Annotated in this window: 226 protein-coding genes, 3 tRNA genes and 1 pseudogene (2 of these 230 only partly in view); 144 read left to right on the forward strand and 86 right to left on the reverse strand. The window is 30.3% G+C overall.

What is annotated here, in order from left to right; genetic code table 11:
* The 3 genes from G8C41_RS03580 to gyrB form a co-directional block, all read left to right on the forward strand.
* Nucleotides 1–964, forward strand: partial view of a BT_3928 family protein gene (locus G8C41_RS03580; protein ID WP_166006133.1) — the 3' portion only. 131 nt of this gene lie to the left of the window's left edge; 964 of the gene's 1,095 nt are visible here — the last part of the coding sequence; the start codon falls outside the window, past its left edge; the stop codon is at nucleotides 962–964.
* 17 nt (nucleotides 965–981) lie between these two features.
* The gene (gene tpiA / locus G8C41_RS03585) at nucleotides 982–1,740 is read left to right on the forward strand and encodes a triose-phosphate isomerase (protein ID WP_166006134.1); all 759 of its coding nucleotides are present in this window, start codon (nucleotides 982–984) and stop codon (nucleotides 1,738–1,740) included.
* Between the two features lie 158 nt (nucleotides 1,741–1,898).
* Complete coding sequence (gyrB, locus tag G8C41_RS03590; RefSeq protein ID WP_160543257.1) at nucleotides 1,899–3,836, forward strand: DNA topoisomerase (ATP-hydrolyzing) subunit B; 1,938 nt, start codon at nucleotides 1,899–1,901, stop codon at nucleotides 3,834–3,836.
* Nucleotides 3,837–3,903: 67 nt separating this feature from the next.
* Here gyrB and G8C41_RS03595 read toward each other — a convergent pair whose 3' ends face one another.
* The 3 genes from G8C41_RS03595 to G8C41_RS03605 form a co-directional block, all read right to left on the reverse strand.
* Nucleotides 3,904–4,437, reverse strand: coding sequence for a GNAT family N-acetyltransferase (locus G8C41_RS03595; RefSeq protein ID WP_166006135.1), 534 nt, complete (start codon nucleotides 4,435–4,437; stop codon nucleotides 3,904–3,906).
* A gap of 87 nt (nucleotides 4,438–4,524) precedes the next feature.
* Nucleotides 4,525–5,412, reverse strand: coding sequence for a hypothetical protein (locus tag G8C41_RS03600; protein ID WP_166006136.1), 888 nt, complete (start codon nucleotides 5,410–5,412; stop codon nucleotides 4,525–4,527).
* The gene (locus tag G8C41_RS03605; protein WP_166006137.1) at nucleotides 5,409–6,089 is read right to left on the reverse strand and encodes a TrmH family RNA methyltransferase; all 681 of its coding nucleotides are present in this window, start codon (nucleotides 6,087–6,089) and stop codon (nucleotides 5,409–5,411) included. The genes G8C41_RS03600 and G8C41_RS03605 overlap by 4 nt, the downstream gene beginning before the upstream one ends.
* 67 nt (nucleotides 6,090–6,156) lie before the next feature.
* Between G8C41_RS03605 and G8C41_RS03610 the strand changes: the two genes are divergently transcribed.
* On the forward strand, nucleotides 6,157–7,179 hold the full coding sequence (locus G8C41_RS03610; protein WP_166006138.1) for an asparaginase: 1,023 nt from the start codon (nucleotides 6,157–6,159) through the stop codon (nucleotides 7,177–7,179).
* A gap of 296 nt (nucleotides 7,180–7,475) precedes the next feature.
* Here G8C41_RS03610 and G8C41_RS03615 read toward each other — a convergent pair whose 3' ends face one another.
* From G8C41_RS03615 to G8C41_RS03640, 6 genes are all read right to left on the reverse strand, one after another.
* A complete protein-coding gene (locus G8C41_RS03615) occupies nucleotides 7,476–8,114 on the reverse strand; it encodes a porin family protein (RefSeq protein ID WP_160566237.1) in 639 nt (212 codons plus the stop codon).
* A gap of 1,946 nt (nucleotides 8,115–10,060) precedes the next feature.
* Complete coding sequence (locus G8C41_RS03620) at nucleotides 10,061–11,692, reverse strand: type I restriction-modification system subunit M (protein WP_166006139.1); 1,632 nt, start codon at nucleotides 11,690–11,692, stop codon at nucleotides 10,061–10,063.
* 20 nt (nucleotides 11,693–11,712) lie between these two features.
* Complete coding sequence (locus tag G8C41_RS03625) at nucleotides 11,713–12,831, reverse strand: AAA family ATPase (protein ID WP_166006140.1); 1,119 nt, start codon at nucleotides 12,829–12,831, stop codon at nucleotides 11,713–11,715.
* A gap of 3 nt (nucleotides 12,832–12,834) precedes the next feature.
* A complete protein-coding gene (locus G8C41_RS03630) occupies nucleotides 12,835–14,130 on the reverse strand; it encodes a restriction endonuclease subunit S (protein ID WP_166006141.1) in 1,296 nt (431 codons plus the stop codon).
* Nucleotides 14,123–17,158: a type I restriction endonuclease subunit R gene (locus G8C41_RS03635; RefSeq protein WP_166006142.1), complete on the reverse strand. Its 3,036-nt coding sequence runs from the start codon at nucleotides 17,156–17,158 to the stop codon at nucleotides 14,123–14,125. Before G8C41_RS03635 ends, G8C41_RS03630 begins: the two co-directional genes overlap by 8 nt.
* A gap of 284 nt (nucleotides 17,159–17,442) precedes the next feature.
* Nucleotides 17,443–17,610 carry a hypothetical protein gene (locus G8C41_RS03640; RefSeq protein WP_166006143.1) on the reverse strand — a complete coding sequence of 56 codons (168 nt, stop codon included), beginning with the start codon at nucleotides 17,608–17,610 and terminating at the stop codon, nucleotides 17,443–17,445.
* Nucleotides 17,611–18,983: 1,373 nt separating this feature from the next.
* Here G8C41_RS03640 and G8C41_RS03645 point away from each other — a divergent pair.
* Nucleotides 18,984–19,151, forward strand: coding sequence for a hypothetical protein (locus tag G8C41_RS03645; RefSeq protein WP_166006144.1), 168 nt, complete (start codon nucleotides 18,984–18,986; stop codon nucleotides 19,149–19,151).
* 532 nt (nucleotides 19,152–19,683) lie between these two features.
* Here the strand turns inward: G8C41_RS03645 and G8C41_RS03650 are convergent.
* The 3 genes from G8C41_RS03650 to G8C41_RS03660 form a co-directional block, all read right to left on the reverse strand.
* Nucleotides 19,684–20,091 carry a hypothetical protein gene (locus G8C41_RS03650; protein WP_166006145.1) on the reverse strand — a complete coding sequence of 136 codons (408 nt, stop codon included), beginning with the start codon at nucleotides 20,089–20,091 and terminating at the stop codon, nucleotides 19,684–19,686.
* Nucleotides 20,092–20,126: 35 nt separating this feature from the next.
* The gene (locus tag G8C41_RS03655; RefSeq protein WP_166006146.1) at nucleotides 20,127–20,474 is read right to left on the reverse strand and encodes a helix-turn-helix domain-containing protein; all 348 of its coding nucleotides are present in this window, start codon (nucleotides 20,472–20,474) and stop codon (nucleotides 20,127–20,129) included.
* 102 nt (nucleotides 20,475–20,576) lie between these two features.
* Nucleotides 20,577–21,008: a helix-turn-helix transcriptional regulator gene (locus G8C41_RS03660; protein ID WP_166006147.1), complete on the reverse strand. Its 432-nt coding sequence runs from the start codon at nucleotides 21,006–21,008 to the stop codon at nucleotides 20,577–20,579.
* A 106-nt stretch (nucleotides 21,009–21,114) separates the two neighbouring features.
* Between G8C41_RS03660 and G8C41_RS03665 the strand changes: the two genes are divergently transcribed.
* From G8C41_RS03665 to G8C41_RS03885, 45 genes are all read left to right on the forward strand, one after another.
* The gene (locus G8C41_RS03665; protein WP_160543273.1) at nucleotides 21,115–21,303 is read left to right on the forward strand and encodes a hypothetical protein; all 189 of its coding nucleotides are present in this window, start codon (nucleotides 21,115–21,117) and stop codon (nucleotides 21,301–21,303) included.
* Between the two features lie 11 nt (nucleotides 21,304–21,314).
* Nucleotides 21,315–21,503, forward strand: coding sequence for a helix-turn-helix domain-containing protein (locus tag G8C41_RS03670; RefSeq protein ID WP_160543274.1), 189 nt, complete (start codon nucleotides 21,315–21,317; stop codon nucleotides 21,501–21,503).
* Between the two features lie 26 nt (nucleotides 21,504–21,529).
* Nucleotides 21,530–21,880: a hypothetical protein gene (locus G8C41_RS03675; protein WP_166006148.1), complete on the forward strand. Its 351-nt coding sequence runs from the start codon at nucleotides 21,530–21,532 to the stop codon at nucleotides 21,878–21,880.
* A gap of 123 nt (nucleotides 21,881–22,003) precedes the next feature.
* Entirely contained in the window at nucleotides 22,004–22,336 is a 333-nt protein-coding gene (locus G8C41_RS03680; protein WP_166006149.1) for a hypothetical protein, read from the forward strand.
* Nucleotides 22,337–22,347: 11 nt separating this feature from the next.
* Nucleotides 22,348–22,581: a hypothetical protein gene (locus G8C41_RS03685; protein WP_166006150.1), complete on the forward strand. Its 234-nt coding sequence runs from the start codon at nucleotides 22,348–22,350 to the stop codon at nucleotides 22,579–22,581.
* A 108-nt stretch (nucleotides 22,582–22,689) separates the two neighbouring features.
* Nucleotides 22,690–23,622, forward strand: a complete 933-nt coding sequence (locus G8C41_RS03690) for an ATP-binding protein (RefSeq protein ID WP_166006151.1) — start codon at nucleotides 22,690–22,692, stop codon at nucleotides 23,620–23,622.
* A complete protein-coding gene (locus tag G8C41_RS03695; protein WP_166006152.1) occupies nucleotides 23,609–24,358 on the forward strand; it encodes an HNH endonuclease in 750 nt (249 codons plus the stop codon). The genes G8C41_RS03690 and G8C41_RS03695 overlap by 14 nt, the downstream gene beginning before the upstream one ends.
* A 129-nt stretch (nucleotides 24,359–24,487) precedes the next feature.
* The gene (locus tag G8C41_RS03700; protein WP_255467044.1) at nucleotides 24,488–24,796 is read left to right on the forward strand and encodes a hypothetical protein; all 309 of its coding nucleotides are present in this window, start codon (nucleotides 24,488–24,490) and stop codon (nucleotides 24,794–24,796) included.
* 30 nt (nucleotides 24,797–24,826) lie between these two features.
* Entirely contained in the window at nucleotides 24,827–25,279 is a 453-nt protein-coding gene (locus G8C41_RS03705; protein WP_166006153.1) for a hypothetical protein, read from the forward strand.
* 4 nt (nucleotides 25,280–25,283) lie between these two features.
* A complete protein-coding gene (locus tag G8C41_RS03710) occupies nucleotides 25,284–25,640 on the forward strand; it encodes a YegP family protein (protein WP_166006154.1) in 357 nt (118 codons plus the stop codon).
* A 12-nt stretch (nucleotides 25,641–25,652) separates the two neighbouring features.
* Nucleotides 25,653–26,414, forward strand: a complete 762-nt coding sequence (locus tag G8C41_RS03715; protein WP_166006155.1) for a DUF1508 domain-containing protein — start codon at nucleotides 25,653–25,655, stop codon at nucleotides 26,412–26,414.
* A 2-nt stretch (nucleotides 26,415–26,416) separates the two neighbouring features.
* Nucleotides 26,417–26,800: a YegP family protein gene (locus G8C41_RS03720; RefSeq protein ID WP_166006156.1), complete on the forward strand. Its 384-nt coding sequence runs from the start codon at nucleotides 26,417–26,419 to the stop codon at nucleotides 26,798–26,800.
* Nucleotides 26,801–26,827: 27 nt separating this feature from the next.
* Nucleotides 26,828–27,088 carry a hypothetical protein gene (locus G8C41_RS03725; protein WP_166006157.1) on the forward strand — a complete coding sequence of 87 codons (261 nt, stop codon included), beginning with the start codon at nucleotides 26,828–26,830 and terminating at the stop codon, nucleotides 27,086–27,088.
* Between the two features lie 11 nt (nucleotides 27,089–27,099).
* A complete protein-coding gene (locus G8C41_RS03730) occupies nucleotides 27,100–27,708 on the forward strand; it encodes an HNH endonuclease signature motif containing protein (protein WP_166006158.1) in 609 nt (202 codons plus the stop codon).
* Complete coding sequence (locus G8C41_RS03735; RefSeq protein WP_166006159.1) at nucleotides 27,705–28,073, forward strand: hypothetical protein; 369 nt, start codon at nucleotides 27,705–27,707, stop codon at nucleotides 28,071–28,073. Before G8C41_RS03730 ends, G8C41_RS03735 begins: the two co-directional genes overlap by 4 nt.
* 22 nt (nucleotides 28,074–28,095) lie before the next feature.
* On the forward strand, nucleotides 28,096–29,304 hold the full coding sequence (locus G8C41_RS03740; RefSeq protein ID WP_166006160.1) for a DUF6291 domain-containing protein: 1,209 nt from the start codon (nucleotides 28,096–28,098) through the stop codon (nucleotides 29,302–29,304).
* A complete protein-coding gene (locus G8C41_RS03745; protein ID WP_166006161.1) occupies nucleotides 29,267–30,229 on the forward strand; it encodes a hypothetical protein in 963 nt (320 codons plus the stop codon). The genes G8C41_RS03740 and G8C41_RS03745 overlap by 38 nt, the downstream gene beginning before the upstream one ends.
* 21 nt (nucleotides 30,230–30,250) lie before the next feature.
* Nucleotides 30,251–30,526 (forward strand): hypothetical protein, encoded by a 276-nt coding sequence (locus tag G8C41_RS03750; protein WP_166006162.1) that lies wholly within the window; start codon nucleotides 30,251–30,253, stop codon nucleotides 30,524–30,526.
* A 36-nt stretch (nucleotides 30,527–30,562) separates the two neighbouring features.
* A complete protein-coding gene (locus tag G8C41_RS03755) occupies nucleotides 30,563–30,712 on the forward strand; it encodes a hypothetical protein (protein ID WP_166006163.1) in 150 nt (49 codons plus the stop codon).
* 23 nt (nucleotides 30,713–30,735) lie between these two features.
* Complete coding sequence (locus tag G8C41_RS03760) at nucleotides 30,736–31,200, forward strand: hypothetical protein (RefSeq protein WP_166006164.1); 465 nt, start codon at nucleotides 30,736–30,738, stop codon at nucleotides 31,198–31,200.
* Nucleotides 31,201–31,250: 50 nt separating this feature from the next.
* On the forward strand, nucleotides 31,251–31,430 hold the full coding sequence (locus G8C41_RS03765; RefSeq protein ID WP_160564392.1) for a hypothetical protein: 180 nt from the start codon (nucleotides 31,251–31,253) through the stop codon (nucleotides 31,428–31,430).
* Nucleotides 31,427–32,113, forward strand: a complete 687-nt coding sequence (locus G8C41_RS03770) for a hypothetical protein (RefSeq protein ID WP_166006165.1) — start codon at nucleotides 31,427–31,429, stop codon at nucleotides 32,111–32,113. The genes G8C41_RS03765 and G8C41_RS03770 overlap by 4 nt, the downstream gene beginning before the upstream one ends.
* 74 nt (nucleotides 32,114–32,187) lie before the next feature.
* The gene (locus tag G8C41_RS03775; RefSeq protein WP_166006166.1) at nucleotides 32,188–32,658 is read left to right on the forward strand and encodes a class I SAM-dependent methyltransferase; all 471 of its coding nucleotides are present in this window, start codon (nucleotides 32,188–32,190) and stop codon (nucleotides 32,656–32,658) included.
* A gap of 22 nt (nucleotides 32,659–32,680) precedes the next feature.
* Nucleotides 32,681–33,064 carry a VRR-NUC domain-containing protein gene (locus G8C41_RS03780; RefSeq protein ID WP_166006167.1) on the forward strand — a complete coding sequence of 128 codons (384 nt, stop codon included), beginning with the start codon at nucleotides 32,681–32,683 and terminating at the stop codon, nucleotides 33,062–33,064.
* A 19-nt stretch (nucleotides 33,065–33,083) separates the two neighbouring features.
* Nucleotides 33,084–33,269 carry a hypothetical protein gene (locus G8C41_RS03785; protein WP_166006168.1) on the forward strand — a complete coding sequence of 62 codons (186 nt, stop codon included), beginning with the start codon at nucleotides 33,084–33,086 and terminating at the stop codon, nucleotides 33,267–33,269.
* A gap of 99 nt (nucleotides 33,270–33,368) precedes the next feature.
* On the forward strand, nucleotides 33,369–33,608 hold the full coding sequence (locus G8C41_RS03790; RefSeq protein WP_166006169.1) for a hypothetical protein: 240 nt from the start codon (nucleotides 33,369–33,371) through the stop codon (nucleotides 33,606–33,608).
* 45 nt (nucleotides 33,609–33,653) lie between these two features.
* Entirely contained in the window at nucleotides 33,654–34,073 is a 420-nt protein-coding gene (locus tag G8C41_RS03795; RefSeq protein WP_166006170.1) for a hypothetical protein, read from the forward strand.
* A gap of 21 nt (nucleotides 34,074–34,094) precedes the next feature.
* Entirely contained in the window at nucleotides 34,095–34,586 is a 492-nt protein-coding gene (locus G8C41_RS03800) for a transposase (RefSeq protein ID WP_166006171.1), read from the forward strand.
* A gap of 5 nt (nucleotides 34,587–34,591) precedes the next feature.
* Entirely contained in the window at nucleotides 34,592–36,013 is a 1,422-nt protein-coding gene (locus G8C41_RS03805; RefSeq protein WP_166006172.1) for a phage terminase large subunit, read from the forward strand.
* Nucleotides 36,014–36,040: 27 nt separating this feature from the next.
* Nucleotides 36,041–37,414, forward strand: coding sequence for a phage portal protein (locus G8C41_RS03810; protein WP_166006173.1), 1,374 nt, complete (start codon nucleotides 36,041–36,043; stop codon nucleotides 37,412–37,414).
* A gap of 18 nt (nucleotides 37,415–37,432) precedes the next feature.
* Nucleotides 37,433–37,627 carry a hypothetical protein gene (locus G8C41_RS03815; protein ID WP_166006174.1) on the forward strand — a complete coding sequence of 65 codons (195 nt, stop codon included), beginning with the start codon at nucleotides 37,433–37,435 and terminating at the stop codon, nucleotides 37,625–37,627.
* Between the two features lie 19 nt (nucleotides 37,628–37,646).
* On the forward strand, nucleotides 37,647–38,678 hold the full coding sequence (locus G8C41_RS03820; RefSeq protein WP_166006175.1) for a hypothetical protein: 1,032 nt from the start codon (nucleotides 37,647–37,649) through the stop codon (nucleotides 38,676–38,678).
* 146 nt (nucleotides 38,679–38,824) lie between these two features.
* On the forward strand, nucleotides 38,825–39,442 hold the full coding sequence (locus tag G8C41_RS03825) for a hypothetical protein (RefSeq protein ID WP_166006176.1): 618 nt from the start codon (nucleotides 38,825–38,827) through the stop codon (nucleotides 39,440–39,442).
* A gap of 10 nt (nucleotides 39,443–39,452) precedes the next feature.
* Nucleotides 39,453–40,016 carry a hypothetical protein gene (locus G8C41_RS03830; RefSeq protein WP_166006177.1) on the forward strand — a complete coding sequence of 188 codons (564 nt, stop codon included), beginning with the start codon at nucleotides 39,453–39,455 and terminating at the stop codon, nucleotides 40,014–40,016.
* A gap of 1 nt (nucleotide 40,017) precedes the next feature.
* Nucleotides 40,018–41,121, forward strand: coding sequence for a major capsid protein (locus tag G8C41_RS03835; protein ID WP_166006178.1), 1,104 nt, complete (start codon nucleotides 40,018–40,020; stop codon nucleotides 41,119–41,121).
* 12 nt (nucleotides 41,122–41,133) lie between these two features.
* On the forward strand, nucleotides 41,134–41,454 hold the full coding sequence (locus tag G8C41_RS03840) for a DUF6706 family protein (RefSeq protein WP_105297646.1): 321 nt from the start codon (nucleotides 41,134–41,136) through the stop codon (nucleotides 41,452–41,454).
* On the forward strand, nucleotides 41,448–41,771 hold the full coding sequence (locus tag G8C41_RS03845) for a hypothetical protein (protein WP_105297645.1): 324 nt from the start codon (nucleotides 41,448–41,450) through the stop codon (nucleotides 41,769–41,771). Before G8C41_RS03840 ends, G8C41_RS03845 begins: the two co-directional genes overlap by 7 nt.
* On the forward strand, nucleotides 41,762–42,220 hold the full coding sequence (locus G8C41_RS03850; protein ID WP_105297644.1) for a hypothetical protein: 459 nt from the start codon (nucleotides 41,762–41,764) through the stop codon (nucleotides 42,218–42,220). Before G8C41_RS03845 ends, G8C41_RS03850 begins: the two co-directional genes overlap by 10 nt.
* A complete protein-coding gene (locus G8C41_RS03855; RefSeq protein ID WP_105297643.1) occupies nucleotides 42,217–42,630 on the forward strand; it encodes a hypothetical protein in 414 nt (137 codons plus the stop codon). The genes G8C41_RS03850 and G8C41_RS03855 overlap by 4 nt, the downstream gene beginning before the upstream one ends.
* A gap of 11 nt (nucleotides 42,631–42,641) precedes the next feature.
* Nucleotides 42,642–43,379 (forward strand): hypothetical protein, encoded by a 738-nt coding sequence (locus G8C41_RS03860; RefSeq protein WP_166006179.1) that lies wholly within the window; start codon nucleotides 42,642–42,644, stop codon nucleotides 43,377–43,379.
* A 78-nt stretch (nucleotides 43,380–43,457) separates the two neighbouring features.
* The gene (locus tag G8C41_RS03865; RefSeq protein WP_166006180.1) at nucleotides 43,458–44,012 is read left to right on the forward strand and encodes a hypothetical protein; all 555 of its coding nucleotides are present in this window, start codon (nucleotides 43,458–43,460) and stop codon (nucleotides 44,010–44,012) included.
* Nucleotides 44,013–44,071: 59 nt separating this feature from the next.
* Nucleotides 44,072–44,251, forward strand: coding sequence for a hypothetical protein (locus tag G8C41_RS03870; protein ID WP_166006181.1), 180 nt, complete (start codon nucleotides 44,072–44,074; stop codon nucleotides 44,249–44,251).
* On the forward strand, nucleotides 44,248–48,954 hold the full coding sequence (locus tag G8C41_RS03875; protein WP_166006182.1) for a tape measure protein: 4,707 nt from the start codon (nucleotides 44,248–44,250) through the stop codon (nucleotides 48,952–48,954). The genes G8C41_RS03870 and G8C41_RS03875 overlap by 4 nt, the downstream gene beginning before the upstream one ends.
* A 9-nt stretch (nucleotides 48,955–48,963) precedes the next feature.
* Complete coding sequence (locus G8C41_RS03880; RefSeq protein WP_166006183.1) at nucleotides 48,964–49,404, forward strand: hypothetical protein; 441 nt, start codon at nucleotides 48,964–48,966, stop codon at nucleotides 49,402–49,404.
* Between the two features lie 31 nt (nucleotides 49,405–49,435).
* Nucleotides 49,436–50,038 carry a DUF4468 domain-containing protein gene (locus G8C41_RS03885; protein WP_166006184.1) on the forward strand — a complete coding sequence of 201 codons (603 nt, stop codon included), beginning with the start codon at nucleotides 49,436–49,438 and terminating at the stop codon, nucleotides 50,036–50,038.
* A gap of 73 nt (nucleotides 50,039–50,111) precedes the next feature.
* On the opposite strand, the gene G8C41_RS03890 is transcribed toward G8C41_RS03885, so the two are convergent.
* From G8C41_RS03890 to G8C41_RS03900, 3 genes are all read right to left on the reverse strand, one after another.
* Nucleotides 50,112–50,723 (reverse strand): phosphoribosyltransferase, encoded by a 612-nt coding sequence (locus G8C41_RS03890; RefSeq protein WP_166006185.1) that lies wholly within the window; start codon nucleotides 50,721–50,723, stop codon nucleotides 50,112–50,114.
* The gene (locus G8C41_RS03895; RefSeq protein ID WP_166006186.1) at nucleotides 50,713–51,384 is read right to left on the reverse strand and encodes a DNA-processing protein DprA; all 672 of its coding nucleotides are present in this window, start codon (nucleotides 51,382–51,384) and stop codon (nucleotides 50,713–50,715) included. Before G8C41_RS03895 ends, G8C41_RS03890 begins: the two co-directional genes overlap by 11 nt.
* A gap of 194 nt (nucleotides 51,385–51,578) precedes the next feature.
* Nucleotides 51,579–51,875 (reverse strand): helix-turn-helix domain-containing protein, encoded by a 297-nt coding sequence (locus G8C41_RS03900; protein ID WP_166006187.1) that lies wholly within the window; start codon nucleotides 51,873–51,875, stop codon nucleotides 51,579–51,581.
* 167 nt (nucleotides 51,876–52,042) lie between these two features.
* Between G8C41_RS03900 and G8C41_RS03905 the strand changes: the two genes are divergently transcribed.
* Together G8C41_RS03905 and G8C41_RS10220 are read left to right on the forward strand one after the other, a co-directional pair.
* Nucleotides 52,043–52,354 (forward strand): SH3 beta-barrel fold-containing protein, encoded by a 312-nt coding sequence (locus G8C41_RS03905; protein WP_105297634.1) that lies wholly within the window; start codon nucleotides 52,043–52,045, stop codon nucleotides 52,352–52,354.
* A gap of 2 nt (nucleotides 52,355–52,356) precedes the next feature.
* A complete protein-coding gene (locus G8C41_RS10220) occupies nucleotides 52,357–52,842 on the forward strand; it encodes a Rha family transcriptional regulator (RefSeq protein WP_410488975.1) in 486 nt (161 codons plus the stop codon).
* Here the strand turns inward: G8C41_RS10220 and G8C41_RS03915 are convergent.
* Nucleotides 52,776–53,087 carry a helix-turn-helix domain-containing protein gene (locus G8C41_RS03915; protein WP_166006189.1) on the reverse strand — a complete coding sequence of 104 codons (312 nt, stop codon included), beginning with the start codon at nucleotides 53,085–53,087 and terminating at the stop codon, nucleotides 52,776–52,778. The genes G8C41_RS10220 and G8C41_RS03915 overlap by 67 nt on opposite strands.
* 249 nt (nucleotides 53,088–53,336) lie before the next feature.
* On the opposite strand from G8C41_RS03915, the gene G8C41_RS03920 reads away from it, so the two are divergent.
* Nucleotides 53,337–54,113, forward strand: coding sequence for a phage antirepressor KilAC domain-containing protein (locus G8C41_RS03920; protein WP_166006190.1), 777 nt, complete (start codon nucleotides 53,337–53,339; stop codon nucleotides 54,111–54,113).
* Nucleotides 54,114–54,454: 341 nt separating this feature from the next.
* Nucleotides 54,455–54,775, forward strand: a complete 321-nt coding sequence (locus G8C41_RS03925) for a hypothetical protein (protein ID WP_166006191.1) — start codon at nucleotides 54,455–54,457, stop codon at nucleotides 54,773–54,775.
* 273 nt (nucleotides 54,776–55,048) lie between these two features.
* Here the strand turns inward: G8C41_RS03925 and G8C41_RS03930 are convergent, their stop codons facing one another.
* Together G8C41_RS03930 and G8C41_RS03935 are read right to left on the reverse strand one after the other, a co-directional pair.
* Entirely contained in the window at nucleotides 55,049–58,477 is a 3,429-nt protein-coding gene (locus G8C41_RS03930; RefSeq protein WP_166006192.1) for a phage tail protein, read from the reverse strand.
* A gap of 14 nt (nucleotides 58,478–58,491) precedes the next feature.
* Nucleotides 58,492–59,196, reverse strand: coding sequence for a phage tail family protein (locus G8C41_RS03935; protein ID WP_166006193.1), 705 nt, complete (start codon nucleotides 59,194–59,196; stop codon nucleotides 58,492–58,494).
* 124 nt (nucleotides 59,197–59,320) lie between these two features.
* On the opposite strand from G8C41_RS03935, the gene G8C41_RS03940 reads away from it, so the two are divergent.
* The 11 genes from G8C41_RS03940 (at nucleotide 59,321) to G8C41_RS03990 (ending at nucleotide 66,428) form a co-directional block, all read left to right on the forward strand.
* Complete coding sequence (locus G8C41_RS03940; RefSeq protein ID WP_166006194.1) at nucleotides 59,321–59,797, forward strand: hypothetical protein; 477 nt, start codon at nucleotides 59,321–59,323, stop codon at nucleotides 59,795–59,797.
* A 6-nt stretch (nucleotides 59,798–59,803) separates the two neighbouring features.
* Nucleotides 59,804–60,757, forward strand: a complete 954-nt coding sequence (locus G8C41_RS03945; protein ID WP_166006195.1) for a hypothetical protein — start codon at nucleotides 59,804–59,806, stop codon at nucleotides 60,755–60,757.
* Nucleotides 60,758–60,763: 6 nt separating this feature from the next.
* A complete protein-coding gene (locus G8C41_RS03950; protein ID WP_166006196.1) occupies nucleotides 60,764–61,711 on the forward strand; it encodes a hypothetical protein in 948 nt (315 codons plus the stop codon).
* 7 nt (nucleotides 61,712–61,718) lie between these two features.
* Nucleotides 61,719–62,615, forward strand: a complete 897-nt coding sequence (locus G8C41_RS03955; protein ID WP_166006197.1) for a hypothetical protein — start codon at nucleotides 61,719–61,721, stop codon at nucleotides 62,613–62,615.
* A 38-nt stretch (nucleotides 62,616–62,653) separates the two neighbouring features.
* Entirely contained in the window at nucleotides 62,654–63,064 is a 411-nt protein-coding gene (locus G8C41_RS03960; protein ID WP_160564335.1) for a hypothetical protein, read from the forward strand.
* A 1-nt stretch (nucleotide 63,065) separates the two neighbouring features.
* On the forward strand, nucleotides 63,066–63,455 hold the full coding sequence (locus tag G8C41_RS03965) for a hypothetical protein (protein WP_166006198.1): 390 nt from the start codon (nucleotides 63,066–63,068) through the stop codon (nucleotides 63,453–63,455).
* Between the two features lie 3 nt (nucleotides 63,456–63,458).
* Nucleotides 63,459–63,899 carry a M15 family metallopeptidase gene (locus G8C41_RS03970; protein ID WP_166006199.1) on the forward strand — a complete coding sequence of 147 codons (441 nt, stop codon included), beginning with the start codon at nucleotides 63,459–63,461 and terminating at the stop codon, nucleotides 63,897–63,899.
* A gap of 4 nt (nucleotides 63,900–63,903) precedes the next feature.
* Nucleotides 63,904–64,473 carry a hypothetical protein gene (locus G8C41_RS03975; RefSeq protein ID WP_166006200.1) on the forward strand — a complete coding sequence of 190 codons (570 nt, stop codon included), beginning with the start codon at nucleotides 63,904–63,906 and terminating at the stop codon, nucleotides 64,471–64,473.
* A 255-nt stretch (nucleotides 64,474–64,728) separates the two neighbouring features.
* Complete coding sequence (locus tag G8C41_RS03980) at nucleotides 64,729–65,022, forward strand: hypothetical protein (RefSeq protein ID WP_166006201.1); 294 nt, start codon at nucleotides 64,729–64,731, stop codon at nucleotides 65,020–65,022.
* Complete coding sequence (locus G8C41_RS03985; RefSeq protein ID WP_166006202.1) at nucleotides 65,019–65,555, forward strand: hypothetical protein; 537 nt, start codon at nucleotides 65,019–65,021, stop codon at nucleotides 65,553–65,555. The genes G8C41_RS03980 and G8C41_RS03985 overlap by 4 nt, the downstream gene beginning before the upstream one ends.
* 111 nt (nucleotides 65,556–65,666) lie before the next feature.
* Nucleotides 65,667–66,428 (forward strand): DUF5131 family protein, encoded by a 762-nt coding sequence (locus tag G8C41_RS03990; protein ID WP_166006203.1) that lies wholly within the window; start codon nucleotides 65,667–65,669, stop codon nucleotides 66,426–66,428.
* Nucleotides 66,429–67,082: 654 nt separating this feature from the next.
* On the opposite strand, the gene G8C41_RS03995 is transcribed toward G8C41_RS03990, so the two are convergent.
* From G8C41_RS03995 to G8C41_RS04005, 3 genes are all read right to left on the reverse strand, one after another.
* Nucleotides 67,083–68,213: a site-specific integrase gene (locus G8C41_RS03995; protein WP_166006204.1), complete on the reverse strand. Its 1,131-nt coding sequence runs from the start codon at nucleotides 68,211–68,213 to the stop codon at nucleotides 67,083–67,085.
* Between the two features lie 167 nt (nucleotides 68,214–68,380).
* Nucleotides 68,381–68,467: transfer RNA gene (locus G8C41_RS04000), tRNA-Ser, on the reverse strand.
* 238 nt (nucleotides 68,468–68,705) lie between these two features.
* Nucleotides 68,706–70,460 carry an AMP-dependent synthetase/ligase gene (locus G8C41_RS04005; protein ID WP_166006205.1) on the reverse strand — a complete coding sequence of 585 codons (1,755 nt, stop codon included), beginning with the start codon at nucleotides 70,458–70,460 and terminating at the stop codon, nucleotides 68,706–68,708.
* 173 nt (nucleotides 70,461–70,633) lie between these two features.
* Here G8C41_RS04005 and G8C41_RS04010 point away from each other — a divergent pair, with 173 nt between their 5' ends.
* The 5 genes from G8C41_RS04010 (at nucleotide 70,634) to G8C41_RS04030 (ending at nucleotide 76,865) form a co-directional block, all read left to right on the forward strand.
* Nucleotides 70,634–72,148 (forward strand): GH3 auxin-responsive promoter family protein, encoded by a 1,515-nt coding sequence (locus G8C41_RS04010; protein ID WP_166006206.1) that lies wholly within the window; start codon nucleotides 70,634–70,636, stop codon nucleotides 72,146–72,148.
* Nucleotides 72,149–72,164: 16 nt separating this feature from the next.
* A complete protein-coding gene (locus tag G8C41_RS04015; protein ID WP_166006207.1) occupies nucleotides 72,165–72,557 on the forward strand; it encodes a hypothetical protein in 393 nt (130 codons plus the stop codon).
* A gap of 226 nt (nucleotides 72,558–72,783) precedes the next feature.
* Nucleotides 72,784–74,061 (forward strand): replication-associated recombination protein A, encoded by a 1,278-nt coding sequence (locus tag G8C41_RS04020; protein ID WP_185152307.1) that lies wholly within the window; start codon nucleotides 72,784–72,786, stop codon nucleotides 74,059–74,061.
* Between the two features lie 204 nt (nucleotides 74,062–74,265).
* Nucleotides 74,266–76,053 carry an excinuclease ABC subunit UvrC gene (uvrC, locus tag G8C41_RS04025; protein WP_160566211.1) on the forward strand — a complete coding sequence of 596 codons (1,788 nt, stop codon included), beginning with the start codon at nucleotides 74,266–74,268 and terminating at the stop codon, nucleotides 76,051–76,053.
* Nucleotides 76,054–76,160: 107 nt separating this feature from the next.
* On the forward strand, nucleotides 76,161–76,865 hold the full coding sequence (locus tag G8C41_RS04030) for a DUF4197 family protein (protein WP_166006209.1): 705 nt from the start codon (nucleotides 76,161–76,163) through the stop codon (nucleotides 76,863–76,865).
* 177 nt (nucleotides 76,866–77,042) lie between these two features.
* Here the strand turns inward: G8C41_RS04030 and htpG are convergent, their stop codons facing one another.
* Entirely contained in the window at nucleotides 77,043–78,926 is a 1,884-nt protein-coding gene (gene htpG / locus G8C41_RS04035) for a molecular chaperone HtpG (RefSeq protein ID WP_166006210.1), read from the reverse strand.
* 280 nt (nucleotides 78,927–79,206) lie between these two features.
* On the opposite strand from htpG, the gene G8C41_RS04040 reads away from it, so the two are divergent.
* Nucleotides 79,207–79,653 carry a GNAT family N-acetyltransferase gene (locus G8C41_RS04040; RefSeq protein ID WP_166006211.1) on the forward strand — a complete coding sequence of 149 codons (447 nt, stop codon included), beginning with the start codon at nucleotides 79,207–79,209 and terminating at the stop codon, nucleotides 79,651–79,653.
* A 333-nt stretch (nucleotides 79,654–79,986) separates the two neighbouring features.
* Nucleotides 79,987–81,468 carry an amino acid permease gene (locus G8C41_RS04045; RefSeq protein ID WP_166006212.1) on the forward strand — a complete coding sequence of 494 codons (1,482 nt, stop codon included), beginning with the start codon at nucleotides 79,987–79,989 and terminating at the stop codon, nucleotides 81,466–81,468.
* A 71-nt stretch (nucleotides 81,469–81,539) separates the two neighbouring features.
* Here G8C41_RS04045 and G8C41_RS04050 read toward each other — a convergent pair whose 3' ends face one another.
* Both G8C41_RS04050 and G8C41_RS04055 read right to left on the reverse strand, forming a co-directional pair.
* Nucleotides 81,540–82,427, reverse strand: a complete 888-nt coding sequence (locus G8C41_RS04050) for a nucleoside phosphorylase (protein WP_166006213.1) — start codon at nucleotides 82,425–82,427, stop codon at nucleotides 81,540–81,542.
* A gap of 40 nt (nucleotides 82,428–82,467) precedes the next feature.
* The gene (locus tag G8C41_RS04055) at nucleotides 82,468–82,806 is read right to left on the reverse strand and encodes a translation initiation factor (protein WP_166006214.1); all 339 of its coding nucleotides are present in this window, start codon (nucleotides 82,804–82,806) and stop codon (nucleotides 82,468–82,470) included.
* A gap of 177 nt (nucleotides 82,807–82,983) precedes the next feature.
* Here G8C41_RS04055 and G8C41_RS04060 point away from each other — a divergent pair, with 177 nt between their 5' ends.
* Nucleotides 82,984–83,496 (forward strand): GNAT family N-acetyltransferase, encoded by a 513-nt coding sequence (locus G8C41_RS04060; RefSeq protein ID WP_166006215.1) that lies wholly within the window; start codon nucleotides 82,984–82,986, stop codon nucleotides 83,494–83,496.
* A 121-nt stretch (nucleotides 83,497–83,617) separates the two neighbouring features.
* On the opposite strand, the gene G8C41_RS04065 is transcribed toward G8C41_RS04060, so the two are convergent.
* A complete protein-coding gene (locus G8C41_RS04065) occupies nucleotides 83,618–84,217 on the reverse strand; it encodes a nitroreductase family protein (RefSeq protein ID WP_166006216.1) in 600 nt (199 codons plus the stop codon).
* 146 nt (nucleotides 84,218–84,363) lie between these two features.
* Nucleotides 84,364–85,332 (reverse strand): annotated as a pseudogene (locus G8C41_RS04070) (alpha/beta hydrolase).
* A 450-nt stretch (nucleotides 85,333–85,782) separates the two neighbouring features.
* Here G8C41_RS04070 and G8C41_RS04075 point away from each other — a divergent pair.
* A complete protein-coding gene (locus tag G8C41_RS04075; RefSeq protein WP_166006217.1) occupies nucleotides 85,783–86,442 on the forward strand; it encodes a hypothetical protein in 660 nt (219 codons plus the stop codon).
* Between the two features lie 131 nt (nucleotides 86,443–86,573).
* On the opposite strand, the gene G8C41_RS04080 is transcribed toward G8C41_RS04075, so the two are convergent.
* The 9 genes from G8C41_RS04080 to G8C41_RS04120 form a co-directional block, all read right to left on the reverse strand.
* Nucleotides 86,574–88,502 carry a hypothetical protein gene (locus G8C41_RS04080; RefSeq protein ID WP_166006218.1) on the reverse strand — a complete coding sequence of 643 codons (1,929 nt, stop codon included), beginning with the start codon at nucleotides 88,500–88,502 and terminating at the stop codon, nucleotides 86,574–86,576.
* A gap of 39 nt (nucleotides 88,503–88,541) precedes the next feature.
* A complete protein-coding gene (locus tag G8C41_RS04085) occupies nucleotides 88,542–89,360 on the reverse strand; it encodes a GNAT family N-acetyltransferase (RefSeq protein WP_166006219.1) in 819 nt (272 codons plus the stop codon).
* Nucleotides 89,361–90,361: 1,001 nt separating this feature from the next.
* A complete protein-coding gene (locus G8C41_RS04090) occupies nucleotides 90,362–90,889 on the reverse strand; it encodes a GNAT family N-acetyltransferase (protein ID WP_166006220.1) in 528 nt (175 codons plus the stop codon).
* A 4-nt stretch (nucleotides 90,890–90,893) separates the two neighbouring features.
* Nucleotides 90,894–92,075, reverse strand: coding sequence for an aminopeptidase C (locus G8C41_RS04095; RefSeq protein WP_166006221.1), 1,182 nt, complete (start codon nucleotides 92,073–92,075; stop codon nucleotides 90,894–90,896).
* A 10-nt stretch (nucleotides 92,076–92,085) separates the two neighbouring features.
* Entirely contained in the window at nucleotides 92,086–93,696 is a 1,611-nt protein-coding gene (gene lepB / locus G8C41_RS04100) for a signal peptidase I (RefSeq protein ID WP_166006223.1), read from the reverse strand.
* Nucleotides 93,697–93,760: 64 nt separating this feature from the next.
* Nucleotides 93,761–94,462, reverse strand: a complete 702-nt coding sequence (dapB, locus tag G8C41_RS04105; protein ID WP_160556652.1) for a 4-hydroxy-tetrahydrodipicolinate reductase — start codon at nucleotides 94,460–94,462, stop codon at nucleotides 93,761–93,763.
* Nucleotides 94,463–94,498: 36 nt separating this feature from the next.
* Nucleotides 94,499–95,098, reverse strand: coding sequence for a DUF5683 domain-containing protein (locus tag G8C41_RS04110; protein ID WP_105297599.1), 600 nt, complete (start codon nucleotides 95,096–95,098; stop codon nucleotides 94,499–94,501).
* Complete coding sequence (locus tag G8C41_RS04115; RefSeq protein WP_105297598.1) at nucleotides 95,095–95,979, reverse strand: ParB/RepB/Spo0J family partition protein; 885 nt, start codon at nucleotides 95,977–95,979, stop codon at nucleotides 95,095–95,097. Before G8C41_RS04115 ends, G8C41_RS04110 begins: the two co-directional genes overlap by 4 nt.
* Nucleotides 95,980–95,982: 3 nt before the next feature.
* Nucleotides 95,983–96,759 carry a ParA family protein gene (locus tag G8C41_RS04120; RefSeq protein WP_160542095.1) on the reverse strand — a complete coding sequence of 259 codons (777 nt, stop codon included), beginning with the start codon at nucleotides 96,757–96,759 and terminating at the stop codon, nucleotides 95,983–95,985.
* Between the two features lie 316 nt (nucleotides 96,760–97,075).
* On the opposite strand from G8C41_RS04120, the gene G8C41_RS04125 reads away from it, so the two are divergent.
* Complete coding sequence (locus G8C41_RS04125; protein WP_166003749.1) at nucleotides 97,076–97,459, forward strand: Spy/CpxP family protein refolding chaperone; 384 nt, start codon at nucleotides 97,076–97,078, stop codon at nucleotides 97,457–97,459.
* Between the two features lie 115 nt (nucleotides 97,460–97,574).
* On the opposite strand, the gene G8C41_RS04130 is transcribed toward G8C41_RS04125, so the two are convergent.
* The 11 genes from G8C41_RS04130 to G8C41_RS04180 all read right to left on the reverse strand — a co-directional run bounded on the left by G8C41_RS04130 (nucleotide 97,575) and on the right by G8C41_RS04180 (nucleotide 111,794).
* Nucleotides 97,575–99,416 (reverse strand): ABC transporter ATP-binding protein, encoded by a 1,842-nt coding sequence (locus tag G8C41_RS04130; RefSeq protein ID WP_160542097.1) that lies wholly within the window; start codon nucleotides 99,414–99,416, stop codon nucleotides 97,575–97,577.
* A gap of 49 nt (nucleotides 99,417–99,465) precedes the next feature.
* Complete coding sequence (locus G8C41_RS04135) at nucleotides 99,466–101,067, reverse strand: BamA/TamA family outer membrane protein (RefSeq protein ID WP_166006225.1); 1,602 nt, start codon at nucleotides 101,065–101,067, stop codon at nucleotides 99,466–99,468.
* Between the two features lie 277 nt (nucleotides 101,068–101,344).
* On the reverse strand, nucleotides 101,345–101,536 hold the full coding sequence (locus tag G8C41_RS04140; RefSeq protein ID WP_166006227.1) for a hypothetical protein: 192 nt from the start codon (nucleotides 101,534–101,536) through the stop codon (nucleotides 101,345–101,347).
* 90 nt (nucleotides 101,537–101,626) lie between these two features.
* Nucleotides 101,627–102,460 carry a BRO family protein gene (locus G8C41_RS04145; RefSeq protein ID WP_166006229.1) on the reverse strand — a complete coding sequence of 278 codons (834 nt, stop codon included), beginning with the start codon at nucleotides 102,458–102,460 and terminating at the stop codon, nucleotides 101,627–101,629.
* A gap of 119 nt (nucleotides 102,461–102,579) precedes the next feature.
* On the reverse strand, nucleotides 102,580–103,284 hold the full coding sequence (locus tag G8C41_RS04150) for a hypothetical protein (protein WP_166006231.1): 705 nt from the start codon (nucleotides 103,282–103,284) through the stop codon (nucleotides 102,580–102,582).
* Nucleotides 103,285–103,336: 52 nt separating this feature from the next.
* Nucleotides 103,337–104,125 carry a peptidoglycan editing factor PgeF gene (gene pgeF, locus G8C41_RS04155; RefSeq protein ID WP_166006233.1) on the reverse strand — a complete coding sequence of 263 codons (789 nt, stop codon included), beginning with the start codon at nucleotides 104,123–104,125 and terminating at the stop codon, nucleotides 103,337–103,339.
* A gap of 57 nt (nucleotides 104,126–104,182) precedes the next feature.
* Nucleotides 104,183–107,008 carry a DNA polymerase I gene (gene polA / locus G8C41_RS04160; RefSeq protein ID WP_166006235.1) on the reverse strand — a complete coding sequence of 942 codons (2,826 nt, stop codon included), beginning with the start codon at nucleotides 107,006–107,008 and terminating at the stop codon, nucleotides 104,183–104,185.
* Nucleotides 107,009–107,333: 325 nt separating this feature from the next.
* Complete coding sequence (prfA, locus tag G8C41_RS04165) at nucleotides 107,334–108,413, reverse strand: peptide chain release factor 1 (protein ID WP_105297590.1); 1,080 nt, start codon at nucleotides 108,411–108,413, stop codon at nucleotides 107,334–107,336.
* Nucleotides 108,414–108,658: 245 nt separating this feature from the next.
* Nucleotides 108,659–110,509 (reverse strand): DUF3413 domain-containing protein, encoded by a 1,851-nt coding sequence (locus G8C41_RS04170; RefSeq protein WP_166006237.1) that lies wholly within the window; start codon nucleotides 110,507–110,509, stop codon nucleotides 108,659–108,661.
* Entirely contained in the window at nucleotides 110,509–110,964 is a 456-nt protein-coding gene (locus tag G8C41_RS04175; protein WP_166006239.1) for a CvpA family protein, read from the reverse strand. Before G8C41_RS04175 ends, G8C41_RS04170 begins: the two co-directional genes overlap by 1 nt.
* Before the next feature lie 2 nt (nucleotides 110,965–110,966).
* Entirely contained in the window at nucleotides 110,967–111,794 is an 828-nt protein-coding gene (locus G8C41_RS04180) for a prephenate dehydratase (protein ID WP_160542104.1), read from the reverse strand.
* Between the two features lie 93 nt (nucleotides 111,795–111,887).
* Here G8C41_RS04180 and G8C41_RS04185 point away from each other — a divergent pair, with 93 nt between their 5' ends.
* Complete coding sequence (locus tag G8C41_RS04185; protein ID WP_166006241.1) at nucleotides 111,888–112,586, forward strand: ABC transporter ATP-binding protein; 699 nt, start codon at nucleotides 111,888–111,890, stop codon at nucleotides 112,584–112,586.
* A 29-nt stretch (nucleotides 112,587–112,615) separates the two neighbouring features.
* On the opposite strand, the gene G8C41_RS04190 is transcribed toward G8C41_RS04185, so the two are convergent.
* Both G8C41_RS04190 and G8C41_RS04195 read right to left on the reverse strand, forming a co-directional pair.
* Entirely contained in the window at nucleotides 112,616–113,218 is a 603-nt protein-coding gene (locus G8C41_RS04190) for a hypothetical protein (protein ID WP_166006243.1), read from the reverse strand.
* 17 nt (nucleotides 113,219–113,235) lie between these two features.
* Nucleotides 113,236–113,778 (reverse strand): RNA polymerase sigma factor, encoded by a 543-nt coding sequence (locus G8C41_RS04195; RefSeq protein ID WP_160556641.1) that lies wholly within the window; start codon nucleotides 113,776–113,778, stop codon nucleotides 113,236–113,238.
* Nucleotides 113,779–114,026: 248 nt separating this feature from the next.
* Between G8C41_RS04195 and G8C41_RS04200 the strand changes: the two genes are divergently transcribed.
* The gene (locus tag G8C41_RS04200) at nucleotides 114,027–114,932 is read left to right on the forward strand and encodes a TIGR01777 family oxidoreductase (protein ID WP_166006245.1); all 906 of its coding nucleotides are present in this window, start codon (nucleotides 114,027–114,029) and stop codon (nucleotides 114,930–114,932) included.
* A 141-nt stretch (nucleotides 114,933–115,073) separates the two neighbouring features.
* Here G8C41_RS04200 and alaS read toward each other — a convergent pair whose 3' ends face one another.
* On the reverse strand, nucleotides 115,074–117,683 hold the full coding sequence (gene alaS / locus G8C41_RS04205; protein WP_166006247.1) for an alanine--tRNA ligase: 2,610 nt from the start codon (nucleotides 117,681–117,683) through the stop codon (nucleotides 115,074–115,076).
* Nucleotides 117,684–117,743: 60 nt separating this feature from the next.
* On the reverse strand, nucleotides 117,744–118,244 hold the full coding sequence (locus tag G8C41_RS04210) for a hypothetical protein (RefSeq protein WP_166006249.1): 501 nt from the start codon (nucleotides 118,242–118,244) through the stop codon (nucleotides 117,744–117,746).
* Between the two features lie 281 nt (nucleotides 118,245–118,525).
* Between G8C41_RS04210 and G8C41_RS04215 the strand changes: the two genes are divergently transcribed.
* On the forward strand, nucleotides 118,526–119,002 hold the full coding sequence (locus tag G8C41_RS04215; RefSeq protein WP_221411736.1) for a septal ring lytic transglycosylase RlpA family protein: 477 nt from the start codon (nucleotides 118,526–118,528) through the stop codon (nucleotides 119,000–119,002).
* 232 nt (nucleotides 119,003–119,234) lie between these two features.
* On the opposite strand, the gene G8C41_RS04220 is transcribed toward G8C41_RS04215, so the two are convergent.
* The gene (locus G8C41_RS04220) at nucleotides 119,235–120,131 is read right to left on the reverse strand and encodes a helix-turn-helix domain-containing protein (protein ID WP_166006251.1); all 897 of its coding nucleotides are present in this window, start codon (nucleotides 120,129–120,131) and stop codon (nucleotides 119,235–119,237) included.
* Between the two features lie 166 nt (nucleotides 120,132–120,297).
* Here G8C41_RS04220 and G8C41_RS04225 point away from each other — a divergent pair, with 166 nt between their 5' ends.
* Entirely contained in the window at nucleotides 120,298–121,284 is a 987-nt protein-coding gene (locus G8C41_RS04225) for an aldo/keto reductase (RefSeq protein WP_166006253.1), read from the forward strand.
* Between the two features lie 311 nt (nucleotides 121,285–121,595).
* Here G8C41_RS04225 and rimO read toward each other — a convergent pair whose 3' ends face one another.
* The 7 genes from rimO to lpdA form a co-directional block, all read right to left on the reverse strand.
* Entirely contained in the window at nucleotides 121,596–122,897 is a 1,302-nt protein-coding gene (rimO, locus tag G8C41_RS04230) for a 30S ribosomal protein S12 methylthiotransferase RimO (RefSeq protein ID WP_160566116.1), read from the reverse strand.
* Nucleotides 122,898–122,978: 81 nt separating this feature from the next.
* Entirely contained in the window at nucleotides 122,979–123,941 is a 963-nt protein-coding gene (locus G8C41_RS04235) for a hypothetical protein (protein ID WP_166006255.1), read from the reverse strand.
* A gap of 101 nt (nucleotides 123,942–124,042) precedes the next feature.
* Nucleotides 124,043–125,206, reverse strand: a complete 1,164-nt coding sequence (locus G8C41_RS04240; RefSeq protein WP_166006257.1) for a class I SAM-dependent RNA methyltransferase — start codon at nucleotides 125,204–125,206, stop codon at nucleotides 124,043–124,045.
* Nucleotides 125,207–125,494: 288 nt separating this feature from the next.
* A complete protein-coding gene (locus G8C41_RS04245; RefSeq protein ID WP_160542115.1) occupies nucleotides 125,495–126,832 on the reverse strand; it encodes a peptidylprolyl isomerase in 1,338 nt (445 codons plus the stop codon).
* 72 nt (nucleotides 126,833–126,904) lie between these two features.
* On the reverse strand, nucleotides 126,905–128,770 hold the full coding sequence (locus tag G8C41_RS04250) for a hypothetical protein (protein WP_166006259.1): 1,866 nt from the start codon (nucleotides 128,768–128,770) through the stop codon (nucleotides 126,905–126,907).
* A gap of 128 nt (nucleotides 128,771–128,898) precedes the next feature.
* Nucleotides 128,899–129,468 carry a Maf family nucleotide pyrophosphatase gene (locus G8C41_RS04255; protein ID WP_166006261.1) on the reverse strand — a complete coding sequence of 190 codons (570 nt, stop codon included), beginning with the start codon at nucleotides 129,466–129,468 and terminating at the stop codon, nucleotides 128,899–128,901.
* 157 nt (nucleotides 129,469–129,625) lie between these two features.
* On the reverse strand, nucleotides 129,626–131,014 hold the full coding sequence (gene lpdA, locus G8C41_RS04260) for a dihydrolipoyl dehydrogenase (RefSeq protein ID WP_166006263.1): 1,389 nt from the start codon (nucleotides 131,012–131,014) through the stop codon (nucleotides 129,626–129,628).
* Nucleotides 131,015–131,164: 150 nt separating this feature from the next.
* On the opposite strand from lpdA, the gene G8C41_RS04265 reads away from it, so the two are divergent.
* Nucleotides 131,165–131,482: a TM2 domain-containing protein gene (locus G8C41_RS04265; RefSeq protein WP_185150444.1), complete on the forward strand. Its 318-nt coding sequence runs from the start codon at nucleotides 131,165–131,167 to the stop codon at nucleotides 131,480–131,482.
* Between the two features lie 46 nt (nucleotides 131,483–131,528).
* On the opposite strand, the gene G8C41_RS04270 is transcribed toward G8C41_RS04265, so the two are convergent.
* Nucleotides 131,529–136,004 (reverse strand): hypothetical protein, encoded by a 4,476-nt coding sequence (locus G8C41_RS04270; RefSeq protein WP_166006265.1) that lies wholly within the window; start codon nucleotides 136,002–136,004, stop codon nucleotides 131,529–131,531.
* Between the two features lie 2 nt (nucleotides 136,005–136,006).
* On the opposite strand from G8C41_RS04270, the gene tsaD reads away from it, so the two are divergent.
* The gene (gene tsaD, locus G8C41_RS04275; RefSeq protein ID WP_166006267.1) at nucleotides 136,007–137,023 is read left to right on the forward strand and encodes a tRNA (adenosine(37)-N6)-threonylcarbamoyltransferase complex transferase subunit TsaD; all 1,017 of its coding nucleotides are present in this window, start codon (nucleotides 136,007–136,009) and stop codon (nucleotides 137,021–137,023) included.
* A 4-nt stretch (nucleotides 137,024–137,027) separates the two neighbouring features.
* Nucleotides 137,028–137,651, forward strand: a complete 624-nt coding sequence (locus G8C41_RS04280) for a hypothetical protein (protein ID WP_160556623.1) — start codon at nucleotides 137,028–137,030, stop codon at nucleotides 137,649–137,651.
* 37 nt (nucleotides 137,652–137,688) lie between these two features.
* Here the strand turns inward: G8C41_RS04280 and G8C41_RS04285 are convergent, their stop codons facing one another.
* Entirely contained in the window at nucleotides 137,689–138,495 is an 807-nt protein-coding gene (locus tag G8C41_RS04285; protein ID WP_166006269.1) for a M48 family metallopeptidase, read from the reverse strand.
* An 89-nt stretch (nucleotides 138,496–138,584) separates the two neighbouring features.
* On the opposite strand from G8C41_RS04285, the gene metK reads away from it, so the two are divergent.
* The 4 genes from metK to G8C41_RS04305 are packed head-to-tail and all read left to right on the forward strand — an operon-like array spanning nucleotide 138,585 to nucleotide 141,460.
* Nucleotides 138,585–139,853: a methionine adenosyltransferase gene (gene metK, locus G8C41_RS04290; RefSeq protein ID WP_166006271.1), complete on the forward strand. Its 1,269-nt coding sequence runs from the start codon at nucleotides 138,585–138,587 to the stop codon at nucleotides 139,851–139,853.
* A 16-nt stretch (nucleotides 139,854–139,869) separates the two neighbouring features.
* A complete protein-coding gene (gene ruvX / locus G8C41_RS04295) occupies nucleotides 139,870–140,280 on the forward strand; it encodes a Holliday junction resolvase RuvX (RefSeq protein ID WP_166006273.1) in 411 nt (136 codons plus the stop codon).
* 4 nt (nucleotides 140,281–140,284) lie between these two features.
* Complete coding sequence (gene def, locus G8C41_RS04300) at nucleotides 140,285–140,860, forward strand: peptide deformylase (RefSeq protein ID WP_160542125.1); 576 nt, start codon at nucleotides 140,285–140,287, stop codon at nucleotides 140,858–140,860.
* Nucleotides 140,861–140,902: 42 nt separating this feature from the next.
* A complete protein-coding gene (locus tag G8C41_RS04305; protein ID WP_166006275.1) occupies nucleotides 140,903–141,460 on the forward strand; it encodes a DUF5606 domain-containing protein in 558 nt (185 codons plus the stop codon).
* Between the two features lie 136 nt (nucleotides 141,461–141,596).
* Here G8C41_RS04305 and dnaJ read toward each other — a convergent pair whose 3' ends face one another.
* Together dnaJ and G8C41_RS04315 are read right to left on the reverse strand one after the other, a co-directional pair.
* Entirely contained in the window at nucleotides 141,597–142,715 is a 1,119-nt protein-coding gene (dnaJ, locus tag G8C41_RS04310) for a molecular chaperone DnaJ (protein WP_160542127.1), read from the reverse strand.
* Nucleotides 142,716–142,743: 28 nt separating this feature from the next.
* Nucleotides 142,744–143,289, reverse strand: a complete 546-nt coding sequence (locus tag G8C41_RS04315) for a nucleotide exchange factor GrpE (RefSeq protein WP_160542128.1) — start codon at nucleotides 143,287–143,289, stop codon at nucleotides 142,744–142,746.
* Nucleotides 143,290–143,422: 133 nt separating this feature from the next.
* On the opposite strand from G8C41_RS04315, the gene G8C41_RS04320 reads away from it, so the two are divergent.
* From G8C41_RS04320 to G8C41_RS04335, 4 genes are all read left to right on the forward strand, one after another.
* The gene (locus G8C41_RS04320) at nucleotides 143,423–144,403 is read left to right on the forward strand and encodes an acyl transferase (RefSeq protein ID WP_166006277.1); all 981 of its coding nucleotides are present in this window, start codon (nucleotides 143,423–143,425) and stop codon (nucleotides 144,401–144,403) included.
* Between the two features lie 133 nt (nucleotides 144,404–144,536).
* Nucleotides 144,537–145,121, forward strand: a complete 585-nt coding sequence (locus G8C41_RS04325; RefSeq protein WP_160556616.1) for a YdcF family protein — start codon at nucleotides 144,537–144,539, stop codon at nucleotides 145,119–145,121.
* A gap of 33 nt (nucleotides 145,122–145,154) precedes the next feature.
* Entirely contained in the window at nucleotides 145,155–147,860 is a 2,706-nt protein-coding gene (locus G8C41_RS04330) for a PD-(D/E)XK nuclease family protein (RefSeq protein WP_166006279.1), read from the forward strand.
* A gap of 59 nt (nucleotides 147,861–147,919) precedes the next feature.
* Nucleotides 147,920–149,146 (forward strand): aminotransferase class V-fold PLP-dependent enzyme, encoded by a 1,227-nt coding sequence (locus G8C41_RS04335; protein WP_166006281.1) that lies wholly within the window; start codon nucleotides 147,920–147,922, stop codon nucleotides 149,144–149,146.
* A gap of 177 nt (nucleotides 149,147–149,323) precedes the next feature.
* On the opposite strand, the gene G8C41_RS04340 is transcribed toward G8C41_RS04335, so the two are convergent.
* From G8C41_RS04340 to G8C41_RS04370, 7 genes are all read right to left on the reverse strand, one after another.
* Nucleotides 149,324–150,136, reverse strand: coding sequence for a TPM domain-containing protein (locus tag G8C41_RS04340; RefSeq protein WP_166006283.1), 813 nt, complete (start codon nucleotides 150,134–150,136; stop codon nucleotides 149,324–149,326).
* Nucleotides 150,108–150,530 (reverse strand): TPM domain-containing protein, encoded by a 423-nt coding sequence (locus G8C41_RS04345; RefSeq protein WP_160565188.1) that lies wholly within the window; start codon nucleotides 150,528–150,530, stop codon nucleotides 150,108–150,110. The genes G8C41_RS04340 and G8C41_RS04345 overlap by 29 nt, the downstream gene beginning before the upstream one ends.
* A gap of 21 nt (nucleotides 150,531–150,551) precedes the next feature.
* A complete protein-coding gene (locus G8C41_RS04350) occupies nucleotides 150,552–151,169 on the reverse strand; it encodes a LemA family protein (RefSeq protein WP_105297555.1) in 618 nt (205 codons plus the stop codon).
* Between the two features lie 120 nt (nucleotides 151,170–151,289).
* A complete protein-coding gene (locus G8C41_RS04355) occupies nucleotides 151,290–152,669 on the reverse strand; it encodes a tetratricopeptide repeat protein (RefSeq protein ID WP_166006285.1) in 1,380 nt (459 codons plus the stop codon).
* A 10-nt stretch (nucleotides 152,670–152,679) separates the two neighbouring features.
* Complete coding sequence (gene gyrA / locus G8C41_RS04360; RefSeq protein ID WP_166006287.1) at nucleotides 152,680–155,292, reverse strand: DNA gyrase subunit A; 2,613 nt, start codon at nucleotides 155,290–155,292, stop codon at nucleotides 152,680–152,682.
* A gap of 173 nt (nucleotides 155,293–155,465) precedes the next feature.
* Nucleotides 155,466–155,969 (reverse strand): anaerobic ribonucleoside-triphosphate reductase activating protein, encoded by a 504-nt coding sequence (nrdG, locus tag G8C41_RS04365; protein WP_105297552.1) that lies wholly within the window; start codon nucleotides 155,967–155,969, stop codon nucleotides 155,466–155,468.
* On the reverse strand, nucleotides 155,962–158,169 hold the full coding sequence (locus tag G8C41_RS04370; RefSeq protein ID WP_166006289.1) for an anaerobic ribonucleoside triphosphate reductase: 2,208 nt from the start codon (nucleotides 158,167–158,169) through the stop codon (nucleotides 155,962–155,964). Before G8C41_RS04370 ends, nrdG begins: the two co-directional genes overlap by 8 nt.
* Nucleotides 158,170–158,624: 455 nt before the next feature.
* On the opposite strand from G8C41_RS04370, the gene G8C41_RS04375 reads away from it, so the two are divergent.
* Nucleotides 158,625–159,044, forward strand: a complete 420-nt coding sequence (locus tag G8C41_RS04375) for a hypothetical protein (protein WP_160556606.1) — start codon at nucleotides 158,625–158,627, stop codon at nucleotides 159,042–159,044.
* A gap of 2 nt (nucleotides 159,045–159,046) precedes the next feature.
* Here the strand turns inward: G8C41_RS04375 and G8C41_RS04380 are convergent, their stop codons facing one another.
* From G8C41_RS04380 to G8C41_RS04400, 5 genes are all read right to left on the reverse strand, one after another.
* Complete coding sequence (locus tag G8C41_RS04380; RefSeq protein WP_166006291.1) at nucleotides 159,047–160,051, reverse strand: glycosyltransferase; 1,005 nt, start codon at nucleotides 160,049–160,051, stop codon at nucleotides 159,047–159,049.
* Between the two features lie 16 nt (nucleotides 160,052–160,067).
* Nucleotides 160,068–161,381 carry a UDP-N-acetylglucosamine 1-carboxyvinyltransferase gene (murA, locus tag G8C41_RS04385; protein ID WP_166007669.1) on the reverse strand — a complete coding sequence of 438 codons (1,314 nt, stop codon included), beginning with the start codon at nucleotides 161,379–161,381 and terminating at the stop codon, nucleotides 160,068–160,070.
* Nucleotides 161,378–162,022 (reverse strand): DUF4290 domain-containing protein, encoded by a 645-nt coding sequence (locus G8C41_RS04390; RefSeq protein WP_166006293.1) that lies wholly within the window; start codon nucleotides 162,020–162,022, stop codon nucleotides 161,378–161,380. Before G8C41_RS04390 ends, murA begins: the two co-directional genes overlap by 4 nt.
* 583 nt (nucleotides 162,023–162,605) lie before the next feature.
* On the reverse strand, nucleotides 162,606–165,845 hold the full coding sequence (gene ccsB / locus G8C41_RS04395) for a c-type cytochrome biogenesis protein CcsB (protein WP_166006294.1): 3,240 nt from the start codon (nucleotides 165,843–165,845) through the stop codon (nucleotides 162,606–162,608).
* A 105-nt stretch (nucleotides 165,846–165,950) separates the two neighbouring features.
* On the reverse strand, nucleotides 165,951–166,604 hold the full coding sequence (locus tag G8C41_RS04400) for a DUF4294 domain-containing protein (RefSeq protein WP_160566048.1): 654 nt from the start codon (nucleotides 166,602–166,604) through the stop codon (nucleotides 165,951–165,953).
* Nucleotides 166,605–166,664: 60 nt separating this feature from the next.
* On the opposite strand from G8C41_RS04400, the gene G8C41_RS04405 reads away from it, so the two are divergent.
* Nucleotides 166,665–167,750, forward strand: a complete 1,086-nt coding sequence (locus tag G8C41_RS04405; protein WP_160566045.1) for a M42 family metallopeptidase — start codon at nucleotides 166,665–166,667, stop codon at nucleotides 167,748–167,750.
* A gap of 85 nt (nucleotides 167,751–167,835) precedes the next feature.
* On the opposite strand, the gene G8C41_RS04410 is transcribed toward G8C41_RS04405, so the two are convergent.
* Both G8C41_RS04410 and G8C41_RS04415 read right to left on the reverse strand, forming a co-directional pair.
* Nucleotides 167,836–168,249: a hypothetical protein gene (locus tag G8C41_RS04410; RefSeq protein ID WP_160566042.1), complete on the reverse strand. Its 414-nt coding sequence runs from the start codon at nucleotides 168,247–168,249 to the stop codon at nucleotides 167,836–167,838.
* A 194-nt stretch (nucleotides 168,250–168,443) separates the two neighbouring features.
* The gene (locus G8C41_RS04415) at nucleotides 168,444–168,986 is read right to left on the reverse strand and encodes a YqgE/AlgH family protein (protein ID WP_160566039.1); all 543 of its coding nucleotides are present in this window, start codon (nucleotides 168,984–168,986) and stop codon (nucleotides 168,444–168,446) included.
* A gap of 50 nt (nucleotides 168,987–169,036) precedes the next feature.
* Between G8C41_RS04415 and pdxH the strand changes: the two genes are divergently transcribed.
* Complete coding sequence (gene pdxH / locus G8C41_RS04420) at nucleotides 169,037–169,681, forward strand: pyridoxamine 5'-phosphate oxidase (RefSeq protein WP_166006296.1); 645 nt, start codon at nucleotides 169,037–169,039, stop codon at nucleotides 169,679–169,681.
* 111 nt (nucleotides 169,682–169,792) lie between these two features.
* On the opposite strand, the gene priA is transcribed toward pdxH, so the two are convergent.
* The 3 genes from priA to G8C41_RS04435 all read right to left on the reverse strand — a co-directional run bounded on the left by priA (nucleotide 169,793) and on the right by G8C41_RS04435 (nucleotide 173,401).
* Nucleotides 169,793–172,216 (reverse strand): primosomal protein N', encoded by a 2,424-nt coding sequence (gene priA / locus G8C41_RS04425; protein ID WP_255467069.1) that lies wholly within the window; start codon nucleotides 172,214–172,216, stop codon nucleotides 169,793–169,795.
* Between the two features lie 92 nt (nucleotides 172,217–172,308).
* On the reverse strand, nucleotides 172,309–173,235 hold the full coding sequence (queG, locus tag G8C41_RS04430; RefSeq protein WP_160566033.1) for a tRNA epoxyqueuosine(34) reductase QueG: 927 nt from the start codon (nucleotides 173,233–173,235) through the stop codon (nucleotides 172,309–172,311).
* 94 nt (nucleotides 173,236–173,329) lie between these two features.
* Nucleotides 173,330–173,401 (reverse strand) — tRNA-Arg (locus tag G8C41_RS04435).
* Nucleotides 173,402–173,553: 152 nt separating this feature from the next.
* Here G8C41_RS04435 and G8C41_RS04440 point away from each other — a divergent pair.
* Together G8C41_RS04440 and G8C41_RS04445 are read left to right on the forward strand one after the other, a co-directional pair.
* Nucleotides 173,554–175,998, forward strand: a complete 2,445-nt coding sequence (locus G8C41_RS04440; protein WP_166006298.1) for a heavy metal translocating P-type ATPase — start codon at nucleotides 173,554–173,556, stop codon at nucleotides 175,996–175,998.
* Between the two features lie 1,675 nt (nucleotides 175,999–177,673).
* Nucleotides 177,674–178,399, forward strand: coding sequence for an SHOCT domain-containing protein (locus G8C41_RS04445; RefSeq protein ID WP_166006301.1), 726 nt, complete (start codon nucleotides 177,674–177,676; stop codon nucleotides 178,397–178,399).
* Between the two features lie 350 nt (nucleotides 178,400–178,749).
* On the opposite strand, the gene G8C41_RS04450 is transcribed toward G8C41_RS04445, so the two are convergent.
* Both G8C41_RS04450 and G8C41_RS04455 read right to left on the reverse strand, forming a co-directional pair.
* Entirely contained in the window at nucleotides 178,750–180,600 is a 1,851-nt protein-coding gene (locus G8C41_RS04450) for an acyltransferase family protein (protein ID WP_166006303.1), read from the reverse strand.
* A 910-nt stretch (nucleotides 180,601–181,510) separates the two neighbouring features.
* Nucleotides 181,511–181,864, reverse strand: coding sequence for a hypothetical protein (locus G8C41_RS04455; protein ID WP_160566021.1), 354 nt, complete (start codon nucleotides 181,862–181,864; stop codon nucleotides 181,511–181,513).
* A 147-nt stretch (nucleotides 181,865–182,011) separates the two neighbouring features.
* Here G8C41_RS04455 and G8C41_RS04460 point away from each other — a divergent pair, with 147 nt between their 5' ends.
* From G8C41_RS04460 to G8C41_RS04645, 38 genes are all read left to right on the forward strand, one after another.
* A complete protein-coding gene (locus G8C41_RS04460) occupies nucleotides 182,012–182,230 on the forward strand; it encodes a hypothetical protein (RefSeq protein ID WP_160566018.1) in 219 nt (72 codons plus the stop codon).
* A 77-nt stretch (nucleotides 182,231–182,307) separates the two neighbouring features.
* Nucleotides 182,308–185,541 carry a DNA primase gene (gene dnaG, locus G8C41_RS04465; RefSeq protein ID WP_160594133.1) on the forward strand — a complete coding sequence of 1,078 codons (3,234 nt, stop codon included), beginning with the start codon at nucleotides 182,308–182,310 and terminating at the stop codon, nucleotides 185,539–185,541.
* A 5-nt stretch (nucleotides 185,542–185,546) separates the two neighbouring features.
* Nucleotides 185,547–185,771 (forward strand): DUF6965 family protein, encoded by a 225-nt coding sequence (locus G8C41_RS04470; protein WP_160567547.1) that lies wholly within the window; start codon nucleotides 185,547–185,549, stop codon nucleotides 185,769–185,771.
* A 141-nt stretch (nucleotides 185,772–185,912) separates the two neighbouring features.
* A complete protein-coding gene (locus G8C41_RS04475) occupies nucleotides 185,913–186,602 on the forward strand; it encodes a hypothetical protein (RefSeq protein ID WP_166006305.1) in 690 nt (229 codons plus the stop codon).
* A 147-nt stretch (nucleotides 186,603–186,749) separates the two neighbouring features.
* Entirely contained in the window at nucleotides 186,750–187,106 is a 357-nt protein-coding gene (locus G8C41_RS04480) for a YegP family protein (protein ID WP_166006307.1), read from the forward strand.
* An 11-nt stretch (nucleotides 187,107–187,117) separates the two neighbouring features.
* A complete protein-coding gene (locus G8C41_RS04485) occupies nucleotides 187,118–187,474 on the forward strand; it encodes a YegP family protein (protein WP_166006310.1) in 357 nt (118 codons plus the stop codon).
* A gap of 12 nt (nucleotides 187,475–187,486) precedes the next feature.
* On the forward strand, nucleotides 187,487–187,954 hold the full coding sequence (locus tag G8C41_RS04490) for a hypothetical protein (RefSeq protein ID WP_166006311.1): 468 nt from the start codon (nucleotides 187,487–187,489) through the stop codon (nucleotides 187,952–187,954).
* A gap of 50 nt (nucleotides 187,955–188,004) precedes the next feature.
* Nucleotides 188,005–188,184, forward strand: coding sequence for a hypothetical protein (locus G8C41_RS04495; RefSeq protein ID WP_166006313.1), 180 nt, complete (start codon nucleotides 188,005–188,007; stop codon nucleotides 188,182–188,184).
* On the forward strand, nucleotides 188,181–188,867 hold the full coding sequence (locus G8C41_RS04500) for a hypothetical protein (RefSeq protein ID WP_166006315.1): 687 nt from the start codon (nucleotides 188,181–188,183) through the stop codon (nucleotides 188,865–188,867). Before G8C41_RS04495 ends, G8C41_RS04500 begins: the two co-directional genes overlap by 4 nt.
* A gap of 73 nt (nucleotides 188,868–188,940) precedes the next feature.
* A complete protein-coding gene (locus G8C41_RS04505) occupies nucleotides 188,941–189,411 on the forward strand; it encodes a class I SAM-dependent methyltransferase (protein WP_166006317.1) in 471 nt (156 codons plus the stop codon).
* A gap of 56 nt (nucleotides 189,412–189,467) precedes the next feature.
* A complete protein-coding gene (locus G8C41_RS04510) occupies nucleotides 189,468–189,653 on the forward strand; it encodes a hypothetical protein (RefSeq protein ID WP_160567600.1) in 186 nt (61 codons plus the stop codon).
* A gap of 434 nt (nucleotides 189,654–190,087) precedes the next feature.
* Nucleotides 190,088–190,564, forward strand: a complete 477-nt coding sequence (locus tag G8C41_RS04515; protein WP_160567602.1) for a hypothetical protein — start codon at nucleotides 190,088–190,090, stop codon at nucleotides 190,562–190,564.
* A gap of 159 nt (nucleotides 190,565–190,723) precedes the next feature.
* Nucleotides 190,724–191,170, forward strand: coding sequence for a hypothetical protein (locus G8C41_RS04520; RefSeq protein WP_166006319.1), 447 nt, complete (start codon nucleotides 190,724–190,726; stop codon nucleotides 191,168–191,170).
* 68 nt (nucleotides 191,171–191,238) lie between these two features.
* Nucleotides 191,239–192,492, forward strand: a complete 1,254-nt coding sequence (locus tag G8C41_RS04525) for a S49 family peptidase (RefSeq protein WP_166006321.1) — start codon at nucleotides 191,239–191,241, stop codon at nucleotides 192,490–192,492.
* On the forward strand, nucleotides 192,492–193,514 hold the full coding sequence (locus tag G8C41_RS04530; RefSeq protein ID WP_166006323.1) for a hypothetical protein: 1,023 nt from the start codon (nucleotides 192,492–192,494) through the stop codon (nucleotides 193,512–193,514). Before G8C41_RS04525 ends, G8C41_RS04530 begins: the two co-directional genes overlap by 1 nt.
* 2 nt (nucleotides 193,515–193,516) lie before the next feature.
* Nucleotides 193,517–194,083 carry a hypothetical protein gene (locus G8C41_RS04535; protein WP_160567610.1) on the forward strand — a complete coding sequence of 189 codons (567 nt, stop codon included), beginning with the start codon at nucleotides 193,517–193,519 and terminating at the stop codon, nucleotides 194,081–194,083.
* On the forward strand, nucleotides 194,076–194,408 hold the full coding sequence (locus G8C41_RS04540; RefSeq protein WP_166006325.1) for a hypothetical protein: 333 nt from the start codon (nucleotides 194,076–194,078) through the stop codon (nucleotides 194,406–194,408). The genes G8C41_RS04535 and G8C41_RS04540 overlap by 8 nt, the downstream gene beginning before the upstream one ends.
* Nucleotides 194,409–194,507: 99 nt before the next feature.
* On the forward strand, nucleotides 194,508–195,242 hold the full coding sequence (locus G8C41_RS04545; protein ID WP_166006327.1) for a hypothetical protein: 735 nt from the start codon (nucleotides 194,508–194,510) through the stop codon (nucleotides 195,240–195,242).
* Nucleotides 195,232–195,627, forward strand: a complete 396-nt coding sequence (locus tag G8C41_RS04550; protein ID WP_166006329.1) for a SufE family protein — start codon at nucleotides 195,232–195,234, stop codon at nucleotides 195,625–195,627. The genes G8C41_RS04545 and G8C41_RS04550 overlap by 11 nt, the downstream gene beginning before the upstream one ends.
* 14 nt (nucleotides 195,628–195,641) lie before the next feature.
* Entirely contained in the window at nucleotides 195,642–196,187 is a 546-nt protein-coding gene (locus G8C41_RS04555) for a hypothetical protein (RefSeq protein ID WP_166006331.1), read from the forward strand.
* Between the two features lie 16 nt (nucleotides 196,188–196,203).
* Nucleotides 196,204–197,721 carry a terminase large subunit domain-containing protein gene (locus G8C41_RS04560; RefSeq protein WP_166006332.1) on the forward strand — a complete coding sequence of 506 codons (1,518 nt, stop codon included), beginning with the start codon at nucleotides 196,204–196,206 and terminating at the stop codon, nucleotides 197,719–197,721.
* Between the two features lie 305 nt (nucleotides 197,722–198,026).
* Nucleotides 198,027–198,365 (forward strand): hypothetical protein, encoded by a 339-nt coding sequence (locus G8C41_RS04565; RefSeq protein WP_255467073.1) that lies wholly within the window; start codon nucleotides 198,027–198,029, stop codon nucleotides 198,363–198,365.
* A gap of 1 nt (nucleotide 198,366) precedes the next feature.
* The gene (locus G8C41_RS04570) at nucleotides 198,367–199,677 is read left to right on the forward strand and encodes a hypothetical protein (protein WP_166006334.1); all 1,311 of its coding nucleotides are present in this window, start codon (nucleotides 198,367–198,369) and stop codon (nucleotides 199,675–199,677) included.
* 10 nt (nucleotides 199,678–199,687) lie between these two features.
* Nucleotides 199,688–200,608 carry a DUF6712 family protein gene (locus G8C41_RS04575; RefSeq protein ID WP_166006336.1) on the forward strand — a complete coding sequence of 307 codons (921 nt, stop codon included), beginning with the start codon at nucleotides 199,688–199,690 and terminating at the stop codon, nucleotides 200,606–200,608.
* A 55-nt stretch (nucleotides 200,609–200,663) separates the two neighbouring features.
* A complete protein-coding gene (locus G8C41_RS04580; RefSeq protein ID WP_166006338.1) occupies nucleotides 200,664–201,092 on the forward strand; it encodes a hypothetical protein in 429 nt (142 codons plus the stop codon).
* 6 nt (nucleotides 201,093–201,098) lie between these two features.
* Nucleotides 201,099–202,052 (forward strand): hypothetical protein, encoded by a 954-nt coding sequence (locus G8C41_RS04585; protein ID WP_166006340.1) that lies wholly within the window; start codon nucleotides 201,099–201,101, stop codon nucleotides 202,050–202,052.
* 6 nt (nucleotides 202,053–202,058) lie between these two features.
* On the forward strand, nucleotides 202,059–203,006 hold the full coding sequence (locus G8C41_RS04590) for a hypothetical protein (RefSeq protein WP_166006196.1): 948 nt from the start codon (nucleotides 202,059–202,061) through the stop codon (nucleotides 203,004–203,006).
* A gap of 7 nt (nucleotides 203,007–203,013) precedes the next feature.
* On the forward strand, nucleotides 203,014–203,910 hold the full coding sequence (locus G8C41_RS04595; protein ID WP_166006197.1) for a hypothetical protein: 897 nt from the start codon (nucleotides 203,014–203,016) through the stop codon (nucleotides 203,908–203,910).
* A 33-nt stretch (nucleotides 203,911–203,943) separates the two neighbouring features.
* A complete protein-coding gene (locus G8C41_RS04600) occupies nucleotides 203,944–204,759 on the forward strand; it encodes a DNA adenine methylase (RefSeq protein ID WP_166006342.1) in 816 nt (271 codons plus the stop codon).
* 3 nt (nucleotides 204,760–204,762) lie between these two features.
* Nucleotides 204,763–205,173 carry a hypothetical protein gene (locus G8C41_RS04605; protein WP_160564335.1) on the forward strand — a complete coding sequence of 137 codons (411 nt, stop codon included), beginning with the start codon at nucleotides 204,763–204,765 and terminating at the stop codon, nucleotides 205,171–205,173.
* 1 nt (nucleotide 205,174) lies between these two features.
* Nucleotides 205,175–205,555, forward strand: a complete 381-nt coding sequence (locus G8C41_RS04610) for a hypothetical protein (protein ID WP_166006344.1) — start codon at nucleotides 205,175–205,177, stop codon at nucleotides 205,553–205,555.
* Nucleotides 205,556–205,558: 3 nt separating this feature from the next.
* The gene (locus G8C41_RS04615) at nucleotides 205,559–206,095 is read left to right on the forward strand and encodes an N-acetylmuramoyl-L-alanine amidase (RefSeq protein WP_160565866.1); all 537 of its coding nucleotides are present in this window, start codon (nucleotides 205,559–205,561) and stop codon (nucleotides 206,093–206,095) included.
* Nucleotides 206,092–206,592, forward strand: a complete 501-nt coding sequence (locus G8C41_RS04620) for a hypothetical protein (protein WP_166006346.1) — start codon at nucleotides 206,092–206,094, stop codon at nucleotides 206,590–206,592. The genes G8C41_RS04615 and G8C41_RS04620 overlap by 4 nt, the downstream gene beginning before the upstream one ends.
* Nucleotides 206,589–207,371 carry a hypothetical protein gene (locus G8C41_RS04625; protein ID WP_160565870.1) on the forward strand — a complete coding sequence of 261 codons (783 nt, stop codon included), beginning with the start codon at nucleotides 206,589–206,591 and terminating at the stop codon, nucleotides 207,369–207,371. The genes G8C41_RS04620 and G8C41_RS04625 overlap by 4 nt, the downstream gene beginning before the upstream one ends.
* A gap of 4 nt (nucleotides 207,372–207,375) precedes the next feature.
* The gene (locus G8C41_RS04630) at nucleotides 207,376–207,900 is read left to right on the forward strand and encodes a hypothetical protein (protein WP_166006348.1); all 525 of its coding nucleotides are present in this window, start codon (nucleotides 207,376–207,378) and stop codon (nucleotides 207,898–207,900) included.
* 97 nt (nucleotides 207,901–207,997) lie between these two features.
* Nucleotides 207,998–208,282, forward strand: coding sequence for a hypothetical protein (locus G8C41_RS04635; RefSeq protein ID WP_160565874.1), 285 nt, complete (start codon nucleotides 207,998–208,000; stop codon nucleotides 208,280–208,282).
* A 90-nt stretch (nucleotides 208,283–208,372) separates the two neighbouring features.
* Nucleotides 208,373–208,894 (forward strand): HIRAN domain-containing protein, encoded by a 522-nt coding sequence (locus G8C41_RS04640; protein ID WP_166006350.1) that lies wholly within the window; start codon nucleotides 208,373–208,375, stop codon nucleotides 208,892–208,894.
* 35 nt (nucleotides 208,895–208,929) lie between these two features.
* Nucleotides 208,930–209,496: a hypothetical protein gene (locus tag G8C41_RS04645; protein ID WP_166006352.1), complete on the forward strand. Its 567-nt coding sequence runs from the start codon at nucleotides 208,930–208,932 to the stop codon at nucleotides 209,494–209,496.
* 91 nt (nucleotides 209,497–209,587) lie between these two features.
* Here G8C41_RS04645 and G8C41_RS10080 read toward each other — a convergent pair whose 3' ends face one another.
* Complete coding sequence (locus G8C41_RS10080) at nucleotides 209,588–209,977, reverse strand: hypothetical protein (protein ID WP_185152304.1); 390 nt, start codon at nucleotides 209,975–209,977, stop codon at nucleotides 209,588–209,590.
* 188 nt (nucleotides 209,978–210,165) lie between these two features.
* Between G8C41_RS10080 and G8C41_RS04655 the strand changes: the two genes are divergently transcribed.
* From G8C41_RS04655 to G8C41_RS04685, 7 genes are all read left to right on the forward strand, one after another.
* Nucleotides 210,166–210,555 carry a hypothetical protein gene (locus G8C41_RS04655; protein WP_166006354.1) on the forward strand — a complete coding sequence of 130 codons (390 nt, stop codon included), beginning with the start codon at nucleotides 210,166–210,168 and terminating at the stop codon, nucleotides 210,553–210,555.
* Nucleotides 210,545–210,820: a hypothetical protein gene (locus tag G8C41_RS04660; RefSeq protein WP_166006356.1), complete on the forward strand. Its 276-nt coding sequence runs from the start codon at nucleotides 210,545–210,547 to the stop codon at nucleotides 210,818–210,820. Before G8C41_RS04655 ends, G8C41_RS04660 begins: the two co-directional genes overlap by 11 nt.
* Nucleotides 210,821–210,833: 13 nt before the next feature.
* The gene (locus G8C41_RS04665; RefSeq protein WP_166006358.1) at nucleotides 210,834–211,130 is read left to right on the forward strand and encodes a hypothetical protein; all 297 of its coding nucleotides are present in this window, start codon (nucleotides 210,834–210,836) and stop codon (nucleotides 211,128–211,130) included.
* Nucleotides 211,131–211,262: 132 nt separating this feature from the next.
* Nucleotides 211,263–211,691 carry a hypothetical protein gene (locus G8C41_RS04670; RefSeq protein WP_166006360.1) on the forward strand — a complete coding sequence of 143 codons (429 nt, stop codon included), beginning with the start codon at nucleotides 211,263–211,265 and terminating at the stop codon, nucleotides 211,689–211,691.
* On the forward strand, nucleotides 211,684–215,880 hold the full coding sequence (locus tag G8C41_RS04675) for a phage tail tape measure protein (RefSeq protein WP_166006362.1): 4,197 nt from the start codon (nucleotides 211,684–211,686) through the stop codon (nucleotides 215,878–215,880). Before G8C41_RS04670 ends, G8C41_RS04675 begins: the two co-directional genes overlap by 8 nt.
* 2 nt (nucleotides 215,881–215,882) lie before the next feature.
* Nucleotides 215,883–218,351, forward strand: coding sequence for a hypothetical protein (locus G8C41_RS04680; protein WP_166006364.1), 2,469 nt, complete (start codon nucleotides 215,883–215,885; stop codon nucleotides 218,349–218,351).
* A 1-nt stretch (nucleotide 218,352) separates the two neighbouring features.
* Nucleotides 218,353–220,173, forward strand: a complete 1,821-nt coding sequence (locus G8C41_RS04685; RefSeq protein ID WP_166006366.1) for a hypothetical protein — start codon at nucleotides 218,353–218,355, stop codon at nucleotides 220,171–220,173.
* Here the strand turns inward: G8C41_RS04685 and G8C41_RS04690 are convergent.
* The 3 genes from G8C41_RS04690 to G8C41_RS04700 all read right to left on the reverse strand — a co-directional run bounded on the left by G8C41_RS04690 (nucleotide 220,165) and on the right by G8C41_RS04700 (nucleotide 225,117).
* Nucleotides 220,165–221,352, reverse strand: coding sequence for a site-specific integrase (locus G8C41_RS04690; protein ID WP_160565893.1), 1,188 nt, complete (start codon nucleotides 221,350–221,352; stop codon nucleotides 220,165–220,167). The two genes, G8C41_RS04685 and G8C41_RS04690, sit on opposite strands and share 9 nt — an antisense overlap.
* 211 nt (nucleotides 221,353–221,563) lie before the next feature.
* A tRNA-Arg gene (locus tag G8C41_RS04695) sits at nucleotides 221,564–221,637 on the reverse strand.
* A 30-nt stretch (nucleotides 221,638–221,667) separates the two neighbouring features.
* Nucleotides 221,668–225,117 carry a DUF2723 domain-containing protein gene (locus G8C41_RS04700; protein ID WP_166006368.1) on the reverse strand — a complete coding sequence of 1,150 codons (3,450 nt, stop codon included), beginning with the start codon at nucleotides 225,115–225,117 and terminating at the stop codon, nucleotides 221,668–221,670.
* A 194-nt stretch (nucleotides 225,118–225,311) separates the two neighbouring features.
* On the opposite strand from G8C41_RS04700, the gene G8C41_RS04705 reads away from it, so the two are divergent.
* Both G8C41_RS04705 and G8C41_RS04710 read left to right on the forward strand, forming a co-directional pair.
* A complete protein-coding gene (locus G8C41_RS04705; protein WP_166006370.1) occupies nucleotides 225,312–226,814 on the forward strand; it encodes a GH3 auxin-responsive promoter family protein in 1,503 nt (500 codons plus the stop codon).
* Nucleotides 226,815–226,862: 48 nt separating this feature from the next.
* Nucleotides 226,863–227,717, forward strand: a complete 855-nt coding sequence (locus tag G8C41_RS04710; RefSeq protein ID WP_160556595.1) for a glycosyltransferase family 2 protein — start codon at nucleotides 226,863–226,865, stop codon at nucleotides 227,715–227,717.
* A 42-nt stretch (nucleotides 227,718–227,759) separates the two neighbouring features.
* Here the strand turns inward: G8C41_RS04710 and G8C41_RS04715 are convergent, their stop codons facing one another.
* Complete coding sequence (locus tag G8C41_RS04715) at nucleotides 227,760–228,476, reverse strand: class I SAM-dependent methyltransferase (RefSeq protein WP_166006373.1); 717 nt, start codon at nucleotides 228,474–228,476, stop codon at nucleotides 227,760–227,762.
* Nucleotides 228,477–228,531: 55 nt separating this feature from the next.
* On the opposite strand from G8C41_RS04715, the gene G8C41_RS04720 reads away from it, so the two are divergent.
* Both G8C41_RS04720 and G8C41_RS04725 read left to right on the forward strand, forming a co-directional pair.
* A complete protein-coding gene (locus tag G8C41_RS04720; protein WP_166006375.1) occupies nucleotides 228,532–229,419 on the forward strand; it encodes a glycosyltransferase in 888 nt (295 codons plus the stop codon).
* Nucleotides 229,420–230,686: the 5' portion of a lipopolysaccharide biosynthesis protein gene (locus G8C41_RS04725; protein WP_166006377.1), read on the forward strand. Its footprint extends 215 nt past the window's final position; only the first 1,267 of its 1,482 coding nucleotides appear in the window; it begins with the start codon at nucleotides 229,420–229,422; its stop codon lies beyond the right edge, outside the window.

The following is a 230,686-nucleotide window of genomic DNA, read 5'->3' on the forward strand; positions in this document are numbered from 1 at the left end:
TCTGCCGAGCTTACATCATTTAGCACTTCCGTTGTCTATTTTTTTTGTGGTTTTTGAAGTCATGTTGGGTGTATTTCTTTTATTGGGAATTTGGAAAAAATTTACACTTTCTTCTTTGTTATTATTAATAATTTTCTTTTCATTTTTAACTTTTTATTCTGCATATTTCCACAAAGTAACTGATTGTGGTTGCTTTGGAGATGCGCTTAAATTAACGCCGTGGACTTCATTTGGAAAAGATATTGTCCTTTTGGTAATGATTTTAATCTTAGTTTTCGGTTCAAAATACATCCGTTCTGTATTTTCTGTAAAAATTAATTGGTTAATCATAAGTGTTTCTTTTGCTATCTGCTTATGGACTGTTTATCAAGGGATTGCCCATTTACCCATCATTGATTTTAGACCTTATGCTGTGGGAAAAAATCTTAAAGTAGGTATGAATGACGGTGAACCGGAGCAAAATATAATTATATACACACTCAAGAATACATCCAATAATGAGATTAAAAAAATGAACTCCGAGGAATATATCAGTTCCGGAATTTGGAAAGACACCTTAACGTGGAAGATCAACGATACTTCGGTTAAAATTTTAAAAGAGGCAAAATTACCTTCTGTTCACGATTTTACAGTAGAATGTTTAGGTAATGATATAACGCAAGATATTTTAGATCAAAAAAAAATAGTGATAATTACTGTGCCATTTGCAAAAAAACTTAGTATTATTGAACGAGCTAAATTGAGAAAAATCACTTTTCAATTTAAGGAGAAAAAACTTAATTTTGTTATTTTAACGAATGATCCACAATATTTGAATCCTTTATCTTCATGCATTACAGATCAAACAACATTAAAAACAATTAATAGAAGCAATCCCGGGGTATTAATATTAAAAAGAGGAATAGTTGTTGCCAAATACAATGGTAATGATTTTCCAACCGTGAATGAAATAGAAAAATTATAAACTTAATAAACATACATATGAGAAAAAAAATTGTAGCCGGAAATTGGAAAATGAATAAAACATTGCCTGAAGCTAAAGCTTTATTAGCAGAAATTGACTCATTTATTCAATCTAATTCACCTAAATGTGAAGTTATTGTTGGAATACCATTTATATATTTAGAAAATGCCAAAGCAAATCATAAAAATGTACAAGTTTTTTCTGAAGATATTTCCGAACACAAATCGGGAGCATATACTGGAGAAATTTCCGCTGAAATGCTTACCTCTATTCAGGTAGATGGTTCAATCATTGGCCATTCTGAAAGAAGACAATATCATAAAGAAACAGATGAACAAATAGGAGCTAAAGTTAAAATTGCTTTAGATAATGGTTTAACCCCTATTTTTTGTAATGGAGAATTATTAGAAGAAAGAAAAGAAGGTAAACATTTTGAAGTAGTTAAAAGACAAACCGAAATTGCTTTGTTTAACTTATCAGCTGAAGAAATCGTTAAAGTGGTAATTGCTTATGAACCGGTTTGGGCTATTGGTACCGGCGAAACAGCTACCCCGGAACAAGCGCAAGAAATACATGCATATATCCGTTCATTAATTGCTGATAAATATGGAAAAGAAGTAGCTGATTCAGTATCCATTCTATATGGAGGAAGCGTGAAACCGGATAATGCTAAAGAAATTTTCTCAAAACCGGATGTTGACGGTGGATTAATCGGCGGGGCTTCTCTAAATGTTAAAGACTTTGGATCATTAATCAATACATACAAAGAAATTTAATTACATTATAAAATAAGTTTTAGAAAAAACAGATTCATTGATTCGAATCTGTTTTTTTATTTGGTTTTATAGAGTATGAAATACCCTAAATACTAGTAAATATCAATATTTTTACGTATATTTGTAAGCATTTCTTGAAATAAATTAACGATTAAAAAATGAGTGAACAAAAATATACTGCAGATAGTATTCAAGCGCTTGAAGGAATTGAACATGTACGTATGCGTCCCTCCATGTATATTGGGGATGTGGGAGTTAGAGGATTACATCATTTAGTATATGAGGTAGTTGACAATTCCATTGATGAGGCTTTAGCCGGGTATTGCGATACTATTAATGTAAGTATAGGTAAAGATAATTCTATAACGGTAAAAGATAACGGTCGAGGTATTCCTGTTGATACCAATAAGCAGACGGGATTGTCTGCTTTAGAATTGGTTATGACAAAAATTGGAGCAGGAGGGAAATTTGATAAAGATTCATATAAAGTTTCCGGAGGATTGCATGGAGTGGGAGTGTCCTGTGTCAATGCATTATCTACTGAATTGATTGCTACCGTTAACAGAGACGGTAAACAATACCAGCAAAAATACTCTAAAGGGGTTGCATTAACTTCTGTTGAAATTGTTGGGGTTTCCACCCATACAGGAACTACAGTAACATTTATTCCCGACAGTTCAATTTTTACCGAAACTATTTATAATTACGATACATTAGCCACTCGTCTTCGTGAACTTTCATTTTTGAACAAAGGAATTACTATTACTTTATCAGATGAACGTGAAGTAGATGAAGAAGGCAACATTAGATCGGAAGAATTTTATTCTGAAAGAGGATTAGAGGAATTTGTCGAATTTATAGATGAGAACAGAGAACCCTTAATGGATGAAATCATTCATATGGAGGGAGAGATTGATGAAATACCGGTTGAAGTTGCCATGAGGTATAATACTTCGTATACGGAAAATATTCATTCATATGTAAATAATATTAATACCCATGAAGGGGGAACGCATTTAACCGGGTTTAGAAGGGCGTTAACCAGAACCTTGAAAAAATATGCCGATGAAAATATTAATTTGGCAAAAGAAAAGGTTGAAATTACCGGTGACGATTTTCGTGAAGGTTTGACTGCTGTTGTTTCCGTTAAAGTCATGGAACCTCAGTTTGAAGGACAAACTAAAACTAAATTAGGTAATTCGGAAGTTAGTTCTGCTGTAGATAAAATAGTTGCCGAAATGTTAACTAATTATCTGGAAGAACATCCTAATGAAGCAAAACAAATTGTTCAAAAAGTTCTTCTCGCAGCAAAAGCGCGACAAGCGGCTAAAAAAGCAAGAGAACTCGTACAAAGAAAATCTCCGTTAGGAGGAAGCGGTTTGCCGGGAAAATTAGCTGATTGTTCTTCACGTAAAGCAGAGGAAAGTGAATTATTCTTAGTCGAAGGAGATTCAGCAGGGGGGACAGCCAAACAAGGTAGAGACAGAAACTTTCAAGCGATCCTTCCGTTGAGAGGTAAAATACTTAATGTAGAAAAAGCTGTTAGCTATAAAGTATTTGAAAGTGATGAAATAAAAAATATTTATACCGCTTTAGGGGTATCTGTTGGTACAGAAGAAGATTCCAAAGAATTAAACCTTTCTAAGCTAAGATATCATAAAGTGGTAATTATGACCGATGCGGATGTAGACGGTTCTCACATTACAACTTTAATATTAACCTTTTTCTTCCGTTACATGAAAGAAATGATTGAAAAAGGATATATTTATATTGCAACCCCTCCTTTATATTTATTGAAAAAAGGAAATAAAGAATATTATGCCTGGGATGATAAACATAGAGAGGAAATAGCTTCACAATTAGGTAACGCTCAAGGTAAAGGTTTTACCGTTCAAAGGTATAAAGGTTTAGGAGAAATGAATGCTGAACAGCTTTGGGATACGACTATGAATCCTGAAAAAAGAACGTTGAGACAAGTTACTATCAATAATGCATCAGAGGCAGATCGTATATTCTCCATGTTAATGGGAGATGATGTACCGCCTCGTAGAGAATTTATTGAAAAAAATGCTGTTTATGCAAATATTGATGCTTAAAATATTATACATTATATATAAAAAAGCCTATTTTTATTAAATAGGCTTTTTTTATTAATATGTTATATTAAATTTGGTACACTTCAGAATGTATTAACTTTATAACATTTATTTCCTCTTTATCTAGTTGTATTTCACGAAGAGACATTAATTTCATTGGGTAACTTTTACCATCCTGATGATAGGATGGTTGTTTATATTCAATATCATTCCATAATTTGAAACCTAGCCGTTCATAAAAATTAATTCTACGTATATCCCAATGTGAAGTTGGAGGTTCCACTTCAAGTACAATAGGTTGTGAAATTTTTTCTATGAATAGTTGCATAATCTTGCTTCCATATCCTTTTTGTCTATAAACAGAAGAAATCGCAAAATGTTCAATAAATGTAAAAGTATTTAATTTCCAGTAAGTAATGAAACCGATTCTTTCGTTGTCTTTTATACATAATAAGATTTTAAATTTATCTTTATAATCTTCATAAAGTTTAAACATTTGATCCGTAGGCCTCCTTTCTTCAACAGGAAAAGATTTTATATAATTATTTTCGACAAATGTAATTTCATTTTGATCTAAAAGATTTAATTTTTCAAGTTTCATATTAATTTATGGAATTTTATTTAAAATTGAGAGTAAACACTTTTATTAAAAAATTGAATATAATTTATTTCAAAACAATCAAATTTATTAGTGATTATCAAAATAATCTGAAGAAAGATAATCTTTATCTTGATCAGTTGTATTTAAATTTTCATTATTATCAGAACTAATGGTAGTAGAATAATTATAATTAGTATTCGGTTCATTTTCAGTTGAAATAGTATTTTCACTCTGATCATCAGTAGAAACTTTACCTTCTAGAGAGTCTAATTTGTTTTGGAAACCTTGAATGACCCATATTTGAGAATTTAATTCTTGATCAATGTCTTTATTACGGTTTTTTAAAGTTTGTAACTCCGCTTCATTTAAAATTATCCTTACTTTAATTTTAGTTAGATTATCTTGTTCTTTGTCAGAAATTTTGGAGTTGGCTTTTAAGTCAATTTTGTTGTAATCGTCACGAATAATTTTTTCTAAATATAAAATTCTATCGGAATTACGAACTTTTTCTTTAGTAAGCTTTATGGTAAAACTTTTCGCATTCGTTAAATCATCAATTGCACAAGATTTTTGAATGTCTAACTTAAAATTTTCAAGAATTGGGATTGCTAATTCTTTTTCAGTAGTATTTGAATTGATGAAAGTATTGGATAAATTATGAAAAGAAGTGAATATCGTCATACTTTTATCATCATTATATTCATATGCAAAATTTCCTAACCAGCTTTCACCATTTGGTGAAAATTTAATATCCGAACCATACACTTTATTAACAATTCCACCTTTCACTTTACCTCCTTGTTTTTTGATAAAATTCTTCCAAGTATTTACTAGGACTTCCTTATTACAAATTGGTAATGTAAAACTTAAGGATTCCATAATCTTGTTTTTTTCTGTATATGAAGATTCTTCAATAGTTTGAGAATGTGCAAAAGCACAGATAAAACTTAAAAGTATAATAGGTGTTTTATTCATTGTTTTAAAGATTTAATATAATGAGCTGCAATTTTCTCACCTGAACTTACCGATTTTATAGCCCATTTTATTTTTAAATTAAGTTTTTGAATTTCAGTTAACTGCCAATTTAAATGACTATCTTCCAATTTCTTTCTCATTTCATAAAAACATATTCCGGCTGCTACAGAAACATTAAGACTTTCTGTAAAACCTATCATTGGAATTTTAATACACGCATCAGCATAATTTAAAGTTTCTTCATTTATACCTTTAAATTCAGTACCGAAAATTAAAGCTGTTGGCTGAGTTAGTTGAAAATCATAAATATCTATAGCATTTTTTTCAGGAGAAACTGCTACCAGTTGATATCCATTTTCTTTAATCTCTTTTAAAGATTCCAGATTTGAAGATTTATAAGATATATCAATCCATTTATCGGCTCCTCTTGCAACAGTACTTTCCGGCTTAAATTCATTTCTGTTTTCCAGGGCAATCAATGATTGAAACCCAAAAGCTTCCATACTTCTAACTATGGCACCTGCATTACGATATTGATACAGATCCTCTAGTATCGGAAGTACATAATTTGACCTGTAATTAACCAAATTTTCTATTTTTTCAAATTTTTCTTTTGATATAAAATCTGTTAAATAGTTATATAAATCCAAATTATTCAAAAATTCTTTTGAAATCATGTTTCAAAAATAACAATTAAAGCTGTTAATATTTTCATAAATTGCAATTTTAAACCGAGAAATATAGATGAAACGTAAGATTTTATTAATTTATACAGGAGGAACTATAGGAATGATCAAAGAGTATAGTACCGGAACACTAAAACCTTTTGATTTTAATGCGCTATTAAAGCATATACCCGAGATAGAACTAATTGATGCAGATATAGATATCAACGTATTTGAAAAACCTATTGATTCTTCAGACATAGATATTCTTGATTGGATTACATTAGGCAATATACTTGAAAATTCTTATTTCAAATATGACGGATTTGTAATATTGCACGGTACGGATACGATGTCTTATACTGCTTCTATGATGAGTTTTATGTTACAAGGATTGAAAAAACCTGTAGTATTTACGGGATCTCAATTGCCAATTGGTGAATTGCGAACAGATGCCAAAGAAAATTTGATAACTTCAATTTATTACGCTTCTTTATATGAGAATGATAAGCCAGTTATCAACGAAGTGTGTATTTATTTTGAATATAAATTATATAGAGCAAACAGAACAACCAAATTCTCAGCAGAACATTTTGATGCTTATATTTCACCCAATTATCCTAAATTAGGAGAGTCCGGCGTTAATCTTGGAGTTTTTAAAGAATATCTTTTAAAACCTGGTCATACAGATTTTAAGGTAAATAAAAATCTTGCTAATAAAATTGATATATTCACATTTTTTCCGGGAAAAAATAAGTATTTATTAGATCGAATGGTTTCAGACAATGATCTAGAAGGGATTATCTTAAGAACCTTTGGTTCGGGAAATATTCCTTCCGACAAAGAAACCTTAAGAGCCTTACATAAAGCCAAGGAGTTAGGAAAAGAAATTATAGTTATTACACAGTGTGTAAGAGGAAATGTAAATTTTGGAAAATATCATAATAGCCTCATATTTAAAGATTTAGGGGTAATATGTGGTTATGATATAACAGTAGAAGCTGCCACAACTAAACTAATGCATTTACTCGGACAAAACTTAAAAGGTAAAATACTCAAAAAACAGTTTGAGGAAAATTTATCCGGTGAAATAACTAATTAAAATTAACTAATTCAACCATTATTTTAGTCTTATTAAGCTAATTTTAATTGATTAAAATTGCTTGTAAACTAGGCTTATATATTTATTTCTTATAATTTACTTTAATTATAGTATATAAATATAACATTATATACAAAATTATAAATATTAATAAATAAAAATTATTTTATATTAATATCACAATATTAAGTATAATCGATATTAAGATAAGATATTAATTAAATAAATACTTTTTATATTAAACATTAATTAATAAAAAATGATGAAATAATATTAATTGAAAAAGTATGTTTATATTAGAAAAAGTAAAAATAAGAAACTCCTAGATTAGATGTATTATGAGATTTAAACCATTTTCCATTCTTAGAATACACTTTATTGTTATCATAAATATTATTTAACCCCCAATTATATCTGATACCTATTTCGTGTTTACGAGCAAAGCTAATTCCACCTCCTAATCCTGCTGAGATATCAAATTTTGAAGCTCCTCCGTACCATTTTTTGTCTCTGTGTTTATTTTTTTCATGAATTAAATAACCAATCTGTGGACCGGCTTCTATAAAAAATTCGTGTGTTTCTTTTCCTCTACAGCAAGGAGGGAATATGAAATCTCCAAAATAGTACTTAACCATTAACGGAATGTTAATATAAGTCTGATAAAATTTAACATTAATATCTTTACCATCTTTTTCTCCTTGTTCAGAATAAACTATTTCAGGCTTAAAAAACCAACTATCGTTGAAGTCATTAAAAGGAATTTGTGCAAACAAACCTACTGCAGGTGCAAAAATACGGGTATCTGAGTGTTTATGCACATTTCTGATATTTGTAAATTGTAAACTCCCTTTTACACCAAATTTAACTTGCGATTTTAATGTAGAAAAACTTAAAAATAAAATTACTACATAAAAAATTTGTAAATTTTTAATCATTTTATGAAATATAACTTGTAAATATTTTAAATATATTAATAAACTTTTATAAAAAATTTAACATTTGCGCAAATATAAACATTATTTTAAAATATAAAAATGAAAATAATCTGAGAAAATATCATTAAATAAATATAAAATATATGTAATAATTAAAGATTATTTATTTGTATTTTATATCATTTGTTTATATTAATACAAGAAAAAATATTTATAAATAACTTTTTTAATTTAATTTATTTCTTAATATTTAATTCGTATGCACTTAAAATAATTATTTTTTAAATCTAAATATGTTACTATTTATAATTAGGATTAAGCTAACCATGACCTAATTAAAAATTTTTTTTAATTTAAAAAATAACATTTAATAGTATAAAATTATAAAAAAAAAATTATTATAAAAAACTTTTATAATAAATTTTTTAATTATGTGAAGTAAATTTTATTATTTTTAAATTATTATCATAAAAATTAATAAATAGGATAATATTTAGTTAAAAATTAACACTATTATATTTAATTTAGTTGTTAATATTTTATATTAAATAGTAACTTTTTATTTAATGTATTAAATTTAATTAAAAAATAAATCAAAATGAAATGAGTTTTATATTTTATGTTTATAGAATGATATATATTTATAAATGTGTTTATTAATATAAATATGTATATTTTTATTTTCTATATTTAAAATATTAAAAATTTAGTAAGGGGAATATTGATTTTTAAAAAAAAATAGTATTTTTGCATAAAATTAACACTAATAAACGCCTTATGAAATTTAGAAGAATTATTTCCGCTCTTAATTTAGAAAATTCCTTATTGTTTATTGCTTTAACATTATTTTATTGTTTTGCTAAAATGTTAAAAATAGCAACGTCTTAAAAACATATTTATCATTACAATATATATTATCTTGTATTTTAGTTGAATATAGATTTTAAATATATATGTGACTAATATTTTAAAGTGATTATAAAAATTTTAAGCTTAAAAAAATAAAGGGAATGTGTATCATATTCCTTTTTTTATGATTATTTAATTATTAAAAAGAATCAATTATTAAAAACTCACTAGTACGATTAACTATAGTATTAATAATATCAATGGTGTAACCATTACCACTGTGTTGGAAATAGTACTAATAAAGAAAAAAATATATCCGTTGGTATAGGTGTTTATTGGAGGCTGCTTTGGCACCGACATTAAAAACGGATGAACACCAACCATAGTTGTTAGTATAAGCTATACTTATAATTTTATAAGGCTTTAAATTTATATTTATTTATGAGAAAAAATAGATTGTTGTATTTTAAATCATGAATTTTTTGGTTACATAAATCTTTTATTGTAAATTTGTATATATTTAAATTAGACATTAGAAATTTGACATATTAGACATAGAAAAATTAATTGAACATTCTAAATCACTCTGAATTACTCAATACAGAGTGATTTTTTATATTCTAAAGTAAATTTTTATTATGATGTAGAATATTCAAATTCCTAATTATTATATTAAAGATAATCTTCAAAAATTTATTTAATAATAAATTAGTACAATATCTTTAATACAAATTGTAATAAACTTTTGTTACAAATTTAAAATAGTGTAACAAAAATTAGCAGAATATGGCACAGGTAAAAAAACGTAAAAAAGGGCTATAAACCGCGTAAACACAAGAAAACCCGCTATATAAGGGAGTTTATTAGCAGAGAGGATGGTCTCTTTCTAAAATATCGTAACATTGTTCTATAAGATCTTATTTTTATTTATATATTACGGTAACGGTTTGATAACACTCCTAAAAAAGAAAAACTACAATTAAACATTGATTAAACCGATGTATACTATCGTACGTTCAGTGTAGTTTTATTCAAGTTTTTCGCAAGTATCTAAATATAGATATTTGCGCCTTGCATTAAATTTATAACTCTTTCTATTAGTTAATAGGAGGTAACCCCAGCTCTTTTAGAAATTCATTATGTTTATCCGTATTTGTTTTTATGCTTTCGTTTATTGATATCAATTTTTTATTCACCTCTTGTAAATCAATTGGTACTTCCTCTTCTGATATATCTACATATCTCGAAATATTTAGGTTATACCCATTTTTCTCAATTTCTTCCATCGAAACTTTACGAGAATATCGTTCTATTTCATATCGGTGCTGATATGTTTCGACAATTTTATATATATGTTTATCTTCTAATGAATTTTGCCTTTTACCTTTTTCATAATGTTCACCGGCATTAATAAACAAAATATCATCCTCTTTTTTACATTTTTTCAAAACCAGAATACAAACCGGAATACCTGTTGAGTAGAATAAATTGGAAGGTAAACCAATAACCGTGTCAATATTATTATCTTTTAATAGCTTAGTTCGTATTCGCTCCTCTGCTCCTCCACGAAATAAAACACCGTAAGGTAGTATAATAGCCATAGTTCCTTCTTTAGCTAAAAAGTGAAATCCGTGTAATAAAAAAGCAAAGTCAGCTGCTGATTTAGGTGCCAAGCCATGGCTTTTAAAACGAAAATCTTCTGCCAGAGTATCGTTCGGCTCCCAACGTAAACTAAAAGGTGGATTAGCTACTATGGCTTCAAATTCGATCTTTTTAGAAGGATTCATTTCGTTCAATATATCCCATTGGTTAAGCAAAGTGTCTCCGTGGAAAATTTCAAACTCGGTATCTTTCATACCATGTAGAAGCATATTCATACGTGCCAAATTGTAAGTCGTTACGTTTTTTTCCTGCCCGTATATTTTCCCTATAGTACCGCCATTTTCCCTTAATTTGGTTCTTACATTTAATAGTAACGAACCCGAACCACAGGCAAAATCCAATACTTTGTCTAATTTAGATTTTGGACCTCTTACAGGATCTTGAGTATCTAAGATAACAATTCTGGAAAGAATGGTTGAAATTTGTTGTGGTGTATAAAACTCTCCTGCCTTTTTTCCTGAACCGGCTGCAAATTTACCAATCAAATATTCATAAGCATCTCCAAGAGTATCGGTATCTGTAGAAAAATCAGCAATGCCTTCGGCTATTTTTGTAATTATCTTACAAAGCTTATCATTTCTTTCTTTGGAAGTTTTTCCGAGTTTTTCCGAGTTCAAGTTGATTTCAGAAAACAAACCTTTAAATGTGGTTTCAAACGATTCGTTTTCAATGTAACGAAACCCTTTTTGGAGTGTTTCCAATAAATCATTATCTTGAGTACGAGCTAGTTCGGTAACATTACTCCATAAATATTTAGGTTTGATAACATAATGCACTTTTCTACGCATCTGCATTTCAAAATCTTCTATATCCTCTTGGTTTTTGTCATACCAGATTTTTAAAGGGGGAGGCACAATAAAATCAGCTCGATTATCTTTAGAAGGACTTTCGGGATAATCTTTTCCTAATTCCTTTTTGGCAGCTTCTTCATAGTTAAAAGACAGATACCGGAGAAAGAGAAACGAAAGCATATAATCACGAAAGTCATCCGCATTCATGGCTCCTCGCAATTGATCTGCTATATCCCAAAGTGTATCCCCTAATTTATTTTTATCTTGTTGTGTCATACTGTTTCTGTTTAAGTTTCTTAGTTAAATATTTCTGGAAAATGAAATTCGTACTTTTCAGTAAAACCGGTAAAAATTCTTTTGAAAAGTTCTTTGTTGTCATCTCCCATTTCTACGGGGTCGAATATTGAATATTTACCATGGCTGAATAATTGTAATGCCCGTTCAAAAAGCACTTCATCTTCTAAACCAACAATACATTTATCAATTTTATCATAACCAAAAAAAGTTGCCGTTTTTTCTAAAATACTTCTCAAAGAATTAAAATGATAGGTATAAATTTTATTTGATTCACAGACTTTTTTTAATTCGCTCAGTATGGCTATATGATGAAAAAAAGGGGTATCATTGGTATTTTGTAAAGCATAACCATCAGCTCCTTTACAGTGTAAAAAGTAGCGTTTATTCTTTAGTTTTTTTCTACCTAATTCATTCCAAAGAACATTAAAAAACAAGCCATGATGAGTTGATATTACCGTTTTAATCATGTTACCTTCCGTGGTAATTAAATTACATAAATCACAAGCAACCGCAATAGCATTATTTTCATCAAGGGAGGATATGGGATCATCAATATAAATATACTTCACCCAACTGTATGCAGGGTCTTTATCAATAGCTAACTGACAAATGGCAAGAAAAAAACACCATATAAATAAGGTTTCTTCCCCTCTTGAGATTTTAATATTCTCTACAGTTTGTTCATTTCCGTCAACAATCATGCTTCGTGAAAAAGCTACGGTGGAGGTATCATAATCGATGCCGAACTTTAAATCTACATAATTATTAAAAAATGATTCAATTTTGACATCCAAATCCAACTCATGTAATCCGTCAAAAAATACAGAGTCAGGATTTAATTTAAGTACTCGGTTGGTATCATTTTCAAGGTCATTATTCCAGAAGAATAAATCTTCAGTAAACGCATTGAAATATAAAGTATCCCGACTGGTTACATTACCATCAACATCAACCTTTTTTCCGGCCTGTTTAAATTCCATGGAAAGCCGTGTTTTACCACTACCATTATGAGCAAATAATAATACCAAATTTTTCATTTTACGATTATCTCCTATTAAGTCTTTTCGGAGATGTTGGGCTACTTCTGCAAGGTCTGTAAAAATAGTTATTTCACTCATATTTTAGTCGTTTATTTTAGGAAACAATCTCTGCATCAACCCTTTTTTATGCAGTTTTAATTGTTTTATCTTCTCTGTTTTAGATGTGATTAGAGCATCTAAAAATGAAAGACAAGAAGCGATTTTTTGTTGTTCTTCTAATTTTGGAGGCATAAAAACTTTGACTTGTCTTAAATCAGTTTTATTAATCTTAGGATGACCGCTTCCTGAAATTACAGATGAAATATTTGCAACGCCAATATCACTTGTTAGGTATTGATAAATAAATTGATTATCTATATCAGATTTAAATTTTATCATTATCATATTAGGAGCTAATGTAGCTGGCTTTTCAATAAATGGCATCTGCCAAACTTCACCAACGTTTGCTCCTATATTTGCCATTAAAAGTTCACCGCCAAAGAGCGATGATTTATTTAAGAATAAATATGTGTTCTTATCTACATATTTTTGATTTGAATGCCCTAATCCAGCTCTTAAATCGGTCAATCTAACATAAAAAGCATAGTCTTCTGAATCTAAAACATTCAAATTTTTTCTAAGAGATTGAAAACTTCCATTTGCTACATAATCAGTTAAAATTGTTTTTATCTTATCTATAGGTTTCTCTACCCACTCTCCATCTTTCTCAAATTCCTTAAACCTATATTTAGGTACTTTTTCCCCTTCTTGAGGAAAAAGCTTTTGCATTAATCCTTTTTTGTGGTCTTTAAGCAGATCCAGCTTTTGGCCTTGAGCTGCTATCATCTCATCTAAAGAGGATAGGCAGGAAGCTATTTTTTGTTGTTCGCTGGGTAAAGGATATAAAATCGGAATATTCATAAAAACAGAATCTGTTATGCTCATTCTGTCAAATCTGGCACCAGTATTTGAAGCTTTTCTTATTGCGCTATACCAATGAATTGTTTTGAAATAGTACTCATAAAAATCGTTATTTTTATTTGTAAATCTAAAAACAGTATAAAGTGGAGACAGTACCCCTCTTTTCTTTGTTTTGTTTTTAGATATTGGACCTACTGGAGCAATATTCGAAATACGAGGGTTATAGACATAGTCGCCATCTTCTACTATATAATAATTCTCTAAATTATTTTTATTTGCAATATCTTTATCAAAATAGTCCCTTTGGTCTACGATACCATCAATAGCGGAATTAGTAAAAACATTATTTATTAATCCATCTTTATTTTTTTTGACTATTTTTTTTGCGAGTTTCCCAAGTATTTTCTCCTCCCATTCACCTTCATCCACAAACTCAGGAAAACGCAATTCAGGTGTTAATTTAGTCTTTTTACTCATAAGCTGTTAATCCTGATATTTCACGTCCTTGGGCTAATTTATTTAATTGGGGTACTAGGTCTTCCATCAATGCTAATTCTTTAACCCTGCGTTCTTTCCAGCCTAAGTTTAAGGGTTCTAATAAATCCGTAAGCTTTTCCCCGTCAAAAATCATCCGGCTCATGATCTCTTCTACAAAAGCTTTCAGGTCTGCTGTTTCTAATCCGTACTTGTGAGCTATGGCAGCCAGTTCTTTGTTGTATTTTTGAACTTTAAATGTATTGTACCCTTGATAAAGCGCCTTTACATCCTGTCCGCTGTTCCAATCCAAACTGTTGATATATTCGGTTAAATCTTCTTCTTCTTCCATTAAATTGGAATTGGATTTCAGCAAACTAATTACTTGTTCTTTAGTCATCTTATGCTTAGAAGGTTTCTTTTGCGTATTGTCTGCAATCAGTTTTATGATATAATCATAATCTATATCTGCAGAGGCAAACAATACAAATTCAAAATCCAGTTGTTGAATTTCGGGCGGTACTTCATCGCCTCCTTTTTGCTGGATTTCTCTTAGTCGCTTCGCTGTTTCCAAATACGAACTTCTAAATTCTTGTAAAGTTTCGTAAGGTAAAATGGTTTCGATGGTAGTTTTTTGATCTTCATCCAAGTCTGTATATTGATCAAGTTGGGTTTTAAGCCGTTGTACCTCTTTAAAGTTTTTCACAAAGGTAATCCTTGCAGCATCTCCTCTCAATCCGTATACTTCTTGCGGTTCATTAACAAGGTTTTGTTGTTGCATAAAATCTCCCAATTTATCTACGGCTTCTTTATATTTTTCAATAATTACCGGAGCAGGATCAACCAGCCAAATTTTTCTGGACTGTCCACTGTCTTCTCCCGAAAAAAGAGCGATAGCTTGATTTACGGCATCCTGCTGCGAACGGAAATCTAAGATATTGCCGTAAGGCTTGGAGTCATTGAGTACCCGATTGGTTCGTGAAAATGCCTGAATCAGTCCGTGATATTTCAGGTTTTTGTCTACGTACAAAGTATTCAGGTATTTGCTGTCAAAACCTGTAAGCAACATATCCACTACTATGGTAATATCAATTTTATTTTTATGTGGATAATCTTTATTACTATATTTTTGATCTTTAATGCGTTTTTGTACGTCCTGATAGTATAAATCAAACTCATGGATGCTATGATTCGTACCGTATTGTATATTGTAATCGGTAATAATTTCCGTTAAAGCTCTTTTCTTTTCTTCAGGGTTTTGTGTATTGTCTTCTCTTTCCTGAATTAAATCTTCCTGAAGTTGCTTAATATCTGCTGCATTCTTTTGGCTTTGACGGTCTCCATCCTTAGCAATTAACTGTGCGGGTGGTGAAAATACACAAGCAATATTCAACGGCAGATAATCAGGATTTTCGCTTTGTTTCTTTTTCTGAACTTCTTTGAATAACTGATAGTATTCAATAGCATTGTTGATAGAAGCAGTAGCCAAAATAGCATTAAATTTTCTGTTGTTGGTTGCTCCATTATGCTTCTCCAAAATGGACTCCACAACAGCCTTTCGTTTAACCGTTTCTCCCTGATTTATTTTAGTAGAATTTTTGCCCTTAAAAAAATCTATGTGAAAACGCAATACATTTCTATCATCAATAGCATTAGTAATGGTATATTTATGTAACTTGTGTTCAAATATATCTTCCGTCACTTTGTATGTTGCTTCTTCACCCTCTCTTATAACATAAGTCGCATTATCTTCAAAAATGGGTGTACCTGTAAAACCAAATAGCTGTGCATTGGGAAAAAACGCTTTTATCGCTGTATTATAATTTCCAAATTGAGAACGATGGCATTCGTCAAAAATGAAAACCATACGTTTATCTTTCAAAGGTTCTAACCTCTTTTTATAAATTTCTTTACCGTTTTTTTCCTTTGCTTTGTTATGCTTACTATCTTCCTCGGCTAAAGCCAAACCCAATTTTTGGATGGTAGTAACAATTACTTTGTCTGCATAGTCGGTAGAAAGCAAACGCCTTACCAATGTTTCTGTATTGGTATTTTCTTCTACACTCCCTTCCTGAAATCTATTGAATTCCTCACGGGTTTGTCTATCGAGGTCTTTCCGGTCAACTACAAATAAACATTTTTCAATATCATGCATATCTTTCATTAAAGTAGAAGCTTTGAAAGAAGTTAGGGTTTTACCACTTCCTGTGGTATGCCAAATATAACCGTTTCCTAAGTTTTGTTTAATAGATTTAATAATAGCCTCTACTGCATAAATCTGATACGGACGCATCACAAGCAATTTTTGTTCGCTTTCCACCAGTACCATATATTTACTAATCATTTCTCCAAGTGTGCATTTTTTGAGGAATTTATCTGCAAAATCATAAAGATTATTAATCTTGTTATTATTGATGTCAGCCAATTCATAAACCGGAAGAAATTGTTCATCTGCATTAAATGCAAAATGCTCATTTTTATTATTCGCAAAGTATAAGGTTCTGCTTCCATTACTCACTATAAATAACTGCATAAAGCAAAGCAGAGAGTTTCCGTAACCATTGCCCGGTTCGTTTCTATAATCCACTATTTGCTGCATGGCTTTTCGCGGCGATATATCATACTTCTTTAATTCAATCTGCACCACAGGCAAACCATTGATTAAAAGAATAACATCATAACGTTGATTACTATTTTCTGTATTAATGCGTAATTGATGTATAACTTCATAATTATTTTTACACCAATCTTTGATGTTTACTAAAGTATAGTGTAGAGGAGTTCCATCTTCACGCTGAAAGTATTGTTTTTCACGCAACATTTTGGATGTAGTAAATACATCGGAATTAATTATTTCTTCCCGAAGTCGAGAAAACTCATTATCTGAAAGATGAACACGGTTAAGCTCTTCAAATTTGGCTTTAAAGTTTTCCTCAAGCGTTTTTCTATCAACAATATCCGGGCGATAATTATATTTTAAATTTGAAAGTTGTTTAATTAATTTTTTCTCTATTTCTATTTCTTTAATCATATATAAATGTATATGCCAAAATGATATATTTTATTCCCTGTTCTGTTAATCAGAGATGGTTAATAATTTATCTGTTCTGTTACTAGTTAATTAGATAAAGAGTACAAATATACATAAAAAGCAACGCTTATTGGTGATTATAAATCATATATATACTATTCTAATGTTATCTCATCCAAGCCCTTAAGAAAATTCAATTTTTTTCATCCCGAATGGGTATTTTAAAAATCTATTTTTATGTTAATTATGGGAAAAATAGTAAAATATAAGTTTAAAAATTTGAATTACCGAAATAATGGGATCTTATGAGCCTTAGCGGTTATAGCAGATGCATTAGGATGGTTTTTGCAGGTAAATCCGTTTTTGGGTGTAAATTCAGAAGATTTTAATTTGATCCCCGTTGGTATTAATATTCGTTTCGTAGATTTATCTTGTCTAACTTCAATATGCAAAGGCGCTACCGTTTTACCCTTTGCTATTTCATTTCGCCTATCAAAAACAAATCGTATACTTAAATTGTCAATATTACAAGTTGTAACAAAATTTTTGTTACAAATTTAAAAAAGTGTAACAAAAAATTGGCAGAATATGGCAGAATATGGCACAGGTAAAAAAACGTAAAAAAGGGCTATAAACTGCGTAAACACAAGAAAACCCGCTATTTATGCGGGTTTATTAGCAGAGAGGATGGGATTCGAACATTAATTGAATACCAACTACTTATGGTTGTTGGTATCAAAAAGTATCAATTAAGGTTTTTAAAACTATTTTTAAAAAAATTACAACACATTTTGTACGTATCAACTTGTTTCCAATCATTAAAGTTGGAATTTTGATTTTTTGAGAGTACCTTTTCATAATAGCCTATTGAAAAAATTAGTAGTTCTAAGATTACTGTATTATTATTTTTTAACCAGTTAAATTTTTCATTTGATATAGTGCCTTTTTTGTTAAGGTACAATATGATCTTAAGCAGTTCGTTTTCGTTCATTTTTTTTAAGTATTTTTAGTGTAAACGCAATTTATAAAAAATACGGGATAAAATTAATATGTTTAAAATCATATTTTGATTAATCCGTATAAAATCAAAGAGCTAACTATATAATTTTCAAATGTTAACAAATGGTTAATGCTTTGTAAAAATTTTTTAAAAAAGTGGGTTGGTTATCGTGTGTTTATATTTTCATAAAAAAAATTTTTAAAATTCATTTTTAAATATATATATTCCAAGCATATAACTGTTTATTTATAACCAGGAGCAAACCAGAAGCAAACCAGAAGCAAACCAGGAGCAAACCAGGAGCAAACCAGGAGCAAACCAGAAGCAAACCAGAAGCAAACCAGAAGCAAACCAGGAGCAAAACAGAAGCAAACCAGAAGCAAACCAGGAGCAAAACAGAAGCAAACTAGAAGCAAACCAGAAGCAAACCAGGAGCAAACCAGGAGCAAACCAGGAGCAAACCAGAAGCAAACCAGAAGCAAACCAGAAGCAAACCAGGAGCAAAACAGAAGCAAACCAGAAGCAAACCAGGAGCAAAACAGAAGCAAACTAGAAGCAAACCAGGAGCAAACCAGAAGCAAACTAGAAGCAAACCAGGAGCAAAACAGAAGCAAACTAGAAGCAAACCAGGAGCAAAACAGAAGCAAACTAGAAGCAAACCAGGAGCAAACCAGAAGCAAACTAGAAGCAAACCAGGAGCAAAACAGAAGCAAACTAGAAGCAAACCAGGAGCAAACCAGAAGCAAACTAGAAGCAAACCAGGAGCAAAACAGAAGCAAACCAGGAGCTAATGTAGAATGTATAATGTATAATGAAGAATGTATAATGAAGAATGAAAATGAAAATGAAAATGAAAATGAAGAATGTAAAAAGAAGGATGATGTTCTTTTAGAAAAAGAACCAAAAGCGCCCCCGCTTTTAAAAAAAGTAGAGGGTGAAAATAAAAATTTATCTGGTTATATTCTACAGATAAAAATTTTTTTTGATTTTTAGGAAATTTAAACAAGTCATTACATCACCTTATTAATAAACCTGTAAACGAACCTCATCACTAACCTTGATACTAATCTCATCACGAACCTGTAAAATATTTTTACAGGTTAGCGTTAAGTCCGATGTATAGGGTTGTTATGAAGGGCATGTAATTTTACAAAAAATAACCTCTTTTTTCGATTTTTAAAAGAAAAAAAGTAAGAAAGAAAAAAAATAAAAAAAGAAAGAAAAGAAAGAACCAAAGAAAAGAAAACCCCTCTTTTTTTTTGGAAAAATTTTTTTTCGATTTTTTCAATTTTGATTTTTTTTAAATAAAATAAAAAATCTATTCTACTTATCAGACTCACTTACCCCGAAGGGGAGAAAAGAAAAAAAGTTGCGCAAAAAAAAGAAAAGATAAAATAAGGCTATTTAAGACACTTAAATTACCCTAGTGGTAGTCTTAGTTGTTTTTGATAAAAAAGTTCGTCAAAAGAGCTAAAAACATTAAAAACGGGAGTGTTAACTCTAAAGTCAAACATGTCAATCTTCTTTAATCTGATCTTTTTTTGGATTTATGCTTTGAATTTTCTAAAAAATATATTCGATTAGTAAGATCAATAATTTTTTTGAGCAATTCGTTTTCTTGTTTTAGCAATCGAACACTTTCTTCTAAAGATTTACAACGGTCCTTAAGATCTTCTTTTATTAAATTTTCGGTAGAAGTGGTTTTTTCTTTTTCTATCAACATTTCGCCTTCTCCTGTTAATAACCAAGATTTATTAAATTCAGGAAATACAGAAATAATTTTATTTATCATTGCATGGCTGAAATTTTTAGTTTTTCCTTTCTGTATATCGTAGATTGCCTGAGGCCTAGCAAGTCCTATTTTTTCAGAAAATGACTTAGGATTTAACTTTGTGTATACCAGAATGTTATTAAGTTGTTTTATTGTGCTCATTATCATAAATAAATAAAAGTTAAAACTTATTTTATTTATTTCCGTATTGTTTTGCCCTTAGTAAACTTTGAAAGTTCATTTTTAAGATCGTTTATTTCAAGTTTATATGATTCATTTAAATCCTCTAATATTTTAATTCTCTTATTAGCATTTTTTAATTTTTCTTCTATAAGTTGTACATCGTAGAGAGCAACGTCTGTTATATCAGGATTTAAAACATTATTTTCGTAATTTTCAATTAACTTAATAGCACTTTGCGATATTTTTCTTTGTCCCTGCTCCCATCCTTGCACAGCTCTAATTGTAGTTCCAACAATATTTGCTAACCCTTCTTGGGTTAAATTATATTTTTTTCTAAATTCTTTAATATCTAATCTATTCATTATCAAAAAAATATATCATTTTAACACATATTTAACACTCAATGCGTTAGTTTTTTATTTGCTTTATAACACATTGTGTTATATTTTTAATGCCTTATAAAATTATCTTGTATTTATATTTCCTTTAGTAAACCTTAAAAGCTCATTTTTAAGATCGTTTATTTCAAGTTTATATGATTCAACTAACTCTTCCAGTAATTCAATTCTCTTATTAGCGTTTTTTAATTTTTCTTCTGAAAGTTGTACATCGTAGAGAGCTATTTCTGTTATATTCGGATTTGCAAGGATATTTTCTTCTATACTTGTATTTTTGTTAATGGGAACCAGAGCTTTATTAGAATGTTTATGTGTCGAACTTAATTGCGTGATAAGTTCGTCTCCCAAGACGTTTCTTAATTTTTGAATGTTGGTAAAAGATATATCTCTTTTACCGTTTTCCCAGTATTGCACCGTTCTTAAGGATACTCCGATTTGATTAGCTATGTCGGTTTGACTTAGACCGCGACTCTTACGTAATGTCTTTAAATTCAACATTATATTAAATATAAAATTTATAATATGAATAAATATGCATATTTATTTTTTTATATGCACATTTGTTCATATATTTGTACTTATTAACTTACTTACACACAAATATATGGAAAAAATCAATATACGAGGTGCAATCAACTCTCTAAAGGTGGAGGGGGGAGTGTTGAAATTTCCGAAGCCTCTTTATCGACCTTCTATAATCCGATCAATTGCCGGACAAATCACCTCCGATTCAGGTAAAAAATTTAATGTCTCTGCTTCATTAAATGAAACCATCGTAAAACGAGTAATGTAATAAAATTTATTATGAATGTCTTAACCATAAAAGAAGTGAGCGCGAGGACTTCATTGTCTGCCCGCACCATTTACCGAATGATAGACAAGGGCACAATAGGATTAGATGATACTTTTTTGGTGGGTAACATCAGAAAAAAAAGAGTCATAACCGAGCAGTGGGTTGAAGATTTTATAAATAAACACAGAAGGTATAATTAGAAAAAACCTTAAAAAATTGTCTTGTTATGGAAATAAATATAAAAATTAATATAGAATTTGGAGAAAAGGCCTTAAAAGTTTTAAAAAAATGCGGTAAAAATTTCTTAGATACTGTTGATTTAAACGAACCGAAAGAAGAAAGTATAAAAGAAAACAAGAAAGAGGATAAAAAAAATATCCCGCCTGTAGATCCTTTCTACAAACTCACCGACAATATAAAATTCGATAAAATCAAAAAAAAGATTAACTCTCTTATAAGGTTTAAAAAAAATCAAGAAGTTAAAGAATTACTTAACCAATTCAATATCGATCGCATTTCCGAATTAGAGACAGAGAAATATAATGAGTTTTTCGAGCATTTACAGAAAATCATGTAGAAAACAAAAACGATCAAAAACCCTTTAACTGTAAAATCGCTAATCAAAAATTAGAATAATAAAATAAAAAAAAAGCCCTGAAGCAACAGGACTTAATCACAATAATATCAATTAAATATTATCATGAAAACAATAAGTGCAAATATAACTAAAAAAAGAGAAGTATCAAAAAAATTAGCTGAGTCGTTTTTTCAAGAGGCTATTGATGTTTTATTCAACATAATAATACTTCCTAAAGAAAGCAATTTACATTACGAGATAGAAAAAATAGAAGGATCCATCGTAAGTGTGAAATTTTATTGGACAAAAGATTTTCAAAATTACGATTACTCCTGCGATTACTGGGAAGAAGTTATCGACTGTTATTCAACCCTTTACAACTTCAATAAACCTTATGACAGTATAATCGATGAAATAGTAGAGGACCTGGAAAGAGAAGTAAAAGTATATTTTTAAAACATTACAAAATGGATACTACAATAAAAGGCGTAAAACTTCTTTACGATGAAGCCTTAGAAAATAATAATATCACATTAGCGAAGGCGTACGAAAAATACCTTAAAAAGGTAGACACTCAAGAGAATAGACACCAATCAATAATTAAAGGGTTTAAAAATAATCAAATACAAAGTGCTTTTAGTAACGGTAAGACTTTTAAATCATTAAAAGAATACTTAGCATACCATGAAAAGAATATATAATTATTTCACATGGTGGTTGCTTACCATGTCAAGTATTGAAAAAATTCAAGAGTTCTTAAAAGAAGAAACCCAAAACCGATAATAATAATCAATTAACATATTTTACTAATGAGTTTAATAAAAAAACCTTACGAGCTGTCAATTCAAGAAAAAGTTAAACTTTTAATTTACGGACAGCCGGGAGTTGGAAAGACAACCTTGGCCCTCTCATCGCCCAGTCCTTTATTGCTTGATTTTGATAACGGGGTACATAGGGTAGATTACGAACATCAAACCGATACCGTGCAAATGACTTGCTGGGAAGACTGCTTAAATGTATTGAATGATAATTTAAATGATTATCAATCAATTGTTATAGATACAGGGGGGAAAATGCTGGATTACATGAGTCAGTACATCATAAAGAATAATCCAAAAAAGGGTAGATCAAGTGGAGAATTAACTATACAGGGATATGGTGAAAGAAAAAATATTTTCAGGCAATTTATTAAAAAAGTAATGCAGCTTAATAAGCATTTAATTTTTGTTGCTCACAGAGACACCCAAAAAGAAGGGGATGAATATAGACATATACCGTTATTCGGGGGAAGCTCTTATGGTGATTTGGTTATAGATCTGGATCTTGTGGGATATGTAGAAGCTGTTGACAGAAAATGGGAAATTACATTTGATCCTACCAGCAAAAGTGAAGGTAAAAATACATGCAAACTACCTTCCATGATGAAGATTCCTGATTTGTTTAATACCAATGGACATACTTTGACAAACAATTTTTTACAAACCCATGTCATAAACCCTTATATCCAAAACCAAAAAAACAGGATAGAAGAAGGGATAAAATATAGAGCTGTACTAGAAGAGATTGAAAATAACATAATATTAATAACAGACGAAGCATCGGCCAATGATTTTATTTCAAGGATAGATTCTTTTGAACACGTTGGCAATTCCAAAGCGATGGCCGGACAGTTGATGGCTAAAAAAGCTCGAGAACTAGGGATAACTTATAATAAAGAAAAGGCATGCTATGAAAAAGCCTAGATACCAATTTTATGCAACCCTCTTAGATGCCTTTCAAAATTATTTGAACAGTTCATTAATTTATCAGGAATACTGGGGATTTTCAGACGATCCGAATATTTCGGAAGATGAATTTGAACAGCAGCAAAAACAATCGTTGTTGGACCGCATAAACAGAATTCCTTTTGTAAGCGAAAAAGCAGATCGAGGAACGGCGTTTAACGAGGTAATTGATTGCATAAACGAAAATAGGTCCTCTGAAATAATGAATTTTGAATCTGATGAAAAGAAAAACAGTATTACTGTTAATTTTAAAGAACAAACATTTGTTTTTCCACTTGATTTATGTAAGGAATTTTCGAATTATTTTAAAGAATCTGCGTCACAAGTCTATAATGAAGGGATTTTATCAACTCAATACGGGGAAGTGCTTTTATACGGATATATTGACAAGTTGATGCCTAGTTCCATAAACGACATCAAATTAACAAGTAAATATCAAGCGGGAAAGTTTAAAAGGAATTGGCAGCATATTGTATATCCCTATAACTTAAATTATAGCGGGAATAATGTGTCAGACTTTGAATATAATATTGTGGTAGTAAACAAAGATAAATACTCAATTTATAAAGAATACTACAACTATCAACCCGAAAGAGATATTTTAAGATTAAAAAACCATGTAGAACACTTTATAGAATTCATAGAATCTAACAGAGCAAACATAACTGATAAAAAAATATTTAATGAGTTATGATGTACAACGCAGAAAAACCAGTCGACATTCAAAAAGCAAAAGAATACTTTAATTGGTTGATAACCAACAAAAAAAACCTTCGAATTAACAAAAAAACAACCCATACGAAGTATAAGTCAAAACAATTATTTGCATTTACTGTTAAGTTCTTTCGCTCTGGAATATGGAGACACCTTAGAATATGTAAAGTTAGAAATATTTAAAAAGAAATTGAATTCGGACATTTTTAAAACCGAACATCTAAATAAAAAAACGGGTGAGATTCGCGAAGACTGGAAGAGTACGTCAATACTCAACAGTAAAGATTTGACGATAGCAATAGACAGATTAAGAGCATATTCATTAAAAGAATTCGGTCATTACCTACCCGAACCAAATGACTTGAACTTTTTAAATGAAATAAGAATCAGTATTGAAAACAATAAAGAATATTTATAAATAATTAAAACTAAATAAAAAATTAAAAACATGAAAAAAGAAGAATTAGCACAATTATTAAATGGTCGTCAATATGGAGATGAAATGACCGATGAAGAGCAATTACAAGCCAAAAAAAATGGGCTTTTGGTTTGTTTCGCGGCTTCTGATGATTTATTGGAATTAAGAGGTATTATACATAGTGGAGCAGGAGTTTATGAAGGTGGGTGTGTTTTACTTTATAAAAACAAAGATCAGAAAATTACATTTTTGTACGAATCAGACTATGATGAGTTCTCAGACATTTTTGATAAAAATGGTTATCCTATATCTCTTAGAATGCTGCCTATTAAAGCAGAATGGTGTCCAGAAGAACTAGCCTGTTCATGGTTAATAACAACAGATATTCCTCATGCAACATTTGACATTTATGATGATGAAGAATTGTATTGCCGTGGGATCGTATTAGAATTATCAGATATTGAAAATTACTTAAATAATTAAAACCATGAAAGATTCAAATAGCAACGAGAAATACTTTTTTGAAATAAATAAAGATCAATACAATTTATTCTATTTCAAATTAAAAGATAAAAACGGAAATATTTATCTAAAAAGCGGTTCATATACACAAAAAACTAATTGTCTAAAAGGGATAAGATCAATAATAAGAAATTCTAAAAATGATGCACGGGTTATAGTTGAACAAACTCGTGATGAAAAATGGAAAGGCTCTTTGAAAGCCGAAAACGGTAAAACTAGAGCATTCAAAACGGCTTTTAACACCAAAGAAGAAGTTAAAAACTTTTTTGAAATATTAAAAAAATTATCTATAGAAACAGCCTTAATTGACAATACTAAATAAAAAACTAAAATCATGAAACATTCTGCAAACAACAAAAAATTTTATTTTGAAATACACATAGACGTAGTCAAATTTACCGATTTAAATTATCGATTCTATTTCGATTTGATAGACGAAAAGGGTGAAATTTTACTTAAAAGCATTTCATATACATATAAAATTGATTGTCAAAAAGTAATAAAATCAGTATTAAGAAATTCAACAAAAGAAGATCGGTTTAAGATTGAACCTCTTTCAAACGGGAAATTTAGAGTCTATCTGAGAGCCGTAAACGGTGAAATAATAGCCGAATCACCTAATTATTTAGATACAAAAGAAGAAGCTATAAACTTAATTAAAAATTTAAAAAACTTATCCCTAAAAACTCCTGTTATTGACAAAACTAAAACCATGAAAGATTCAAATAACAACAAAAAATTCTTTTTTGAAATAGATAAAAATAAAGATAACTTTTTTTCCTATTTCTATGATCGATTTTATTTCAAATTAAAAGACGAAGAAGAAGGTAAAATTTATCTAAAAAGTGATTTATATACAAATAAAACTGATTCTCAAAACTGGATAAACTCAGTTATAAGAAATTCTAAAAATGAAGATCGGTTCGGAGTAATACAAACTTACGAAGAAAAATGGATCTTCTATCTGAGGAACGAAAACGGTCAAATAATAGCAGTATCACCTTATTATTTTGATACAATTGTGGAAGCCATAAACTTTATTGAAGATTTAAAAAGCTTATCTCTAAAAACGCCTGTTGTTGACAATACTAAATAACCATGATATACCCAAGAAATAACGAAAAATACTTTTTTGAAATAGATAAAAATGAAGACAACTTTTTCTATTTCCAATTAAAAGACGAAGAAGGTAATATTTATTTAGAAAGAGGCGCATATACGTACAAAACTAATTGTAAACACGGGATAAAATCAGTAATAAGGAATTCTAAAAATAGAGAACGTTTTATAATTAAACAAGCTTCTAACAAAAAATGGACATGCAGTCTTACAGCCGGAAATGGTAGAGCAATAGCATTTACCCCATATTTTAAAACAAAATTTAGAATAGAAAAATTTGTTGAAGACTTACCAAGAAAAGTGCATTTAGCTAAATTTTCTGATAAAACTAAGAGAATTCCTCAGTGGACAATAAACAACTAAAATCTTTTTATTTATAAACATGTTCGCATGAGTAAAAGACTGAAATACGATCCCGATGAAGTAATAACGGTAGTTATGAAAAAGGAAATGTCCATGAAAAATTATTTGTCATTGATGGAGAAATTGAGAAAAGATGGATTTAACGGATGGAATTGTCAGGGGTATCAAACAGGTTTTTATTGCGGATATAAAGGGTACCTTGAAGTTATATGTATTAAACCTAAATTCCTATTAAGATATAACAAAAAATTAAGACCTGTTATAATCATGAAAAGAAGGAATAAATAAAAATCACTGCTTTGAGAAAGACATTAACAGATCAACAAGTAGAAATAATTATTCGCGAGTACTTGAATAAACCCGTAAAGAGGATAGCTGATGAAATAGGGAGTAACCATGGGACTATAATGCGTAAGTTAAAATCATTAGGGCTTGAAATACCTAAAGAAATCATTGAAAAAAGGAAACAGGCTGGGTTATTTAAAAAAGGATCAACCCCCTTTAATAAGGGTAAGAAAATGACAGAATACCTATCTGAAGAAGCTATAAAAAATAACTTAAAAACAAGATTTAAAAAAGGACAAAAACCCAAACAAACAAAAAAAAGTTTAGAAGAAGTAATACGTAATGAAAAGGGTACCCAATATTATTATATAAAATCCCCTGGAGACAATATGATGGTGCCTAAGCAGCGATGGTTATGGGAAAAAGAAACAAAAACCAAAATACCCAAAGGATATAATATAGTATTTAAAGATGGGAACGCCTTGAATTGTGTTATTGAAAATTTAGAATGTATAAGCAACAAGGAATTAATGGAGAGAAACACCATACACCAATATCCGGCGGAGATAAAAAGAACCCTACACTTAACTAAAAAAATTAAAGATAAAATAAAAAGAAAATGAACATATCCGAATTAAACAACAAATTATTTAAAGCCTTAGAAGGTATAGAAGAAGGTACATTAGAAACAGACAAAGCAAAAGCCATGGTTAACATAAGTACCGCAATAACTAATAATGCAAAATTAATCTTACAAGCCGCTAGAATGTCGGAAAATGTACAAATGGCAAACGATCTATTTAGCCCAAAACAAGGGATGTTAACCTTAACCCCTGACGATACGTATATGAAAAAAAACACTTTTGCAAAAAAGCTAGGATATAACAATCTCTCTGAAGCATTTGCAAACATGGGTAAAGATAATTTTGAAGAAAAGTTTAAAGAGCAAATGCAATCAAGGCAACCTGAAAACAACAACAAAAATTAAGGCTATTTTAAAAGTTTTCATAATGGAAGAAAGAGACAGTATCATATTTTATAGAAGTTTTTTTGAATCAATAAAACTTCTACCTTCTGAAACACAAGCAGAGGTTTACAATGCAATATTTGAATACTCTTTAAACTTCAAAGAGGTTGAATTAAGTGAAACACCCAAAGTGATTTTTACTCTAATAAAACCGCAACTGGATGCTAATATTCGTAAGTATGAAAATGGCAAAAGAAAAGGAACCAGAAGCAAACCAGAAGCAAACCAGGAGCAAAACAGAAGCAAACCAGAAGCAAACCAGGAGCAAAACAGAAGCAAACCAGAAGCAAACCAGGAGCAAAACAGAAGCAAACCAGAAGCAAACCAGGAGCAAAACAGAAGCAAACCAGAAGCAAACCAGGAGCAAAACAGAAGCAAACTAGAAGCAAACCAGGAGCAAAACAGAAGCAAACTAGAAGCAAACCAGGAGCAAAACAGAAGCAAACTAGAAGCAAACCAGGAGCAAAACAGAAGCAAACTAGAAGCAAACCAGGAGCAAAACAGAAGCAAACTAGAAGCAAACCAGGAGCAAAACAGAAGCAAACTAGAAGCAAACCAGGAGCAAAACAGAAGCAAACCAGAAGCAAACCAGGAGCAAAACAGAAGCAAACTAGAAGCAAACCAGGAGCAAAACAGAAGCAAACTAGAAGCAAACCAGGAGCAAAACAGAAGCAAACCAGGAGCTAATGTAGAATGTATAATGTATAATGAAGAATGTATAATGAAGAATGAAAATGAAAATGAAAATGAAAATGAAGAATGTAAAAAGAAGGATGATGTTCTTTTAGAAAAAGAACCAAAAGCGCCCCCGCTTTTAAAAAAAGTAGGGGGTGAAAATAAAAATTTATCAGGGTTATATTCTACAAAAGAAGAAAGAAAAAAAGATTGTGAGGAAATAGTAAATAATTTCAATGATAGATGTACTTGCTTACCAATAGTCCAAAAAATAACGGATAAAAGAATATCATCGGTTAGCGCAAGGATAAAAGAATTTGGAAAAGAGAAAGTAAATGAGGTAATAGACATGGTGTCGGAGTCGACATTTTTAAATGGGCAAAATAAACAAAGCTGGACAGCTGATTTTGATTGGATTATGAGCCCTGCCAATTTCATTAAAATTTTAGAGGGAAATTATAAAAATAAGGATTTAAGACATGAATCAACCGATGAAGATTTCACAATTAATAGATAAAGAAGGATTGGGAAATTTAATACCCAAACGCCCAACACGGCCTTCTACTTATAACTATTTAAAACAAAATAATCCTGAACATCATATTGTAAAAGATTATGAAGCTGCATTATATGCTTATCAAGAATACCAAAAAAAAGCAAATGAAGCTGAGGGAATTATTGAAAAAAAAGAAGTTATAAAACCTATTGGAACCATGGATGTAAAAGAATTAAAAAAATATTTCTGTCAGGCGTTTTATAAAGTAAACAAGGAAAAATTCAATCCAAATGCAAATGATGGAGAAGCAAATCAATTTTTATGCACCTTACTTTATTATTTTGCTAAGTCAGATAATTTTTACAAAAGTAATCTTTTGTACAAAGGAGATAAAATCACAAATGATTTAAATAAAGGATTACTTGTAATAGGGGGATATGGCTGTGGAAAAACTTCATTTTTTAAAGCTTTCCATTATCTATTTAAAGTATGCCAGGAACAAGATATATCAATTAAAAATCTAAATGGAGATCTTATAAAATTAGCCAGATACAAACAGTTTTTTAAATACTTTACGGCAAATCAAGTTGTAGAGAAATATGAGGTATGCGCAGAGCCTGCTGATAAAGATTTCTTTTGGCAACAACAAAATAATGGGCGTGTCTATTATGATGATATTTTAACAGAGCGAGAGGCAAACAACTATGGAAAGGCTGAAATATTCAAAGATATACTGGAAAAAAGATACGATTTGGGAAGTACAACTTTAATAAGCTGTAATTATCACAAACGCTCTATCAAAGATAAAAATGGGAGAGTCGATGTTTTGGAAAATGTGAATTCTACCTTATGGCAATTTGGTAAAAGATACGGACCCCGTATATACGATCGATTATTCTCCATGTTTAACATCATTGAATTAAAAGGAAAAAGCCTTAGAAGGTGACCTATTAAAGACTGTAAAAAAATGAGAAAAATAAGTAAAAAAGAAAAAGATAAATTATTTCATGAATACGTGGTTTTATCCATGTTGTTACTCCATGTAATAGACCGGTTAAAAAGAATACAGGAATTCAATGAAAGATCCAAAAAATTTAAAGAAAACTTAGAATTTAATGCAAAAGAAATAGAGGATTTAACCGATAAAGTATTTACAATAAAAAAGATAAGCGGATCTACCTACATTCAGGATCTCGCCCAAAAAGTGGAAACAGTTATCCGTAAAAATTTTGTCACAATTTAAAGATTGAATTTAAAAATTAATAAAGCGTACCACAAAATGAAAGGAGAAATTACCCATAAAGAAAAAAAACAAGCAAGAAAAAAAGCCATTGAAAATCTAAAAAAAGCTAAAGAAATAGAAGCCGAAAAAATAGAAGCAGGAAAAAAATATTACCGAAGAGATAAAAGAACAATAGCGTTGAGATAAAGAACTATTAAAAAACTAAAATCATGAAAAAAGAAGAATTAGCACAATTATTAAATGGCCGTCAATATGGAGAAGAAATGATCTATGAAGAACACTTACAAGCCAAAGAAGACGGGCTTTTGGTTTGTTTCGGATATTCTGATGATTTATTGGAATTAAAAGGTATTGTGTTTAATGGAGTAGGAATTTATGGAGGAGGGAGTATTTTCCTGTATAAAGACAAAGATCATAAAATAGCAATTTTGGAAGAATCAAACTATGATGAAATAAAAGAAAGTTTAGAAGATTACAATTTGGATTTTATTTTACCAAAAATTCCTATTAAAATTCAATGGTGTCCAAAAGAACTAGACTGTTCATGGTTAATAACAACAAATATCCCTCATGCAACATTTGACATTTATGATGATGATGAATTGTATTGCCGTGGGATCGTATTAGAATTAACGGATATAGAAAATTACTTAAATAATAAATATAAAAAATGAAAAATAATAAAATCACAATAACATACAGACAAGCAGAGGAATTCAATTTAATGTTAGATGCTCTAAAGAAAATATCAAAAGATTTTCAATCCACAGATCAATTACGTGAAGATTGTAATGAAGATTATGGACTTGATTATGAAGAATGCTTAGAAATGTCTTATGAAAATATCCAAAGTTTAGCGGAACAAACGTCAAAAGGAATAAGAAAAATAAATATAAACAAATGAAAAAAACTAAAAACACCTATATACCAATTAATTTTTCAACTCCGATGATTCAAGCTATACTAGAGGGGAGAAAAACCCAGACAAGAAGACTAATTAAACCACAGCCAACAAAACAATGGGCAGTAGAACAAGGGGGAAAATATCTATCAGGAGCAACTGAGGAGGGAGTAACAAGCAAAGATATGGCGAATGTAGATATTAATATTGATAATTTGTTAGAAGATAATCCAACAAAAAAAGGAGTTATTCTGTGGGTAAGAGAAAAATGGGAGTATAGTGACGATCTAGAAGAACCATATTTATATGAACAAAAATATAATTCCGATTATTTGGAAGAATACCATAATTTAATTAAATGGAAATCTTCTACACATATGCCAAAAGAAGCCGCGAGGACATTTCTCAAAGTAACGGATGTATGGGTTGAAAAGTTACAGGATATTACAGAAGAAGAAGCTATGCAAGAGGGAATTGAAAGATTCTATGAGGGGTATGGTGGGCCTTCTGCTGGTTTTCTGTATAATGATTATAATCATGGACGTCAATTTCATTTACCATCCGCTAGAAAAGGATTTCAATCTCTTTGGCAATCCATATACGGAATTAAATCGTGGGATGAAAATCCGTGGGTATGGGTATATAGCTTTGAATGGATTGACAAACCACAAGACTGGAAGTATTAATTCTAAAAACATAATTATTCATATAAGTAATCTAAAAAATAACAGAGCCGGTAAAAAGAATACTAGCATAAAAAATGGAAAATAAAATAATACTAGATGCCTGTTGTGGTCCAAAAATGATGTGGTTTGACAAAAAAGATCCACGTGCTGTTTACATGGATATACGCAAAGCTGATTTTATTGCTTGTGATGGAAGACGTGCGCATATTGATCCCGATATTATAGGAGATTTTAGAAAAATGCCATTTGACGATAACTCATTTAAAATGGTAGTATTTGATCCTCCACATTTAAAAAAACTGGGTCAAAATTCCTTCACAGCCCAAAAATACGGCAAATTATTTCCTTCATGGGAAGACGATTTAAAATCAGGATTTGAAGAATGTATGAGAGTATTGCAAAATGAAGGCTTTTTAATCTTTAAATGGAATGAATATCAAATATCCATTAAAAAAATAATTGAAATCTTTGGAGTTCAACCCCTTTTTGGACACAAGTCCGGCAAACAATCACGCACTCATTGGCTGTGTTTTATGAAAAATTAATAATAAATATCGACCTTAAAAAATGGAAAATAAAGAAGAAATTAAAATAAGAAAAAAACGAGAGAACCCTGAAAGCCGGTTACAAAGAGCATGTATCAAATGGTTTAAGTTACAATATCCCAAAGAAACCATTTTCGCTATTCCAAATGGAGGAAAAAGAGGCAAAATAGAAGCGGCCATAATGAAAGGAGAGGGAGTTATGGCCGGGGTCTCCGACCTTTTTCTTATGCGTGGAAAAGAAGGGTGTCATGGGTTGTTTATAGAAATGAAGGCAAAAAACGGAAAATTACGAGAAAACCAACGAGTGTTTATCGAAGACGCAGAAAGAAAAGATTATAAAGTAGAGGTATGTTATTCATTAGAAGAGTTCATTGAAAAAGTAAATAACTATTTGAATAAAAAATAAGAAAACTATAACCAATAAAATGAGAAAAATTAAAAGATATAATGATATTCCTAAAGACTTGAAAATAAAGGTTTATGAATATTTTAAATCAAACGAAGAAAATACAATCCCCGCCTTATCAAAAATATTTAATATCTCACAGGCTCAACTCTCAAGGATTATAACAGAAATGCAATTGGAAGAAAAAACACAACTTAAAGTATAACTTTAATTAAAATAAATTAAATAACATTAAATCAATTTGTTGAATAAATAAAAATTAAGTATTTTTGTATAAATACTATTACTAAAAAATCTAAAAAAGATGGAAAATCAAAATTTAAGTTACGGGGGAAAGTTGGTAGGGTTAAATAACACCCCTACAGGAAATGAATTAGTTTACCAATTTAAAAAAAATGTAGCAGCTAAAATAGATACCTTAAATGATTTAAGAGCTACTTCTGAATCACAGGAACAGAAAAGATTGTGTTCTGTAGCAATAACGGAATTAGAAGGGGCACTTCTATGGGCAGTAAAGGCATTAACTTTTAATAAGGTAAGCTAACTACACCAACGTCTAAGAAAAATAATTTTAACTAAATAAATCTCTTTGGAAGTAATTTTTACCGGTACATTAAAAGGTTCAGACAAGTATATACATCAACAACTATCTAAGTTAAAAGAATGTGGGTTAGATCAATTTCATTTTATAAAAAAAATTGATATTGACTATTCTATCCTAGATCAAATAGAAAAGATAATTAAACTTGTGTTTAATATATCCGATGATATTTCCTCTAATTCTAAAAAACTTGAATATGCCCAAAGCAGAATGATGTATGTTCATTATGCAAGAAAGCTGGGATTATCTACTTATGAGATTAGTAAAAAACTAAATAGGCACATAACCAGTGTCTATTTTTTTATTAAAAAATTTGATGAAGACATCCAATACGATAAAAATTTTATACAAAAATATATACAGGTCGAAAAAGAAATTAAGAATAATATAAAGTTTGATTCAATTTAAAATGTGAAAATAACCCTTGATATGGCAAAGTATAGCAAAGAGATAGTAGAAGAAATAACCGATTTAATAAAATCCGATAGTTATACCGTTACAGAGATATGCAAAAGAGTTGGAATTGCCGATTGTACCTATTTTGAGTGGCAAAAAGAAAAACCCGATTTTTCCGATAAAATAAAAAAGGCAAAAAAAGAGAGACGTAAAATGTATGCAGTAGAAGCTGAAAAATCTTTATTAAAAAAAATTCGCGGATATGAAGTTGTAGAAACAAAGACAGTAAAAAAACCAAAATCAACGGAGATAACAACAACAACAAAACATATCCTTCCTGATACCGCAGCAATAATATTTGCACTTACTAATCAAGATCCCGAAAATTGGAAAAACAAACAGTTTAATGAACATACAGGGAAAGATGGTGATGATTTGTTTAAATCATTTGACGCCTCAAAAATACCTACCGAAAATTTAAAAAAGGTTGAAAAAATATTAAGTGAAGGACAAAACAACAGCTGAGTTTAATGAATGCACCGTGCCGGTATAATCCATTATTAGAAGCCCGTATTGAATTATTCAAGCGTAAAAATTTTGAGTTTATAACCGATAGGGATGGAAAGTCTCACAAAAAACAAAACGATTGCTTTCAACTATTGACAGACGATGTACATACAGACGTTGTGTACGGAGGAGCCGCAGGAGGAGCAAAAAGCTGGACAGGGTGTACCTATTTAGCTTTTATGAGTCTTTTATACCCTGGTACAAAATGGTTTGTAGGTAGAGAGACCTTAGTTGATTTAATGACTTCAACTTGGCAGACCTTCGGCAGAGTGTTTAAACAATATGGTATTGATAAAGATTACTATAAAATAAACGAAAAATATAATTTCATAGAATTTATCAATGGAAGTAGGATAGATTTTTTAAAATTACAATTCCTTCCGAAAGATCCTTTATATGAAAGATTCGGATCTAAAGAATATACAGGAGGATGGATTGAAGAAGCCGGACAAATTAATTTAGGTGCTTATGATATCCTTAAAACTAGGATTAACCGATGGATGAACGATAAATATGACTTAATCGGAAAAATATTTATTACTTGTAATCCTAAAAAAAATTGGCTTTATAATAAATTTTATAAGCCCTATATTAAAAAATTACTACCTCCACACATCGCTTTTTTACAATGCTTAGTAACTGAAAATCCTTTCATCGATTCCGGCTATATAAAAAACCTTCAAACGTCTAATAACAAGGTATTAATAGAAAGGCTTTTAAAAGCTAATTGGGATTATGAAGACAACCCGAATGCTATGTGTGCCCACGATACCATTTTACAAATATTTAATAATATACTATCAGTTAAGAATGGAAAGTATTATATAGTTTGTGACGTAGCACGGTTTGGGTCTGATGTCGCCAGAATAACTGTGTGGAATGGTTATGTTCTTATCTACCAAAATCAATTTGATACCTCGAAACTAACGGATATTCAAATGAACATAAAACATTTGCAGCAAAAATATAAAATACCGAATTACAGAGTATTAGTAGATGAAGACGGGGTTGGTGGTGGAGTGGTTGATAATTGCAATGTGATTGGGTTTAAAAATAACTCTAAACCTTTTAATGAGGAAAATTATAAAAATCTTAAAACCCAATGCGCTTATAAATTAGCAGAAAAGATAAATAATAATGAAATAGGGTTTGAGGCTGAAATAAGCGAAAGCGAGAAAGAAAATATAATCCTGGAGTTAGGAAATCTTCAAACTTGGAATGTTGACGGTGACGGCAAGTTAGAGGTTAAACCGAAGGAAGAAATTAAAGACACTATTGGCCATTCACCCGATTGGTTAGATTGTTTTACTATGAGGATGTATTTTGAATACATGGATACGGGGGTATTTGAAAATATAACTAAAGACACTTTTGGTTTTCACTAAAAATAAATAAATATTAAAATATTGATAATGGGAGTAAATAAAACGTTTGATGAGTTATTGTCTACTAAAGATATAAGCGGTATTTTGTCAATACTGGACAATAACAGCGAAAACGCGTCAAGTAATATTAAAAAATATAATGTAAACACGCATAATATAAATGATAGAGAAGATAAGATTTTAACCAATGAAAAAGGAGAACGGATAGGCCTAAAAAAACAATGGAAGTTGCCTATAAATTATCCAAAATACATCAATGAAATTTCCTTAGTTATGCTTTTTGGTAATCCGGTTAAATGGAATCAAATATCGAAAAAAACGGATAATGCCTACCATAAGTTTTTGGATGTTTTAAAGAAAATAAGATTTGACTATGCTATAAGACAATGCAAAAGAATTGCCGGAGCTGAGTCGGAAAGTGCCTTATTAATCCATTGGGAAAAAGAAGAAGAAGGAGGACCACCGGACATTTTAGCTAAACCCTTGTCAAAATCCCTTGGAGATGATTTGTATTATTCAAAAGATCAATTTGGTAGATTACTGAATTTCGCCAGAGTATATAACTTAAAAGTCGGCGGCGATGTAAAGCAACATTGTGATATATACACCAAAAAAAATATTTACAGATGTGTTAAATCTAATTTAGGGTGGAATGTAAATATAGAAATTAATTTAGCAGGCAAGATACCGGTAATTTTATTTCAACAAAATACAGAATTCGGGGACGTGAATCCTCTTATTGAAAGGCAAGAATGGTTAGCGTCTACTAATGCTGATACCAATGATTATTTTTCTTCTCCAATCCTTAAACTTCATATAGATAAAATAGCTTCCATGCCGGAAAAAAATGACCAGGGCAAAATAATTAAATTAACCGGTGAAGGCGGGGCCAGTTATTTAACTTATGATTCTTTACCTGAAGGAAAAAAATACGAAATGGATTTTTTAGATAAACACATACTAAGGGGAGCGTTTACACCTAGTATAGATTATGAAAACATTAAAGGCACCAGTAATATGTCCGGTAAAGCTTTAAAGCAATTAATGATATTAGCTAAAATAAAAGCAGATATGAATAAGGAAATATACGGGGCTATGTTGGACCGTTTCTCTAATTTGATTATAGCTATTATTTCAAATATTCTAGATGTTAAATTAAAAGAAGAATGTGAAAAATTGATTATAACCCATGAATTTCAAGAACCATTTGATGAAGACATCTCAACCTTGTTAAATGATTTAATAGAGGCAAAGCAGAACGAAATTATTTCGCAACAAAGCGCCGTATCATTAAATCCTTATGTAACTAATGCTTCAGAAGAATTAGAGAAAATTAAAATAGAAAAAGAGGAAAAGGTAGAAAAAGAAAGAGCCGTAAATATTTTTGAATCCGGTATTTAATCTTAAAAATTTAAACTAATGGAAATAAAAACTAAATTTAGCGTAGGAGATACTATATATATTAAAAACGACAGTAAACAATTGGAAAACTTTATAATTGAAATACTAATAACCATGAATGAAGTAAGGTATAAATTAAGAGATGAAAGCGGGGCGGGGATATATTATGAATTTGAACTGTCGAAAGAAAAGGATCTATTAAAAACCTTATAAAAACTAGGTAAGAAGTAAAATGCTTGACGATGCCCATAAAAGAGTAGATGAGTATACCATTCAGATTGAAAAACTCTATGAAAAATATACAGATCTTTTAATTGAACTAATACTAATTCATAGAATTACCTTACATAAAAAAGCATTTACTTTTTATGATTATCCGTTTGCTGAATTGGTAAAGAATATACTACGAAATATGTATTCAGAATTATATTCCTCATTGAAAGTTTCAATTACTAAGGAATGGAACCTGTCCAATACTAAAAATGACGAGTTAGTAAAAAAAATAAAAATAATCAAGAACAAGGATAAGTTTTTGAAAAGAAATGATGCCCCCTTACATGCTTTTTTTGAACGCAAAAGATACGGTTTAAACTTGTCCGATAGAGTTTGGAAATTAACCACTCAACACAAAAAGGAGTTAGAATTGTGCATAGACGCTTGTTTGCGTAGTGGACAATCTGCACATTTATTGAGCATCGGTATAAAAAAATATCTTAACGAACCGGACAGGCTTTTTCGGAGAATTAAAAATCAAAACAACAAATTAACTTTATCAAAAGCAGCGAAAGAATATGCGCCGGGGAGAGGAGTTTATCGAAGCAGTAAAAAAAATGCCTTACGCCTGGCAAGAACTGAAATTAATATTGCATACAAAACTGCAGATATTGAAAGATGGCAAGATATGCCCTTTGTCGTGGGCTATGAAATAAAAAGAAGCAAAAACCCGTATCCCTGTAAAATATGCGATTCATTAAAGGGTAAATACCCTAAATATTTTCAATTTGTAGGGTGGCACCCACAATGTTTATGCAGTATGCTTCCAATTTTAATGACACATGAAGAAATGCTTAAACTTAACAACTATACGTTGCGTGGAAAAGAGCTTGACTGGAAAAGTGTAAATGAAGTGGAAGAGTTGCCTTCAAACTTTTTACTTTGGTTAAGCGAAAATCTTAAAAGAATTAATACAGCAAAGTCTCTACCTTATTTTATTAGAGACAATAAAGATATTTTACCTATAAAGCCCATTTTCCAAAACCTGTGATTAATTAGTTTTTAACCTTCTTTTATATTCCTGTATGCTACAGGAAAGACTCTTGTTTTTTTATAGTAATTATTTAGTAATTACCCATTTAAATCAAGCGATGCGCTCATGCCGTAATGTATTTTTGTGCTACAAAATATTTTGTAATGAAAGAAAAAATAAAAACAGCGCTAAAAACTAAATATAAAAATTTAGGGTTTGGAGAAAAAGCATTTAACGGGATGGCTAGTTATTTAGCTGATAACGTAACAGTAGAGGGAGATATTGATACCGCTATCTCAGGGGTTGAAAATCTTCTTAAAGCATTTCAAGGAGAAGTAGATACGGTTCGTCAGGAAAAGTCCCTACTACAAAACAAACTTGCTGAACTTGAAGGCTTAAAAAATAAACAGGAACACGGTAACGAATCTAATTTATCGGGGGCACCGAATTGGTTTCTTGATTTCAAAAAGGCAAATGATCAACTTATTGCCGGTATTGCTGAACAAAATAAAAAATTATTAGAAGAGCAAGGAAAGGAAAAAAGGCAGCAGCTTATTACTAAATATGTTAAAGAAATGGAAATACCGGAAGGACGCATGATCGGTGTTAAAATTGACGATCATCTGAAAGAGGATGAAATAAAACAATTACTTTCTGAAATTAAGCAATCTACAATAAATCTAGAAGTACCTACCAAAAAAACGGGACTTCAAGTAACCAATGATGCAATGTTAGCTCAAGAAGAAAAAGATTTCGTAGCAAGTTTGCCGAATAAATCATAATAATAAAAAAATGGGAGTAAATTTTAAAGAAACAAAATATGCAGGCAGTAAGCAGCCTTTTTGGCGTGGAGAAAGTAAAGTGCTGCCCGCGGGGTTCAATATCACTAATAAATTACCAATAGGGACTTTTATTCCTCGTGGATCTTTTGTTAAAGTTGATTTTGACAAATTAGAAGCTACAATTATCAAATACGTGGTTATAGTGGGTGGTGGAACCGCTTCTAAGCCCAGAATACCTAAAGGGTCCTTGCTATGTAAAGGAGATGTTGTCATGAAAAGTGGAGGAGAAGAGGTGAAAATTACCGAAATTGATACTGATGATACCACGTTTGACACGATTACATTATCAAAACCGATTCAGGATTTAAAAGAAGGCGATATACTATATGATCCTACTAATATCCCAGAATTTGTTGTTGAGTCCGACAAAACAGTAGACGACATTAAAGACACAACCGTAAGTATTTCGTATGAAGCGGTTATCCTTAAAAGCGTGTTGGGATCCTTTCCTGAGGAATGGAAAGAGGGCCATTATCTAAAAAAGAATCATAATATTTTATTTATAAATCAATAATATGCCACCAATTTTATATAGCTCTATATTTAAAGAATTAACTAAAAGAGTACAATTACGCATTGACGAAGCTTCACGACAAAATAAATTGTTGTTTGACGCACCTGTTTACGAGAATTATATGACGTGGGATATTCCTACTACCGCTTATAACTTTGAAGAAATCATAGGTAAATATAATTTATCGATTGCCGCTGCTACTATAGATGAGAATGCTAAAGAGCCGATTCGAGGACCTCAAGGTTTGAGTACAATTAGTGCAAAAAATCTTACACATGCTCATTCTATTCCGTTGCCTGTACAAGAATACAGAAAGATATTAGAATTGCTAAACAGTAGTTTTTTACCCGATCAGAAAAAAAAGCAAGAATTAATGCAAATCATGTTTGGTGCTGTTAAAAACGCAGTGGAAGGGGTTCAAGCAAAACTTGACATGATATTTTTAGGAGCATTATCCAATGAAGGAATTTATAATTTAAATGCAGATAATAACCCTGAAGGGATTAAAACGAGTATCAATTATCAGATGCCTGACTCCAACAAAGGAGTTGCAACCATAGAGTGGGTACAATCTAATATAGATACGGTGGATCCTTTTGAAGATATTCAGAGTATAGTGGATGCCGCCCAAAATATAAAACTTTCTGAAATATGGATTTCTCAAGCAAAACTTAGTTTTATTACGAAAGCTAAAAAATTAAAGCAAGTTATTTTTGGTACGGATAAAAGTAACAGTCCGATTTTATTAAGTCAGTTAAATTCATTTATGGAGAGTAATGAATTGCCGAAGTTTAAAGTGATCCGTCGTCAAACAAATGTACGTTTACCGGACGGGTCATTAAAAACAATCAGTCCTTTTAACGGTAAAAACTTGGTATTTGTGCCTGAAGGTAATTTAGGTGTTATTAAAAATTCATACACAGATAACGAATTAAGACCGGAAGATGGCATAACATATTCTAATTACGGACGCATTCGAATTGCACAATGGGGAGTTGGTGAAAGGCAAAATTCAAATCAAACCGATTTTATTAAAGCAGAAACCATAGCCTTACCGGTATTTAATTCAATCAATGGGATATTTAGTTTAAAAACCGAAAAATAGTTAGATAATCCCATGACTTACAAAGAATACTTATTAGCAACGTTAGCTCCATTTGGAGTTGAGATTGCAACCGTTGATTTAATCATAATAAATCAAAAACTTTCACCCGATAAAGAAGTAAAGACCGAAGAAGATGTGTTGCTTTTGAAAAAAACACTCTTTAAAGAATTCAGCATATATCTTCCGAAGCAAAAAACTTTGTCTGAGGGGGGGTATTCCATTTCTTGGGACATGGAAGCAATACGGTTGTGGTATTCTTCATTAGCAAAAGAATTAGGCGAAGACGATACGTTTTTTACAAGTTCAACAATAAGTGCTGTCCATTTATGGTAATGCAATATCCCTATAAATTAGAAATACTTGTAATTGCTGAGTCTATTCGGGATGGCAACGGTGATTACCAACCTCAAAAAACTGAATGGAAACATTATTGTTATTGCAGGGATGAAGCCGGAAACGGTAAAGTAATTAAAGGTGTAGATGGTGTTAATTATTTATATACGGCATTGATACAATGCCCAAAGGGTACAAAACAGGTGACTCAAGGAACGCTTATTAGAGTGATAGATGGAGAAGGATCCGTAAGGGTGCAGGAGTTGCCTGTGATGTATTCGCGAATGGATCAATTACATACAAGACTATGGGTTTAAAACCAGAATTTAATTTAGGCGAAATAAGGGCTAAATTTCATAAATACACTGAAAAGGTAGAAAGTATTCTTTTAATGAATTTAAGTTATTTAGGAGAACAAGCTGTAATTGAGGCAAGAAATAACGGGCGCTATAAAAACATAACCAATAACTTGCGTTCTTCCATAGGTTACCTGATTGTTAAAGATGGAAGCGTGGTTAAAAAACTAGGTTTTAACCGTCATGGTTTAGCAGAATACAATATGCAGGGAGCTGAAAAAGGCGAGAGTTTAGCGTTAAAATTAGCTGCAGAACAACCCAAAAACTCGTATTCATTAATAGTAGTAGCGGGGATGAACTATGCCGTATACGTGGAAAGTAAAGGGTATAATGTCCTTACTTCTTCTGAAGAATTAGTCAGACGGGAGCTTCCAAAAATGGTTACCAATCTAAACAAGTTAATAAGTTGAGAACCAATATAGATGTACTTGATTTAATTTTCAAGACAATACACTCTTTACAAGCCTGTTTAACCGGAGGAATTTATAAACTGCAACGTCCGGCAAACTCAAATAAAGAAGATATTGTTATTAACTCTTTAATACTTTCAACCGGAGACATACAAAAGGGGACATATAACCTTAATATTCATGTTCCTGATTTGGTAATAAAATACAAAAATCAAATACAAAACCAGCCAAATTTAAAAAGGCTGAACGAGTTAAATGAATTAGTAAGAAATAAAATAGATGAAATTTATAATGAGGATTACAACTTATATATAGTTTGGGAAAATACTCTTAAAGATGTGGATACCGCTAATAATCATTATATAAATATAAGAATTCAATTTATAAGTTATAAAGCATATTTTAAATAAAATAATAGAAAATGGCAACAGATAAGACAACAACCAGGGGACTTCAAAAAATAGAATTTGGAACCATTCCTACAGATGGAGGAATGACTAATCAGTGGTTCCGATTGGGATATACAAGACGAGAAACATTCACATTTAACAGTGAAGATGGAGATACAACGGATTTTTATTCAGAAGAATCAGATACGGCGATTGATTCAATAACAGTACCAGGAAAAGAGAGTTTTGAGTTTGATTTAATGAACTTTAATTTAGAAACGTTACAAAAACTTTTTGGTGGAACTATTAAAGGCACGGGAGACGAGGCCATTTATTGTGCACCAAATAAAATTGAAGCAAAAGAATGGAGCTGTAAAATCACTCCTGAAAAGGGATATATATTTGCTTATCCTAGAGTGTCCATAATGCCTAAATTATCCGGTTCTTTTACAAAAAACGAACTGATGCAAATACACTTAGTGTGTACAATACTTGAACCAACTAAAGAAGGTGTGCCTAAATGGCAAACACAGAAATTTATTAAACCCTTAATTAGGTTAGATTCAATTTTAAAAAGCACGGATTTAGGAAAGCTCAAGGACAATAACGCTGAGACCATTTTAAATCGAGTAAACGAATTAAACCCATTAGTAGATACTTCAAACGTTGAAGTTTCCAATATAACCAAAAATTCAGCCACAATTAGTGAAAAAGCAGGGGGAGGGTATATAGGCACGGTAAACGTTGGGTTTACAGTTTTAGCGCAATAAAATTTATAAAAAATAAAAAAATCATGTAAATAAGCCTATATAAACCCTACTATATAGGCTTTTTAACTATATACAACCATGGATATATCTCAAAAACTACAAGCAGAAAGACAAGAATACGATTTGCTGTTAAATCAAGGAGTTGAATTTTCAATTCCTGTGGAATATATAAAAAAAGAAAAGATTAAACGAGAGGGCCTATTTTCATTCTTACCCGCAACGTATAAAACAGTAAAAATAAGCAAAGAGAAAAAATTTGTTATAAAACAACCGGTATTAAAGGTCTTAGACAGGCTATCTAAAGAATATTTGAAGTTAGAATATGAAAATTCACTAGATAATGAAGATCAATTGCAGCTAAATAAAGCAGTTGTAACGTTAGTTAGAGAAAAGGCGATTGTCTTAGCAAAGATTGTTGCTATTGCCGTTCTGGGCATGGAATATACGAATGAAAAAAAATTGAAATATTATACAGGGCTTTTTTACCGCTCATTAACTCCTTCAAAACTGGTAGAGGTTGCGCTGTTGATTAATACTATAGGAAATTTAGTGGATTTTACCAACTCTATCAGATTACTTGCCCCGCTAAGGACAGCGATCCCGACTCCGATAGAGGAAAACAAAGAGGCTTAAAATCTTTATACGGGATAAGGGGAGAAATTAAAAAAAACTTTGGGTTTACATGGAAAGAAATGAACGAGGTTATTCCATGGCCAATCATTCAACGAATGATGATAGACGCTTCAAATTATGAATACGACACAAACGACTCAAAGACTCCGTCTACCTCTCAATCTAACAAGGTGTCCTATCAAACGGATGAGGATATTATAAATTATATGCTAAATCAACAAAATAAAAATCTAAAATGAACAATAACGAAGGAGCTTTAAATTTTTCGGCTGAAATTGATCTAAGCCTTATAAAAAAAGCGATAAAACAGGGAGAAGATTTAATTAAAAATTTTTCCAATAATGCCGTGGATGATTTTTCTAAATTAGATACTGCAGTTGTAAATTCCGGTAAAAGGTTAGAATATTTAATACAAAAAAATGCTTCCAAATACGGGGTAAATTTAAATAAATTAATCCTTCCTGCCCCCGGAAACAGTGTGAGTAACGAAATGGTTAAGCAGCGGGTTATTATGGAAGAAGCCAAAAGAAATATTAAAGAGTTGTATAAGGAGATCGAGAGCTTTAAATATCAACAAAAAACTTTTGGCGAAGGGTCCAAAAAATGGAACGAACTAAAAAACAGAATTATCGATGCTAAGTCTGCTGTAACCGCATATTCAACAGAATTAGAGACGGCGAAGCAAAAAATAAAAGATTTATCTTCCAATAAACCTGTTAAAGCAACCATTCAGGGTATCGATAAAACTAAAAAAGATGTTGAAAATTTATCTAGTACCGTTAAAGATGAAACCTCTAAAATGAACGGGTATTTTAAATCTCTATCCACAGGGGTTGCCGCTTATTTTTCGCTAACAGCCTTAAAAGGCTTTACCAACCAATTAATAAAAGTTAGGGGAGAGTTTCAACAAAACCAAATAGCATTTGAAGTTATGCTTCAAAGCAAGGCAAAGGCCGACCAATTAATGGGCGAATTGGTAAGTTTTGCTTCCGAATCTCCTTTTGGGTTGCAATCTTCCGCAAAAGCCGCAAAACAGCTGTTAGCTTATGGGAGTGCCGCACATGAAGTGCGCAATGAACTCAAAATGTTAGGGGATGTTGCATCAGGGGTGTCTCAACCAATCGGAGACCTGGCGTATTTATACGGTACGTTGAGGACACAAGGAAGAGCGTATGCGGTAGACATCAGGCAATTTGCGGGGAGGGGTATCCCTATTTACGAGGAATTAGCTAAGGTCCTAAAAGTTAATACCAACCAAATAAACGAAATGGTTGAAGCCGGAAAAGTAGGATTTCCTGAGGTTCAAAAAGCGCTTAAAAATATGACTTCAGAGGGCGGAAAATTCCATAACTTGATGATCAAACAAACGGAATCATTGGTTGGACTACGGGAAAAACTATCTGATGCGGTAGATGTTGCATTAAATGATATAGGCACAAAAACACAAAGTATACTTTCAGGAGGAATTTCGGCCGCTGCTTTTTTAGTTGAAAACTATGAAGCATTAGTTAAAGTTTTAACTACACTTATCAGTACTTACGGGGCTTATCGCGCCGCATTAATGCTCGATAATACACTTCAAAAAGCCAAAGATACTACAACTATGATTGCAAACGTAGTTAATCTGTCCAGGGTCACTCAAGGATTGACTGTAGTTTCAAAGTCCCGAGCGGTAGCCTTAGCGGCTGAAACCGTGGCCCAAAAAGCTTTAAATGCCGCGTTGATTACTCATCCTTTTGTGTTAATTACCACCACTATTGTCGGATTAACCGCTACTATGTGGGCCTTGCATGACAGCACTAACGCTCAAGAAGAAGCGCAAAAAAAATTAAATGCTCGATTGGAAGAAGGACAAAAAAGAAGAGAAAATACCTCAAGATGGGTAGATACGATCAATTCACAAACAAACTCCATTTATGCTCAAGTAGAAGCTTTCAATAAATTAAAAGCCTTATACCCCGACTATTTACGAAACTTAGATCTTCATGCTTTTAAAGCCAAAAGTGCGGCAGAGCAACAAAAGATTTTAAATAAAGCCATGGATGATGCCGATGTTAAGATAAACACGAAAGGCATTGAAGAAGTGGAAAACAAAATTAAAGAATTAAGAGAACGTTATGAAAGAACGGTAAAAGACGACAAAAATGTATTTGAAATTATTCATGTAACCAAATTACTTGCGGCTCAAGAAGAAGAATTAAAATTACTTAAAGAGCAAAAAAAACTTAACGAGCAAAACGCCAAAGAGGCTGCGTATCAAGAATTATCGGAAAAAGAGAAAATTAAATACCTTGAAGAGCAAAAGAAAATTTTAACAGACCAGGCATTGGCTATTTTGGATAATCAAAATGTATTGAATAAAGAGAATTTATCGCATGAAAAAAAGATATCATTAGTAAAACAAGGGACTGAGGGCCTGTTGAAACAAAAAAAATTAATTATTGAAACTAAAGACGAGGTAGATAAACTAGGAAATTCATTTTCGGTTATTCCTTCTTATTTATCACCCATCAATTATGCTTTAAAAAATAAATTAGAAGAGATAAGCGGTGTCGACGTAAAATTATTAGCTCTTAAATCACCGGCAGCAACTAAAAATAAGGAATATTGGAAAAAAAGAGAAGAAGAGTACACCAAATTACTGGAAGCGTTGCCATCTTCGGGCAGGACCACCAATCAAGAAAAAGACTTTAAAGAATACACCCAACTGATCAAAGAAGCACGAAAAGAGTTAGATAAATACAATATTTCCGTTGAAAAATCATCCAAAAGAAAGACTAAAACTAAAAAAGAAGAATATCCTTACGGATCTTTAAAATATTGGGAAGAGGTATCCAGGAAAATTGATGACATTATATCAAAAACAGCGTATGAAGAAAAAAACAAGGAGTTTATTAAAAAGCTTTCCGACAAAAAGATAGAAGCAGATCAAAAAGTGGAAGAGATCCGTTTCAATCTGGCAATACGGGGCTTTGATGAAGAATTGACCTATAAGAGTCAACAATATTCTAATTACTATAAATGGATCGAGAATTTGGGTAAAGATTCTGCCGATAAGCAATTTTCCGATTTACTAAAAAACGGGAATACATTTTTAGAATATTTAGAAAAACAAAAAGCCAATATCGTAAATAAGGGAGACCAATTAACTTTAGTTGAAGGCAATCAACTATCCGTCCTTATGGACAGAATTAATGAAATTAAAGGTATAAAATCATCCTTTGAGCAACTAAAGGACAGTATAGCCCGAGCAAAAGATGAAAGCCGGTCCTTGTTTGAATATGTGGAAAAAATTGCAGAATTCAAACAAAAATTGAATGAAGGAGCGATTAATATTTTTGGTGAGCAAAAAAATGAAGCGTTTAATTTCCTCAATCAAGAATCCGAAAAAACACAGCAGGATATTTTAAATAAATTATTGGCAAATTTCAAAACTTTTGAAACTCAACGAAAAGAAATAGTTGAAGAAGCCGAGAAAAATATATTGCTTGCAAGAGAAAAAGGATATTTAGAATTGATTCCTCTCATAGAAAAGACTAAAGACAAACTTATCGGAGAATTAGACGCCTCGGAAATACAAGGTTCTGATGTTTGGCAAAATCTATTTGACGGGATGGGCGATGTGTCTTTAGAGGTGTTTAAGAAAAGCACGAAGAAGATGAAAGAAATGATCGCCAATATTAGTGATGAAGGAATTAAAAAGAATCTAACCAACCAATTAGACGATTACGAAGCCTCTATTTCTTCTCCTTTAACCAATCTTAGAAAGGCTATTAAAAAATACAAGGATGCCGAAGGTGATATGAATAAATCCAAGGCGCTTGATAAATTAAAAAAAGCGTATCAAGAGTTTGAAGAGAATGCAATAATGTCTTTAAAGGCAGTTTCCAACGGATTAAAGGATTTAGGCTATAATACCGAAGATTTAGATAAAGTCGTTAAAGGAATAGAAGGAGGAATGCAGGCTATTTCGGGTATATTAAATAAAAATCCGGCGCAAATAATAGGTGGAGCTATGGGACTGATCAGTACGCTTTCTGATGCCTTTGATCGCAAATCAAGAAAATTGCAAAGAAGAACGAAACAATTAAAATCTGAATTAGCCGAAATACAGCGGTTGTTCTCAAACATGGAACGAGAAGTAGGCAGGGCGGTAGGAGAGGATTATTACTCAACGCAACGGGATAAAATCCAAAATTTACAATCTCAACAACAAAAACTCAATGAGTTAATTGCTAATGAGCAAAAGAAAAAAAGCAAGAAACGTGATAACGGAGCGATTGAAGATTGGAAAAATCAAATAAATGAAATTAATAATCAAATCACCGACATTCAAAACAATATAGCAGAAACCCTCACCCAAACAAATTTTAAAGACGTGGCAAACCAATTGGCAGATGTTTTTACGACTGCTTTTTCAGAGGGTAAGGATGCGGCCAAAGATTTTGAAAAGACGTTTAAGCAGGTCATTGCTAATTCCGTTAAAAACGCGCTTAAATTGCGCATATTAGAACCGGTAACCGACAAATTTGTCAAGGATATGTCTGACTATATGGGTAATAATAACAATTCCTTATCAGGGTTTGATTTTGATAAATGGAAAAACCGGTTGAGCGAGGCGGGAAATAGTTTTACTAATGCACTTACGGAGTTTGAAAATTTTTTTAAAAACATTAACTCTGCAGATATGGATCCTCTCTCAGGAGCTATTAAAGGAGTGAGTGAAGATACGGCAAATTTAATTGCCGGACAGTTGAATGCCATTCGCATGAATCAATTAAATTCTTTTAATTTATTGAGAGATCAACTTACTTTGATGAGTAAAATTGAAATGAACACCTTTAAATTAAATTCCATGGAAAAAATGATGAGTGACATGGTACAATATATTAAATCTAATTCGGGACTGGACAGCGCCCGAGCAAAAGGATTATTCTATTAAATAAAAAAAATGGATAATAGACAAATAAAAAATATCATGCTAAAAATGGGAGGGCATTGTGAAGATTCATTAAACGATCTTGAGAATGCCCGGACCGTTAGAGAATTGACCCACGTTTTATTCGATTATATTAAACCTTGTATGGAAAAAGATTTTCCTACTTATGAAATTATGGAACATTTTAAGTTGAAAGGTGAGCCTTACGGGGTTTATGTAGGCAGCAGGGGGGTATTTGAAGCTCAAGAACAAAACATTCTTTACGGAGATTCAACGATCACTTTACATGTCAAGCCGTATGATGTGGTAAGGATCTATTTAAAGCATATTGCTCATGTAGATCTGTCGGTAGGAGAGAATGCCATAGTACTACTATATAAATTCGACCAATCTACTTTTAAAATAATCAATGGAGATGAAAATAATATTTTTATTAGAGATAAAATAAAGTAAATTTTATATATTTGAGGGCAAAATTAATTATATGAAAAAGATCTTTTTAGTTTTATTTATTTTAATTTATACATTTTCTTTTGGACAGAGCGCAAAAGAGATGCTTAAAGAAATACAAGGTAAATGGAGTTTAGACGATAATAATAATGTTACCGTTGTTAGAATTATTGAAGTGCCAAATATGAGTAAAGATGAAATCTTCCAAAGGGCATTGAATTATTTTACATATAATTATGTAAGTGGAAAATCAGTAATTCAGACCCAAGATAAAGAATCTGGAGTAATTGTTGGCAAAGGGCTATATGAGAATGTACATAAGGGGATCAATGTGTTCAAGATGAAAGTTAGTGCATGGCATATATTGAGGGTTGATGTTAAAGAAGGTAAAGCAAGAGCGATTGTAACACTTTTACAATATGAAAAAGAGATGATAGTTAGTGGAAATTCGTTGCCAAATTATTCAACGTCCTTTATTGCCCAAGAATATCCAATCAATCCTAAAGGTGCAAATAAAACAATTATGGGTAAAGCTTTTTATAAAACTTTCAAAAAAGCCAATGCTACATTAGAAAACTTAGAAAAAACTATTAAAGAAGGTTCTACATCAAAAGATATAGAAAATTCCGATTGGTAAATTTTAATTTTTTGTGACACCTCATAAACATAGAATTTTAATCCGTTAATTTTTTAGCGGATTTTTTTATATTTTAATCTGGAAGAATAACTTTGTTATATGTGGATAATATCATGGTTCCTTTTTGTGGATCGACTAAAAGGTCTTTGTTGTTATTCAAACTTCGGGTTCTAAAAACACAAAATATTTTTATTATATGTTCTGGATATTGTTCTTTTAATTTTATAGCACATGCCATAGATGTACGGCCTAAAGTTAAAACATCATCTATTAATATTATGTTTGGTTTAGTTATAAGCATAGGGGTAACAGCTAAGCTATCTAAATGCGTCTGTACGCTATTTCTTAATTCTGCTGTATATTGACTACTTGATTTTGGAATAACTTTTATTCTTTTTAGGCAAGTTATAACATCAGAAGAAAGATTTTTTTTTACTAAATTTTCAGCTATCACTCTTGATGGGAAAACTCCATCCAAGACTAATGGAGCGCTTCTAGGAGTAGGTACTAAAATTGAATCTTTGAAAAATTCAGTATTTTTATTATTAATTATCGACTCAGCTAAATCAATACTAAATTTGGGTGACCCATTTTTACATAAGCCTAATAATCTTTTAGATTTTTCTGCATTTTTAGTTACCCCTCTAGGAGAATATACTAAGTATGTAAAAAAATCAAAATGCATATTCTTCTTTTGAGGTTAAATATGGTATTTCATCAATTAAATTTTCATAATTTTTATTGGTTAGAATTTCTGCACCATAGTCAAGCATTTCTTTGGCCCAAGTTACTTTACCATCTTTAATAATATTCTCCATTATAAAAAGATTTCTACCAAGTCTTAATGCCTCCCAACCTTGATGTTTTGTTCCGCTTTTTTCAGATGCTTCAATTATTATGGTTGCATCACTTATAAGAGCCATAGTCCTATTCCTTATAGGAAAATTTTTAGGGCTAATTGGATAACCTTCAGGGAATTGTGATAATAATAATTGTTCTGCAGCTATTCTATCTTGTATATGTTTGTTTTCTTTCGGGTAATATTTGTCAAGAGGTGTACCAATTACCGCAATTGTATTGCCATTATTATCCATAGCAGAAGAGTGAGCAAATGCATCTACCCCCTGTGCTAAACCACTAACAACAGTAATATTAGAATCAACTAAAAATTTTACAATTTTTTTTGTTCTTCTTATTCCTAAATCTGAAATATTTCGAGATCCAACAACCGATACACGTCGCCCTTTACTAAGTAAAGAAAAATTGCCTTTAAAATACAATTCTTTAGGGCTATTTTTTTTTTCAATATCTGTTAATTTGCTGAAATATTCTTTATAAGTATTCATTTAGTGTAAAAAAATTGCTTTAGGTAATATTCATTAATCAAAGTTACGAATTAAATAACGATTATAATATTTTCAATTTCTTTTTTTCTTTTTTCTTTTTCATTGTGTCTAACTATATCTAATTGTTGTTGATAGTTGGATAAATTCAATAAATTTTCTTTTCTAAAAGCTATTAAAAATTCTCTAATTATTCTTTAATAATCCTTTTCTTTTATTATAGCTAAAATTTTTTCCAACTCGTTAACTGTATTAGCTTTAAAAAATTCTCCTTTAAATTCTATTAGTGCGGTTAAGCCCTCTTCTTTGGTGTCATCAAATAAGTCTTTAACATCAACTCCTAAAACATCCGCTATTTTTTCTAATGATGCATAAGACGGTGATTTTAAAAGATTGGTTACATAGCTTCTATTATCTTTTCTTCCAAGTAATTCAGCAAGTTTAGCTTTATTTAAACCCTTTTGATGTAATACTTTTTCAATATTTAAGCCCATATCTTTAACTTGTTTTAACAAAAATAAACATATTTACCAATTAAGTTTTTTAATAATTAAACTTTAACATTATTTTAACAAAAATATTTTATTTTATATTTGTTTTGTAATATCAAAACTTTATATATTTGTTGTATAAAAATTACTAAACAACAAAAATTATAACCATGAAAACAATATTGAGTAAAATTATGAAAACGGCTTGGCAATTTTTCAAAACTACAGGTATAACATTTTCTGAATGCTTAAAAAAAGCATGGAGAAATTATAAGTTAATTAAAGAAATGAAAGAGGGGATAGTTAGATTTTATTTTCAAAAAGTAAATGGAGAAATAAGGGAAGCATGGGGAACACTTAATGAAAAATATCTGCCTCAAACAACAGGAACAGACAACAGGAAGAAAAACGATTTTCTACAAGTGTACTTTGATACAGAAAAGCAGGAGTTTAGAAGTTTTAAAAAATTAAATCTAATATGATTATGGAAACATTAGTAAAAATAGAAAATAGTCAAGCAGTAACTAATAGTTTGCTAGTCGCAGAAAAGTTCAATAAAAATCATCGTGATGTAATACGCTCTATTAGAGACTTATTATCATCTGCGCAAAATTGCGCTGTACTCCAAATGTCCTTAGAATCAAGTTATAAAGCATCAAATGGTAAGACAAACTCTATTTACATGATGAACCGCTATGGTTTTAGTTGTATAGTTAAACAGATAAAAAAAATATTTGTAAGAATTGAAAAATTTTATACATTTGTCATGCATAACACACATAATGTATTTGGAGGTAAAAAATCCCAAAAAATATTTAAGCCCGTACGAGCCGTTTGGAGCGGTGACATCTTATACCTTCAGTATGTGAGTTATGCAGCGTACGGGTTTTTAAATTTAACTACTTATATTTTATTATCTGATTTTCTTTTTTCACCATCAATATTTTCTAATAGATTTCTTAAATCTTGAATAGAATTTATTTTATGAACTTCTCCCATATACTCAATATATCCTGTTAAATCGTCATTATTATCAATAAATAGGTCAGAAATTTTTACACCTAAAGCATTTGATAAGGTTTCTAATGTTTCTAAAGAGTTTTTTTCTCCTTGTTTTATATAGTAATATATAGTTTGCCTATTCACATTTAATAATTCTGCTAGTTTTGATACTCCTTTTTCTTTAATTAATTTTTCTAATTGTAAAGTAATCATATTACATAATTATATACTACAAAAGTAGTAATATATATTACATTATAGGTTTAATTGTAGTATAAATATATTACTATTTAACAAATATTTAACATTTAGCATTTGTTATTGTAATATAATCGTTATACATTTGTAGTATAATAATTGACAAAAACACATAAGGATATGAGCAATACAGTAAAATTAAACAGGTATAAAAAAATAAACTTAGAATTATTTGAAACTCTTTAAATTAAATCTAATATAGTTATGGAAAATCAAATATTTATTTTTAATGGAAACAAGATTACATTTCAGTTTGGAAATGGTGATATCATGGTGAATGTAACAGAATTTGCAAAAGCATTTTCTAATAAAAATTTATCACAAATAATAAACTCAAAGGAAATAAAGGATTATATATCTGAATTGTCAGCTATACAAAATTATATAGCTTCTGATTTACTGATAGTTGAAAATGGAAGAGGTACATGGGCGCACCAAAGAGTTGCATTACGGATAGCTCAAAAATTATCAACTAAATTTTCTATTTGGGTAGATGAAAGAATAGAAGAACTATTAAGACACGGTCTTACGGCAACCCCTCAAAAGATAGACGAACTAATACAAAACCCTGATCTAGTTATAGGGTTAGCTACACAATTAAAGCAAGAAAGGCAACAAACTGAATATTTAAGACAACAATCCGAAAAACAAGAAAAAGAACTTCAAAAACAAGCGCCCAAAGTTGAGTATTACAACAACGTACTGAATTCTGAAAGTACTTATAATACAAATTTGATAGCCAAAGAGCTCGGAATGAGCGCAAGGACGTTAAACAAAATTTTAGCAGACAACAAAATACAGTATAAGCAAGCGGGCGTATGGGTTTTGAACCATAAGTTTCAAGACAAAGGATTTACGAAAACCAAAACTACCCTGTACAAAGGTAGTGACGGGATTGAACGGACGTGTATGTTAACGGTATGGACGGAAAAAGGCAGGGAGTTTATACATCACCAAATTTCTACTTTAAAAACAGCATAATTTAAACTTACTTTTAATTTTTAATAAAAATACTTTAAAAATGAACGAAAACGAGCTATATAAAATCATATTGTACCTTAATAAAAAAGGCACTATATCAAATGAAAAATTTAACTGGTTAAAAAATAATAATACAATAATTTTAGAATTATTAATCTTTTCAATGGGTTATTATGAAAAAGTACTTTCAAAAAATCAAAATTCCAACTTTCATGATTGGAAACAAGTTGATACGTACAAAATGAGTAGTTATTTTTTAAAAAACAGCTTTAATAATTTAAATTAATTAACTTTTGATGCCGGCAACTATAAGCAGTGGTATTCAATTAATAATCATAATCATGGAAAATAAAGAAATAGTACTAAAAATTTTTTCTGATGCAATAACCTGGATGCGTACCTCTTCAGCCATATACGCATTAATAAATCTGGGAAGAAACAACGAAATTGAATTTATGCCCAATAATCAATATAACGGATGCGATATAGCTTTGGACGTCATGAATATAAAGGATATCGATATGAGGGAACATATGATAGATGTCTTTGTAGATATAGTTTTTGATGCAAAAAATGATTTGTTAACTAGTAGGGACTTGGCAATCCAAATTTATGACTGTTGGTTGGAATATATTAAAGGGCTTTGCTTAAAGTTAGTCTAAACCTGATTAAATAGTAAAAATAACGAAAAGTGCAAGTTAATGCTCTTATTTTGTATGAGTTAACCCTTGTTTGACTTTTAATTATGGCAAATTTGCCATAATTAAAAGTCGGGTTATTTAAATAATGAAAAATAAAAGCCTTGTAGTCATAGAAAAGGACCGCAAGGCTCCTAAATTGTTAAGATGTTATTAACATCTTGTGTAAAGATCAACACAAAGTTAACAACTATTTTTATACTGAAAAATAAAAAAAATATAAAAATACTATCTTTTTTAAATTATTTGAACCCATTTATTGTACACAAATATTAATATGGCGCTGTTAGCGTTTAAAGCAATTCCATCTTGTAGACCTCTTTTTAAAGTTGAAATTTGATTTCCATTTCCGTATATTGAGCATGAAGAGATTGCACGGAAAATAAGTAGTTGTCCTTCTTGCGGTTTATTTGGAAGATATATTCTGTCACCGTTATTAGTTGAAAATGTAAAGCAGGAAGTTTCATGAAGAGTAAATGCTCCATTAAGAGCAAACGTACTAAGGTATAGTCCTTTCGCTTTTAAAACTTCGATAAAAGCACCCCATGAGGGAGCAGGATTGTTGCTATGGTTTCTTGAACTAGCATAAAGCCCACATATACCCCATTCATTCCAATATTTTTGATCCATGGAAGCGTCCCCTTTTACAATTAAAGCGGCCTTAAATTCAACACGATCATTATTTGTTTTAAAAACTGTTTTTCCTGCTCTGTTAATTTCTATTCCTTGAGATCCTACCGTAGTTTTATGACCTTTAGCGTTTGCAATCATAATTTCTCCAATTTCAGAGCTTATATTTATCTCGTTTATAGTACTCTCCGTTGTGTTTTGTTCGGTATATATTTGAGAATCGTTTTTAAAATTTATACCACCATTAACCCCGTTTAATTGCGCCTTAGGAGATCCTTCTGATGTTTTATTTTGTGAAGTGATTTTACCGTTTTGGATTATCCAATCCCCGATATTAGCGTTTTCGGCCAATAAAGTATCTGTAGCGACACTTTCAAAATTAGCGCCAAAAGGAGTCCATTTATGGGCCGCCCAGGGCCAAATATTAGAAAATTCGCCGGCATCAATATTAGTCATATAATACATATCAATAAATTTCACCACTTCAACAGTTTGTCGAGTACCCCTATAAACCGTATGATCTTTATATTCACCCCTAAAAACTAATGCAGGACCGTTATAACCGTCCTTTCCGTCTATACCATCTTTTCCATCTTTACCGTCCTTACCGTCCTTACCGTTTAGTCCGTCTTTGCCATCCGTTCCATTCCTTCCATTTGCACCATCCTTACCATTTGTCCCGTCTTTTCCGTTATAGCCGTCTTTACCGGATTTAGATATAATAGTCCAATAAGATCTGTTGGTGGGCGTATTTCCAGGGTTGGCCTCTTTAATCATTCGATAAGAAGAACCTAAATAAGTAACTTCATCACCCACGTAATATTTTTTCGAGTTATCATATTCGCCCCTATATACTCCAATAACATTTTCATCTCCTGAAGGACTTTGTACTATAGTACCTTTAATAACCAGTTTTCTGTCATTATTTCTGTTCCACTCAATACACGCATTATCGTCTCCAAATTTAAGGTGATTGTTGTCCAGGTCTATAAAAGAGCTTCCGTCTGAAGAAGTAATTTTTCCGGTTCGTATAAATTTACCGTTTATAGTAGTGCTTCCGTACGTTAGAGAAATTGAGCGTACATTGTCTTGTACTGAATTTAAAACTCCGACAATGAAATGGTAATAGGTAGAGTCATCATCAACTCTAATTTGATCTTGAGAAAAAATAAGAATTCCATTGTCCCCCTTTTTTTCACATCGGGCATATATATAATAAGCATTAGTATTAGTTAAATTGGTAGTGCCAGACCCTAAATTCCAATATTTGATATCTTGTTCAATTGCGTAGTGTACCAAGCTGCCGCCCGTAACCTTTATAACATTGTAATTACCTTGATAGTTTGCCTCCAACAGAGTGTTCACCAGGTCAAACTGCATAGATTTTGCACCTACCGATAACATCATGGTGTCAATACTTCCAGGCTTAATTTTTTCGGTATAATAATTACCCTCGGGGTCAAATATTAATCCTTTCAATTCTTCAGTATCTCGCCAATTACGTCTAATTCTAGCGGGATCTTTTAAATTATTTACTTTGATAATTGTATCGTTTTTAATCACATTCTCCAATATGTTTGTGATTATATTGGTTTCTACCGTGTCTGATATAGTCAATTCATATTTATAAGGGTTTATCAGGTCTCTTGAAAATGAATTTACTCGTATACTTTTATTAACATTAATATCTTCATCTTTAATTTTTATTAAATCTCCGGCTTGGAAAAAATTGGTTATCGATCCTTCTCCTTCTCTATTCTTTAAAAATAAAGGATCAATAATTAAAGAATATTCTACATAAGGTTGTGAATTTTGTTGATAGTATTTTTCACCCTTTTTTAGTAATCTTTGTTCCGCATCATCAATGTAATTCTGAGGTAAATTTATATTTAATAATACATACGTATCTCCCGGCATTATTTGAAAGGCGGGACTTTCTTCATTGGGTAACCTTAATCCTCTATCATCGTCAAAAGGAACTAAAGAAAACATTTTTTGTTTATCATCGTAAGAGTGCACGTCAAACTCATAACCCGCTAAATTACCGGTTTGAAAATGTACTTTAGCGTTAGCCCCCTCAATTAACCAAAGAGAACCTTGATCATCTTTTTCATTCAAATTAAACATTTCCTCATCGCAAAATTGATAATATTTACCTCCTAAAGAAGTTACTTTGCCCGTGCGACATGGATAAATATCGTCAAAGTTTACGACATTTTCAATAATTCCGAACTTATTAACGGCTTCTTTTTCTTCTAAATAAGAGGTTACCTTGTTTTTATTCGGTAAACATAGTTTGGTTTGACGATATTTTGTACTTAAATTCTTAGTCCCCCCGTAAACAAATAATCGAGTTACCAAAGATTTATTACTGCAATTATTTCTTGATAAATTATATAATCCACCCATTTTGCCATATTCAAAGGTGAAAGGATAGGTGTTTCCAACAACTTCTTTAATGTTTATGGTGTGGTATTCAGTTGAACTTATTATTTCAAATTCCGTATCATATTCTTGACATAAGCTTTGCAACACCTGGAGGCAATTTTGTCCATCAAATGAAAGGTTTTTATATTCTGTATTTGTAGGACATTCACCCAGCCTCCAACGTTTACCGAAAACTCTTTGTGTATTAGTAATAATAATTTCCGCAAATCCCCTTAAATCAGCTACTAAATAATCTCCTTTTAGGTCTATGTCCCCTTTACTTTGAGGAATAAGAAACGTACATTTTAATAGATCATATTGCAAGGATTCAAATTTAACTTGGTAGGTAAATTTCCTTGAGCTTTCTTTGACTATTGAAGGAATAGAATTTAATTTATAAATCTTATCGAATACATATATATAGTCGTTAATCCTAAAGTCAATCGGAGTAGCACTAATTATAGTCATGTTAACTATATCATCACTTAATAACGTGGTAATTTGTGTTGCTGTTGTAACCTGAGATACATTTGTTGATGAGTTTAAATAATATGAGCGAACTACGCCATTATGTTCTCTATATACAGTAAATTGTAATTTATTTTTCATATTTCTTTTTATTATTAGATTCCACGAGTCAACAAAAAACAATTATCAGGATTAGAAAAATATAGCTTATCAACTCCTTTATTACACGTTAAAATTATATATCCCCTGTTTTTTAAATTATTTGAGGCGTTAAAGTAAACGGTCAGTTGATCGCTTCCTTCTCTTAATAATATCTCTTTTCGTACAGACATGATCTCTTCTTTGATGGTGTATAGTGTTATAAAAGTATTTTTCTTAATATTGTTAAAATTAAATTTCACCTCTCTAGTTTCCTGTAAAGTGGCATAGGTCAATTTCATGGGTTCGGGCTCTGTAAATTCAAGAGTAAACGTTGAAAAAAATGTTCCATTACGCCATTTTTTTGTATGGTTTATTTCTCCTGAAAGATATACTGCATATACAAGCGGTTTTGAATAAGGGAACTCAATAACCAAACTTACTAGTCCTTTACTATAACTACTTAAAAACAATTTATTTAATTGTTGAGATTTTGAAATAAAATCTTCTTCATTGTTGCATTTCATATAGCAATTAAGTTTAATTATCCTCGCTTCAAAAACTCTGTTAGCTAAATCGACTTCGATACCGTGTTCATCCGGCCAATTGGCTATTAAAAGCTCTTTAGGTTTAGGCATATCCGTTAGTCCGAAAGACTGAGAAACTACAATACCCAAGTCTTTGCAATTAATGCCATTAAATTTATATGTGATTGAATTCATGTTATATATTTTATTCAAAAATATTTCATTCAAAAATTCAGGGAGGTTATCGTTAGAGATGATTACTAAATAATTACTATACACGATAATAAATCGTTTTTCTTAGAATTATTTTTGAGAAAAAATGCACGAATTTAATTCATACGAAGAAGAGGAGCTTAAAAAATCTCATTTTCAATTTAAAAATAAGAATGAGAAATATAAGTTACCGTATCCTAAAAGATACAAAGCCGTAAAGATAACGGGGAGTGGCTCTAATCATGAATTTGTTGAAAAAATCAAAGTGTATTCTATTGATTACCCTAATGAAACCCTGTTAATTGGAGGTTTAGATGAAATCATGGTAAATAAAAAAATCTTTACAGATTTACAAAATCTTTTAGAAGAATTAAATAAAATACTTTTTAAAAAAGGAGGAGGGAGGGTAAGTGAAAACAACGGAACTGCTACAAGCGGGACTTTGGAAGAATTAAGAGCAGGAGTATCCACAACCTCTGTTTTATGGGCTCCTTTAGTGCTTTCAACCTGGTTAAAAGAAACCATTAATCATCAAGAGGAAGATCCCTTAAAAATATATCAAGAAGAATTATTAAAAAAATAAAAAACTATGAGCTTATTATACCTACCCGAATGGCTTAAAAAAGCCAATGAAACCTTTAAACAATTAGGTAATAACATTAAAAAATTATATGAAATTCTTAACAACAAAGTAGACAAAGAAGCTGGAAAAGGCCTTTCAGAGCAAAACTTTACCAAACAAGAAAAAGACAAACTAAAAAGTCTTTCCAACAAATATTTAGGAACTTATGCTTCCTTTGAAGCCTTGTGTGCGGCTTATCCCGAAACCGAAACCAACGCCCAAAAGTGGAACCCTTCCAAAGAAGGCGGGTTTTATGCCGATGTAGACGAAGGAAAAGGCAAAAAAGTATCTCGTTACATTTGGGACACTAACGATTTTACATGGACTAAACAGGCGGGAACATCTACCGCATTAACGGCATCCCAAATAAAGGAAATGTACGAGTCCAATGCAAATACCAATGCCTTTACCGATAAAGAAAAACAAACGGTAAACACGGTAGAAAAAGATATCGAAAGTTTAAAAAACGTCAAAATTGGAACAAGAAATTTACTATATGTAGGAAAATCCGAAAAAGAAAAATTATTTGGATATATAAACAGTGACGGTTCAGTAATGAATGGTGAATATGATATTTATACGGATTTAATTTTAGTTGAAGATTACAAAAAATTAACCGTTAAAGTATGGGAAAAACCCCTTACCGGTTATGCCTCTCTTGCCTTTTACGATAAAGACGAAAAATTTATTAAAAAAGTAGATTTTAAAGGAAATACATATACTGAAAGCACTGTTGATATACCTGCTGATACCTTTTATTTACGAATATCAACCCCGCGTCCATTAACTAAAAAAGGAAAATACAAAGTAGAATTTGGAGACAAAGCAACCGATTATACGGCCGCTCCGGAAGACTTTGTGCTTGACACCGAAATAGAAGACCCCTTAAAAATATATCAAGAAGAATTATTAAAAAAATAAAAAACTATGAGCTTATTATACCTACCCGAATGGCTTAAAAAAGCCAATGAAACCTTTAAACAAATAGGTAATAACATTAAAAAATTATATGAAACTCTTAACAATAAAGTAGATAAAGAAGCAGGAAAAGGCCTTTCAGAGCAAAACTTTACCAAACAAGAAAAAGACAAACTAAAAAGTCTTTCCAACAAATATTTAGGAACTTATGCTTCCTTTGAAGCCTTGTGTGCGGCTTATCCCGAAACCGAAACCAATGCACAAAAGTGGAACCCTTCCAAAGAAGGCGGGTTTTATGCCGATGTAGACGAAGGAAAAGGCAAAAAAGTATCTCGTTACATTTGGGACACTAACGATTTTACATGGACTAAACAGGAAGGAACATCTACCGCTTTAACGGCATCCCAAATAAAGGAAATGTACGAGTCCAATGCAAATACCAATGCCTTTACCGATAAAGAAAAACAAACGGTAAACACGGTAGAAAAAGATATCGAAAGTTTAAAAAACGTCAAAATTGGAACAAGAAATTTACTATATGCAGGAAAATCCGAAAAAGAAAAATTATTTGGATATATAGGTGATGACGGTAAAATAATGAACAATGAGCGAGATATTTATACTGATTTTATAGAGGTTAAAGACTACTTGAAAATAGTCGTGAAATGTTGGAGTAAGCCTTCAGGAGGACACCCTGTCATAGCTTTTTACGATAAAGATAAAAAATTTATCAAAAAAGAATATTTTAATGAAAATACTTATTACGAACTGATACTTGATATACCTGCTAATACCTTTTATTTACGAATATCGGCCCCGCGTCCATCAACTACAAACGGGAAATACAAAGTAGAATTTGGAGACAAAGCAACCGATTATACAGACGCACCGGAAGACTTTGTGCTTGATTTCCAAACAGAAGATCCACTAAATGTTTATCTAGAAGCCTTAAAATAATTAAAAGATGAGCTTAATAAACCTAAAATCTTTCTGTCAACAAACTAATCAAACTTTTTCAGTAATAGCAAAGGATTATAAAAGATTCCGAACACATGTCAATAGTATGTTTGAGTCCTTAACAATCGGAGGTCGAAATATTCTATGTGAAAAAAAATGTTTAGAGGAAAAACGTTTTGGTTATTTAGGTGAACAAGGAGAAATAATTACAGATGATAATTATATATATACTGATTATATACCGGTATATGATTATGAATATATTACAATAAAGTTATGGGGAGGTAGTAATAGAAATTTTAGAGCTTCGTTATCTTATTATCAATCTAATAAAGAATATGCAGGCTCACGAACACTTCCTTCTGATTCATATTCAGTAAATACGTTTAATATACCCGGAGTGGCATATTTCGTAAGAATATCCGTTCCTCATCCTAGATTTCAAGTCAAGTACAAAGTAGAATTTGGAGATAAAGCAACCGATTATACTCCTGCCCTGGAAGATTACCCATACTTAAATCAAAAAATTTATGACAAAGAAACTCTCAACTGGAATTTTCATCCGAAAACTGACGTAATTTCTTTTTTAGCTGTAAAAGAAGGAGGCTTGGTTGTAATTACGGCAACAATATACATTAAAAACGCCGAAGAAAAAGAGGTAATAACCTTATTTAAAGTCCCGGAAGAATTGAAAGGCAAGACTGATGTAAACCAATTAATAAATGTCGTTCGGTTGAGTACAATCATGGGTAACAGAAGTACCCTCAGAGAGCTAGATTATTTCTGTGAGAATGGTAGCGTAACTATTTCTAATACTAAATTCGAAGGAGTTAATGATTCCTTTAACGATTTCAAAGACAGTAAAGTACGAATAACTTTAACGTATCCCTGCTTAAAAATTTAGAGACAGCCCGTAAGTAATTGAGAGAAAATAAATATGAGATGAAAGAAATAATAGATAAAATAATGTCTTTTGGCGATTGGTTTATAACCAACGCTTTCAAAAAAGAATTTTTATTTCTGTTAGTCTGCGCCTTAATGCTCATCCCCGCCTATATATTCCACGATGAGTTGGAAGATAAAAAAAGAGAAAAGATAGAATGCGACAAAAACAGAGAAGAGGAAAAAGACGAGTATTATTTAGAACTGAAGAAAAAAGATGAAAAATACGATGAACTGGAAAAAAAGTACATAGAACAAAACCAAAAATGTTATGAGAAATGGGTGGAATACTTAGGCGAAACCAAAAAAGAATATCACCATATAACTAAAGATATTCAAGATAACGAAAAAATAATTAGAGAAGCAAACGAAGCTATTTTAAGACTAAAAAAACTAAAAAAAGAAAAATAGTATGAAACTAAAATTTATCATATCGGCCCTTGTAGTACTCCTTTTTTGTTATTTACTCAAGCCTTATCCTTTAGAGTATAAGACGCATCACAGAAATACAGAAAGCAAGAAAAACCGCTTTGCTGTTTCTGAGTTGCCGAATATCGATTCCATAAAAACCATAACAAGCAAAAACGTAACCAGCATCAAAGCGAAAAGGAAACAATTATTGAATACGGAGGAAAGAAAAAACAAGGTACTGAACCAACTTAAAAATGAGTTGGCCTTTGCACAAAAAGAAATAGAAGAAGACAGTAAAAAGCAACAAGAAGCCGCCGAAGAAAATCTAGTAAAAAATCAAGACAAAGCCCATAAAAAAAGAACAAGAAAAAACAAAACATCAAAAAATTAGAATATGAATAAATTCAGTAGCAGGAGTTATAAAAACTTAAAAGATATACATCCGGACCTGGTAACCGTAATGGTAGTGGCCATACAAAACAGTCCTTACGATTTCACCATAACTCAAGGGCTGCGGTCCACTCAAGAACAAAAAGAACTTTTTGCACGGGGGAGAACCAAGGCGGGCAAAATTATAACCTATGCCGATGGAGAGAAAAACAAGTCCAACCATCAAGCAAAGGCCGATGGTTACGGCTATGCGGTAGACTTATATCCTTATTACAATGGATCCGTACAAACAGGAGAAAAAGGAGAAGGACCGGAAGTACGAAAAAGATTAAAAGCCATAGCAGAACACATAAAAAAAGCGGCCAAAGAATTAAAAATTACAGTAGAGTGGGGGGGCGATTGGAAGATGTGCGATGACCCTCATTTTGAGCTGAAAAAACCTTAAACCAATGAAATCTAAAGAAAAATTCATATTTACCGTTGGAATGCTCGTGATGATATTTGCCGCCTGTTATACGTCTTATAAAGCCGGTAAAAGAAAAGTTATCACTAAAACACAGCAAAAAGAAATTAAAGTTTCAGAAAAAAAGGTAAAAACTTACAAAAAAGAATATGACAGCCTACAGAAAGAATACGATAAGTTGGAGCAGGTAAAACAAGAAGTAAAAAAAATATACCTGAAAGGGAAAGAAAAAATTACGCTTATTACAGAAGAACGGATACAGCAATACAACGATACCCTTTGCCAAAAAGATGTCCAACAATTGAAAGAACAAGCGTATCAATGCGATAGTTTAGTAGACATCCAAAACATTCAATTAGAAAAAAACAAACACCAATTAAATTTGTCAAAACTAATTATCGATGAAAAAGACAAAGAAATAGGGATTTACAAGAATAAAAAAAGCAAAATAAACCCCGTTGGTATCGGTATTTTTGGAGGCTATGGCACCGACTTTAAAAACGGATGGACACCAACCGTTGGCGTTGGTATAAGCTATAATTTTATAAGGCTTTAAAAATTAATCAATAAAACGAAATAATTATAACTTCTATTCATTTGTTTTTTTGTTAGATGGGCTTATTGAAACCAGTTATTTAAGCGTTTTAATAATATATAAACCATTAATTATATTAAAAACTATTTTAAAAAAATTATTTGATTATATTAGTACTACAACTTTAAATATTAAAAAAACAAATAAATATAATGTTATTTTATACTTATTTTATTTAGATAAATTTTTATCTTTGCATTACTTTTCAATTGTACTATGAAAAATTATGTGCTAGATGGCGTAAAGTTTCAAATTGAATATCTGTTTGCTAATTTTGGAATAATTATAGCATTATTTGTTGTAGGTTTTACAATAGGGTATCTTTTTAAAAAATATATTTCCGATAGTGATTTTAAAAAACAAATAAATTTAAGGATACAAGAAAAGGATGAAACAATAATGGATTTGAGATATATTATTTATGATAAATTAAAAGAAGTTAAGGTTGAAAAGAAAGATTATTTATTTTTTAAAAGGTTAAAAGAATTTTTTAAAAAAATTAAAACATGAATATATTAATAACAATACTATCTTTAGCACTATTAGTGTATATGTTGCTCCATCAATATATAAAGCAAAAAAAGGAAGTGTTAATATTGAAATTAGCTTCCGATTATGATAAGATGGAACTTGCCTATATAAAAAATAAGAAAAATTTAGAAAAAGAAGACATTGAATTTTTAAAAATATTTAAGAATATAGTTGTTAATCCTGAATTTCTAGACTTTAAAATAAAATTAATTATTTTTCTAAATTCTTTGGAAGATCAAGAGTATGCAAAAGATAAAAAGAATTTAAATGAAGTAATTAAAATTCAAAATAAAGAATTTTTAAAAGCTTATGATCAATTTAATGATACATCAAAAAAACTCACAATCTTAAGTACTTATAGTCTTTCCGTTTTAATTTTTATTACTAAGCTTATTTTTAAATCCATGGTAAGAAATGGTTTTTCTAGTTTAAAGGTAAATTATAAAAAACATCTATCAGAAATTAAAGATGTTTTAAATAATAAAGATATTCTTCTCTCAAAATGTGAGTAATTAATTTATCATTCTATCAATTTTTTCATATCATCAACCACTTTTTTACCCATCATTTTCTTGGATAAAGATCTATTTATTTCTATCTTTATAAGAGATAACTTACTTAAGATGAAAACAAAAATAGAATGGACAGAGGCAACATGGAATCCTTCAACAGGTTGTAATAAAATAACAGCAGGTTGTAAATTTTGCTATGCTGAGGTAATGGCAAAAAGGTTACAAGCAATGGGAACTCCGGGATATGAAAATGGATTTGAATTTACTTTAATGCCTGAACGGTTAGAATTACCAAAAAAAATAAAGAAACCAACAAAATTTTTTGTGAACTCTATGAGTGACCTTTTCCATGAAAAAATGCCATTTCACTTTTTAGATAAAATTTTTAACACTATACGTGAAACACCTCAGCACCAATACCAAATTTTAACTAAAAGAGAAAATATATTAAAACAATATTTTGAAAATAGAACAATTCCTGATAATGTATGGCTTGGAGTAACAGTAGAAGACGCAAAAACTAAATATAGGATTGATATTTTAAGAAAAATTCCTGCTAAAATTAAATTTTTATCTATAGAGCCTCTTATAGGCTCTGTTGGTAAATTAGATTTAACAAATATTGATTGGGTTATTGTTGGTGGCGAAAGTGGAAACAAAGCAAGACCTATGAATCCTGAATGGGCAGAAAAAATCCTAACACAATGTAAAGAACAGGGTGTAGCATTCTTTTTTAAACAATGGGGAACTTGGGGAGAGGATGGAATAAAGAGAAATAAAAAGATTAATGGCAGTTTACTCTCTGGAAAAGAGTGGAAAGAAATGCCTGAAATTTCCAAAAAATTTGAAAAGAAATCATTAACATTAATATAAGTTTTTAAATCATTCTAAATTATTTAATTTCAGAGTGATTTTTTATATTCTAGAGTAAAAATTTTTGTAAGAAAGAAGAATTATTTATACATTTATGATATGAGTTTATTTGAAGTATAAATAATTTTTATTCTTCTTAATTAAAAAAAGCCTAATTTCAATAATTTAGGCTTTTTTTTATGATGTTATAAAAGAAGTTTTCTACTAATTCTTAATATTTTTATTAAAGATTATTTTGAAAAATTTAGCGCTACAACTTTAACAAATATATATATATTATTAAATAAAAATGACTAATACTTTAAATAACTAATTTGTTGTTTAACGAAAAATACAATTATCTTAAATAAGCAGGTTTAATTTTAAAAAAAACATCTGTTTATTAAATAACTTAGTTTGTTCTTTGAATAAGATTTTATTATAAAATCAAAATTTCGATAATATTTTCTTTTATGGAATCTAGATTTTTTAACTTACAATCTTAAGTACTTATAGTCTTTCCGTTTTAATTTTTATTAGTAAACTTTTTTTTAAATTCCTGGTTAGAAATGGTTTTTCCAGTCTAAAGGTGAATTATAAAAAAATAATATCAGAAATTAAAAATGTTTTGAATAATAAAGATGTTCTTCTTCCAAAATTTGAGTAATTAATTTATCACTCTATCAATTTTTTCATATCATCAACCACTTTTTTACCCAACATTTTAGCGTAGTGTTGTGTCTGTTTTAAATTAGAATGGCCTAAAGCTCTGCTTACTGTTTCAATAGGCATACTTTTATTAAGTAAATACGTGGCAAAAGTATGACGAGCAACGTGACTGGTAAGTTTTTTAGTAAGTCCGACATATTCACCAACTATTTTTAAATAATCATTATATTTTTGATTGCTTATTTTAGGTAGTTTATAATCAAATTTTTTTAACACCCTTTCGGCTTCCGGTAAAAGTAATGATATAAAACTTTCATCGGTCTTTTTTCTATTAGACCGAATAACTTTATACCCGTCCAGTTCAACGATATATTCACTATTGAATAGTTGAGTGTCGGCATATGACATACCGGTATAACATTGAAATAAAAATAACTCTCTGACTCTGTCAATTTTAGGGTTATCAAATTCAAATAAATAAATACAGTCAACTTCATTAGGAGTTAAAAATACAGGCTTCTTAGACTTACCTTTTGAAATTTTAAATAAATCGTAGGGATTAGATTTACAAAGTCCCCTTTTAATCGCCTCATTAATATATCCCTTAAACAAACTATGACGTTTGTAAAGAGTAGGGGAAGATTTAATAAACTGTCTTAAATACTCATCAAAGTCTAATAAATTTTTGTAGGTTAAATCAGCAAATACTTTAATTTTTCCAAAGTCTTCAAGCCTTCTCAAAAACGATTTATTATATTCTATGACAGATAAAGACGGATCGCGCCGTTTTAATTCAGAATAAATAAATTCAACTATTGAATGGGTTAAAGATTCATCTTTATTCCAGTTTTTGGCATCTTCTAAGGAATTGCAGTTTTCCGATAAAACAAATGCCTCAATATTCCTAAATATTCGATGAGCCTTAGCGGTTATAGCAGATGCATTAGGATGGTTTTTGCAGGTAAATCCGTTTTTGGATGTAAATTCAGATGGTTTTAATCTAATGCCTGTAGATATAAATATACGGTTTATGGTTTTGTTCTGCCTTACTTCAATATGTAATAGCCCGGTTTCTTTACCTTTATTCTTAATTTCATTTTTCCTGTCGAATATAAAGCGTAATGATAAGCTATCCATGTAATTATAAATTTGATTAAAGGTATCAAAAAATTTGATACTTTTTTAAAAAAAGGTATCAAAAAATTGGCAGAATATGGCAGAATATGGCACAGATAAAAAAACGTAAAAAAGGGCTATAAACTGCGTAAACACAAGAAAACCCGCTTAAATAGCGGGTTTATTAGCAGAGAGGATGGGATTCGAACCCACGATACGGTTACCCGTATACTACCTTTCCAGGGTAGCCTCTTCAACCACTCGAGCACCTCTCTGTTTAGTAGAGCGCAAATATAGAAATATTTTTAAATTGAACCAACTATAATATAATCTTTATTAAAATTAAGTTTTATCGGGATGAACGTTTAAATTTATATTTCATTAAGAAATTAATAATATAGATATAAAACTATAATCGGATCAATACTCTGTTTCTTCTTATACTAATTATAAACAAAAAACAACTAAGATAATCTTAGTTGTTTTTTTATAATAATAAGAATTTATTTACTGTTAACTATACATATCATCGATTAGAAATTTAAATTTTTCCAATACAATTTTACGTCTAACTTTTAAAGTAGGAGTGATCTCACCGGAATCCATGTTAAAATCCATAGGAAGCAATTGAAATTTTTTAATTTTTTCAAATCCTGCTAAATGTTGCTGAATATGATTGATTCTCGCAGTGAATAAATCTTTAATTTTTTGATGAGATATAAGCTCCTCAAAAGAATTAAAATGAATATTTAAATTTTCTGCAAAATGTTTTAAAGCCTCAAAGTTAGGTACTAATAAGGCCGTTACATATGGTTTATTATCACCCACAACCACAGCTTTCTCAATATAATTATCATTGGTTAAAAGATTTTCAATCGGCTGCGGACAAATATATTTACCGTTAGACGTTTTCATTAAATCTTTAATGCGATCAATAATAATTAAATTTCCGTTTTCGTCAAATTTTCCTGCATCACCGGTTTTGAACCATCCATCGGCAGTAAAAGCATCTTTAGTCTCTTTTTCCTTCTTATAATAACCTTTAAAAACCCCGTATCCTTTAATTAAAATTTCATTCTCATCGCCTATACGTATTTGTACTCCTGTCATGGGCTTACCAACCGAATTATACTCATAGTTTTTCAACGGAAAAGCTGCCACAGTCGCAGTGGTTTCAGTTAAGCCATATCCCACGCATAAATGAATTCCAATACAATCCAAAAATTCTGTTATTTCAGGACTGATCGAAGCTCCTCCTACAGGAATAAATCTAAGTTTACCTCCCAATTGTTTCTTAACTTTTTTGAAAAGCAGTGTATCAACGATTTTATACTTTAGGGCTAAAAACCAAGGTATTTTTTTGTCGTTTCTTTTTAAATTGGAGTATTTTTGACCAATTTTCAAAGAGGATGTAAATAATTTCTTTAAAAATTTGGGACTGCTTTGGATTTTTTCATTAACAGAAATATAAATCTTTTGGAAAAGGCGAGGAACCGAACACATGGTTGTCGGCTTCACTTCTAAAAGAAATTGTGATATTTCTCTAGGATTTTCACAAAAGCTCAGCTGTCCACCACTTGAAAGTACAAAAGAACTCCAACATTTTTCGAATACATGACTTAATGGTAAAAACACTAATGAATTTTCATTTTTAGGAGTAAAACCAAAGAAACTTTCATGAGCTTTACAAGCTTCGATAAAATTTCCGTGAGAAAGCATTACGCCTTTAGGTTCTCCGGTTGTTCCGGAAGTATATATTATAGAAGCGATATCGTCTTTATCTTTAGAAACCACTTCACAGTCTGTTGACTGATCTTTAATCAAATCATAAAAATGATAGGAATATTTACTTTGTAATTCAATAAAATTCTTAGCAACTAAAATATGTTCAAGAGAAGTTCCTTTAGAATAGATCTTTAAACAATTCGTATATTGTTTTTCATTTCCGGCAAGAATAATTTTTACATTAGCATCATCTATGATGTATTCAGCTTGTTCAGAAGTTAGAGTAGCAAAAATCGGTACAGTAACAGCACCAATAGTAAGAATCGCTAAATCTAAAATCATCCATTGCGGCATATTATCAGCATATATGGCAATCTTGTCATCAGGTTTAGCACCTAAAGACTTTAGAGCATTGGCTGTTTGTTTAACTAAATTAGTAAACTCTAACCAAGTATACGATTTCCATTCATGATTTTCTTTAAAATTTAAGGCTACTTTAGAAGATAATACTTTATTATCAAGTATGATTTGCGAAAAATTCATATATAATTTTTTTTATCGAAATTTAGAATAAGATAAGCCTAAATCTCGAAATGTAAAGTTAAGAATAATATAATTCTTATGAAATTAAGGTATGTTAATTATTTCAAAAATTAGTTAATTTTTGGCTAGATTTAGTAATATATGTATTTTTATATCCTAAAATTAGTAAAGAAATGGTATCAGGAATTGTAAATACCTTTATCCAGTGGTATGTAAAGAAAAGGGTTAAGCAAATGGAAGTGTTCATTAATAATCCTGAAGATACCCAAAATGCCGTATTAACAGCTCTTTTATATAAGGCAAAAGATACCGAATACGGGAAAAAATATAAGTTTAATCAAATAACTTCATATAAGGATTTCAAAAATCAAGTTCCATTAGTACATTATGAAGATTTCGAACCTTTTATAACGAGAGCAAGAAAAGGCGAAAAAAATGTTATATGGCCCGGAATAATTCAATGGTTTGCCAAATCATCCGGTACAACCAATGCTAAAAGTAAATTTATTCCAATTACTGAAGATAGCTTGCAAGAATGTCATTATAAGGCAGGAAAAGATTTATTTTCAATGTATGCTTTCCATAATCCAAATACAAAAATTTTTCAATGTAAAAATTTAAGGTTGGGAGGAACCCGAGAAAATTACGCCGGTTTCGATTCGAAATATGGAGATTTATCTGCCGTTTTAATAGATAATCTACCCTTTTGGGCAGAATGGAAAAGCACTCCAAATAAAGAAGTATCTCTTTTAAAAGATTGGGAAATCAAATTACCTGCAATTGTGGAACAAGTCATTACGCAAGATGTGGGAAGTTTTACCGGAGTTCCTTCCTGGATGATGGTATTATTACGAAAAGTATTAGAAGCCACTGATAAAAAATACATTGATGAATTATGGCCGAATGTTGAATGTTTCTTTCATGGGGGAATAAGTTTCACTCCTTATGTTGAGCAGTATGCATCCATATTTTCCAAACCGATTAATTATTATGAAATTTATAATGCTTCCGAAGGGTATTTTGCCATGCAAGATACCAATGAAAGTAAAGATATGCTCTTAATGCTCGATTATGGTATATTTTATGAGTTTATACCTATGGATGAGTTTTATTCGGATAATCCGACAGTTATATCCATTGAAGATGTAAAGTTAGACACCAATTATGCATTGGTTATAACAACTAATGGCGGATTGTGGAGATACATTATAGGTGATACGGTAAAGTTTGTTTCTAAAAATCCGTATCGAATAAGAGTTACGGGAAGAACCAAATTTTATATTAATGCATTTGGTGAAGAATTGATGGTTGAAAATGCTGAAAAAGCCTTAAAAGAGGCGGAAAAAGAAACCCAAGCGATAATATCCGAATATACGGCCGGGCCGATATTTATGAAAGGAAAAGAAAAAGGTTCGCATGAGTGGATCATAGAATTTGCACGACAACCGAATTCTATGGAAAAATTTACGGAAATTTTAGATAATGAATTGCAGAAATTAAATTCCGATTACGAAGCCAAAAGATATAATAATATGACATTAACGATGCCCAAAGTACATTCAGCAAGACCTCATCTTTTCTATGACTGGATGAAGCAAAGAGGTAAATTGGGTGGTCAAAATAAAATACCCCGTTTAGCTAATGACAGGGAATATTTGGATTCATTGCTGAACTTAAACCATAAATAATCTAAAAACTTTAATAATGAAACAATTTTTTTTAATTTTAGGAACTACTCTAAGCTTACTTGCCTGTTCATCTAAAAATAACACCCATTCGGTCATTGTAGGAAATGATGCAGACGAACACGGGTGTAAAAAATCTACCGGTTCTCAATGGTCACAAATTAAAAGAGATTGCGTTCAACCGTTTAGTGTAGGAATTAAATTAAAACCAGTTTCCACAACCTCTACTCAAGCAGCTTATATACTTGTAGATAAAGATCGTATCGAAATATTTTCATCTGAAATACCCGGTTCAGTGATCGCACAAAAGATAAATGATACTGAATGGAAAAATGGAAATTGGGTAGTAAAAAAAATTAATGATATCTATGAATTAGAAAAAGACGGCAAAACGCTTTACAAAAATAACTAATAAGGATATCTATTCAATATAATATTAGTTTACGAAAAATTATATGGTAAAACTACAGAAACTTTAGGTAACTCTATTTTTATAAAGTAGGATTTTTTTTAAAGTTTTAAGTTCAAATATGTATAGCATATATACACTAGTATATGTAAAAATTTATTGCCTTTGAACCATAAAATTTGAAAATAAATAATTACATTTAGAAACAGTATTAATACATAAGAGGATGATCCAGTCACCTTTAGCAGAAAGAATGCGTCCGAAAACCCTTGAGGACTATCAATATCAAAATCATTTAATAGGAAAAGACGGTCCCATTAAACGAATGGTGGAAAGTGGAAATCTGGCTTCCATGATTTTTTGGGGTCCTCCGGGAACAGGAAAAACAACTCTCGCAGAAATAATAGCCCATGAATCTCAAAGAGACTATTATACACTTAGTGCGGTAAGCTCCGGAGTTAAAGAAGTAAGAGAAGTAATAGAAAAGGCTAAAAATCAAAATTTATTTACCGGAAAAAGTCCTATTTTGTTTATTGATGAAATCCACCGATTCAACAAGTCGCAGCAAGACAGTTTATTACAAGCCGTTGAAAAAGGATGGGTCGTATTAATCGGAGCAACCACGGAAAATCCCAGTTTTGAAGTTGTATCAGCACTATTATCCAGGTGTCAGGTATATACCCTTTATCACTTAGACAAAAAAGCGTTGTCCAATTTATTGCACAGAGCTATAACAGAAGATGAAACTTTGTCCCAAAAGAAGGTAATTATAGATGAAGAAGAGGCCTTATTGCAATATTCAGGAGGCGATGCCAGAAAACTGTTAAACAGCTTGGATTTAGTTGTACAACAATTCAGTGATCAGGAGGAAATCCATATCAATAATGAAGAAATAAAAAAAGTCATTCAACAAAATATGGCTTTGTATGATAAAGGAGGAGAACAACATTACGATATCATTTCCGCCTTTATAAAGTCGATTCGAGGTTCAGATCCCAATGCAGCCGTATATTGGTTAGCTCGAATGCTGGATGGGGGAGAAGACATTAAATTTATAGCTCGAAGGATGGTTATTTCCGCTTCAGAAGATATAGGTATGGCCAATCCTACAGCTTTAATATTAGCAAATAATACCTTTCAAGCGGTAAATGTCATTGGAAATCCCGAAGCAAGAATTTTATTAAGTCAGTGTGCCATTTATTTAGCAACCTCTCCTAAATCAAATGCTTCCTATTTGGCAATAAATTCAGCCTTAGCATACGTTAAAGAAACAGGAAATTTGCCCGTTCCTTTACCAATTAGAAATGCACCCACTCAATTAATGAAAGAGCTGAATTACGGTTCAGGATATAAATATGCCCATGATTATCCGGGAAATTTTGTATATCAAGAATTTTTACCCGATCAAGCTTCTCATCAAAGTTTTTATCAACCCGGTAATAATCCAAGAGAAAACAAACTCAGAGATTATCTTAAAAATTTGTGGATGGATAAATACAATTTTTAATATGATCACAGAATTGACTAAAATTCAGTGATATAAAAGATGTAGTAAAAATAGAATAAATCTTCCTTTTAGTCCAATTTTAATTTTTCCAACCTTACCATTCAATTGTTGCAACTAAGATAAGAATCTTAGTTCGTCTCTATTTTTGAATCATTAATTAATTTAGTTATACGTATTTTTGTATAGGAAATTTCAGTAACAGATATGTCATTAGAACTTCAGTTAAAAACATTACCTAACAAACCGGGAATTTATCAGTTTTTTGATGAAAACCAGAAAATTTTATATGTTGGAAAAGCTAAAAACTTAAAAAAAAGGGTTTCATCCTATTTCAACAAAGAACATGTAGGTAAAACTAAAGTTTTAGTTTCAAAAATTAAAAATTTAAAAATTACGATTGTTGATACTGAATACGATGCCTTATTGTTGGAAAATAATCTGATTAAAGAATTTCAGCCGCGATATAATATTCGTTTAAAGGATGATAAAACCTATCCTTGTATATGCATTAAAAATGAACCCTTTCCAAGAGTTTTTTTAACCAGAAAATTAATAAAAGACGGTTCTGAATACTATGGACCCTATAGTTCCGTAGTAGTAGCCAAAGCACTGTTAGAGTTAATAAAAAGTATCTATCCCTTACGAAGTTGTAATTTAGATTTAACTCAAGAAAAAATTGAATCACATAAATTTTCCGTTTGTCTGGAATATCATATCCATAATTGTTTAGGTCCCTGTGAGGAATATCAAACGCTTGAAGATTATTTAGAAAATATCAAAGAAATACGGGATATTATCAAAGGTAATATATCCGAGCCTTTAGCATCCTTACGAAAAAAAATGATGCAGTATTCTGATAAAATGGAATACGAAAAAGCACAGCAAATAAAAGAAAAATTAGATATTTTAGAAAAATATCAAGCGAAATCAACTGTTATTTCACCCACTATATCCAATGTGGATGTATTCGGTATTACTTCCGATGAATCGGCTGCTTATGTTAATTATTTTAAAATTGTAAAAGGTAGAATCATTCAATCCTATACAACTGAAATAAAAAAACAGTTGGATGAATCCGATGAAGAAATATTACAAAAAAGTATAATTGAAATACGAGAAAAATTCAATTCAGTATCTAAAATCATTTATATTCCTTTTCCTGTAGATATAAAAATACCGGATGTAAAATTATATATTCCTAAAATAGGGGATAAAAAGAAAATATTAGATTTATCTGAAAGAAATGCCAAAGAGTATAGGTTAGAAATGCTAAAACAGGTTAAAATTGTAGATCCCGAACGACATTCCAACCGAATTATGGCTGAAATGAAAACGCTTTTACATTTACCGGAAGAACCACGATTAATTGAAGGTTTTGATAATTCCAATATACAAGGAACCAATCCGGTTTCTGCCTGTGTTGTCTTCCGCAACGGCAGACCGAGTAAAAAAGAGTATCGTATTTTTAATGTTAAAACAGTAGAAGGACCTAATGACTTTGCTACTATGGAGGAGGTAATATATCGCAGATACAAAAGGCAATTAGAAGAAAATAACGAATTACCTCAACTTATACTAATTGACGGAGGAAAAGGTCAGTTAAGCTCTGCCTATAAATCATTGGAATTACTGGGATTGGCGGGAAAAATACCTATTATCGGGATCGCCAAAAGGTTGGAAGAACTCTATTTTCCCCATGATTCCATCCCTTTATATTTGGATAAAACTTCAGAAACCCTAAAAGTGCTGCAAAAAGTTCGAGATGAGGCGCACAGGTATGGAATAACGAGGCACAGAAATAAAAGAAGTAAAAAAACATTCACGACTGAACTGGAAACAATACCCGGAATTGGAAAAAAAACCATTGAAATACTTTTAAATCACTTTAAATCCGTATCAGCCATAAGACAGGCTAGCGAAGATGAAATTCAAAAGCTTATTGGAGATAAAAGAACTTCAATAATCGTAAATTATTTTAAAACGGATAAATAAGATTTTCTAAACTTGTAAAAACTCGATAAAAAGTTAATCGGATAAAATCGTTACTATAATTAAAAGATAATAGTATTTTTGCTTGTTATTTTTAATTATAAAAATTTATGAATTATACATTTTATTCTAAAATTGGATTGCTTTTTATTTTTATATTGAGTTTTCAACTATGTATCTGTCAAAAAAGATCAACCAATCATTTAGCCGCCTTACATGCCGTAAAAAAAATTTTAACTGCCAGTACCAATCAAAGTTTTTCTGTACTAAAAGATACAGGTTCATTTCTAATCAATACAAAAATGGAAGAAGCCTTACCCGATGAACTTAAGGATATTAATACAAAACTCGAAACCTTAGGCTTATCGAGTATTGTTGAAAGTGAAAAGCAAAACATCGGAAAAGCAGCTCAATCTTCAGTTAATTTATTTAAGCCTATCATTAATTCTGCAATTAAAGACATCACGCCTTTAGAAGCTGCTAAAATTATAGCCGGAGGAAAGGGAGCAGCTACTCAATATTTGAAAAGGAAAACGGAAGCGAAACTTTTTGAAGCAATACAACCCGAGGTTGAAAATGAATTAAACAGCAGTGGAGTAACCGCATTGGTTAATTCCGCATTAAACAACAAAACAATTCAAAATGCCTTAGCCATGATTACCGGAAACCCTGCTTCAACAACCGAAAAAGAATCTAATTCGATTGCTAAGTACGCAACTAGTCAAATTGTTAATGGATTTTTTCAAGTAGCAGAAGAATATGAAGTAAAAAATTCCAATCTTTCTACAGATCTTATTAAATCGTTAGTTAAATAAGCTAAAAAGAAAGTTATTTTTGAATTAAACAGTATCTATCACTTAATTTTAGTCATCCGGAAAAAATAAAGAAACGGTTAAAATAGAGGAATAGATAACTAAAACAAGTTTTATTAAAATAAAATTAAAAAAAGCCATTCTGATTAGAATGGCTTTTAATCTATCAAAGATTATTTTTTACTTTATCATTTCGTAACTTCTCTTAATAAAATCAGTAAGATCTTTACCTTTAAGTATATTTTGAGAAAGTTTAGCTAAGTCTAAAGCTTGTTTAATAATGGAAGCTTTTTCGTCTTTGTTTTCCTTCTTTAAGATTTCGGAAGCAATAGGATTATTGGTATTAACGACAAGATTATAAGATTCAGGGAAATTACCCATCATGCCGTACATTCCACCGCCCACTTGTTGCATATCTTTCATTCTTCTCATAAATTCCGGCTGAGTCAAAATAAAAGGAGCGTCATCCTTACTTAAATTTTCTAACGAAATAGTATACGTTTTAGAATCTACATTTTCCTCAATTTCTTTTTTAAGAGTTTCTTTTTCTTCATCGGTTAAAACAGATACGGTGTTTTCGTCCTTCTTGATAAGATTGTTAATATGATCTGCATCTACTCGTACAAAAGAAATATTTTCTTTAGAAGTTTCCAATTTTTGAATTAAATGAGGAACTATTGGAGAATCCAATAATAAAACTTCATAACCTTTTTGTTTAGCCGTTTGAATGTATTGATCTTGCTCATCTAAATTGGTAGCATATAAGATCACTAATTTACCATCTTTGTCGGTTTGGTGATCTTTAATCTTATCTTTTAACTCGTCGAACGTATAATATACATGATCTACCGTAGGATAAAGCGCGAATTTATCTGATTTTTCATAGAATTTTTCTTCGGAAATCATTCCGTATTCTATTACTATTTTAATATCATTCCATTTCTTTTCAAAATCCTCGCGGTTTTCATTAATTAAAGAAACCATCTTATCAGCCACTTTTTTGGTGATGTAAGAAGAAATTTTCTTAACAGCGCCGTCAGCTTGTAAATAAGAACGAGAAACGTTTAACGGAATATCGGGAGAATCAATAACCCCTCTCAATAACATTAAGAAATCGGGAACGATGCCTTTAACCTCATCGGTAACAAAAACTTGATTTTGATATAATTGGATTTTGTCTTTATCTAAATTCAGGTTATTGGCTAATTTAGGAAAAAATAAAATTCCGGTTAAATGAAACGGATAATCTACATTCAAATGAATGTAAAATAAAGGTTCATCAAATTGCATCGGATACAGCTCATGGTAAAATGCTTTGTAATCCTCATCTTTCAATTCAGAAGGAGACTTTGTCCATGCCGGATTAGGATTATTGATGATATCATCAACGATTACTTTTTCAGGTTTGGCATCTTTATCAGTACCCTCAGGTAGCGGTAACATTTCTTCCTTAGTTCCGAATTTTATCGGAATAGGCATGAATCGATTGTATTTTAACAGTAGTTCGCGAATTTTGTATTCTTCTAAAAATTCAGAAGAATCTTCGGCAATGTGTAAAATAATTTCAGTACCGCGATCTTTTTTATCTGCAGGACCTAAATCGAATTGAGGACTTCCGTCGCAAACCCATTGCACGGCCGGAGCATCTGTATAAGATTTAGTTATGATTTCCACTTTATCGGCAACCATAAAAGCAGAATAGAAGCCTAAACCGAAATGACCTATAATACCTTCTTTTTCAGCATCTTTGTGTTTAGAAATAAAGTCTTCAGCTCCGGAAAACGCTACTTCATTAATATATTTTTGTACTTCTTCTTCTGTCATACCGATCCCTTGATCGATAATATGAAGGGTTTTATCTTCTTTGTTTATTTTAATTTCAATAATTGGACTGCCGTATTCAACGTTAGCTTCTCCAATATTCGATAAATGTTTAAGTTTTAATGTAGCATCGGTAGCATTAGATACCAGCTCACGTAAAAATATTTCGTGATCGTTATATAAAAACTTTTTAATCAGTGGAAAAATATTTTCAACCGATACATTAATATTTCCTTTTGCCATATATTTTTTTGTTTTTTACGATTAATTAATGAAAATTAATTTTCAAAAGTCAAAAAAAGTACCAATGAAAATCTTATGACAAAATGACGGGAAACAAAGGTAAAAGGCGCATTAGCATTAGATAATTTTTATTTCCATTTTTTAAAATAGCATTTACAATTGAAATTATTACATACTATCCAATTTTTATTTTCTAAAATAAGATAAATTTATTTTAATTTTTTATCTTTAATAGTTTAAATTAAAAATTATTACAAACTTAATTTTAAGTGTAAACAGAATGATAAGAAGAGCAGTTAAAGGAGATTGTAAAAGATTAATGGAATTAGTACATGAATTAGCCGATTTTGAAAAAGCACCGGATGAAGTTACCGTAAATCTATCCCATTTTGAAGAAAGCGGATTTGGAGATCATCCCGTTTGGTGGGCGTTGGTCGCTGAAGATGAGAAATCTAAAACCATTATAGGTTTTGCTTTATACTATGTGCGATATTCGACATGGAAGGGGCAACGCCTGTATCTTGAAGATCTTTATGTATGCCCCTATTGGAGAGGAAAAGGAATAGGAAGTCAACTTTTTGAGGCTGTAATTAGGGAAACTAAAGATCAACAATTAAACGGGATGGTATGGCAGGTATTGGAATGGAACGAAACGGCAATAGAATTTTATAAAAAGTATAATGCAAAATTTGATGCAGAATGGATCAATTGCAGTATCGATTTATAGTCTCAAGCATTTAAAAAATATATCAAAGGGTTTATTTTATACAGCAAAGTAGATAATTTACATTTTTTTGTGTTGAATCTTTAGTTTTAGTTGTGATTTGGTAAAAAATCATTGTTAATTTAGGAATAGATTTATCGAAAATGTAAGATTTTAACAGATATATATCATTAAAAAAACAGTTATTTTTCGAATTTCATTATATTTGTAAAATTTATTAAATTTCGTATAAAATAAGATAAATTTTATCTGAAATTATGTATTATTTGAAAATGGAGCAAAAATAATTACAATTTTTTATACTAATACTAAATTACTAACTGTAAAGAATTAATTTTGAAGAATTTAAAGTCTGATAGAACAAAGAAAGAATTAAAAAGAGGATTATCTAATCGACATATACAACTTATCGCTTTAGGCGGCTCCATAGGTACCGGATTATTTTTAGGAATCGGACCGGCTGCTGTCATGGCAGGACCATCCGTTATTTTAGGTTATACCATTGCCGGATTTATAGCATTTATGATTATGAGGCAACTGGGAGAAATGGTAGTTGAAGAACCGGTATCGGGAAGTTTTAGTCATTTTGCCAACAAATACTGGGGACCTTTTGCAGGTTTTGCTTCCGGTTGGAACTATTGGTTGTTATACACGTTAGTAAGCATGACGGAATTAACCGCCATAGGAACCTATGTACATTTTTGGTGGCCGGAAATTCCATTATGGGTATCGAGTTTATTCTTTTTTGTGGTTATTAATTTAATTAACCTGGCTAATGTAAAGATTTACGGAGAAGCAGAATTTTGGTTTTCAATCATAAAAGTTATTGCAATCATAGCTATGATTGTTTTTGGAAGCTATCTTTTGATAAGCGGTTCGGGAGTCCCTAAAGCATCCATAACTAATTTATGGAACGACGGTGGATTTTTTCCTAAGGGCTTATTTAATTCAGATGGAACAGGAGGTTATCAAGGGTTACTTGCCGCAATGGCTTTCATTATGTTTTCTTTCGGAGGGTTGGAGCTGATCGGGATCACTGCTTCTGAAGCAGAAAATCCTGAAGTAACTATCCCTAAAGCGACGAATCAGGTAATATACAGAATCCTTATTTTTTATACCGGAGCTTTACTGATCTTATTTTCACTTTCTCCGTGGAGAGAAATAACAACCGGAAGCAGTCCGTTTGTAACCGTTTTTGATACCCTTAACGGTTTTAGTTTTACATTATTAGGTCATACTTTTTATTTTACAAGCATCATTGCAAATGTTCTGAATGTGGTGGTTTTAACTGCAGCCCTATCTGTTTATAATAGCAGCGTGTACAGTAACAGTAGGATGTTATATGGTTTGTCCGTTCAAGGAAATGCTCCTAAATTTTTATCGAAACTGAATGCCAATCATGTACCGGTAATGGCCATATTGGTTTCCGCCTTATTTGCTGCTGTTTGTGTTATTGTAAACAAAGTAATGCCGAAAGAAGCTCTCAATTATTTAATGTCGTTAGTAGTTTCTTCTCTAATCATCAATTGGATAATCATCAGTTTAACCCATTTTTATTTTAAAAGAAGTAAAAATAAAGAAGGAGTGTTTAAAACTAAATTTCCTTCTTTATGGTTTCCGCTGGGAAATATTATTTGTTTGATATTCTTAGTTGGAATTTTACCCATTATGTGGTTTACCGGTATGGAATTATCTATTGAGCTGATTCCTGTATGGTTGTTTGTTCTGTATTTCTGCTATAGATTTCCTAAATATAAATGGATTTTATTAATTATATTTTTAGCCTATTTTCTCTGGAGAATTTACAGCATAATTTAGTGGGTTATTATATTTTCAACCATACAATGATTAAGAAAATAGATTTGGGTTCTAATTAATTTAAAAAAAAATTAATTAGAACTTGTAAGCTTTTCTAAAGCATATTGTATCATTTTATCTATAGAGGAATACGGATCTTTACTAAAAGTACCTGCATAACGGTTAGCTACAATAGTGTTTAATGATAAAGCACGATGACCCATCAATTGAGATAAACCGTAAATGGCTGATGTTTCCATTTCAAAATTGGTAATTCTGTGATTTTTATATTCGAATCGATTAAGTTTTTCGTTCATCTTTTCATCATCTAAGTCCAAACGTAAAATTCTTCCCTGAGGACCGTAAAAACCAATAGCGGTTGCAGTGATGCCGGCTCTGACGGCTGAATTTTCACACATAAGGTCCAGTAATTCTTGAGAGCCGTCTACAACATAAGGAGCTGCTCTTTTTTTATTCCAGTTGGTTTGCGATGTAAACGCTTCTGCAATTTCATTGGTGTAAAAATTTTCAGTATTTGCGTAAAAGCTCATTAAACCGTCAAATCCTAATCCTTTAGTTGAGGCAACCATCGTATCTACCGGAATATCGGACTGTAAAGAACCGGAGGTTCCTAATCGAACAAAAGTAAGTCGGGTAGGGATAGTTTTAATTTTCTTATTAATTAAGTCAATATTGGCAAGAGCATCCAACTCATTCAAAACGATATCAATATTATCGGTACCCATACCTGTGGATATTACAGTAAGCCTTTTTCCGTTAAGTGTTCCCGTGTGAGTAACAATTTCTCGTTTTTGAGACGTAACTTCAATGGAATCGAAATATTGTGACACTTTAGGTACGCGTCCCGGATCACCAACCAGTATAATGGTATCTGCCAGCTCATCGGGTTTGATATTGCAATGATAAATACTCCCGTCGGGATTTAATACTAATTCTGAATTTGATAATTTAGAAGCCATAGTTTGTAAAGCTAATTTTTTTAAATTTGATATCTATATTTTATCCGCCCACTCGTTTTACGGAAAATCCTTTTTCTTTTAAAATATCCATTATTTTATCTCGATAATTTCCCTGAATAACAATAATTCCGTCTTTGGCAGATCCGCCCACACCTAATTGGGATTTTAGTTCTTTGGCAAGTTGTTTTAAATCTTCATCTGCTCCGTTATAATTTTCCAAGATAGTAACGGGCTTTCCATTTCTTCCTTTTTTTTCATATTTACAAATAATAGGGTCCTCCTGCATAAATAATTCTTTTTTAGGGGTGGAAGATGATTCTTCAGGTTCTTCAAATAGATGATTCGGAAATAGTTTCTTAAGCTGATCTTGCAAATCCATGATATTGCTTTATATATACAATTACGAAATTAGTAATTTTTTATTGTAAGGAATTGATTTTACTTATCTATAGTTTGAAATTATTGTAAGGAATTGTTTCAATTGATAAAAAATCTATACGATCGTGTATGAATAGTAATTTTAGTTTAATTTTGAATTTAATTGAATTCAGGTAAAATGCTAGAGATACGAAAAATAAGTGAAAGAGATATAGAATCACTGGTTTATATAAGTTATAAAACGTTTGTTGAAACTTTTGGAAGTTCAAATACTCAAGAAAATATGGATCGTTATTTGGATGAACATGTAAATTCAGATCAATTGAAATCCGAGTTAGCTGATTCCAATTCTGAATTTTATTTTGCCGAAATCGATCAGAATCCTGTAGGTTATTTTAAAATTAATTTTGGAAAAGCTCAAACGGAAATTAAAAAAAATGAGGGAATGGAAATTGAACGGATATATGTTCTTAGGGATTTTCAAAAACAATTTATAGGACAACAATTATTTAATCAGGCCATTGCCATAGCTAAAGAAAGAAATTGCACTTATGTTTGGTTAGGAGTTTGGGTGAAAAACATTAAAGCCATAAAATTTTATCAGAAAAATGGACTCAAGGTTTTTGATACGCATTTTTTTGTATTAGGAGAAGATAAGCAAACGGATCTTATGATGAAATTGGAATTTTAATATACGTATTTGATCAATTATCATTTATTTAAAAATATTTTGAATTAAATACGTTGAAGCATATAAACAAAAAAATACTATTTAAACATTAAATAGTATTTTTTTTAAACTTTTTATTCTACTATATTGATTTTATAATCTTGTCCATTTCCAATCTGGATTTTGGAGTTTTAGAAGGTTGATTATTGTCATCCGGATTTCTATATCCAATGGCTACAGCAAAAAGGGTTGTATAATCGTTGAGTTTCAATATTTCATTATATTTTTTAGGTTCAATTCCTTCCATAGGAGTACTGTCAATACCTAAGGCGGCACAGGCACTTAAAAAGAATCCTAAGGATAGATATACTTGTTTTTGAAACCAAGATTTTATTTCAAATTCTGATTGCGGTTTCAGTACTTGATTATAATAAGCCATGCTGCCTTCAGGCAAATAATTAGGCATTTCCTCTTCAAATTTTTTGACATTATCCAGAGCAGTAAACACTATGATATGGCTGCTATCTTTTATTTTTTGTGAATTAAATTCAGAAGCTCCCGCTAATTCGTCTTTTAGTGACGAATCTGATATAAAATAGAATTTCCAAGGTTGGCTGTCGATGGAAGAGGGACTAAGCCTCAATATTTCTTTTAATTTTTGAATATTCTCTTCAGATACTTTTTTAGTGGGATCATATAATTTAGTAGTATACCTGGTTTTTGCTAATTCCAAAAAATCCATATTTTCTTTTTTTAAAATTTAAATAATTATTTATTCTGTTACTAAGTTATGAAGATATGACGAATTAATAAAATTATAGGGTTAATACTGAGATATTTTTTACTATTTATTTAAAATCTTACAATAACAAAAAATTTTATTTAGCATTAGTTTAAATGCTTTTTAAAAAATCGTTCCAATGTATCAAAAGGTATGATTGTTACGTTATCATATAAATCCACATGAACAGCATTTGGAATTAGTAGTAATTCTTTAGGTTCTGCAGCCGATTGATAGGCATCTTCACTGAAATATCGTGAATGTGCATTTTCTCCGGCAATTAATAATATCGGTCGGGGAGATATTTCTTTAATATAGGTTAAGATAGGCATATTCATAAAGGAGAGGGGATTGGTAGCATTCCAAGCTCCCGTTGAATTCAAAGACCGTTCATGAAATCCTCTGGGTGTACGATAGTAATCGTAATAATCTTTTACAAATTGCGGTTCATCGCCATTCAATTTCACAGGATTTAATTAAGGGCCTGCATGAAAAATGCCATCTTCTGCATCTTTCCATCGTTGCTCACTCAATTGCTTTAAAATGTTGGTTCGTTCTTCTAAAGTCATTTTATCAAAATATCCTTTGGACATCACCCGGGACATATCATACATACTCGTTGTGGCAACAGCTTTTACTCTTTTGTCTACTGCCACAGCGTTTAGGGCAAATCCCGCCCATCCGCAAATACCAATAATTCCAATTTTATTTTTATCTACATTTTTTTGAATTCCCAGAAAATCAACGGCTGCACTAAAATCTTCAGTATTAATATCAGGAGATGCTACATTGCGAGGTTCCCCGCCGCTTTCTCCTGTATAAGAAGGATCAAAAGCCAATACAATAAAACCTCTTTCTGCCATTTGATTGGCATACAATCCCGAAGCTTGTTCTTTAACTGCTCCAAAAGGTCCACACACAGCAAGGGCGGGTAGGGGTTTATTAGTGTGTTTTTTAGGGATATATAAGTCTCCGGTAAGAGTAATTCCGTAGCGATTTTTAAATGTAACTTTCTGTCTTGTTACCTTATCGCTTAACGTAAACGTGTAATGTTCGGTTTGTTTTGTCTGATTCATTTCTACTTGATGTTTATTTTGCTGACCTGCTGCCCAAATAACTAGGTTCATAGTCAGTAACAGGATTATTTTTTTCATTCGTTGAGGATTAATGGTATTAATAAAATCATTATTTCAAACCTATTAATGATATAAGTGTATAGTTTGAATGATATTTATTTTTTTCAAGTAAAAATATAATGGGATTTCTTTTTTTATTTTGTTGTACGGATCATTTTAGTATTCTGTAAGGCTCAATTCTTTTTATTTGCCTTGAAATAAAAAATTCCTAAGAAATCATCAATATGCACGTTTTCTGAAATACGTTCAACTTAAACTTAAATTTGTAAAGTAACGAAACAAAAGTTAAAGAATTATAAAATTCATATTATATCTAACTGTTTAAATTATGTTTATATTGGATAAAATATAAAAAATTTATTACATTTGTAAATAAAAAAACATTTAATCATGAAAAAGATCATTATTGCTTGCCTGGTATCAATTTTTCTGGTATCGTGTTCAAATCCTTTAAATAAAAAATTTGATCCCAAAACATTTGATACAGATTATGAAGCTATTTTAAAAAGTAAAAAACTAGATAAAGAAGATGAAGAATTACTTGCAGCAATGGCATTATTTGGAAATCGATCTTCAATAGGCAAAACATATAAGCAAATTTTAAAGGAAGCTAAAGAAAAAGAAAAAGAAAGAAAAGAATTAGCAGAAAAATCTGCAAGAGAAAAAGCAGAAAAGGAAGAAAAGATTAATAATGCAATAACTATTTCGTTTTATGATTATTATTTTAAACCTACAGATGTTGATCATTTATTTACCTCTTATCATGTTTTTAAATATGCTGTTCAAAATAAAACAGATAAAGAAATTGTTGGAGTTAAATTTACTTACACAATCTATAATACTTTAGGTGAAATGATTGGTTTATCTAATACGGTTAGTTTGACCGATAAAAGAATACCTCCCAAAGAATCTATCCAAGCTGAAACCGATATTGCTAAAGGACGTAGTGAAAAAGAAAAAGATATTAATGAGTCCAATTTTCGAAATTTAAAATTTAAAATTACTATAGAAAAAATTGTTTTTGCCGATGGTACTCAATTAGAAAATTAAACATATATTATCTAATGTTAAAAGCCTGATAGTTAATACCATCGGGCTTTTAATTTTGTATTCTATAATGTTCTTGTATTAGGTTAAATAGGTTTGAGCTGTTAAATTTTTAAAAATAAGAGGGGAGAAATTTATTTATTCCTGTAATAAATTAAGATATCATCTTCAATTTTTAATAATGTAAGAATTATAATCTTAAGTAATGAATAGTAGTCTTTATGATGTTCATTTTTAGAAAAAGAATTTGTTCCATGCAAATATTTATTTCTTAAATCATATCCATTAGTGAATTCTTTTTTATTGAGGTAAAAATTCAGATATTCTCTCTCTTGAACTGTTAATAGTGTATTTTCGAATTTCAATAAACCTTTATCTAATAAAATATCTATTTCTCTTCTAATAACTTCTGAGTAATTCCAGTAACTTAGAACTTCATTACGATAAAGTTCTCCAATAATAAAGATTAAAATTTCATTATATAATTTTATAAAACCTTGATTATCTACTTTTAAATATTTTTCATCAATTAATTTTTCGATAATATCTCTTTGAAAATTTTTGAAATTAACAAGCTTCAAATTTTCATATAGAAGTAAGTCATATAAATTATTATATTTATTTTCATATGGTTCTACATTATATAATAAACTTTGATCTGAATAAAAATGATGTATTAAAAAATGAATATGATTATCATTTATATAAATATATTTTTTATTATTTAAGCTGTGTATTTCACTAAACCTGATAGGAAAAGAGTTAATTTGAATTAATTCTAAATCAATTTCTTTTTCATCTACAAATAGTTTAAATTGTTTTAATAGAAACTCATAATCTGGGGCTAATGTTCTTATTTTCTCAATATAAGAATGATTATTAGTATTAACTTTAAATACCAATTTATTATTAAATATCAGAGTATTTAAATATTCTATAAATGAATTAATAATATTCTCAATAGAATTATTATTTCGTTTTAAATAATCTTCAAAAATAAGTAATTGTAATTCTGATAAAATTTCCTTATGTATAAATTCTTCACCTATTTCATAAGCATTTTTGGATTTCACAAAAAGTGTCTCAAGGAGTCCAAGTTCACTTGTTTTACTTACAAGTGATATAAGATTTTTTTCATCTAAAAAAATAAATATTTGAGAAAAAACATGAAATAATTGAATGTTATTATTTAAAGTATTTAAAAATTTTTCACTATAAATAATTTCATAAACCTCTTGTGTATGATTACATATTACATGTTCTAATTGATTTTTATCAAATCTTATACTAATACTAACATTTTGAATATATTCACTTTCTGATATTTCACTATTTAGTTGAATTGATTTCTTTTTAGCTTTTAACCTAGTTTTTGGTGATAATATCAGATCATTAGAGTCTTTAGAATTCTCAATTAATCTCACATAATTTAAGTTAGGTTTATTTCTTTCTAAATAAGAATCTATAATTTTTTCTTTGTCAAAAAGACTTAAACTTTTTGGAAAAAAATATTGTGGTGATTCATCTAAAGAATGATCTTTTTCTAACTTTGTAAGTAAAATCTCAGCTGTATTTTCATATCCGATAAGAAATTCTTTTATTTTATTATCAAAATAATCAACTATACCTTTATGTAACAATATAGAGTGAATGTATCTTTTATTATTATTTAAGATTTTAAAAAAAATTTCACTACTAAAATTTTTATATACTTTGAATTTATTTACAAGATTCCAAAAATTATTTATATAGATATATTCAATACTTTTTAACTTTAATTCTAGACAATTATCTGTGATTTTAATAATTTTTCGTTTAAGAATATCAAATGTTTTATCTATAATTACATGATAATTATGTTTTCTTTTTTCACTCCATGTTGTTAAATATAGTCCATTATCAAAAAATAATTTAATATTGTAAAACTCAAATAATTCATTTAGAGTATATAATTTATCTTCTTGAAAATTATCTAAAATTTCTTCAGCAATTTTCAAGAAATAAGGCGCCGATAAATCCTCTTTAGAAAAAAATTGAATTTGATGTTTTTTTGATGAACTCATAAGTATTGTAAAAGATATGTAATTTATTTAATTTAAAATTTATCTATCAACATTTATAAGTATATATGTATGTTTGTATATTTCATAAAAACCGATGTTTTTACATAAAATATTGGATTCTACATTTTTTTTGTCCGTCATTAAAAAAACTTTTTTATTTTTATCTATTAGAAGATTAGAGCAATATGAAAGAATTTTCTTCCCATATCCTTGATTTCTATATTTTATATTTGTAAATAAAATTCCAATATCAGGGTCTATGATTGTACAAAAACTAGCAATATTTTCTTTGTCTGCATTAATGATATAAATTTCTTTATTTATTATTTCGTTTACTATTCTAAAATTCATTTCTTCAATTGATTTATCATTTTTTCCTTTATATTCCTCATGATAATAATCTTGCATCATCTTGGATAAGATAGGTAAATCATTGGACGTCGCAGGTCTAATATTATTTGTTAAAAAGTTATGTACTGAAACAGCTTCATAAAAAACTCTTTCTTTTTCTATATTAAAAGAATGAATATTATAAAAATTTAATAAATCATATATTAATTCTTCTGTACCCATTATTTCATAATTCTTATATAATTTTAAATCAATTTTTTGTGTCAATTCATTCACCAAAACTTTATTCCAATTTTTACCATATATATATAATATATCACTATGTATAATTAAAATCCAACTATTATAATTTGATGAATGAATTATAAATGAACTTTCATAAATTATTTTATGTCCTGAATTTATTGAATCTATTGCAATTAATAAATATTTATATTTATAATTATAAATACCTAAATTATTTTTTAAAATTGCCCAAAAACTATCAGATTTAATAGGTGTATACATTTTATATAATCTTTTCTTGAATATCTTTCATAAGTGGTTTTTTTCTATTTCTCACATTCTAAAGGAATTTAAAAGTTTCTTATTTTCGTATTATATTTCTAAGCTATTGTCAATAGGATTAATATTAATGGTATGAGTATACATTGTATTCAAAAATATACATCAATAAATTTGTTTGATATTCACATAACAAAAGCTAAAACATTTGTTTTTATACCAAATATTTCACGAAAAGGGTCAATATTTTTATTTTGAAGTAATTTTTTAGATCTGTAATTGTTCAAAATCATAAGGCAAAATCATTAATTTATATTTTAGCTAATTTACAAAAAAACAAATATAAGATAAGCTAAAAAATTATTTGTAAATCAACAGATTGAAAAATTAAATATCGGGCAGGAAAGAATTTTCTTTGTGGAGAAATTAGTAAGTTCTCAAATATAAGAGCAAAAGCAAAATACACACTATATAGTAATAATATATTGAACAGGAAAATGGTTGCAAAACTAGGGATTAAGACTAGGAGATCAGATAGTTATTATATACAGCAAAGAAAGGGTTATTGCAAAGATATGATAAGAAATGTAGATATATTATGTTAAATAGATATACTTGAACTCCATATAATTTATTAAATAAGAATCAAAAATTTTAGTAAATAAAAATTCGCTAGTGCTCAAACATTTATTTTTCTTCATGTATGGAAATCATAGTTTTTCACATACATAAATTCAAAGAAATTAAAGACATAAAAATAATATTTCTTTTCACAGATGTTAGAAAAAAAACTAAATAATACAATCACAATCTGCCGATTTAGGATTTTTTTAAATAATTTACAAAATAATATTAAAGCCACATCTCGAAGCTTTAACAGAGACACAAAATAACATTATAGAAAATCTATGAAAACATCTTTAATTTAGAAATATTTAATTTTCCTATAATTTATATTATGTTAAATAGAATATTTAATACACTGTTATTTAAGTTTATCGATTCTAACTCCAATTTTCTTTTTTTAGTTCATACAAATAATTAATATAGGAACTGTATCCATCGGTAACTGTGATTTCCTTAGACGTTTTGATTGCATTTATTTTAGCTATAGCTTTTTGTGATCTAAAGTTAGTAGAACCTATATGAAAATAAATTTTGTCAACATATTGGAAAATATAATCAATCATCAATTTTTTAATTGAAGAATTGATACCAGTTCCCCAATACTTCACTGCTATAAAAGTATATCCGATTACGATGCTTTTGTCATTTTCCGAATAATCATAAAACCGAGTACTTCCGATTAATTCTCCGGTTGCTTTATCAATAATTTTAAAAGCTCCTTTACTTTCAACTGCTTCTTTAAAAAATACTTTGAATACGTCTTCTTTCCAACGATTATGACAAGGATGTTCTTCCCAGATTTTTTTATCTTTTGCTACTTGATACAAACTCTCAAAATCGTTGATTTCTAAGGGTAATATTTGTACAAAATCATTTTCTAAATTGGGTTGAATTGAAAAATTCATAGTATTAATTCTTAAGGTTTAGTTTTTTATAAATTTTTTTAGGAATGGCTTTTTTGTTTACTAAAATTGCGGTGGTTTTGAATTGTACGTAATTTTTTGTGACGTATAAATATCCTTGATAATCATTACTAATTCCCCAAGAATTTTTAACTAAATAATATTCCTTTCCGTTTTGGTCTTTAGCCAAGCCCACTATATGCATGGCATGATCATCTGTTGTAGTTTTATTGTTAAAGGATTCCTGACGCAATTCTTCAGTGATAACCTTTTCCGGCTTGGGATAACTGAATAAATTTGCTTTTTCTTCGGAAGAAATGGAATAAATATTCGTATCGGGAACATAAGCGATACCATTTTTCCAACTGAAATACGGCTCGCTAACATCGCTGGCCCATCCAATCGTATATCCCGTTGATAAAGCATGATCAATAATTTCAGTCAATTCCTTCATGGGAACATTGTACATTTTGTCTCCACTCCAATTATCAGGTAATGGCGGATAAAATAGTGTATAATATTCGTAATCTTTAAAAGAAGAAATTTCTATATAATCATTTGGATCTAAATCAACAATTTCTTCTGCAAATGTTTTAGGTGTATATTCTTTACCCTTATAAATAAATGTTTCAGGAACTTTTCCAATGTATTTATCTAAAATAGATGAAAAATTTTGCGTCCATTGGGTATTAATAGGTGCTTTTTGAGATTTTACCGTATCTAGATATTCTTTAAGTTCTTGCTGCATTTTACTGAAATTATTCTTTATAGCACCATTAATTAGTCCGGTATACGCTTCCTGAGGAACCATTCCATATTTTTTGTACATATTAATAACATCGTGTAAAGAACCGCCATCACCATAATTAACGAAACCGTCCATTAAAATATAATTTTTGGCTTTATCCTCGTAAGTTTTTCTGGCAGTGTATATTTCTGCTATATCTAATACTCGATGATGTTTTTTATATATTTCAGATTCTAAAAAAGAATTTCCTGCATAACTCCAGCAAGTCCCTGAAGATCCTTGATTTTTTACGGAAGTATTATCCAGTTGTTTTATGATGGTAAAACGAAAATCGGTATGGGTTGACTTATTATCTTTAATTTTATTGATTAAATCATCTTGAGCATAACTTATTGAAGGTAAGATCCATAATGCCATTACAAAAAAGATGGTTTTCTTCATACTTTGATAATTATTTTTTATCGTTTGCTTTCTTTTTCTTTTTGTTAAAGTAATCGTATGCAAAATATCCTCCTAACAATAAGATAAATACAGGTATATAATTAGTTTTATCTTTAAGCGGAACATTTGTGTTAACGGTACGAAACATTCTATCCCATCTTATTTTAAATTTGGCAGGATGTCCGAAAGGATCATTTTCGAATAAACCTTGAATGCTTAACCAGGTAAAAATAGGAGTTCCTATAATGTGATCTTCCGGTACATATCCGAAATAACGGCTGTCTAAAGAATTATCTCGGTTGTCCCCCATCATCCAATAATAATTTTGTTGGATGGTATAGGTGTTAGTTTCCTTACCGTTTATGTAAAATTTTCCTTCCTTTTCCTTTAAATCATTATATTCATAATTTTTAATGATTCTTCTATATTGATCTATATTTTGACGGGTCAACGTAATAACATCCCCTTTTTTAGGTATCATGATAGGTCCATATTGAGAGCCGTTCCAACCACTATGAAGGGGAAAAATGGAATTAGTTGTATCAATTTTAGTTTTAGCTATATCTCTATAATGGATGCCCTCCTCTCCTTTATTTGCATATAAAACCTGAATAGAATCTACCGTATCAAAATTTTTTATTTTGTTTGCATTTTCTTGGGTAAGCCCTTTGAAATAATAAATAGTATTACCCTGTTCGTTCATTCCTTCTTGATATGTGGCATATCCCAATAGATCTTCAATTTTTCTTTGACTGATTCCGGCTTGGGTTGTATATACTAAATAGTCTCTTTGTTGTTCTTCATCTTTTTTTATTTCTTCGGGTTTTCCATTGATAAATAAATTTCCGTCAATTAATTGAATTTTATCTCCCGGTAAACCCACGCAGCGCTTAACATAAGGATCTTTCCTATCGATGGCAGTATGCAAAGAATCTGTAGGATAATTAAATACAACAATATCATATCTGTTAACCTTAGTCCAACCGGGAAGTCTCATATACGGCAAACGAATTTTATCAACATAAGAATTTATTTGATTTTGAGGTTGTTGATTGTTTCCCAACGGAATTTTATTTTGTAAAAAAGGCAACGCTACAGGAGTCATCGGAATTCTTATTCCATAATTCAACTTACTGACAAAAAGGAAATCTCCTACCAGCAAGGTTCTTTCCATAGAAGCTGTTGGAATGGTAAACGGTTGAATGACAAAAGCATGAATGACTGTGGCAAATATAACGGCAAACAATACGGCAGATATAAATGTTTCTTTTCGTTCTTGTTTACCACTGTATTGTGTTTCAGGTGAATAGTTTATATATGCTAAAAAAATAAATGAGAAGAATAAAACTAAAACGGCATCTAAGTATGAACGACGATTGTAATGTCTTATAAAATCTACTAATATAATGGCTCCCATAATTGGACCGACAATCGGGATAAATACTATAATAAACCACCACCAAGGTCGATGAATAATTTTTAAAGTAACTAAAATATTGTAAAAAGGAACTAAGGATTCCCATGCTTTTCTACCTGCTTTTTGAAATAATTTCCAAGCAGTCAGGAAATAAAATATATTTGAAAGTAAAGCGAATAGTAAATAATAAGTTAAATAATGCATGAGATAATCTTTAAATCTTTTTAATATTTAGTTATTTAGTAGCCTAAAATAAAATAGTTTTTATCTAAAAGCCTAATACATCTTTCATGGTGAATACCCCTTTTTTTCCGATAAGCCATTGGGCTGCAATTAATGCTCCCATAGCAAATCCTTTTCTAGAATGGGCTACATGTTTCAGTTCAATATCGTCTATAGGCGAATTATAAATCACAGTATGTGTTCCGGGAACATCATGAACTCTTTTAGCTTCAATTCCCAATAAATTATTATTGGTTTTATAGGATAAATTCCATCCGTCAAAACCATAAATCGGTATGATTTCATCGGCAAGCGTTATGGCAGTACCACTGGGTGCATCTTTTTTTTCTGTATGATGAATTTCTTCAATGTGAACTGTATATTCCCGGAACTTCTGCATAATTTCAGCTGCTCTTTTATTTATTTCGAAAAATAAATTAACGCCTAAACTGTAATTGGAAGAATAAATAAATCCCCCGTTATGCTTTGCGCAATATTCTTTTACTTGAGGAAGCTTATCTAACCAGGCAGTTGTTCCACAAACAACAGGTATACCCAATTCTAAACAAGCAATTACATTTTCATAAGCAGTAGAAGGAGTTGAAAATTCAATAGCTACATCCGCACCATTTAAATTTTTTTGAGTTGGTTTTTCTTCTAATCGGGCTACAATTTCGTGATTATGATTTTTAGCTATTTCTTCAATGGCCTTACCCATTTTACCATAACCTACTAAAGCTATTTTCATAAGAATATATATTATTTTTTATAAACATTAATCATTTTAAAAAGACAAGCAAAATGAAAGTCCTACTTTTTGATTAGTAAACCAGGTATCGGCGTCTTCCATAATAACGGGTCGTACAGCAAGATCTTTATCTTTGTCGAATATTGAAAGATGAGCATCAACAGTGGCATCAACAATATTTAAAAGATAAGCCAGGGAAGTCAGCACAATCGCATAATCTCTGTTTCTCCTTTCCGAATCTTGAGCGTTAGCTAAAACTTTAGGACTTATTCCTGCTACATCTGAAAATTGATGCTTTTGTCCGCTAAGTTCCGCTAAATAGGCTTTGTGATATTTATTATATCGATTGTCGTAATATTTTATAAAACCGATCCCTGCACCAATAACCCCTAACACAATAGGAGCTTTAATATATTTTTTATTGTATAATTGTCCTAAACCGGGAAGTATGGCAGAGTATAAAGAAGCTTTCAGAGGGCTTCTTAACATCGTTTGAGTTAGAGAATCTGTATGATTAATATTGCGTATTATAACGCCATCATCACTAATGGTGGCATGGTTTGTTTCTTGATTTTGCGCTAAAATAAAACAAGTAAGAAATAATGAAAGTATAACCAATATTTTCTTTTGTATCATTCTAATAATTTCTGAATTCTTTCAAATTCTTCCGTGGAATCAAAATTAATGATAATTTTTCCTTTTCCTTTTTCTGTAGCCTTTATTTCAATAGTTGTTTCGAAATAATCCTCAAAATTTTTCAAACCCTTTTTTAAATGATTGGGTAATTCTTTTTCTTTGGAAACTTTTTTGCTTTTAGGATTTTTAAAGGTTCGAATGAAACTTTCAGTTTGTCTTACGGATAATTGTTCTCGTACAATTTTTTCATATACAAATAATTGTTTCTCTTGCTCTTCCAAGGATATGAGCGCTCTTCCATGCCCCATGGAAATAATACCGTCTCGGATTCCCGTTTGGATAATCGGAGAAAGTTTTAAAAGTCTTAAATAATTGGTTATGGTGCTTCTGTCCTTCCCTACTCTGTTACTCAAGTTTTCTTGAGTTATATTGATTTCTTCAATTAATTTTTCAAAGCTTAAGGCAATTTCGATAGGATCCAGATCTTTTCGTTGAATATTTTCAACTAAAGCCATTTCTAAAAGTTCCTGATCGTTAGCTAATCGAACAAATGCAGGTAATTTTTTTAAACCGGCCTGTTTGGAAGCGCGATATCTCCTTTCACCCGAAATTAAATCGAATTTGTCTCCATTTTTACGAACAGTTATTGGTTGTATTAATCCTAACTGTTTAATAGAAATGGATAATTCATCTAATGCTTTTTGATCAAAATTAGTTCTGGGTTGATTGGGATTGGTTATAATATCATCAAGTGAAATCTCCAAAATGTTACCTACTAATTCTTCTGCTCCTTTTTCTTCGGCAGAATTAACTTTTTTAGAATTCTCACTTAAGATTGCGGATAGACCTCTACCCATAGCTCTTTTTTTGTCTATAGCCATAATTTATTTAACTTCAGCCTTGTTTTTATTTAATACTTCTTCAGCAAGTAAGATATAATTTATAGCACCTTTGCTTTCTGCGTCATATTTTAGTATGGATTCGCCAAAACTCGGAGCTTCACTTAATCGCACATTTCTTTGTATGAGACTGTCAAACACCATATCCGGAAAATGAGTTTTGACTTCTTCTACCACTTGGTTCGATAAACGTAAACGGGCATCATACATAGTTAATAATAACCCTTCAATAGTTAGATCCGGATTGTGCAGTTTTTGCACGCTGTTTATCGTATTAAGGAGTTTTCCTAAACCTTCTAAGGCGAAATATTCACATTGGATGGGAATTATTACAGAATCGGCAGCAGTTAAAGCATTTAAAGTAATTAATCCTAATGACGGGGCACAATCAATGATTATGAAGTCATATTCATCTTTTATATCTTTTAAAGCTTCCTTTAACATGTATTCTCTATTGACCTTGTCAACCAATTCAATTTCAGCAGCAACAAGATCTATATGAGCCGGTATTAATTCCACATTTGGGGAGGTAGAGGGTTGTATGGCATCTTTGGCAGAAGCACTGTGTTCCAACACTTCATAGGTACCATATTCTACTTCTTCGATATTAATACCTAATCCGGAACTGGCATTTGCCTGAGGGTCTGCATCGATGAGTAAAACTTTTTTTTCAAGCACCCCTATGGCCGCAGCCAAATTAACGGCTGTAGTGGTCTTTCCAACTCCTCCTTTTTGATTAGCTATAGCAATAATTTTTCCCATCAGTATAATAAAATTTCAAGCTGTAAAAATACAATTTTTAAACGGTATATTCAGAAAAAATTATCAACATTAGAGGGATTTATAGCAGGTTATCGACTATTTTTTTGGTATTATTATGCTGTTTTTTCTCCCTAACTTAATTATTTTACTTTGAACTTTATTTTAATTTTATTTGGTTTTAAACATTCATCGCAAAAGTAATACAAGTTAAAAAGGTTGCCTTTTGTTATATATTAAAAAATAGTTTAAAATGTATAACTTTAAATTAAACCTTTTAAAATATTCCTTGTCAATATAGTTGTAAATCTAAAGTTATATGAAAAAAATAATTTTTGTAGGAGCATTAGTATTATCCTCTACTTTTGCTTTTACACAATCCAAATGTGAGGATCTTAAGGATCATGATAAAAAAGAAGAAAAAGTGAAAGAGATGAGGGATAGGATGGCTAAAGAACTTAATTTAACGGAAGATCAAATTAAAAAGATTAATTTAATTGAGGATAAATATAAAAGCCGTGAGGATGAGTTAAGGAAAAAATCAGAAGAATTGCGTCAACAAATCCATCAATTAAAGGAAGATAAAAAATCTGAAATAAATAAAGTTTTTACTGAAGAACAAAGACAAAAGCTCAAGAAAATTAAAGAGGATATGCATAATAAAAAGCATTTACATAAACAGGGTAAAAAATTTCGTTCCTAGAGAAAAATAGTTTTTTATACAATTCTTTTTTCATTTAAAAAGAGCTTCTACTAATAGAAGCTCTTTTTAATTTTATAATATATATATTATTATCAAATATATTATTATTAAAAAGTTAAGAAAAATTTTGCATGTCAATTAATTTTTTATAAATACCATTTTTCTCCAATAATTCTGCATGAGTTCCTTGTTCCATTATTTTTCCTTTATCCATCACCACAATCATATCTGCATTTACAATAGTAGATAATCTATGAGCAATAACCAGGGATGTTCTGTTAGACATAAGATTATCTAAAGCATCTTGTACCAATCGTTCACTCTGAGTATCTAAGGCAGAGGTTGCTTCATCTAAAATCATAATAGGTGGATTTTTCAATATAGCTCTGGCAATAGCAATTCTTTGTTTTTGTCCACCCGATAATTTTCCGCCTCCTTCACCAATGGTTGTTTCGAAACCTTCCGGCATTTGCTCAATGAATTCCAGTGCATTGGCAACTTTAGCAGCTTCTATAACTTCATGCATGGATGCATTTGGATTGCTTAATTTAATATTATTGGCAATGGTATCATTGAATAATATGGATTCTTGAGTAACCATGCCCAGTAATTTACGGTAAACTTTTAAATTTAAATCTCTTAAATCATGACCATCTACATAGATCACTCCGCTATCAACGTCATAAAACCGTGCAATTAAATTGGCTAAAGTAGTTTTACCGCTACCGCTCTGTCCCACTACTGCTATTGTTTTGCCTTTAGGTATAAATAAATTTACATCTTGAAGAATGGGATGTCCGTCAACATATTGGAAATTAATATTTTTCAGTTGAATTCCTTCTTTTATTTCGGATAATTCTATGGCATGTTCCGGTTCGTAAATCTGTATGCTGGTTTCTAAAGTTTCCACTAAGCGATCTGTAGAGGCCGTACCTTTATGTAAATTCGTGATGGAAGTTGATAAGGTTTTGGCCGGTTCCAATAATTGAAAAAATAGAGCTATATAGACTAAAAAGGAAGGAAGATTTAAACCTTCACCGTCTAAAATAAGAACTCCGCCGTACCAGGTTATAAAAATCATGGCAACAGAACCTAAAAATTCAGAAGAAGGCGAAGCAAGTTCATATTTTTTCATCATATTTATGGATAGCCTTCTGAGATTAAGAACGCTATTCATAAATCTGTTTTTCATAGATTCTTCGGCATTGAAAATTTTGATTATTTTAGTTCCGTTTAGCGTTTCATCAATTACTGAAAGTACATTACCCGATTCGGCTAATCCCTTTTTAGCATCTTTTTTCAAACTTTTTCCAATTGCGGAAATAATCCACGCCATAAAAGGCAGAACAATAAATGCTATTAAAGTTAACGAAGGACTAATGGTAATCAAAGCGATAAGAGTAAAAAGAATGGAAAAAGGCGTTCTCCAAAGCTCTAAAATAGAAGTTAAAATATTGCCTTCCACCTCTCCTACATCTCCGGAAAGTCGTATCATAATATCCCCTTTTTTTCGATCAGTGAAATAAGAAACCGGAAGCGTAAGGATTTTATCATACATAGCAACCCGCAAATCTTTGGAAACTCCGCTTCGTAACAGTACAATAAAATATTGAGCTAAATATCTGAAAATATTTCTAAATAAAAATAAAACTATAACAGTAACACAAAGATAAGCTAAAATCGTTTTAGGATTGGTTCCTTCAAGGGAATGATCTAAAAATACATAAAATTTATATTTCAGCTCAGCCATCATACCCGTTGAGGCTTGCATTTCTTTTTTCGTTTGTTCAATTAAAATTTGATTTTTTCCTCCTAAAAGCATTTCCAAAATGGGCATAATGGAAAAAACGGAAACTATTGAAAATAAAGAATATAGAACGTTAAATAGAATTCCTAATATAAATTCTTTTCTGTAGGGAGAGGCAAATTTTTTTAGTATTTTTTTTAATGATTTCATGCTACCTTGAGATTAATACAAAGGTAAACAAAAATTCGATTCTTTTTTGTCAAAAAGTAGCTTGTATTCCAATATGAATTTTAGAATCTGAAAAATTTACAGGTTCAGAATCGTATTTGCCAACGGCATAGTTCAATGAAAAAATCCCGAAACGTGTTAAAAAGCTAATTCCTACTCCGGTTCCCAATAAAAAGGGTTTTGTATTTTGATTTTTATTCTCAATCCATGCAACATCTGTAAATAAACTTAAATACAGTTCTTCAAACGGAACGTATCTGTATTCTAAACTTCCGATGATATACGCATTGGCATAAATAGATTGTTCATTGAATCCACGGATAGTTTTCAAACCACCGATTTTAAATAATTCATTTACTGTCAACGTATCCGAAAGTAAGGTTGAAGCATTTATTTTCGGTTTTAGATAATGAGAAGCAGATAATTTTATTAGTTTCTCTAGGGAAGCACTTACATTATATTCAGTTAAATTTTTTCGATCTTCCGGTATATTCCTATATGCAATTCCTTTTATGGAGTATAAATTTTTAGGACCTAAAATTTCGTTTTCATTTCTTTCTTTGTATTGATAACTTATGCCTAATCCTGTTTTGGAAAAGTTGTTATTATTATCTAATTCCGATACATATCGTGAGTTTTCATATAATCCTTCTATACCTAACCGTTGATTTACGGTATATTGATAATATATATGTTCATTTAGGCGAATGGTTGCATAGGTGCTGTCTTGTTTAAATATAGTTAACGATGTTTCTGATCCGAATTTAGATTTAAAAAGATAGGGCACGTTGACTTGAACTTCAAAGTTTTGAGATTTATCCGGTGTGGATAGCCAATTTAAGTTAATGGTTTCAAATGAATTCAATACATTGCCTAAAGAAAGTTGCAATTGACCGTTGACTTTGAATTTACCTTTTTCGTCATTACCAAAGCCTACCATTCCGTCCAATGAACTGGCTTTTCTTTTTTTTAAATATAAATAAATTTTGGTGGAATCAGGGGTGAATAATACTTGCGGATTTTTTTCTTCAGCTATAAATGCTGTTCCTTGTAACATAGCTGAAATTTCTTTAAGTCGCTCGTCTGAGTAGGTTTTACCAAGAAATCCATATTCTAAATCTTTTATTATTCCGCGAGGAATTTTGGTATATCCGTTTAAAACGAATGAATTGATGAGCCTTTTTTGATGAAGTTCAACATGTATGGATGCTTCTAATGGTTCATTTGAGAGGGATAATTTTGTATGGACTTGGTTAAATGCATAGCCTTTTTTTATATAATAATAATGAATTACTCCTGCTAAAGAATCAATATTATCTGTTTGAAAATGATTTTTGTTAGTAATTGCCGCTTGTGAAAGAGAGTCTAATTGTACCCATACTTTTTTGTAAAATTTTCCTCTGTTAATATAAACTAAGGTTTCTTTTTTATCTTTTTTTAAAGAATCCAGTTTTAGGGTATAAAAACCTAGATCTACTAAAGAATCTAAAATTGAACCTACTTTATTTTCAGAATAGGTTTTTGAAAACCAAAGTTTTTGATTATTATATATCTGGATGAAATTTTTTTCTACTTGGCCATGAAGCAAAATGGGAAAAATAATTATATAAATATAGAGCAGCTTAAATTTCATAAGTTATACTAACAAAAAAGCTCAATGGTAAGGTACAAATTTAAAACTAAATTATTTTATATTTTTATTTAATAAAGTTCTTTAGTTTTTTGTAGGCGTCATTGTAAATGATGCTATTAATGGGAAAATAACAAATATTTTAGTATAATTGTCTTGTAATGAACTATATAAATACTTATATACTTTCTAATTAATTATAGTTATGTATGCATTTCCTTTAAATAGATTGTAAAATAGTTTGTAAATTTTCTTATTAACTAAAATTTGAAATAAAATGTCAAAGTTCAAGAGCAGTATGTATTCTCAAACTATTATTATTTTCATTATTTACTTTTGGTTGTTCAGATTTTTTTATCATGCTATCATCTTCTTTAGCATTTGAAATATATTCTTCAGCATTAACAAAACCTTTCATGAAATTTTGCCTTCTTTGGGCATTAATCTCTTGTATCTTTTTTATAAAATCCATAATCCTATTTTACAAGGTTAAGATCTGAAAATAAAAAAACCTTCTGAATATAGCAGAAGGTTTTTAGTTATCATATTTTATTCTTATTTCTTATTCTTTCTTTTTTTTGGATATACTTTTCTTATTATCCTCAGTTATCATTTTTTTATGGCTTGATTTCAACTGTTTTTTTATGTCTGATAATTGTTTTTCTTTATCAAGTGATTCAGGTGGTTTTCCTGAATTTTTTATAATTATTTCTCGTACTTCTTTGCCTACGCTATAATGAGTTTGTTCCAAATTAGCTTGCCCTTTAATATTATGATTTTTTATTCTTTCTTCTGTTTGTGTTACTCTAAATAAATTAGCTGCTAATTCTGTTCTCCCCATATAATCCATTAACTTTCCTTTTTTTATATTTCTTTTATTCTCCAACTTCCATGAAGGCATATTATACATTCCCAAATAACCTGCATTTTGAAATTTTGCAAAATCTTGTACTCCAGCACGCTTAACAGTAGAAGCTAAAGATTTGTTTCCTTCTGTTAATTCCTCTCTAATTAATAGTCTCTCTAATTCATTACTGCCTTCAAACTGTAATTCAAACTTTCTGGTTTGATGAGCAAAATATGATTGAGCTTGAGCAACTTCTACTTTTTTTGGATCTCCATTCATTACTGTTAGATAACATGCAAATCTTGTGAGTTTAAAATCTTGTATGTTTCCATCTTCGAACTCCCTACTAGTTGAAATTATATTATCATAATGAGGTATTCCTAATGAAACAAAAGCTTTAGTAGCTCTATCTAAAACTTTTTGAAAAGATTTCATATTGCTATATCCTAACATATTCATTATATCAGATGCCCACCAAAAGCATATACCATTCTCATTTTTAAAATCTTCGAAAGATAAATTTGCCTCATTTTGATTTCCCTCTTCCATAGTTGTAAATAAATTTAAGTAAAAATATAAAAATAAATTTAAACCGTAATTACATATTTTAATTATACTTGTTTCTAAATTATAATTAATAGGTTAAAAAAGTAATTAGTTACCAAATTTTAAGATTTAAGGTTATTTGAATTAATAATTTCTAACATATGCTCTTTACCTATAGTATGGGCTGCTTTAAGTGACAGAATCCATTGGATGGTATGATCCAACTTTTCTTGTTTTTTTATACTATCTTTTTGATTGATATAATGAAGAAGCATAAATAGTATTGAAAAAATAAGTAAAATAATAGTCAATGCAAAAGCGGGATTAAATTGTTGATAGGCGGAAGGTGATGGATTTACATCATAGATCCAATTAACTAATAAAACAAGGGTGGAAATTATAAACAATCCAATAGCTGTCATATAATTAAGCAATGATAATTGTCTTACTTGCTTTATTTTTTGTTCAGAACTTGCTATCCATAATTTAAATTCTTCTTCCAAATTTTTCCAAGAATCAGAAGTATTGTTTTGTTCTTTATTAATGAGCGTAAATTCATCGGTAGTGAAATGAGTGAATACCCAATATTCCCATCCCAAGCCTAAAGCCAAAACAATTACAATAAAAATTATAGAAAGAAAACTGTAAAATATCTCTTGGATGATATGGTAATAAAATCCTAAACCTACTAAGACTAACACTAATAGGGTAACTAAAAAATACTTTAAGTATCCTGAATTTTTTTTCTTCTTTTGATCATTATCTTTTTTATCGATATTATCAATAGTATTTCCTATATTTTGTTTATCTGATATATTTTTATCCATTTTATAAATTTATTAACAAAATTATATAATATTTTAATAAATTCATAAAAAATTAACGTAAAATACCACCGGTTACCATTCTACCGGAATTTATGGTTTGCCTTCTTGCCGAAAAAAATAAATTAGGTTGAGTAACCGTACATAAATTTTTTATTTCTATATGTTGAGCGAGACAACCTGCTTGTTCCAGTAGCAACTGATTTGCTTTTCTAAGATCAATATGATATTTTCGGGTTTCTTTATTTTTAAAACTAATTAGATTACTATCAAAACCTTCTTTAATAAAATCTTCTATGACATGATCTCCTACTTCAAAACAGTTCGCGCAAATGCACGGACCAATTCCTACTCTGATATTTTCAGGTTTGCAACTAAAATAACGTACCATTTCCGACAGAGTTTTTAAAGCAATTTTGCTAACGGTTCCTCTCCATCCTGCATGAATGGCTGCCAAAGTTTGGGTTAAAGGATCATAAAGTATTATAGGTACACAATCGGCTGTAGTTATTCCTATGCAAATTCCCTTTTCTTGAGTCAGTAAAGCATCTTTATTTTGAAAAATTTTAGATTGTTTATCACTTTCTAAATCTAAAAAATTTCGATCAATAAGTAACACATGATTGCTGTGAGTTTGAACAGGTATATATAAATTATGGGTTGAAATACCTATCTCATTACAGAGTCTTTTTCTGTTTTCAATCACATTTTTCGGATCATCCCCGGAGGTTGTTCCTAAATTGAACGATGCATACTTCCCGACACTTACTCCTCCTTCGATTGTAGTTGTAAAATGGGTTAATTCTCTGTATGCAGATAAATTATCAAATGTCAGAAAATTCATATAGTTAAAAGAGAATATTTATAAACTCATCAATTCTAGAGTGTTCTATATAAATTCTTAATGGGCTTCCAGCCAATTGGGACCCACTCCAACATCTACTATTAAAGGAACTTCCATACGTACGGAATTTTCCATTGTATTTTTTATGAGTGTCGATACTTCCTTAATTTCTTCATCGGGAGCATCGAAAACCAATTCATCGTGCACTTGTAACAAAAGTTTGGTTTGAAATTTTCTTTCCTGCAGCAGTTCATGAATTTGTATCATGGCTATTTTAATTACATCTGCTGCTGTTCCCTGAATAGGCGCATTTACTGCATTCCTTTCTGCATGAGAACGCACTACGCTGTTTCCGGAATGGATATCCGGCAAATATCTTCTTCTTCCCAATAAGGTTTCTACATATCCGTTTTTTCGTGCTATCTGTACTTGTTCCGAAATGTATTCTTTTAAAACGGGATAAGCCTGATAATAAGCATCAATCAAACTTTTTGATTCGGATCTAGATAAACCGGTTTGCTCACTTAATCCAAATGCAGATACTCCGTAAATGATACCAAAGTTAACCGTTTTCGCTTGAGAGCGCTGCTCTTTAGTCACTTGATCCATAGGTACATGAAATACTTTTGATGCAGTAGCCCTATGGAAGTCCTCACCATTTTTAAAGGAAGTGATCATGGTGGGATCTTTACTCATGGCTGCAATGATTCTCAATTCAATTTGGGAATAATCGGCAGAAATTATTTTATGTTTAGAATCCTTTGCTATAAAGGCTTTACGTACTTCTTGCCCTCTTTCAGTTCTAATAGGAATATTTTGAAGATTGGGATTATTAGAAGCTAAACGACCGGTAGCTGCTACAGTTTGTGCAAAGGTTGTGTGTACTCTTCCCGTTAGTGGATTTACCTCATTGGGCAGGGCATCAACATAGGTAGATTTTAATTTTTGCAGCTGTCTGTATTCTAATAATAAATCTATAATTTTATGTTTATGCGCCAGCTTTAATAAAACATCTTCGCCGGTTGCATATTGACCTGTTTTGGTTTTTCTGGGCTTAGTACCTAATTTTAATTTATCAAAAATAATATCTCCTAATTGTTTGGGTGAACTGATATTAAATTCCTCTCCGGCTAGAGAATATATTTCTTTTTCTAACTTTGACAGGTCTTCAACTAATTCTTTAGACATTTCACCTAATGCTTTGATATCTAAATTGATACCTTCCCATTCCATGTCTTCCAACACCTTCATTAAGGGCATTTCTATGTCATCAAAAAGCTTTTTAAGATTATCATGTTTGAGTTGAGGTTCAAATTTGTCTTTAAGTTGTAAGGTAATATCAGAATCTTCAACCGCATATTCTTTTTGCAATTCAATAGGAACGGTAGAAAATAATTTTTGATTTTTTCCTTTTTTTCCGATTAAAGATTCTATGGGAACAGGCTTGTAATTAAGCTCTGTTTCAGCCAATAAGTCCATATTATGCCTTGCATCGGGGTTGATTAAGTAATGCGCAATCATGGTATCAAAAAGTACCCCTTTAACTTCTACCTTATATTTTCTTAAAACTTTACAATCATACTTCAAGTTTTGGCCTACTTTAACTATATTCTCATCTTCGAAAACCGGTCGGAGCAGTTCTATAAATTCTTGTGTCTTTTCTTTGTCCTTAGGACTAAAAGGTACATAGTACCCTTTTGCCTTTTCATATGAAAATGAAATGCCGACTAATTCTGCGATCATGGAATCAGTTGAGGTAGTTTCCGTATCAAAGCATACAATTTTTTGCTTTAAAAGCTTATCTACCAACAATTTTACTGCCATAGGAGTTTCTGTTAGTTGATAGAGATGATCAGTATTTTCAATAGTTTTCCAGTTGGCGCTTTCTTTCATTTCAATGTCCTGATCGGTTGTATCAAACAACGATCTTTGTCCATTTACCGGAGCTTTACCCGAAGAATTTTTTTCTAAATTAGATTCACTTTCAGAAATAATATGATACGTTTTCTGAAAATTTGTAATCATAGTTCTAAACTCTAATTCTTCAAAAATTTTAATGACCTCATCAACATTCGGCTGATCCACCGTTAAACTTTCATAATTAAATTCGATAGGAACATGAGTATCAATGGTTGCCAATTTTTTTGATAAAAGGCCTAGTTCCTCATTTGCTTCCACTTTTTCTCTCATTTTTCCTTTTAATTCAGAAGAATGAGCAAATAAGTTTTCAATGCTTCCGTATTCTTTAATAAATTGTCTAGCCGTTTTTTCGCCTACACCGGGTATTCCGGGTATATTGTCTACACTGTCTCCCATCATGCCCAAAAGGTCAATAACTTGAGACGGATTTTTAACTTCGAATTTTTCTTTAACAGATTCTACATCCCAAATTTCAATATCGTTTCCTCTGGATGCCGGTTTAAAAACAAAGATATTTTCGGAAACTAATTGCGCATAGTCTTTATCCGATGTCATCATATAGGTAGTATATCCCTCTTTTTCCGCTTTTTTTGCCAAAGTTCCTATCACATCATCGGCCTCGTACCCTTCTTTCCAAAGACAAGGAATATGTAATGCTTCCATCAGTTTATGGATATAAGGAACAGCTATCCGTATAGCTTCCGGTGTTTCTTGCCGATTGGCTTTGTATTCTTTATAGACCTGATGACGGAACGTTTCTCCCACATCAAAAACTACAGCCAAATGTGATGGCTTTTCTTTTTTCATTAAATCGAAAAGCGTATTGGTAAATCCGAAAATAGCGGAAGTATTTAACCCTTTTGAATTGATTCTTGGGTTTTTTATAAAGGCATAATAAGCTCTGAATATAAGAGCATAGGCATCAATCAGAAATAGTTTTTTATCGCAATCTTGACTGGTCATTCTTTAGGGTTATCTGTGTTTTTATTTTCAAATATAAGATATTTGAAGTTAACACTTGTTGCAAAATGTAAAAAGAAAAACCTTAAAATTATTAATTGAAAAAATGTTTATATTGATTTTAAAGTAGTAAATTCTATAAAATTCTAATATATCGATGATTAATATCGATAGTAAATTTAACACGTAAAGGATTTATTTAACAGATAAATAGAACTTTATAGAGTAGTATCTTTTTAAAATGATTTATAAATAATAAACTTTATATAATTCGTTAAGATAAAATGGTAGTTGATAGCGAATTATATAAAGCTTATTATGTAAGAATTTAGTCTTCTTGACCTTTTAGTTTTTCTGCATTTTCGGCAATTTTTACCGCTTCAATCATTTCATCAATATCTCCATTCATAAAGTTATCTAAATTATAGATGGATTTATTAATACGATGATCCGTTACACGACCTTGCGGGTAATTATAAGTACGAATTTTAGCCGAACGGTCTCCGGTGGATACCATTGTTTTTCTGTGTGCCGAAATTTTATCAAGATGCTCTTGCAACTTCATATCGTATAATTTGTTACGAAGCATTTGTAACGCCATCTCTCTATTGGCATGTTGTGAACGTGCTACCTGACATTGAATCATTATTCCGGTGGGCTTATGCGTAAGCTGAACTTTGGTTTCTACTTTATTAACGTTCTGTCCTCCTGCTCCACTAGATCGAGCGGTTTGATATTCTAAATCTGCCGGATTAATTTCAACATCTACTTCTTCAGCTTCGGGTAAAACAGCTACGGTTATGGCCGAAGTATGTACTCTTCCTTGTGATTCAGTTTCGGGAACCCTTTGAACTCGGTGTACTCCCGATTCAAATTTCATGGTTCCGTAAGCTCCTTCTCCACTAACATTAATAATCATTTCTTTATATCCTTTAACGCTACCTTCCGTAGCGTCTACTACTTCAAAGTTCCAACCCTTTTGTCTCCAATACATGGTATACATTCGGAAAATGTCTTCCACAAAAATAGCCGATTCATCACCACCCGTTCCGGCTCTTAATTCAACGGTGATATTTTTGTCGTCTTCAGGATCTTTTGGAATTAACATATATTTTATGTTTTCTTCCATTTCAGGAATTTTGGCTAAGGCATCATTTTTTTCTTCTTTTGCCAATTCAACCATATCAGGATCAATGCCCTCTTTAATAATTTCATCGGCATCTGAAACTGTATTTAGTAAGGATTTGTATTGATGATAGATTTCTACTATTTTGTTTAAGTCTTTATATTCTTTGTTTAGTTGAGCATATCTTTTTTGGTCTGAGATAACATCCGGTTGAATGATTAAATCTGATACTTCATCAAATCTTTGTTTTATAGCCTCTAATTTTGATACTAAATCTGACATATATACTGATGGTTTAAGTTTGCAAATGTACAACTTTGATAGAATATTTTCAGCTTCTTGCTTTTATATATATTTTTTTTAATATTATTTTTGAAAGTAACAAGTAAGTACTTTAAATCAATAATGCTTTGAAAGTCGATTAAACCGGAAGTTCAGTCGTTTTATTAATTATTCTGAATATATTTTTTTGTTTAATTTTCTGTTATTTGATGTATAGATTTCCTTTATTTAGCAACTGAAAACTACTATTTTTTGGATGTATGGTAAAAACGTGAATTTTCAATTACCGCATCTTTAATTACACTAAAATCAACGGTATTTTCATTTACCGGATTTAATTTTTTATCGACAACATCATACATTCCCGAGGAATAAACATTAATTATCATATTTTTTTCAATGATAGCATATTTTTGATTATACCCGCAGATAAACCAATTTCTATTCTTGCAATCATATAAATTTTGGCCTACGCTATAATCGTAATAGTGATTTGTAACCCCCAAAACGGTATTCATAAGCGTTGGAATAATATCATAATGTAAAGTTAAATGAGTATAAGTTTTTGCCGGTCTAGAAGCATCAAATACAATTAGGGGTGTGCCAATTTGATAATCTGAAAAATTTCCTCCGTGTTGCCAATATCCTTTTTTATTGTCATTAAATTCTTGTCCATGATCTCCTGTAATGACTACAATTGAAGAGTCTAAGAGCTTTTTCTCTTCTAATTTTTTCAATATGTTTCCTATGAGACCATCAATATAATTTAATGAATTTTTATATCTGTTATAAAAAGGGATTGGATTGTAATCATCATTTAAAGCTATATAATTTACTTCATCTAAGGTCGGTTTAAATTTCACCTGAAAATCTGAAGGATAATCAAAGCCATGAGCAGAATCAAAAAATAAGAAACTGAAAAAGGGAGTATTTTCTTTTGAATCATAGTAGTTAATAAATTTTATCCATTCATTATAAATATCTTTATCTCTTTCTGAAGGTGAATTTCCATTCGATTCCAGTCTCAAATTTTTAATTCCTGAAAATACATTTTTATTAAAAGGGGGATTTTCAAGCGTTGAGCTGGACAAAATTGATAATGTATAGCCTTGTTTAAGTATTTCATTGAAAAAAACCGGAGATACTTGTAATCCTGTAAAATTATCATAATAAGTAGCAGGTATGGCATAAAATAGCGAAAATATGCCTCCTGTGGTCATATTTGATCCGCTTTTATGGTTTTGAAATACTTGTGATCTTTTGGACAACTCAAAAATATGCGGAGTTATATTTTCGGTCATGCAATTGAATCTCCATGAGTCTATTACTATGAAAATTATATTCTTTTTTTGGCTATTTTCAGATAGAATTGGCTTTAAAGGATAATTGATCAATGATTTTGAGTACGAGCGACTAAGTAAAGTATTTTTTTCAATTTCTTGTTTATTAATTAAATTAAGTTTGCGAAAAAGTGATTCAGAGGTTAACGGATAGAAGACAGGATATATATTTTTCATTTGAGCAATAGGCCTGTATCGACTCGCATCAGCCCAAGCATATATAAAGTTTGTACCAACTAATAAAAATCCTATAATCACTAAGATTAGCTTAATTTTCAAATTAGGTAATTTTTTGGATAGTTTGGAAGAAAAATACAGTATTAGTATCTCAAGTAAAATAAGTCCAATTAGGTAAAGTATTGCAATGGTAGTATTTATAGTTGAAAAATGAAAAATATCTGTAGCTCTTTTTCCAAAGACTAATTTAAATACTATAGGGGATAAATGATACCTAAATTGGCTAAATACCAGTAAATCTATTTGCAGATATAATATAATAAGAATAGAAAGAAAGCTAAAAATAAGTTTAGATAGTAATTTTGATTTGGTAAAAAATAAGAATAAAAGACTCAGTAACAGTGGAACACAATTAAGAATAAAAAAATGTGTAATAAGTGAAGAAAATATATAAAAATATGTAATGAATCCGCTTAAATTTTCGGTATATTTTAAATATTTAATCCCTAAAAAAATTACCAGTAAAAAATTAAAAAAATTGGCTAAACATAATTGTTTACTAAACAAATTAATTTTCATTATATATATTTAAAAACAACAGTTTTGAATAAAGATACAAAATTTAATAAATTAATAGAACAATTTTCTTCAGTTAATATATTTAAATAGTATAAAAAACAATAAATCATCATTATTAGTAAGAAATATTTTAAAGCACCCAATGCCATTCCTGCTAGTTGGTTAGTGAAACCTAAACCTAATTTTTTTAAAATTTTTTCAATAATTCGGGATAAAAATAGAATACTTATAAATAAAATGATGAAAACGCAGACATAGCTGACCCATGTCGATGTTTCTTCTGAAATTATTTTATTTTGTAATAAAATGCTATGCATTTGAGATAAAAACAGAGAAGAAAATAAATATCCGACCGTGAGTCCTGCGATTGAAGAAATTTGTTTTAGAAAGCCTTTAATATATCCTATAATTGCACCGATTAGAGTGCCTCCCAATAAAATATATTCATAGTTCATTTTTAAATTTTATCTTCCTTATACTCCCCTAAGATATGTAAAAAATTGGTATTATTTTTTATCTCTTCCAATGCCCTGCGGTAATTGTCATCATTTCCTCCGGGAGTAATAATATCCGCATGAAAAGAATATTGGAAAACCGATCCTGATAAAGGCACAGATTGTATTTTAGTGATATTCATTTGATGGTTTGCAAGAATATTTAAAACTTTTGCTAAACTACCCATTGTATGATCTGTAGTGAAGTATAAGGATGCTTTCGTAAAATTTTCAACTTTTTCCGTTTGAGGAGATAATAAATAAAAACGGGTGTAATTATCAGAAACATCATGAATATTTTCAGCCAAAACTTGTAATTGATACATTTCTGCTGCCAATTTTGAGCCAATAGTCGCTATACCTTTCATTTTTTTACTATGAATATTATATGCACAAGTTGCGGTATCGTCTTTAGATAATAATTTCCAATCAGGATATTTTTCAAGAAAATTTTCACATTGTAATAAAGCCATAGGATGGGTTCTAACTTCAGAAATTGAATCTAATGTTTCTCCCGGTAATGCTAATAAATGATGTTTAATCGGTAAGACCACTTCACCGACTATGTGTAACCCGTGTTTGGTAATTAAACTATAATTGGGTAAAATAGCTCCCGCTATTGAATTTTCTATGGCCATCATTCCATAGTTTGCTTTCCCATTAATTACATCCCTTACTACGGTTTTAAATGTAGGACTATCAATTATTTCCACTTTTTCATTTTGAAAAAAACGGTTTACGGCTTCATGATGAAACGATCCTTTAATCCCTTGTATTGATATTGACTTCATAAATTAATGGTACTAAACACCCAATTTTTTTTATTTTTATTAATTATATTTACATAAATTTAATGGAACAGCTTTGTTCAAGCTAGAAATAAAATGTCTGTAAAAATACAAAATCTAACTAAACATTATAAAGGACAAATTGCTTTACATGCTATTTCTCTGGAAATAAAAAAAGGTGAGATTGTCGGCTTATTAGGTCCAAATGGAGCAGGTAAAACAACCATGATGCGGTCAATTACAGGATCGTTATCTTTTGACAAGGGAAAAATTTGGATCAATGGTATGGATAATCAAGAGTTTCCATATAAAACCAAATCGTTAATTGGTTATCTTCCGGAAAATAATCCATTATATTTAGATATGTATGTTAAGGAGTATTTAAGCTTTGTTTCGGATATTCATCATACTCCCAAAAGCGAGATTTCCGACATTATTGAAAAGGTGGGCCTACAAAAGGAACAAAATAAGAAAATCAGTCAATTATCTAAAGGATATAAACAACGAGTGGGACTGGCTCAAGCAATTCTCTTTGATCCTGAAATTTTAATTTTAGATGAGCCGACTAATGGTTTGGATCCCAATCAAATTATTGAAATCAGGCAATTAATTCAGGAATTAGGTAAAAAGAAAACCGTTATTTTATCTACTCACATTATGCAAGAGGTTGAAGCCTTATGTTCAAGAGTCATACTTTTAAATAAAGGATCTATTATTCAAGATAGAAGTATTGAGGATTTTAAAGGTAAATATTTAAGTTTGGAAGAAGCTTTTTTCGAATATACCCATCATTAATTATTGAAAAAATAACAACTTTACTTTTTCTAAAATAAAACAAAACCATCCTGTGAAATTTCTTCATCGTATAAATTGGTAGTTTCCTCATTGGTAAAATACAAATCATAGATAACATTTGAAGAAGAAATTATCTCTTGTTCAATCATTTTATCTTTACTAGATTCCATTTTTTTTGGAATTCTTTTAGGTGAACGTTTAGGAATATTGTTCGTTGAACCGGAAGTTGATACAAACGAATCCGACGGTTTAGGTGCATATAAATTATCTGTTAAAGCTAAATGGTTTTGATTTTCTAAGTTAGCACTTGTTATCGAAGAATCAGTAGTGTATTGATTTTTAGTACTATATATTCCCACCATTACAGCGAAAAATAAACAGGCTGCTGCCGGAATCCAATATATTTTTTTAGAAAATAAAGTAAAAATTTTTGGCTTATCAGGATTTATTTTTTCAATCGTATTTGATACAATTTTCTTGTCTAAATTTTCAAAATAGTTATTTGGAATTTTGTAGGGGGATTCTGAAGGGTTATTAATTAACGATTGGGAAACAATACGTTTCTCCAACTGAGCAAAATAATTTTCAGGGGTTTGGAAAGGAGTAGATTTATTTTTATTGACGTTATTCATACAAGGTTTTAAATAAACTATTTTTCAATATTGGCTAAAAGAAATTGTTCAACTTTTTTAGAAGCATGATGATAGGAAGACTTCAAAGCCCCTACAGATGTTTCCAGAATTTCCGACATATCTTCATATTTTATATCGTCAAAATACTTCATATTAAATACAATTCGTTGTTTTTCGGGTAATTCGGCTATGGCTTGTTGCAATTTGAACTGAATTTCATCTCCATCAAAAAAATTATCATCTTTGAGTTGAGAAGACAACTGAATGACTAATTCATCGCTTCTTATATTTTTTTTCTGAGCAGCACTATTAATAAAATTCAATGATTCATTAGTTGCTATTTTGTATATCCAGGTTTTAAGACTTGAATTTCTTTTAAATCCGGATAAATTTTGAAATACTTTAATAAATACATTTTGAGTTATATCATCTGCATCTGCATGAGTATAGACAATTTTACGTATATGCCAATATATGGGTTGACTATACCTTTTTACCAGCAGCCTGAATCCGTTGTTAACATCTTTTTCTAAAAGAAGTAAAAGTTCTGTTTCGTCCATTTTTATTTCTTATTATTTAGACAATAAGAAATTAGAAAAGTTTAATTTCAATTAATAATTTCATGCATTATAATAAAAATATTCTTTATTAAAGGAATGTTATTTCAAAAAATAAGATTTTATTTTTAAATATATAAAATAAACTATGGGATTAAACCAACGGCCTGTTATTTGATATAATAGTTTGATAACTAACAGCATATTATTTTGTTATCGCAATTACAACGATTACCGTTAAATACTAAAAAATGGAAGAAAAAGAAATTATACTAATAACCGGCGCTCACGGAACGGTTGCCAACCAATTATCGACACTCTTAAAAAGTTACTCTCTCCGTTATCTTACCAGAAAAAAAACCAAACCGAATGAATATGAATGGGATATTGAAAAGCAATATTTGGATACCAACGCTTTGGAGGGAGTTAAACATATTATTCATCTAGCCGGTGCAGGTATTGCCGATGAAAGATGGTCGGATGAAAGAAAAAAAGTTATACTTTCCAGCCGAGTAGATTCGGCCAAACTTATTCTAAAAGCTCTAAAGGATAGGAATCAAAAAATACTCACCTTTATCAGTGGTTCGGCTTCCGGCTATTATGGCAATACCACTTCAGACAAGATATATAAAGAAACAGATTCTAAGGGTAATGATTTTTTAAGTGAGGTATGTTTTCAATGGGAATCAGCAGCTGATGAATTTTTATCAGAAGGCGTAGCCGACAGAGTTGTAAAAATAAGGACAGGTATATCCTTATCTAAAAATAAAAAAGGCGTTTTATATAAAATTAAAAAAATGGTAAATTATTATGTAGGCGCCTGTCTTGGTTCTGGAAAACAGTATATTCCGTGGATACATATTGATGATTTATGTTCTATATATAAATATGTTTTGGTAAATGAAGGTTTACAAGGTACTTACAATGCGGTGGCTCCTTCCTACACAACAAACAAAGATTTAACCATTGATATTGCCCGAAAGTTAAATAAACCTCTTTTTTTACCTAATGTGCCCGGTTTTATACTGCGCTGGTTATTTGGTGAAGTTTCTACACTTTTATTGGAAGGCAGCAGAATTTCATCGGAGAAAATTCGCGCAGCCGGATTTACTTTTAAGTATCCCGATTTAGATAGTGCTTTAGATTCTTTATTATAGTTTTATTATAGTTTAAAGAATAATGTTTGTGGTAGAAAAAAGTTTAGACGAAGTCGCAATCTTTTCATACAAAAAGTTTGTGCTCAATTATAAATTTTTATAATTGAGCACAACACAAATTATTATTATTTATTTATTTATTTATTGTAAATAGTCTAAAGACTTTTTAATAGCAATTGCCAATCCTGATAAATCGCTTCCTCCTGCTGTGGCAAAAGAGGGTTGTCCTCCACCGCCGCCTTTTATTTCTTTAGATAAAGCTTTTACGATCGTTCCTGCATGTAAATTTTTAGTTTTAACTAAATCTTCAGAAATTCCTATGGAAAGTGTAGGTTTTTGATCGGTATGAGTACCTATGATAATAAACAAATTGGAAATTTCATTCTTTAGTTGAAAAATTAAATCTTTTACTGATGCATTACTTAAGTCGGTCTGTAATCCAAGGTAATTTACTCCATTCACTTGAGTAATTGAATTTTTCCAAAGTATTTTTTCATGATTTGCTTTTTCTTTGTTGAGTTGCTCAACTTGTTTTTTTAGTTGATCATTTTCCGAATATAATTTCTCAATGGATTTAATAGGATCATCTGGCTGTTTTAAAAAGCTTTTTAAACGATCATATTGACTGAATTGATCTTTAAGAAACGCTATGCCTGTTTCGCCGGTAATCGCTTCAATTCTTCGTACCCCTGCGGAACTGGAAGATTCACTCATAATTTTAAAAAATATGATTTCATGCGTATTTTTTACATGGGTTCCTCCACATAATTCAACCGAATTTCCAAATTTAATTACCCGTACTAAATCGCCATATTTTTCACCAAAAAGAGCCATAGCTCCCATATCAATAGCTTTTTTAAATGGGACTGCCCTATTTTCGTCTAATTCGATTCTTTCATAAATTTTGGTGTTGACCATCATTTCAACTTTTTGTATTTCTTCCGGACTCATTTTGCTGAAATGGGAAAAATCAAAACGTAAATAGTCCGGTCCTACATAAGAACCTTTTTGTTCAACATGTTTACCTAATACTTCCCTCAATGCTTCATGTAAAAGGTGGGTCGCCGAGTGGTTTTTGGTTATAGCCTCTCTTCTTTTGCTGTCTACCTTTGCATTAAATGGAAATTCAGGGTATTTCGGAAGTTCTTTTACCGTATGAATAATTAAATTATTTTCCTTTTTAGTATTTAGAATTTCTATTTTTTCATTTAGATTTTCAATATACCCTATATCCCCTACTTGTCCTCCACTTTCGGCATAAAACGGGGTAATTTGAAATACTAATTGATAAAATTCTCCTTCTTTATTTTCTACCTTACGATATCTTGTTATTTTAACATGAGTTTCCAAAAAATCATAACCTACAAATTCTTCTACATCATCTTCTTGTAAGATAACCCAATCATAATTTTTAAAAGTGGAAGCAGATTTGGAACGAGCTTTTTGTTTGCTCATTTCTTCATTAAAACCATTTTCATCAATGGTTTTTCCATGATCCTCGGCAATTATTCGAGATAAATCTGAAGGAAAACCATAGGTATCGTATAATTCAAAAACAACATCTCCGGGTATGATTTCTAATTTCGGATTGTTTTCCATAAAATTAGCCAATCGTACCAATCCTTGATCCAGCGTTCTTAAAAATCCAATTTCTTCTTCTTTTATAATTTCTGATATAAGACTTTCTTGTTTAGAAATTTCGGGAAAAAACTCTCCCATTTGAGTATTTAAAATCGGAACCAGCTTGTATAAAATAGGTTCTTTGATATGCAAAACACGGTATGCATAACCAATGGCCCGTCTCAAGATTCTTCGTATTACATATCCTGCTCCGGAATTAGAAGGTAACTGTCCGTCGGCTATAGAGAATGTGATGGCTCTTACGTGATCTGCCAAAACTCGCATGGCTATATCAACGGTAGTGTTTTCGCCGTATTTTAGTTCGGATATTTCTTCTATTTTTTTTATTAAGGGAGTAAATACATCTGTATCGTAATTAGAAATTTTGCCTTGTAATACCATACAAAGCCTTTCAAATCCCATTCCCGTATCTACATTTTTTTTAGGAAGTTTTTCTAAACTGCCGTCCGCCTTACGGAGAAATTCCATAAAAACCAGGTTCCAAACTTCTATAACTTGCGGATGGTCATGATTAACTAAATTTTTACCATCGATTTTTTTTCTTTCTTCATCCGAACGGATATCAACATGTATTTCCGAACAAGGCCCACAAGGTCCTGTTTCGCCCATTTCCCAAAAGTTGTCTTTTTTGTTACCGAGAAGTATTCGATCTTCTGAAATATGTTCTTTCCAAAAGTTGTAGGCTTCCATATCTTTTTCTAAGCCTTCTTCTGCATCTCCTTCAAATATGGTAACATAGAGCCTGTCTTTTGAAATTTGAAATACATCAGTTAACAATTCCCAAGCCCATTCAATAGCTTCTTTTTTAAAATAGTCTCCAAAACTCCAGTTTCCAAGCATTTCAAACATGGTGTGATGATAGGTATCTTTACCTACATCATCCAAGTCATTATGTTTTCCTGAAACCCGTAAACATTTTTGAGTGTCGGCCGTACGCTTATTTTTAGGTTCTTTATAGCCTAAAAAATAATCCTTAAACTGTGTCATTCCGGAATTGGAAAACATGAGTGTAGGATCATCTTTTAAAACAATCGGAGCAGACGGAACTATACTATGTTGTTTAGATTTAAAAAAATCCAGAAAAGTTTTTCGTATTTCTTTAGAAGTCATTTTTACTACTTGGTTTTTGGAGCTACAAAAATAAGAATTTTAAAATTTCGTTTAAAAAAATTAATTTATTTCTGCGTTTTGTTTAAAATTTATGATATCCTTTAAATCATTCATGGTGTATTGCATCCACTCGATTTGTTTTTTAATCTTTCCCTCTTTATCAAAATAGAACCATGAAGTGAATTTCATGGAATGTATTAATTTATCCTTATAATAATAGGGATTATATTGCCCACTAACTGCTACGATGCTATCATTCGAAACTATTTCTTTAATTGTTACGCTTTCGGGATAATCTTGATGTTTTTTAAAATTTTTGTCATTCCAACTGTTCTCATACATATCCAAAATTATATTTTTGCCTTCCAATAAAGATTGCGAAACGGCATCTACCCATTTAGGATTGTTGTCCGTATAAAAGCCCATAAGTTGTTTGGCGTCTTTTCTTTGAGCATATATTTTATAAAATTCTTCTACATTTTTTATATTTTTCTTTTTCTCAATTGAAGTACACGATAGTAAGACGAGGCATAAAAGAAAATAAGAAACAATTTTTTTCATTATATAATTACGTTTAGTTGTCAAAAATAATACTATTAATTTATATTTATTTATCAATAAAACATTTGTTTTTAATAAAGTGAATTTCATTTATGATTAAAAGTGAAAAAAATTAACAAAATCAATATAATTTAACATTTTTTTAACTATCTCATTGAAACCCTTTATTTAAAATAAATATAGAAGTTTACATATGTATGCTTACCATATGTGAAATGTATTTAAGAATATTTTAGATAATGAGATTGTAATTTTGCAGCACAAAAGAGTAAAACTAAAATATGAAGAAAGTAACTTTAGCATTGATGATTATTTTATTAGTGTCTTTATCATTTACATTTTTTCACAGCGAAGAATTGGTAAAAGCTCCTTCCCTTTCTCATGTATCCGGTGACACTATTAAAGTAAATTACCAAAATGACAGTTTGACAAGTAACGTTTCCAAAGAAGAGGCAGATAGTAATGAAAAATCCACTCTTTCCGGGCGTGTTTCTTGGTATGGAGGAAAGTTTCACGGTCGATTGACTTCAAGCGGAGAAAGATATAACATGAATGATTTTACTGCTGCACATAAAACATTACCATTTGGGACGAAAGTTAAAATTATAAATCCAAAAAATGGTAAAGAAGTTATTGTACGAATTACTGATCGTGGACCATTTGTACCTAAAAGAGAATTTGATTTAAGTAAAGCTGCTTTTGCAGAATTAACAAGCTTAAATGCAGGAGTCATAAAAGTTAATTATGAAATATTGTAATTTCATTGCTTAAAAAAATTTTAATTATAAACTCCGGTTATTGTTAACCGGAGTTTTTTTGTTTATAAATAGGGAATCTTAATTTTAAATATTTTAAAATGAAATGGAGTAAATAAGTAGTATTTTAAAGATATTTTATTTAATAAGATTTCAATTGCTTTTCTTTATTTACGTACAAGTTATTAGGTAATTAATTGTTTAAAATTTGAATATCCAATACTTATAAAAATTTTTAATTGATATTTCTATATTCATTAGGAGTAATACCTAATTGATTTTTAAAAAATCGGGTAAAATGTTGAGGATATTTAAATCCAAGTTCATAAGCGATTTCAGAAATATTTTTATTCAGATCTAAAATTCTTTCTTTAGCTAAATAAATAACTTTTTCTTGGATATATTCTTGAGCTGATTTTCCGGTTTCTTTTTTTACTAAATCTCCAAAATAGTTGGATGATAAATTCAATTGTGAGGCGCAAAAAGCTACTGAAGGTAAACCCAAATTTTTTGAATTATCAGAAGAAAAATATTCATAAAGTAGTTTTTCAAATTTTTCTAAGATTCCTTTATTAATATCTTTTCTTGTATCGAATTGACGATCAAAAAAACGAGAACTGTAATTTAGTAGTAGTTCAATATTGGTAGTGATCAGTGTATTGCTGTGTTTATCTATAGGTTGTTCAATTTCATATTGAATATTCTTAAAACATTCTAAAACCATTTGTTTTTCTTTGTCGGATAGATGTAAAGCTTCGTTACTGTCATAAGAAAAAAATGAGTATTTTTTTATGTCTTTACCTAATTGAGTTCCAAGTAATAGGTCGGGATGGAACAATAATCCCCATCCTTTAGGTGCATAGGTGGTTACATTGGGCTCTACTTTCATAATTTGTCCGGGTGAAATAAAAACGAGAGAGCCTTCTTGGAAATCATACGTATTTCTTCCATATTTTAATTCACCGCATTTTAATTCTTTTAAAAATATGGCATATAAACCGTAATTGAATGTTTGAGCTGTTATCGGTTTAGTTTTTGATAAATCAAGTACGTTAACTAATGGATGAGTGGTTTCAACTCCTCGCATGGTATTATAGGTTTTAACACTATCTATAGAAATAATTTTTTCCATTTTAGATGATCATTAGATTCATTCAAATTTACATAAATCATGTTTTTACTCGTATAAGAAATTAATAATCAGTAAAATTGATAACAATTTCAGTAAATTATATAAAATTAAAGCTATTTTATAAAAGTATCTTTGTTGATATAAATTTACTATTAAATATTTTTAAATGAAAACAAGAATATTAGGAAAAAATGGACTTGAGGTTTCCGAATTAGGTTTGGGTTGTATGGGATTAAGTTTTGGTTTAGGTCCGTCCATTGAAAAAAAAGAAGCAATAAAAGTAATACAAACTGCTTACGATTCCGGAATAACTTTTTTTGATACAGCTGAAGTGTATGGCCCCTTTACGAATGAAGAACTCTTAGGAGAAGCGGTAAAAGAATTTAGAAGTAAAATAAAAATAGCCTCCAAATTTGGATTTAAAGATGGAAATTCCTCCAATCCGCCTGATAGTAGACCCGAAAGTATTAGAAAAGCTCTGGAAGGCTCACTTAAAAGATTAAAAACCGATTATATTGATTTGTACTATCAACACCGAGTTGATAAAAATATACCGATTGAAGAAGTGGCAGGAACAATCAAAGATTTAATGAAAGAAGGCAAAGTTAAACATTGGGGATTATCGGAAGCAGGTCCTCAAACGATAAGAAAAGCCCATTCCGTTCAACCGGTTACTGCTCTGCAAAGTGAATATTCCTTATTTTACAGAGATCCTGAAAAAGAGATTATTCCTACACTGGAAGAGTTAGGGATAGGATTTGTTACATTTAGTCCACTTGGCAAAGGTTTCTTAACCGGAACCATTAATGAAAATACCCGGTTTGACAAAAATGATTTTAGGAATATAGTTCCTCGTTTATCGGTTGAAAACAGGAAAAAAAACTTTGTATTAATTGATTTTATAAAATCTATCGGTACAGAACTTAATGCAACACCTGCCCAAGTTGCTATTGCTTGGTTATTAGCTCAAAAGCCGTGGATTGTTCCAATACCGGGTACTACTAAATTAAATCGTTTGAAAGAAAACATAGAAGCTACTTCTCTAAAATTAAGTCCTGAAGTTTTAAATCGGATCAATGAAGGATTGTCTAAAATTAATATTGTTGGAGATCGATATCCGGAAAATCTTAATAAAATGATTGATAAGAATTAAAAGAATTATAGTTGGATAGGGTTTTTAATGAGTTAAGATTGCTAAACAATTTTATATGAGTTAATAAACGCCGAAAAATCAATCAATTATATTATTTTTTTTTTGCTTATTTGTGACAACCGTTGATTGTCATATAATTTAAGTAAATGTAACTTTATATAAGGGACTGATATAAATTATATATCAGTCCCATTTTTATATTGTTTACCAATATGTAGAAGCAAATGCGTAAATAAGAATTTTTTTAATCAAATGAATCGATGATAAAAACGATTATTGATAGCCGGCAAAATTTTAAATAAATAGGATTACTAAACTAATTCGCCATAAAGGTCAAAATCTTCTGCACGATTAATTTTAACAGATACAAAACTTCCTACGGATAAATATACATCATGGGCTGAAATTAAAACTTCATTGTCCACATCCGGTGAATCGTATTCTGTACGGGCAATATAATAATCTCCTTCTTTTCTATCTATAATACACTTATAGGTTTTACCGATCTTTTCTTGATTTAATTCCCACGAAATTTGAGATTGAATTTCCATGATTTCGTTTACTCGATTCATTTTTTCTTCTTCAGTAAGAGAATCTTCTAATGAATAAGCGGACGTGTTTTCCTCATGGGAATAAGAGAAACAACCTAAACGATCAAATCGTTGTTCTATAACCCAATTTTTTAATTCTTCAAAATGTTCCTGAGTTTCGCCCGGATAGCCTACAATTAAGGTTGTCCTAATTGCCATGTCGGGAACTTTCGAACGGAAATCAGTCAACAATCGGTTAGTTTTTTCTTTGGTAGTTCCTCTTTTCATGGATTTTAATATATCGCTTGAAATATGTTGGAGAGGAATATCAATATAATTGCAAATTTTAGGTTCATTTTTCATAAGTTCCAGAACGTCCATAGGAAATCCTGTAGGGAAAGCATAATGCAGACGAATCCACTCAATACCTTCCACTTTAATAAGCTCTTTTAATAAATCTGCGAGAGCTCTTTTTTTGTATAAGTCTAAACCGTAATAAGTTAAATCTTGAGCAATTAAAATTAATTCTTTGGTTCCACCTCGAGCCAACGATTGAGCTTCTTTTACCAGTTCTTCAATGGGAGTTGAAATATGCTTTCCACGGATTAAAGGAATTGCACAAAAACTACACGGTCGATCGCAACCTTCCGAAATTTTTAAATAGGCATAATGTCTAGGAGTGGTAATTAATTTTTCTCCTACTAATTCATGTTTGTAATCAGCACCTAAAGCTTTCAACAATAATGGCAATTCACGAGTACCGAAATATTGATCGACATTAGGAATTTCTTTTTCTAAATCGGGTTTATATCTTTCCGAAAGGCATCCGGTAACAAATATTTTTTCAATAGTTCCTTCTTCTTTTTGTTTGACACATTCTAAAATAGTATTAATACTTTCTTCTTTGGCATTATCTATAAATCCGCATGTATTAATTACTACAATGTCTCCATTTTGTTCATGAACAACCTCTTTGTTATTGGCTTTTAATTGATTGATAAGAACTTCAGAATCGTAAATATTTTTAGAACAGCCTAAAGTTATTACGTTAATTTTTTTTTTCCCAACAGATTTTGTTCGCATTCGCTGTTATTTTTAATAAGGCAAATTTATTTATATTTTTATGAAATGTATAGGACAGATTACAATCAAATAGTATTTTGATCAATTTAATTCTAAAATTTCTTTAACCCATGTTTTAACATGGTATTTATTAAGAATATGATCCGGAACTTTCTCATACTTTGAATATAAAAATTCATCCGGTATTTCAATATTTTCAGGGTCTATAATCAAAATATTCGCAGGATTATAAAAATCGTAATTGACAATGTCTTTATTGGTAGTTATCAATTTTTTATGATGTCCTAAAGCTTCAAATACACGAAATGTCAAGCCTATTTGTTCAGGCCTTTGTATGTCAACCATAAGATTAGATCTTTTAATTTTTTCAAGGACTTCATCTCTGGAAACCATTTTATTTAAATATTTAATCTTGGTTTTGAATTTTTGAGTGTAAAAATTAAAATGGTTACGATTTACAACCAGAAATTCATAGGGATAATTTTTATTTTCTAAAATTTTTGCAATTTTTTCTAATATGGGAGTTCTATTATCTAATGATGAAATATTGAAAGCTATTTTTTGCTCATGAAGATTTATATCTTCCATTTGCTCATAAATATAATTGGGTATAAATTTTAAATTATATTTTTTGGCATCATTTCTATCATAACTGTAAATTTTATCAAAATATTTAAAAGTATCTGTAATAGAAGGCATACGCTGAATACCATCGTAATGGTAAGCAATCATTTCATTACTTGTATGTTTACAAAATTTTAAAGTTTCAGGAGATAACCATTCTGCATGAATTATAACGATCTTATCAAATTTATCGTTTTTAGATAAAGCATTTTTAATTAATTTTTCCAGATGGGTTCTTTTGATATTAGTATTAAAAAATGATTTAGTAATTAAATTTTTTAATCGAACCCATAGATTGGGATACCTATATCTGTTTGCATAAATATCAATATGAATTGCTTCTATATCTAGTTCTTTCATTGCAGAGATAATATATTTATCATATCTATAATAATCTAAAGATATTAAAGCGATTTTCATAATTTACTGTTATTATATAACCGTTGTTAGTTATTAAAATATAGCAAATTTAACTGTATGTACTAAATTATTATATTATAATCATCAATTTTCACTAATTTTTAACTTATTATCTTATTTTTTTTACTTCCTTCATAAATATCGTATTGAAAAAAACGACATTCCAATTTCCCGTTATAAATTTTAATTTTTCTTGAAGGACGTAAGCCGATTTTTTTATAGGCTTCCAAATCTGAAGTAATGAACCAAGCTAATGTGTTTTTATAATTATTTTTTAATGTATCTCCGATATTTTTATAAAAATGATCTGTAGTAATGGATAGTCTTTCATCGTAAGGAGGATTAAAAACAACTAATAAGGGAAATAGTTCTTTTTTTGAAGTAAAAAAATCCTGATTTTTTAATTCTATAAATTCTGACAAATCTGCTGCTTCAATATTATTTTTTGCAGAAACTAAGGCTTTATCAGAAATATCATATCCGACTATTTTACCTGAAAAATCTTTAATCCTGTTAATTCGAGTATCTTTTATTTTGTTAAATAACTCCAAATCGAAATTTTTCCAATTCATAAACCCAAATTGTTTTCGATGCAATTGCGGAGGCATATTTAAAGCGATCATGGCGGCTTCTACTAACAAAGTGCCCGAACCGCACATCGGGTCAAGAAAATTTCCTTTTCCGTCCCATCCTGCTAAATTCAATAATCCGGCAGCTAATACTTCATTTATAGGAGCTTCAAAATGAGATTTTCTGTAACCTCTTTTAAAGAGTGGATCTCCACTGCTGTCTAAAGATATAGTTACTTCTTGGTTACTGATATGTAAATGAAATTTTATATCCGGATTATATCTTTCAATGTCGGGTCTTTTGCCAAATTTTTTTCTGAAACGATCAACGATTCCATCTTTCATTTTTAACATAATGTATTGGGAATGTTTAAAATAATCGGAATATACCGTTGCATCAATTGCAAAAGATTGCGAATTGAAAAAATAATTTTCCCATGGAATTTTATTTATTTCCTTTTCAAAAATAGTTTCATTTTTAGCTTTAAAATGATGTATGGGCACCAAAATTTTCAGGGCTGTTCTTAACGAATAATTCGCTTTGTATAAAAATCCTAAATCTCCAAGGAATTCAACCGCTCTGTTTTTTTTAACAATTTGAGAAGCACCTAAATGTTTTAGTTCTTGTACAAGCACATCTTCTAAGCCATAAAAGGTTTTGGCTTGCATCGTAAAGGAATCGTTATTAGCAAACATTATAATATTTCAATTAAAATGAAGTTAAATGTGTTAATAGGAATATATTAAATTTTATTTAAAATATTTTTTTAAGATTTTATAGATTCTTAAAATATTTTTCAAATATAGGATTACTTTTTCTAGAAATTGATAATTGAGTACAATTATTAGTTGAACCGAAATAATTATTCAATCAATGGTTATTGATTACAGATAAATTATAAAAAACATTCGCATATACTAATGAAGTTTATTGAAAAAAATAAAGCCCTGTACTACAGGGCTTTTTAACTAATAGTTTACTGATTATCTATTTTTATTTTGTAACCAATCGATAGAAAAGTTACATTTTTTATATTCATCTTGAACTGTTATAAATGTTGAAGGAATTTGCGCTTCTACCCATTTTTCAATTACTTCATTTTCTTTAGTTTTCTGAGCAAAGCCTTTGATTCTGTTATAATCAATTTCTAAATTCATTTTGTGAGCCGGAATTACATCGGTTATTTTCAATAGTTTCACTACCGTTCGGTTATTTTCTTTATCTTCAAATACTTCAGATAAATCTCCTTTTCCAAGTCCTGAAAGGTTATAAAGCACTTTGGTAGGTAGTTTTATTTTTTCAAATCTGTTATCACCGGTTTGAGAATTTGATAATAAACCGCCATTATATTTAGTATATTTATCGTCAGAATATTTTAAAGCAGCTTGATTGAATGTTATTTTTTCTGATTTAATATCTTCCCTGATATCTTCCAGTTTTTTTATAGCTGTTTTAATTTCTTCTTGATTAGGAACAGACATTAATAATATATGTCTTAAATCAATCACTTGACCTTTCTTTTTTTCAAGATAAACAATATGGAATCCATATTCAGTTTCAAATGGTTCGGATATTTGTCCTTCTTCCAATCCAAAAGCAACCGCATCGAACTCTTTTACCATTTGTTCTCTTCTAACATTTAAAATTTGTCCACCATTAGCAGCTGAACCCGGATCTTGTGAATATTTTTTAGCCATGTCAGCAAAACTGGCTCCTTCTTCAATTTGTTTTTTTATAGATTTTAATTGATCAATCAATTCTTGTTTATGACTTTCTGTTAATTTAGGATACATATAGATTTGCCCATATTCGATTTCTTCATTTAAAGTAGGAAATTCTGATTCATGAGCTTTGTAAAAATCTTTTAAATATTCTGGAGAAACGTCTACATTTTTTGTTATGTCAGCCATTTTCCTTTGAGTATACATTTGATTTTTAATCATTGTTTCGAGTAAACTTCTTAGCTCACCCATAGTTTTAAATTTGAAATTGGTTAGAATATTGACATCTGAACCAAAATAATTTCTATATCCTTCAATACGTGATTCAGCCTCTCTGGCTACTTCATCTTTATTAACAGTTATAAGAGTATCTTGTTTAGCTTTATATAAAATAATTTTTTCTTTCATCATATTTTCTATAAAGCTGCATCTATCAGTTACGGTTTGTCCTTCAGATCGAGCGTAATTTTCACCTTCTTTAACATCAGTTTCTGTAATAATTTCATTTCCCACGACAGCTACAATTCCATCAATTTTTGTTTCTTGCGCAAAAATGAAGGTAGCCATAAAAAAGGTTACAACTATAAATAATCTATTCATTTTAATTTTTATATTCTGCAAATTTAAAATTCTTTTATGAGTAATTAGTGTTTATATTAGTTTTTAACGTTATCATTTATAAATATCTTTTAATCTTTTTACTTGATTTGAATCCATTGTGACAACAGCATTCTCTTTTAATAATTTTATTGTTTGTGACGTTTTAAAATCAATGAATTCATTTAAATAATATTTTTGAAGATCATCTAAACTCATTTTATCATTTTTAATTATTTTTTTAATATTTATTATCAATCTTCTATTTTTACTGTCAACGACATATAATCCTTTAGTTAATTTTTTATTTACAGGCAAATTAAGAGATTCTCGAGTCTTTTTACCTTCTTCAATTATTAATTCTTCACGTTTATCTTCAAATTGATTTTTTATAAAGTTTACTGACTTTTTATTTTTTAACCAGTTAAGGACTTTAGTTTCTATATCAGAATTGAGACAATAATAAAAAGTACCTTCAATTCTTTCCTTCCAGGTCAATCGAGCAGCTTGATCATGTAAGAATTTTTTTTGACCGATTTTATCGTTTTGAGCTTCGTAAGCAATTAAATTAAGCGCATATTTAATAAGAAGTTGATCTTTTAAATTCTCATAATTTTTTTTAGCTTTGTTGAATTCGAAAAAATGTGTCTTGTAATACTCCAAAATATTCTCTTTCCCCCAATTATTTAAATAATCAAAAATTAATTGATTTCTTTCATAATAATTTTCAGAATTTAAATATTGTTTAAGATTTACCAGTATATCATTTAAGGTAAGTGTATAGGAATCTCCAATAGTAATAATTGTCTCATTATTTGGAATAGTAAAATCAGTAAATTGATTATAAGTTTGAGGTAAAGAAGAAATAAAATTACTTAGATGGATAAAATTTTCTTTATAAAAAGGTTGTTTTTTTAATTTCAAAATTAATAAATCGTTTAACCGTTTGATTTCTTCTGATTTTTTTAAGCTGTTGTATATTTTATTTCTAGCGATTGAATATGAATCATAATTATCATTAAAATAATATTCACAAATAACATAACCATCTTCTAATTTAATGGGTTGAGAATAATCCGGGGTATTATTAGGTTCGGATTTAATTTGATTAACCACATATGTATATACTTCCTCATTAGAAAGAATATTATTTTTATTTAAAACATTATAATTTTTAAAGATTTCATCTTTAATTTTAGAAAAGCTTTCTCCTTGTTTAAGTTCTTTATAAACTTTATCAATCTCAATTTTACCTAATCGAGAAGTATCCGGAATATATATTTGGCCTAAAGATACTTCACCTAAGTATTTTCTTTCATTGGAAACCAAAATAAGATATATATTATCATTTTCATCTACAAATGTAGTTACCTGATTAAGCGGTGCATTATATATAGCATCCACCACATTTTTATTTAAAGCGAATATATTTAAATAAGAAGGTTTTTTAAAATCCGAAAGTATTGAATATTTTGATACGGCTTTTTCAAAGCGTAAGGGATCATTACCGATGCTATCTATAATTGAATTTATAAATTTGCTTTTATAAGTTTCATTTTTGTTGGTTAAAAATTCATTTTTAAAAACCAACAATTGAAATTTTTTTTCAACCAGAATTTTTTTATAATAATCACGCAGTAACGGTTCAAGAAATTCAGAAGGATAAAATAAGCTGTTTTTTAATTGTTCAGCTCCTTTGGCTAATTCTGACTGAAAACCTATAGAATTTTCTATGTTGTTTGCAAGTGCATATTGTTTAAGAAGGTTAAAGTCAATATAATTGTCTATAGTTTTGTCCGTTCCAAGCAGTTCTAAACTTTTTCTATAATTATTTTCAAAATTATTGGTATAAATAATTTCATTATTTATGGTCATTAAAACCGATTGTGAAAATACAATACAGGTAAAAAAATATAAACAAACACTTATGGATTTTTTCACTTTTACTTATTTTATATGATACAAAAATATATAAAGAATTAGTACTCTGAAAATATTTTTAACTCTTTAAACAATGGAATATTTTGATTGTAATTACTTTACAGCTTTTATACAATATATAAGATAGGTTAAAAGGTTAGATTTTCAAGATATTCATAGACTATATGCGTTGGTAATCCCATAATAGTAAAAAATGAACCGTTTATTTTATCGATTTTTGCCAACCCTATCCAGTCTTGAATACCATAAGAACCCGATTTATCATAGGGTTTGAAATGAGATAGGTAAAATTCAATTTCTTTTTCATTCATAGGTAAAAAATGAACTTCTGTACAATCCGTAAAAACCTTAAAATCTTTTTTGGTTGAAAATCCTACAGAAGTATACACTTTATGTGAATTTCCTGATAATTCAAACAACATTTTTTTTGCTTGTTCGAAATTTTCAGGTTTTTCCAATGCATGATCTTTCATCCAAACAATGGTATCTGCTGTGATCACAACCGTTTGATCAGCTACTTCTCCATAATGTTTCGATTTCTGCTCTGCTAAATATTCGGTAATTTGATTTTCTTTTAATAAGGGAGAATAACTTTCATCTATATTTAAATGTAGAGTCTCAAATTTGTAATTTAAACTTTTTAAAAGTTCTTGTCTTCGTGGAGATTGAGAAGCTAAAATAATTTTAAATGTATTCATATAGTTGTAATTCGAAAATCAATAAGTTAAAAAATAAAAGACTATCTATTAGCAAGATAGTCTTTTATTTTAAAATTATATTTTGCATCCATTATATATTAATTTAAATAGAATAAGAATTCATACTATTTAAACAGAACTATATAACTAAACAATATTATAAATCGATTGCTTCTCCATATGCCGCCTCTGTTGCACCTTTAAATGCTTCTGAAATAGTCGGATGTGGATGCACAGTGGTTAAAATTTCATGTGAAGTAGCTTCTAATCTTCTCACAGCTACAGCTTCCGCAATCATATCAGTAACTCCGTTACCTACCATATGACAACCTAATAACTCACCGTATTTGGCATCATAAATAACTTTTATAAAACCATCAGTGTCACCGTTAGCAGTTGCTTTTCCGGATGCTACAAAAGGAAATTTACCCACTTTAATATCATAACCTGCTTCTTTGGCTTTTTTCTCTGTCATACCCACAGAAGCGATTTCAGGAGAACAATAAGTACATCCCGGAATGTTTCCATAATCAATAGGTTCAACATTCATACCTTTAATTTTTTCAACACAAAGAATTCCTTCTGCAGAAGCTACGTGGGCTAAAGCAGGGCCGGGAATAACATCACCAATGGCATAATAGCCTGGAATGTTTGTATTGTAAAAACTGTCAACAAGGATTCTTCCTTTATCTGTAGATATTCCTACCTCTTCTAATCCTATATTTTCAATATTTGCGGTAATACCTACTGCAGATAAAATAATATCTGCTTCTAAAGTTATTTCTCCGTTCGCTGTTTTAACAAAAGCTTTAACTCCGTCTCCCTGAGTTTCAACTTTTTCAACTGAAGAATTAACCATAACTTCTATACCATGTTTTTTAATAGATTTTTCAACATGTTTGGAAACTTCTTCGTCTTCAACAGGGACAATATTAGGTAAAAATTCAACTACGGTTACTTTAACTCCCATGGTTGCATAGAAATATGCAAATTCAATACCTATAGCTCCCGAACCAACTACAATCATAGATTTAGGCATAGTTGGAAGAGTAAGGGCTTCTCTATAACCGATTATTTTTTTACCATCTTGAGGTAAATTAGGTAATACTCTTGATCTTGCACCGGTAGCAATAATAATGTGAGATGCTGAATATTCTGTTACTTTACCTTCTTTATCAGTAACCTCTATTTTTTTTCCGGGCTTAACTTTGGCATTTCCGTTAATTACATCAATTTTATTTTTTTTCATAAGGAAGCCAACCCCTTTATTCATTTTATCGGCTACTCCCCTACTGCGTTTAATAACATTAGAAAAATCAAAAGATGATTCGGTTTTATTCAATCCAAATTCTTCAGCATGATTTATTTCTTCATATACGTGAGCACTTTTAATAAGAGCTTTAGTTGGTATACATCCCCAGTTTAAACAAATTCCTCCTAGATTTTCTCGCTCAACTACAGCTGTTTTAAAACCTAATTGAGCGGCTCTAATAGCAGCAACATATCCACCGGGCCCGCTACCTATAACTATAATATCATAATTCATGGTACAGATTATTTTGTTGACAAAAATACTATTTTTTTTCCAAAAAGAAGATTTATATATATAAACCCAAAAAATGCATAATATTTGTTTATAATTTAAAAAATATTATAAGATTACGGTTTTATTAATATTTAATATAAATAAAAATATATGCAAGAAACGAATCAAACTTATAGTAATTCATATGAAATTTCACAAGATCAACTTAAAGATGCTAATAGTAAAAAATTAATAGCCGGAATTTGTGGTATTCTACTAGGTAGTTTTGGTATTCATAAGTTTTACTTAGGGTATAATAAAGAAGGCTTAATTATGTTATTAATTACTTTATTAACTTCATGGTTTACTTGTGGTGGAGGCGCAATTGTAATGGGTATTATAGGATTAATTGAAGGAATTTTGTACCTTACCAAATCTGATAAAGAATTTTATAAGACTTATATTTTAAATCGTAAAGGGTGGTTTTAATAAAATTTATAATAATTTATAACGCTATAATTAATTTTGGAATCCATTAGTGAGTACTAATGGAATCCTTTTTATCCTTTACAATTTCTTTTTTCTTTCTCTTTTTACTAAACAAATCACTGAATTTATTAAAAGATTTTTTGTAAACAATCCCCCCGCCATACGATTGATTATTTGCCCCTGTAGTGGATAATACCGAAGTTTCCAACCCAAAAGTGGAAGGTTTTGAAAAACCATTGATAATTAGCGATTTATCATTGTTTTTTGATATGTCATAATTAATTTTTGCACCATAGGTCCATACGTCGGCAGCACTTTTTTGTTCCAGAGGCATATTAACTGATCCAACTATGGATAACCTTTGATTCACTTTAAATGTAGGGTCTAAAGAGATCCGGTCACTTGTATCGTCGACTCTTGAACCGGCATTAAAATTAGCATCCAGAGAAAATACTCCACTTATATTATTTATTGCAGAAGTTAATTGTTTCAATACTACATCATAAGCAGAAGAAGCATAACTGCTACCTCCCATTTTATCGGATAAAAAGCTTCCAAAAACAACAATTCCTGCTACTTGATTGTATTTTTCCCCTTCATTATTATTTAGTTTAGTATTGAGTTGATCACGAACCGAAGAAGAAGCATCTGCTTGTATATCAAAAGTCAAACTTGGTTTAGATAAATAACCGGTTAATAACGCCGAAACTGTTACATTAGAAGCGGGAACTGTAGAAATACCCAAATAATCGCCAATATTACTTACTAATCTGGTATAGGAAGCGCGAATATTTAAATCGGCTTCGGTAGGACCACGATTTTCCCATCGGATAGTACTTCCGGGAACAATAGTAAAGTCCTTATTAACAAACATATTATAATAATATTTACTATCACCGGTTATTGTGTAAGTACCGTCCATAGAAATAACTCCTGCTTTTGACATATCAAATTTTAGATGTTTTGCATCTCCCCGAACCACTATTTTATCTCCGGTTTCTTGACTAATAATTAAATTAACCACAGATTTATTGTCTGCTGTAACGTCTGCACGTATGGATAATCCCATAGGTGGTTTAGTTTCTTTTTCATCTCCTTCTTTATGTTGTTCAGGAATGAATTTGATAAATTGAATGTCGGTAGCATTAGTTGTACTACTGCTGTTTATTGTGAGGCTGCTTCCCTCAAGAGCCATGGCAGTTGCTGAAATATCAATACCTTTATCCGTTGTTCCTGTTATGGAAAAATTACCTGAAGCATAAATAGTTCCATAAAAAAGATCATTTTCTTTCATGGTAGTATTTAACACTAAAAGCTTATCCGAAGTAAAGTCTAGGTTCATTCCCCATTCGGAGAAATTTTTAGTCATTAAAGGTCCAAAAACTACTCCCTTAGTTTTTCTTTGAGTATCCATCAACTCAATATTATCAAATAAAAATATACCGTCAGATATTTGTAAATCTTGATCTTTAGTAAGTTGATAATCAACCCCTAAAAAGTTAACTTTAAATCCAACTTTAGACATTGTAAGGGAACCTTGATATTTAGGCGAAGTTATATCTCCTGAAATTTGAACATTTCCGGTGGCAGTTCCTCTGAAATTTGAGAAAATACTTTGTAAAAAAGTTCCTATAGGAGCAATGTTCATTTGATTGGCTTGTAAATCTATATTCAATTGAGAAGGCTTACCATTTTGATTGGCTATATATCCGTCAGCTAAAAAACGATCTTGTCCGGAATCTTCTAATTTACTTTGTAATAAATATCGGTTGGTTTTAGCATCGTAAATTGCTCTCATGGCCAAATTCCCTAAATTTTGACCATTAAATTTCAATTGATCAATATAAAGATCCACAAGCGGTTTAAGTTCACTTGAATTTTTAAGTACTTTGGCAGATCCATTGGCAACACCCTCAAAAGACATATCTTTAAGTAAACTGTGAGGTAATATTTTTTCTAATTTAACATCTTTTAAATTCAGATCAAAAGTATATTCGTTTTTGGTGGTATATTCTCCGGACAATAAAATTTCAGAATTTTCAGATGTTAATTCAATTTTTTGTAAAACTAATTTGTTAGTTAATAAATTATATTTCGCAATGGCTTCATCCGATTTAAAATTAGGATTCAGTTTCCATTTTGCTTGTGCCAAATTAATATTAGAAGGTTTAAACCCAATAATAATATCATTATTTTTTTGAGTTTGATATAAATTTAAATCAAAATTAGTTTGTTTTTCTTTATATTTTCCATGATAAAAATTAGTGGAAACAAATAGGGAATCATTTTTATTATATCCGGAAAAATTGATTTTTTCAATATTCGTATTGTCTATATTTAGAGAAGATAAAGATCCCATAAATTGTCGTAAGGTATCTTCTGTATTTAAAAATATATTCGGATTGGTTAGTTTGATATTTTTATAATATATATATTCTGAAATCATTTGTGCCTGTAACTTATTTCCATTGCCAACATACCTTCCTGTAATAGTCGTTCCCGGGGATAAGTTAACATCCATCATTAATAAATCAAATAAATCCTTTTGTATATCCAAAATAAATGAAAACTCTTGATTGTCAAATCGTTTATTAGTTTTAAAATTAGCTACCAGGTTCCCAATTCCTTTCTGTAACATATCAGGAATATCTTCTAATTTGTATTTACCATAAATATTGGCAGTAATCATGTTCGGAGAAAAAATATCTAAATTTCGATTTCCTTCCTCAAAACTTGTTTTTATTTGTATATCATTATAATTAGTAGTTTTACCATTATCTTCAATAGAAATTGAATTAATGTTGATTTGTCCAATTAAATCATCAATGGAGCTGAATTCAATATCTGCTTTGACTATTCCTTTAAATGATTTATTTTTATCGGCTAGAGAAGTAAAATAGCCTAAATTTAATGATTTAATATCTGCATCAAAGTTGGTTTTAATATATTTTTGAGCAAAATTTATTGTACCATTAAAGTCAAAATTAGCGTATTTGTCATTGGAAATAATTTTACCTTCAAAAATTTTATCTCTTAAATTACCCACAGCTGAAATATCATTAATCGCTTTACCATTAATAACTAAACTATTCAGTTTTGCATCAAATTTAGTATCCATATGGTCCAGATTAAATCCGCTGCCGTCAAATTGAATTTTAGCGGATATAGGACCTAGTGTTGTTGTTTTAATAAAAGAAGCTAAATTTAATTGGTATGTTTCTAATTTTCCTTTATATCTAGGTTTTTGGGAAGCATAATCTTTTAATTGAGCATCCGCTGTTACTGTACCTAAAGAGCTAATCATTTTACCATTTATACTAAGGTCTTTTTTATCAATTAAAAATGAACCCATATAATTCATAGTTCCAAATTCTGCTACTATTTTGGGTATTTCCTTAGAAATAAATTTCGGTAACCATGAATTAAGAGAGGCATATGAAGATTGAAGATGCGTTTCTTTGGTTTCTATATTAAAAGATTGGGAAGGATCAGTAGTAACTAAATTTTTCAACACTAAGCTAGGGGAAGAATAAAAAGTACCGTTAACCGATAAGATTGGATTAGTTAATGTTAAATTATTAAGTGTACCATTAACTTTCGAAGAAATGTTAAGTATAGAATTAGTATCCCAGTTTTTTACAAAATATCGTATGTCTTTACCTGATACTTTACTTCCTTTGTTTACTTCCATATTCCATGCTACCTGATCAGAAAAGTTACTCAATCCATTTTCTTTGGTGTGATTAAAAAATAAAGAACCTAATAACAATGAGGTATCTGATTCAAAAAGAAGGTCTTTGAAAGAAAGTTCTGTTTCTGAATAATGAATATCGGATGAAAATTGGTAAACCGTATAATTTTCCTTATGCCTTTTAGCTTTGAAATTAAATTGCTCAACTAAAACCCTTACATCCGAATTAAAAACATCAACGCTCGAAGCTTTTAAATTTAATTCAGAAGTATCTAACCAGACTTGATCTTCTAATGGTAAATTTTGATTTACAATTGAAAATCGACCATTGATTATATCTACCCTTCCGTTTAATTTAAAATCTTTTTTTTGAGAAGGTTTATCTGAGTTAAAATTATCTATGAAAATAGAAAAATTATCATGATTTTCATTTTTATAAGTAATTACTTTGATGACAGGATCTTGTAAACGCAATTGATCAATTTTGATATCATCAACATGCTTAATTACCAAATTTTCAATTAAAGATATGGTATTTAAATATCCTTTTAATTCTTTTACAGTTAGTAAATTATTCTGATGATGATCTTTAATAATTACATCATGTAAAGTAAGATTTCCAAAATAATCAACTTCAATTCTTTGAGCAGAAATCGAAGTTTTGAATTCTTGGTTTAAATAGGAAAGTGCCTCTTTTGCTATTTTATCTTTAACAGATGGTAAATTTATAACAATAATTAAAGATAGAAGTAGTAAAAATAAAATGCAAAATGCATAGAGAATTGCCTTGGATGACTTAAAAAATATTTTTTTAATTAGTAACTTTGTCATAAATGAAAACACCCATTATTTTAGGAATAGAATCGTCATGTGATGATACATCAGCAGCTGTAATACAAGGTAAAAAAATACTATCTAATGTAGTATCTACCCAAAAAATACACCAAAATTATGGCGGTGTAGTTCCGGAATTAGCCTCTCGTGCTCATTTACAAAATATTATCCCCGTTGTACATCAAGCAATTCAATTAGCAAATATAAATAAAAAAGCAATTGATGCGATATCTTTTACCCGTGGTCCGGGTTTATTAGGATCCTTATTAGTAGGGACCAGTTTTGCAAAATCATTATCTATGTCATTGAACGTTCCTCTTATTGAAGTTAATCACATGCAAGGGCATATATTTGCACATTTTATTGAGGATGAATCTAAAGAAAATATATCATTTCCATTTTTATGTCTTACGGTAAGTGGTGGACATACCCAAATTGTTCAGGTAAATGATTATTTTGATATGGAAGTGTTGGGAGAAACTTTGGATGATGCGGCGGGTGAAGCTTTTGATAAGATAGGTAAAATTTTGGGACTTGAATATCCGGCAGGACCTACAATTGATAAACTTTCTCAAAATGGAGATAAACATAAATTTAAATTTCCGTTGCCAAAATTGGAAGGAATCAAATTTTCTTTTAGTGGCATAAAGACTTCCGTGCTTTATTTCATACAAAAAGAACTACAGAAAAACCCGGACTTTATAAAAGAGAATCTTGAAGATATATGTGCATCCGTCCAAAAAACAATTCTATCTTCATTGTTAGATAAATTAAAGTTGGCTATTGAAATTACGGGTATTAAAAATGTAGCAATTGCCGGTGGTGTTTCGGCGAATTCGGAGTTAAGAAGAGAAATAAAAAAATTAGAATTAGAGAAAAATTGTAATACTTTTATCCCCAAATTCGAATACACAACAGACAATGCAGCCATGATTGCCGTGGTAGGAAGCATTAAATATGAACATAATAAATTCTCTGATCTTAAAACTATAGCTACCGCTAGATATAAAATGTAAGATTATGATTGGTAATAACTTTTATAAAAAAAGCTTACTATTTATTTTAAGTTTATTAATTTTTAATTCCTGTAAAAAAGAGTCCCTATTGTTTAACGATGATTTTCATACCAATACCAATCATTGGGATACGATATCTACAGATGCACTATATACTAAACTTGAAGAAGGAAATTTATTGATGAAGGCTGATTTGAAAAATGTTTTAAATTATTCTTTACTCTCCCTTCCAATATCCGATCGAAATATTACCTATACTACTTCATTACAAATTAATAATTTTTATGACCCTAAGGGAGTTGCGGGTATAATTTTATATGCTGATGATCGGAAATATCCTGAAAATTATCTCCTATTTGGAATTAATGCAGAAAACGAAGTAGTTATATCTTACGAGAGCAAAAGAGAAGGAAAATCACAAATTTATTTCAAACAAAAAATTCAAAAATATAATAAAAAGGAAAAGAATAGTTTTTCAATCGTAACAGACAAAAGTTCTATTCAATTCCTTTTGAATGGTAAAATATTGACAACCATATCCAAAAATAAAGAATTAGGTTCAAATTTTGGTTATATGGTAATCAATTCGAATATATCTGTTTCTTCTCTTCAAATTAAAAGTCATTAGTCTATGCCAAATTACATGCCATAAAGACTAATTCAAATTAATTAGCTTTATAAGCTTGATAATATTGTAATGCTTTGGGCATTATTTTATTTATATCTGCAATTCTATTTTGAGGATTCGGGTGCGTGGAAAGAAATTCAGGTGTATCGGTACTTCCTGTAGCGTCAATCATTCTTTGCCAAAATAAAGGGGCTTGTCTGGGATCATATCCTGCCATTGCCATAATATATAAACCCATTTCATCTGCATCAGATTCTTGTTTACGACCATAACGTAAAAGAGTGATACCACTGGCTACGGGGTAATATTGATTAATTGCCGAACGCAAAGCTTGGTTGTTGGTAACCCCTCCTAATACCTGTCCACCGATTTCTGAAATATATGATTGTGAAATTTTTTCAGCTCCGTGACCTGCCAGAGCATGGGCAATTTCATGTCCCAAGACAACAGCTAGTCCTGTATCGTCTTTACAAATAGGTAAAATTCCTGAATATACAGCCACTTTTCCTCCGGGCATACACCATGCATTAACCGTTTTGGGATCATCAATTAATACAAATTGCCATTGATAACCGTTTAAAGCTGAAGACTTCCCAATAGATCTATAATAATCTTCTGCGGCTTTTTTTATTCTGTTACCCACTTCTTCCACTTGCCTTGCTTGAGGAGTTCCTGTAATAATTTTATTGGAAGATAAAACTTCTTGATATTGCTGAAATGAGGATGGCAATAATTGAGAGTTGGATACAAAATTTAATGATTTTCTTCCGGTTAAAGGATTAGTTGCACATGCTACTGTTAATAAAGATGCTAGCGATAGTAATAAGCATTTTTTTGAATTCATAAACTCTATAATAATTTTTGAAATATAGTAAATTTATTAATTAATGTTCTTAAATTTGCAATGATTATAATAAAATAAAAGCAAAAAATATGCCTTACTTATTCACATCCGAATCGGTTTCGGAAGGCCATCCAGATAAAGTTGCTGATCAGATTTCAGATTCGATATTAGATAATTTTTTAGCATTTGATCCCGATTCTAAGGTAGCTTGTGAAACTTTAGTTACTACCGGTCAGGTAGTATTAGCCGGAGAAATTAAATCCAACACGTATATTGATGTTCAGCATATTACTAGAGATATTATAAAAAAAATAGGCTATACGAAAAGTGAATATAAATTTGAAGCCGAATCTTGCGGTATTTTATCCGCTTTGCATGAACAATCGCAGGATATAAACCGCGGAGTGGATAAACAGAATAAAGAAGAACAGGGTGCAGGTGACCAAGGGATGATGTTCGGCTATGCCACCAATGAAACGGATAATTATATGCCTTTGGCTTTAGATATTTCACATAGTATCTTACGTGTGTTAGCTCGAATAAGAAAAGAAGGTCAAATTATGACCTATCTTCGACCGGATGCAAAATCTCAAGTTACTATTGAATACGACGATAATAATAAGCCTATACGTATTGATACGATAGTTCTTTCTACACAACATGATATGTTCGATGAGGATGAAAAGGTTGTATTGGACAAAATTGCCCAGGACATTATTTCAATTGTTATTCCTGAAGTTAAGGCAGAATCAAAAGATGAAATAAAAGCATTATTTGATGATAATATCACTTACCATATAAATCCAACCGGAAAATTTGAAATCGGAGGACCTCATGGAGACACCGGATTAACCGGAAGAAAAATAATTGTTGATACTTATGGTGGTAAAGGAGCTCATGGCGGTGGCGCATTTTCCGGAAAAGATCCTTCTAAGGTGGATCGTTCTGCTGCTTATGCTACCAGACATATTGCTAAAAATTTAGTAGCGGCAGGGGTTGCCGATGAAGTTTTAGTACAAGTTTCATATGCTATTGGTATTACCGAACCGTGCGGTGTTTATATTAATACTTTTGGCAGCTCAAAAGTTAATCTGTCCGATGGAGATATAGCATTAAAAGTTGAGAAATTATTCGATTTAAGACCTTATGCTATTGAAAAAAGATTGAAATTAAGAAATCCAATATATACGGAGACAGCAGCCTATGGACACATGGGAAGAAAGAACGAAATCGTTACAAAAAAATTTATAAGAAATCGTGAGAATGGAAAGACAGAAATAAAAGAAATCGAAGTAGAATTATTTACTTGGGAAAAATTAGATTATTTAGATCAAATTAAAGAAGCTTTTAATCTGTAAACTAACATTTATTTTCATGTCAAAAATACTGGCCATCGACTATGGTGAAAAAAGATCCGGATTAGCAGAAACGGATGATATGCAAATTGTTGCCAGTGGGTTGGCCGGAATTATCACTTCCAATCTGATTCCATTTCTTGAAAAATATATAGCTGAAAATTCTGTCGAAAAAATAATTATTGGTTTACCTGTTCGATTAAACGGAGAACTTTCAGATGTTGAAATTTCAATTCAAAAATTAATCAAGAAGATTACTTCTCTTTTTCCAAATATTCCGATTGAAAGAGTAGATGAGAGATTTACTTCAAAAATTGCGTCTCACTTTATTAGTTTGAGTGGAAAAAATAAAAAAAATAGAGAAAATAAACATTTATTGGATGAAGTAAGTGCTACTTTAATTTTACAAACCTATTTAGAGAAAAAATAAAATTATGATTTTACCTATTTATGGCTATGGAGAACCTGTTTTAAGAAAAAAAACAGTAGAAATCGGTAAAGATTATCCCGATTTAGATCAATTAATTGAAAATATGTATGAAACCATGTATAAAGCACATGGAATTGGTTTAGCAGCCCCACAAGTAGGATTGAACATACGTTTATTTGTAATTGATGCTTCGCCATTGGCAGAAGATGAGGATTATGTCGACATAAAAGACGAGTTAGCCCTTTGTAAGAAAGTTTTCATAAATCCGAAAATAACTAAAAGAGATGGTGAACTTTGGAAGTTTAACGAGGGATGTTTAAGTATTCCTGATATTCGAGAAGATATTAAAAGATTGGAAAATATTACAATTGAATATTTTGATCAAAATTGGAATAAAAAAACTGAAAATTTTGGTGATGTTCGTGCGCGTATTATTCAGCATGAATACGATCATATTGAAGGAATTCTGTTTACAGACTTATTATCTCCACTTAAGAAAAAATTACTAAAAGGTAAACTTGCCAATATTAGTAAAGGAAAGGTGGAGACTGAATACCGAATGAAATTTCCGTCCCATTAAATTTTAAAATAAATTAATTAAAAATATAATTACAATATTGATATGGATCTTACTAAAATCATTGCAATTACAGGGAAATCCGGTTTATTTGAATTATTATCTCAAACTAAAGGAGGTTTCATTGTTAAAGATTTAGTTGCTCAAAAGAAATTGTCTATTAATGCAAATAGTCAAGTAAGTTTACTGCAAAACATTTCAATCTATACTCAAGATTCTGAAGTATCATTAATTTCAGTTTTAGTTTCAATTTCCAAAAAACATCAATTTAAAGAAATTGAATTTGATAAAAATGATACCAATACGTTAAGATCTTTAATGAAAGATGCTCAACCGGATTATGCAGAAGACAGAGTATATAATTCAGATCTTAAAAAGCTTTTTACTTGGTATAATATATTGGTTAAAAATGCTATCATAACTGAAGAAACCGTAAAAGCTTATGAAGACAATCTAGCTAAAGTTTCGAATGATAGCCAAAAAGAAAATTCAGAAGATTGTAACATTTCACAAAAAACGGCTACTAATGAGATATCAAATGATGATGCCGGTGTAACTAAAAAATCTACGAAAAAAACACCTGCTAAGAAAAAAGCTGAATAGTATAAATAATTTTAAATATTATTAATGAAAAGGTATCAATGTAAAGTTGGTACCTTTTTATATTTCAACTATAAAAAAATCTTTGAGTATATATGATACTCAAAGATTTTTTTCTATATAAATTCCGGATAATTTTTTACATGAACATATCTTTGATCTTTTCAAAAAATGTTTTATCATTTTTTGATGGCTTAGGATGAAAGTGTTCATTATCTAACATAGATTCAAAAAATTCTCTCTGTTCTTTAGTTAATTTATTCGGATTAGGTGTCCAAACATTGATATGAATAAATAAATCTCCATATCCATATCCTTGAACTTGAGGCAATCCTTTATCTTTCAATCGTAAAATTTTCCCTGATTGAGTTCCGGAATCTACTGTAATTTTCACTTTTCCCGTAATCGTAGGAATTTCTTTTTTCGTACCTAAAATAGCTTCAGGTACAGAAATATATAGTTCATAATGAAGATTATCCCCTTCCCTTTTCAAATTTTCATCCTCAATTTCTTCAATCACAACGATTAAATCTCCGGGTATTCCACCAAATGGTGCATCATTTCCTTTACCTCTAACTTGCAGCTGAACTCCTTCTCTAACACCGGCAGGAATTTTAATGGATACTTCTTCTTCAACTTTAATTAAACCATGATTATTAGCACCCGGCGGTATATGATCCGCAACTTTACCGGTACCTCCACAAGTATTACATACTGATTGAGTTTGCATTTGTCCAAACGGAGTATTCATGATTCTTCTCGTTTGACCGGTCCCGTTACAGGTAGGACAATTTTTTGAGGTAGCTCCCGGAGCTAATTTAAATCTTTTTACTTTAACGGTTTTTTCAACACCGTTAATAATTTCTTTAAGAGTTAATGATAAACGGATACGTAAATTGGAGCCTTGAACTTGTTGAGGTCTTGAAGAAAAGCCGCCAAAACCGCCTCCGAAGGCACTACCGAAAATATCACCAAAATGGGAAAAAATATCTTCCATATTCATTCCCCCTCCAAAGCCACCACCGGCAGCCCCTCCTACTCCGGCATGACCGTATTGATCATACCTTGCTCTTTTTTGAGGATCACTTAAAACTTCATAAGCTTCAGCAGCTTCTTTGAATTTTTCTTCAGCTTCTTTATCACCGGGGTTTTTATCCGGGTGATATTTGAGTGCTTTTTTCCTATAGGCCTTTTTTAACTCTACTTCAGTTACACTCTTAGAAACCTCCAATACTTCGTAATAATCTCTTTTAGACATAATTTTTTATATAAACCTCTTTGAGTTCTTAATTTCCAATAACTACTTTTGCGTATCTAATAACTTTTTCATGCAATAAGTACCCTTTTTGAACCACATCTATAATTTTACCTTTTAGACTTTCATCGGGAGACGGGACTTGGGTAATTGCTTCATGATAATCAATGTTAAAATCATCACCGGCCTTTACATCAATAACAGTCAATCCTCTATCTTTCAAGGTATTGAACAACTTATTATAAATAAGTTTCACTCCTTCTAAAACTGAAAGATCATCCTCCTTTTTTTCAAGTTCGGTAATTGCGCGATCAAAATCATCCAATACCGGAAGTAATGATTCTAAAATATCTTTATCCGAGTATTTAAGAAGATCCTGTCTCTCTTTAATTACACGTTTTTTATAGTTATCAAATTCAGCAAATAAACGGATATATCTGTCTTTTTCTTTTTCAAGTTTTTCAGTTAAGTCAGAATTATTGTTGGGTTCTGACATATTTTCAGTATCCTTTAAATTTTCTTGATTGTTATTTTCTTCAATTAATTCGTTTTCTTCGTTATCACTTTGAATTGACATGGTTAAATTCTTTATTGGTTACTGATATTTATCAATTTTATTGCCATAGTAAAAATGCTGTCAAATCGACCTATTTTTAAAAAATTATTTAAATACTTCTTATTAAATTTGCATATAAAGTAAATATATTCAAATGTTGAAAAGTTTTGATATTTTTTCAATCAAATCGGAGGAAGAATTTAATTCACTCGCCATCCAAATTTTTTTGTATCAATATAAAAATAATATACCCTATAAAACCTTTGTTGATTTATTATCTATAGATTGTAATAAAATTCTTAATTATCGGCAAATACCTTTTTTACCGATTGAATTTTTCAAAACCAATACAATTGTTGATAAAAATTTCTCACCGAATTTATATTTTCAAAGTAGCGGTACTACTTCCGAAAACCTATCCAAGCATTATATAGCAAATGAAGATATTTATAAACAAAGTATTTTACATTCATTTTCAATTTTTTTCGGTGACCCTTCCGAATACATATATTTAGGTTTGCTTCCTTCTTATTTGGAGAGAAATAATTCTTCACTTATATATATGGTAAATTATTTAATGGAGCAATCGGGAAAGGTGGAAAATGGTTATTATCTACATAATTTTAATGATTTACATGCTATTATAAATCGATTGGAAAAAGAGAATAAGAAAGTTATTCTTTTTGGTGTTTCCTATGCTTTGTTAGATTTTGCAAATTCTCATCCTCAACAACTGAAAAATACTATAATTATAGAAACAGGAGGAATGAAGGGAAGAAAAAAAGAAATGACAAAAGATGAGTTGTTAACAGAATTAAAAAATTCTTTTCAAACCGATAAAATTTATTCGGAATACAGTATGACGGAATTATTGTCTCAAGCTTATTCCTTATCTAATAATGTTTATAAATGTCCTCCCTGGATGAAGATTTTAATTCGAGATGTGGATGATCCTTTTGAATATGTTGAAACAAACAGATCGGGAGGTGTCAACATAATTGACTTGGCAAATATTCATAGTTGTTCATTTATATCTACCCAAGATATTGGTAAAGATGAAGGTAAGAATGGTTTTAAAATTTTGGGAAGAATGGATAATTCCGATATTAGAGGATGCAGTCTTTTATTATTATAAAATATAAAATTTATTAATTAAGCTTTTTTTAACTAAAATTTGTATTTAATTTTAAACTTTTTTTATAAAAAAAATAATAAATTTAATAAAATTATATATATAAGTTTTATTTTTCGGAATTGTTTATTGTAATATGTCTTATTACAGAAAATTAATAAAATATATTATTACAGGAATTATACTTTTATTCTTGTGGTTTATTCTTCATACCGTTGCTATTATTATTGATGGGAACCAAGAAGATACCAGGGATGCAGACGTAGGAGTTATTTTTGGAACAAAAAATAAAACAGACGGTTCTATGCCTATGTCTTTAATACGGAGGCTAAATATTGGTTTAAAATTATATAACGAAGGTCAAGTTCAAAAATTAATTGTTTCCGGAGGTTTAGCTAATAAAAACTTTTGTGAAGCTGATCTCATGCAGGAATATTTATTGGAACACGGCGTGCTTTTATCTGATATTATTTTAGATAATAAAGCCTTAAATACTGAAGAAAATGTTGAGAACTCATTAAAAATAATGAAAGATAATAATTACAGAAAATTAATTATTATATCACAATATTATCATATTTCACGTATTAAGCTGATGTATTATAAGCTAGGCTTTTATAATTTAGGTTCTGCAAGTTCTCATCACTATAGTAAAAGGCATCATTATATGTCATTAATAAGAGAATTTTTTGCCTATTACTATTATTATTTTTTTAAATAAATTAATTCTTTAACAAGCGCTTTTTATATATTTATGCATACAAATTTTATAGAAAAAGTAATTGATGAGTTATTGGAAAAAAATAATGATTTATCTAAATTTACTATCATTATTCCCGGAAGAAGACCTATCATATTTTTTAAAAAATATCTTATTAAAAAAGGGTATAACGGATTTTTGCCCACTTTCTATACCATTGAAGATTTTATATACAAACATTCCCATTTAGTTAAAATTGAAAATATTCCTCTTTGGTTGGAAGCTTTTCAAATACAGAAAAAATTCGTAAATGCAGAGGAAACTCTTGATGAATTTTTAAAATGGATACCTACTCTTCTTAAAGATTTTAACGATATAGAAATTTTCTCTGATAATCCTCATAGGGTTTTAGAGCATATGGCTTCCATTGAAAGAATAGAAAATTGGGTGAATAAGCTGGATACCACCAGTGAAAAAAAATTATATTATAAAAATGTAAAATTCTGGGAAAATAATATAATTTTATATAATAAATTAAAGGATTCTTTGGAAACTAAAGGATTGGGCACGTATGGAATGATTCTAAACCATGTGTTAAGCCAATTAACATCTATTCATATTCCTGCAAATGAAAAGTATGTTTTTGTCGGATTAAATGCCTTAACGTCCAAAGAAGAAAAGCTGATTAAACATTATATATCACATGCCGAAACGTATTTATATTGGGATGCCGATAAATACTATTTAAACAACAGTAATCAAGAAGCCGGAGATTTTTTAAGGAAATATAAAAATTGGAATTATTATGCAACTCGAGATTTCAAATGGGTAACTGACGATTTCAACCAAAAAAAAAATATACATGTAGTGAGTACTTCTCAAGACGTAGCTCAAGCCAAATATATCAGTTCAATCTTATCTACCCTTCCTGAAGAAGAGTTACACAATACCGCATTAGTATTAAGCGATGAATCAATTCTTCCGGCAATATTGGAAAGCATACCTAAAAATATATCCCGAGTTAATATAACTATGGGATTTCCTCTTAAAAATTCATTTTTAGCATCATTATTTAAGCAAATTTTTAAATTACACATATTTAGAGAAAAAAATTCATCCAAAGGATATTACTATAACGATATCTTATCCCTTCTTCAGAATCCATTACTACATAATACTATATCTGTTATTGAATTTATATCTGAAATAAAAAGGAATAATCTTATCTATTTAACTGATTCTCTCATATATAAACGTTTAGGTAGTTCTTACTATTATTTTATATTTAAAGAATATGCAAATCCTATCGATTTGATACATAAACTTTATGAATTTTGTACTGAACAATTTTGGAAAACAGATTCTGATCATCAGTTGTTAAAAGAAAATTATTTAAAATTTAAAAATCTTTTCTCCATTTTACATACACAATTATCGCAAGATCTTTCCATTCAAAGTTTTTCTCTTCTTTATACATTTTATCAGCATGTAATCAATAATGAAACTATTGATTTTATTGGCGAACCGGTAGAGGGACTTCAAATTATGGGAGTTTTGGAAACTCGTTTGCTAAGCTTTAAAAATATACTAATGACCGGAGTTAATGAAGGAATTTTGCCGGGTGGAAAAAATGATAATTCTTTTATTCCTTTTGATGTTAAGAAAAACTACGGAATCAATACTTTTCTTGAAAGTGATGCCATCTATGCGTATCATTTTTATAGACTAATACAACACGCACAAAACATTACCTTAGTTTATAATAATTATACTGAAGGTATTAACTCCGGAGAAAAAAGCAGATTTATTAATCAATTAGAATTTGAGTCTCAACATACCATAATAGAATCTGTAGCCTCCTATGGAGGAAATTTAAAACAATCGAAGGAATTAATCATAGAAAAATCTCCTGCTGTATTGAATTCAATTCAAGATTGGCTAAAAAATCCTATTTCGCCAACTCATTTAACCAATTATCACTACAATCCAATCAATTTCTATTTGCAAAAGATTTTAAAGATTAACGAACAACAAGAGATGGAAGAGGAAATTTCTGCTTTAAATTACGGAAATTTGATTCATCATACTTTAGAATCTATTTATTCCCCATGGCAAGGAAATAAACTAACGGAAAAGGAGTTACTTTCAGCTTTAAAAAATTATTCTGTTTATTTAAATAAGTATATTGAAAAAGAATTAAATCCCGACTTATTTAAAAAAGGGCAAAATTACTTACAAAAGCTGCTAGCGGAAAAAACCATTGAAAAAATATTATTAAGAGATTTAACCGACATAAAAAACGGTAATATCATTATCTTAAAAGAAATTGAAAAAGAACTTAGTTCCACTATTAATTTACCTGAAATAGGCACCTTATTTTTGAAAGGATTTGTAGACCGATGGGATAGTTTTAATGGCCGGGACCGAATTATAGATTATAAAACATCATCTATAGATACTCTTATATTTAAGTCAGATAGATTTAATCAAATACAAGAAGATAAAAATTATAAATTTTTTATTCAGCTTGTTTTCTATGCTTATATGATTTTACATGAAAAACTTTCAGAATCGGTAAAGGTGGGAATTTGGAGTTTTAAAAAACCTTTTCGAGGATTGGAGATTTTAAAAATTGATTCTTCTGAAAGTTTAAACGAATCTCAAGCTACTATTTTATTTGAGGAAGTTTCCCGATTGATCTTAGAAATTGCTGATCCCGATATTCCATTTGTAGAAAAATCTTCTTTTGTTAAATTATAACAAAAAAATAATTTTTAATTCAATTTAATCATTTAATTTTGAAGTTTAACTTTCTTACCATGAACGAAGATTTAAAAGATATAAAAAATATTTTTCCTATACTGAATCAGTTAGTAAATGGCAAACCTTTAGTCTATCTTGATAATGCTGCAACTACTCAAAAGCCGATTTCCGTAATAGAGGCAGAAGAAAAATATTATAAAACTATAAACTCTAATGTTCATAGAGGAATTCATACCCTTAGTCAATTGGCTACCGTGGAAATGGAAGAATCCCGAAAGTCTGTGCAACAATTTTTAAATGCAAAAAAGGATTACGAAATTATTTTTACTAAAGGAACGACCGACAGTATCAACTTAGTAGCTACAGGAATAGAACCCTTACTTAACGAAGGCGATGAAATTATTATATCCAATTTAGAACATCATTCGAATATCGTTCCTTGGCAATTATTAGCCGAACGAAAAAATCTAAAAATTAAAGTTATTCCTGTGGATGACAACGGAGATTTGATGATGGATGAATATGATCGACTCCTTTCGGAAAAAACTAAAATAGTAGCTGTAAATCATATTTCCAATGCATTGGGTGTAGTTAATCCAATTGAAGAAATAATTTCCAAAGCTCATAAAATGGGTTCATATGTACTTATAGACGGAGCGCAAGCCGTATCCCACCGAAAGGTTGACGTGCAAAATTTAGATGCCGATTTTTATGTATTCTCTTCACATAAGCTTTATGGTCCTACCGGTGTGGGTATTTTATACGGTAAAGAAAATATATTAGAATCCATGAAACCCTACCAGGGAGGTGGAGAAATGATTAAAGAAGTTACTTTTGAAAAGACGACCTATGCAGATTTACCTTTTAAATTTGAAGCAGGCACTCCGAATATTGCCGGTAATATTGTCTTAAAAACTGCTATAGATTTTGTGCAAACTATAGGTTTTAAAAATATTAGTAAGCATGAAGACGAAATTATGAAGTATGCTAAAAATAAACTTTCGCAACTAGATAATATAATCATCTATGCTCAAAATGCAAAACATACTTCCGGAGCACTTTCTTTTAATTTAGATATCGAAAATATTCATTCGTCAGATGTCGGATTTATTTTAGATAAACAAGGGATAGCAGTAAGGACCGGACATCATTGCGCTCAACCCATTATGCAACGCTTGGGAATAAAAGGTACTGTTCGAGCATCATTTGCCATCTATACAACTAAGGAAGATATTGATCAATTAATTGATGGGATGTATTTAGCTCAAAAAATGCTTAGATAAAACTAAATTATGATTAATTAAACAGTTATTTCAATCGTCTAATAAGTATGACAATTTTTAATTAGAAAAGTCTGGCCGGCGATTATATAGTATTATTATATTCCTATTCATTTCCATATAAACACGAATAAAGAATGAGGAAAATAATCGGTAGGTAATAGTAATATTTTTTTAATATTACCAACTACCACTGGCACCGCCTCCACCAAAGCTTCCTCCGCCGCCAAAACCTCCAAAACCACCACCTCGGGAACTACTGCCCCCACTACCGCCAAATATACTTCCGCCGATAAATCCACCTAAACCACCCCAAAAATCATCATCATTATTTTTTCTTTTACCATTTCGGTCATAATATGTGTTGTTTCTATTGTTTTTATGCATTAATATATATAACAGTATAATGAAAAATATAAATACGGCAACTATGATCCCTGAAGTAGTATCATCAGTATCCTCCGGGTTATCTGCTTTAAATTTCCCTTGAAGAACCTTTATAATTTGATCCGTACCGGAGTTTATAGCACCATAATAATCATTTTGTTGAAGATAAGGAATCATATATTGATGAATAATAGTACTGGAAGTATAGTCAGTCATGGCATCTTCCACTCCCCGTCCATTCTGTATAGCTAATTTATGATCATCGGAAGCTATTAATAATAAAATACCATTATTTTTATATTTTTGTCCGATTTGCCATTTTTCACCCCATTTGGCTCCCACATAATTGATATCGTCACCATTTAATGTTTTAACAATACAAACAATTATTTCCGTGGAGGTTGAATCGCTATAAGATATTAGCTTATTATTTAATTTATTTTGTTGCTCTTCCGTAAGAATATTAGCATAATCATTAACGGGGTAAATTATATTTGGTTTTTCCGGGATTTTAAATTCCGTTTGGCCGTAAATGAAATTATTTAAAAATAATACGCCAAAAAGGACTAAAATAATTTTAACGGGATATTTCATTGGGTAATTCATTTTCTATATTTTTTCCATCTCTTGGAAAAAATTTTTTCAATTTAGTTCCGGTTTTTAAAATTGCGTTGATTAATCCTTCTTTATAATTATCTTTTTTAAATGAAAATGTAATTTCCTTTAAAAGTCCATCCCAAAAATTTTGATGCACATATTTATGAATGTTGACATCTCCAATTACAGCAATTTTTTTCTTATTTTCGGATACATAAAATAAGACACCATTTCTATCTTTTGTTTTTTCCATACCCAATTTGGTAAAAAGGGATTGCGCCGTGGCTAACGCATCCCCCGTTAGGTTTTGGTCTATATGTACCCTAATTTCCCCTGTAGACATCGCTTCGGCTTGTCTAATGGCTTCAATAATATCTTCTTCGTCCCGGGGTGAAAATAACATTCTAAAAGTAGTTTTTTTAAATTATTTACCGTTTAACAATTGATCAACATTTGGGGCTTTTTCAGCACCTGCATCTGCTTTAAATGTTCCTTTTTCTTTAAAATTTCTAAAATTAGCAACAATACTTGCGGGGAACTTTTGTATATAATTGTTATAGGTTGTAACAGATTGGTTGAAGTTATCTCTATCGATTTTAATTCTATTTTCTGTTCCTTCCAATTGATTTTGAAGTCCTAAAATATTTTGATTGGCTTTTAAATCAGGATATTTTTCAATAGTAACTAATAATCTGCCTAAAGCAGAACCTAAGCCGGATTGCGCTTTTTGATATTCAGCTAATTTTTCAGGAGATAAATTTGAAGGATCAATCTGTACTGAAGTTGCTTTTGCTCTGGCTTCAATTACAGAAGTAAGAGTTTCTTTCTCATAATTGGTTGCTTTATTAACGGTTGCTACTAAACCGGGTACTAAGTCTGATCTTCTTTGATATGAACTTTCTACAGCACTCCATTTTAAATTTACATCGTTATTTAGTTCAATCATATTATTATTAATGCTTACCCCCCACATAAATACTCCGATTACAATTATAGCGATTAATCCTATAATACCACCTCCGATTAAACATCCTTTTTTCATAATTTTTACTTAAATTTATATTTACTATTAATTATATTATCCAATATCAAATATTATTCCTAAAAAGTAAGGGAAGTTTCTACTACTTCCCTTACAATAAGTTGTATTATATTATTTTCTTTATAAAGCAGATTCTGCTTTTTTCATTTCTTCCATTTTATCCTTCATCTGTAAAACTCTATACGCTTCTATTAACGCTTGAATAATACCTTTATCTTTTTGATCATAACTGTATGCTTTCTCCATATAAGGTAAAGCCTGTTTGAACATTGCTTTTCTTTTTTCGACTAAAGCATCATATTTTTGTTGATCAGCTCTTGAAGATCCTAAGGCTTTCATTTTTTCTACAATTTCTTTATCAGGAGCTAATAATAAAGCTGCCAAATTCAAATATGCTGCCGGATAATCAGGCTTAATAAGTATAGTCTTATTATAATATTCTTTAGCTAATTCAACTGTTTTAGGATCTTTGCTGTATAATACTCCTAAATTATAATAAGAAACATAATCATTAGGTTTTTTTACAATAGCTTCTCTTAATTTAGCAATGTATTTATCTGTTTGACCGGTTTGATAGTATAATTCTCCTATTTGAGAATTTAAATTAGTATCATTCGGAAATTTTTTCAATCCTTTTTCAGCTAAAGCCATAGCTTCATTATACCTTTTATCTGCAACTAATAAGGAAATTGCATAATTATATAAATCTGCTTCAACGGAAGGTGATTCCTCTTTTTTAAAGTCAGAAAACCCGGAATTAGGTGCCGATTTGAATAAATTGTATTGTTCTTCGCTTAAACCGACTCTTTTACCGTTTTGTAAAGCTGTATACGTGGTTGTCTTACCTGTATAGCCTTCATTTAGTAATTCTAAGTACAGTTCAAGAGCTTTTTTATTATTATTGGCTGCATGATAAGAAATTGCTGCATAATATTTAAAAACTTCATCCGCATTTCCTGCTGCTTGAGTTAAATAAAAGGATTCTAAGAAATCATCAGCCGCTTTCGAAAATTGTTTTGCATTATATTCAGAAGTTGCCCTGCCGGATAATTCTTGTCTTTTTTGTTCTAAAATCGGAATTATTTTTTGAATATAGTTTGTACCTGATTTAGTTTCTTTTAAACCTGTAAAACCTTGGTATTTAAGTTTTTCTGCTTCTTCTTTAGTAAGAACAAAAGCCTTTTCTTTAGTATTTTTATTTTTTAAAGAATAAATAGGGCCTTTTTCATAAAGGGCTAATTTGGAAAATATTTTAGCAGATTCAAGAGTTTTTCCTTGTTCCAATAAAGAATTTCCTTTTACATATAAATATTTAGCATATACGTCGGGATTGATTCCGGATATATTAGAACTAACCGTTGGTTCTACTTGCTGTATTAATGACTCTGCCTGAGTTTTATTTCCTTTCTCTAATGCATTAAAAGCATCTTTTATTTCTTTCTCTTGGCCAAAAGACAAAAAACTAACTAATATAAATAGAGAAACTGATATTTTTTTCATATGATGATTTTTAATCCTCTGATTCTGAATTATTTTCTTCGTTTGATTCATTTAAATCATTTTCTGAATAGTCAGAATCATTTAATTTTTCATTTATTTCTGTAACGTTAAGCGAGGTTTCACCATTAATAGTATTTCCATTTTCATCATATTCTTCTTCATCAACCCCTTCTTCTTTTTCAATTTTAGTTATGGCAGCAATTTCATCGTTCTTTTTAAGATTAATTAATTTAACTCCTTGTGTATTCCTGCTCATAACTCTAAGTTGTTCCACAGACATTCTGATGGCTACACCGGATTTATTAATGATCATTAAATCGTTATCATCGGTAACTTTTTGGATAGCTATCAGATTACCGGTCTTATCAGTTATATTTAAAGTTATAACTCCTTTTCCTCCTCTGTTAGTAATACGATATGCATCGGCGTGAGTTCGTTTTCCATATCCTTGTTCTGATACAACTAAAATAGTGTCATTTTCAGGATCTGAAATAATAACCATTCCAATTACTTCGTCATCCTCATCGCCCAAAGTAATACCTCGTACACCTGAAGCATTTCTACCGATAGGTCTTAATTTTTCTTGAGGGAAGCGAATAGCTTTTCCATATTTGGTAGCAATCATTATTTCATCATTACCGGAAGTTAAACTTGCGCTTACCAAAGTATCTCCTTCCCTGACATTAATAGCATTAATTCCGTTGGCACGTGGTCTGGAATAAGCTTCCAATGTTGTTTTTTTGATGGTTCCTTTTTGGGTAACCATAACTAAAAACGTATTATTTATATATTCCTCATTTTTTAAGTCATGAGTTAAAATATAAGCTTTGATTTTATCGTCTGATTCGATATTAATTAAATTCTGAATAGGTCGTCCTTTAGCTATTTTGGAACCTTCAGGAACTTCAAATACTCGTAACCAGAAACATTTACCTTTTTCTGTGAAGAAAAGCATGTACTGATGTGCAGTAGCGGAAACAACATATTCAAGGAAATCTTCATCTCTGGTAGATGCTGCACGGTTTCCAACGCCACCTCTTGATTGGGTCTTATATTCTGAAAGAGAAGTTCTTTTGATATATCCCATTTTAGAAATAGTTAAAACAACTTTTTCATCAGGAATAATATCTTCAATACTCATTTCACCACCCGCAAAATTGATTTCGGTCTTACGCTCGTCACCGTATTTTTGCTTGATTTCTTCTAATTCCTCTTTAATGATAGAATATCTTAGTCCTTCGTCATTTAAAATAGTCTTAAGGTATTCGATCTCTTTCATAATAGCATTGTACTCATCTCGGATTTTATCCAACTCCATTCCGGTTAAACGAGCCAATCTAAGATCCAGGATCGCTTGAGCTTGTATTTCCGTTAATTCAAATTCTTGAATTAAGCCCGTTTTTGCTTCGCTTGGACTAGAACTTTCACGGATAATTTTAATGGCTAAATCTAAAGTATCTTGAGTAGCAATAACTTTCATAAATCCTTCCAAGATATGGGCTCGTTCTTGAGCTTTCTTTAGAAGGTATTGAGTACGTCTTACTACTACGTCATGTCTGTGCTCAACAAAATGATGAATGATATCTTTTAAATTAAGCTGAACGGGTCTTCCGTTTACTAGTGCAATGTTATTAACACTAAACGAGGTTTGTAATGCTGTATATTTGTATAAAAGATTTAAAACTACATTCGGGATGGCATCATGTTTAAGCTCATAAACTACTCTCATTCCATTTCTGTCAGACTCATCTCTGATTTCAGAAATACCTTGTAATTTATCTTCTTTGATTAACTCGGCTGTACGAGCAATCATATCGGCTTTATTTACCTGGTATGGAATTTCTGTTACTACGATGGCTTCTCTGCCGTGTACCTCTTCGAAATTGGCTTTTCCTCGTAAAATGATTCTCCCCCTTCCTGTTTCAAACGCAGATTTTACCCCTTCATAACCGTATATGATACCACCGGTAGGAAAATCGGGAGCTTTAATGTGCTGCATTAATTCATCAATAGTAATATTTCTGTTATCAATATACGCACAAATGGCACTAATAGATTCAGTAAGATTATGAGGAGCCATATTGGTAGCCATACCAACCGCGATTCCTGATGCACCGTTCACTAACAGAATAGGAATACGGGTAGGCATTACTTTAGGCTCTTCTAATGTATCGTCGAAGTTAAGTTGAGTATCAACCGTATCTTTATCTATATCCGATAATATTTCTTCGGAAATCTTTTTTAGTCGGGCTTCAGTATACCTCATTGCTGCAGGCGGGTCGCCGTCTACGGAACCGTAGTTACCTTGACCGTCTACCAGCTGATACCTCATAGACCATTCCTGAGCAAGCCTTACCATAGTGTCATATACTGACGAGTCTCCATGAGGATGGTATTTACCCATAACCTCCCCAACGATTCTTGCAGATTTTTTGTAAGAACTGTTGGCAGTAACTCCCAATTCATACATCCCATATAAAACCCTTCTATGTACGGGTTTCAAACCATCTCTTACATCGGGTAGAGCCCTGGAAACTATCACAGACATTGAATAATCAATGTAAGATGATTTCATTTCATCTTCAATATTAATAGGAATTAATTTTTCCCCTTCTCCTATCATAAGTGTACTTGTTTATTTTTTCTTTAGTATATAAGACCGTAAAGATAATGAATTTTTATCGAACACGCAATTAGACATGCCTTTTAAAGATTTTGTGCGATTATAGTTCGTATTTATATATCAATTTGGATTCAAATGAATTTATCTCAATAGAATGTTTTCTCATTAAATTTTTATATAAATTGGTTCTCTCTGATTACAATACTTTTATGTAAAAGTGTTTTTTGGACATCAATTATTCTTTGATTGGAGCTTCCTCTAAATGGTAATCCTTCTTCGTATAAAGTATTCACGTATTTACCGTCTACAAGTACGTCTATATAAGGTAAAATTTGTGATAATTTTTTGGATTTATGTATTTGTTCAAAGGTAAACCCGGTGTAACACCAAATATTTTTATGCGAAGTAGCTTTAATTTCTTTGGCTAGTTCTGTAAATTCTTTTACTTGTATTAACGGGTCACCGCCCGTAAAAGTTACATTTGAAAATTCTGATTGATTTATAATCTCAATCAGCTCATTAATTGTATAGGGTTTTCCATTATCAATATCCCAAGATTCCGGATTGTGGCATTCTACACATTTATGAATGCAACCTGCCGCATAAATTGAAGTCCTAAAGCCGGGCCCGTCCACCGTTGTATCCTGTATAATATCCAGTATAGATAATTTAGTCATGAATAATACGGTCGTTTAATTCCGCTAACTTAGCATAATTCCATCTATCGGTTGTCCCTACTAAATATCCCGTAATTCGTTGCAAACGGTCAATATGGGTGCTTCCACATTTTGGGCATTCGTCTAAATGCGCAGAAGCATTTTCATACCCGCAGGGTAAACATCTGTTTCGAGTATGATTCACAGAAGAATAGCCGATGTTATATTTATCCATCATATCCACTACAGTCATGATTGATTCGGGATTGTGAGTGGCATCTCCATCTATTTCAACATAAAAAATATGTCCACCGCGAGTTAAATCATGATAAGGAGCTTCAATTTTAGCTTTTAAGTGAGCGCTGCATTTATAATATACCGGTACGTGATTAGAATTAGTATAGTATTCTCTGTCCGTGATACCTTTAATACTTCCAAAGTCTTTTTTATCTTTTCTGGTGAATCTACCTGCAATGCCCTCTGCCGGTGTAGCTAGAATACTATAGTTGTGTTTATAATTTTCTGAAAAAGTTAAAGACTTATCCCTCATAAATGTAACTATTTCCAGTCCTAATTTTTGAGCCTCCTCATCTTCCGCATGATGTTTTCCTATCAAAGCTACTAAAGCTTCGGCAAGTCCTATAAATCCGATTCCCAAAGTTCCTTGGTTGATTACTTTTTCTACTGTCTCTTCAGACTTTAGTTCTTCGGATCCATTCCATAATGTCGACATTAATAAAGGAAATTGTTTGGGAGCTGCTGTTTTTTGAAATTCAAAACGTTGATGCAGTTGCTCGGCAGCTATTTGTAACGTATGATCCAGCTTTTGGAAAAATTGATGTTTTCTTTCAGTTTCATCATTTATTTCGCGGGTTTCTAATGCCAATCTAACTAAGTTGATTGTTGTAAAAGATAGATTACCTCTACCTATGGATGTTTTCTCTCCAAATCTGTTTTCAAACACACGCGTACGACATCCCATAGTGGCTGTTTCGTATTGATATCTTTTAGGATCTTGTGCATTCCATTTTTCATGATGATTGAATGTAGCATCTAAGTTCAAAAAGTTAGGAAAAAAACGTCGGGCGCTAACTTTGCATGCTAATTTATACAGGTCATAATTCGGATCCTCCGGTAAATAACTTACTCCTCGCTTTTTCTTCCATATTTGGATAGGAAAAATCGCTGTTCCACCGTTTCCAACACCTTCATTCGTACTTGTTAAAAGTTCTCTTATCACACATCTTCCTTCCGGAGAAGTATCCGTACCATAATTAATGGAACTGAATACTACTTGATTTCCTCCCCTGGAATGGATCGTATTCATGTTGTGGATAAATGCTTCCATGGATTGATGAACTCTGCTTACGGTTCTATTGATGGCATGTTGTACAATTCTTTCATCACCTTGTTTTTGATCAAGTTCTTCCTTAACATAATCCTTAATCGCGTAGTCATACAGGTGTTCATAATTTTGACCGTTTATATTTTCAAGAATTTTTATTTCCTCGATATAGCTTTTTCTAACAAACGGCGCTAAATAAAAGTCAAATGCCGGAATTGCTTGTCCTCCGTGCATTTCATTTTGAGCGGTTTCTAATGAAATGCAAGCCAACATGCTGGCGGTTTCAATTCTTTTGGCCGGTCTTGATTCTCCATGTCCTGCAAAAAGACCGTTTTCTAAAATTTTATTTAATGGATGTTGCACACAAGTTAGACTTTTAGTCGGGTAATAGTCTTTATCGTGAATGTGTATATAGTTGGAAAGAACCGCTTCTTTGGCTTCAGGACTTAAAAGATAATCATCTACAAAGGGTTTGGTAGTTTCACTGGCAAATTTCATCATCATTCCTGCAGGGGTGTCTGCATTCATGTTTGCGTTTTCCCTTGTAACTTCATTGGATTTGGTTTCAATGATCTCCAAAAACATATTGCAAGTTTTAGCCTTTCTTGCAACATTTCTTTGATCTCTATAGGATATATATTTTTTTGCCACTTCTTTACGGGGACTGTTCATTAATTCCATCTCTACCATGTCTTGAATGGCTTCAACCGTCATTTCTACATTGCCTGTCTGAGATATATCTTCAGTAATTTTTTGTATTAAAAAAGAATCCACTCCATTTTCCGTATTTTGCATAGCTTTGCTAATCGCATTAAAAATCTTATTTTTATTAAACTCGACAATGCGTCCATCTCTTTTAATAACTGTCTGAATCATTTTATGTTTACTTTATCTATTGCACTTTATGTAAGATGAAAACCTTATATCTGGAGACATAAAATTTTATTGTCGCCAAATACAGGGGTTATATATGAAACTTGGAATACTAATAATTGTAACGTAATTATTGAATATTCAATAATTTAAGGTAGTAAGAATACAGGATTTTTTCCTGTTATTGGTCATGTATTCGATAAAGCTTCATATGTTAGTACAAAGATAATTTTATTTTTATTTAGCTTTTTTTATTTAAGAATTTAATTTTCAACATAATTATTTCTTATGATATTATTACTAAAATTTATAGAAAAATATCAATTATTGATCGAATCGTCTAAAAAAATAAATAAGTCAAAATAATAAATAATCACATTTTAAAAGATCAGCATTTAGGTAGTAAAGTTATTAACAGGGACTTAAATTTGGAGATATTATTTTACTATATTTGAGACATGAAAAAACTATCAGTACTTTTATTTTTATATACTTCTTTTATCTGCTATGCTCAGGAAAAGAACCTTACCTGTCTTGACTTTAATCGGGGTGAATTCAGAAATATTAGCGAAAATTCCAATTTAAGTTCCCTTATTGTGAGAAATGGCAATAAACAGTTAGAAGTTACCAACGGAGTTGAATCTTTTAAAAGGATTGAATGGTTAAATGATTGTGATTATATATTATTTTTCTCTAATCGAGACGCTAAAAAGGACGGTTTTAAAAGATTTATCAATAAAAATGGAGGGATAAAAGTAAAGACTGTTAAAATTGAAAAAAACATTTTATACTATAATACCTATTATTTTGACGGTAAAAAAGAAATTATAGGAGAAGGAAGATTACTTAAAACAAGTAATCATGCTTCATTTAAATAAAACTAATAAAAGTGTGATGGAAATGCCTCTTTAGGTTCCCTATTTAAGATATTTAATTTTATATAGGATTGTAAAAAGCCAAATCCATAGGAAAAAAATTGAATAAATGTTGTAAGTAAAGATATGAGACCGATTTTGATGCTCCTGTTTTTATAGCTTGAATCAAGGAAAATAGCACAGAAATAAAAAAGCAAAGGAAAGATACATCTATAATTAACTATCGATAAAACTAAGGACAAAACAGTGAATATCAAAAAAAGAGAAGGAAACCAAAAAGTAATTTTTGAAAAGTTAGGATGTCTTTGGTTCAATATGGGACGGGCAATTCCAAAATGATATACTTGATTAGCAAATTTCTTAAGGGAAGTTCTTCTTTTATGAAAAACCTTGCATTCAGGAAAAAATCGGGTTTTAAACCCTTTTTCCCAAAGAGTAAGACTTAAATCGGGGTCTTCTCCTACCCTCAATTCCGAAAATCCGCCAACACTTTTAAATGCTTCTTTGGATATACCCATATTAAAACTTCTAGGCTGGAATTTATTTATCGCTTTTTTATTGCCACGAATTCCTCCCGTGGTTAATAAAGAAGTCATGGAATATGAAATTGCTTTTTGTAAATCATTAAAATTTTTATCGGCCGAATCAGCTCCTCCAAAAGCGTCCACATAATTAAATCTTAATTCTTTACGAACATTTTCTATATAATGAACCGGAGCAATACAATCTGAATCTAAGAAAATATAATAATTTCCTGAAGCGTGTTCCGCTCCGTAATTTCTTGATAATCCTGCTCCGGAATTTGATTTGTAATAATATTTAATATCCAATACCTCTGCATAAGTGGAGACTATAGGTTCTAACTTTTCTTGAGATCCATCGTCTACAATAACAATTTCAAAATTTTTATCCCTTTGATTAATTAAACTAAACAGTAATTCCTGTAGTTCATCTTTTCTATTATAGACTGCTATAATAATTGAAATTTTTAAATGTAAATCTCCATGCATAGTTTTGTTTTATAGATTATAGGTCAATCCGAACAATATCAGCGCCCAAGGCCCTTAATCTCTCATCGATGTTTTCATATCCTCTATCGATTTGATAAATATTATGTATTCGGCTGGTTCCTTTTGCAGACATGGCGGCAATTAGTAAAGATATGCCGGCTCTGATATCCGGAGAAGTCATTACTGTTCCTCGTAAAGGAAGTTCATGATTTAATCCGATAACTGTTGCTCTGTGCGGATCACAAAGAATTATTTGTGCACCCATGTCAATGAGTTTATCAACAAAAAACAGTCTGCTTTCAAACATTTTTTGATGTATTAAGACGCTTCCTTTGGCTTGTGTGGCTACTACTAAAATAATACTTAATAAATCGGGGGTAAATCCCGGCCAAGGAGCATCGGAAATCGTTAATATAGATCCGTCTATAAAATTTTGAATTTTATAATGTTCTTGTGAAGGAATATATAGGTCTTCACCTCTTTTTTCGATTTGAATACCCAATCTTCTAAAAGTATCCGGTATATTACCTAAATTTTCCCAGCTAACCTCTTTGATGGTAATTTCCGATTTAGTCATGGCAGCCAAGCCAATGATACTTCCAATCTCTATCATATCAGGGAGTACAGTGTGTTCGGCACCGTTAAGTTCGGAAACGCCATAAATAGTTAAAAAATTAGAGCCAATTCCTTCAATCTTTGCGCCCATTTTAATTAACATCTTACATAATTGCTGTATATAGGGTTCACAAGCTGCATTATATATTTGAGTTTTTCCTTCAGCCAAAACTGCAGCCATAATGATGTTTGCAGTGCCTGTTACGGAAGCTTCTTCTAAAAGTAAATAATTACCATTTAACTTTTTAGCTTTTACGGAATAAAACTTCTCTTCTTCGTCATATTCAAATTGAGCTCCTAAATCAATAAAGCCTTTAAAGTGAGTGTCTAATCTTCTTCTACCGATTTTGTCACCGCCGGGAACGGGAATATAAGCTTCTCCGAATCGACTTAAAAGAGGACCTAATAGCATGATGGAACCTCTTAGCTGAGCTCCGTTTTTTCTAAATTCTTTACTTTTCAAAAATTCAAAATCAATTTCTTCAGAACAAAAGGTATAATCTCCCTTAACGTTTCGGGTAACTTTTACACCCACTGTTTTTAATATTTCAATTAGTATTAAAACATCTTGAATTTCGGGTATATTTTTTATCCTAACTGATTTTGATGTTAAAAGGGTTGCACAGATAACTTGAAGAGCTTCGTTTTTGGCACCTTGCGGAAAGAATTCACCATGAAGAGGCTTTCCACCGCAAATCTGAAAAGTATTCATTATTTATTTTTGTTTTTAGAAAAATTATTTTTCTTTTGATTTCTATAGTTACTATTGTTGTTTCTATTCTTGTTTTTATAAGAAATATTTGAATTAGTCTGAACCGGCACATTCATTAAAGCTTCTTTTGAACTCAATTTTAAGGAACCGTTAGATAATTCTTCTAAATGATTAAATATTACTTCATCTTCTACCTGATCTTTGTTCCATTTCAGGTAATTTTTTTTCATTTGATTAGCGATCACATATTTCAATCCTTCTTTCTTATCACCTTCTTCCCATGATTTTGCTATTTCAATCATTTTTTTCACATTTGTTCCATAATATCTGTATTTAGATTCATTGGAAGGATAAGCCATTTTTTTGGGAGCCGTATTCATTTCTGCCTTGGTTGGAATCGGGTAAGGTGAATCTACTTTTAATTCAAAATTGGCCATTATAAAAAGTTGATCCCATAGCTTATGTTGAAAATCCGGCACATCTCTTAAATGAGGATTTAAATCTCCCATAACATCAATGATTGATTTGGCAAATTTATTTCTTTCATCATCGTCCTCGATTGTCATACAATGATCAACTAATTGTTGAACATGTCTTCCATATTCCGGGATAATTAATTTTTTTCTTTGAGTATTATACTCCATATTTTAATTTTAAAATTAATAATACAAATATTATTTTGTGTAAAATTTACTGTAGAAAAGACTCCTTTTTTCCGACGTATTAGGTAAGCTAATGGTTTATATATAAGACCGTGTAAATTACATTAACATAAACAAATTGGCATAAAGAAATTTTTATCATAAAAATTTCTGAGTCTCTTTTTTTAGCTTATACTTTAGGCTTTTAAAGTATATTTTTGTTTTTATTATATAGTAAACTGTAAACTCCTGAATAAATCATAAACATTTATGCGACTTATAAATAATGTCATCGGAAATTTTTTTTAAAGGAACAATAGTTTTAGTAAATTATAAATCTACTATTTGTAGGTTGCAAATGTAATCATAATTCTTGATATTTTCCTTGTCTTTAGTATTTATTTATCATATAGTTATTTTTTTTTCATTAATAAATATGTAATTGATGTAAATAATTTTATTTTTATGTAATTAATAAGGTTATCTAGGAACGTAATTGATTTTAACAAGCTTGATTCTCTATTAATTTATCTTTTTTGAAACATTTATAACTATATTTTATATTTTGTTTATTTATTTAACTTTTTTAGGAATTGAATTTTCTTTTTTGGGCTATATATGAAGTTAATCCTAATATAGCAACCAATAATAGTACAATATATACCCATAAAGGTATAGGAACCGGATCTCCTTGTGCGTAAGAGTGTAAACCCGATAGATAATAATTTACACCAAAATATGTCATTATAATGGTCGAAAAAGCTGCTAAAGATAAAAAATTAAACAGGTATTTACCCCTCCAATTAGGAACTAATCGCAGGTGTAAGACAACCGCATAAACTATTACGGAGATAAATGCCCAAGTTTCTTTAGGATCCCAACTCCAGTACCGCCCCCAGCTTTCATTTGCCCAGATACCGCCTAAAAATGTTCCGATAGTTAATAAAAAAATACCAATTGTCAATGATAGCTCATTTACAATAGTTAATTCTTTAATTGAATTTTCAACTTTATAAGAAATATCTTTACGGTTTATTATAAACAAAAATAAAACTACGGTTCCTATTAAGGCACTCAATCCGAAAAAACCATAGCTGGATGTAATTACCGCAACATGGATCATTAGCCAATATGATTTTAACACAGGAACTAAAGGCGTAATTTGTGGATTCATCTGATCTCCTCCATGAGCAAATCCCATTAAGATAACTGCAACTAAACAACCTGCCGCAGGGATAAATCCATTTCTGTTTCGATATAAGAGAAAACCGGCCAATACACTTATCCAACTTATGAACAGTACCGCTTCGTATCCGTTGGACCAGGGTTCATGTCCTGAAACATACCATCGAATCCCTAATCCCATTCCATGTATAAGAGCAGCTAGTATAACTAGGCTTAACAAAATACCCTCTAACCAAGAATAAAGCTTATAGTTTTCAGTAAATAGTTTGGTAAATGCCAATATTAATAATACAAGTCCCAGTACGGCATATATTATCATAATTTTAAAAAATACATCCCAATTATTGTATCTTAATTCCCAATTGATCTTGGCTTGAGAAGGTATAATTTCTTTCCCCCATTTGAGTTGATAATCGGATATTTTTTCCAGGGCTTCATCCGCTTGATTCCAATTATTATTTTTTTCAGCCACTACTATCGCTCTAAAATACCCTCCCAACAAATTCAAAGCAACGCTATCAGTTTTCATATCGGGTAAAATCCAGGAAGTCCAGGTATGATTTTTATCGTTGGGTATAGGAATAAATTTTAAATAATACCCGCTGATTAATCCTTGCATTACTTGGAGCTTATCATTTAACTCAATTATTTCTTTATCATAATTTGATCTTTCTGCCGGTTTTTTTCTAAATGCTTTTTTAAAATCATTTTCCAAAATAAAATCGGGAGTTCCATCCGGTTGGGTAGTAAATAAATTCATTAAGGAGGTATAACCTTCTGTATTTGCTTGAGTAATTTTTTTTAATTGGTCCCCTCCCTTAGTTCCTATTTTGAGTAAAGGAACATTTGCCCAAAGCATAGGATTGGTGGATATGGAAATAAAAAATTGATTAGCGTCCAACTCAAAGAATTTTTCGCTTTTATGTAATTTTCGTAAAATTTCTAAAGCCAATGTATTCACCGGTTCTATTCGTCCCTCGGATGATTGAACCAAAAGTGCCCCAAATTTATCTGAATGTGATTTTGGAATGTATATACTTTTACTAAAAGATTCCCCGTCTACTACTTTTGAATACGTTGTATTTTTACTATGGGTATGCTCATGAATTTCCGATTTATGGACGGAAGATTTTGGTAAGGTGTCCGGATCGTTCTTCTCCGGATTTTGACTAAAAGCATATTGACTGAATAAAAGAAATAATAAAAGAAATGATTTTTTATGAGCAGCTATTTTTTTAAGTTGAACATTAAGTTTAGAAAATCTTGTCCCCTTCCAAAATATAGTCATAAACATTCCCACTATTAATAATGCATAGCCTATATAGGTTAAAGTTGTCCCCCAGAAATCGTGATTAACGGAAAGGACGGTTCCTTTTAAATCTGAATCAAAACTGGATTGAAAAAATCGGTATCCTTTGTAATTGAGTATGTGATTCATATAAATTTTAAAAGGTGTTTCTTTTCCATTATCTAAAATGGATATATCGGATTCATATGAAGAAGGACTGTTACTTCCCGGATAATGTTCCATAATAAATTTATTCAGTTTTAATGAAAATGGAGAAGTGGTATAGATTTTAGAACCATAACCTATAGAAATGAGCAAATTATCTAGGGCTACTTGTTTTTGAACCCCGGTTAACCCTTTTTTTCCATAAAATAAAAATTCTTTAGATTGTTGATTGGTTGAGGCTTTCATGTAAATAAGATCGGGATCCTCTGAATTTTTATTTTTATCCCCTTCATAATAAATAATTTTTCCCGATTGAGGAGTAATTGGTATCACAAAACTTACATTGGGAAATTGATAGAGACTGGCAAAATGTAATTTTTGTTTTTTATCGCTTCCTTCAACCGGAAGTTCTTCCTGTGTTGTCATAATCATACGCCTTCCCTTCATGGGCGAAGAAATATAGATTTCTTCATTTTCTGTGGTAATATTTATGGCTCCTTGAAGATAATTATTGAAACTTAGGGTTGAATTTTGAACTTGTCGGGCACTTCCTTCTTCAATATAAATAGTTTCTCTTCCCTTTGATCCTGAATAGATTACTTTTAATATTTTTTTACCTGAAGGTGCTATTTCTACTGAATCTTGAGCTCTTGGAATAAATTTTACAGATTCTAATTTTACCTTTTGACCTAAAAAATCGTAATTGGCAGAAAATTTCTTTTGAAACGGCTTAAGTAAAAAAGGAATATTTTCTGAGGTTAAAGTGAAAGGAATATCCTTATATGCTCTGGTTTCTCCTTGAAAATTTGAAATTTGTACTTTAAAGTAGGTTGCATCTGATATTATTTCATTATTTGTCTCTCCTTCTCTAATATGCATTTGTCCTTCATAGCTAATATATCTTGTGATAGCACCTCCTAAAAAAATAAAGATAAAAGATAAATGAAAAGTTAAAATGGGCCATTTTTTTAAAGACCAAAGCTTATATTTTTTAATATTTCCTATGAAATTTAAGATTAAAATGAGCATGATCAGTTCAAACCATTTCGAATTGTATATTAATGCCTTGGCAACTGAAGTACCGTAATCATTTTCTACAAAAGTTGCCCATGCCATAGAGAGGGCATAAATGACCAACATAATCGCTGTTGTTTTAGTAGAAAACAACAAGTCAAGAATTTTCTTCATTGGTTTTTTTATATTATTTTATATAAACTCCCAAAAATACATCAACTTACCTCTTCATCAAAATGTTTATAAAATAAATAGTTAAAACATGATTTTTTTAATTTTTTAATCATTTGATTCATTGGGCGGAATTAACTCACCACGTTGAAAAGCTCTTTGAAGTATCGATTCTACAAAGGCATCATCACGGATATGATAAGGATCAAAAGGTTCTTTTAAATCAATATCGAAAGCTCCCGCTTTTGCATTCCACCAAAAAGCCGACCAACCGTTCCTTAATTCTTTAATAATTTCATAAACGGTTTTACCGGTGTAACGATACATTAATTTGGAAAATATTCTGCCTTCTGTTTTGGTTAATCCTTTTAGTTTACCTTCATATTCTTCGGACAGTTGCTTTTGCCTTTTTTTTAAATATTTACGAAAAGCAGCATTATTTAAATTCAAGTTTAAGGAATCGTGTAAATTATTGTATTGTTTGAGTGCAATAAGAAAATAGGGATATACTCTAAAAACTCTTTTTTTAAGCCAGTTGTACTGATTCTTATCTAAGTTGTTGTTAAACTTAGGCATACCTTCTACTTGTATTGTTTTTAAGTCAATTAATACACTGTCTTCCGTAATGCTGTATTGGGATGATTCATTACGCATTACTGAATCAGAATTAAAATGAATAGTAGTTTCTAATGAATCTGTTTTTTGACATAGAACGATGTTGAAAATCAAGATAAATAAAAGAGTAAAAATTCTTAAGTTCATAAATTTTATCCCGTCAAAAACTATTCCCAAATTTAGTACATTTGTAAAAAACAGGTTAATATGAAAAATTCAATTATAAATGAAAATTCGTTGAAATTTTTAGAAAAATATATTAATACTCCCTCACCCACCGGAGCCGAAAGTAAAGGACAAAAATTATGGATGGATTATATTACTCCTTATGTGGACGAAGTCCGAACCGATAATTACGGAACTTCTTACGGAATTATTAATCCCGAATCAAAGTATAAGGTGGTAATAGAAGCTCATGCAGATGAAATATCATGGTTCGTAAATTATATCACTGATGACGGCTTAATTTATGTTATTCGCAATGGGGGATCCGATCATATGATTGCTCCTTCTAAAAAAGTTCATATACATACTAAAAAAGGCATCGTAAGCGGTGTATTCGGTTGGCCGGCAATTCATACCAGAAATTATACCGGAGTTGAAGAACCGCCTAAAGTAGAAACTATATGGGTTGATTGTGGTGCCTCCACTAAAGAAGAAGTTGAAGAATTAGGGATTCACGTGGGATGCATCATCACATATCCGGATGAATTTTTTATATTAAATGATACGTACTTTGTCGGCAGAGCTCTAGACAACCGTGTCGGCGGATTTATGATTGCAGAAGTAGCTAAGCTTATTAAGGAAAATAAAGATACACTCGATTATGGTTTATATATCACTAATGCTGTTCAGGAGGAAGTTGGATTGCGAGGAGCTGAAATGATCACGCAAACCATTAAACCTGATGTAGCTATAGTTACGGATGTTACTCATGACACTACTACTCCCATGATAAATAAGATGAAGCACGGAGAAATAAAATGTGGTAAAGGTCCGGTAATTTCCTATGCGCCGGCCGTACAAAATAATTTAAGGGAATTAATAATTGATAGTGCAGAAAAAAATAATATTCCTTTTCAGAGACAAGCTTCCAGTAGAGTAACCGGAACCGATACAGATGCTTTTGCTTATTCGAACGGAGGTATTCCATCTGCATTGATCTCTCTTCCTTTGCGTTATATGCACACAACGGTTGAAATGGTGCATAAAAAAGATGTTGAAAACACTATTCTTATGATTTATAATGCTTTAAAAGCAATAAAAAATAATCAAAGTTTTAAATATTTGTAATATAAATTTAAAAAGGAGCTATAAAAATAGCTCCTTTTACATTCTTTGTTATTTCCATTGTATGATATCAATGGTTTTAAATAGTTTATGATATTTTGGAAAAATAAACAAAGTAGGTCTCTGATAATTCAAAGACATCTATTATATATAATTTATAGTTAGTTACCATTTGAGTTTTGAATGGGTTTACTTTAAAAGCACGGGTTGTAATGCCTTTATTAGTAGATGAAGTGTTGAATATATTTTGATTATATAAATCGCGGAAACAGCATAGAAAAATATCTTTAATTCCGTAATTCCTTGCTAATTTTTTTGAGGTGGTTGAAACAAAATTTTCAGTATGAATTTTTAAATCTGTTGATTTCTTATTTTGATGTAAATTATTGAAGTAAAGATTAGAATATGACTTACCAATAGTTTGCCCATTGAAATAATTTATTCTATTAAAACAGGCAAAAATTATCAATATTGAAATTAATAATAAATTGTGAATTTTCATGATAATATTGGTCAGCTAAATAAGATAATGTTAACTTATCTGCAAAAATATTAAAAAAATTGTTAAAATTCATAATTTTATTATAACTTTCATTTTTATAAGGTTAGTTGGAAAAAAATTAAAAATTAAACAAATAATTTTTTATTATTATATCATATCATTGTTTTATAAAAAAATATTTATATTAAAGTATATTAATTTAATTTTGGATTTTTAGGAGAATTTATCCAAATTATATTCTTTTTATCTACTTTTATCAGTTGGTTTTTCCATAAATGATCTTCCCATTTTAATACATTTAACTCTTTATTATCGCTTACCAACCAATCATCATTTTTAATTTCATTTTCTAATTGATTAGCCTTCCAACCTGAATATCCGATAAAAAAACGAATTTCATTCGGTTTTATAAGACTATCTTTTAAAGCTGTTTTAATATCTTCAAAATCTCCGGACCAATAGTATTTTTCGTTTATTGAAATACTGCCTCCAATTACATCAGGTCGAGAATGGATAACAAAAAGATGATCTGAATCGACCGGTCCTCCCACATAAACATCCATATCTATATCAATATCAGGAACTAACTCCGATAATTTTTGATGATATATTTTTGTAAGAGTGAAGCCTATAGTTCCTTTTAACATATCATAATCAGTAATAAAAATTACACTTTTAGAAAAAAAAGAATCATAGCTGATAGGTTTTGAAATTAAAAATTTACCTTTGTAATCCATTTTTATCTTCTTTTATAACTTAGAGACATAAAATTACATATTTTTTACTAATGGAAGACTTATCTGATTGCAGAAAAATATACAAACTAGGTTCGCTAACCGAATCGGATATAACAGACAATCCGATGGAACTATTCAGAGAATGGTATTTACTGGCTGAACAAAGTGATCAAGCTTCTGAAGTCAATGCTATGGCTCTTTCAACTGTTGAAGATAATTTGATTCCCCGAACCCGCAGGGTTTTATTAAAACAATATACTTGGGAAGGATTTATTTTTTATACTAATTATCACAGCAGGAAAGGCAGAGCAATAAGTAAAAACCCGAATGTCTGCTTAAATTTTTATTGGGAAAGTCTTGAAAAACAAGTTACCATTAATGGAATAGCAGAAAAATTGGCACCCAATTTATCTGACGGTTATTTTCATTCCCGTCCTTTGGGTAGTCAATTAGGTGCAATTGTATCTCCTCAAAGTGAAGTTATACCTAACCGAGATTATTTGGAAAATAAATTAAGAGATTTAGAACTTTCTACTAAAACTAAGGATGAAATCAATAGACCCGAACATTGGGGAGGATATTTAGTAAAACCGTTTCAAATTGAATTTTGGCAAGGCAGACCTAATCGCCTACACGATCGGATTGTTTATACATTGCAAGATATGGATTGGATTATCCAAAGGTATGCTCCATAATTCTAATTATAACTATTCCTGCTTTTACTCAAATTAAAATTCACTTTGCTATTTGCTGTATTTTTAAGCTATAATTTAATTGTAACTCAAAAATAGTATATCAAAAATTGATTAAGAAGGATCAACGTCTACATCAATTTTTACCGAACGAAACGACGAGAGGTTTTGCAATTTTGAAATAGCTTCTTTTATAAACTTTTTACTATTTTTAGTAGATTTTGTAGATGGTATTTTTAAAAGAATTTTATATATAAATTGATTATTTATCCTCGGTATCAATCCTTCTTCCGGTCCTAAAATGAACGGTTCATGAATAAAATTTTTCAGATAATCTCCTACCATTGCAGCTGCTTTTTTAACCTTTTCATTATTTTTATGCTTGAAAGTCAATTCAATCAATCTAAAGTAAGGAGGATATAAGTATTCTTTACGTTCTCTTAAAATACCTTCTTTTGCTAAATTATAGTTATTCTCTTTAATAAATAAATAAAACGGATTTTCCGGGTCAAAAGTTTGAATTAATACTTTTCCTTCTTTTCGTCTTCCGGCTCTACCACTTACCTGAGTCAAGAGTTGCAATGCTTTTTCTTCTGCTCTGAAATTGGGCAGATTTAATAAAGAGTCCGAACGTATGATTCCTACCAACTGAACGTCATCAAAATCAAGTCCTTTGGTTACCATTTGTGTGCCGATAAGGATATCAATTTCTTTAAGAGCCATGTTTTCAAATAATATTTCATAGGCATGTTTGCGTTTCATAGTATCAACATCCATACGGGCAATGTTAGCATCGGGGAAAAGCTGTTTTACCTCTTCTTCGATTTGCTGGGTTCCGATTCCCTTCGTTTCTAAAGCATGGGAATGGCAGCTTGGGCATGATTGGGGAAATGCCATAGTATATCCGCAATAATGACAACGAAGGGTTGAGCTTACCTTATGATATGTAAGGGTAACATCACAATTAGGACACGACGGTGAATGTCCGCAGTCATTACATTCCAAAATAGGTGAAAATCCACGTCGGTTATGAAAAAGAATAACTTGTTTTTTCTGAATTAAACATTGATGGATTTCTTCTTGTAACCGATACGATATATTGGTGGTTACTGTGGGTTTACATAAGGAAACCATTTCTATTTCAGGAAGTTTTACATTGCCAAACCTTTCCTTAAGCTCTACTAAACCAAATTTTCCCTGCTCATGATTATAAAAACTTTCCATCGAGGGAGTGGCAGATCCTAATAGAACTTTTGAATTATTTTGTTGCGCTAAGATTTGTACACAATCTCTTGCTTGGTAAAAGGGTTTTGTGTCCGTTTGTTTATATGAGCTGTCATGCTCTTCATCAACAATAATTAATCCTATGTTAGATAATGGTAAAAAAATAGACGAACGAGCTCCGATAATTACTTTATACTTATTTTTTAAAGTATTTTTCCAAACTTCCACTCGTTCATTTTGATTGAGTTTAGAATGATAAACTCCTACTTCATCGCCAAAACGTTTTTTTATTTTACTTACCAGTTGCGTTGTAATGGATATTTCCGGTAATAAAAAAAGGGAATTACGAGAATTAGAAATTTGTTTTTCAATCAATTGAAAATATAATTCGGTTTTTCCGGAAGAAGTTACGCCATGTAATAAAACTGTCGAAAACTTTTGAAATTGTTTTTCAATCTCTCTTAATGCTATATCTTGAACGTTAGAAAGTTTATAAGAATCTTCGATATGATCATCATATTCTTCTATACGATCTTTTTGGAGTTGAAATTCTTCTAAATATTTTTTTTCAATCAGAGATTTAACGACAGAGGGTGATGATATTTCAATCAGCTCTCTTTTTTGTATGAATGTTGCTCTCTGTTGTTGCATTTTAATAAATAATAGTAACGCTTCTCTTTGTTTTTCCGCCCTATTAATATCGACCAATGCTTTTTGAAATAGTTCTGAATCTTCAAATAAAGGATTTAATTTGATATAAGTTAGTTTCTTGGGTTTATATTTATCAATGATTTGCTCATCTAATTCAATTAATTTTTTATCATATAAAGATTTTATGGTAGAAATTATGTATTTTTTCGCTAAAAAAGCTTCTATTTCTTTTAAATTAATTGCAGTTTTAATTTCGAGATTCTGCATAATGAACGTTTCCTTTTCGTCCAACTCTTCCCAATTTATATTTTGAGAAGTTTTTCGGATAAATGTTTCACTTTCCAATTTTAAAGCTGAAGGAAAAGCATTTCTATATACATCCCCTAAAGAGCACATATAATAATCAGCAATCCATTTCCAAAATTCAATTAATTTTGGAGTTGCTAAGGGGTAATCTTCAAGGATAGTATATATTTCTTTGGTTTTATATAGTTCCGGCTTCTTATTATGGAGACTTTCCACTATAGCCGTATATAATTTTTTTTCTCCAAATGAAACAACCACCCGTTGCCCGATTTGAATGTGGTTTTGTAATTCTATGGGTATGTGATAGGTGAAAACACCCTCTAATGAAAGTGGAATAATTACGTTTGCAAACTCCAATTGATGTATTTTTTAAATAACAAAGATACAGTATTTAATATTTACAGTTTTTTATTTTAAACCCATAGATAAGAATAATTAAGTAAATACGGTTATGTTTTTTTGTTAAAGAGAATATTTCTTTGAAAACCTGAAAATTTGGTTCGTTTAACAGCTGAATTTTTAAATAGTATTTTAAAGGCTTCTTCACTAATATCATTCCAATCATTTTTAGTATAGGATAACAAATCGGGATGCGGATTAAATTTTTCTTCTGTATGCGGTGTAGAAAATCTATTCCACGGACAAACATCCTGACAAATATCGCATCCAAAAATCCAATCTTTCAATTTTCCATCAAACTCCTTTCCGATCTGATCTTTTAATTCTATGGTTAAATAGGATATACATTTTGTGGAATCTATGACCCTTTCAGATATGATGGCTTGGGTGGGACAAGCATCCATACAACGGGTACAGCTTCCGCAATGATTGGTTGGAAAAGCTTCATCATAGTTCAATTCGAGGTCGCAAATGATTTCAGCAAGAAAAAAAAATGAACCTTTTTGTTTGGATAATAAGAGTGAGTTTTTTCCGATCCAACCTAAGCCGGATTTTTGCGCCCATGTTCTTTCCATCACGGGAGCCGAATCTGTAAATACTCTATAGGAAAATTGACCGACTTTATCTTGGATTTCTTCTACAAATTTTTGTAATTTTTCACGTATTACTAAGTGATAGTCTTCTCCATATGCATATTTAGCAATATGGTAACTTTCTGTGTTTTGTTTTTCTTGCGGGTAATAATTATATAAAAAGGAAATAACTGATTTTGCACCGTCTACAAGTAATCCGGGATTAAGCCTTTTATCAAAGTTATTTTCCAAATATTTCATGTTTCCATGATAACCTTCTTTAAGCCATTTTTCTAATTTTGGAGCTTCTTCTTCCAAAAATATTGAACGAGAGATCCCACATCCTATAAAAGAATATTCTTTGGCTTTTTCTTTTATGAAATATGTAAGTTGCTCTTTATTCAATTGGTTTGTAGTATAGATAAATTATAATAGTGAAGGTCAAGTACATAAAAAAAGACTCAAAATACTGCAAACAATAGATTAAGTCTTTTCGTAGTAGCCCCAGCGAGGATCGAACTCACATCTAAAGTTTAGGAAACTTTTGTTCTATCCATTGAACTATGAGGCCTTTTTTTAAATCTTTTGCAAAAATATGAAAAACTAAGGAAATTTTGTACTATAAATTTATTCCATAATTGTATAACATATTCCAATACTTTTCAACCTACTTTTGTATAGGTAAATAGATAGTTAAATTTATATTCAGTCTGAAATAAAATTATGAATTCTTCTAAAAAAAATAATCCGGTATATTATTACATACCCTTCAATAATAACATTGATGAATCTGATGTTTCCAAGATTACCCAAGCTTTACAATCTATAAAAGAAATTGATACATGCAATTTAGAATTAAATAATCAAAGGATCCGTATAACCAGTAAATACCCTGATGAAGCCATAGCCAAGGCTGTTCCGATTCTAACAGACTTACAAGTTAAAGTTCCGGTTACTAAAAACAACTTTCCTTTACTCAACTTAAGTTGCGCATCTTGTGCCAATAGCAGTCAAAATATTCTAAAAATGCAACCGGGCGTAATAAACGCCTCGGTAAATTATGCAAATGAAATGGCATACATTGAATACATACCTTCAATGATAACCCCGCAAAAATTGAAAGACTCTCTCCAAGAAGCAGGTTATGATTTGATTATCAAAGAAAATGATGATTCGCAAAATTCATTGGAAGAAATACAAAAAAATCATTACAAAGCTCTAAAAAGGAAAACCATCGGTGCCATGATTTTTTCCATTCCTTTACTAATTATAGGGATGACACCGTCACTCATGCATCAACATTGGGCAAATTACATCATGTGGATCTTAGCTACACCGGTTGTTTTTATTTTTGGAAAACAATTTTTTAAGGGAGCTTATAAACAAGCAAAACATAGATCCGCCAATATGGATACCCTGGTAGCGGTAAGTACGGGAACCGCATATATTTTTAGCGTTTTTAATACATTAATTCCTTCGTTTTGGATTAAACGCGGATTGCAACCGCATGTATATTTTGAAGCTTCAGCTGTAGTTATTGCATTCGTTTTATTAGGTAAAATATTAGAAGAAAAAGCAAAAGGGAATACTTCTTATGCCATCAAGAAGTTAATAGGTTTACAACCTAAAACAATTACTGTAATTCAAGGAAATGAGCAAAATGAAATTCCTATTAAGTCAGTTTCAATTGGAATGACCATTTTAGTAAAACCGGGTGAAAAGATTGCGGTGGATGGAACAGTTCTATCGGGTAATTCGTATGTTGATGAAAGTATGATCAGTGGTGAGCCCATTCCAATTGAAAAAGTGAAAGGTTCAAAAGTATTTGCAGGAACGATTAATCAGAAAGGAAGTTTTCAATTTCATGCAGATAAAGTGGGTAAAGATACTCTTTTATCTCAAATTATTCAGACGGTGCAAGAAGCCCAAGGCAGTAAAGCTCCTGTTCAAAAATTGGTTGATAAAATTGCCGGAATTTTTGTTCCCACAGTTTTTATTATTGCTTGTTTATCGTTGATTATTTGGATTATTTTCGGTGGTAAACAAGGGATAATTTATGGTTTTCAAAGCTTTGTAACCGTATTGGTTATTGCTTGTCCGTGTGCTTTAGGTTTAGCAACTCCAACAGCCATTATGGTTGGTATCGGTAAAGGTGCGGAAAAAGGTATTTTAATTAAAGATGCAGAAAGTTTGGAAAATACCAAAAATATAAATGCGATAGTTTTGGATAAAACCGGTACGATTACAGAAGGTAAACCTCAGGTTGAAGATTTTAAATGGTTTAGTTCAACGCATGATCTTGAAAAAAACATTTTATATAGTATTGAACGATCCTCTGAACATCCTTTAGCCGGGGCTATTGTAAGTTATTTGAATGATAAAAGCATAACTTTTATTCCTAACATAGAAATTACAAATATATCAGGGCAAGGAATTATTGGTATTTACAATAATCAAAAATATTTTATTGGAAATCTTTCTTTGTTATCTAAACATTCAGTTCCCATTGATATAAAAGTTAAAAATTGGTTGGATAATAAATTTAAACAAGCTACTACTACTATTTTATTTGCTAATGAAAATACTATAGTTGCAGGAATATCTATTTCAGATAAGATTAAACCAACTTCCCTAACTGCTATTAAGCAGATTAAAATGTTAGGAATTGAGGTTCATATGCTAACGGGTGATAATCCTTCTACTGCTAATTATGTAGCTAATGAAGTAGGAATTAACAAATTTAAAGCCGAGGTTTCTCCACAGGATAAAATTGATTATATAAAAAAACTTCAAGCTTCGCCTAAAAATAAAATTGTGGCTATGGTCGGAGATGGTATTAATGATAGTGCTGCCCTCGCCCAAGCGGATGTTAGTATCGCAATGGGTCGTGGATCTGATATTGCCATTGATGTTGCTAAAATGACTATAATTTCAGGAGATCTTCAAAAAATAACTGAGGCAATTAAACTTTCCAAGCAAACGGTTAAAACTATTAAACAAAATTTATTTTGGGCGTTTATTTATAATATAATAGGTATTCCTATCGCTGCGGGTATATTATATCCTATCAATGGCTTTTTATTAAATCCAATGGTTGCCGGTGCTGCCATGGCTTTAAGCAGCGTTAGTGTGGTTAGTAATAGTTTGCTTTTAAAATTAAAAAAATAAATGTTGAATAATTAATTCCTTTTTTAACAAATTAAAAGAGCCTCCTATAATAGGAGGCTATAATACAAAACTCAAAAAATAAAATTAATCTATAATTATTTTATTATCTAATTAAAATACGTATACTAACATATACAGCACAAATCATTGCTATAAAATAAATTAAGGTGAGTAATGAAATAGAGGGTCTAATATGCTTCATAAAGTTTAGTGTTTAAGGTTTATACTAAATTCAGTTATATAAAAATTAAAATAAATTAACTATCTGTTATTTTAATACTACAAATATATAAAATTATTTTATTTATATAAATATAATATTTATCATATACAAATATTATAAAATTTTAGTATGATTTAATTAAAAAATATTTATTTTTTTTTATATAATTCATATTATTATTTTATTTATTTAAACTGTAAAAATTATTAAAAATAAAATTTAGTTTTTTTATGATAAAATGCAGTGAAGAGTGCTAAGTATTAATTTAAAATAGTGAAGGTATATATTTAACAAAATTGATCCTCTACTACTCAGAGAAGATTTTTTAAATATATTAGTTAACAGCTTTTTAAGCTTACTATGTTAATGATAAATTTTTATCATTACTTAAAATTAACTATGTAATATAATATTAAATTATCCTATCTAATAATATAAATGACTTATAGTAAAAAATATGTTTAAAAAAATAAATAACATATAAAAATATCACTTCCATAGTAAGAAAAGTCTAATTTACTATAATATTATTTTTTATTTTACGGAATTCCGTAATCTAACCTTTTTATTTTTTTATAACTTCAAAAAATATCATATACAAGTTATTTTTCAATAGTAAGAGTTTTATATATATAATTTGAATGTTAATCTAAAATATTTCACTTGCAGAACCATCTGATTAGTCTTTAAGAAATCCTGAGATAAAAACTCAGGATTTTTTTATTTAATAATTGTTACTTATATATACAAATATAATTCCATGTTTTTGTCAAAATGTTATGTATCCAACTTAGCTATCTTAATTTTATATGTATAGTATTTAATTGTTAGATTAATAAAATATAAAATTAATTTAAGTTCAGATAAGATTTTTCTTACCTCTTTTTTAAACTTAAATTGTATATAATCAATTATTTTAATTTAATCAATATATTTTAATAAAACGTTTTAAAAATATTTATAAGTTATATTAAATTTTTAAAATAGTTAAAATATGATTTATCTCTTATGAATAAAGCAATGTATAAGAGATCATAAAATATTTATATTAAAAGAAAATAATTTTTTTCTTTTATTAAGCTAAATAAATAAAATAATTTATATATTTGAAAAAAAATAAGAATTTATATATTAAAAAGAGATGTATTTTTTAAGTTGTAATATATAAATTCTTTAATTCAAATTATATTATAAATATCTTATTATAAAAAAATTGTAAAGCTTTATTATTTATTAAATAGAAGAATTGCTCTTCAAAAAATTGGTTCTTAAAAAAATATAATATAATTGAAATTTTATTTAAAATTTATGAATAACCTTATATCTTTTGATTAAAAATTACTAAAAAATTTAGATTAGGGATTATGGTCTTTCATAAATGTTTGAATGAACATATTAAATCTTAATTAGTTAGAAATAAAAAAATAACAATAATATATTAATTTAATTAAAATGAAAATTTTTATTATCATTATTATAACATTAGCAATTTTGTATATTATATGGAGATATTATGAAATATCTCAATGCCGTATTGACGAAGATAATCCTTTAAAATCTAATAATAATTTTACTCCTTCAAAAACGATTATTGGTTATAGTAAATTTTACACATTTAATGTAGATGATAAAAGAAAACAGATAGCTATTTTAAAAGGTAAATTTGAACCTATATATATTGATTTCAAAGATATTTTAGGTGTTAAATTCATTGAAGATATAACATATTTTAATTTATCAAATAGGAAATTTGTAGCAGGAGGTTTTTTTAGCCGTATTTTTTTTGGTTTGTTTGGAACAGTTGTAGGAGGTTCAACCAAGTCTCATCATAAACAAAAATATGTTACAAAAGTATGTGTTAAAATATTTATTAAAGATATAAATAATTCAGCGGTACTAATTGATTGTTTTGACCCTGGTACAATGCTTTTTTTTAAAAGACATAGAGTTGATATAAGTAAATTATTTATTAGAAAAGTATATCAAATAGGAGTTCGAGATGCAAATGAAATAAAAGATACCATAAATATGATCATTAAACATACTCCAAAAAATTTATCTGAAGATATTTCTTTTAAAATTTCAAATCAATTATTGAAATTACATGAATTAAAAGAAAAGGGAATTTTGACAGAATCAGAATATCTTTCTCAAAAACAAAAAATATTAAATACTTAACAAATCTTTATTTAAATATAATGTTTTAAATTTTTTTATTGAAAATGATCTATATAGAATTAAAAAAGTTTTAAATCATACTATTATTTTAGCTAAAACTATACGTAAATAAAGATTGAATGCGTCTTTAACTATAACTATTATCAGTGAAAATTAGCGTGATAGAGGAAGTGTTTATCCTTAAGTAAACTATATATTCTAAACTAAAATAATTAATCATGCTTATTATTATTAAAATAGTTTAGATAATTTATTTATATTTTATCTAATGGTTCTTACTTACATTTTGATAACAATTTAGTTCATATTTACAAGTAAGATTTAAGAAACAAATAAAAAGGTTTAAATTTTTAATTTATTGCTTCTAATATTCTGTTTTTTATAGGATACTTATATTGTTCTGTGCCATAATAAGTTAAATGATTCGTATCATACATATAAGGAATATAATTAGGAGATATCTTATTAATTTTATAGTTCATTAAATCAATATATTTATTACCCAAATAGTGTTTTAAGAAATTATTAATTTCAATTAAATTTTCTTTATTTTTTATATCATTTTTATATTCATTACCATAGGTGGTTTTTAAATAATAATAGGTTGGATAATCTATTGGATAAATATCTGTTTGACCTAAATAAAGTACTTTAATATTGTATTTGTTAAAATACGTATCAGTAAAATTAATTTTTTTTATTAATTCATCTTTAGAATATGCTGCATAATTAGCACTTATTAAAACTAATTTAATTTTTTCAAGATTTAAAGGGAAATATATCTTAAAAAAATAGTTAAAAAAGCTAATTGGCCCCTTAAATTGACTCTTCGAATGCAACATGGGATATGTAGCATCTGCTGTCACTTGTATACAATTTATATTATTTTCTTCTAAAAGATTATTGATTGTTTTGGAAAACATTCCTGCATGGCTATCACCCAATAATATAACATTTAATCTATCATTTTTTACTGCCCAATATTTTATATTATAATCTTCAAATTTTTGAGTAGATAATAGATGTTTTTTGCCCAAATTGTACTGTTCATTAGCCTCATTACTATATTTATAATTAGCTGTTATGTTAATCAGATTTCCAATTTTTTTAAAATAAATATTAGCATCAAGTTTTGTTAAAACAAATGAAATACAAAATAATATAAAGCTGCCTGATAACAAATATTTAACTTTTTTATCATATTTTCTTTTTTCAACAAAATGAAAAGATAAAATTGAAAGTATAATTGACAATAAAATAAATAATAGTCTGTATCTAACCCGTGTATCTAAAGCAAAGAATAAACTTAGAACATAAAATGGCCAATGGTATAAATATATGGAATAGGATAAATCTCCAATATGATTAACCATCTTACTTTTGTATATACTAAAATCATAATTTATAGAAATTATTACTGAAATACAAAATACCGGAATAATAGTTATTAAATTCGGCCAAATACCATTGAAATCATTTATACAAGTGAAATAAATAATCACGATAAAAGAAAGAATGGTGATCAATATTTTATATTTTTCAGATATTTTTTTTAATTTATTTTCATTTAGAAAAGCTGCTCCTCCCAACATCATCTCCCAGGCTCTTGTATAAAAAATATAAAATGAAAAGGAATTACTATTACTGTTATGATATAACATTGAAATAAGAGAAAATAATATTAATAAATAATAAAATTTTTTAAATAGGCATCTATTGGTTAAATATAGTTTTCTTAGGATCAACAAGAGAAGGGGATATATAAGATAAAATTGCCACTCAACAGCTAAAGACCATGTATGAAGTAAAAAATTATATTGAGAAGATTGATCAAAATACCCACTATTCAAGTAGTAATAAATATTAGAAAAAAACAAACTACTGGAAAATGCACTTTTTAAATAAACTAAAAATTGAGTTGGTAAAAGAAAAAATACGATTATTGAAAAAAACAAAATCATTACTAATAATGCAGGAAATATTCTTAAAACTCTACGTTTATAAAAATTCAATAAATTAAAATTATGCTGCTCAAATCCTGATAAAATGATTTTTGACATTAAATAACCAGATATTACAAAGAAAATGTCAACTCCAATAAATCCTCCTTTGAAATAAGAAAATTTAAAATGGTATAATAAGACTGAGATAACAGAAAAAGCTCTTAAAAAAGAAATATCGTATCTGAATTTAGTAATCATTTTCAAAAATATAAATTTCCTATTAATTTTTATTTTTTCTTACGCTTTCATTACCAACAAATCCATAATAATTTACCGAAAAAAATTTTTAAAACTTAAAGCAGGCATTATGTAGATGCAAGTTTCGATTATTTGCCAATATGCTATTTCCGATAATTAAAAAAATTTTGATAATACAGATTTTATAAAAAATTTACCTACCTATCCTATATCTGTTGACAGAAAATTAAAGGGATATTTTATTATGATTGAAGTTAAGGGCAATAGTATGGATAATAGTAATAAAGAAAGTCTTCAAGAGGGGGATTTGATATTGAGCAGAAACATTAAAAAGACTATTGGAAATTAGAAATAGTAAATAAAACGGAAGTAGTAAAAATTTAATGTAAAATTGTATTAACTAGTTAAATTTTCTTAGTACCCTCTCTTTTTTAATAAATGAGTATTTTATAAAAATTTAATTTATTCTTACTACTTTGTATTTCTTGATTTAAAATATTTCGTTAAAAGTAGTTGCCTATACTCTTCCATTATCTTTTGTTTTTCTGTCATAGGCTTAGGTTTTAATTTTTTTTCTTACTTTTCTTTTACTTTAACATACCCCATTTTTTTCAATATTTTTTTCAAATCTTCTTCTGGGATTGCATTTAATATTTTTTCGTATGGATCTGACATTTTACTTTTTATTATTTAGAACAAAAAAAATTCTTGTTCTATATTTTGTTCTAAAAATTTAAAAAAAAGCCAAATTATAACTCAACGAATTTTACTTATATACCCTATTATTTCAGTAGGTTACTTGAATTTTAGTGTTTTTTTTTTCTTGTTTTGTGACCACGGAGGGATTGAAAAAAAGAAATTACAATACTAAAATTCAAGTATATATAAATATATGGGTTATGGAATTGTTCTATTTTTTATCTGTTATTTTTAAACGCTTCTCTATAAATTCAATTCTTTGTAACAATGACTTGTCGCTATCTTTTGAATTTTCTGCATTTTTTTCAACAACAGCTGGATTATTTAATTCTTCCTTTTCTAACAAGGTCCCCTCTCCCATGAATATAAAGTTTCGGTTAAATTCCTTAAATCTTGAAGCTATATGACGTAAGTGAATAATAGATACTTTCTTTTTTCCTTTTTTAATATCATTCCAACCAACCTTTGATTCACCTATGATTTCGGCAAATTCTTTTTGGCTTCTTATAATTTTATTATCAAAAAGGTATTCAAAAATTTTTAATAAAATATCTATATCATTCATTATTAATAGATTATATAAATAAAGTATGAGAAAATCTTATATTTTTTTTGTTTCAGTATGAAAATATCTTACTTTTTTCTTTCTAGTATGAAAATATCATACTATATTTGTTCTCAAATAAAATATAAGTCGATATACTTTTTAATTATGAACAACAAATCTAGCAAAAAAAATGAATGGAATATTCTATTAATTAAAAGAATAGCAGCAAAGTGGCAAGTCACAGAAACTTTTGTTCGACAAATTTTGTCAAAAAAAGCGAAAAGTACAACGGCCGAAACTATTAGTAAGGACTATTTTGAATGTCAAAATAAAATAAAACCGCATTTAGATAAAATAAATGAAATTTTAGAATCTATAAAATAGATAGTTTATAGTTAGTGATCTTTTTTTCTTGTTTATAAGGAATCCTTTTATAAGGATTCCTTTAAAAAAAATAAAATATGAAATATATAAAGAAAGAGTGTATAGATAAAATATTGGATGCTATTGATGTAGTTAGTGTTATAGAAAAATATGTTAACATTAAAAAATCAGGTTCAGGATATAGCGCTTTATCTCCCTTTGGCTCAGAAAAAACAGCTTCTTTAATGATCTCCCCGTCTAAACAAATTTGGAAAGATTTTTCAACAGGGAAAGGAGGTAGTGCCATTAATTTTATCATGGAATACAAATCTATAAGTTTTTATGAAGCATTGTTAGAGGCGGCCAAACTAAATAATATTGCTATAGAATACGAAGAATTTACCAATGATGAGGAGAAAAATAAATATGAAGATTATCAAATAAAAAAAAGAATAACACAATTAGCCTGTGATAAATATATTAAGTTTTTCTCTGAATTGCCTCCAACACATTGGGCACAGAAGATGATCTCTAATAGAAAATGGGATGATTCAACTATACTTCAATTTAAAATTGGATATGCGCCTAAAGAAAAAAATAATTCTTTTTCGAAAGAAGCCATCGAATTAGGCTATTTAGCAGCAGCAAAAGAATTAGGTCTGACAAAAACCAATGAAATAAATCAACTAGCTTATGATTTTTTTATTGACCGTCTTGTTTTTCCAATACAAAATTTTTATGGAGAAGTCATTGGTTTTGGTGGCAGAAGAAATGATGCTCCGGAAAATTTAAAGTATGCCAAATACTTAAATTCGACTGAATCCATACTTTATAATAAGAGTAAGGTCCTTTATGGTCTTTACCAGGCTAAAGGAGAGATAAGGAAACAAAATAAAGTTATTCTTGTTGAAGGATATTCAGATGTAATTTCTTTACATCAAAACGGGGTGTCTTTTGCTGTTGCTACTTGCGGTACGTCTTTAACTGTTGAACACACCAAAATATTAAAAAAACTGTGCGCCCATGTAATAATATGGAGAGATGGAGATGTAGCCGGACTTAAAGCTACATTTAGAGATATTGATATTCTTTTAAAGGAAAGCTTTAAAGTTTCTACTATTATTTCTCCCGAAGGCAAAGATCCTGATGATCTTGCGCGTGAAAAAGGAACTGAATTAATCCAATGGGTAGAAGATAATTTGACTGATGCCGTAAACTGGAAGGCTGTAAATTTGATTAAAAATTGCGAAACGCCTGACGATATATCTTTTGCGGTGCAAAAAATATGCGATACTCTATGTGTTATTTCCGATGAAATTAAAAGAGATCTATATATTAAAGATCTTTCTAAAGTTTTAAAACAAAAACAATCCGTTTTAAAAAAAATTGTAGATGAAAAGCTTGATAACTTAAAATCAACTAAAACTGATTTATCTACTACTACTAATGTAAAATTAGATGTTCTTCTTCCTCCCGGGGCGAATCAAGAACAATACATTAAAGATAGATTTTGTGAAATAGATAAAGCCTATTTTTTCCAATCAAAAGATGGTAATTTTTTTAAAGGGACCAATTTTGTTATTCAAGCCTTATTTCACATCTACGGAAGAAATGATAATAAAAGGCTTTGTGAAATCACTAATGAATTAGGCCATAAACGCTTAATTGATTTTGATTCTAAAGATTTTGTTAATTTTTCTAAAATACAAGAAACATTAATTCAAGAAGGATTTTTTTTCTTTGAAGGTAATGTATCTACACTGCATTTTAAATTGGTTACAAAAAAAATATTAAATGATTTCATAATGGCCTATGAGTTAAAAACATTAGGCTGGCAAAATGAAGGTTTTTTTGCTTTTGCTGATGGAATTTATTTTGAAAATCAATTTAAAAGAACCAATAAATATGGAATTATTCAGATTGAAGGATTGGATGAAGAAAATTCAGAATATAGAGAAAACATTAAACATTATTACTCCCCTGCTTTTTCTGAGATATATAAATATAACAGAGAAGATGATGACCCGTACGAAAACGACAGATGTTTTGTTTATAGAAAGTCCCCGATAAGTATAAATCAATGGATGTCTCAATTGGTAAAAGTATATGGAGATAAAGGAATTGTGGGGATAGGCTTTGTGTTTGCTTCTTTATTTCGCGATATTTTAATTAAAAGATTTTCTTTTTTTCCTCATTTAGGATTATTCGGAGAAAAAGGATCCGGAAAATCAAGATTTGGAGACTCTTTGCATAACTTTTTCTTCTATAAGATGAATCCATTTGATTTAAACTCGGGAACCGTTGTAGGATTTACCAGAAGACTGGCTCGAACAAAAAACGCAATATCCTTTTTAGAAGAATATCACGATAATATACACGATGTTATGTTTCAATCGATGAAAGGAGCTTATGACGGACGAGGACGAGAAAAAGGGCAAGCTACCGTTGATAATCGAACTTCAATTACAAATGTTAATTCATCTTTAATATATGCCGGTCAATATTATCCGGTACGCGATGATAATTCCTTAGCTACCAGATCTTTACTTTTATCTTTCATTAAAAAGCCTTATACAACGGAAGAAATTCAAGAATATAATTTATTAAAGAGTTGGGAAGAAACCGGTTTATCCTCGCTTATTTTAGATATTATCAGGCATAGAGAAGTTGTTGTAACTAAATTTCACGAAATGTACGCATTAATTGCCAAAAATCTTAAAATGGATTTAGCAGGAACAGAAGTTCAAGAACGAATGATTAATAATTATCTGGCAATATTAACGCCGATCTATATTTTATGGGATAATTTTAATTTTCCTTTTACGCAAGAATATTTTTACCGTCTTTGTAAAGAATTGATAATTAATTCTTCAGATATGATAACAGAAAGTGAAGGTTTAGCAGATTTTTGGTCAATGTTTGAATATCTAGTACATGAAAATAGAATAAAAGAGAATGAAGATTTTAAAATAATTTCACCTAAAACCGTAAAATTAGGCGTAAAAAAAGGAGGTAAAACCATAACGGAAGAATGGTATAACACTAATTCAGATAAAGTTTTATATATTTATTTTAAGAAGATTTATCAAGATATGCTTAGAGAATCTTCACGAAGAGGTACGTCTTTAATGAATGAAACTACGTTAAAAAATTACTTTCGAGCTAAAAAATATTTAATTGGTGGATCTGCAACAACCAGACTGGGCGAAAGATCACAGAGTTGCTATGCTTTTAATTATTCTTTATTACACTCTCAGGGAATATTAAATATTGAAAAAACTTACATTTTAGATACTTCTTTAAGTTCTAAAGAAAAAGAAATTCCTTTTTAATTGAAATGAAAAACCCGTATTTAACAGAGATTGAGGAATTTTTTGACAATTTAATTAATTATCCAAAAAATATAAAAATAGATGGTCATTTATATTCTGAAAACGCGATTAAAAAACTTATTAAAGCTGAAATAATCATCCTTAAAAATCAATCGGGTAAAAAAGGATATCTACCGTATTATTATAGACTGCTTAAAATTTATAACATCATAAAAAAAGAAAAACCATGAAAAATTTAAAAATGACCTTGAAGTTTACTCCCGGAGACGTTGAAAAAGCAAATTTCATCATTGCTCAATTTATTGAGCGTTTAGAGAAAAGTAAATCTTTATAAATAAATCAAGATAAAAATATAGCTAAATTATAAAAAAATGGAATACTCAAAAAAACAAATTACAAAAAAAAATAATAATCCTACTATCGGTTATAATGATTATACAGAGTATATAACTGAAGGAGAAGGATCCTGTAACGTTATAATGGGTAGTACTTCAAAGGGTTTAACGTTAGGGTATAAATCGCATAGCATTGCTATTGGTGATAATTCGGACAGTAAAACAAATGGAGATAACGCATTTAGCGTAACAATGACTAATTATACGGAAAGTATAACTAAAGGTCCGGCATCACATAGTGTTACCATGGCTTTTTATTCAACTAGTAAAACAATAGGTAATATTGCTCACAGTGCAGTTTTTGGATATAAATCTACAAGTATCACTACAGGTAAAGAGTCTCATAGTGTAGCTATGGATACTTGTTCACAGAGTTATACATGGGGGGAAAATTCACATAGTGTGACGCTTAGTGATGGTTCTCTATCTTATGCAAAAGATGAAAATTCCACAGCAATTGCTATGGGTAAATATTCTCGAGTTAAATCTGAAAAAGGTTTTATTGTTATAGCACGATATGACAAAGCCGGAAATTTAAAAAAAATTTACAGCGCGAAGGTAGGTAAAAAGATTTTAGGAGTAAAAATTAGATCAGATCGATGGTATGGATTTAATAAAAAAAGGAAATTTAAAGAATATATAGACGAACAAGTAATAATTGACTAAACCATAAAGATACCGCGATGAAGTTATTCAAGTTGCTGCATTGGCCGTTTCAATGATTGAAAGTTTAGACAAGGATTATAACTTTAAAGAATTGTTAAATAAACAATAAATTATAAAATATAAATAATAATTTAAAAAACTAAAACCATGAAACATTCTAATAACAACGAAAAATTTTATTTTAAAATAAATAAAAATAAAGACAATTTATTCTATTTCCTATTAAAAGACGATGATGGTAACTTTTGTCTAGTAAGCCTTCCATATACACTAAAAACAAATTGTAAACACGGAATAAGATCTATAATAAGAAATTCTAAAAATGAAGAGCGGTTTGAGGTAGAACAAGATTCTTTTGAAGATTGGTTCTTCTGGCTAAAAGGCGGAAACGGTCGAATAATAGCAAAATCACAAGAATTTGTTACAAAAGAAGAACTTAAAAACTTAATTAAAGATTTAAAAAGCTTATCTCTTAAAACTCCTGTTATTGACAATACTAAATAATAATTAAAATCATGACACACTCAAATAACAACAAAAAATACTTTTTTGAAATAAACAAAAATGAAGACGACTTTTTCTATTTCCAATTAAAAGACGAAAAGAGTAAAATTTTACTTAAAAGCCTTATATATACGCACAAAACTGATTGTCAAAAGTGGATAAAATCAGTAATAAGAAATTCTAAAAATGAAGAACGTTTTGAAGTAGTACAAGGTCCAAATGAAGCATGGTCGATCTGGCTAAATACAAAAAACGGTCTGGTATTAGCAATCTGTCCATCTTTTCGTACAGAAAAAGAAGCTAAAAACTTTATTGAAGATTTAAAAAGCTTATCTCTTAAAACTCCTGTTATTGACAAAACTAAATAAAAAACTAAAATCATGAAAAAAGAAGAATTAGCACAATTATTAAATGGCCGACAATATGGAGAAGTAATGATGACCACTGAAGAACACTTACAAGCCGAAAAAAATGGGCTTTTGGTTTGTTTCGGGGTTGCTGATGATTTATTGTTATTAAGAGGGTTAATATTTGATGAGAATGTAGTTTATGAAAAAGATACTAAATATCTATATATAGGTAACGACGGAGATTTAACCTATATATCACAAAAAGAAATAAATGAAATAAAAGTATTCTTAGAAGATTACAATATTGATTTTATTTTACCAAATATTCCTATTAAAATTCAATGGAGCCCAAAAGGACGAGCCTTTACATGGTTAATAAAAACAAATATCCCTCATGCAACATTTGATGTTTATGAAGATGAAGATTTGTATAGCCGTGGGATCGTATTAGAATTATCAGATATTGAAAATTACTTAAATAATAAATATAAAAAATGAAAAATAATAAAATCACAATTACATACAGACAAGCAGAGGAATTCAATTTAATGTTAGATGCTCTAAAGAAAATATCAAAAGATTTTCAATCCACAGATCAATTACGTGAAGATTGTAATGAAGATTATGGACTTGATTATGAAGAATGCTTAGAAATGTCTTATGAAAATATCCAAAGTTTAGCGGAACAAACGTCAAAAGGAATAAGAAAAATAAATATAAAAAAATGAAAAAAACTAAAAACACCTATATACCAATTAATTTTTCAACTCTGATGATTCAAGCTATACTAGAGGGGAGAAAAACCCAGACAAGAAGACTAATTAAACCACAGCCAACAAAACAATGGGCAGTAGAACAAGGGGAAAAATATCTGTCAGGAGCAACTGAGGAGGGAGTAACAAGCAAAGATAAGGCGAATGTAGATATTAATATTGATGATTTGTTAGAAGATAATCCAACAAAAAAAGGAGTTATTCTGTGGGTAAGAGAAAAATGGGAGTATAGTGACGATCTAGAAGAACCATATTTATATGAACAAAAATATAATTCCGATTATTTGGAAGAATACCATAATTTAATTAAATGGAAATCTTCTACACATATGCCAAAAGAAGCCGCGAGGACATTTCTTAAAGTAACAGATGTAAGGGTTGAGAGACTGCAAGATATTACAGAAGAAGAAGCTATGCAAGAGGGAATTGAAAGATTCTATGAGGGGTATGGTGGGCCTTCTGCTGGTTTTCTGTATAATGATTATAATCATGGACGTCAATTTCATTTACCATCCGCTAGAAAAGGATTTCAATCCCTTTGGCATTCCATATACGGAATTGAATCGTGGGATGAAAATCCGTGGGTATGGGTATATAGCTTTGAATGGATTGACAAACCCAAAGATTGGAAGTATTAAATCTAAAAACATAATTATTATATAAGTAATCTAAAAAATAACAGAGCCGGTAAAAAGAATACTAGCATAAAAAATGGAAAATAAAATAATACTAGATGCCTGTTGTGTTCCAAAAATGATGTGGTTTGACAAAAAAGATCCACGTGCTGTTTACATGGATATACGCAAAGCTGATTTTATTGCTTGTGATGGAAGACGTGCGCATATTGATCCCGATATTATAGGAGATTTTAGAAAAATGCCATTTGACGATAACTCATTTAAAATGGTAGTATTTGATCCTCCACATTTAAAAAAACTGGGTCAAAATTCCTTCACAGCCCAAAAATACGGCAAATTATTTCCTTCATGGGAAGACGATTTAAAATCAGGATTTGAAGAATGTATGAGAGTATTGCAAAATGAAGGCTTTTTAATTTTTAAATGGAATGAATATCAAATACCCCTTTCAAAAATAATTCAAATCTTTGGAGTTCAACCCCTTTTTGGACACAAGTCCGGCAAACAATCATTAACCCATTGGCTGTGCTTTATTAAGGATTAAATATCTCTAATTAAAAAAGTTAGTTTTTAAACTGTATAACTTAAAACTTATTTTTTATGGAAAAAGCTATAAATGAAATTTTAAAAAATATGGAATTTTACCAAAAAGAACTAGCAAAAAATGAAAAAGCTTTAAAGGTATTACAAGATATTTGTTTACATAAAAAAGAATATCAAGCAACTAATCCATCAGGAATAATTAAAAGCAAATGTACTAAATGCGGTAAAATATTTTACAATTAATAAATAATTTAAAAATAATCATGGCACTTAGTTTTACTAAGTGCTTTTTTTTGCAATATACTTTATCTCATCCCCCCGCACCCCCTATAAAAAAATGTATACGGTTGGACGACTCATCACTTTTAGTTCAACGGTTCAACAGTTTATTATATTTAATATAATTATATATTAAATATATAATTATTAGCTACTTACATTAATAAAATTGTGTGATATTTCTGTTGAACTTTGTTGAACCTTTTTTACTTCATTTAAAAAAGTTCAACAGGTTAAATTACATTTTTTATATTTAAATAATTGATTTTAAAAAGATTGGATGCCTGTTGAACTGTTGAACTTTTTTTATCAAAAAAAAGTATATAGTATTTAAAATATGAAAAATTCTTACTAGGTATGAAATTTTCGTATTTTTGTGTTTTAAATTCTTTTATTATATGGTAACAATTGATATTCCTGTATCTTCTTATGTTAAAAAATTTATGACAACTTTATACGGAGATAATTATACCTTAAGTTTAACCGATACTCTAGGTAATGCGATCTCTGCATTATTGATGAAAAAAACTAATAATTTTAATAGTTTATACAAAAAAGAAAGGGAATGCGTATATACAATTCGTATTTCTTTTTCAAAGATGAAAAATGAGGGATGTATTATCAGTAAAAATAATATTCATCTGATCGGCCAATTTTGTGATAAATATTTTCGCGAAACCATTTTTTTAGCAATCCTTACTAATTCAAATAATGGAAAAGATAATGTAAAAGATACCATGCGTAAAGCTTTAGGTACTTATAATATAACTGAAGATGATATTGCATTGGATACTTTATATAGGGATTATTTAAGAAAAAGATCTTCACCGCCTTTTTCAAAATTGTATACTCAAAAAATAGCCGCAAAAAGCTAAAATATTCATTTATTTATGAAAGAAGATGATAATTTAATTAAAGAATTATATAAAAATTACGTCCCTAAACTACTAACATACTGTAAATTAGCAACTTAAACACGTTAAAAGTGACATAAAAAATTTTTCCATTATTTGTTACCTTTATTTTATATCATTATGTTAAAAATATGTAATACTATTGATGATTTTTCAAATGAAATACGCGAAGCCTGGATTATACCTTTAGATGAAATAAATGTGTATTTAGAGGATGTCTTAAATGATATTTCATTTATGGAAAATATAAATAAAATTCCTGAAGATAAGATAGTAAAGATAAGGTTACTTTTTGATGATGTTGCGATTAACTGCGTTCAAAAGAAATCTAATTCCGGAATACTTTACACCCATTCGTATACAATAACTTTACTTCCAAATAAAAAGGAATATTTAATTAACCTTACCGGTTTACTCCATAAAAAAATTGTATTGCTGCTTTTTAGTCCACTTAATAATTTTCTTTTAGGTATACATTCCGGTCTTACATTAACATTTACGGAATCAACAGATTATTTAAGATTACTAATTTCCGGAGATTCATATTTTCCGGCACTTAGGCGTTAAATTGTCCTTTTTTGAAGTAATCTGTAATTTGATATTTGTATATCAATTATAGTCTTAGCTATCATACAATGAATAAAAGTATTATTACTTCACTTTTTACAGAACCGTGGTATCTGGATAAGCCTTTTCGAGTTATAGGGAATTTATATGCAGATTTTATTATGAAAAATAAGGAAAAAAATGAAGCAGAATATTTGGCTTCCATCAATTATTTTCCTTATTCGGAAAGCAATAAAAAAATAGCCATAATTCCTTTATCAGGTATCGTTAGAAAATATGGCTACGGATCCACTTCCGCAATATCCGATTTACTCGATGGGATGGAGCAGGACGATAGTATAGCCGGGGTGGTTTTTTTAACTGACAGCCCGGGGGGTATGGCTAGTGGTACAGGAATGTTGGCAGAAAAAATTTTTAATTTTAAAAAGCCTACCGCCAGTTATATCAAGGGGTTATCTTGCTCTGCAGCTTATTATATTAATGCTGCTACCGATAAAATTTTTGTAGATAAAAATGCCGATTGGGTCGGTTCGATAGGAACGCTTATATCTTTTGTTGATTGGGTACCTCTTTTTGAAAAATTCGGTGCTAAATATTATGAAATATATTCCTCCTTTTCTTCTGAAAAAAATAAATCTTTTCGTGATTTAGTTTCCGGTAATCCTGAAAAATTAAGAGAAGAAATAGACACTTACGCAAAAGATTTTATAACACACATGCAAACATTCCGTAAAAATATGGATGAGGACGTCTTTAAAGGGGGCACATGGAGGCCTAAAGAAGCCGTAAAAAAAAGACTTGCGGATGCTATAGGTAATTTACAGGATGCAATTGATTATATCGCTCAAAAATCAAAAATTAATTCAAATCAAAATAATATGGCAGAAAAAAAATATCCTAAAATAGCCTCTATTTTAGGTTTAGAGGTTTCGTTAAAATCCGGTTTTTTATTTGGTCAAAAAACCGTAAACTTATCAGAAAATCAGTTAGATTTAATTGAAAATGCTTTAAGTTCTAATTTAACCGATGAAACGGTTAATTCATTGTCAACCGATAAAAAGAATCTGGAACAAAAACTTTCGGATAATTTAAATCAGATTGAAAATATTAAAAAAGAAATTGCCACTTCTTTAAAAAATTGCAATTTAACCGGTACCGGTACTATTGTCGAAGATATTAAATTACTTTCTTCAAAAGTTATAGAGTATGGACGAAAGGATGGCGAAATTCCTACTTCAGTTTATTCATCAAAGGATAAAGAAGATGCGCCATTAGAAAATGATATTCTTACTAATAATTATAAATTTTTATATAACAAGTAATGCCCAGTATAAATTTAGACGGTTTAGCTAAAGCAATAGCTACCTATGCGAAAGTAGAAAAAAAATTAGTGTTAGCAGAATTTGCTAAGGCCTTGAAAGTTTCTGTTGACAAGTATTGCAAAATAGTAACTAAAGTTAATGGAGAGTATCATTTATATAATACTGTGATGAGCCATGTCGTACAGGGTTTTGAGCCTAAATGGCAAGAATTGGGTGAATGGTACGCAAGAGAATCTATTTTAAAAAGTTATCGTCAAAAAGTTAATTTTTCAATCGTTCCTGCTAACGTTTTAGGAACGGCTTTAGCAGAATTATACCAGGAAAATAAAGAGCCTACCGTTAAAGAAATAGTCAGGGTTATCATTAAGGATTTGCTTATTCAAATAACGGATGATTTGGAGCTTTTATCCATGCAAGGGAGTTACGATCCTGCTAATAAATCCGGTAAGTTTGGGTTTTCTTTAGAGGGTTGGAATCAAATCGTTAAAAATTTGCTTAAAAATACAAACAATCCGGCTTATAAAATTCCTTTGGATCCTTTAACCGAAGTTAATATTTACGATCAACTATTAAAATTTGAAAAGGGTATACCAAAAAAGATGAGAGCTAAGATAAAATACATTCACATGTCAACCAATAATGCCGATAATTACACCATCGAGTATGAGTCCAGAAAAGGACAAGTGGTTACCTATAAGGATTCGGACAAGACTAAGTCGCCATTAGGAAAACGAGCCATTATTGGATATGATAACATGGATGACGATATTATTTTTGCTACCATTGAAGGAAATATGGTTAAACTTATAGATTTAATAGAAAATCCGGCAACTATCAATGATGTTCAAAAAGAAGATTATAAAATTAAGCTTTTTTCAGATTTTGAGTTAGGTTATGGTTTCGCATTAAATGAGGCTGTATTGGTAGCTAATTTCACCGATAAAACTAAAGGATTAGGGGATGAAAAATTGATGGAATTGTACTATCCTCACGAATCAGGTATTAAAAAAAATAATGTTTAGTTATGGATAAAAAAAAGAATTGTTTTGATGATGTTGCCGTTGAAAACTTATTGTATTGTGCAAACGATGAAACAGACGCCGGGTTGTCAGAAAATAACATCTATTATATAACTGAAAAAGATGTTAAGACTCTGGAAATACCTTTAAAATCAGGAAACTATAAAGAGGCAGGCACTATTTCTAAAGAAATCGTTACCGAAACCGGTAAAGGTTTTGTACGGTTGGATTGTTTAATTGATGAAAACGAATTAACAACTGCTTTGGCAGGAAAAACGGGTAATAAGAAACAATCGACCTCTTTAGATATATTCATCCCCGGAATTAGAGCGGAAGTATTAGGTTTTATACGAAAATTTAAGAGTGACCGTTTAATTTTTATAGTTACAACCAGGGACGGAAGGAAATTTGTAATAGGTAATAAAATAAATTCTGCTTATATGGAAGATGCTAAAGGGTCTTCAGGTAAAGGACAAGATGATAACAACGGAGTTTCTGTTACATTAACCGCCAGAGCTCCGTTATTAGAATATACCGGCTCAATTCCTTTAAAAGTTGAAAAAAATGATTAAACAAGAAATTCCGGCAAATACAGGTATTTATTTTGAGCTTTTTAATACAAATTCTACCAGTTTTATTATGCCGGATAATACCACGATCAATTTTTCGTTAGGTATGCCTTATAATTCATTGGACATTTACAAAATGGGTAATTTTCCTTACTTAGGCTTGAAAGAAGGAGCCGAAATACTCTTTAAAGATGAAAGTATAGAAAATATAATTAAGTATATTTCACAAGCAAAGCGTAAAGGTGATGTTCTTATTTTAAGTAAATCTTCAACTTCTGAGAAAGTTAAAAAAGCAGCGGATGAAAAGCTGAAATTTTTTATAACATAATTATTTATATTGTTAACAGAATAACCGCTAAACAGGCGGTTATTTTTATTTAATTAAATGTCCTTTGAGTCAAGATAACAAATTTTACAATTTTGTAAAATGGATAGTAAAAGTGCTATAAAGGAATGGTTTAAAAATGGTTGCGAATATAAAGCCGGAATACAATTATATTCTCAGATACCACACAATAAAAGATTATTAAAAATTTTTCAATCAAAAAATACCCCCTTTACTTGTCAAAAATTATCCTATGAATTAACTAATTTTTTAAATGCTTCTAACTCATCTTCTACAGGTGTTACCGATAGTTTAAATAATGCTAAGCCAAATAAAGTTGATATAAAAACTAATATTTCCATAAAAAAGCCTATTTCTTTTTATCCTGTAGAGCTACATAATGTTTATAAAAAAAGAATTTCTTCTTATTATGATGCATGCACGTTAAAAATTCAATTGAATGAATTACAAGAGGAATTATATGAGGAGGCCTTAGATCTTCAATTAAAAATTTTTAAAACTTGGGAGATTAATGATAAATGCTTTAAAATTCTTGAGCATTATGAAAATTATAAACGCGTTTTACCCTTTGAAACTCAAAAACAATACGAAAATTTAAGTCCAATGTCTCTAGTTAATGAACGACAACGGCTATATAGCAGGGTAACAAAAAGAAAAAAAACACTTTTAAATTTAGAAAGCAAATATTCAGTAATGCCTGAAGGTCCCTTAAAAAATAATTTGCTGACTAAAATTAATAATAAAAGGGAAGAATTGCAGGAATTAACCCTTCAAATTGAAAAGTTAAGCAATACAATTGAAACTAATGAACGCTAAAATTGAATCCTTAATACAGCCAATACTCGCATTAAATACGTGGGAAGAAAGATACCGGTATTTTATTGATTTAGGAAAAACCGGTCTTGATTTTCCGTCTAGTTTAAAAACTAATGAAAACGTTATTAAAGGTTGTCAGTCGGAAGCTTGGTTGTATATAGAAAGTGTTAATGGTACAGTATATATTTCCGGCTATTCGACTTCAATTTTTGTAAATGGCTTTATCCGTTTATTAATAAATATATATTCCGGTGAAAATAATATTGATATAAAAAATAATTCTTATCCGTTTTTAGCTTTAATTGGTATGCAGGAAATGGTTACACCTATGCGTGGGAATGGATTATTAGCTATTCACAATAAAAAAAAAAGGTTTCACGAATGATTAGTTACTAATATATGATCGTTAAATTTAATAAAGACAGTACTCTTAATAAGTTAAAAGCTGCTTATTTGGATGATAAAGTGAAATTAACAGCTTTTGAAGAAAAATTATTAGAGCAGCTTAAATATATTTTTAGTTTGCGACTTAAGAATAAGTATACAAAGGGACAGGCTATTGATAAATTTATGACTGAATACGGCGTATCTCGAGCTACTGCCTACCGTTATTATTCTAAAAGCGTATACTTATTCGGGGAACTTGAGGATATTAATTTAAAAGCAGAAAAAATTTTTTTAGCAGAGCAATATTGGTTTTTGTATCAAATGCAGGTTCGTGATCGTGCATGGGATGATGCTAGAAAGGCCTTAGATTCTTATAAGGACCTTTTCGATTTTTCTAATAGTACATTGGATGCTGATATAGATAAATTGAAAGCTAGTAATTATCGACTTGTTATTCCTAAGGAATTTTTGGCCTATATGAAGGAAATATCATCAAAAGGTGTAGTTAATATGAACATGACGGCCGAAGACATCGGGTATGAAGAATTAGGAGAATAGTTTTACATCAAGATGTATGATTATAAATGAAAAAAAAATAGAACTCAACGTACCGCAAATGCAAGCAGTTGCGGAGGTTGAAATTTTTAGAAAAAAATATATTTATTTAGAATATGCCAGGGGTACCGGAAAGTCTTTCATTTTAGCTTTTTTTATTTTAAAAGCAGTAAAGGAGATGCCCCGAGCTACAGGGGTTTTGGTTGGATCTAGCTATGTTCAAATATTGTCACGAACTTTGCCCTCCACTAAAGAAGGCTTATCTAATTTCGGAGTTCATGAAAATATAGATTATGTAATCGGAAAGTCCGGTGTTTCTAAAGGTTTTGAATTACCTTTTCAAGCTCCCTCCAATTGGCGTAATGTGATTCACTTTCGTAATGGGCATATTATTATAATGGTTTCATTAGATATGACCGATGCCGGACGGGGTATAAATTCTTATTATGTATTAGGAGATGAAGCAGCATTATTGGATAAAGAAAAACTTTTTTATAATGTTCATACTACTAATAGATCTTATAAAACTGAATTTAAACACTCACCAATGTTGAATTCACAAATTTTCGTATCATCAACTCCGTTAACTCGTAAGGGAAAATGGTTTGTTGAAATGGAAAAGGAAGCTTTAAAAAATCCTAAAGAATTTGCATTTTTAAAAGCTAATGCTTACGCTAATTATAAAAATTTATCACCTCAATGGTTTAAGAAGATGTTGTTAAACTCCCCTTCTGATATCCATTATAATGCTGAAATATTAAATATACGTCCTCCTTCTATTCAAAATGGGTTTTATTCTAATCTTAATCCGGATATCCACTATTATGGTAATAAATATGATTTAATCTATTTAGAAGAAGTAGGTAATAATTACAGTAAGAAACATAATACCTCACGTCAAGATACAGATATAGTTAAAACCATTGGACTTCAGTTTAATTTAGATTTTGGAAAAAGAATTAATTCAATTTCTGTATCTCAATATCTTAGGTCCATAAATGAGGTTCGTTTTGTTAAGGAGTTCTTTAATAAAGACCCTCTTGATATGTTAGATTTATTGCCTGAAGTTGTACATTATTTTAATAAACATGAGGAAAAAACTGTTGAGCTCTATCACGATGTTTCAGGCTATGCAAAAGAAAAAGGAGCTAAAGAATCTTTAGCTGAAAAGGTAATGAAATATTTTCGCTCTCAGGGATGGCGTGTTATTAATAAAACTCCTAAAACCAATAATCCGGGACATATGGCGAAGTTTTTGGTTTTAAAAGAAATTTTGTCTGAGAGAAACAAAAATTTACCTAAAATACGTATTAATAAAGACAATTGTCCAAACCTTTGTATTTCTCTTGAAAATGCAGAAGCAAAAATAAAAGAGAATAGCGAATATGGTAAAGATAAATCTTCTGAATTATCTCTTACCATTCCTCAAGAACAAGCAACGCACCTTTCTGATACTTTAGATTATAATATTTATTGGCAATTTCATTTAGCCGTTAAGCATGGTTATAAAGATCCTTTCACTTTTCCTATTTCATAATTATTTATATAAAAACTAATTTTCTTCATTAAAAAATATTTTTTTTATGGTTTTTTATTAAACATTATTAACATTTAACAATGTTCTTATCTCATATTTCGATTTGTACAAATAGGGAAAGTGAACATGCAGCTAAGGAGCTGCCGTGCCTCGGCTTGAAAATTTGAGACAAAAAAGTCAAAATTAAAATATAATTTATTGACTTTAAGAAATATAAACTTTATTATTTGAGAAAAACTATAAAAAAATAGCCCTTTTTTTTTGTCCTTTTACTCTCCTATTAATTAAAATAGATTTGTATGTATATGAAAAATACAATCTTTCTAACCGAAGCTTTAAAAATCATGCACTCTAAAAATTCAGATGGAACGCCCGTCCATTTTGATGTAGAAATAAGAGAGTTTTCACGTCAAAATAAAACGGGCGGTAAATACAAAATATATAATGACGCTAAACTATTATCTCAAAATAAATCTTCAAAAAAAGGCATAATTAAAAGATATAATTATATCAATGAAAAAGATAAAAGAAAACAAAACCATTGGGAAAATCGAACCAGAAATTTAGAGCTGGCAAATGGAGAAATCAAAAGAATCAACATTTTGTTTATAATAAAATTTAACGGTAAAAATGTAATTTATTAATATGGTAAAAGAAATCGCTAAAGGTATTTATATATCATCTCATTCAATATACAATATAGGGTCCTCATCGGGTTATGATACAACCAATTTAAAAATTGATAACTCCAACTACCTTACTGAAGAAAAAGCGGTTGTTTGGGGAGGTGACAATAATTATCCACAAAAAGTGCTTAGAGACATACGGTTAACCGGAGTCTTAGGCGCTGCAATACAAGTGCGCACCACTGCTCATTTTGGGTCAGGGCTAACGCTATATATAGAAAATGAAAAAGGGCAAAAAGAATTAAAATCGTACTCATCAGTACCGGGGCTTAAACAATTTGATAAAATAAATAATTTAAATCGCTTTTTCATTGATGTAGTACACGATTTAGAAATTTACTCTATTGCCTTTGTAGAGTACGTTTTAAGTCGCGATTTTACCAAAATAAATAGAATAAAAAGGCATGCCGTCCCTTTTTGTCGATTCGAAGAAATGTCCAAAAACGGGACTATTCAAAACGTATATCTAAATGCCGATTGGTCCAATTATAGAAAAGAATATACACATAAAATACCTGCTTTTAGCTTTTGGTCAACAGCCGAAGATATAAAAACCTATTGCAGACAAAGAAACATACATAAATTTATTATTCCCATACATTATACAATGGATAATGAAATATATTATCCCAAACCCTACTATCAATCAGTATTAAAAAACGGTTGGGCATTAATTGCACAATCCGTGCCGGCCGTAAATAAAGCAATACAAGAAAACCAATTACATTTTAAATTTTTAATATCAATATCAGAAGCCTATTTTACATCGGTTTATGAAGAATGGGACACGCTTAAACCGGAAGAAAAAAAAGCGAAACATGAAGAGGTAATTGATCGTATCGATAACCACATGTCGGGTATGAAAGCCGGGGGGCGTTCATTTACAGCTCCGATGTATATGGATGATACAGGAAAACCTGTAAAATCTATTATGATAGAACCCATAGATGATAAATTAAAAGACGGAGCTTTTCTCCCAAATGCTACGGCCGCTAATTCTGAAATATTATTTGCCCTTCAAGTGGACCCCTCACTAATCGGTCAAGGAATCCCGGGCGGTAAAAGTTTAAGCGGTTCCGGCTCTGACAAGCGCGAGGCGTACACTATTCTTTGCGCTTCTCTGGTAACCAACCGGTCAACCTCTCTCCTGCCCTTTTATTTTCTTAGAGATTGGAACGATTGGGGCGATGATTTAGACGCAACCTTTCCAAATACCGCTTTGACAACCTTAGATAAAAATCCGTCTGGAGCTGAAATCATTATAAATTAAAATTTAAAATATGCCACTAATAAAAAATTTAGAAGAATTATTAAAATATGTAGTCGTTGACAATGGAATTGATTATAATATTTTGTCAATATTTACGGCAAAGGCAGAACGAAAAATAAAAACTTTAATTGGTAAAGAACAATATAATGAATTTGTTTCCATGACGAAAGATGACCCCGCAAAAGAATTACTGACATCTGCGGTTGCTCAGCTTTCACTGCTGTATGCCTTGCCCTCTTTAAAATTAAGAATAACAAATTCCGGTATTTTTACAACGGACACTTCCGAAACCCGTGTTCCTGAATGGTGGGAAATCCGAGATTTACATAACTCTTTAAAAAATAATTCTTTTTCAGATGTAGATGAAGCTTTAAAAGAAATGGAAACAGATCCGACCACTTATCCCAAATTTATATATTCGGAGAATTACACCCAAATTAAAAATTTAATAATCACTCATGCCGGAGCATTTCAAAGATATTTTAATATAGACGACAGTCGATTAACCTATTTAGCTTTAGTTCCGTCCATTCGTGAGTGTATAGATGAATACTTGTTACCCTGGATGGGACAATGTATTTATGATATTCCGAATACATCAAAAGGTGATTATCTTCTTGAGCTTTTACAAAAAGCATTAGTGGCATTTACCGTGGCTAAGATAGCCCATACAGGATCATTTTCTTTAACTAATAATACATTAGTGGTGAAATGGGAATTAATGCCGTGGGAAAAAGCCGAAAAAATCGCTGAAAACTTATTAGAAAACTTAAAAGATGATCGGTTTAAAATGGGTACAAAATATTTAAATCTAGCTAAAAAATATGTAGCAGATAATTTCGATGATTTTAAATGTCTTCAAGATCAAATAAATGAGCAAAAAACAATTTCAAAAATTTTTTTAAGAAAATCAGGGATATACCTGGGATAATGCTGTCCTTCTTTTTTTTTATATCGGCTTTTAATTTTGGTTAAAATATTTTTTCATGGGTAAACATATTTTTCAAACCAAAGAAGATAAACTTTTTTATAATGGCACCCGAATATTAAAAGCATTAAAGGTATCGTACAATTCCAGTACCTATAATGTAACCCTTTTTAATGCTTTTGATACAAAAGATGTTCTTATACGGCAAGCTAAAGTACAAGACTTTGAAGTAAATGGTTTAACATTTAATTCTTTCAATGAATTATGCGAAGTATTAAACGAAATACTTTTTAAAAAAGGAGGAGGGAGGGTAAGTGAAAACAACGGAACTGCTACAAGCGGGACTTTGGAAGAATTAAGAGCAGGAGTATCCACAACCTCTGTTTTATGGTCTCCTTTAGTGCTTTCAACCTGGTTAAAAGAAACCATTAATCATCAAGAGGAAGATCCTCTAAAAATATATCAAGAAGAATTATTAAAAAAATAAAAAACTATGAGCTTATTATACCTACCCGAATGGCTTAAAAAAGCCAATGAAACCTTTAAACAAATAGGTAATAACATTAAAAAATTATATGAAACTCTTAACAACAAAGTAGACAAAGAAGCTGGAAAAGGCCTTTCAGAGCAAAACTTTACCAAACAAGAAAAAGACAAACTAAAAAGTCTTTCCAACAAATATTTAGGAACTTATGCTTCCTTTGAAGCCTTGTGTGCGGCTTATCCCGAAACCGAAACCAACGCCCAAAAGTGGAACCCTTCCAAAGAAGGCGGGTTTTATGCCGATGTAGACGAAGGAAAAGGCAAAAAAGTATCTCGTTACATTTGGGACACTAACGATTTTACATGGACTAAACAGGGGGGTACATCTGCCGCATTAACGGCATCCCAAATAAAGGAAATGTACGAGTCCAATGCAAACACCAATGCCTTTACCGATAAAGAAAAACAAACGGTAAACACGGTAGAAAAAGATATCGAAAGTTTAAAAAACGTCAAAATTGGAACAAGAAATTTACTATATGTAGGAAAATCCGAAAAAGAAAAATTATTTGGATATATAAACAGTGACGGTTCAGTAATGAATGGTGAATATGATATTTATACGGATTTAATTTTAGTTGAAGATTACAAAAAATTAACCGTTAAAGTATGGGAAAAACCCCTTACCGGTTATGCCTCTCTTGCCTTTTACGATAAAGACGAAAAATTTATTAAAAAAGTAGATTTTAAAGGAAATACATATACTGAAAGCACTGTTGATATACCTGCTGATACTTTTTATTTACGAATATCAACCCCGCGTCCATTAACTAAAAAAGGAAAATACAAAGTAGAATTTGGAGACAAAGCAACCGATTATACGGCCGCTCCGGAAGACTTTGTGCTTGACACCGAAATAGAAGACCCCTTAAAAATATATCAAGAAGAATTATTAAAAAAATAAAAAACTATGAGCTTATTATACCTACCCGAATGGCTTAAAAAAGCCAATGAAACCTTTAAACAAATAGGTAATAACATTAAAAAATTATATGAAACTCTTAACAATAAAGTAGATAAAGAAGCAGGAAAAGGCCTTTCAGAGCAAAACTTTACCAAACAAGAAAAAGACAAACTAAAAAGTCTTTCCAACAAATATTTAGGAACTTATGCTTCCTTTGAAGCCTTGTGTGCGGCTTATCCCGAAACCGAAACCAATGCACAAAAGTGGAACCCTTCCAAAGAAGGCGGGTTTTATGCCGATGTAGACGAAGGAAAAGGCAAAAAAGTATCTCGTTACATTTGGGACACTAACGATTTTACATGGACTAAACAGGAAGGAACATCTACCGCTTTAACGGCATCCCAAATAAAGGAAATGTACGAGTCCAATGCAAATACCAATGCCTTTACCGATAAAGAAAAACAAACGGTAAACACGGTAGAAAAAGATATCGAAAGTTTAAAAAACGTCAAAATTGGAACAAGAAATTTACTATATGCAGGAAAATCCGAAAAAGAAAAATTATTTGGATATATAGGTGATGACGGTAAAATAATGAACAATGAGCGAGATATTTATACTGATTTTATAGAGGTTAAAGACTACTTGAAAATAGTCGTGAAATGTTGGAGTAAGCCTTCAGGAGGACACCCTGTCATAGCTTTTTACGATAAAGATAAAAAATTTATCAAAAAAGAATATTTTAATGAAAATACTTATTACGAACTGATACTTGATATACCTGCTAATACCTTTTATTTACGAATATCGGCCCCGCGTCCATCAACTACAAACGGGAAATACAAAGTAGAATTTGGAGACAAAGCAACCGATTATACAGACGCACCGGAAGACTTTGTGCTTGATTTCCAAACAGAAGATCCACTAAATGTTTATCTAGAAGCCTTAAAATAATTAAAAGATGAGCTTAATAAACCTAAAATCTTTCTGTCAACAAACTAATCAAACTTTTTCAGTAATAGCAAAGGATTATAAAAGATTCCGAACACATGTCAATAGTATGTTTGAGTCCTTAACAATCGGAGGTCGAAATATTCTATGTGAAAAAAAATGTTTAGAGGAAAAACGTTTTGGTTATTTAGGTGAACAAGGAGAAATAATTACAGATGATAATTATATATATACTGATTATATACCGGTATATGATTATGAATATATTACAATAAAGTTATGGGGAGGTAGTAATAGAAATTTTAGAGCTTCGTTATCTTATTATCAATCTAATAAAGAATATGCAGGCTCACGAACACTTCCTTCTGATTCATATTCAGTAAATACGTTTAATATACCCGGAGTGGCATATTTCGTAAGAATATCCGTTCCTCATCCTAGATTTCAAGTCAAGTACAAAGTAGAATTTGGAGATAAAGCAACCGATTATACTCCTGCCCTGGAAGATTACCCATACTTAAATCAAAAAATTTATGACAAAGAAACTCTCAACTGGAATTTTCATCCGAAAACTGACGTAATTTCTTTTTTAGCTGTAAAAGAAGGAGGCTTGGTTGTAATTACGGCAACAATATACATTAAAAACGCCGAAGAAAAAGAGGTAATAACCTTATTTAAAGTCCCGGAAGAATTGAAAGGCAAGACTGATGTAAACCAATTAATAAATGTCGTTCGGTTGAGTACAATCATGGGTAACAGAAGTACCCTCAGAGAGCTAGATTATTTCTGTGAGAATGGTAGCGTAACTATTTCTAATACTAAATTCGAAGGAGTTAATGATTCCTTTAACGATTTCAAAGACAGTAAAGTACGAATAACTTTAACGTATCCCTGCTTAAAAATTTAGAGACAGCCCGTAAGTAATTGAGAGAAAATAAATATGAGATGTAAAAACAAAGTCCTGAAATTAGCTTTTTCGGGATCAAAATACAGAAGAATACCGGATATATATGATTTAATAAAATCAAAAAAATACAATAGAATAGTAGAAGTTTTTGGCGGCTCGTGTTGTATTTCTAATAATATGTTGAGAGATAAGGTCGTCAATCAGGCCGTTGCTAATGATTTTGACGGATATTTTGAAAAATTCGAAGAAAATATAATTTTTAAAGAAAATCTTATAAAACAACTGTTACAAAAAGGATTTAAAAAATCAGAAAGCATGCTTTCCACGGAAAAACAAGAATATCTAAAAAAATTATTAAGCCCGATTAAAGAAGATAAAAACTTACTTGCATTTCTCGCCAAAAATTTTGCGCATAGTGCGGTCCGTGCAACTGAAACTATAGATATAAAAGATTTCAATTATTTAAGGGGTGAGTTGTCGACACGTCAAGAAAGACTTTATTATGAAGAATTAAAAAATGTACAGCTTTATCGATTACATTATGAAGATTTTATCAGTAAATACGTGCAAAATGACGACAAAACCACTTTGGTAGTTTTGGATCCCCCCTATATGAACGCGCGACAAAAACAATATCAAAATACCACGTATTTCGGTATCACGGAGACGTTAAAACTATTAAATCTAATGAAGGATAAAAGAAATGATTTTTTATTTTTTAACATGCGTAAAGACGATACTACTGCTTTATTGGACTTATTAAATCTTAAATATACCTACCAAACGCGCCTGACATCAATTTCAAAAAATAATGTACGGGAAGATTTTTTAGCTTATATAACCTTTTAACGAATGAAAGAAATAATAGATAAAATAATGTCTTTCGGCGATTGGTTTATAACCAACGCTTTCAAAAAAGAATTTTTATTTCTGTTAGTCTGCGCCTTAATGCTCATCCCCGCCTATATATTCCACGATGAGTTGGAAGATAAAAAAAGAGAAAAGATAGAATGCGACAAAAACAGAGAAGAGGAAAAAGACGAGTATTATTTAGAACTGAAGAAAAAAGATGAAAAATACGATGAACTGGAAAAAAAGTACATAGAACAAAACCAAAAATGTTATGAGAAATGGGTGGAATACTTAGGCGAAACCAAAAAAGAATATCACCATATAACCAAAGATATTCAAGATAACGAAAAAATAATTAGAGAAGCAAACGAAGCTATTTTAAGATTAAAAAAACTAAAAAAAGAAAAATAGTATGAAACTAAAAATTATCATATCGGCCCTTGTAGTACTCCTTTTTTGTTATTTACTCAAGCCTTATCCTTTAGAGTATAAGACGCATCACAGAAATACAGAAAGTAAGAAAAACCGCTTTGCTGTTTCTGAGTTGCCGAATATCGATTCCATAAAAACCATAACAAGCAAAAATGTAAATAACATCAAAGCGAAAAGAAAAATTTTTTGGAATTCCGAAAAAAGAAAAAATAGAGTTCTGTCTCAACTAGAAGAGGAAATAGCCTTAGCACAAAAAGAAATTACAACAGAATTGAATAAAGATAAAGAAGATAAAAATTTAAAAAATATATCTACAGATCCAATAAAAAAAAAACAAAATAAAAAAACTTCAAAAAATTAAACAATGAGAAAAGTAGCGATAGTTGTCGGGCATGCCAAAAACAATCCGGGCGCTTTTTCTAAATGGTTAAAGCCCGAATGGGAATATAATTTAAACGTGGCCGAAGAACTAAAAAAAAATAATTCTTCCTTATATAGTATTTTTTGCCATGAAGGATATGACGGCGGTTATTATGCGATGGAAAAACGAACCGCCAATAAAATAAATGCAGAAGCATTTGATTTAGTTTTGGAATTACACTACAATTCGGCTTCTCCTATGGCTCACGGAACCGAATGTTGTTACTGGTTCGCCAGTAAAAAAGGGAAAGAATATGCGCAAAATATATCTTCCGAAATTAGCCGTTATTTTTACACTACGAATAGGGGTATAAAAGCATTATATAATAAGAATGATCGGGGCTATTGGTTCACCTACTTAATGAAAGCGCCTGCTGTGATTGTTGAGCCGTTTTTTGGTTCCAATGAATTTGATTCCTTAAAATTTCAAGATCCTGTAAAATACGCACAAGCATTACATAAAATTATTGCCTCCTTATGAATTATACACTGCTTTTTTGGTCGTTAATTTTAGTTCTTGTGCACACTTCTTGTTCCACAAGAAAAAAAGTTTTGCAAAAAGATCACCGGTTGGTAATACGTGATACCTTTATTAAAAAAGACAGCATTTACGTGGTTAAAGAAAAAATCAGTATTTTACCTTCTGTAAATGCCGATATAATTGCCAATCCTTGCGATTCAACCGGGCGATTACACGTATTTAAAAAGGTGATCCCCTTCCCTTTCGGTCGCATCGAGCTAACCTCTGAAAATAATAACATACTGGCAAAAGTAAATACCGACAGTATTAATTCCGTTTTTCAAAAACAATATGAAGAGCGCCATAAAAAACAAATCGACAGGATTTCAGAACTTGAAAAGGTCAACAAAACGTTAAAAAATACCCCTTTCAATGGGTGGAAAATTGGTTGTTTGGCTTCTTTATTTTTACATATGATTGCCATTTTCTATTTAGTTAAAAATAACCCTTTCCGATGAAATTAAACTTTCAAGTGGCCGAACAATGGGACGAATTAAACGAATATCAATTAAGTCAAATTTCCGGTTTACTTTTTAAAAAAAAATTAGAGGAAAAAGAACTTCAATACCGACTAATCTTTTATTTATTTGTTAAAAAAAATACTTTAAGAAATTATTTTAAATTTAGAAAGCTTATCAATCGGGTTTCAATTAATGAATTAATCCCCTATACTGAATTTATAATTAAAAATGTACGCCGTACGGTTTTTCCTGAAAGTATTAAAATAAAAGGGAAAAAATTTTATTCTCCTTCTCCCCGATTAAGCAATCTTACCATAGAGGAATTTGCAACCGCGGATCTGTTTTTTTATCAATGGAAAACAAAAAATTCTTTGGTAGATCTTGAACGCCTGATTACCGTTTTGTACAGAGAAAAAAGCAATATCGAAATTATCGGAGATATTCGCAAACCTTTTTCAAAATTGGACCTGCCCCGGCGCGGCAATTATATTCCTTATCTAGATTTGAATACAAAATTAGCGATTGGATTAACCTATTTAAGCTGTCGTAATTTAATAATCAAAAAATACCCGGTCTTGTTTCCTCCCGCTAAAAACAATACTGAAAATAAAAAATACCAATCTTTTTACCCGGCCTTACTTTCTACATGTTTAGGAGAAATACAGCCCCTGGGAAACTTTAACGAAGCTAAAAATACCTTGATTGATAATTTTTTTTCCATAGTAACGGAAAATATTTTGCTTTACAGAGAACGGGAAAAAGCAGCTAAAAAATAAATGTATGAAAAAAAGAGACGGATCCTACCGGACTATTAAAAATTACCTGAAAAATTTAGTTTCTCAAACCGACCATATAAAAGAGGTGATCGGCTTGTCTCGTACCGAATTGAATAACAACTTATCCTCTCGCACAAAACCGGAAGATCCTTTGTTGGTGCTTTGGGGCTATGAAGCAAAATTAGACGGAAACAATAAGCAACACACGCGAGGAGTGCGCAAAATTACGTTTTCCATAGTATACCGATGTAAACCCTCCGATTATGCGGCGCAAGAAAAAGCATATGAACTTAGCGAATTATTCGGCGTAAATCTCATTTCAAGAATACATTGGGATGCAATCACTCATCAATACCGTTGGTTGTCTCATGAGTTCGACAAAGACAGCGTTACCTGGAATTTAGTGGAATACGACACGGCTAATGGGTTGTTTGGGTGTGAATTTACCGTAACACTTACCATTAAAGACTCCTTATCCGTTGATCCTGATTTTTGGAAGGATAAAAAAGATTATTGTAATTATATTTAAATGATAAATATCAGTAAAAAAAATAGTATTTTTTTAATAATTGTTACTTATATCTTAAAATAATTATAATATTGATAATTATTTGTATTTTTGGAACATGAAAAAAGAACTAGCTAAAAAAATGTCTGAAGAAGAGCTTTTTATTGAAAATTTGCTTTTCATTTTAGAACCTATATATACTAAAGGTCTTCCTATCGATGAATTTAAAAGAACCCTGTTATATTTATCCTCTTTGGAAATGAACTCCAAAAAAAATAAAAATAAAATTATGAACAACTGGGTTTTTCCGTATATAGAATCTCTTTTTGTCTTTTTTGACAGGCTGCAACGAAATGAAGAACTAAAAAAAGAAAACAGATATTTCATTGAAGATCTTAACTGATGAAATAAATTAACTGCTTCTCAACTAATTAACCTACTTTTTTATTTTATCTAATTAGTTTTTTTTTATTTTTGCTAATAATTAAAACTAATGAAAATGTTCATCTATTTTGTCTTTTTTATAATAATATTTCTTATAATTATTATAGAAATAAATAAAAGCAAACCTTCTAAAAACCTAGTTGAAAACAACAAGGAAGCTACCTGCAAAGAAGTACCCAAATACTATAAAAATAAAAAATTAAATCCCTATTCATACCCGTGCCCCGAAAATAAACGGGGGGTGTTAAATATAGAATTTTTTGTTACAGGTACTCATTATAAAGCCATGAGGGTAGATAAAGAAAGGCAAACAATTATACACCAAATGAAAGTCCACAATACCGTAACGATTGAAAAAGAACCGGATAACCCTTACGATCCCCGCTCAATAGTAGTTTTAAATGAAAAAGGAGAAGATCTGGGATATATTAGAAAGATAGACCAATTTAAACTGCTTCCTTATTTGGATGCGAATAAGTTTATAATTGCTGCCCATATATACCGATTTTATACTAATGAATACGGAAAAAACGTAATTATACGCGTGTCAATCGGCGAAATATTAAAATAAAAGTTACCATTATAAATCTCTAAAACTTTGTATATATGAAAGCATTATTATTTTTATTGGGAGCATTACTATTAATTTCTTGTAATAAAAAAAATTCCGATACTAAAACTCTTACGAAAGATGAAATCCTTACTTATCAACTGGATTCCATAAAAAAAAATTTACCTGAAGAAAAAAAGAAAATCTATAGTTTATTTAAGATTGACGTACTAAAAATTCCCGACAGCTCATTTATACGTATTGAGGAGACCGAAAAAGGAATAACATACAGAAAAGTACTTGATTATAAAGAATTAAATCTCTTTAAAGTTATTAAGATTGTTGTCCACAAAGAAACTCAATATGGTAAAAATGTAATTTTTTTAAGTGATACTAATAAAGATGAATGGGCTAATATTTTAAATATGTCTGATCAAATATATTCCATAATGGGAATGGATGATGATAAAAAAGGCCCCCTAAGCTATGTTGAAAAAAATAAATACGATATGGGGAGACTAAATATTCTTAGAACTTGGGAAAAAATACAATGGGCTGTTGGATATTCTATTAGTCCACAAGATATAAAATTAACAATATGGAATGTAGAAAATATAGATTAAAAGCAATTACATAAAATATAAAACATACTCACTTAAGAAAAGTAACTTTTTGGTTTTTAACAGGTTTATCAGATACTATAAATGTTTAGTTTTATTTCTTTTCATAAGCTGACAAATCATTCTTCAACTCATTGATTTCTTCCCTGTATGATTCATTTAACGCTTCTAACCTTTTTACTTTCAACTCTAAAGAATTAATTTTTTTTTGTATTTGTACAGAATCCGTTAAAACTACAACGGCTGTTTTTTCATTATTCTCATTAACTGTTTTTAGCATCTCTCCTTTCCCCGTTAAAAGCCATTCAGGATTAATCTCAGGGAATAAGTGTAAGATATTTTCTACTTTGTCTACGCCTATTGTTTTATTTTTCCTATACTGACTAGCAAAAGAGCCATTTGAAAACCCAACAGTTTCTTCAAATTTTCTTACAGAAATGCCCTTATAATCAATAAAAGACTTAATTCTTTTAACGGTATTCATATATTCTTAATTAAAAAATATAAAATATTTCTTACATTTTATTTTTTGTGTAGAAAATATCTTATATATTTGTACCAAATAAAGTACAAAAAGTATAACAAACAAATATATGAGAAAATATAATATTTATAATCAAGAAATTATCAATCTATTAATGAGAAGACATATTTTAAATAAAATTTAAACCCATGAAAAAAACTATACCATACAATGAGCAAGAAAGATTTCAACCGATAGGCACACAAATTCTTTTTTTATTGAAAAATACCAAACATTTCATTCATTTAATGCAGGAAGCCGAAGCAAGCGAATTAACGGAAAAATTATTTCCAAAAGCAGATCTTAAAGAAAAAAAGATACTTCACAGCTTTTTTGGGTTTTACAACAATATTTCGGTCTTAGATGTTTTTAAAGAAAAACCATCCTATGAAATGATGCGGCAACTGGCCCATATAATCAATACGTATGATTCTTCCTTTCAACCTTTTGTTGAAATTGTTCAACAAACGGTAGATCATACAAAAAAGGAACATGTAAAATATATAGGAAAAAAATATACTCCATCTTATGAGCCATAAAAAAAACTATGAATCATCGGCGGAAATACGCGAAGCACAATATCAAGAATTACTTTCTTCCATTTACGCGAGCGGGTGTCGTATAGAAGATTACTCAAAAGTATTGCTTTATCTTCAAAGCATCCTTCTGGCTCAAAATAAAGAGAAAAAAGAGGTGTTGGATAATTGGACGGTCCCCTACATAGAATCCCTTTTAATTTTCTTTTCCGAATTAAAAAAAGATAAGGAAATTATGGATGCTAACAGAAATTACATTAAATTTTAATTAAATTTAAAATATGGTAGAATATAAAGAAGAAATTAAAAAATTGTTAACCTCTCTTTACGAACAAGGTAACCCGGTTGATCATGACGCTCAATTGACGACCCGGGAAATATATTACGATTTACTCTCTTTGCTTCCCGAAAAAGCCATAGACGAATACGACGTATATGAAGTGCTTTCCTCGCTTTATACCCCTTTTTACGTGTCTTCTTCTAAATATGAAGTGGTAATGACTGCAGAAGGAACCCCGAAAATTATTGAAAATAAACGGGAAGGAGTCAAATTCCTTTGGCATTTAAAAAGAATATGACCTACTACGTATCTAAAAATAGAAATTCAAAAAGATAAAATAAATAGAATTCATATACCGCTTGAGAAATCAAACGGTATTTTTTTTGTCCTTTCTTTTCATCGCATTATTCCTTCATTTTACATAAAAAAAATGCAGGAAAAAGAAATAGGCAAAGCAGCGGCCTCCATGGTTAAAACTGCTTTACAAGAAAAAATCAGAAATTCCGGTTTGCACCTGTCCGATAAAAAGAAAAACTCTTTGGTGAAAGCTACCGGAGCGCCCAGAATGTCCAAAATTTACCCCGGTGAATTATACGGAATAGCAGTAAAAATGCCCAAACACGGATTTGTTTTAAACTTTGGAGCAACTACCCAAAGAAGAACCGGTATCGTCAAACGCGAAACGCCCCGCACGACTTTTTACAAAAGAAAAGCCCATCCGTTTCATTTAGAGCCTCGTTCTTTTATCGATGATGCCATAACGGATAGCGGGGCCGTTGACTATTTAAGTGAAAAAATAGGGGAAATTCGAGCCGAAGCCGTCGTAAATCAAATAGGAAAAGCCTTCAGTCATGAGTAAATCAAATGTCACCAACCAACAAATAAAAATTAAAATTAACGGCAAAGAGATTAAAAACACTCTGGCCGATATGGGGTTGGAAATTGGTAAATTAACCAAAGAACTGCGGAATTTAGACAAAACCGACCCGCAATTTAAAAACAAAGTAGCCGAACTAAAAAAAGCTAAGGAAGCCTACGCCGATTTAAAAAATGAAATTAAAGGAGTCCCCGGCTTTTTTGATAAAATGACCTTAAGCGTCAAGAGTTTTTATTCGGCCTTAGGATTAGCGATTGGAGTACAAACATTCGTAACGGCCCTTTCCAATGCTTACTCCATAGTCAAAGACTTTGATTCGGCACAATCCGAATTGGCCGCCATACTGGGTAAAAACAAGATAGAGATTGCCGGGCTGACGGCCTTAACTCTGAAACTAGGAGCAACCACGGCCTTTACGGCAACTCAGGCTACACAAGCAGCTACAGAATTGGCTAAATTAGGTTTTTCCGTAAACGAAATAAAACAATCTCTGGGAGGCATTATAGACGGAGCCGTTGCGTTAGGTTCCGAAATTCCCGAAACAGCAGAATTGGTAGCCGCTACCTTGAAAGCGTTCGGCTTGCAAGCGCAAGATACCACGCGGGTAGTGTCTGTTTTGGCTGCCGGAGCTAACGCCACTTCTCTGGGGTTTGAAAGCCTGAAAACTTCTTTGGGAAATGTTGCCCCGGCAGCAGCGGCAGCCAATTTAAGCATTGAGCAAACAGTGGCTTTATTGGGTTTAATAACCGATAATGGTATTGATGCTTCAACGGCGGGCACTTCGTTGCGTAATATGCTAATTAAACTGGCAGACAGCGGGATGCCTTTACAAGAAGCGTTAAATCAAATTGCCGATTCTCAAAACCAATTAACTAAGGCCACGGAATTGTTTGATGTGAGATCTGCCGTATCGGCCATTGCTCTGGCTTCTCAAAAAGATAAAGTTACGGAGCTTACCGATGCCTTAACCGGTCAGGAAGCCGTATTAAAACAAATGGCTAAAACCCGACTGGACAATCTGGAAGGAAGCGTGACACTCTTTAAATCGGCGTGGGAAGGATTGGTTTTATCCATTGAAAAAGGCGACGGGATCATCGGAAGTTCAATTCGAAATTTCGTTGATCTGGGTACTTCTTTGCTCAATCTAATAACCCCTGTACAAGGTTTGTCGGGTGAATTACAAGAACAACAAGTGCAAATGAATTTGTTGGCCATAGAGGTTTTAAGAGTTTCCGAAAAAGAGGAACAAAGACATGAAGCCATCGAACGTTTAAAATCTTCTTACCCTGAATTTCTGAACTATTTATCGGATGAAAATATAAGCAATAAACAACTGATGGAAGCATTGGATAAAATCAATGCGCAATATGCCCGCAAAATATCAATAGCAAAAGGACAGGAAGAATTAACCCGTTCCCTGAAAAATCAAAAAGAGACTACGGAAGAGCTGGGAAAAGCTCAACAAGAATTATTAAAAACATTACTCGATATTTCCAACACAATTCCGGAAATTAAAGTAAATTTTTCTGCACAAGATTTAGCTGCCGAAACCCAAAGAGTATTGGATGAAATGTATAAATTGGGGGAAGGATGGAGCTTGAATTATTTTAAATTGCAAAGATTATCTACTAAATATGTAACGGCTGCTCATGCGTTAAATGGATATAATAAAGAAGTTGATGAAGCAAGAACCAAAAATGACAGGTTAGTTAATGCGGTAGAAAAACAAGAAAGTGCCCATTTATCTACCATCATTACCTACAATAAAGCCTCTGAAGTAATTGAAAAATACAAAAACGGATTACTCACACAAGGAGAGGCTTATTTTTCTCTGAGTAAAAATCAAACGGCCTCTTCTGCAGAACTTCTAGCCTTTGAAAAATTGGTGTCAAATTTTTCAAATAATACCTTACAATCTTTTATCACACAACTGGCCAAAGAAAATATGGCCGTGGAAAGCTCGCGAGAAGTGATAAAAAATGCAGCGGTTACCTATCAATCACTTCAAGATGCTAAAAATAAATATATAGCCTTATTCCCTGAATCCATCCAAAAAACTAAGGAATTAAAAAAATCCATTGATGGGTTAACTCTCTCTGAAATTTTGGAAAAAACACAGTTGTTAGAACGCATTACCTATTTAGATAAAAATATTCAAATGAATACGTTGATGGGGGCATCCTTAGACGCATTAAGGGGTAAATACAATGAAATAGCTAAAACCCAAGACGATCTAAGTTCCATAAACGGGGTAAAAAGTAAAATAAACGATTTAAATGCAAAATATAATAGTGCAAATACGTCAGAAGAACGCTCAAAACTTAAAAAAGAAATAGCAGAACTTCAAAAAATAGAAGATGAAATGACCGGAAAGGCCGAAGAGCAAAGAAGGAAAAAAGCAGAAGAATCGATGAAAAAAGCAGCACAAGCGGCAAAAAAATTAGAAGAAAAAAACAATGCTGAAAGAAAAAAATTGCAAGAAGCGGCAAAGAATGAAGCAGAAAAATTTCAAAAACAATTGCTTACTGCTGAAAGAAAATATCAGGATGAACATTACTCGCTTTTAAAAAACGGCTACGATAAAGACCTGATCCTTTTAAATATTGAATATACACGGAAAAAAGAAGATATTTCAAATGAAATTAAATCTTTGGAGGCCTTGTCAAAAGAATATGAAAAAAAAGCTTCCATCGCTTCAAAATTAGGGGACCGAGACACTTCGGATAAATTCAAAAAATTAGCCGAAGAACAAGTTCAGATTATCCAAATAAAAGAAGAAACGATAACCGCTTTAGAAAAAAAACATGCCGCTCAAAGACTTAAATTAATTTATGATTATCGCCGAAAAGAAATTGAAAAAACAAAAGAGAATTATGAAAATGAAATACGTAATCTTCAAATCAGATATGAGGAGGAATTATCATTTATTACTGATTTAGAAACAGCAAAAATTATTCTTTTAAAATACTATGGTGAAAATGAAATAAAAAATCTGCGTACCATTAACGAGGCTAAGAAAAAATTAATTTATGCCCAAGAAAAAGAATTATATGAAATGCAACTTGAACAATTGAACGAATTACGTACACAATTGAATGACGAATTGCAAAAAAATGCCGATAATGAATACAACGGGTTAGATATTATTTTTACGGAAGAACAACTCGAAGAAAAAAAGAAACAATTGAATGATGTCATTTTACTGATGAATAAAATCCAATCCATTTTAACGGGTAAAAAAGTTGATAAAGATAAAGAAGATAAGGAGGAAAAGGATAAAGAACGTTCAAAAATCCTTTCAGGAATTGACTTACTCGGTTTTTCCGGTGACGAATGGGAAAACGCTTTTAAAAATTTAGACACATGGAGTGGAAAATTAAAAGCCGTTACCATGTCGGTACAAGCTCTGCACAACGTTTGGGATTCTTTATATCAAATGCAAGCCGCATCAACTCAAAAATCAATCAAATATTACGAACGCGAAACCTCACGAAAAAAAGAATTGCTTAAAAATCAGTTAGAACAAGGATATATCAATCAATCACAATACGATGCAAAGGTTCAAAAATTGGAAGAAAAAATGGCTGAAAAACGGGCGGATCTAGAGTATAAATCTGATCTTCAAAAATACCGAATGGATATATCTAAAGCTATTTCAAATACAGCTTTAGGGGTTACCCGGGCATTATCGTCCGCTAATTTTGTTTTAGCTTCCTTAGTTGCTGCGCAAGGAGGTCTTCAAGTAGGCATCATAACTAATAATAAACCGCAAAAAGGATATGTCGACGGGGGGGTAACTACCGGCTTAGGCTTTACGGACAATTCCGGCCATGAAGTAGCGGGAATCGTTCACGCCAAAGAATATGTAATTCCTGAATGGTTGCGACAGGATCCTCAAATAGCCCGTTTAGAAAAATATATTGAATATAAAAGAACCGGAGGTAAAAACTCCATAGAAGCCGAAGAGATTACCCCTTCAGCGCCTTCAGCAGCCTCTCAAAAATATACGGATGACTTAGGGGTGTTTTTGAAAGAAAATATAGCCTTACTTCAAAATTTAAAAAATAACGGAGTAATAGCCTATGTGTCGGATGATTTTAAAACTACCACACATTTAATAGACCGACAGAAAAAAGTTAAAGAAATTTTAAATAACGCTAAAATAGTTTAATTATGAATGTACAATTACCTGAAAAAAACAAGGAAACAGGGGTTTATTTTACCGGTGATTCTCTTGCAACAACGATCCAGTGCCAAAAAAACTCTTATATTCAAATGAAGGCTACTATGCGCGTATATCCATTTTCGGGCGGTGCTCAACCCCTCCATTATTCCTCTGATTATGAATACTACCCGTTTAATGGTAAGACTACCGTATACTTAGGGAAAATTGCAGATTCATATTTTTATATTCCGGAATTACTTACCGAGGTATTTAATTTCGGCAAAATACAGGAGGGTATGAATGCTATACCGCTCTATCGTCCGTTGGAAATGGATATCACTTTCCATGAAATTAATTTAGAAAATGAAAAAGTCATTCATGAGCTTTCCTTTACTAATATTAAATTTATTAAAGGCTACTCTAACTCCTTATTGAAAAACAAACTCTATACTTCACGTTTAGGAAGTAATTCTTTAGTGTCTTACAGTTCCTTTTTGCCAATGTCGTTGTATAAAAATAATCAACTGTTGTATAAAAATAATACTAAAAATGATGTGTTATACGCTAACCTATATAAAGATTCCTTAAAAAAAAGCGGGGATGTATTTAATTTAAAACATTCGGACTCTTCTGCTGTAGTTCAAAAATGGATTTCTTTTCCTCAATCGCTACAATCTGTACATATCGTTTGGCTGGATGAAAATTTGACACTTCAAATTTTCGAAATGACCGGTGAATATTTAACCAACTTGCAACATGAATTATTAACTAATGTCTTTATACGCGATCAAGTCGAAATAAAAAAGGTGTTATCTTCTGAGATCACTAAAAAAATAACCCTCAACAGCGGTTATATTTTAGAGGACGATATAAACATTTTATCTTCAATTATTAAATCTGCCAGGTCCTGGATAAGCTTTGATCATTTAAAATCGTTTACTTCTTTTATTTGTAATACTAAAGAGTTGGAGAAAAAAAGCGATCAATCGATACATTCATATGAATTAGAGATCATCTTAAATGACAACGTTGAAATTCATAAAAAAATAGAAATTGAATCTGACTTTGTATTCGATTTTATAGCTGATGGAACTAATGATAATACCCTTAATTTAACGTCTGCTTTTCCTTCCGGTAAAATAGAAATTATTGATTGGGGGGACGGAACGGTTAATTCGGAATTATCGCATCGTTATCTTTCCTCTCAAGAATATAGAATTCAAGTTAAAATACCGAATCTTACAAGTGTTCATATGGACCATCTAAAGATTAGATCGGTAATTAAACTTCCAAAAACATTAGATCAATTGAGCTTTACCGGTTGTTGTTTCACTTCAGAATCTATTCATAAGCTTTTATCTTTAGTTTTAGCCCATAATCCGAAAAGAGGACTTTTTGGGGCTACTTCCGGAAATCTAATATATCGAATTGCCTTTTATAGTTTTATCTGTATTGATGAGCAAAAACCGGGAGTGATTTTGACTCCTGAATCCATAGAGTTAGCTAACAAATTATCCAACAATCGCTGGTTTATTGATTACCATTATGCGAATTCGGAAAATCATATAACAAGCTCACGATATCAAGACCCGGATAATGCACTTAAATATTGGAATGATGAACCGTCTTTTGAAATAGATTTAAATCCTAGATTTTTGGTAGAAGGCGAAATTAGAACTACAAATGCTGAAATAATAAGCAGATCATCCGGAGTTAATGCAGATGATACCATGTTAAATTATTTTGGCGCAATATGGCAGCATCCTGACGACTTTTGGTTAGTTGAAAATCTCATGTCGCAACCGGTAAAATCTCAATTTCAATTACCCATGTCTTTTTATTCCAAAGGTTGCTATAATTTAAAAATCGGGCAAATGATGAAGCCTGTTAAAATAAATAATTTTTATGAATATAATCATATGTCTATGAATGATTTTGTACTTGATGTAATAGCTGCAAATGAAGTATTATTTGCTTATTATGACAGAGACTATACAATAGAGGTTTCCGGAGCCCCTTCAATTAAGTCATTTGATGTTTTACCTTTAAATAATGCATTATATAAAGGATTAGGAAAAACAAATGATACTATGACTCCTAAACTGGTTTTTGACAGTCAACTTAAAGATACTACCATAAATAATATTTGTTGGGAAGCAGAAGAATCGGGCGAATATGAATTTTCATTTATAAATTTTATAGTGGATTTCAAAAGTTTAAGAGAAAAAATGTCCGGAATCCCCGGTTTTTATTTAGCGTATTATAAAGAAAACGGAGATTTTGAATTGTCAAATAATATGGGGATTAATGAGTGGGTTAATTATAGAGTGGAAATAAATCGAGTTATAACTTTAAATATAAATAAAGGGGATAAAATTATACCTCTGTTAAACGGAACCTGGGATACTCCTTTAACGCCTGTTAAAGGAACTATTAAAATTTTGGCGGGGTCAAGATTAATTATATCAAAAAAATAATATGGCAACAAAAATAATATATCCGGGCGTTTGGGAACTTGATATTTCTCATATTAAACTGGAACGCGTTGAAAATAATTCATATTTTTCAGATACCTTTTGGGGAACATCCTCGTATCCTTTTGAACTGCATATCGACAGTTTACATCCTCAATTTATATATACTCCAAATACAAAAGGTTTTAAACGGGAATATTCGGAAGTTATTCTAATGGAAGACGGAAAAATTGAAGCTGCAAAACTGATTGTCTTAGAATGTCAAGGCAATAAAGTATCTTTTCAATTTATTGTTGGTTTTGATGATTTACCAAATTCCAACAAAAAATTATCTGAATTTGATTTTCCTACAATAAAAACGAAGGATTTATATACTCATGCGGAAAGTTTACTTCCAAAAAAATATCCGGATGTTAAATATAATTTTCCGGCGGTGCACACCTCAATGGTAGATACTACCAATAAATTATTTAAAGATTTTAAAGGAACATATAACCTCTATAAGGATGGAAAGTTTGTTAAAAACAGGATAGATTTTGAGGACAGTAAAATAATAAATGAAAACATTATGAATCCTTCCTTATATCTTTTGTATATACTAGAAAAGGGTATTGAAGAAGCCGGATATCTTTTAGAAGGAAATATTTTTAACGACCAATTATTAAAATCGGTAATGGTTTTTAAAGGATTTAATCAAATTTATGATTTAAAATTTCCTGATCCCATGCTCTGGCATATTCAAAGAGATGACTATGATAGAATGGATACTCACGGGGTTTATCCAAATACTTATTTTTATAATAAAGTATGTGATAATAATATACACGGTATTTTTAAAGTTAAAGGAGATTTTGATTTTGAAACAAACGTTCCACGAGGAGGACAAGGAGAATTTACTTTTAAATTAGGTGATGAAGTTTTATTTACCGTTAAAGGAAAAGAAGGTTATCATAAATTCGAATTTGCTTATACAAATGATCCAAAGTCTAATCGATTGTTATCCGTGGAAGGTAAATATTTATGCCATCCTACAGATTTACGAAGAAGAATAATGACGGCTGAAGTCAGTCCGATAGGAATTTTTGATGAGGATAATAATATTATTAATCCGAATTTTGATTCTTCCGAAATTGATCTTTCCAAATATGTCCCGGATATAACTTTTGGTGATTTTTTGAGAAAAATAAAAAATACCTTTAATCTTGATATTTTCAGAAGGAAAGGTAGGATTATAAGCATGGATTTAATAAATAATAATCTTAACAAATATGAAAATATTAAAGACATTAGCGAATATGATGTGTTACATCCGAAAATTACTTTTAACGCCTATAGTTCGTTTTTGCTAAAATTTCAATACGAAAATGAACAATATCCGTTGTCTTCTCTATATGTTGATAAGACCGGTTGTTATTCCGACAGATACGTTACACAAGAAGATACCATAGAAATAATTTCGCAAGCTATACCCCTCCCCTTAGAATCTAAAAATAATATAAATTCGGCTAAATATATTTCTGATGATGATTCCTATATTTCATTAATTATTTTTAACGGATTGGATAATGGACAAAATAATACTCAAGATAATAAGCCGTTACTTTGGAATAATTTATATTCAAAATATTGGCAAAAATGGTTAAAATTTAGAATCAATGCCATTTCTTTTACCTGGAATTTTACGGCACTTAAAGAAAAAATAAAAGATATTACCGTTAAAAAGAAATTATATGCATACCATAAAGTACATATTCCTAAAAAAATAACCCGTACGGATTTATCCGATCAGGTAGTTAAAATTGAAGTAGAGACCTATTCAGAATAAATTGTCCAATAAAAAAATAGACTCGTCCTCCTCGGCTTCTACCATATGTACATAAATCATGGTTTCTTTTATTGAGGTATGATTGAGCAGTTTTTGTAACTGCTCAACTTTGCCTCCGGCGCGTAAATAATTGGTGGCAAAAGTATGTCTTCCAACGTGTAATGAAACTTCTTTTTTTATATTTAATTTTTGGGTCACTCTTTTTATAACCTCATTTATATTTTGTTCTGCTATCCATCTGGTAAATAATTCGGGGACCTGCTCAACAATCGATAAGGCTTTGTTATTGACTCGTACGCGATGCATATACGGTTTTGACAGTTCTGTTTTTACCGGTATAAACTCTAATATTCCGGTAAATATTTGTTCTCTTGTTAATTTTTTAAGGTCGGATATCCTCAATCCGGTATAGCATGAAAACAGAAAAATTCCGATCGGTATTTTTTCTCCCGGTAATATAAATTCCGATACATAAAAATTGTACAATTTCTTTACTTCTTCCGGGGTTAATGCTACCCGATTGGATCTTATATTTTTTATTTTAATGGTATCTATGTCTATCTTTAAAGGGATTCCTTTTTTGGATGCTTTCCTTAAATATTTCTTTATTACTTTTAGGTTGGAGTAATAGGTATTGTAATTTCTTGTTTTTAAAAAATAGCTTTTATAATTATCTAAAAAGGTTTCGTCTATTTCTGAAAAATAAATTTCCTTTTTAAATTTTCTTAAATTCATAAGAATGCTTTGATGTCTACGATATGTGCCATCTTTTAAAATGGTTTTCTCTTGACTTAATTCATACTCAAAAAAGGAAGTAAATTCTCCTCTGGGTATGTTATTTTTTAATTCTTCTATTAATTTTTCGGGGGTTAATATTTTGTTGGAAAGCCAATAAAAAGTTTTTACGGCGGTTACTTTAGACTGCACATTATCCAGTAAAAGCTGTAATTCTTTATGTCTTGATTCTTTGCCGATAATTTTTTGAGTTGATGAATCAAACTCATTATCTTTTACTGTAAAGCCTAAAGATAACTTTAGTTGCTTTCCATTACCACATACATGAAGATACATAAGGTATTCTCCGTTTTTATTTTTATTCTTTCTTCTGTAAAATCTGGCTTTCATAGCTGTGTATATACCTGTACACGTTTGAAAATGTTTATTTCTAAGTTCTTCCATACTATCTAACTTATTAATTTAGATAGTGTTACAGTTAGTGACAGATAAAATCGAACAAACCTTTTTTTATTTTAGAACAAAAAAATTTCTTGTTCTATATTCTGTTCTAAAAATTTAAAAAAAGCCAAATTATAACTCAACGAATTTTACTTATATACCCTATTATTTCAGTAGGTTACTTGAATTTTAGTGTTTTTTTTTTCTTGTTTTGTGACCACGGAGGGATTCGAACCCCCAACCCTCAGAGCCGAAATCTGATATTCTATCCAGTTGAACTACGTAGCCGAAAATATTTTCTGCAAGTATACTAATAATTTAGTCTAACTTCATAATAATATTTGAAATTTCTTCTGCTTTTTCTTTTTCATATACAGAATCAATAGGATGCAAAACTTGAAGCATCTGTCCGTAGGAATACATCAAATTCTGAAGAGATACTTTTTGATCTTTCGCATTATTTTTACCTAACATCTCAAAAGTTTTTAATCTTTTATCTAAAGGTTTCATTGATTCTGTGATATATGCTATAGCTTTATCTCTTTGATTTAATTCCAGATAAGTATTTACAATATTATCAACAATAAGTGTATAATAACTAGATAGTTTACTCATATCATCGGTAGCAAACGTTTGATCGTGTAGTGGTAATGATAAATAATAATTTAATTCCTTAAAAATTTGATCTTTATATGCTTCTGCTAGTTTTAACCCTTCTTTTTCTTTTCCAATAAGAAAATAACCGGATATGATTGAGTTATAAGAAGGCGTAGCGGGATACATAGATATTGGAATCTCTTTATTGATTAACTCTAAAATATCTTTGGCCCTTTTTTTGTCTCCACTTTTAGCTAAAGCGATAGCAGCTCTTCCACAAGACATTCTATAATTTAAAATATTACTTCTACAAGTTTCATCAAAATAAGCTTTCGGATCTTTTAAATTTCCAAATTTATAATTCATAACTAAGTTATAAATCGTATTAGGATTTATTCTACCTTGTTCCCCGTTATTGGTTTCGGGAGTGTATATAGGCACTAATTTTGAAATTAAACCTTGATATTCCAAGTAATTTTGTGCAAACATGATATTAGATTGAGAATAGGTTCCCCCTGAACTAAAATAAATGGAACGATCCCAATTGTAATTGGCAAGTAAATCCAACATAGCTAAACCGTCTTTATATAAAGCTTGTTTATTTATTGATAGTACTACCTTGTTTACCATCAATTTAGAATCTTCGGGTTTAACTATTCCATATTTTAACGCATTCTCCTTGTTTACAGGCAAAGATATTTTGTTAACAGGAATAAATCCAACATCTGTTCCTCTATAATCCCTTTCAGTTACATATGTATATAAATCTTTAATAGCAGATTGTTCTTTTTTATTTCTAAGAAAATTAATGGCTTCTTTAGCAGATATAGTATCAGAAATTGCATATTTCTTAAATGGAAGAATATCCGCAGGTATACTGTCTGCCGGAAGATTATCAAAAATTTGCTTCCAAAAATCTCTATTTAATAAAATAACCTGATCATTAACGCCATCTCTGAATTCATCATGAGATAAAGAAGAAGGAATACCGGGTGCTTTATAAGTTCTTCTCTGAACCTGATCAATATACCATGCAGTACCCAACAAAGTAAAATTAACCACTTTGGCATCTGATCTAAATTCTTCGGTTTCTTGTAATGCCCATAACGGATATGTATCGTTATCTCCATATACAAAAAGTATAGGATGATTTGCATCTAAACTTTGTAAATAGCTTTTTGAAAAATCATAAGCCGTATATCTCCTGCTTCTATCATGATCGTCCCAATTTTGGAATCCAACCAAAACAGGAACTCCTAAAGCAAGAAAACCAATAATAAGACCTATTTGCCTTTGTTTAAGTTTATTTAATAAAAACATAATTGCTGTCACTCCCATCCCTATCCAAATAGCAAAAGTGTAAAAGGAAGTTACTAATGCATAATCACGTTCCCTGGGTTCAAATGCTTTTATACTGGTGTATAAGATAATACCCACGCTGGCTAATAAAAATAAAGCTATTAAAGAAAAGTTTCTACCCGGATCTCTGTTTAGTTGAAAGAAGAATCCTATTAAACCTAATAACAATGGTAAAAAATAATATTTATTGGTAGCTTTGTTCACATATGCTTGTGGTAATTTGTCTTGGTCTCCCAAACGTAAATTGTCTAAAAATTTAATACCGCTGATCCAATTTCCTTTGGTGGATTCATAATTTCCTTGTAAATCATTTTGACGACCGGCAAAATTCCATAGAAAATATCGTATAAACATATATCCCATTTGATAGGTCATCATAAAATCCAAGTTTTGGCCTAAGGTTGGTTTTTTAACATTAATTAGCTCATTTTGTTTAGCCATTTGATAATCACGAACAGATATTTCTCCCGTTTTCTTTTTCCTCACTAACTCATCAAAAACCTTTTGTGCTTCAGGATTACCAATATATTTCGAATTTAAAGTAAAATCGGGGTATCCTTCCATTAATCCGTAATTTTCAATAACACTAGGATCAGGATTATACATTCGTGGAAATATACTGACTTGCTCCGGATTAAACTTATAATTAACCCTTCTGCCTGTTTCAATATACCTGCCTGAGTTTTCATCCTTTTCATAAATAGGGCCATTATCCTCGGTTCCAATAATTCCGTTAGGATCTAAATATGCAGTATAATTAGCTCCGTAAAACACCGGCCAATCACCATATTGAGCCCTGTTATAATAATCCAACATACCTATTGCATTGTCGGGATCATTTAAATTTATAGGAGGATTTGCTTTAGCACGTATAGGAAGTACTACCCAACTTGAAAAACCGATAAGCATAAACAAAATCGATAAAATAATGGTATTTCCTGTTTTATATCCATGATTGGATGTATATCGTAAGGCAAAATAAAAAGCAACAATTAAAAGTATGAATGCCACTATTGAACCTGTATTAAATGGCATTTGAAGATTATTTACAAAAAATATTTCACATTTTCCGAAGAAAGACATCGTAAAAGGAAATATAATTTTGAAAACGGCTAAAAATACACCGCCAATAGCAATATTGGCCCATATAAAACTTTTCCAAGTAAAGGTATATTTTTTAGCATAATAAATATATCCTAATGTAGGAACCACTAATATTACCATTAAATGGATTCCAACCGACAGACCGATAAGCAGGGATATTAAAATAAGCCACTTATTGGATCGGGAATCAGATAAATCATTTTCCCACTTACACATAAGCCACAACAGCAAAGCGGTAAAACAGGAAGCTGCCGCATAAACTTCTCCTTCAACTGCTGAAAACCAAAAAGTATCGGTAAAAGTAAAAGTTAACGCCCCTACTGCCCCACTTAATAAGATGGTAGCGATCTGATAGGAAGTAAATTCTTTAGGTTCGGTATGTAAAAACAGAGTTTTACGAACCATATGAGTAATTGTCCAGAATAAAAATAATATGGCAAATGCACTCATAATAGCAGACATAGCATTTATAACTATGGAATATTTGGTGGGATCGCCAAAGGCTAAGATCGCCCAAACGGCTCCCAATATTTGAAAAAATACGGCTCCCGGTGAATGAGTAACTTCCAGCTTAACCGCTGAAGATATATATTCACCACAATCCCAAAAACTGAAATTGGGTTCAATTGTTAATAAATAAGTTATTGCTGCTATAATAAAAACAAACCATCCGGTAAGGTTATTTAATTTATTGTAATTTAACTTCATTTTACCTTAATTCTTGTTTGCGAATATACTAATAATATTAATTTTAAAAGTTTTCATTTTATATTTTATTCTCTTTTTATATTAATTGTTAGAAAGTTATTTATAAAAAATTATAAGTTTTATTATTCTTTAGATTTTAACATACTAAAATTAAATTACGATATTTGTTACGTGATAAATTCATACTAGTTACCATGGGTTTTTTAAAAAAGAAACTGGCACAAGGGTGGGCATCCCTTCACCATAAAAAAGAGCAAAAATGGATTGACAATCCGGTGGAAACACAAAACTATTGGTTTGAAAAACTCATTAAAGAATCTCAAAATACAAATTTTGGCGTTGATTACTCTTTTTCTAAAATAAGTTCTATTTCAGATTTTCAAAAAAATGTTCCTGTTCAGAATTATGAAACGTTAAAACCTTATATAGAAAAAATTAAATCGGGACAAGTTAATATTTTATGGCCTAATAAGCCCCTTTATTTTGCAAAAACCTCAGGTACCACCTCAGGCACTAAATACATTCCTATTACTAAAGAATCCATGCCCTTTCATATAGAAGGAGCTAAAAGTGCTTTACTTCACTATATATATAAAAGAAAAAATCCTAATTTTATCAATGGTAAAATGATTTTTTTACAAGGAAGTCCTGTTTTGGAAAATAATAATGGGATCATGACGGGAAGGCTGTCAGGAATTTCCGCCCATTTTGTTCCGAAGTATCTTCAATACAATCGTATGCCTTCATGGAAAACCAATTGCATTGAAGATTGGGAAACTAAAGTTGATAAAATTGTAGAGGAAACTGTTGATAAGAATATGACTTTAATCAGCGGCATTCCTCCTTGGCTGGTTATGTATTTTGAAAGATTGATTGCAAAATCAGGTAAATCCATAAGTAAAATTTTTCCCAATTTACAGCTTTTAGTAACAGGAGGTGTAAATTATAAGCCGTATGAAGATAAAATAAATGAATTAATTGGTAAAAAATTGGATATTATCCAAACCTATCCGGCTTCGGAAGGATTTATTGCCTTTCAGGATGATGTGGACCATGAAGGATTGTTGCTTATGTTGAATCATGGTATTTTTTATGAATTTATACCTTCAGAAGATATTGGTAAAAGTAAGCCGAGACGTCTTACTCTGGAACAAGTGGAATTGAATACAGATTATGCTATACTATTGACAACGAATGCCGGATTGTGGGCTTATGAAATAGGCGATTTAGTCCGATTTATCAGTAAAGATCCGTATAAAATTCTTGTGACCGGAAGAACTAAACATTTTACTTCTGCATTTGGTGAACATGTCATTTCATTCGAAGTAGAAGAAGCTATTAAAGAAACCATGGAAGTAACGGGATGTATTGTTCAAGAATTTACTCTTGCTCCTCAGGTCAATCCTTCGGAAGGGCTGCCCTATCATGAATGGTTCATAGAATTTGAAAAACCGCCGATCAACATTGATGAATTTGAATCAAATTTAGATCAGGCTCTTAGAAAAAGAAATTCTTACTATAATGATCTTATTACGGGTGCTATCTTAAGACCTTTAAAAATTTCAATTATCAAAAAAGGTGGATTTAATGAATATATGAAAGAAATCGGTAAGTTAGGAGGTCAAAATAAACTTCCTCGTTTGTCTAATGATCGAGCTATTGCCGATAAACTTGAAAAATATGTTTTGAAAGGTTAGAATGAAAATGTTATAGTAAATTAAAATCATATTAAAAGAACATACTATTTGAAAATTTTAGTTGTAATACCGGTATTTAATGAGTCTAAACATATATTGAAATGTTTACAATCTTTCTATGAACAATCCTATAAAAATATTGATTGGATTTTAGTCAATGATTCTTCAACGGATAATTCAAAGGAAATTATTGAAGAATTTATTAAAGATAAACCTACTTTCCGCCTTATTAATTTAATTAATAGCTCTGAACATATTCCAGGTGCAAAAGTCGTTAAAACGTTTTATGCCGGATTAAATTCAGCTAATTGGAAACAGTATGATGTTTTAGTTAAACTGGACGCCGATATAATTCTCCCTGATAATTATTTTGAACTCATTGTAAATGAATTACATAACAATCCAAAAATTGGCATTATCGGTGGATTGGTTTACATAAAAAAAGGGAATCAATGGGTTTATGAAAATATTTCAAATAAAAATCACGTACGCGGTCCCATAAAAACTTATAGAAAAGAATGTTTTAGTGATATTGGTGGCCTTCGTATGACATTGGGTTGGGACAATCTCGATATATTACTTGCCCGTATGCATCATTGGGAAGTTAAAGTCTTAAAGAATCTTTTCGTAAAACACTTAAAACCAACTGCACACGTTTATCAAGAAACTAAATCTCGAAAATTGGGTGAATATTTTTACAATATCGGACTATCCAAAAAATTAGCCTTTATATCCTGTTCAAAATCTTCATGGAAAGAAAAATCTTTACGACATTTTATAATTTCATTTAAAACTTTTATTTCTTTAGAAAAAGAAAAAAAAGAACGAGTGATCACTCAAGAAGAAATGAATTTCATTCGCAAATTTCGATGGAATGAAATGATTAAAAAATTCAAAAGGTAAACTTTTCAACTTTCCTTTTATACTATTTTATATGAAAAATTATTATTCCTTTCCTAAAAAAATTTCAATGGGTACTAGATTTAAAAGTTCTTTTCTATGTGAAGCCAAAAAAGAGTATTCCAATTGTGGAATATCTTCATTTGATATTGAATCAAAAACAGTAGGTAAAACTTCTTGTGTCGGAATTTTTTTGACTACTCCTAATCCATGATCGGTATCTAAAACACTTACTGTTAATTCAGGATGATTTTTTCTAAGAAAAACGATCGTTTTCCATACATCGCCGTTCCAAATATTTTTCCAACTTTTATGAGATGAAAATTTAATTCTTGCGTCTTCAATATTACTCGCAGGAAAGGCTGCAATTTTATCCTGAGGATTACAATCATGTAAGATTATAATTCCTTGATCAGACAAATACTTAAGCGAATTTAGCGTATCTTTGAGAGATTGACTGAAAGTGTGTAATCCATCGATAAAGGTAAGATTTATCGGATTATTTTTAAGAAATTTATGATGGCTGTCAAAGAAACGATCACTGGTCATCTCAAAATATTTGTTTTTAAAATTATGGGGATTTTTAACTAAATATCTAATTTTTTTGATAAAGCTAAAATTAAAATAAGGATCCACTGCAATTCTTTGTTTTGCTCCTTTGATATTAAAAAAACATTTTCCTCTGTTTACACCGATTTCCAAATAATTTTTAACATCATTAACTTTTATTAAATAATTTAAAACATCAACTCTAGTAATCATAAGGTTTCTACTATTTTATTATTTATATATTTGTAATAGGTTTTATATCATGTAAATGTACAACATTGTAAGTGTAATTGTTACATATAATGGGGAAAAATGGATAAAAAAATGTTTGGATTCTTTATTGGCATCTAGCATACACACAGATATTTACCTTATAGACAATGGATCGACCGATAGTACTTTAAAAATTGTCGAAAATTATCCCGCTGTAATTTATACGGAAAGTGGCCGTAATGTAGGGTTTGGACAAGCTAACAATATCCTTTTAAAAAAACTATATAAAGAAAAAAACTATACCCATTATTTTCTTATCAATCAAGATGCTTGGATAGACAAAAATTGTCTACAATATTTAGCTGATGTTTCCATCAAAAATCCAAAGTATGGTATACTAAGTCCAATACATTATAACCATGATTTCTCTGAAATGGATTTTAATTTTAAGGAATATTTAGCGAAAAGTAAAAAGAAAAATCAAGTTATTTTAGAAACTAATTTCGTTAATGCCGCTTTTTGGTTAATTAGTAAAAAATGCTTGGAAAAGACGGGAGTTTTTAATCCTTATTTCAGCCATTACGGAGAAGATAAAAATTATTGTAATCGAGTTATTTATTCCGGATTAAAAATAGGAATTGTTACCACAGCTAAAGCCAATCATGATAGGAATAAAACAACAGATTTTAGTAAAATACAAAGATTATCAAAAATAAAATTGGATTGTATACTTTTAAATCCAAATATTAATCTTTACAAAGCATATTTTGAAGCTTTTATTAATGTTTTGGGAATACCTAAATATTATTTTAAAATGCTCTCTACTAAAAATACATCCATATTATTTTATAAATTAGGGATTCACTATATACATTTGCTTTTCTCTAAAAAGATCCGATTGAATCGTAAACAACAAAAGGAAAACTTATTTAGCATATATTAAATGGGAATAGTAGCACGTCAAGGGATAAAATACAGTCTAATTAGTTATCTAAGTTTTTTACTGGGTACATTTTCAACCATTTTTATCTATCCTTCCAATCCTGAATTTTTGGGTAAATTAAGGTTCATTCAGCCATCTGCTGAACTGATCTGTCCCTTCATCCTTTTTGGACTTAGTTATGCAAACATAAAATTCCATCAAAAACTTAAAGCAAAAAATCAACAGGTCGACTTTCTTTATGCTTCAATTAAGTTTGTGTGTCTCAATTTTATTTTTATCTCATTAGTATATTGGATAATCACTCGAGTGATTCCAAGTATTCAAGAATCTGATTCCTGGAAAATGAAACAGTATGTTTTGCCGGTCGCTTTGTCTCTTGCGTTAACTCAATTACTTTCAAAATATATCTCTAATTTAAAAAGAATAACAGTTCCCGGAATTTTTGAAAATTTTTTTCCTAAACTGGGAGCTCTTACGGCTTTTATCTCCTGTGTGTATATAGGAATATCACAAAAAAATGCTCTATATATATTCGTATTATTTTTTGTGATTGCTATGATTGGGCTGGTATATTATTTTGTAAAATTAAACAAAGATCATAAGAGCGGATCATTAGATATATTTAAAGATAAAAATTTTAGACTTAACTTATTAAATTTCTGTATATTTTCAGTTCTTGGAAGTATTGGAAATAGATTGGCTCTACAAATTGACAACCTGATGATTCCCGAAATGTTGGATTTTAAACAAAACGGGATCTATTCTATTTTAACGTCTATTGTGGGTTTTCTTACCGTTCCTTTGATGGGTATTTTCACCATATCCGGTCCTATAATTGTTGAAAAGCTGGAAAATAATAAATTAGATGAACTAAATGATTTCTATAAAAAAGTATCCAAATTTTTATTCTTATTTGGCACGGTCTTGTTGTCTTGTATTTTAGTCGGAATAGACTATCTATTCTTATTCATGAAAAACGGAAAAGAATTATCGGATTCAAAAGTTATTATTTACATTCTAGGAGCAGCCACCTTATTTGATTTGGCAACAGGTTTTAACAGTAATATTATTTCCTATTCAAAATATTTTAGATTTAATATTTATGCAATGCTATTTTTAGCGATGTTTACAATTATTTCAAATATTATTTTTATTTCGTATTTCAAATTAGGAATCGAAGGTATTGCTTTAGCAACGGCCCTATCTTTAACATTGTTTAATTTAATAAAATTAGGCTTTAATTACCGTAAGTTCGGCATTCAACCGT

The sequence above is a fragment of the Apibacter sp. B3706 genome (assembly GCF_011082725.1).
Lineage (GTDB): Bacteria > Bacteroidota > Bacteroidia > Flavobacteriales > Weeksellaceae > Apibacter.

Bases quoted from the DNA above. Each gene is read 5' to 3' on its own strand.
- tpiA (WP_166006134.1), top strand. From the start codon at position 982: ATGAGAAAAAAAATTGTAGCCGGAAATTGGAAAATGAATAAAACATTG.
- gyrB (WP_160543257.1), top strand. From the start codon at position 1,899: ATGAGTGAACAAAAATATACTGCAGATAGTATTCAAGCGCTTGAAGGA.
- G8C41_RS03595 (WP_166006135.1), bottom strand. From the start codon at position 4,437: ATGAAACTTGAAAAATTAAATCTTTTAGATCAAAATGAAATTACATTT.
- G8C41_RS03600 (WP_166006136.1), bottom strand. From the start codon at position 5,412: ATGAATAAAACACCTATTATACTTTTAAGTTTTATCTGTGCTTTTGCA.
- G8C41_RS03605 (WP_166006137.1), bottom strand. From the start codon at position 6,089: ATGATTTCAAAAGAATTTTTGAATAATTTGGATTTATATAACTATTTA.
- G8C41_RS03610 (WP_166006138.1), top strand. From the start codon at position 6,157: ATGAAACGTAAGATTTTATTAATTTATACAGGAGGAACTATAGGAATG.
- G8C41_RS03615 (WP_160566237.1), bottom strand. From the start codon at position 8,114: ATGATTAAAAATTTACAAATTTTTTATGTAGTAATTTTATTTTTAAGT.
- G8C41_RS03620 (WP_166006139.1), bottom strand. From the start codon at position 11,692: ATGACACAACAAGATAAAAATAAATTAGGGGATACACTTTGGGATATA.
- G8C41_RS03625 (WP_166006140.1), bottom strand. From the start codon at position 12,831: ATGAGTGAAATAACTATTTTTACAGACCTTGCAGAAGTAGCCCAACAT.
- G8C41_RS03630 (WP_166006141.1), bottom strand. From the start codon at position 14,130: ATGAGTAAAAAGACTAAATTAACACCTGAATTGCGTTTTCCTGAGTTT.
- G8C41_RS03635 (WP_166006142.1), bottom strand. From the start codon at position 17,158: ATGATTAAAGAAATAGAAATAGAGAAAAAATTAATTAAACAACTTTCA.
- G8C41_RS03645 (WP_166006144.1), top strand. From the start codon at position 18,984: ATGAAGAATGAAAATGAAAATGAAAATGAAAATGAAGAATGTAAAAAG.
- G8C41_RS03650 (WP_166006145.1), bottom strand. From the start codon at position 20,091: ATGAGCACAATAAAACAACTTAATAACATTCTGGTATACACAAAGTTA.
- G8C41_RS03655 (WP_166006146.1), bottom strand. From the start codon at position 20,474: ATGAATAGATTAGATATTAAAGAATTTAGAAAAAAATATAATTTAACC.
- G8C41_RS03660 (WP_166006147.1), bottom strand. From the start codon at position 21,008: ATGTTGAATTTAAAGACATTACGTAAGAGTCGCGGTCTAAGTCAAACC.
- G8C41_RS03665 (WP_160543273.1), top strand. From the start codon at position 21,115: ATGGAAAAAATCAATATACGAGGTGCAATCAACTCTCTAAAGGTGGAG.
- G8C41_RS03670 (WP_160543274.1), top strand. From the start codon at position 21,315: ATGAATGTCTTAACCATAAAAGAAGTGAGCGCGAGGACTTCATTGTCT.
- G8C41_RS03675 (WP_166006148.1), top strand. From the start codon at position 21,530: ATGGAAATAAATATAAAAATTAATATAGAATTTGGAGAAAAGGCCTTA.
- G8C41_RS03680 (WP_166006149.1), top strand. From the start codon at position 22,004: ATGAAAACAATAAGTGCAAATATAACTAAAAAAAGAGAAGTATCAAAA.
- G8C41_RS03685 (WP_166006150.1), top strand. From the start codon at position 22,348: ATGGATACTACAATAAAAGGCGTAAAACTTCTTTACGATGAAGCCTTA.
- G8C41_RS03690 (WP_166006151.1), top strand. From the start codon at position 22,690: ATGAGTTTAATAAAAAAACCTTACGAGCTGTCAATTCAAGAAAAAGTT.
- G8C41_RS03695 (WP_166006152.1), top strand. From the start codon at position 23,609: ATGAAAAAGCCTAGATACCAATTTTATGCAACCCTCTTAGATGCCTTT.
- G8C41_RS03705 (WP_166006153.1), top strand. From the start codon at position 24,827: ATGAAAAAAGAAGAATTAGCACAATTATTAAATGGTCGTCAATATGGA.
- G8C41_RS03710 (WP_166006154.1), top strand. From the start codon at position 25,284: ATGAAAGATTCAAATAGCAACGAGAAATACTTTTTTGAAATAAATAAA.
- G8C41_RS03715 (WP_166006155.1), top strand. From the start codon at position 25,653: ATGAAACATTCTGCAAACAACAAAAAATTTTATTTTGAAATACACATA.
- G8C41_RS03720 (WP_166006156.1), top strand. From the start codon at position 26,417: ATGATATACCCAAGAAATAACGAAAAATACTTTTTTGAAATAGATAAA.
- G8C41_RS03725 (WP_166006157.1), top strand. From the start codon at position 26,828: ATGAGTAAAAGACTGAAATACGATCCCGATGAAGTAATAACGGTAGTT.
- G8C41_RS03735 (WP_166006159.1), top strand. From the start codon at position 27,705: ATGAACATATCCGAATTAAACAACAAATTATTTAAAGCCTTAGAAGGT.
- G8C41_RS03740 (WP_166006160.1), top strand. From the start codon at position 28,096: ATGGAAGAAAGAGACAGTATCATATTTTATAGAAGTTTTTTTGAATCA.
- G8C41_RS03745 (WP_166006161.1), top strand. From the start codon at position 29,267: ATGAATCAACCGATGAAGATTTCACAATTAATAGATAAAGAAGGATTG.
- G8C41_RS03750 (WP_166006162.1), top strand. From the start codon at position 30,251: ATGAGAAAAATAAGTAAAAAAGAAAAAGATAAATTATTTCATGAATAC.
- G8C41_RS03755 (WP_166006163.1), top strand. From the start codon at position 30,563: ATGAAAGGAGAAATTACCCATAAAGAAAAAAAACAAGCAAGAAAAAAA.
- G8C41_RS03760 (WP_166006164.1), top strand. From the start codon at position 30,736: ATGAAAAAAGAAGAATTAGCACAATTATTAAATGGCCGTCAATATGGA.
- G8C41_RS03765 (WP_160564392.1), top strand. From the start codon at position 31,251: ATGTTAGATGCTCTAAAGAAAATATCAAAAGATTTTCAATCCACAGAT.
- G8C41_RS03770 (WP_166006165.1), top strand. From the start codon at position 31,427: ATGAAAAAAACTAAAAACACCTATATACCAATTAATTTTTCAACTCCG.
- G8C41_RS03775 (WP_166006166.1), top strand. From the start codon at position 32,188: ATGGAAAATAAAATAATACTAGATGCCTGTTGTGGTCCAAAAATGATG.
- G8C41_RS03780 (WP_166006167.1), top strand. From the start codon at position 32,681: ATGGAAAATAAAGAAGAAATTAAAATAAGAAAAAAACGAGAGAACCCT.
- G8C41_RS03785 (WP_166006168.1), top strand. From the start codon at position 33,084: ATGAGAAAAATTAAAAGATATAATGATATTCCTAAAGACTTGAAAATA.
- G8C41_RS03790 (WP_166006169.1), top strand. From the start codon at position 33,369: ATGGAAAATCAAAATTTAAGTTACGGGGGAAAGTTGGTAGGGTTAAAT.
- G8C41_RS03800 (WP_166006171.1), top strand. From the start codon at position 34,095: ATGGCAAAGTATAGCAAAGAGATAGTAGAAGAAATAACCGATTTAATA.
- G8C41_RS03805 (WP_166006172.1), top strand. From the start codon at position 34,592: ATGAATGCACCGTGCCGGTATAATCCATTATTAGAAGCCCGTATTGAA.
- G8C41_RS03810 (WP_166006173.1), top strand. From the start codon at position 36,041: ATGGGAGTAAATAAAACGTTTGATGAGTTATTGTCTACTAAAGATATA.
- G8C41_RS03815 (WP_166006174.1), top strand. From the start codon at position 37,433: ATGGAAATAAAAACTAAATTTAGCGTAGGAGATACTATATATATTAAA.
- G8C41_RS03820 (WP_166006175.1), top strand. From the start codon at position 37,647: ATGCTTGACGATGCCCATAAAAGAGTAGATGAGTATACCATTCAGATT.
- G8C41_RS03825 (WP_166006176.1), top strand. From the start codon at position 38,825: ATGAAAGAAAAAATAAAAACAGCGCTAAAAACTAAATATAAAAATTTA.
- G8C41_RS03830 (WP_166006177.1), top strand. From the start codon at position 39,453: ATGGGAGTAAATTTTAAAGAAACAAAATATGCAGGCAGTAAGCAGCCT.
- G8C41_RS03835 (WP_166006178.1), top strand. From the start codon at position 40,018: ATGCCACCAATTTTATATAGCTCTATATTTAAAGAATTAACTAAAAGA.
- G8C41_RS03840 (WP_105297646.1), top strand. From the start codon at position 41,134: ATGACTTACAAAGAATACTTATTAGCAACGTTAGCTCCATTTGGAGTT.
- G8C41_RS03845 (WP_105297645.1), top strand. From the start codon at position 41,448: ATGGTAATGCAATATCCCTATAAATTAGAAATACTTGTAATTGCTGAG.
- G8C41_RS03850 (WP_105297644.1), top strand. From the start codon at position 41,762: ATGGGTTTAAAACCAGAATTTAATTTAGGCGAAATAAGGGCTAAATTT.
- G8C41_RS03860 (WP_166006179.1), top strand. From the start codon at position 42,642: ATGGCAACAGATAAGACAACAACCAGGGGACTTCAAAAAATAGAATTT.
- G8C41_RS03865 (WP_166006180.1), top strand. From the start codon at position 43,458: ATGGATATATCTCAAAAACTACAAGCAGAAAGACAAGAATACGATTTG.
- G8C41_RS03870 (WP_166006181.1), top strand. From the start codon at position 44,072: ATGAACGAGGTTATTCCATGGCCAATCATTCAACGAATGATGATAGAC.
- G8C41_RS03875 (WP_166006182.1), top strand. From the start codon at position 44,248: ATGAACAATAACGAAGGAGCTTTAAATTTTTCGGCTGAAATTGATCTA.
- G8C41_RS03880 (WP_166006183.1), top strand. From the start codon at position 48,964: ATGGATAATAGACAAATAAAAAATATCATGCTAAAAATGGGAGGGCAT.
- G8C41_RS03885 (WP_166006184.1), top strand. From the start codon at position 49,436: ATGAAAAAGATCTTTTTAGTTTTATTTATTTTAATTTATACATTTTCT.
- G8C41_RS03890 (WP_166006185.1), bottom strand. From the start codon at position 50,723: ATGCATTTTGATTTTTTTACATACTTAGTATATTCTCCTAGAGGGGTA.
- G8C41_RS03895 (WP_166006186.1), bottom strand. From the start codon at position 51,384: ATGAATACTTATAAAGAATATTTCAGCAAATTAACAGATATTGAAAAA.
- G8C41_RS03900 (WP_166006187.1), bottom strand. From the start codon at position 51,875: ATGGGCTTAAATATTGAAAAAGTATTACATCAAAAGGGTTTAAATAAA.
- G8C41_RS03905 (WP_105297634.1), top strand. From the start codon at position 52,043: ATGAAAACAATATTGAGTAAAATTATGAAAACGGCTTGGCAATTTTTC.
- G8C41_RS10220 (WP_410488975.1), top strand. From the start codon at position 52,357: ATGGAAACATTAGTAAAAATAGAAAATAGTCAAGCAGTAACTAATAGT.
- G8C41_RS03915 (WP_166006189.1), bottom strand. From the start codon at position 53,087: ATGATTACTTTACAATTAGAAAAATTAATTAAAGAAAAAGGAGTATCA.
- G8C41_RS03920 (WP_166006190.1), top strand. From the start codon at position 53,337: ATGGAAAATCAAATATTTATTTTTAATGGAAACAAGATTACATTTCAG.
- G8C41_RS03925 (WP_166006191.1), top strand. From the start codon at position 54,455: ATGGAAAATAAAGAAATAGTACTAAAAATTTTTTCTGATGCAATAACC.
- G8C41_RS03930 (WP_166006192.1), bottom strand. From the start codon at position 58,477: ATGAAAAATAAATTACAATTTACTGTATATAGAGAACATAATGGCGTA.
- G8C41_RS03935 (WP_166006193.1), bottom strand. From the start codon at position 59,196: ATGAATTCAATCACATATAAATTTAATGGCATTAATTGCAAAGACTTG.
- G8C41_RS03940 (WP_166006194.1), top strand. From the start codon at position 59,321: ATGCACGAATTTAATTCATACGAAGAAGAGGAGCTTAAAAAATCTCAT.
- G8C41_RS03945 (WP_166006195.1), top strand. From the start codon at position 59,804: ATGAGCTTATTATACCTACCCGAATGGCTTAAAAAAGCCAATGAAACC.
- G8C41_RS03950 (WP_166006196.1), top strand. From the start codon at position 60,764: ATGAGCTTATTATACCTACCCGAATGGCTTAAAAAAGCCAATGAAACC.
- G8C41_RS03955 (WP_166006197.1), top strand. From the start codon at position 61,719: ATGAGCTTAATAAACCTAAAATCTTTCTGTCAACAAACTAATCAAACT.
- G8C41_RS03960 (WP_160564335.1), top strand. From the start codon at position 62,654: ATGAAAGAAATAATAGATAAAATAATGTCTTTTGGCGATTGGTTTATA.
- G8C41_RS03965 (WP_166006198.1), top strand. From the start codon at position 63,066: ATGAAACTAAAATTTATCATATCGGCCCTTGTAGTACTCCTTTTTTGT.
- G8C41_RS03970 (WP_166006199.1), top strand. From the start codon at position 63,459: ATGAATAAATTCAGTAGCAGGAGTTATAAAAACTTAAAAGATATACAT.
- G8C41_RS03975 (WP_166006200.1), top strand. From the start codon at position 63,904: ATGAAATCTAAAGAAAAATTCATATTTACCGTTGGAATGCTCGTGATG.
- G8C41_RS03980 (WP_166006201.1), top strand. From the start codon at position 64,729: ATGAAAAATTATGTGCTAGATGGCGTAAAGTTTCAAATTGAATATCTG.
- G8C41_RS03985 (WP_166006202.1), top strand. From the start codon at position 65,019: ATGAATATATTAATAACAATACTATCTTTAGCACTATTAGTGTATATG.
- G8C41_RS03990 (WP_166006203.1), top strand. From the start codon at position 65,667: ATGAAAACAAAAATAGAATGGACAGAGGCAACATGGAATCCTTCAACA.
- G8C41_RS03995 (WP_166006204.1), bottom strand. From the start codon at position 68,213: ATGGATAGCTTATCATTACGCTTTATATTCGACAGGAAAAATGAAATT.
- G8C41_RS04005 (WP_166006205.1), bottom strand. From the start codon at position 70,460: ATGAATTTTTCGCAAATCATACTTGATAATAAAGTATTATCTTCTAAA.
- G8C41_RS04010 (WP_166006206.1), top strand. From the start codon at position 70,634: ATGGTATCAGGAATTGTAAATACCTTTATCCAGTGGTATGTAAAGAAA.
- G8C41_RS04015 (WP_166006207.1), top strand. From the start codon at position 72,165: ATGAAACAATTTTTTTTAATTTTAGGAACTACTCTAAGCTTACTTGCC.
- uvrC (WP_160566211.1), top strand. From the start codon at position 74,266: ATGTCATTAGAACTTCAGTTAAAAACATTACCTAACAAACCGGGAATT.
- G8C41_RS04030 (WP_166006209.1), top strand. From the start codon at position 76,161: ATGAATTATACATTTTATTCTAAAATTGGATTGCTTTTTATTTTTATA.
- htpG (WP_166006210.1), bottom strand. From the start codon at position 78,926: ATGGCAAAAGGAAATATTAATGTATCGGTTGAAAATATTTTTCCACTG.
- G8C41_RS04040 (WP_166006211.1), top strand. From the start codon at position 79,207: ATGATAAGAAGAGCAGTTAAAGGAGATTGTAAAAGATTAATGGAATTA.
- G8C41_RS04050 (WP_166006213.1), bottom strand. From the start codon at position 82,427: ATGGCTTCTAAATTATCAAATTCAGAATTAGTATTAAATCCCGACGGG.
- G8C41_RS04055 (WP_166006214.1), bottom strand. From the start codon at position 82,806: ATGGATTTGCAAGATCAGCTTAAGAAACTATTTCCGAATCATCTATTT.
- G8C41_RS04060 (WP_166006215.1), top strand. From the start codon at position 82,984: ATGCTAGAGATACGAAAAATAAGTGAAAGAGATATAGAATCACTGGTT.
- G8C41_RS04065 (WP_166006216.1), bottom strand. From the start codon at position 84,217: ATGGATTTTTTGGAATTAGCAAAAACCAGGTATACTACTAAATTATAT.
- G8C41_RS04075 (WP_166006217.1), top strand. From the start codon at position 85,783: ATGAAAAAGATCATTATTGCTTGCCTGGTATCAATTTTTCTGGTATCG.
- G8C41_RS04080 (WP_166006218.1), bottom strand. From the start codon at position 88,502: ATGAGTTCATCAAAAAAACATCAAATTCAATTTTTTTCTAAAGAGGAT.
- G8C41_RS04085 (WP_166006219.1), bottom strand. From the start codon at position 89,360: ATGTATACACCTATTAAATCTGATAGTTTTTGGGCAATTTTAAAAAAT.
- G8C41_RS04090 (WP_166006220.1), bottom strand. From the start codon at position 90,889: ATGAATTTTTCAATTCAACCCAATTTAGAAAATGATTTTGTACAAATA.
- G8C41_RS04095 (WP_166006221.1), bottom strand. From the start codon at position 92,075: ATGAAGAAAACCATCTTTTTTGTAATGGCATTATGGATCTTACCTTCA.
- lepB (WP_166006223.1), bottom strand. From the start codon at position 93,696: ATGCATTATTTAACTTATTATTTACTATTCGCTTTACTTTCAAATATA.
- dapB (WP_160556652.1), bottom strand. From the start codon at position 94,462: ATGAAAATAGCTTTAGTAGGTTATGGTAAAATGGGTAAGGCCATTGAA.
- G8C41_RS04110 (WP_105297599.1), bottom strand. From the start codon at position 95,098: ATGATACAAAAGAAAATATTGGTTATACTTTCATTATTTCTTACTTGT.
- G8C41_RS04115 (WP_105297598.1), bottom strand. From the start codon at position 95,979: ATGGCTATAGACAAAAAAAGAGCTATGGGTAGAGGTCTATCCGCAATC.
- G8C41_RS04120 (WP_160542095.1), bottom strand. From the start codon at position 96,759: ATGGGAAAAATTATTGCTATAGCTAATCAAAAAGGAGGAGTTGGAAAG.
- G8C41_RS04125 (WP_166003749.1), top strand. From the start codon at position 97,076: ATGAAAAAAATAATTTTTGTAGGAGCATTAGTATTATCCTCTACTTTT.
- G8C41_RS04130 (WP_160542097.1), bottom strand. From the start codon at position 99,416: ATGAAATCATTAAAAAAAATACTAAAAAAATTTGCCTCTCCCTACAGA.
- G8C41_RS04135 (WP_166006225.1), bottom strand. From the start codon at position 101,067: ATGAAATTTAAGCTGCTCTATATTTATATAATTATTTTTCCCATTTTG.
- G8C41_RS04140 (WP_166006227.1), bottom strand. From the start codon at position 101,536: ATGGATTTTATAAAAAAGATACAAGAGATTAATGCCCAAAGAAGGCAA.
- G8C41_RS04145 (WP_166006229.1), bottom strand. From the start codon at position 102,460: ATGGAAGAGGGAAATCAAAATGAGGCAAATTTATCTTTCGAAGATTTT.
- G8C41_RS04150 (WP_166006231.1), bottom strand. From the start codon at position 103,284: ATGGATAAAAATATATCAGATAAACAAAATATAGGAAATACTATTGAT.
- pgeF (WP_166006233.1), bottom strand. From the start codon at position 104,125: ATGAATTTTCTGACATTTGATAATTTATCTGCATACAGAGAATTAACC.
- polA (WP_166006235.1), bottom strand. From the start codon at position 107,008: ATGACCAGTCAAGATTGCGATAAAAAACTATTTCTGATTGATGCCTAT.
- prfA (WP_105297590.1), bottom strand. From the start codon at position 108,413: ATGTCAGATTTAGTATCAAAATTAGAGGCTATAAAACAAAGATTTGAT.
- G8C41_RS04170 (WP_166006237.1), bottom strand. From the start codon at position 110,509: ATGAAAATTAATTTGTTTAGTAAACAATTATGTTTAGCCAATTTTTTT.
- G8C41_RS04175 (WP_166006239.1), bottom strand. From the start codon at position 110,964: ATGAACTATGAATATATTTTATTGGGAGGCACTCTAATCGGTGCAATT.
- G8C41_RS04180 (WP_160542104.1), bottom strand. From the start codon at position 111,794: ATGAAGTCAATATCAATACAAGGGATTAAAGGATCGTTTCATCATGAA.
- G8C41_RS04185 (WP_166006241.1), top strand. From the start codon at position 111,888: ATGTCTGTAAAAATACAAAATCTAACTAAACATTATAAAGGACAAATT.
- G8C41_RS04190 (WP_166006243.1), bottom strand. From the start codon at position 113,218: ATGAATAACGTCAATAAAAATAAATCTACTCCTTTCCAAACCCCTGAA.
- G8C41_RS04195 (WP_160556641.1), bottom strand. From the start codon at position 113,778: ATGGACGAAACAGAACTTTTACTTCTTTTAGAAAAAGATGTTAACAAC.
- G8C41_RS04200 (WP_166006245.1), top strand. From the start codon at position 114,027: ATGGAAGAAAAAGAAATTATACTAATAACCGGCGCTCACGGAACGGTT.
- alaS (WP_166006247.1), bottom strand. From the start codon at position 117,683: ATGACTTCTAAAGAAATACGAAAAACTTTTCTGGATTTTTTTAAATCT.
- G8C41_RS04210 (WP_166006249.1), bottom strand. From the start codon at position 118,244: ATGAAAAAAATTGTTTCTTATTTTCTTTTATGCCTCGTCTTACTATCG.
- G8C41_RS04215 (WP_221411736.1), top strand. From the start codon at position 118,526: ATGAAGAAAGTAACTTTAGCATTGATGATTATTTTATTAGTGTCTTTA.
- G8C41_RS04220 (WP_166006251.1), bottom strand. From the start codon at position 120,131: ATGGAAAAAATTATTTCTATAGATAGTGTTAAAACCTATAATACCATG.
- G8C41_RS04225 (WP_166006253.1), top strand. From the start codon at position 120,298: ATGAAAACAAGAATATTAGGAAAAAATGGACTTGAGGTTTCCGAATTA.
- rimO (WP_160566116.1), bottom strand. From the start codon at position 122,897: ATGCGAACAAAATCTGTTGGGAAAAAAAAAATTAACGTAATAACTTTA.
- G8C41_RS04235 (WP_166006255.1), bottom strand. From the start codon at position 123,941: ATGAAAATCGCTTTAATATCTTTAGATTATTATAGATATGATAAATAT.
- G8C41_RS04240 (WP_166006257.1), bottom strand. From the start codon at position 125,206: ATGTTTGCTAATAACGATTCCTTTACGATGCAAGCCAAAACCTTTTAT.
- G8C41_RS04245 (WP_160542115.1), bottom strand. From the start codon at position 126,832: ATGAATAGATTATTTATAGTTGTAACCTTTTTTATGGCTACCTTCATT.
- G8C41_RS04255 (WP_166006261.1), bottom strand. From the start codon at position 129,468: ATGAATACATTTAAAATTATTTTAGCTTCTCAATCTCCACGAAGACAA.
- lpdA (WP_166006263.1), bottom strand. From the start codon at position 131,014: ATGAATTATGATATTATAGTTATAGGTAGCGGGCCCGGTGGATATGTT.
- G8C41_RS04265 (WP_185150444.1), top strand. From the start codon at position 131,165: ATGCAAGAAACGAATCAAACTTATAGTAATTCATATGAAATTTCACAA.
- G8C41_RS04270 (WP_166006265.1), bottom strand. From the start codon at position 136,004: ATGACAAAGTTACTAATTAAAAAAATATTTTTTAAGTCATCCAAGGCA.
- tsaD (WP_166006267.1), top strand. From the start codon at position 136,007: ATGAAAACACCCATTATTTTAGGAATAGAATCGTCATGTGATGATACA.
- G8C41_RS04280 (WP_160556623.1), top strand. From the start codon at position 137,028: ATGATTGGTAATAACTTTTATAAAAAAAGCTTACTATTTATTTTAAGT.
- G8C41_RS04285 (WP_166006269.1), bottom strand. From the start codon at position 138,495: ATGAATTCAAAAAAATGCTTATTACTATCGCTAGCATCTTTATTAACA.
- metK (WP_166006271.1), top strand. From the start codon at position 138,585: ATGCCTTACTTATTCACATCCGAATCGGTTTCGGAAGGCCATCCAGAT.
- ruvX (WP_166006273.1), top strand. From the start codon at position 139,870: ATGTCAAAAATACTGGCCATCGACTATGGTGAAAAAAGATCCGGATTA.
- def (WP_160542125.1), top strand. From the start codon at position 140,285: ATGATTTTACCTATTTATGGCTATGGAGAACCTGTTTTAAGAAAAAAA.
- G8C41_RS04305 (WP_166006275.1), top strand. From the start codon at position 140,903: ATGGATCTTACTAAAATCATTGCAATTACAGGGAAATCCGGTTTATTT.
- dnaJ (WP_160542127.1), bottom strand. From the start codon at position 142,715: ATGTCTAAAAGAGATTATTACGAAGTATTGGAGGTTTCTAAGAGTGTA.
- G8C41_RS04315 (WP_160542128.1), bottom strand. From the start codon at position 143,289: ATGTCAATTCAAAGTGATAACGAAGAAAACGAATTAATTGAAGAAAAT.
- G8C41_RS04320 (WP_166006277.1), top strand. From the start codon at position 143,423: ATGTTGAAAAGTTTTGATATTTTTTCAATCAAATCGGAGGAAGAATTT.
- G8C41_RS04325 (WP_160556616.1), top strand. From the start codon at position 144,537: ATGTCTTATTACAGAAAATTAATAAAATATATTATTACAGGAATTATA.
- G8C41_RS04330 (WP_166006279.1), top strand. From the start codon at position 145,155: ATGCATACAAATTTTATAGAAAAAGTAATTGATGAGTTATTGGAAAAA.
- G8C41_RS04335 (WP_166006281.1), top strand. From the start codon at position 147,920: ATGAACGAAGATTTAAAAGATATAAAAAATATTTTTCCTATACTGAAT.
- G8C41_RS04340 (WP_166006283.1), bottom strand. From the start codon at position 150,136: ATGAATTACCCAATGAAATATCCCGTTAAAATTATTTTAGTCCTTTTT.
- G8C41_RS04345 (WP_160565188.1), bottom strand. From the start codon at position 150,530: ATGTTATTTTCACCCCGGGACGAAGAAGATATTATTGAAGCCATTAGA.
- G8C41_RS04350 (WP_105297555.1), bottom strand. From the start codon at position 151,169: ATGAAAAAAGGATGTTTAATCGGAGGTGGTATTATAGGATTAATCGCT.
- G8C41_RS04355 (WP_166006285.1), bottom strand. From the start codon at position 152,669: ATGAAAAAAATATCAGTTTCTCTATTTATATTAGTTAGTTTTTTGTCT.
- gyrA (WP_166006287.1), bottom strand. From the start codon at position 155,292: ATGATAGGAGAAGGGGAAAAATTAATTCCTATTAATATTGAAGATGAA.
- nrdG (WP_105297552.1), bottom strand. From the start codon at position 155,969: ATGACTAAATTATCTATACTGGATATTATACAGGATACAACGGTGGAC.
- G8C41_RS04370 (WP_166006289.1), bottom strand. From the start codon at position 158,169: ATGATTCAGACAGTTATTAAAAGAGATGGACGCATTGTCGAGTTTAAT.
- G8C41_RS04375 (WP_160556606.1), top strand. From the start codon at position 158,625: ATGAAAAAACTATCAGTACTTTTATTTTTATATACTTCTTTTATCTGC.
- G8C41_RS04380 (WP_166006291.1), bottom strand. From the start codon at position 160,051: ATGCATGGAGATTTACATTTAAAAATTTCAATTATTATAGCAGTCTAT.
- G8C41_RS04390 (WP_166006293.1), bottom strand. From the start codon at position 162,022: ATGGAGTATAATACTCAAAGAAAAAAATTAATTATCCCGGAATATGGA.
- ccsB (WP_166006294.1), bottom strand. From the start codon at position 165,845: ATGAAGAAAATTCTTGACTTGTTGTTTTCTACTAAAACAACAGCGATT.
- G8C41_RS04400 (WP_160566048.1), bottom strand. From the start codon at position 166,604: ATGAACTTAAGAATTTTTACTCTTTTATTTATCTTGATTTTCAACATC.
- G8C41_RS04405 (WP_160566045.1), top strand. From the start codon at position 166,665: ATGAAAAATTCAATTATAAATGAAAATTCGTTGAAATTTTTAGAAAAA.
- G8C41_RS04410 (WP_160566042.1), bottom strand. From the start codon at position 168,249: ATGAAAATTCACAATTTATTATTAATTTCAATATTGATAATTTTTGCC.
- G8C41_RS04415 (WP_160566039.1), bottom strand. From the start codon at position 168,986: ATGGATTACAAAGGTAAATTTTTAATTTCAAAACCTATCAGCTATGAT.
- pdxH (WP_166006296.1), top strand. From the start codon at position 169,037: ATGGAAGACTTATCTGATTGCAGAAAAATATACAAACTAGGTTCGCTA.
- G8C41_RS04440 (WP_166006298.1), top strand. From the start codon at position 173,554: ATGAATTCTTCTAAAAAAAATAATCCGGTATATTATTACATACCCTTC.
- G8C41_RS04445 (WP_166006301.1), top strand. From the start codon at position 177,674: ATGAAAATTTTTATTATCATTATTATAACATTAGCAATTTTGTATATT.
- G8C41_RS04450 (WP_166006303.1), bottom strand. From the start codon at position 180,600: ATGATTACTAAATTCAGATACGATATTTCTTTTTTAAGAGCTTTTTCT.
- G8C41_RS04455 (WP_160566021.1), bottom strand. From the start codon at position 181,864: ATGAATGATATAGATATTTTATTAAAAATTTTTGAATACCTTTTTGAT.
- G8C41_RS04460 (WP_160566018.1), top strand. From the start codon at position 182,012: ATGAACAACAAATCTAGCAAAAAAAATGAATGGAATATTCTATTAATT.
- dnaG (WP_160594133.1), top strand. From the start codon at position 182,308: ATGAAATATATAAAGAAAGAGTGTATAGATAAAATATTGGATGCTATT.
- G8C41_RS04470 (WP_160567547.1), top strand. From the start codon at position 185,547: ATGAAAAACCCGTATTTAACAGAGATTGAGGAATTTTTTGACAATTTA.
- G8C41_RS04475 (WP_166006305.1), top strand. From the start codon at position 185,913: ATGGAATACTCAAAAAAACAAATTACAAAAAAAAATAATAATCCTACT.
- G8C41_RS04480 (WP_166006307.1), top strand. From the start codon at position 186,750: ATGAAACATTCTAATAACAACGAAAAATTTTATTTTAAAATAAATAAA.
- G8C41_RS04485 (WP_166006310.1), top strand. From the start codon at position 187,118: ATGACACACTCAAATAACAACAAAAAATACTTTTTTGAAATAAACAAA.
- G8C41_RS04490 (WP_166006311.1), top strand. From the start codon at position 187,487: ATGAAAAAAGAAGAATTAGCACAATTATTAAATGGCCGACAATATGGA.
- G8C41_RS04495 (WP_166006313.1), top strand. From the start codon at position 188,005: ATGTTAGATGCTCTAAAGAAAATATCAAAAGATTTTCAATCCACAGAT.
- G8C41_RS04500 (WP_166006315.1), top strand. From the start codon at position 188,181: ATGAAAAAAACTAAAAACACCTATATACCAATTAATTTTTCAACTCTG.
- G8C41_RS04505 (WP_166006317.1), top strand. From the start codon at position 188,941: ATGGAAAATAAAATAATACTAGATGCCTGTTGTGTTCCAAAAATGATG.
- G8C41_RS04510 (WP_160567600.1), top strand. From the start codon at position 189,468: ATGGAAAAAGCTATAAATGAAATTTTAAAAAATATGGAATTTTACCAA.
- G8C41_RS04515 (WP_160567602.1), top strand. From the start codon at position 190,088: ATGGTAACAATTGATATTCCTGTATCTTCTTATGTTAAAAAATTTATG.
- G8C41_RS04520 (WP_166006319.1), top strand. From the start codon at position 190,724: ATGTTAAAAATATGTAATACTATTGATGATTTTTCAAATGAAATACGC.
- G8C41_RS04525 (WP_166006321.1), top strand. From the start codon at position 191,239: ATGAATAAAAGTATTATTACTTCACTTTTTACAGAACCGTGGTATCTG.
- G8C41_RS04530 (WP_166006323.1), top strand. From the start codon at position 192,492: ATGCCCAGTATAAATTTAGACGGTTTAGCTAAAGCAATAGCTACCTAT.
- G8C41_RS04535 (WP_160567610.1), top strand. From the start codon at position 193,517: ATGGATAAAAAAAAGAATTGTTTTGATGATGTTGCCGTTGAAAACTTA.
- G8C41_RS04540 (WP_166006325.1), top strand. From the start codon at position 194,076: ATGATTAAACAAGAAATTCCGGCAAATACAGGTATTTATTTTGAGCTT.
- G8C41_RS04545 (WP_166006327.1), top strand. From the start codon at position 194,508: ATGGATAGTAAAAGTGCTATAAAGGAATGGTTTAAAAATGGTTGCGAA.
- G8C41_RS04550 (WP_166006329.1), top strand. From the start codon at position 195,232: ATGAACGCTAAAATTGAATCCTTAATACAGCCAATACTCGCATTAAAT.
- G8C41_RS04555 (WP_166006331.1), top strand. From the start codon at position 195,642: ATGATCGTTAAATTTAATAAAGACAGTACTCTTAATAAGTTAAAAGCT.
- G8C41_RS04560 (WP_166006332.1), top strand. From the start codon at position 196,204: ATGATTATAAATGAAAAAAAAATAGAACTCAACGTACCGCAAATGCAA.
- G8C41_RS04565 (WP_255467073.1), top strand. From the start codon at position 198,027: ATGAAAAATACAATCTTTCTAACCGAAGCTTTAAAAATCATGCACTCT.
- G8C41_RS04570 (WP_166006334.1), top strand. From the start codon at position 198,367: ATGGTAAAAGAAATCGCTAAAGGTATTTATATATCATCTCATTCAATA.
- G8C41_RS04575 (WP_166006336.1), top strand. From the start codon at position 199,688: ATGCCACTAATAAAAAATTTAGAAGAATTATTAAAATATGTAGTCGTT.
- G8C41_RS04580 (WP_166006338.1), top strand. From the start codon at position 200,664: ATGGGTAAACATATTTTTCAAACCAAAGAAGATAAACTTTTTTATAAT.
- G8C41_RS04585 (WP_166006340.1), top strand. From the start codon at position 201,099: ATGAGCTTATTATACCTACCCGAATGGCTTAAAAAAGCCAATGAAACC.
- G8C41_RS04590 (WP_166006196.1), top strand. From the start codon at position 202,059: ATGAGCTTATTATACCTACCCGAATGGCTTAAAAAAGCCAATGAAACC.
- G8C41_RS04595 (WP_166006197.1), top strand. From the start codon at position 203,014: ATGAGCTTAATAAACCTAAAATCTTTCTGTCAACAAACTAATCAAACT.
- G8C41_RS04600 (WP_166006342.1), top strand. From the start codon at position 203,944: ATGAGATGTAAAAACAAAGTCCTGAAATTAGCTTTTTCGGGATCAAAA.
- G8C41_RS04605 (WP_160564335.1), top strand. From the start codon at position 204,763: ATGAAAGAAATAATAGATAAAATAATGTCTTTCGGCGATTGGTTTATA.
- G8C41_RS04610 (WP_166006344.1), top strand. From the start codon at position 205,175: ATGAAACTAAAAATTATCATATCGGCCCTTGTAGTACTCCTTTTTTGT.
- G8C41_RS04615 (WP_160565866.1), top strand. From the start codon at position 205,559: ATGAGAAAAGTAGCGATAGTTGTCGGGCATGCCAAAAACAATCCGGGC.
- G8C41_RS04620 (WP_166006346.1), top strand. From the start codon at position 206,092: ATGAATTATACACTGCTTTTTTGGTCGTTAATTTTAGTTCTTGTGCAC.
- G8C41_RS04625 (WP_160565870.1), top strand. From the start codon at position 206,589: ATGAAATTAAACTTTCAAGTGGCCGAACAATGGGACGAATTAAACGAA.
- G8C41_RS04630 (WP_166006348.1), top strand. From the start codon at position 207,376: ATGAAAAAAAGAGACGGATCCTACCGGACTATTAAAAATTACCTGAAA.
- G8C41_RS04635 (WP_160565874.1), top strand. From the start codon at position 207,998: ATGAAAAAAGAACTAGCTAAAAAAATGTCTGAAGAAGAGCTTTTTATT.
- G8C41_RS04640 (WP_166006350.1), top strand. From the start codon at position 208,373: ATGAAAATGTTCATCTATTTTGTCTTTTTTATAATAATATTTCTTATA.
- G8C41_RS04645 (WP_166006352.1), top strand. From the start codon at position 208,930: ATGAAAGCATTATTATTTTTATTGGGAGCATTACTATTAATTTCTTGT.
- G8C41_RS10080 (WP_185152304.1), bottom strand. From the start codon at position 209,977: ATGAATACCGTTAAAAGAATTAAGTCTTTTATTGATTATAAGGGCATT.
- G8C41_RS04655 (WP_166006354.1), top strand. From the start codon at position 210,166: ATGAAAAAAACTATACCATACAATGAGCAAGAAAGATTTCAACCGATA.
- G8C41_RS04660 (WP_166006356.1), top strand. From the start codon at position 210,545: ATGAGCCATAAAAAAAACTATGAATCATCGGCGGAAATACGCGAAGCA.
- G8C41_RS04665 (WP_166006358.1), top strand. From the start codon at position 210,834: ATGGTAGAATATAAAGAAGAAATTAAAAAATTGTTAACCTCTCTTTAC.
- G8C41_RS04670 (WP_166006360.1), top strand. From the start codon at position 211,263: ATGCAGGAAAAAGAAATAGGCAAAGCAGCGGCCTCCATGGTTAAAACT.
- G8C41_RS04675 (WP_166006362.1), top strand. From the start codon at position 211,684: ATGAGTAAATCAAATGTCACCAACCAACAAATAAAAATTAAAATTAAC.
- G8C41_RS04680 (WP_166006364.1), top strand. From the start codon at position 215,883: ATGAATGTACAATTACCTGAAAAAAACAAGGAAACAGGGGTTTATTTT.
- G8C41_RS04685 (WP_166006366.1), top strand. From the start codon at position 218,353: ATGGCAACAAAAATAATATATCCGGGCGTTTGGGAACTTGATATTTCT.
- G8C41_RS04690 (WP_160565893.1), bottom strand. From the start codon at position 221,352: ATGGAAGAACTTAGAAATAAACATTTTCAAACGTGTACAGGTATATAC.
- G8C41_RS04700 (WP_166006368.1), bottom strand. From the start codon at position 225,117: ATGAAGTTAAATTACAATAAATTAAATAACCTTACCGGATGGTTTGTT.
- G8C41_RS04705 (WP_166006370.1), top strand. From the start codon at position 225,312: ATGGGTTTTTTAAAAAAGAAACTGGCACAAGGGTGGGCATCCCTTCAC.
- G8C41_RS04715 (WP_166006373.1), bottom strand. From the start codon at position 228,476: ATGATTACTAGAGTTGATGTTTTAAATTATTTAATAAAAGTTAATGAT.
- G8C41_RS04720 (WP_166006375.1), top strand. From the start codon at position 228,532: ATGTACAACATTGTAAGTGTAATTGTTACATATAATGGGGAAAAATGG.